The organism is Arcicella sp. BE140, assembly GCF_031456255.1.
GTDB classification, from domain to species: domain Bacteria; phylum Bacteroidota; class Bacteroidia; order Cytophagales; family Spirosomataceae; genus Arcicella; species Arcicella aquatica.
In genome coordinates, this window is record NZ_JAVDUE010000009.1 from 1 (window position 1) to 230,686 (window position 230,686).

Below are 230,686 nucleotides of genomic sequence, written 5' to 3' on the forward strand. Positions count from 1 at the left end.
ATTTCGGATTTCGGATTTCGGATTTCGGATTTCGGATTTCGGATTTCGGATTTCGGATTTCGGATTTCGGATTTCGGATTTCGGATTTCGGATTTCGGATTTATTTTAACTAGTAAAGTTACAAGAAATTTTAATGGAGTAAATATTATAGTGATAGCCGAAACAAGATAGCTAGATTTCTAAAATTTAAGCTGATATCCGACGTCCGATATCCGATAGCTATACCTTCACAACCGATGAGTCTCTAATAATCAACTCCGTATAAAGTTTGAAAGTCTGGTAAGTTTGAGGAATGCTTGAGGGTTTTCTCTCAATTAAATCAAGCAATAACTCCGCCGAACGTTGACCCATTTCTAAGGACGGTTGTACTACTGTCGTCAAGGCTGGCTCTAACATAGAGGCAGCCTTGAGGTTTGTAAAACCAACCATGGCTATTTGTTCAGGAATCGTAATGTTTTTCTTTTTCAGAGTCGCCAAACAACCTAAGGCAAGCCTGTCGCTTACTGTTAATATGCCATCTGGAGGATGTTTTTCGGATAAAAGCTCGTCAATGAATGTTTCTATGTTTTCTAAAGAATAATTAGAATACTTAATCATGGCTTCATCTACAGGAATTTCATATTTATTCAAAGCTGCGATATAGCCCCTTACTCTTTCTTTGGTAATGGATAAATAAGGCGAGCCAGAAATATGGGCAATTCTTCTTCTTCCTCCACGAATAAGGTGCTCGGTAGCAGTGAAAGCACCTTCAAAATTATCAGAGATTACTTTATGCGTGTTTATTTCATCCGATACCCTATCAAATAATACGATGGGCATTCCTTTCTCATTAAGTTCTTTTAACTGAGAAACATCATTGGTTTCTCCAGCTAATGAAATTAACAATCCATCCACTCTTCGTGAGGCGATGTGTTTGAGGTTGATGTTTTCTCTTTCAAAAGACTCGTGGCTTTGAAAAATAACAACATGATAGCCTCTGTTATACGAAATCGCTTCAATGCCATTGATTACTTGCGAGAAAAAAGGATTATCTATTTCAGGAACAATTACGCCAATCGATCTGCTTTTGTTTTCTTTCAAACTCAAGGCAATTGGGTTTGGTCTGTAATTATACTTCTCAGCATATTCAATGACCATTTTTTTGGTATCAGGATTAATTTCATAGCTTCCTCTCAAAGCCCTAGAGACCGTAGAAGTAGATAAATTTAATGCCTTCGCAATATCTTTGATAGTAATCAGTTCCAATGTTTTGTTCTTTGATTTGTACAATTACAAAAGTATAATTTTTTTATGGCTAAAAAATAGGGCAGACTACTAAATTCTATTAAAAATCTCAAATTGTATTAAATAAGTATAAAAAAGATTATTAATGAGAACGTTCCCGATAACGTTTGCATAAAAATATTCAAATATTTACTTGAACGCTGTACTTTTAAAGCATAGGTTTGTTCTGGGTTTGGTGGATAGTTTTTCTGACCAAATATTTTAAATCTTGGAATAATTAAAAAAATAAAACTTATGAGTTTATCATCATTATTTAGTTTAGAAGGTAAAGTGGCTTTAGTTACTGGTTGTGACAGAGGTATCGGAATGGGAATGGCATTGGCATTGGCCGAAGCAGGAGCAGACATCATTTGTGCAGCCCTTACCCTTGAACCTGAAAATAGTGAAATTGAAAAAGGAGTGAAAGCTTTTGGCAGAAATTTCACTGGTTACAATGTAGATTTAAGTGACAGAGCTACCCTTTATGCTTTTATTAATGAAGTGAAGGCTAAACATCCACAAGTTGATATTTTGGTTAATAATGCTGGTATGATTTTGAGAAATCCAGCGGCAGAACACTCTGACGAATATTGGGATAAAGTTTTATCAATCAACCTAGATGCTCAATTTATCTTAGCACGTGAGTTCGGTAGAGATATGGTAGCTAGAGGCTCTGGTAAAATTATTTTTACAGCTTCTTTATTAAGCTTCCAAGGTGGTATCAATGTACCAAGTTATGCGGCTTCAAAAGGAGCAATCGCTAGCGTTGTGAAAGCTTTGGCTAACGAGTGGGCTTCAAAAGGTGTAAATGTAAACGCTATTGCTCCGGGTTATATCGCTACAGATAATACTGCTGCGTTAAGAGCTGACCCAGAAAGAAGTAAATCTATCCTAGACCGTATTCCAGCCGGACGTTGGGGCGAACCAACAGACTTCAAAGGTCCAGTAGTTTTCTTGGCTTCTGAAGCTGGTGCTTATGTAAACGGAACGATCGTGGTAGTAGACGGTGGTTGGATGGGAAGATAAGCATCCTTTTACAATTATATTATTCAATTAATAAGATTTAATAACATGGAAAGTAGATACGAAAGTAGCCCCAAAGAAGTGGCTAGTATGAATACGGAAAGTTTGAGAGCTAATTTTTTAATCGAAAAATTGTTCGAGGCTAACCAAGTAAATCTAACTTATACACATTATGATAGAGTAATTACAGGCGGAGTAATGCCTGTAAATGCTGTAGTTGCTTTGCCAAACTATGATGCACTGAAAAGTGATTATTTTTTAGAAAGAAGAGAACTAGGAATTATCAATGTTGGGGGTGATGGTAAAATTACCGCTGATGGTGAAGTATTCTTGATTAATAAATTAGACTGTTTGTATTTAGGAAAAGGTGTTAAAACGGCGTCTTTTGAAAGTATCGATGCAACTAATCCAGCACAATACTTTTTGATTTCATCACCAGCACACCATTCGTATCCTACTCGTTTGATGAAAAAAGAAGAGGCTTCACCAGTAAATTTGGGAAGCAACCAAACTTCTAATGAAAGAACGATTTATAAATACATTCACTTGGATGGTATTCGTAGCTGTCAATTGGTGATGGGCCTTACGGTGTTAGCAAATGGTAGTGTTTGGAATACAATGCCTGCCCATACGCATGACCGTAGAATGGAAGTATATTGTTATTTCGATATTCCTCAAAACCAAGCGGTTTTACATTTGATGGGTCAACCACAGGAAACTCGCCACTTATTTGTATCGAATCACCAAGCGATTATTTCACCACCTTGGTCTGTTCACTCAGGTTGTGGTACAGCAAATTATTCATTTATATGGGCAATGGCTGGTGAAAACCAATTGTTTACCGATATGGATTTTGTAGAGATTCCTTCTTTACGATAATATTTTCTATCTCCCTGTCATATAATTTAAGTAGAGATTAGTAAATAGTGATTGGTGATTAGCGGTTCAAGTTTCTAATTATCAGTTGTTTACGATAAATGAAAGCCTTGCTTAAATTATATGATAGAGAGAAAATAACATGGCGTTATTAAGCCTTGGGTAGGCTAAGTAAAATAAACGAAATTAGCGTGTGGATTAAAGTGCTATGCATCAGGGTTTTAAATTGCATTGGCGACAACTTAAAACTCATCACTCACAATTCACAACTCATACTTAACAATCTCTATTTACAATGAAAAAAATACTTTGTCTCATATTATGTGTTGTTCTTACGGCTTTTAAAAGTACGGAGGAGAAAATGACGGTTTTCCTCATTGGTGACTCTACCTGTGCTGATAAACCACCAGTTGATAGTCCTGAAACGGGTTGGGGAATGATATTACATAATTATTTAACTGAGACAGTCCAAGTACAAAATCATGCTGTAAATGGTAGAAGTACCAAAAGCTTTATCAACGAAAAACGTTGGGAGGCTGTAACAAAACAATTAAAAAAAGGAGATTGGGTATTAATTCAGTTTGGACATAATGACCAAAAGATTGCTGACAGTACTCGTTATGCAGCACCCCAAACTACCTACAGAAATAACCTTATTAAATTTGTCAATGAAACTAGAGCAAAAGGTGCTAATCCTATTTTGATTACACCCGTGATGCGTAGAAAGTTTGATACTAACGGACAGTTTGTAGACCAGCATGGAGAGTATCCTGCGGTTGTAAAAGCTGTAGCAAAAGAATTAGGTGTGGCATTGATTGACCTTCATGCCAAAAGTAAAGCAGTAATTGAGCAACATGGAATAGAAGGTTCGAAGAAATTATTCATGCACTATACAGAGGGATTTTATGCTAAACATCCCAAAGGAATAGCAGACGATACCCATTTTTCAAAATACGGTGCATCGGTAATGGCGAGTTTAGTAGCGGAAGGAATTCTTGAATCAGGGGCTGAATTAAAGAGTTTTTTAAAGAAGTCAGAATTTCAAGAGAAGTATGAATTTGAATTGCCAAAGTACTATACGCCAGTATTTAAAAAGGATACGTTTAATATTATCCGTTATGGTGCAAAGTCTGATGGAATTACCGTAAATACTGTAGCAATAAACCAAGCGATTCAGACTTGCTCAGAGTCGGGAGGGGGTACTGTTTTGATTCCAAGTGGCCTGTGGTTAACAGGGCCTATTACCATGAAATCGAACGTAAATCTGAATGTTGCTAAAGGCGCAGTATTACAATTTAGTAGAAATATAAATGACTACCCAATTATTGCAACAACGTGGGAAGGTGAAGAAGCTTACCGTTGTCAAGCACCAATTTCAGGGGTTGATTTAATAGATATAGCCTTAACGGGTGATGGTGTAATAGATGGCGGAGGAGATGCATGGAGAGCCATTAAAAAAAGTAAGCAAACAGAGGCACAATGGAATAAATTGGTGAAATCTGGTGGTGTTTTAGATGACGCTAAAAATACATGGTATCCCAATGAACAGTCAAAACAAGGTGCTTTGTTAGAAGGAGGAAGTAAATTGTCTAACGGCAAAACAGCCAAGGATTACGAAGCAATTAAAGGCTTTTTAAGACCGAATATGGTGAGTTTAACACGTTGTAAGTTCATCTTATTAGAGGGATTACATTTCCAAAATTCACCTGCATGGACGCTCCATCCATTACTTAGCGACCATATTACGATGAGAAATGTAGACGTTAAAAACTACTGGTATGCTCAAAATAGCGATGGAGTAGATTTAGAATCTTGTAGAAATGGTATCATGGAAAATTGTACTTTTGATACGGGTGATGACGGCATTACGATTAAATCGGGGAGAGATGAACAAGGTAGAAAAAGAGGTATCCCGACTGAAAATTTTATCATTAAAGACTGCAAAGTATATCACGCCCACGGAGGATTTGTAATTGGTTCAGAGATGTCTGGAGGAGTGAAAAATATGTATGTATCTAATTGTACATTTTTGGGGACAGACGTAGGCTTACGTTTTAAAACAGCAAGAGGTAGAGGAGGGGTAGTTGAAAAAATATATGTCAACAACGTACAAATGACAGATATAGCAGGCGAAGCAGTATTGTTCGATATGTATTATGCAGGAAAAGACCCTGTTTCTCTGAATGGAGATTCTGATGAATTGCCGCAGATGGAAGCTAAACCTTTGACAGAAGCTACGCCACAATTCAAAGATTTTTATGTAAGAAATATTAATTGTTTGGGTGCCGAAACAGCGATAAAAGTAAGAGGTTTACCAGAGATGAGCGTTAAAAATATTTTAATTGAAAATGCAGTATTTCAAGCAAATACAGGTTTACTTTGTATTGAAGCAGAAAATATTTTGTTAAAAAATATTACTTTGATAACAAAAGATAAAACGACCATGCAGGTACAGAACAGTAAAAACGTAACTCTTGACGATATTCGCTATGGAAATGCTGAGGTGCTATTGAAAATTACTGGAGAGCGAACGCAAGGTGTTAAATTACTGAATACTGATGTTTCAAAAGCTAAGAAAGAAGTAGAGTTTGGAAAAAAAGTATCTAAAAACATTTACAGTAATAAAAAATAATATGCTATCAGTAAAAGAATTAACCTTGGTGTCTGATGAACAGGTAGCTTGGGAAGAACTCGGCGGAGGAATCAAAAGAAAAGTAATGTCATATAATGATGATATTATGTTGGTGAAAGTGGCTTTTGAACAAGGAGGCGTAGGAGCGATTCACTCACATCCCCATTTACAGATTAGCTATGTTTCAGCAGGTGCTTTTGAAATAACCATCGGAGAGGACAAAAAAATATTAAAGACAGGCGATGTTTACTTTGTACCATCAGATATACTGCACGGAGCAGTCTGTTTAGAAGCAGGTGAATTAATAGATGTCTTTTCACCCATGCGCGCAGACTTTGTTTGATAGTTAGTGATTTTAGGTAGTTAGTGATTTAGTGAATGGTGATTTAGTGAATGTTTTTCTAAGACTAAAATTCCTTCATGCATAAATCTTTTAGTCTAATATCTTTTAGTCTAATATCTTTTAGTCTTAAAGTCCAAACATCCTAAAGTCAAAAGAACGAAAGTTTACAGTCTAATGTCATCTAGTCCTAAAGTCATAAATCTTTAAGTCAAAGAAACAAAAGTCTAGCGTCTAATGTCTTTTAGTCTAAAATCTTTTAGTCCTAAAGTCCTAAATCTTTAAGTCTAAAAAAACAAAGTCTAAACATCCTAAAGTCAAAAAAACAAAAGTCTAACGTCTTTTAGTCTAAAATCCTTTAGTCCTAAAGTCCTAAATCCTAAAGTCTAAAAACCAAAAAAAGAATCAAGCATTATTAATATACATAAAATGGTTGGGTTGTAAAGTTTGCTACCCAACTACTTTTCTCTATTAAAGATTTCTAACATAATGAATACTTCTCAAAATCAAATAAACCTCAGTAAAGGCAATGTAGCACTTCCTGAATCTTTGTTTAATTTACCTGAAAAGGTATTACAGTTTGGAACGGGCGTACTGTTAAGAGGCTTGCCAGATTACTTTATCAATAAAGCTAATCAGCAAGGAATTTTTAATGGTAGAATTGTAGTGGTAAAGTCAACCGACGGAGGTGATGCCGAAGCTTTTGACCGCCAAGATAACCTTTATACTATTTGTGAAAGAGGCATTCAACAAGGAAATGTTTTTGAAAAGAATACTATTTCATCAGCCATTAGTCGTGTATTATCAGCTAAAACTGAATGGGATGCTATTTTGGAATGTGCTAAAAATCCAGATTTGCAGATAATTACTTCTAATACGACAGAAGTAGGTATTCAATTGGTACAGGACGACATTAAGCAGTCTCCTCCAATTTCATTTCCGGGTAAAGTATTAGCCTTTCTTTATGCTAGGTTTAAAGCTTTTGAAGGCAGTAAAGAACACGGAATGGTGATTGTTCCGACGGAATTGATACCTGACAATGGAAAAAAACTAGAAGGAATCATTTTCGAGTTAGCACATCGTAATGCCCTTGAATCTGAATTTATTGATTGGCTAGAATCGTCAGTAACGTTTTGTAATTCATTAGTAGATAGAATTGTACCAGGTAAACCAAGCCCTGCTGTCAAAGCAAGTATTGAAGCAGAATTAGGGTATCAGGACGATTTATTAATCGTATCAGAAGTATATCGTTTGTGGGCTATTGAGGGAAATCAAAAAGTTAAAAATATCCTATCGTTTCATCAAGCAGACGAAGGCGTGATTATTGAGCCCAACATCGATTTGTATCGTGAATTAAAATTACGTTTGCTCAATGGTACACATACACTTAGTTGTGGTTTAGCATTTTTAGCAGGCTTTAAAACTGTAAAAGAAGCCATGCAAGATGAAGTAATGTCTGCTTTTATCAATAATTTAATGTTGGCAGAAATAGGATTAGGGATTCCTTATAAAGTAGATGAAAAAGTAGCTCAACGTTTTGGCATGCAAGTGATAGATCGTTTCCGTAATCCTAATCTAGACCATCAGTGGTTGAGTATTACGGTACAATACACATCTAAAATGAAGATGCGAAATATTCCAACGTTGTTGAATTATTACAAAATTTATCAATGTGTTCCTGAATATATTGCTTTTGGTTTTGCGGCATATTTATTGTTTATGAAGGCCGTCAAAGAAGAGAATGGTAAATATTATGGTATTCATGAAGACGAATATTACCAGATTCAAGATGATAAGGCTGATTATTTCTTTGCAAAATGGGCTAAATTATCAAGCGATGAATTGGTAATATCAGTATTGAGTGATAAAAACCTTTGGGAAACAGATTTAATAAATATTACAGGCTTTGCGGAAAGTGTTACAGCATTTTTGAATCAAATGATTGAAAAAACAATGAATACTTCTTTAAAAACATACCTTAATAAAGGTGAATTGGTTGAGTATAGTAAGGCTTAGTCTTACTTTTAAGTTCAAAATACTCTGTGTGAACTCAAAGAATTAATACTTTAACCAATCATCAAATATTCATCGTGAAAAGAAACGTTTTAAAAATTCATCCTAACGACAATGTGATTGTCGCTTTAACAGATTTATCGAAAGGTCAAACTGTGGAGTTGGATGGCCAGACTTATACCCTGACTGAAGATATTGCAGCTAAACACAAATTTGCTACTGAGGATTTTGAAGTAGGAGCCGAAATTAGAATGTATAACGTATTAGTAGGAAAGGCTCAATCTCCAATTCTGAAAGGAGGTAGTATCAATATTTTCAATGTGAAGCATGCGGTAGATTCATTTGAATTGCGCGAAAACCATGCAGAATGGCAAGCACCGTCGTTAGCGGCTTTTGAAGGTAAAACATTCAATGGATATCACCGCCCAGATGGTAGCGTAGGTACGGCTAATTATTGGTTAGTAATTCCATTGGTATTTTGTGAGAATCGTAATATCGAAGTACTTCGTGAAGCTTTAGTGGACGATTTAGGGTATGCTCGTACGCATGATTACCAAAATCAAACGCATGATTTGATAGCGTTGTACAAAGCGGGTAAAACTGTTGAAGAAATTTTACAAGCTGATTTACAAGCGCAAGGTGAGAAAGATTCAAAACAAAAGCTTTTCCCAAATGTAGATGGCGTAAAGTTCTTATTGCATGATGGTGGCTGCGGAGGTACTCGTCAAGATGCCCAAGCACTTTGTGGATTATTAGCAGGTTATATCACGCACCCTAACTGTGCAGGGGCAACGGTATTGAGTTTAGGATGCCAGAATGCACAAGCTAGTATCTTACAAGAAGAAATCGCTAAACGTGATGCTGACTTCAAAAAACCACTCTATATTCTAGAGCAACAAAATATTGGTACGGAATCTGACTTGATGGCGTTGGCATTGAAACAAACCTTTGTAGGGTTAATTCAGGCAAACCAAAATACACGTCAGCCAGCACCATTAAGCAAATTGTGTATTGGGTTAGAATGTGGAGGATCCGACGGTTTCTCTGGTATTTCTGCCAACCCTGCTATTGGCTATACGTCTGATTTATTAATAGGCTTGGGAGGTTCGGTTATTTTAGCTGAATTCCCAGAATTATGTGGTGTTGAGCAAGAATTAACTGACCGTTGTTTGAACCCAGAAGATGCTAAATTGTTCAGCTATTTGGTAAATACTTATAATGACCGTGCGAAGGCTGTAGGGTCAGGGTTTGATATGAACCCATCACCAGGGAATATCAAAGATGGTTTAATTACAGATGCTATCAAGTCTGCTGGAGCTGCTAAAAAAGGAGGTACTTCACCAGTGACTGCGGTATTAGATTATCCAGAACCAGTAAAAAAAGCAGGTTTAAACCTTTTATGTACACCGGGCAATGATGTTGAGTCGACAACTGCTGAGGTAGCATCGGGTGCTAATCTTGTTTTATTCACTACGGGCTTAGGAACACCAACAGGAAACCCTATTGCTCCTGTAGTTAAAATTGCAACAAATACGAAATTGTACGAAAAGATGTCGGATATTATCGACATCAACACTGGAACAATTATCGAAGGTGACGAAACAATAGAAGAAGCGGGAGAACGTATTTTGAACTACGCAATTAAGGTAGCTAGTGGAGAAATTGAAGTTTGTGCCGTTAGAAATGGACAAGATGATTTTATTCCTTGGAAACGTGGAGTATCTTTATAGGATTGAAAATTGAGTATCGAGGATTGATTTTCAATATCTTTTAACATCAATCCTCGCTTATTTGAATTCTCAATACCAAATCAAAATTTTTACCAAAATGCTGTACACGAAAACATTCTTAGACGAAGATTTCCTTTTACAAACTGCAACTGCTAGTAAACTGTACCATGAGTTTGCTAAAGAGATGCCAATTATTGATTACCATAATCACTTACCACCAGACCAAATTGCAAGCAACAAAAGCTTTGGCAATTTAACACAAATCTGGTTGTATGGCGACCATTACAAATGGCGTGCGATGCGTGCGAATGGTATCAACGAAAGCTATTGCACGGGCGATAAGTCTGACTATGAGAAGTTTGAAAAATGGGCAGAGACAGTACCTTATACAATGAGAAATCCATTGTATCACTGGACTCACCTAGAATTACAGCGATATTTTGACGTTCACGAAATTTTAAATCCAGCTTCGGCACGTAAAATTTTTGATGAATGTTCTGAAAAACTACAATCTCCTGAATATGCAGTCAGAGGATTGTTGTCAAAAATGAATGTAAAAGTTGCCTGTACTACAGACGACCCATTAGATTCATTAGAATATCACCAAGCGATTAAAACTGAAGGAACACTGGATACTAAAGTATTGCCTACGTTCCGTCCAGATAGATTTATTTTAATTGATAATCCTAATTATGCTTCATTTATTGAAAAATTAGGAACATTGGTTAATGTAGAAATTAGTACATTCTCGGCTTTAGTTTCGGCATTAAAAACACGTGCAGAATTCTTTGCTTCAATGGGTGGAAGGTTAGCCGACCATGGGTTAGAGCAAATTTATGCAGTAGATTTCACCGAAGAAGATGCCAATAAAGTTTTCCAGAAAACAATAGCTAGACAAAGTATCAGTGCTGACGAGGCTTTGTTGTTCAAATCGGCGATTTTACACAGCTTAGGCGTAATTTATCATGGATTAGGTTGGACACAACAGTTCCACTTGGGAGCGTTGAGAAATAATAATTCAAGAGCAATGCGTTTGTTAGGGCCAGATACTGGTTGGGATTCAATCGGAGATTTTTCTCAGGCGGCTTCTTTGTCTAAGTTCTTAGGTCGTTTAGATGAATATGACCAATTGGCACAAACTATTATTTACAACCTTAATCCACGTGATAACGAATTGATGGCAACCATGATTGGTAACTTCAATGATGGTTCTGTAGCAGGTAAGATTCAGTTTGGTTCAGGTTGGTGGTTCCTAGACCAAAAAGATGGCATGGAAAGACAAATGAACGCTTTGTCGAACATGGGCTTATTGAGTCGCTTTGTAGGAATGCTAACAGATTCAAGAAGTTTCTTGTCATTCCCACGTCATGAATATTTCCGTAGAATTCTTTGTAATTTATTAGGGAATGAAATTGAAAACGGCGAATTACCAAACGATATAGAATGGATCGGAAAGATGGTTCAGAATATCTGTTACAATAATGCCAAAGATTATTTTAAATTTTAATAAATAGAAGTAAGCTTTAAGCAATAAGCACTGAGCTTTTGTATCATAAAAAATCTCATAGCTTATTGCTTAAAGCTCATAGCTGATAAATCATGAATAAAGTTTGTTGTTTCGGAGAATTGTTATTGCGTCTTTCACCAAAAGCTGATGGAGTTTGGATACAAAATGCTTCAATGCCTGTGTTTGTAGGTGGGGCAGAATTGAATGTCGCTACTGCTATAGCTAACTGGGGAATTAATACTAGCTATTTCACAGCACTACCTGAAAATTCTTTAGCAAACGATATAAAAAAATATATAGCCGACAAAGGAATTGATACTTCGGTCATTAATACGTCTGGAGAAAGAATCGGGACATATTATTTACCACAAGGAGCTGACTTGAAAAATGCTGGCGTAATTTATGACAGAGCATATTCGTCGTTTTCAGTATTAAAAGTGGGTCAGGTAGATTGGAAAGAAGTGTTGAAGGATGTGTCTTGGTTTCATTTTAGTGCCATTAGTCCAGCCCTCAATCAAGATGCAGCAGATGTTTGCTTAGAAGTATTAAAAGTAGCTTCAGAGATGAATATTACTATTTCTGTAGATTTGAATTACCGCTCAAAACTATGGAAATATGGCAAAAAGCCAACAGAAATAATGCCTGAATTAGCACAATATTGTGATGTAATTATGGGTAATCTTTGGGCGGCGAATACCTTATTAGGAATAGATATTGACCCTTTGTTATTAACAAGCCTTGAAAAGCAGGCTGATTACGATTATCCTGCACATGGGAAAGCAACTTCTGAAGCTATCCAAGCGAAGTTTCCTAAGTGCAAATTTGTAGCCAATACGTATAGATTTGATCATCAAAAAACAGGCATTGAGTATTATACTACTCTTTTTACAGAGGGAAATCAATATCAATCACCCGTATTTTTTGCTGATACAGTAGTAGATAAAATAGGAAGTGGAGATTGTTTTATGGGTGGATTAATCTATGGCTTATCTCAAAAACATGAGCCTCAAGAAGTAATCAATTTTGCCGCTGCTGCTGCTTATGGGAAACTCCAAGAGTATGGCGATGCTACTCAACAAAAAGTGGAAGCAGTAAAGCTGATTCTTGAAAATTATCTTTAGTTATTAAGTTGTCGAGTGTTATTTAAAATAACAAGCTTGCATCTCTTGATATAACCTATTTGTTTAACAATTAATATTGGCTTTTATGAAAAATGAAAACTTAGCTTTACCTGTTGGTATTACTTTAGATCGGTTCATTATGCGGAATCAAGAGGCATTTCAATTTGCTTCGGGAGAATTATCGCAGTTATTGAGGGATATTGCTTTGGCAAGTAAAATTCTGAATCGTGAAATCAATCGTGCCGGATTGGCTGATGTAACAGGGCTGTTAGGTTCACAAAATGTACAAGGGGAAGCTCAGCAAAAATTGGATGTCATTGCAGATATACGTTTTTTAAGAGCACTTAAAAATGGAGGAGAAGTTTGTGCCATCATTTCTGAGGAAGAACCTGAAATTATTCTGACGGGAAATAATCATGCGAAGTATGTTATCGCTATTGACCCGCTGGATGGTTCATCAAATATTGATTCTAACGTGTCAATTGGTACAATTTTTTCAATTTTTCGTAGAAAAACGCCTATTGGGTCAGTCCCTTCTATGAAGGATTGTATCCAAAGAGGTGATGAACAAGTAGCGGCAGGGTATATTTTATATGGATCTTCAACCATTTTAGTATATACTACAGGCAAGGGTGTGAATGGCTTTACTTATGATAATTCTTTAGGAGAGTATTTCTTATCTCACCCACAGATGCAGGTAAACCAAAGCGGTACTATTTTTTCTTGTAATGAAGGAAACTTCTATGACTTTCCAGAATGTATTCAAGAGTATTTGAATGAATGTAAGCAAAAAAGATATTCAGGCAGATATATTGGGTCATTAGTCGGAGATTTTCATAGAAATCTTTTAAAAGGTGGAGTATATTTGTACCCACCAACACGTCATAACCCTGACGGAAAATTAAGGTTACTTTATGAATGTTTACCCTTGGCTTTTATTATTGAACAAGCTGGTGGGAAAGCATCTGATGGAAAGCAAAGAATTTTAGAAATACAGCCTCAAAATCTTCACCAACGCTCGCCTTTATACATTGGTTCGTCGAGCATGGTAGAAGACATTGAAGAATGTACTAAAGCGACTGAAAATCAGTTTTCGTAGAAAAAGTATGAATTTTAAATGATGATTGAGTAAGTTTTAATGTTTGAATAGTTTTAAACATATTTCGATAATCAATTAGTCCAAAAAATCTTAAAAATATAAACAAGTATGGCTTTTTTTCAACCCAAAGTATTAAATCAATTACTAGCTGATTTTCCAGTGGTGCCAGTATTTTATCATGAAGAAATTGAGTTAACTCAGAATGTCATCAAAGCATGTTACGATGGTGGTATGCGTGCTTTTGAGTTTACTAATCGTGGAACAAAAGCTTTAGATGTTTTTAAGGCAATATATCCATTTATTCGTGAAAACTGCCCAGAAATGGCATTAGGGATAGGCACAATTTTTACGGTTGAACAAGCCAAAGTTTTTATTGATGCAGGGGCTGATTTTGTCGTACAACCAGTAATTACACCAGAAGTTGGTGCATTTTGTCAGGCAAGTAATATCGCTTGGTTTCCTGGGGCAGCTACTTTAAATGAGATTTACACAGCAACACAGTTAGGTGCTGAAATTGTGAAGATTTTTCCTGGGAATGTAGTGGGACCTGGTTTTGTAAAATCAATGAAAGGTCCAATGCCCAATGTGAAAGTAATGGTAACAGGTGGAGTAGAACCTACTGAAGATAGTTTAAAACAGTGGTTTTCTGCGGGTGTTACAGCCGTGGGAATGGGGTCACAATTGTTTCCAGCTAGTTTATTAGCTAGTGCCAAATTTGACGAATTGACGCATACTGTTGAATCTTTGATGAAATATGTTGAAGGCTTGAAATCAAAAAAATAAAAATTCACTAAATTAGCTTACCTCAATTTTTTTAACATTCATGGAAAACACCTTAGGGAAGTATCGTTGGAGAGTAGTAGCATTGCTTTTTTTTGCCACCACAATCAGTTACCTTGATAGACAAGTAATTGCCTTATTAAAACCAACATTAGAAAAAGAATTTAATTGGGCTGAAAGTGATTACAGTAATTTAGTAATGGCATTTCAGGCTGCGTATGCAGTAGGATTAATGATTTTTGGAGGAGTTATCGATAAGATTGGCACGAAATTAGGATATGCTATTGCAGTAGCTTGGTGGAGTACAGCGGGTGTATTAACTGCTTTTGCTGGAAGTACCCTCGGTTTTGGAATGTTTCGTTCTTTATTAGGGTTAGGAGAAGGTGGAAACTTTCCTGCTGCTATTAAAAGTGTAGCAGAATGGTTCCCTAAAAAAGAAAGAGCTTTAGCAACAGGTATTTTTAACTCGGGTGCAAATATTGGGGCAGTAGTAGCACCAATAATGGTTCCTTTTATATTAGCAAGTTTTGGTTGGGAAGTAGCGTTTATCGTTACTGGTGGCGTAGGTTTTATTTGGTTGATTTTCTGGTGGATTGGCTATGAAATTCCAGTTAGACAGAAAAAACTTTCGAAAGAAGAATTGTTCTATATTCAATCTGATAACGAACCAGATACTTCACAAGAAAAACCCGTAAAATGGATCACTTTGTTGGGGATTCGTCAAACATGGGGTTTTATCTTCGGAAAAATGCTTACTGACCCAATCTGGTGGTTTTTTCTTTACTGGTTGCCATCTTATTTCTCAGAAACGTTTAAATTAGATTTAAAAAAGCCAAGTTTAGAATTAATCGTTGTGTATACAGCCACTACCATAGGAAGTATCGGTGGAGGTTATATATCAGGATATTTAATCAAGAAAGGCTGGCCAGTATTTAAAGCACGTAAAGCTGCGATGTTGAGCTTTGCCATTGCAGTAATTCCTATTGTTTTTGCACAATATTGTTCAAACATTTGGCAGGCAGTAGTGTTAATTAGTTTAGCGGCGGCGGCTCACCAAGCTTGGAGTGCTAATATTTTCACGACGGCATCTGATATGTTTCCTAAAAAAGCAGTAAGTTCAGTTGTTGGTTTAGGGGGAATGGCAGGGTCAGTAGGGGGAATTTTATTCCCAATGATTGTTGGACAATTGCTTGATACATATAAGGCGCAAGGAAATATCACTGCTGGTTATAACATTATTTTTATCATGTGTGGCTGTGCATACCTATTAGCATGGGGAATTATGCATTTGTTTACACCAAGAAATGAACCCGTAGTCATTTAAAATATTAAATTGGATAATAGTAGAGTGTTTACAGGTATCGCAGCTAATGTGATACCTGTTTTGTTTTATAGCATTTCCATTTTCCCTTTATTGCTTCATCTGCTGTTTTTATCCTTACAACAGCAAAGTAGGGCTATATATCTAATCTAGTTTTAGGAAATAGCAAAAGTCAATACAAAGAAGTATTTTGCATTAAATTACATTTCAAACAAACTTCATAACTAAATATGAAAAAACTATTTCTCTTATCGGGTTTATTGTCGGTTTCATTATGGACTATGGCCCAAAACACTTACCAAAATCACACACAGCTTTCTTCTAGACTCAAAGCATTAAGTTCAAAGTTTTCCTCTAGCGTTACTATTCAATCAATTGGTAAAAGCAAAGGCAATCGAGACATTTGGGCTTTAACCCTTGGAAAAGGAAACACCTCGACTAAACCAGCAATCGCTATTATTGCAGGCGTAGATGGAACACACTTAGCAGGTACAGAATTAGCCATTCAAATGGCTGAAAAACTAGCGAGTGCAAGCGGAGACTCAATAGCGAAATTGTTAGATACAAAAACGTTTTACTTTATCCCGAGTGTAAACCCTGATGCACAAGAGCAATTTTTTGCGAAAACGAAATTTGAAAGAGGAGGGAATGATACACAAACAGATGATGACCGCGACGGTTATTTGAATGAAGACCCTTTTGAAGATTTGAATGGTGATGGTATCATCACTCAGATTCGTGTAGAAGACCCAACGGGGACTTTTATTGTAAGTAAAGAAGACCCAAGAGTATTGATAAAAGCAGACCCAGCCAAAGGAGAAAAAGGGAAGTATTTATTACTAACAGAAGGCACGGATAATGATAAAGACGGTACATTTAATGAAGATGGCGTAGGAGGAGTAAACATTGATAAAAATATGACCTACGACTATCCAATTTTTACGGCTGGCTCTGGCGATTTTGCTGCATCAGAATCAGAAACCAAAGCTTTATTGAGTTTCTTGTACAAAGCCACTAATGTTTTTGCAGTATTGACTTTTGGCCCTGCTAACAACTTAACTGAAGCTCCAAAATTTGACAGAAGCAAAACAGCCAAAAGAATCATTACTGGAATATTAGAAAAAGATGCTACTGTAGGCGAACAAATTGCTAAACTATACAATACTCAAACAGGCTTGAAAGATGCTCCTGTTTTGCCACAGACCAAAGGCAACTTGTCACAAACTGCTTATTTCCATGTAGGTAGATTTAGTTTTACAAGTCCGGGCTGGTGGACACCTAAAATACAAGCTCCCAAAGATAGTACTAAAAAAGAAGTAGCTACTCCTAGCAAAACTTCGGATAATGAGGATGTAAAATATTTAAAATGGGCAGATGCACAAAAATTAACGGACGTATTTGTGAATTGGCAGTCGATAAAACATCCTGACTTTGCTAACAAAAATGTAGAAGTGGGAGGGATTGCACCTTATGCAAAGCTGAATCCACCTGTAAGTTTCCTGACAGAATCTGCTAATAAACACGTAAAGTTTGTAACAGCTTTGGCAATGCAAATGCCAGAAATACAAATTGTAGATGTAAATGCTGAGGCTGTTTCAACAGGATTAACTAGGGTAACTATTAAAGTAATCAATACAGGTTTATTACCAACTTATGCAGAAATAGGTGACAAAGTTCGTTGGGTGCAAAAAGTAAAAACAGAATTGAAACTAACAGGAAATCAAGCCATCGTTTCAGGGAAGAAAATAAATCTAAGAAGTGCTTTAGGAGCAGGTGAAACTCAAGAATATTCTTGGTTAATCAGTGGTAATGGCTCAGTAAATATTGAAGCTGGTTGCCCAACCACAGGCGTAAAAACTGTAAATGTTAGCTTAAAATAACCAAATGAATATTAAAGCTGATAGATGTTAACTATTAATTTGAATCAAATCCAATGAAAAAATATATCTTTTTAGTCCTTTTAACCTGCTCGTTTAGTGCTTTTTCACAAGAAAAAATTCAAAATGACGACCTAACTGGTTTAAGAGCAATAGGCTCGCCAGCGAACCCAAAAGTAAAAATGGCTTGGAATCATTACAATGACTATGCGATGATTACTAAGTTTTGTCAGGATTTAGCCAAGGCATATCCAGATTTAGTAAAAGTAGAATCGATGGGTAAGTCTTTTCAAGGCAGAGACATGTGGGTACTAACGATTAGTGATACTAAAACTGGCAATGTAAGCCGTAAACCGGGTTTTTATATTGATGGCAATATTCACTCGAATGAAATTCAAGGTACCGAAGTGGCCATGTATACAGCTTGGTATTTAGTTGAAAATTTTGCCAATGTAGCCTTTATCAAACAGCTATTACAAGACAAAGTATTCTATATTACGCCGACTATTAATCCTGATGCCCGTGAGGATTTCTTGAAAAATCCTAACAATGCCAATTCGCCACGGTCGGGGATGATGGCGATGGATGATGATGGCGACGGACAAGCCGATGAGGATAAATATGATGATTTAGACGGCGACGGAAACATTGTAATGATGAGAAGACGTTCTGCAACAGGTCGTTGGAAGGTAGACCCTGAAAATCCGCAAAGAATGGTTCCTGTAAAAGCAGATGAAAAAGGCGAATATGAAATGCTAGGATATGAAGGAATTGACAATGATGGAGATGGTTTAATTAACGAAGATGTATTGGGATATTATGACCCTAATCGCGACTGGGCTTGGAACTGGCAACCTGATTATGTTCAACGTGGGGCATTGTTCTATCCGGGTACTTTACCAGAAACGCAAAGTATCAAAAACTTTATCATGAACCACCCAAACATTGCAGGAGCACAGAGCTATCATAACAATGGAGGGATGTTTTTACGTGGACCGGGTGCAGAAGAAGATGCCCCATTTTATACTACTCAGGATGCATCAGTGTATGATTATTTCGGGAAAATTGGCGAAAAGATGAATCCTGGCTATAAATACTTTGTCATTTATAAAGATTTATACACGGTTTATGGGGGCGAAATAGATTGGTTTGCTTTAGGAAGAGGTATTTTTACGTTCTCAACTGAATTGATGACATCTTATAAATTGTTCAATAAAGTAGGTGAGGAAGGACGTTTTCAAAATAATGAATTTGAAGAATTTAGTCGCCTGATGCTATTTGGGGATGCCTACGTAGCGTGGAAACCTTTTAAACATCCACAGTATGGAGATATTGAAATTGGAGGTTCAAAGAAAAACTATGTAAGGGCACATCCAGGTTTCTTATTGGAAGAAGACGCTCATCGAAATATGGCCTTTACTATTTTGCATGCTTCGCAAATGCCTAAACTGGATGTATTAGAAATTAAGCAAAAAGCGTTGGCTGGTGGTTTAACAGAAGTAACGGCAATTATTGTCAACGAGAAAGTAATTCCAACCCATTCGGCACATGATATAAAGTATAAAATTGAACGTCCTGATTTTATTACGTTAAAAGATGCAACTGTTGTGGCTGGAATGATTGTTGAAAACGAAGATACTAATCTTACGAAAGAACAGCTAAATAATCCACAGACGATATCGGTTCCGAGCATTCCGGGAATGGGTACTGTAAAAGTACGTTGGATTGTTAAAGGTAAAAGTAATAAATTTACGGTTGAAATCGATAGTAAGAAAGGAGGGCTTGTTTCTAAGACCTTATAACATAATTACCTACAATGGAAAAAATTAGATCTACAACCGTTCTGGCGGTGGTGCATAATGGCGAAGTAGCAATTGGTGCAGACGGACAAGCGACAATGGGAAATACCGTTGCCAAAAATCATGTGCGCAAAATCAGAAAAATGTTGGATGGAAAAATTGTAACAGGTTTTGCAGGTTCAACGGCTGATGCTTTTTCATTACTTGAGCGTTTTGAAGAAAAGCTAAATGCTTATGGTGGCAATATGAAGCGTGCAAGTATAGAATTAGCCAAAGATTGGCGTACTGACCGCTATTTACGGAAACTAGAAGCCATGATGATTGTTGCCAATAAAGAAGAAACTTTGATTATTTCAGGAACTGGCGATGTACTAGAACCTGAGAATGGTATCGCTGCTATTGGTTCTGGAAGTAATTATGCCCTTTCAGCAGCTTTGGCAATGCGTAAACACGCGGCTCATCTAAGTGCAGAGGAAATCGTCCGTGAAGGTTTAACCATCGCAGCAGATATTTGTATTTACACAAATCATAATTTTATTATTGAGAAGCCAGTTTAGGCTCTAGGCTGTAAGCAATAGGCTTTTGTTTGCGACTTTAAAAAATCTGCAAAATCAGCGAATTAAATCTCCATAAATCTGCGGGTAAAATAACGTTTTTAACCCGCAGATTTTCGCTGATTGGATACGCTGATTTACGCTGATTCATTTTTTGACGATATCAGACATCCGAAAGCCTACTGCCTACAGCATAATAAAACAGCCATAAAAAAAATCAATTAACCTGTATCTTGAAACTATTTTTTTATTAATCTTGTATTCCAATAGAGTAAGTATTTAGAAAACTTTAAATTGAATAAAACTATGTCATTAAGATTAGGAGATATTGCACCCGACTTTACAGCGGAAACAACTCAAGGAACAATTAATTTTCATGAATGGATTGGTGACTCATGGGCTTTACTTTTTAGCCACCCTGCTGACTTTACACCAGTTTGTACAACTGAATTAGGAAAAACGGCTTTATTGAAAGGTGAATTCGAGAAAAAAGGAGTTAAAGTAATCGCTGTTTCAGTAGATGATTTAGACTCACATAATAAATGGGTACCAGATATTGAAGAAGTAAATGGTGTGAAAGTGAATTTCCCAATCATTGCTGATTCAGACCGTAACGTTGCTACGTTATATGATATGATTCACCCAAATGCTTCTGAAAAAGCGACAGTTCGTTCGGTATTTATCATTGGGCCAGATAAAAAAATCAAGTTGACATTGACGTATCCTGCTTCTACAGGACGTAATTTCCAAGAATTGTTAAGAGTAATCGACTCGCTACAATTAACGGCTAATTACCAAGTAGCTACTCCAGCAGACTGGAAAGATGGTGAAGATGTTATCATTACACCAGCAGTAAAAACTGAAGATGCAGCGGCAAAATTCCCTAAAGGTTTTACGATTGTTAAGCCATATTTGAGAACAACGCCTCAGCCAAACAAATAATCGTTCAATGATTTTTTAAATCATTGCATAGAAAAGGCAAGAAGATGAAATATCTTTCTTGCCTTTTTGTATTTTTGTAATATGAATTCTTTAAAACTACTCAAAAAGCGCTTCCGATTACTCCCTCGATTTGTCAGGATTGTACTTATTTCTATCCTATTGCTCTTTTTGTCTTTTGTTATCTATATCAATCTTCGCCCAAACCCTAACGAATGGACGAAAGTCTCTAAATTAGGGATTACAGTGCCTTTACGTTACAAAATTCATGGTATCGATGTGTCACATCATAATGGCGTGGTGAATTGGAAGGAAGTAAAGAAAATGAAATTCTCGGATGAGAATTTAAAACTTGGTTTCTGTTTTCTAAAAGCTACGGAAGGAATGAGCCATGCCGACCGTCAGTTTGAAAGAAACTGGGAACAAGTAAAAAAGAGTGGTTTAAAAAGAGGAGCTTATCATTTTTTTATTACTTGGCGTGAGCCCGTTGGTCAGGCGAAAAATTTTATTAATTCTGTAGATTTAGAGGAGGGAGATTTAGCTCCTGTGTTAGATATTGAACAAAACTCTTTGAAGCCCGACAAGCAAATTATTAGTGAGATTCAAACTTGGTTAGATATTGTAGAAAATCATTATCACAAAAAACCGATTATTTATACTAACCCCAACTTTTACAAGAAGTTTATCAAAGGAAATTTTGATGAATATCCGCTTTGGATTGCTGATTATTCAAGGGAAATATTAAAAGGGTATAATTCAAATTTATGGTTTTGGCAACACAATCAGCGTGGTTGGTGCGAGGGTGTAAAAGGTACGGTTGACTTTAACGTGTTTCTAGGTAATCGCGAAGATTTAGAAGCCTTGTGTTTATGATAGTTTATTTATGATACTGATTTTAGGATTGAGATTATTAGTGGGAAACAGAATCATATCCGATCCCGTAGTGGTAGCCACAATAATCCAATAAATCCTAATTCAGACAAATTTAAGGTTATTAGATAGTTCTTACCTCATGGCATTATTTACAGGCTGACTATCTACAAACTGCTCAAATTTTATAATCTTTCCTTCTTTCAGTTTCCAGATATGAGCAACCCTCGCTTCAAAATATTTACCTGTTATTTTGTATGTACCAGTATAGGTACCGTAGGCTACTACTTTATCATCACTAGCAACATAGTCTTCGGGAGTGAACTTATAATTTATCCATTCGCCTCCTAATCGGCTAAAAACATTCTTAGTAACACTTTCTAAACCGATATAAGTGCCTGCATAAGGAAATCCCTTGGCTTCTGTCCAAGATATATCTTCAGCTACGTATTTGGCTAAATTTTTTCCGTTTTCTTCCGACGTTTTTCCTTCGTAAGTGCTTTTAATAATCTCAAGATTTGTCATTTCCTTCTTTTTTAAAGAGCAACTTGACAATGCCAGAAACATTGCCAAGTTGAATGTGATTAATTTTACCATTTCATTTCTCCAGTGTTCACTTTTGCTCCTATTTGCAAAGCAATGTCAAAAGTAAGAGTTGGATATTTTTCTTTGAGGGCTTTAATTAAATCTTCCGAAGTTTTGTTTGTTTTCAAAGCCTCTTCATAAAACTGGATATAACTTTTGGTGTGATTTACTGCTGAAATATCAAATGGAGAATTAGCATTTGCATGTGCAGGAATCACTATTGTTGGTTTTAAAGCTTCAATTTTATCTAAAACATTTATCCAGTTTTTGCGAGCGTCTGTTGTTTGGGCATCTGCCATCCAAAGATTAAAAGTCGTTCCAAAAACATTGATACCTCCTACAACTGCCTTAATGGACGGAATCCAGACGAAAGTTTTTGAAGGAAATTCTTCTAAACCTACAATTTCTAATTTTTGACCCTCCAGTTCAATACTATTTCCTTTTAAAACTTGCGGTAAAACAACATTTGATGTAATGGCTTTGCCTAATCTTCCGCCCCAAATGTCTAATTTTTTCTGTGCTGTAGCCTTGATAGATTCAACGGTTGCTGGCGAAGCATAAGCAGTAACATCAGGAAAATATTTTTTGAAAACTTCCAAGCCAAAATAAAAATCAGGGTCGGTGTGCGAAACATAAATAGTCGTTAGTTTTTTACCTGATTTTTTGATTTCCTGTGCTACCTTTTCGGCATCTGCTAAGGTAAATTGTGCATCAATTAATACGGCATCCGTTTTTCCTGATACAATTACTGATGCTACCCCAAAACTGTTTTCTGAGGCATTATAAACCTCAAGTTTAAAATTGCTTGTTTCAATCGTTTTGAAACTTTGTGCTTGTCCGTCCATTTTGAATAAAATTAAGATTGTTAATAATATTGTTGAAATAAGGTTTTTCATCTTTGCTGTTGTTTTAAATTGATGATGCAAAGATGGGAGCAAGCAAAGCACAAAAACTTTAAAGTAGTTTAATAAAGGAGGGAGACAAGCTATTTTTTTAAAGAAATTTTCTTTCGGATATTGCTCAAAAAGACATTAGTAATGCCCAAATAGGCAGCAATTTGCAGATTAGAAAGGCGTTGGATAAGTTGTGGGTATTTTTCAGAAAATTCCAGATAACGTATTTCAGCAGTTTTGCTCAGATTATCTATCATCCTTCTTTGAAGGGCAACATGCGTTTTTTGAGTCATTACCCTAAATAATTTTTCTATTTTGGGTAAATTGACATAAGCAAATTCTTTATCTTTTTTTGAAATTAGCAGTACTTCGCTATCTTCGATAGCTTCTATAAAAAGTTGTGATGGTTTATCATTCGTAAAACTATCAATATCGGTAATCCACCAATTCTCAAAGGCGAAATAGAGTATTTGTTCAACTCCGTCTTGGTCAATATGATATACGCGAAAAAGCCCTTTGACAACGAAGCCTTCAAACTTGCAAACTTCGTCTTTCCTCAATAAAAAACTTTTTTTCTTAATGCTTTTGTATTGAAACAAATTGCAGAATTCTTCCATTTCATCATCTTCAAGAGAGATATGTTTGGATATATTTTGTTCGAGGAGATTTTTCATCTTGAGAGTCTATTATGATGCTGTATAAATTTGTTGCAACTTAAAAACTATCAAGAATAGTCTTCGCATAATTTTTGGCTTGGTTCAAATGGGCGAATTCTTTCATTTGTTGATGATTACCAATGACCTGCTTGGTTGCCAGAAGTGTTTCAAGCTTTACTAAAAGGTCGTCTTCAATAGCTTCGTCAATAATTAAACCCAATTGTTTTTCAGCCGTAATTTTGCCCATTAAGCCGTAGTTATAAGTAATTAAAGGCTTCTGAGCACTAGCAGCTCTTACCATAATGGCACTCATTCCAATATGTTTTTGGTAGAGAGCCAATACATAATCTGCTACTTCAAAAAAAGATTGAATATTTTCATCTGCCACAAAATCGTTGTGAGTCACCACTTGTACCGTTTTTTTTTGGACTAGTTTGGCAAGCTTTTCTTCAAAAACCAATTTCTCATTTATATTCCAAGGACCAACAACCAATAAACAAACGTCTTTGGCTTTTTCATCCGAAAGCTGGGTTAGGGTATCCATTACCTTCGCTATGCCTTTTCTATCATCTAAATGGCCAAAAATCAAGAATACCGTTTTTTCAGGAGAGATTCCTAATTCATTTTTTAAGGTAATTGCAGGTTGGATACTTGGATAAATCTGGACAGGGTCTGGCAAAAATTTCACTTTATACGTTTGCCAATTGTTTTGAATAAATTCAACCGCAAAAGGGTCTAGACAAAATAACGTATTTAAAAACTTACGATGAGTAATCCCTCTTAATAGTAAATATTTACGCCAATAATTAATTTTTTCTTTGATAGAATAGGCTGGGTAATTAACCAATGTTGGGCGAAAGAATATCCCTGAAATTGGACAAGGAGGAGTTGGTTCTGTAAAACAAGCTAGTTGAAAATGGTCAAAATACATCATAAAGATAGACTTAGCTTGTAGTGCTTTAGCGTACTCAGAACAAATAGCCCATTCCAATTTGGCTCGTTTGATAACATTACTTTTAGCCTCTTGCCAATTGTTAAAAGTCTCCTTAGAAGTACTCATCCACTTGATATTATCGGATGTAGTATTTTGAATGATTGTCGGATGTTTTTCAAAAAAATCTGGATTCACCAAAACCGCTAACTGAAAATCATATTGCTCGGTCAAAAAATGTAAAAGCAAATGATATAAATAGCCTGGATGATGCCCGCTAGCATCAGGTTCAAAGATTAAAACAGTTTTTTGAAAACTCATAAGTTAATAAGTAAGTATTACAAAATGCTTTTGTAAACATTTAGTGTTTGGGTCGCGGTTTTTTCTGCCGAGAAGTTTTGTTGACGATTAAAGCCTTTTTCAATCAAGCTTTTTCTAAGAAATTTATCTTCGATGATTTGTGTGATTTTATCGGCAATATCTTCTTTGTCATTAGGATTGAAGTATAAAGCGGCATCTTGAGCCACCTCAGGAAAGCATGATGTATTACTTAATACTACTGGACAACCACAGGCAAAAGCTTCAAGAATTGGTATTCCAAAACCTTCGTATAAAGAGGGATATACAAAAGCTATGGCATTTTGGTACAAGTAAAATAAGGTATCGTCGCTCTGAAAATGAAAATGCTTTACTTGTGTTTGTAAATTTAAGCTATCAATTAATTCATGCTCTGTTTTGTTAAAATCACCTCCGCCTGCACAAAGTAACTGTATATCGGGATATTGATGTAATACAGAAGCAATAGATGTTACAAAGCCAGTAAAATTTTTATAATCGTTGCGTGCACCTACGTAAAGCAAGTATTTCTCAGGTGTTTTTACTTGAAAACCAACTGGTAATTGATGATTTCTGAAAGAAGAAGAATGGTAAATTACCTCAATTTTTTCGGGTTTTATTTGGTAAAACTCTAATAAATCCGCTTTAGTATTTTCAGAAATAGCGATAATTTTTGCGGCCTTGTTCAGTAGTTCTTGTTTTTGAGCATGACTAGCATTATCGATATGATTCAAATTAAAACGCTCTTTAATACAGTCGTGATAGGTAAGCACAAAAGGCTTCTTCTTGAGATGATTTAAGTAATAATTATGAAAAAAAGTAGGATGAAAAACGTCAAATTGACCTTTTTGTAGTTGAACAATACTATTCAAACGGTTTGTTCTCGACACTAGCATATTGGTTGGCATAAAACCAAAAATATGCCTAAATTCATTTGGACGACGAACAGAACTATTTTTTAAATATTCATTGTTTGAAAAGGGTAAGGATAGTTTTACACCAACACCCATGTCTACTAGCGACTCCATCAAATCATGAAAATAGCGCGCCACCCCTCCATATCTTTGTCCCGTAAATGCCTGATGATCGTATAGTATTTTCATATTTATTTAGTAGTGATTGAGTGAGTTGTGATTGAGTGAATTTTGAGTAGCATTACTTCTCAAATCACAAACAGAACTCATCTCAACCAATTCTCATTTCTCAAATCTTGTAGCTCAAAACTATTTGCTAAAAGCTATCTACTCTGCTCAAATCTAATAGCTCACTACTCAAAGCTGTTTGCTCAAAGCTGACTCATCAAAGCCTCAATTTCATCGGCTTCAATCGGAATATTTGCCATTAAATCAATGTTGCCATCTTCAGTAATCAGGATATTGTTTTCTAAACGAATACCCAATCCTTCTTCACGGATATAAATACCAGGCTCTATTGTAAAGACCATTCCAGCTTCAAAACGACGATATTTGTTCCAAACATCATGAACATCAAGTCCTAAATGATGCGAAACACCGTGCATGAAATACTTTTTGAATAGTGGTGATTCAGGATTTTGTTTCTCTACGTCTTCGCGCGTAAACAAACCTAAACCAATTAGCTCTTCTTCGATAAATTTCTCAACAGCTTGCTGATATTCATCCCATAAATTGCCTACTACCAAAATAGATTTTGCATATTTAAAAGCCCTTAACACAGCATCATATACTTGACGTTGGCGAGGCGTAAATTTACCATTTACAGGAATCGTTCTTGTTAAATCAGCATTATAATTTCCGTACTCAGCCGCTACATCCAATAGAATAACATCACCATCAAGACATGGGCGACTGTTTTCAATATAATGCAATACACAAGCATTAGCCCCCGAAGCAATAATAGGCTGATAAGCAAAACCTTTGGAACGATTTCTCACGAATTCGTGCAACAGTTCTGCTTCAATTTCATATTCAGTAACATTGGGCTTTACAAAATTTAGGAGTCTTCTGAATCCTAATTCTGTAATACGCATGGCTTCGCTCAACTGTTCAATTTCAATGGGATTTTTAATGACCCTTAATTGGTGCATCAGCGGAGCAAGTCGTTCAAATTTATGCAAAGGAAAATGCTCTTTAGCCCAAAGGATAAACTTTGCATCACGTGTTTGTACTACTGAATGGTTACGAATATGTTCGTTTGAATTCAGATAGAGATGTTCAGCTTCAAAAACCAAGGTTGTTAAAACAGCATCAAATTGGCTCATCCAATAAATGCTTTTTATGCCCGAAACCTCTTGTGCATGCTCTTTGGTATATTTATAACCTTCCCAGATGGCAATCAATTCAGAAGTTTCCCTCAAGAATAATATTTCTTTATGAGCAGGATTTGGGCTATCTGGAAACAATAAAAGGATAGTTTCTTCTTGATCAATCCCAGAAAGGTAGAACAAATCAGAGTTTTGTTGAAATCCCATCGTTCCGTCTGCATTGGTAGGCATTGGGTCGTTGGAATTTAAAATAGCTATAGATTTAGGTTTTAAAAGTTGCGCTAAGCGTTGACGATTTTCAATGAAAAGCGAGTTGTTGATGGGTAAGTATTTCATATAAAAAGAGTGTTATTTCTGGCACAGGTAAATGATTTCATCTTTAGGCAAAGCAAAACGTTTGATTTGGTCTGGTGGCATATTAATACCGAATTTATCTTCGGTTACTTTCCAGCCACCTTGTTCCAAACGTTTGTTATAATCTCTTCCGTAAATTCTGAAATGGTCGTCTTGCTTAAACAAACGTTCACGTTCTTTAGGGTCAGTAATTGTTTTGTCTTCAAAGGTAGTGGCTAAGCTCCAATCTTGTGGAGATTGCATGATTGCCCACCCCGTAGGTTTTAATACTCTTCTCATCTCACGCATACATTGAATATCATCATTTACATGTTCAAGTACGTGATTACAGAATACTACATCAAAAGTATTATCTTCAAATGGAATATGGTGTAAATCCATTTTTACTTTTGCTAATGGCGATTCAATATCAGCAGTGATATAGTCCAGATTTTTCATTTTCTCAAAACGATCGATGAAACAATACTCTGGGGCAACGTGTAATACCTTTAATTTATTAGTAAAGAAATTAGTCTTTTGCTGTAAATACATATACATCAAACGGTGGCGTTCTAAAGCCAGACAGTTCGGGCATAAAGCATTGTCTCGAGGTTCTAAACGCCCATAGGGTACAAATTTTGAGAATTTTGATCTACAAACTGGACAGGTTACTCTAGTGCCTCTTAAAAAGATAGCGTAGATTTTCATCACTAAGTGAGAAACTAATTGCAGGTATTTACGTGGAATGTTTCTGAGTGTCCAGCTAATAATTGATTTCATAATTAATCTTAAAACGGTTTATAACGCTCGTTTTGAATGAATATATGTGATAAAATAAAAAAAGGAATGATTGTTCACACAAAGGTAAAAAATCATTCCCAATTTCTAATTAACAAAAGCTAAGAAGCATTGAATACTATATTTCTCTAATCCAAATATTGCGGAAACTTACTAAGTTACCGTGGTCTTGTAAAGAAATAGGGCCTTTTTCATGAACAGGATTCGTTGGCTGTCCAATATAATTTGTAGCACCTTGGATTTTAGTATGGTTTTGTACAATTACTCCGTTGTGAATAACTGTTACATACGCAGGCGTTTCGATACCACCATTAGCTGTAAAGCGAGGAGCTGTATAGATAATGTCATATACATTCCAGTCACCCATTTTAGAAGTAGCATTAACTAGCGGAGGAGTTTGTTTGTAAATAGAACCTGCTTGACCATTTCTGTAAGTACGGTTTTGATACGAGTTCAACACCTGTACTTCATAAATACCATTCAGAAAAACCCCGCTATTACCTTTTTGTTGACCCTTCAAGGTTTCAGGTTCGATAGGTGAACGCCATTCGATGTGTAATTGGCAATCTCCAAAGTGTTTTTTTGTTGAAATACCACCCGTCCCTTTTGCAACTGTCAGAATACCATCTTTTACATCCCATTTAGCCGCTGAACCGTCTTTCGCTGATTCCCAACTATCTAAATTTTTTCCATCAAATAAAACTATCGCATCAGATGGAACAGCTCCGGGCGTAACTACTCTTACTTCTGGATCCCAGAACTCGGTAGCTTCTGGTTTATCTGGATTTTTTTGAGTAAAACGGAAATCTTGTGCATTGGCAGAATTCATTGAATAAGCAGCCAAACTAAGGCTTAAACCCAAAATAAATTTCTTGTTGATCGTCATTGAATTATAGTTTATGTTTATTTTAATTTTAATTTGCGTAAAATAAGGTATTTTGGCTATGCTAGCATAAATTTTGAGTAATATTTACTCAATAATGCAATATTCAAGAATATCTTGCGAATTAATACTTTATTTATGAAAATTACTCAAAGAAATTGGATAAAATTAGCTTTTCTGTGTGGATTTATGCTTATTATGAATGTAGCTAGTGCAGAAAAAGCTAAACAAACAGGGCTAGACTTGAATGTTATCTTAAAAGATAAAAAAATTCAACTTGTTAAAACCCAATTGCTTAAAGGCTGGACAATGCGTGCTAACGGAAGTAATTTCTATATTGAAAGAAATAATGATATTTTTTTGCCACAAACTGCCCTGAAAAGTATTGATACCAGAGCCAGCGTTGTGACAAAAACAGTTGGCAAGAAGAAAGTGTTGATGATGAAAACAAAGGCTTATTTTATGATGACTGTTGAAAAAAAACTTCCTTCCGACAAAGTGGCCATTCTAAGAAATAGCACAAAGGGAGTATATCAGACAGATAATTATACAATAATTTTGTGGCAAGAGCATGGCTTTACTTATTCAAAAAATACAATTCCTGATAACTTAAAAGATGAATTTCAAACAATTGAAACCTTAATAGGTAGCAGTTGGCAATAATTTCCGATTTAAAAAAAAACCAATATGAAACCTGATATTCCTAAAAAAGCACCCGGTCAAAAATTAGTGAAAAGAATGCCCTTGCGCACTAAGTTTATTTTGTGTGCTATTATTGGCTTACTTCTTTTTAGTTTTGGAATCTCTGTGGTAGGAACTGCTTCAACCATCAGAGCAGAACCTAATGTTGTTTTTTTTAGATGGTTTATTTGGGGATTGTATGGCTTAATCATTACAAGCATAGGATTGGTCTTTCTAGGGCAAGCTATCCGTTTCAGAGTATTAATGGATATGAACAAGCGTTTTAGTCGCCAAGAGAAAGAGATGACCAAACAAATTAAGAAGTTGAATCATCTTGGAGAAGTATTGCGTGGCAAAGAAGATAAAAAAACTAAAAACAATAAAGAGGATAAAAAGGAATAAAAAAAGAAAACCCCGTCAGTATTGACGAGGTTTAGATCTCTTAGAAGAAATTGTACAAATTACTTCGCAGCCTTCGCAGCAAACTCAGCTTTGATTGCCTCAATATCTACCAATTTAATTTCTGGAGTTTGAGTCAAATGCTTAATTGCATTGATTTTGTTAGTGGCTATAGCCTTGTTTCTTCTGTCTTTTCTTTTTAGTCTTGTAACAGCCATTGCGAACAGAGTTTTAAATTGAGGTGCAAAATTAGGAAGAATATATTTTTTAAACAAACATATAGGCAATTAATATGATTTTAGCTGTGAGCTTTGAGCAATGAGATGTAAGCTTAAAGCAAAAGTCTAGATTTTCGAGACTAAAATTCTACTATTTGTTTTAATTGCTAACATCTTAAGTCTAAAATCTAGTGTCTAGGGTCCAAAAATCTAAAATCTAGTGTCTAGCATCTAAAGTCCTAAAGTCTTCTAGTCATTCATCCCAAGAAGTCCAAGAAGAAATAAAACCCACGAAGTTTCCAAATACTTCGTGGGTTTTGTAATTTTGCAGTTCAAGACAATCCTGTCAATTTTCACGTTCTTGGGTTTATAACCCAAATTTTATTCCATGAAACCAAGTTTAGTAAAAGGTACGCGAGATTTTGGACCAGAGAAAATGGTTCGACGTAATTATATTTTTGATACCATTAAAGCCGTTTTTCAACAATTTGGTTTTCAGCCTATCGAAACGCCCGCTATGGAAAATCTTTCTTCATTAATGGGAAAGTATGGTGAGGAAGGAGACCAATTATTATTTAAAATATTAAATTCAGGAAATTTTTCTGAAAAAATTACACAAAAAGAATTAGATGAAGGCGCTAAGAAATTGACATTGAAGATTTCTGAAAAAGGCCTAAAATATGATTTAACAGTTCCTTTTGCACGTTTTGTAGTGATGAATCGTAACGAATTGGCTATGCCATTCAAACGTTATCAGATTCAACCCGTTTGGCGAGGTGACCGTCCGCAAAGAGGTCGCTACCGTGAATTTTATCAGTGCGATGCAGATGTAGTAGGGACTGATTCCTTGGTTTGTGAAGCCGAAATCGTTTTAATGATTCATCAGGTATTCAAAAGCCTCGGAATCAATTTTTCCTTAAAAATCAATAACCGTAAAGTACTTACTGGCCTTTCGGAAGCTATTGGTGCAGCAGGGCAGGAAGGAGCTTTAGCAGTTGCAATTGATAAATTAGATAAAATAGGCAAAGAAAAAGTTTTAGAAGAATTAGCCGAAAAAGGTTTTAGTGAAGATGCTTTAGCCAAACTAGACCCAGTTTTTGAAATATCGGGGACAAATCAAGAGAAATTTGTTAAGCTTTCAGAACTACTCCAATATTCTGAAACGGGTAAAAAAGGAATAGAAGAATTACGGGCTGTATGGGATTTGTTAAAATCTTTTGGGCAATCTGAAAAAAATATTGAACTAGATATTACCCTTGCCCGTGGACTATCCTATTATACAGGAGCAATTTTTGAAGTAAAAGCATTAGATGTACAAATGGGTTCTATCTCAGGTGGAGGTCGCTATGATAACCTAACAGGAACTTTTGGTGTAGATGGTCTGTCAGGCGTTGGAATTTCTTTTGGCGTAGATAGAATTTACGATGTATTAGAAGAATTGAACTTATTCCCTGACAATAATTCAGTCACCACTAAATTATTATTGTGCCATTTCGGGGCAAATGAATTAAACTATGCTTTGCCATTATTACAAAAAGCTAGACTAGCAGGTATTAATGCAGAGGTTTATCCAGATATTAGTAAAATCAAAAAGCAGTTAGATTATGCCGATAAAAAGCGAATCTCATATGTTTGTATCATTGGTTCAGAGGAGATGGAAACAGGGAAATTGACACTGAAAAATATGATTACAGGCGAGCAAGAAAAACTCACTTTTGAAGAGATAATCACCAAATTACAGTAAGTTTTAAAACGGCATTGATGAATCTAATATTTGTCAATGCCGTTTTTCGTTTAGTTCTACTATCATTTATTCCTTAATATTTTTACTTTTGGAATTATTAAACCAAATCATACAAAAACACTCTACAATGAAAAAAATATTTGTAAGCCTCGTTCTTACATTCCTCGTTTTTAGTTCTTTTGCCCAAAACTCATCTGGCGAATTAGACCCCATTCAGAAATTTATTGAAGTTAATGTTCAAATTCCTTTTCAGGCAAGGTTAGCTGACACACAAGGAATCGTGGCTGTTCGTATTACAATGGGTAACGATAATTTGCCTAAAAAATATGAAATAGTTCAGAATCTAACAGAAGATTGCAATGCAGAAGCCTTAAGAGTGATAAAGTTGATTCATCCTAAATACCTTTTGGACAGACTAGGAGCGAAGAAGGTCATGATTCTGCAAGTACCTTTTATCAATGAATACCCTCTTTTATTTGAAAAAGGATACTTCATTGAGTATTTTGACAGAGCAAAAAAGCCATACTGGGGTAATGAACCTGCCTTTGCAAGAAGATACTTGGTTGATACGCTCTCTGGAATAATCACTGGGAAGGCTGAATGTTTTAAGTTTGATGGTAAAAATCTAACACTTGTTGATGTTGCTCCGCTTAAAATAGACAGCACAGAAAGATATTCGCCTGAATTGTTTGAGAAAGCTACTGACACACTAAAGATTTACAAAAGGAATGCCTTAAGTAATGTGAGTTTTCCAACAATCAATCAGGCTATTTATCAAAATGGTAGGATAGCATACAGAACTTTTAATGAAAGAAGTTATGCTTATTATACCAATGGCAGTATTGCTACTTTTAGTAAAAAAGTTGAAGATGAAAACAGTCAGGTGACAGAAACGATGAAATGGTTCGCTAATGGGCTATTGGCTTCTATGAGTATTAGAACAGAGAATGAAAAAGGACTTACTGAGCGTTTTATAGCTGTTTGGGATACGCTGGGAAATCAGTTAGTGAAAAATGGAATAGGCAATTGTCAATTTTATGAAAAAGACGGTAATGATTTGTTTATTCATGCTGGATTAATCCAAGATGGATTCAAAGAAGGGAAGTGGATAGGTAATAGGAGAGGGGAAGTGGTTTATGAGGAGAATTATGAAAAAGGGAAATGTATCAAGGGTTTTTCCTTTGCCAACGGACAAACATTTGAGTATGCAGACCCTCAAATAAATGCTGAATTTATCGGAGGTATTCCTAGTTTTACAAAACATATTCAAAAGAATTTAAAATATCCAGCGGCTGCTCAAAGAGCGAATGTACAAGGCAAAGTGTATGTACAATTTACGGTTTGCACCGATGGTACATTGTGTGACTACAATGTGTTAAAAAGCGTTGGTTTTGGCTGTGATGAAGAGGCTATCAGAGTTATTCAGCTTTCAAACGGTAAGTGGGCACCGGGAAAAATAAGGGGGAAAATCACCAAAACTAAGTTTGTTTTACCTATTAATTATTTGATTGCCAATTGATTGTGTTTTGATATTAATGCCTTTTTTCTATAATGAAACTTTTATTTTATAAGGATATTACTATTTTTGGGAGATTGCTCTAACAACTCAATACAAACACACTTAAAATGAAAACAACGCTAACAAGCATTATTTTTGCCCTCTTCTTTTTTACTTCATTTGCACAAAATACATCAGAGGAAATTGACCCAATTCAACAATTTATTGAAGCCACAGTTCAGATTCCTTTTCTAGCACAATTCGATAATGTACAGGGGGATGTAGAGGTTCGTATTGCTATGGGAGACAACAATTTTCCCGCAAAATATGAAATAGTGAAAAGTTTAAGGAGTGACTGTGATACAGAGGCATTAAGAGTGGTGAAGTTGATTAATCCTAAATACCTTTTAGATAAATTAGGAGCTAAAAAAGCTATTGTTTTACAAGTGCCTTTTATTAATTCGCCCCATTTATCTTTCGTTAAAAACTATATTGTAGAATATTTTAATCAAGAAAAGAAGCCTGTTTCAAGAAGTGAAAAACCTAAATATGCTAGGAGATATATGGTAGATACTCTCTCTGGAAAAATCAATGGATATGTTGAAAATTTTATATACAAAGATGTAAATCCTGAATTAATTGAAATAGTAAAACTTTACATAGACACATGTGATAGCCATTGTTCTGAATTATTGGTGTCTTCAACAGATTTAATGAAGATTTATAGAAGAGATACATACTCTGATTTTATTTATCCATCAGTTACCCAAGCTTTTTATCAAAACGGAAGACTTGCGGACAAAAACCTCAATGACAGAATATATAGATATTATCCAAGTGGGAGTATTGCGAGTGTTAGTAGTAGAATAAAAGAAGACAAAAATGAAGGTATAAAAACAATAAAATGGTATGCTAACGGATTAATGGCTTCTATTTCAATTAATATTCAAGATAAAACTGAAACTTATGAGGGATTTATTTCGGTTTGGGATTCATTAGGGAAACAAACGGTTAAAGATGGAGAAGGTTTCTACGAATACTCGAAAAGAGATAAAAATGGATTGATTCATTATTCTGGTTCGATTAAAGGAGGTTTTAAACACGGTAAATGGAAAGGGCGAAATTCATTAGGCGAAATTTTATTTGAAGAGAATTATCAAGATGGGGAATGTTTGAATGGTTTTTCTTTGGTAGAAGGAAATAAATATGAGTACACGAATCCAATCGAGAAGGCCGAATATAGTGGCGGTACTACGGGTTTTATTCGACATTTACAGTTGAATCTGAAATATCCAGGCAGTGCTCAACGGAATAATGTACAAGGCAAAGTTTATGTTCAATTTACTGTTTGTACAGATGGAACCTTGTGTGACTATAATGTATTAAAAGGCATTGGTTTTGGTTGTGATCAAGAGGCCGTGAGAATTATTCGACTTATGAATGGGAAATGGCTTTCAGGGAAAGTAAGAGGTAAAGAAGCTAACACACAGATTATTTTACCATTCAACTTTAAATTGGCTGAATGAAAATTATTTACTATTTAACGATAAAATAATTAATTCTTTTCTCTAATTATATTCTAGCGCGGGGGTAATTCTCCAAAATAAAAACCCACATGTAATGCTTGAATCAAATACATGTGGGTTTATCATAGTCGATTTCAACAACCTATCTCCAAGCCTTATAAGCATTAATCAACGCATTGGTTGAAGAATCGTGTGAAGTGATAGTCTCTTCACTTGTAAGCTCAGGTAAAATTTTGTTAGCCAACTGCTTGCCTAATTCTACACCCCACTGGTCAAAGCTATAAATATTCCAGATTACCCCTTGTACAAAGATTTTGTGTTCGTACATGGCTACTAAACTCCCCAAAGTACGTGGTGTCAGTTGTTTGAACAAAATAGAGTTTGTCGGGCGATTTCCTTTGAATACTTTGAAGGGTGCTAATTCAGCAATTTCTTCGTCAGATTTCCCTGCTTTCTTAAATTCAGCAACTACTTCATCTAATGTTTTACCATTCATCAAAGCTTCTGTTTGTGCAAAGAAGTTTGATAATAACAATGTATGATGATTACCAATTGGGTTATGAGAAACAGCTGGTGCTAAAAAGTCGCAAGGAACTAATTTTGTGCCTTGGTGAATCAATTGATAAAAAGCATGTTGACCATTCGTGCCTGGTTCTCCCCAAATGATTGGACCTGTTTGATATGAAACCTCCTTACCATCACGCCCCACATATTTCCCATTCGATTCCATATCTCCCTGTTGGAAATAAGCCGCAAAACGGTGCATGTATTGGTCATAAGGAAGGATTGCTTGGGTATCTGCTCCGAAGAAATTATTATACCAAATTCCCAATAAAGCTAAAATTACTGGAATGTTTTCACTGAAATCTGCTGTACGGAAGTGCTTGTCCATGGCATGAGCACCCTCTAATAATTCAACGAAGTTTTCAAATCCAATTGATAAAACGATTGATAAGCCAATAGCCGACCATAGGGAGTAACGTCCACCAACCCAATCCCAGAAACCAAACATATTATCAGCATCAATACCAAATTCTACTACTGATTTTTCGTTGGTAGAAATGGCCACAAAGTGTTTTGCTACATCTTCAATCGAACCACCATTTTCCAAGAACCAGTTACGTGCCGAATGAGCATTAGCCATGGTTTCTTGCGTAGTAAATGTCTTAGACGCAATCAAGAAAAGGGTAGTAGCTGGATTTACTTTTTTCAACACTTCGGCGATATGCGTACCGTCAACGTTAGAAACAAAGTGTAAATTCAAATGATTTTTATAAGGCTTCAAGGCTTCTGTAACCATTACTGGGCCTAAATCCGAACCCCCAATACCAATATTCACCACGTCTGTAATGGCTTCGTCTGAATATCCTTTCCAAGCACCAGAAATTACTTTTTCAGAAAAACCTTTCATCTTCTCTAAAACAGCATTTACATCAGGCATGATTTCCTTTCCATCTACACCAATGGGAGCATTAGAACGGTTTCTTAGGGCAACGTGCAATACAGCACGCTTTTCAGTTTGGTTAATCATATCGCCTGTAAACATTCTTTCGATGGCATCGTCCAATTCACATTCATTGGCCAAAGCCACTAAGATAGCTTTTGTTTTTTCGTTGAGTATGTTTTTAGAATAATCCACAAGAATGTCTTCAAAACGAATTGAGAATTTATCAAAACGTTCGGCATCATTTGCGAAGAGTTCTTTTATAGAAGTAGTATCAATTTCAGATTTGTGCTTTGTCAGTAAAGAAAAAGCATGAGTTTGGTCGAAAGGAACAGATTTTAACATAATTGCTTTTGTTATTTTTAAGTAATAATTTCTGGTTATACTCACAAAAGTACAAAAGACTGCTGAATTAGTAGAGATAAAGCCTTTAGGATTTTGTTAAGAAGATAATTAATGTTAGCATAAAAATCAAATGACAGTACTTTATTGATAATGGTCGCTACATCTCTGAATTACATTCTCTAAATTGCCTTTTTGTTAAGCTTTAATTTTAATTATTAAATATTTGTAAATGTAATTTGCTGTTAATCAATCTGTTGTTAAGATGTTTAAGAAAAGAGTTAAGTCTTTATTCAAAAAAAGACGAAATACTTCGCCGAAAATTCTCTAACTTTGTATCCCGTAACTAAGGGTTGCGGAACTCCATTCTTCCTCTGTACAATTTTTGTGCACATCCTCTTAGAAAAATTCAAACTTCAATTTTATTACAATGTCAGGTAAAGGGCAACCTAAAACCGCAAAATATATTTTCGTTACGGGCGGTGTAACTTCATCTTTAGGAAAAGGAATTATTGCTTCATCATTAGCTAAATTATTACAGGCTAGAGGGCTATCAGTAACTATCCAAAAATTGGATCCATATATCAATATTGATCCGGGAACGTTAAACCCTTATGAGCATGGTGAGTGTTATGTAACCAACGACGGAGCGGAAACGGATCTTGATTTGGGTCATTATGAGCGTTTTTTGGGCGTGCCTACTTCACAGGGGAATAACATTACCACAGGTAGGGTTTATTTTAATGTAATTACAAAAGAACGTCGTGGTGATTATTTAGGAAAAACTGTTCAAGTAGTTCCGCATATCACTGACGAAATCAAACAAAATATTCTTTTGTTGGGTGCTACGGGACAATATGATATTGTCATTACTGAATTAGGAGGCTGTGTGGGTGATATCGAATCTCTACCATTTATCGAGGCTGCTCGTCAGTTAAAATGGGATTTAGGAGAGAAAAATACGCTTTTTATTCACCTTACCTTAGTGCCTTATATCGCTGCTGCGGGTGAATTGAAAACTAAGCCGACACAACACTCAGTACGTGCTTTGTCTGAATATGGAATCCAGCCAGATATTATTGTTTGTCGTACAGAACATCCAATTCCACAGGAAATGCGTCGTAAAATCGCTCTTTTCTGTAATGTTTCGCCAAATGATGTAATCGAAGCGATGGATGCAGAAACGATTTATGATGTGCCTTTGTTGATGCGTAAAGAGAAACTAGATCAACGTGCTTTATATAAATTAGATATTTATAATGACAAAGACGCTGACTTAGAACAATGGAAGAATTTCTTAGGCAAACTTAAAAACCCAACGGAACAAGTTACCATCGGTTTGGTGGGTAAATATGTTGAACTGAAAGACTCTTATAAATCTATTTCAGAAGGATTGATTCATGCTGGAGCCGTAAATGAAACGAAGGTAAATGTAATTTGGATTTCTTCTGAAAACTTAGTGGAAGGTGATTATCGCAAGAAACTAGAAAGCCTTGATGGTATTTTAGTAGCCCCAGGCTTTGGCGAAAGAGGTATCGAAGGTAAAATCAATGCGGTAAGATATGCTCGTGAAAACAAAATTCCTTTCTTTGGTATTTGTTTAGGGATGCAATGTGCAGTAATTGAATATGCTAGAAATGTAGTTGGTCTAGAAGATGCTCACTCGTCTGAAATGAACAAAGAAACACCATACCCAGTAATTGATTTGATGGAAGAACAAAAATCTATTACGAACAAAGGTGGAACGATGCGTTTAGGTGCATACTCTTGTAAATTAGAAAAAGGTTCTTTAGCACATCATGTATATGGCAAATTGAACATTCAGGAGCGCCACCGCCACCGTTATGAATTCAATAATGCTTATTTAGAGCGCTTTAAAAATGCAGGAATGGTGCCAACAGGTATTAATCCAGATTCTGGTTTAGTGGAAATTGTTGAATTAAAAGACCACCCATTCTTTATCGGTGTGCAGTTTCACCCAGAGTACAAATCGAATGTAGCAAACCCTGCTCCATTATTTGTACACTTTGTAAAAGCTGCTTTGAAGAATGCTATTCCTTTGATGAAAGGAAGTTCTAAGTAACCTTTTATCATTTAAAATGATTTAATAAAAGATAAGTCGTAATTTTGCACCGCTAAAGTCAAAAGCTTTGGCGGTTTTATTTGATGCAAAGTTTTTAGATTTCGTTCAGGTTTTTAGGAAAATAAATACTTAGAGAATAAAACCGACAACAATAATAGATAACCGATGAGTGTATAACCGCACAAAACTCGAAAAAAAGACAAATTTACTAAAATAATGATGGACAAAAATCAAGTAACGGGGCTGTTGTTGATAATGGCGATGTTGCTGGGATACCAGTTTTTCCTAGCCCCTAAGGTTGAACCTGAAAAAGCACCTGAGAAAGCTAAAGTAGCCCAAACTGCCACTGTACATAAAGTTGCAACGGTGGATTCAGTTGCTTTAAAAGTTGCCGCTGGCGATTTCGCATCGGCTGCCATAGGTACTGCACAAGAACTTGTTTTAGAAAATAAAGACATTAAAGTAGTGTTCTCTACTTTAGGTGGTAAAGTAAAACAAGTATTATTAAAGAATTACGAGACTTACAATTCATTTGCTAGCCAGAAAAAAGAACCACTTGTAATTTTTGATGAGGCTTTTGACAAAGTAACTTTTGATCTTCCTACTACGAAAGGAAATGTTGATTTGAATAAATTGTACTTTACTACTGCTTCTAAAGGTGGAGTGGTTGCAGAAGGACAATCGCAAAAAGTTAGCTTTACTTTAAACTTAGCAAGCGGACAAAGTATAGAACAGACTTATACACTAGGCGGAGAAGGCTTTTTGTTAGACCAAGATGTGAAACTACAAGGGTTGGATGGTTTATTGAAAAACGAATCAGCTAAATTAAACTGGATTGAAAATGTTCGTCCAACCGAGAAAGATTTAACAGAAAACCGTAAAGCTACTGTCAATTACTTATTGAACGAAGATGAGGATTTTGACCAATTGGCAGAAACACCAACGGGTTCAAAAGAAGAATCGTTAGATAAGCCTTTGAAATGGGTTTCATTCAAGAAAAAATACTTCTTATCGGGCTTTATTACTAAAAATGCACCTATCCAAAAAGCACAGATTGTAGCTACTGCTAACGAAACAGATTCAGTTAATATCAAGACATTGAGAGCTAACATGGATTTGGATTTGGCAGACTTAAAATCAGGCAAAGGAAATTATCAATGGTATTTTGGTCCTAACGATTATAATATCATCAAAAATGTAGCACCGGGCTTCGGGAAAAACGTAAAATTGAGTTATGATATTTTCTTGCCAATTACACGTTATGTATTCGTTCCGCTTTTTAATGTGTTAGAAACAGTATTCAGTAATTACGGTTTGTTAATTATTGCGTTAGTATTAATCATCAAATTTGCGTTATTACCACTTACTTATAAGTCGTATGTAAGCATGGCTAAAATGAGAATTTTACAGCCAGAATTGAATGCTATCAAAGAGAAAGTAGGAGATGATGCAGCGGCACAACAGCAAGCACAAATGAAATTGTATGGCGAAGTAGGCGTAAGTCCGCTGAGTGGCTGTGTTCCTGTCTTAGCTACGATGCCAGTATTGATGGCGGTATTTATGTTGTTCCCCAACTTGATTAACTTGCGTCAGCAATCGTTCTTATGGGCAAATGACCTTTCTACTTTTGACTCTATCGCTACTCTACCGTTCAGTATTCCATTGTATGGTAACCACATCAGTTTGTTTACCTTATTGATGACGCTCTCAAGTATTGCTTATGGTTATTATAACAACCAAAATACGCCCGACCAAACAGGACAACCGATTGACATGAAGAAAATGGCTTATGTTACCCCAGTAATATTCATGTTCGTGATGAACTCGTTGCCTGCTGGTATGAGCTTCTATTATTTTGTTTCTAACTTAGTGACTATCGGTCAACAAATAGGTATTCGTAAGTTTGTAGATGAAGATAAAATCAAAGCAGTTTTAGAAGAAAATCGTAAGAAAATTGCAGCGGGTGGTGTGAAGAAATCTCGTTTCTCAGAATACATTTCTAAGCAAATGAAGGCTGTTGAAGAAACACAAAAAACTCAGCAAGCTGACCCTAAGAAAAAGAAGAAATAGGCATAGCCTTATTGTTGGGAACATAACTATAAATGAAATGTTTGCTTAAACATTAACATATATCAATTAAAAAAGCGGTTAGAAACTAGTTTTCCGACCGCTTTTTTGATGCTAAATCTGGAATTTATCATGGTTGAAATCCCCTTTGATAGAGTGATTTTTATCAAAATTGCATCGATAAAATACCTACTTAATACATTAATTCATCATTTACAGCCTTAGGATTAGTGCCATATTGATTATCAAAAGGTTCTCCTTCAGTAACCAATAGAACGAGTAACCATATTACTCCAGCAAAGGGGATCAATACAATTAAGAAATACCAGCCACTTTTACCAATATCGTGTAGTCTCCGTGATAATACGGCTAAACCTGGAATAAGGGTCGCTAGTGCATACAAACCATAAATTGGTCCATATCCTAATAATGGGCTTGCTGTACCCAAAACGTTATCAACAATAACGGCAACAAATGCAAATAGCATATTGAATAAAAAATAATACCAGTATTCACTTCTTCTGGCTCTGCCTCTAAATGTAGCGTAGTTTTGTAAAACTTGTAAATAATAATTCATTTGAATAGTATAGATTATGTGTTTTCTTTACTCATTTGGCTTTTCGATTACGCCCCGTTTTATGATGGTCTCTGGTCTCCATAGTTTATAATAAAATTTGGTAATACTAAATGGCGAGCAATTATAAATTTTTATACTGTTCTACTTCTTCTTTAGGATTTGTACCATATTCATTTTCACCTGCGTTGCCTTCTGAAACTAATAATACAAATAGCCATACTGCTCCTATAAATGGGATAAGTGCAATTAAACAGAACCATCCACTTTTTCCTACATCGTGAAGTCTTCTAACCAAGACCCCTAGACCAGGTGAAAATATACCCAATGAGTATAATAAAGTAATAGGGCCATAACCAATAAGTGGCATAGCGATACCAAAAATATGGTCTGCTATCAGCGCTATAAATGAAAAAAATAAGTTAACAAACATAAAATTCCAATATTCACTCCGTCTAGCTCTACCCGTGAAAACTGCATAATTTTGTATAACTTTTAAGTAGTAATTCATATAATTTATAGTTGATTGGTTACTCGTTAGTTTTTATCGTAGACGCTCGTCTCCACAGCATGAAAACTAAGAAAATGATAATTATATAAAATAAGCGTTAAAAATTCTACCGATGATAGGGACATTAATGGGGGAAAATAAGCAAGCAGAATGAAAAAACACTTGCTTTATATTTTGGCTATTTTGGCATATTTATTTGATAATACATTACTTGGTCGTTTATAAGTGTTAGAAAATGAATAACATACACACAGCATATTATTTGATTTTATAAACATAGTAAAAAGATTATTGAATAACAAAAATATTTTGAAGCTTATGATAGGTGAATAATAATAGGGTTTACTAGCTTATTTTAAACATTCTAGTCAGGATACAAATTATTAGCTTATTTGCTCATTTTCTTTATCTTTGTTAGGTATCAACATTCATCAATAATCCTTACAATACTCTATGAAGCTATTTTTGTTAAGTATTTTGCATATCCTGACTTTGTCAAATAAACCTGATTCACTTGAAAATAGTCCTCCTCAAGAACGTTTACAAAAATATGTTAATGGTTTAGCTACTACGCCGTTTATGACAAATGGGATGGTGGGGGTATGTATCAAATCAGTTACCAATAATAAAGTATTAGTAGAATACAATGCCCAGAAAAGTCTTGCTCCAGCTTCCACTTTAAAACTAATTACGTCTGCTACAGCATTATCAACCTTAGGTGAAGATTATACTTATACTACTAAGTTAGATTATAGCGGACAAATTACAGATTCTATATTAGTTGGTAATATTATCATCAAAGGTGCTGGCGACCCCTCTTTCGGAAGTGGACGAATAGATAAACAAATGGATTATAAGATTTTGTTTGAGAGTTGGGCTCAAAAAATCAAGGCTTTAGGGATTAAAGAAATTAGAGGAAGGGTATTTGCCGATGGTAGTTTGTTTGAAGAAAATGTATTGCCCGATACGTGGATTTGGGGAGATATTGGGAATTATTATGGTGCAGGAGCATATGGATTAAACATCAATGAAAATTTATTTTATGCTACTTTCAAACCAAGTACTTATTTAGCAGAGGCTTCTTTGATAAAAACTATTCCAGACTTACCATATTATCAGAAAATCAATAGGGTACAAACAGATAAGCCTCATACTGGTGACCAAGTAAATATATACAGTACGCCTTATCAAGATATTTTGGTGATGCAAGGCTATGTACCAGCAGGGGATACTTTTTCCGTAAAAGGCTCTATTCCCGACCCGCCTTTGTTTGCAGCCTATTTCTTACAGAAAAAACTGGAGGAATTAGGCATCAAGGTAAATGAAAGTCCACTGTCATCTATGGAAGTAAGCAAAAAAAGAATTGTTTTCCAGAAACCATTTCAAACGATGAATATTGCCAGCTATTCATCACCAGCACTTAAAGAGCTAGCCAAAGCGTGTAACTACCAAAGTATTAATTTATATGCGGAGGCTTTTTTGAAGACCTTCTCTGTGTCTTATTCATTCGGTAACACTACGAAAGATGCTGTAAAAGGGTTGAAACAAATTTGGCAAAACAGAGGACTTAATTTATCGGGCTTTAATGTAAAAGATGGGAGTGGTCTATCACCTATGAATAGTCTTACACCTGCCAACATGACAGATATTTTGAAAGCCATGTACACTGAAAAATCATTTAAAGCCTTTTATGAGTCTATTCCTGTGGTCGGCGAATCGGGAACGGTAGCTCATTTAGGGAAAAAAACAAAAGCTGTTGGTAATGTTAGGGCAAAGAGTGGCTCAATTGAAGGAGTAAGGGCTTATGCTGGATATTTTACAGCGAAAAATGGAGAATTAATGTGCTTTTCGTTGATACTGAATAAATATAATTCAGATTATGGTTCAGCGACAAAAGAGTTAGAAAAGTTGATGATGATGATGGTGGAGTTGTGAAAATTAGTTGTGATTTAGTGAATTATGATTTAGTGATTGGATGAAAGATAACATAATTAAAAGAAAAATCCGTTATCTATTAATTGTTATCCCTTAGGATTGACAATTAATAAATAACGGATAACAGCTTATCAATAAGATTAATCTAATTTCAAAACAGCCATGAATGCTTCTTGTGGAATTTCTACGTTTCCTACTTGACGCATACGTTTTTTACCTTTTTTCTGTTTCTCTAATAATTTTCTTTTACGAGAAATATCACCACCATAACATTTTGCAGTTACGTCTTTTCTTAACGCCTTCACTGTTTCACGAGCAATGATTTTTTGTCCGATAGCAGCTTGAATAGCAATGTCAAATTGTTGTCTTGGTAACAATTCACGCAATTTTTCACAAAGACGTTTACCCCATTCATAAGCTTTATCGCGGTGAACGATGGCAGAAAGTGCATCTACTTTTTCACCATTCAGCATCACGTCTAGCTTCACCATTTCGCCTTCTTCATAGCCTTTGTATTCATAATCCAAAGAAGCATAACCACGAGAAATAGTCTTTAATTTATCAAAGAAATCGAATACAACTTCTGAAAGTGGTAAGTCGAATTGCAATTCTACACGGTCGGAAGTAAGGTAAATTTGGTTTGAAAGAACTCCTCGTTTATCCAAACACAATTTCATGATACCACCTACATAATCAGATTTAGTAATGATTTGTGCTTTAATGATTGGCTCTTCAACATGGTCAATCAAGTTAGGCTCAGGGAGTTCTGATGGAGCAGATACCCATAACTCATCACCATTTGTTAATTTAACATTGAATTTCACCGAAGGAACGGTAGTAATTACGGTCATGTTAAATTCACGCTCTAAACGTTCTTGGACAATCTCCATGTGTAGCATTCCTAGAAAACCACAACGGAAACCAAAGCCTAAGGCCATAGATGTTTCTGGTTCCCATACTAAGGAAGCATCGTTTAATTGAAGTTTGCCCATTGCATCACGCAAATCTTCAAATTCAGTAGTCTCAACAGGATAAATACCTGCGAAAACCATTGGCTTTACTTCTTCAAAACCATGAATAGATTCTTTACAAGGACGGTCACGGTGAGTAATCGTATCACCAACTTTTACTTCTTTGGCTTCTTTGATACCAGAAATTAAATATCCTACGTCACCAGCCTTGATAGATAGTTTAGGTTCTTTTTCTAAACGAAGTGTACCAATTTCATCCGCAAAATATTCTTTGCCCGTAGCAATGAATTTTACTTTATCACCTTTTTTGATTTCTCCGTTAAATACTCTAAACATTACTTCAATACCACGGTATGAATTAAACTCAGAGTCGAATATTAACGCTTGAAGTTCAGCGGCAGGGTCACCTTTAGGAGCAGGGATTCTTTCGACTACGGCAACCAAAATATCTTCGATACCAATACCTTCTTTACCAGAAGCATGGATGATTGAATCGCGGTCACAGCCTAATAAATCTACAATTTGGTCTTTTACCTCCTCAGGCATTGCCCCTGGTAAGTCAATTTTATTTAATACAGGAATAATCTCTAAGTCATGCCCTAATGCCAAGAAAAGATTCGAGATAGTCTGAGCTTCAATTCCTTGGGCAGCATCCACAATAAGCAAAGCACCCTCACAAGCAGCAATTGATCGTGAAACTTCATAAGAAAAATCCACATGACCAGGTGTATCAATCAAATTAAATACATATTCTTCTCCTTTATAAGGGAAATTCATTTGTATCGCATGCGATTTGATTGTGATACCACGCTCACGCTCCAAGTCCATGTCATCCAGTAATTGAGCTTGCATATCCCGTTTTTGTACAGTATTTGTAAATTCAATTAATCTATCAGCGAGTGTACTCTTTCCGTGATCTATATGGGCAATAATACAAAAGTTACGAATGTTTTTCACGTTATTTATTTTACGGTATTGATTTATTTCATGATGCTGTATAACTTACTCGCCGTAATACAGGTTTTGCTTATACATTTTACAAAATTACGTCCTTAACTTTGAAAAAGATAATAACTAATTAGAAAAGAGATAAGAATAAAACTTGTTTAAGTATTTTTTATCTAAATAAATCAAAAAAGTCATTAAAACTTAAACCGCCATGAAGATTACTCCAGAAATTTCCCCTCTGGTGGAATACCTCAATAAGTTTGTGGTACTCTCTGAAAGGGAAGTAAAATCATTTTTGAGTAAAGTGCAGTACAAAACTTGCAAGAAAGGAGACATCCTGCTTAAAGAAGGAGATGTATGTAATGAAATTTATTTCATTTTACAGGGAACACTAAGGGCTTATACTAAAGTTACTGGTGAACACAACAGAACCTTCAATTTCGCCTTTGATGGAACTATATTTACCGAGCAAGTGAGTTTTGCATTACAACAACCTTCGACAGACTATCTAGATGCCTTAGAAGATTGTAAGTTATTGTATATTACTTATGAACGGCTAACATGGCTTTTTGAAAAATTCCATGGTTGGGAGCGTGCAGGGAGAATTATCAACCAAATATATTTTTGTGATGAAAGAAATAGAGTACGTTCTTTTATGCTCGATGACGCCACATTGCGCTATAAAAAACTACTTATTGAATTCCCTGCAGTTGAAAAGAAGATTCCTCAACATATCATTGCTTCTTATCTAAACATTACCCCACAGTCGTTGAGTAGATTAAAAAAAGTGCTTTAGCTTGTTGAGTTGTGAATGGTGAGTTATGAGTCTTGAGTTATCATTGCCTGAAATTGATTACCCTCCACGGTAATAAACTTATGGGAAAATCAAATAGAGTGTGTAGGTTTTATGAAAGAGTAAGTACTTTTTTAACTCAAAACTCATCACTCACAACCCAAAATTAAGAAACCACCCACTGCATCATTAATCCTGTTAAATAACCACAATAAGTACCTAGTGCATACCCTAGAATAGCAAGTAAGACACCTACTGATGCCAGAGAGGGGTGAAAAGCTGCTGCCACTACCGAAGCAGAAGCTGCCCCGCCTACATTAGCTTGTGAACCAACTGCTGTAAAAAAGTAGGGTGCTTTGGTAAGATATGCAGCAATCACTGTGAAGCTAGCATGAAACAACATCCAGATAATGCCTACTAGAAAAAGCTGTGGTTTTTCTAAAGCAGCAAAGATGTTCATTTTCATGCCAATAGTGGCGATTAAAATAAATAAGAATATCGACCCAAATTTAGAAGCTCCTACATCCTCAATTTGCCTCGCTTTAGTTTGCGAGAGTATTAAACCAAAGATTGTCACTAAGGAAATAACCCAGAATGAAGAGGAGGTAAGGCTGAATTTTTTAAGTGCTGGGTAATTGTTTTCTATAGAAGGGACTATTATGTCCGCACAAGCATGCGCTACTGCTGTAGCACCAAAACCAATAAATAATATTAAAAGTATATCATGTACCGTTGGATTTCTAGCATTTTCTTTGGCTCTGTTTTCAATTTTTATTCGTACATCATTTACTGCACGAGTATCTGCCCGGAACCATTTGTCGATTTTAGTTGCGTGTCCTACACCATATAGCAATAATGCCAACCAAAGCTCGGCTGTAAGTACATCAATGGCAATTGCCTGAGAAAATATTTCGGCAGGCGGATTAAATACTTCTCTTAATGCCGTTTGATTGGCACTTCCGCCAATCCAACTTCCTGCTATAGTAGCTAGTCCTCTCCAAGTGTCACCTGCTACCGTTTCAGGACTAATCATTTTGACTATCCAAAGCGAAGCTGGTCCTCCAATCATTATACCCAAAGTACCTGCCAAAAAAACAATAATAGCTTTTCCACCTAATTGTTTTAGCGCATTAAAATCAATGCTGATGGTGAAATATAACAAACAAGCTGGGAGTAAATATTTGGAGGCTACATCGTATAATTTAGAGTGTTCACCATCAACAATATTAAAGGCATTTAGTAAACCCGGAACAAAATAACAAACCAAAATACTGGGAAAGAAAGTATAAAAGCGTTTCCAAAAACGATTTTCGAGGGATGAGGTATAAAAGGTAAAATAAATGATACCCAATAATAATCCGAAGATTACGGCATCGTTTGTAATAAATGTTTGTTGCATAATGAAGGTTGATAATATTCAACAAATTTAAGTTCTTTTCGTAATTTGCAAGATTATATTAGGATTTTAGGATAAAGGACTTTAAGATAATAGATTTTCAATTAAGTACTCAATGATAATGGTTTTGGTATATAAAAACTAAAAAATAGCTAAAATCTGAAAGCTGAAGCCCGAAAGCCGAAAGCCGAATTCATAAAACATCTCATGCAAAGCCCTAAATTTAAAATATATTCTTCTTCTGCAGGTTCGGGAAAAACCTATACTTTGGCAAAGGAGTACATCAAATTAGCTCTTAGAACTACTTCCCCTTTTTATTTCAATCATATTCTGGCGGTTACTTTTACCAATAAGGCCGCAGGTGAGATGAAAGAGAGAATCTTGAAATATCTTCATCAATTTGCGAGTGATGACCCACAAGACCAAGAGGATTCAAAAGGAATTTTTGAACAAATTTTAGATGAATTACAACAAGAAGGGATTGATATTGATGAAGAGGAATTACGAATCAGAGCTTCAAAGACTTTTAAGCATATTATCCATGAATATGCCAATTTTTCTGTTTCTACGATAGATTCCTTTGTTCAAAAAATAGTAGCAGCTTTTACGGAAGAATTGGATTTTCCATTCAACTTTGAGGTGAGCCTTGACTCGGAAGTATTGCTTGATGCAGCTGTAGAGCAATTATTACAAAAAGTAAATACCGAACATTTCGAACAGATTACGTTGTCTATCAGAAGCTTTGCAATGGAAAAAGCAGATGAAGGCAAATCTTGGAATGGCTTGGCGGATGAATTGTCTATTTTTGGAAAAAGCCTTTTGTCTGATCAACACCAAGATGCTATCGACAAAATTGCGGATTTAGAAGCGGAGGATTTTTTATTGATAGAAGAACAGCTAAAAGCTTTCTGCGAACACCTTGAGACTAAGATTAAAACCATTGCTCAGATAGCATTAGAAAGTATTGCCTCAGCGGGATTAGATGTAATGGATTTTTATCAGAGTAGGTCGGGCGTAGGGATTTTTTTTAAGAAATTAGAAAGTGATGTTTTTACTTCGGCTAATTCTTATGTAAAAAAGGCAATTGATGAAAACCTTTGGTACTCAAAATCTCAAAAGACTGGCATTAAAGTTATCATTGATGGAATTGCTGATGAATTGGGGATTTACCTGAGTAGCGTTTTTACAATTCAAGAAACTGAGAGAGCAAAATATGTTCTTTTTAAAGAGATTCTTAAACAAACTAAAAAACTAGCTTTACTCAGTCAGCTAAAAAAAGAGATTACCTCTATTCAGAACGAAAGTGGGCAAATTCACATTTCAGAATTTAATAGGAAAATCTTTGAGATTGTAATGAAAGAACCCATCCCGTTTGTTTACGAGCGACTGGGCGAAAAATATAACCACATCCTGATTGATGAATTTCAGGATACTTCTACGCTACAATGGCATAATTTCTTGCCTTTGGTTGAAAACTCTTTGGCCAATGGGCATTTTAATTTAGCTGTGGGCGATGCCAAGCAGTCTATCTATCGTTTCAGAGGAGGCGAAATGGAATTGATTGTGCATTTGCACAAAGACAATCTAGAAAGATTGATAATAGGAAATGAAGACAATGATTTTTTGGTGGAAAGATACGCCAGTATTCGTCCATACCTAAAACCTGAAAACCTAAGTACCAATTATAGAAGTACACAGGAAGTAATTACGTTTAATAACGACTTGTTTAACTTCATTAAGGCATCTCCCGAAAATGAAAGCATTGCACCATCACTACCAATGGTCTATGATGAATTCTTTGCACAGCAAGTGCCAGCTAATCCCAAAACGGGCGGGCATGTAGAGATTGATTTTATGCAAGGAGAAAATGAAGATGAATTGATGTTCGAACGTATTATGGCATTGATTGAGGAAGCACGAGGGGCAGGATATAACTACGCAGACATCGCGGTACTGTGTAGGAAAAACAAGCATGGTAGAATTATCGCCAATGCCTTGAAAGATGCTAATATTGATGTAATTTCCTCAGATTCACTTAATTTAAATGCTTCAGAGGCGGTTAATTTAGTTGTTTCTTTGATGAAAGTGATTCAAAATCCTGATAATACTTTATCGAAATATGAGGCCATTTATTTATTCTACCGGGTAGTGTTGAACAAAATTCCTGATACAGACGATAATCAAATTATCAAGCAATCTATTGAATCGGGGGATATTGCTTTGTTTTATCAATTGATTGAAAATCAAGGATATTCCTTAGAGTCTTTTGCTTTGCAACAAATGGCTTTGTATGAAATTGCTGAGAAAATTATCAATACTTTCTTCCTTTTTGAGCATCATAAAGCCTTAGATTTTCTCTTTAGGTTCTTGGATGTAATTCTGGAATTTCAGACTAAAAAGAGTACACACCTTACCGATTTTTTACAGTTTTGGGAAATAAAAAAGGAAACACTTTCTATCTCTACCCCCGAAGGACAAGCGGCCGTGACTGTAATGAGTATCCACAAATCTAAAGGACTTGAGTTCCCTGTCGTAATCATTCCTTATTGTAATTGGAGTACTGATACTAACTTGAGAACACAGATTTGGGCAGATTTACCAGAGGAGGATGAATTGATTGTTGTTAGCGGTTCCGCACAAAAAACTTTAAAGAGTGCACCGCTGAGGATATCTAAGGCCTTAGAACAAACAGCTGTAGTAAATCAATATAAAGCCGAAAAAGAAAAAACCTTTTTAGAAAGCTTGAATATGCTGTATGTAGGGTTGACACGCCCCACTGATAGACTTTATTTGATTGTAAAGAAAAATGTGAAAGATTTCAGTAAAACAGTTGGAAATCAGCTATATCAATTTGTCAATTGTCCGTTTATTGAGGAAGGAGAGAATCATTTTGAGGTTGTTTATCAAGGAACAAATAAGCCCATAAAAGCTAAGAAAGAAAAAAAGGAAGCGTTGATTGAAATTAGTGCAATCACCAGTTTTGAACGGAGCAATAAAGTCAGGCTACGACAAAGTGCTGAACGTCTTTTTGACTTAAAAACCTTCGAGAAAAGTAAAGATTATGGCAATAAGGTCCATGCAGCCTTTGCCAAAATAAAAACGTATCATGATACTGATTATGCCCTACAAGAAATTCTTAGAGAGGGATTGATTGTCGCTTCGGAAATTGAAGGGCTAAAGCGGACCTTGGAAAATATCATGAGTTTACCCAATATCAAGCCACTTTTTGAGGTAGCCGAAGAATCTATCAAGAATGAAAGGGAGATATTAATGCCTAAAGGCAAGCCTCTTCGTCCTGATAGAGTGGTAAGACTAAAAGATAAAATTGTGATTTTGGATTATAAAACAGGCTCAAAATCTGAGTCTCATAAAACCCAAGTACGACAATACATGAATATTTACCGAGAGATGGGGCATATTAATGTAGAAGGAATATTGGTGTATTTGGAAGAAAAAGCCAAAGACGAACAAGTAGTGGAGGTCTTTTGAAAAGATTAACTTCACAATGTTTTATCGCTAGACAGGGACTTAAGTCCCTGCCTAAGAATGAAGAAGAGAAGTGAAAAAAAATGATTTAACTACTAAATCTGTAGTGTAAATGCGTTATACTTATTATATTTGCTCAATATAATTTCTTATTGACGTTATACGTTCATCAATAATTTAAACTAAAATTCCTCTTCATGAAAAAACTATTTTTCACAGTTTTATGTGCATTGCCTTTATTAACAAATGCACAAAGCCCTGCAAAACCTACTATTCAAGTAAAAGGTACAATTAAAAATGTTAAAGATACTATCGATATCGTATATGCCACTTATGCAGCGAATGGCAAAAGAGTAACGGATAGTTCGTTGGTTGCTAAAGGAGCATATTCGTTCAAATTGTCTTTGACAGACCCTACTAGGGTACAATTTACGGCAAAAAATACAGCCAATAAAAAAGCCAAATTTACGCAAAGAAATACAGCAGCTATTTTCCTTGAGCCGGGTATTATTACTGTATCAAGTGTAGATTCGTTCTCAAATGTTATCGTGAAAGGTTCAAAATCACATATAGAGTTTGAAAAATTGAATCTTGCTTCAAAACCTTATGAAACTAAGTTAGAGGCACTTTATAAAAAATACTCAGAGTATTCAAAAAATAAAGAAAAAGCAGCGATGGATAGGGTAGAGGCTTCTATTGATTCATTGGATGAAATACAAAGAGAAAACGTATATGGTAGCTATATCAAGAAAAATCCAAATTCGCCACTAGCACTTTATTCATTAAAGACTTTTGCAGGATATGAAATCATTGTAGAAAAAGTAGAACCACTTTTTAATTTATTACCTGCCACTTTAAAGGCATCACCAGCTGGGGTTGAATTTAAAGAAAAAATTACGACAGCTAAACTTACGGGTATCGGAAGAGAAGCTTTAGATTTTACTCAAAATGATACATTGGGCGTACCTGTAAAACTATCTTCGTTGAGAGGTAAATACCTTTTAATCGACTTTTGGGCTAGCTGGTGTGGACCATGTAGAAGAGAAAACCCAAATGTGGTAAAAGTATTTAACGAGTTCAAAGACCAAGGTTTCCATATTATTGGTGTTTCTTTAGACCAACCAAATGCTAAAGAAAAATGGTTGAAAGCTATCCATGATGATAAATTGACATGGACTCAGGTTTCTGATTTACAGTTCTGGAATAATGAAGTAGCTAAATTATACGGTATTCAGGCAATTCCGCAAAACTTACTATTAGACCCTAACGGAAAAATCATTGCTAAAAACCTGAGAGGAGAAGCATTAGGCAAGAAATTAGAAGCCATCTTTAGCAAAGAAAATGCTAAAAAAGATGAAAAGCCTAAAGGTAAATAAACCTAAGGTATCCCAAACTTAAATTCATGAAAAAGCGGTCAAAATTAGTTTTTTGACCGCTTTTTTGATTTACGTATGCCTATTATAGTTCCGTTAGTAACATTATACTGCTGTTATCAATAGGGCTACCGATATATCGCTTCTATGAGTGTTATTATTAAAGGCATAAAAAAAGCCACTGCTGATGCAGTGGCTTTAGTATTATCAATGTTATATGACCCTTTTTAGTTCTTCAATAGATTATCCAACTGAACCTTCAAGTGATACTGCAAGAAGTTTTTGAGCTTCTACCGCAAATTCCATTGGCAATTGGTTTAATACTTCTTTGGCATAACCGTTTACAATTAAGGCTACGGCAGCTTCAGTAGAAATACCACGTTGGTTACAATAGAACAATTGGTCTTCACCAATTTTAGAAGTAGTCGCTTCGTGTTCAACGGTAGCAGTTTTGTTCTTAACTTCAATGTATGGGAAAGTATGTGCTCCACAACGGTCGCCCATCAATAGAGAATCACATTGAGAGAAGTTACGAGCATTATCTGCACGTTTCATTACCTCCACTAATCCACGATACGAGTTATGAGATTTACCAGCCGAAATACCTTTTGATACAATTCTTGATTTGGTGTTTTTACCAATATGAATCATTTTCGTACCAGTATCCGCTTGTTGCATATTATTCGTAACAGCTACTGAATAAAATTCACCAATAGAATTATCCCCTTTTAAAATGACAGAAGGATATTTCCATGTAATAGCTGAACCAGTTTCTACTTGTGTCCAAGAAATCTTAGAATTTGCACCATCGCAAATACCACGTTTGGTTACGAAGTTGTAAATACCTCCTTTACCTTCTTTATCACCAGGATACCAGTTTTGTACCGTAGAATATTTTACTTCTGCATCTTCATGTGCAAAAATTTCAACTACCGCTGCGTGTAATTGATTTTCGTCACGTTGTGGAGCGGTACAACCTTCTAGGTAACTAACATAAGAACCTGCATCTGCTACGATTAAAGTACGTTCGAACTGACCAGTACCAGCAGCATTAATACGGAAATACGTAGAAAGCTCCATTGGGCAACGAACACCTTTAGGAATATAACAGAATGAACCATCCGTAAATACAGCGGCATTTAAGGCAGAAAAGAAATTATCTTTTACTGGCACTACAGAACCTAAGTATTTTTTGATTAATTCAGGGTGGTCTTGAATCGCTTCAGACATCGAGCAGAAAATGATGCCTCTTTTCGCTAAATCGGCTTTAAAAGTAGTAGCTACTGAAACCGAGTCGATTACGGCATCTACTGCAACATTCGATAAACGTTTTTGTTCGTTTAATGAAATACCTAATTTTTCAAAAGTAGCACGCAACTCTGGATCAATATCATCTAAAGATTCCAATACTTTAGCTTGCTTTGGAGCTGAATAATATTTAATTGACTGATAGTCAACAGGAGTATAATGCACGTTAGACCATTTCGGTTCTTCCATTGTTAACCAAGTACGATAAGCACTTAGTCTCAAATTAAGCATCCATTCTGGTTCATTTTTCTTTACTGAAATCAATCTGATTACGTCTTCGCTCAAACCTGCTGGCACTTCGTCTGTTTCGAAGTGACTTTCAAAACCATACTTGTATTCGGAGGAGGTTACCTCCTCTAATATATCAATTTCTTCTTTTGCCATTGCTGTAGGTAGTAATTATCCTACAAAAATAAGCCAAAAAATCGAAGAAAAGTTCGCCTCTTTAGAATTTTTCTAAAAAGGCTTTTATATATTTTTGATTATTTATGCTTAATGGCTATCCTTTATAGCTAAAAGGGACAGAACGGTTGATACTTTCCTCTAAAGAAATAAAGGTTTCTGTTCGTTGTATTCCCTGTACTTTTTGAATTTTATCATGTAATACCTCTCTAAGGTGTACAGTATCTCTACAAACAATTTTTGCAAAAATAGAATAAATACCTGTAGTGTAATTTATACTTACAACCTCTGGTATTTTAATCAATTGCTCGGCTACTTCGGCATATAATGAACTCTTGTCTAAATAAATACCTAGGAAAGCAGCAATGTCCCATCCCAATTTGGTATGGTCAATCACCAATTGTGAACCCTTTACGATACCAGCCTGTTCCATTTTCCCCATCCTTACATGGACGGTTCCACCAGAAACATTGATTTTTTTGCCAATTTCTGTGTAAGGCATAGTGGCATCTTGCATCAAAAGACCTAAAATTTTTAAATCAGTTTCGTCGATTTCGACATTCTTTTCCATAGCTTAAGTATTTAGACTCAAATAAAATTTAAAATTTCATAAAAAACAATACTTTCAAAAAGAAATTATTAACATATTTTAAATAAATCACTACAATAATTGAATAGAATGTAAATTTTAAGTTTTTTTTATGTAAAATTTGTAAAACATTAAAAAGGTATATAACTTTGCATTGTCAAGTTGAAAGAAACACATGACAACCACACTGTAGGGTGATGAAATTTGGCAGACGTACCCTCCTGTCTCGGGGGTGGTGAACATGAAATAAAGTAAGTGTAATGCCCATCGCAAGATGGACTGGGGTTGACCACCAGACTTTGTACTTTACCTAATCACACCGTGGAGGTTCGAATCCTTCTCCTACAGCCAATTATTTGATATATTTTGAGGATAAATTTTTGTCAAAGCACAATTTTATTGTTACCTTTATTCTCAAATTATCAGATTGACTACAAGATATCAAGTAGTTTTATTTGGTTTTTAGTTTGTTGATGAAGTGTAATTCAAAAAAGCAGTCTTTGTAAGTCTGCTTTTTTTGTTTTCAAGCTATTTCAATAAAAAATCCGTAGCATTTCTCAATACTACGGATTTTTTATGTAAGTATTTACACTTAGATAATATTTTTATTTACTCCAATACTCCCACCTTTAAATAACTAGCCGCCGCTTTCTGGTGATATACCTTTTGTGTAGCATTTTGGTAGTCACTCGGTTCAGCTTTAAAAATATCCATGAATTTCTGAGGGTTTCTATCAGCCCAAGGAAAGCATGAACTTTGGATTTGCACCATTATTTTGTGCCCCTTTTTAAAAGTATGTAATACATCCTGTAACTCTACCTTTACATTAGTTACTTGATTAGGAACAAAAGGCTTCGGTTTCGAAACATTATCACGATATTTCCCTCTAATAATTTCAGAACGCACTAACTGCTGGTAGTTTCCATAGACTACATTAGGTTTTTTCGGATTTTCTGGTGCATCTGTTGGGTACACATCAATTACTTTTACGACCCAGTCGGCATCAGTACCCGTAGTAGATACTTTAAGCATCGCCTCAATTTGTCCAGAAAGTGTAATGTCTTTTTCTAATACATTGGTAGAAAATGATAGAACGTCTGGTCGAGCATACGCAAAACGTTGGTCTTCCACCATATAACTAGCAGAAAAACCATCATTTATATTAGCCGAAAAAGGTACGGGGTGATTGGGGTCTGAAAGATAAGTCGACGATGATTTTTCTACAGTTGGAGCAGTAAATGATAATTTGCCATTAGGATGGAAATACAACAGTTTCTCTTGTGTCCCTTTAGCAGGATAGGTATCAAACGAACGCCATTTGTTAGTACCCGTTTCAAAAAGAGTAGCCTCTGGTAAATCAAGTGGTTTAGCATCATCAATCAAATAATGATGAAAGAACTTTGCCTCAATGTTTTCTTGGTAATAAGGCGATACCTTCGAACCAAAATCTACATCGGCTAGCATTTGTCCAGATGAACCAGCCCAACCACCATGTACCCAAGGACCTACCACAAAAATATTTTTGATGTTTGGGTTTTGCTTTTCAATAGCCTTATAAGTATTGAAAGTACCGTATAAATCTTGTTCGTCGTACCAGCCACCTACTACCATCACGGCGTGTTTGATACCTTTTAGATGTGGTAGGATATTTCTTTTTTTCCAATGCTCATCATAGTCAGGGTGTTCAAAATTTTCATGGTAATATACATTGCGTCCTTTATAGAAACCATCTTCTGAATTTTTGGTCGTTTTTACCTCATTCAGATAAAAATCATATCCATCAGGATTGTTCGTTTCAAAATATACAGGTGGGCGAGTAGTAGTAGGTTTAGTTTGCTCTTGAAAGAAATTATAAAAACCAAAATTTGCCGCTATCATAAATGCTCCGTTATGGAAAGCATCATCACGCCAAAGGTCAGCCATAGGGGCTTGTGGAGAAGACGCCTTGAGGGCTGGATGTTCTGAAATAGCACCCGCAGAAGTGAAAAAGCCCGGATAAGAAATACCCCATTGCCCTACTTTGCCATTATTATTACTGATATTTTTGATAAGCCATTCTATGGTATCATAAGTATCAGACGACTCGTCGATGTCTGTTTTACCTTTCTTTATATCAACTTGAGGGGTCATTTCTACGAATTTGCCTTCCGAAGCCCACCGCCCTCTTACATCTTGATAAACAACGATGTAATTACTTCTTAGCATAAACGGATTTGGACCAATTCTTTTTTTGTATTTATCAGTACCATAGGGCGAGCAAGTATAGGGAGTTCTCTGCATCAAAATTGGATACTTTTTACTTTGGTCTTTTGGTGCATATACTTGGGTAAAAAGTTTGATTCCATCACGCATTTGAACCATAAATTCCATTTTTTGATAATTTTCACGGATATAGGCACTGTCTTGAGCAACGGTAAAGGGGTATGGAGAATCTGATTTTTGGGCGTAGCTAAAAGCAGGAATTAGCAATAGCCACAAGATAAGTTTTTTCATTATTAGACTTGTTGAGTAAGAAATATGAATGATTTATTGACAATTTACAGAAAAGCCGTCAAAAGCTAAACTGGATTCCGTAATTTTGCAGTCCGTTAACAATTTACCTAAATCAAAAACAATCAGTATTATTAAGTTTTAGGAAAAGTTAGCATTGTGGACTATAAATAACTGACAAGTGACTCAAAATTTAAGAATTGCCGTTCAGAAATCTGGACGCTTAAGTGAGGATTCCCTCAATCTTTTCAAAGAATGCGGAATCAAGTTTGATAATGGAGCAGGAAAGTTAAAAGCAACTTCTTCAAACTTCCCAGCAGAATTTTTGTTTCTTCGTGACGACGATATTCCCGGCTATGTGGAAGATGGCGTTGCTGATATCGGTATTGTCGGACAAAACGTTCATGTAGAGAGCAATAAGAATGTATCGGAAGTAAAACTATTAGGTTTTTCTAAATGCCGTTTATCAATTGCTATTCCGCGTGGAGATGAATACCAAGGCATTGAGGATTTAGAAGGGAAAGACATTGCAACGTCCTATCCAATCATTTTAGGAGGTTATCTCAAAGAACATGGTGTTACGTCACATATACATGAGATTTCAGGGTCTGTAGAAATTGCTCCAAGTATTGGTTTAGCACATGCAGTTTGTGATATTGTTTCATCTGGAGGTACATTGTTGAGCAATGGATTGAAAGAAGTAGAAGTAATATTCCGTTCAGAAGCAATCATGATTGGTTGTCCGACACTTTCAGCAGAAAAACAAGACATCCTTAATCAGATATTATTTAGAATTGACGCTGTTCAAAGAGCAAAGAATAATAAGTATGTTGTGTTGAACACTAAAAATGAGAATATAGAAGCTATCAGTAAATTATTACCCGGTATGCAGTCGCCATCTATTATTCCATTGGCACAAGCAGGTTGGTCGGCAATGAGTTCAGTAATTAACGAAAATGACTTTTGGCAAAATATCGAAAAACTCCGTGAAGCAGGTGCAGAAGGTATTTTAGTGATGCCGATTGAAAAAATGATTTATTAGTTTCCATGAAAATTATAAAATATCCCAAAGAGTCTGATTATCAAGCCTTACTTACGCGTCCAACACAGGATATTGCTGTGATTGAGCAGCGAGTAGCTCCCATTTTGTATAGAGTAAAAACCGAAGGTGACATTGCCCTTCGTGATTTTGCTTTGAATTTCGATAAAGTAAATCTAACATCTATAGAAATGCCTTCAGTGGAAATTGGAAAGGCTGCTGATTTACTTTCCGACGATTTAAAGCAAGCCATCCATCAGGCTTATCGTAATATTCATAAATTTCATGAGGCACAAAAAACGGCTCCTGAAAAGATTGAAACGATGGAGGGCGTTACTTGTTGGCGAAAAACAGTAGGCATAGATAAAGTTGGGGTATATATTCCTGGTGGCACAGCCCCATTGTTTTCAACAGTACTAATGTTGGGTATTCCTGCACAGATTGCAGGATGTAGAGAAGTGGTATTATGTACACCATCCAACCACCCAGCTATTTTATATGCTGCCTCGCTTTGTGGCATTACTAAAATTTATAGAATAGGAGGGGCGCAAGCCATTGCTGCCATGGCCTACGGAACAGAGTCAGTCCCAAAAGTGTATAAAATATTTGGTCCGGGTAATCAATATGTCACTGCTGCCAAAATGTTGGTGAACAAAGAAGGTATTGCTATAGACATGCCTGCTGGACCATCAGAAGTAGCGGTATATGCTGATGATACGGCTAATCCAGCGTTTGTAGCGGCAGATTTACTATCGCAAGCAGAACATGGGATAGATTCACAGGTATTGTTGGTTTCAACCTCTGAAAATATCATTAACGAAGTAAATAACGAGTTAACAAAACAGTTAGCAGTATTACCAAGAGCAGAATTTGCTTCGAAAGCCCTAGAAAACAGTCAAGCTATTTTGGTAGAAAACCAAGAGATTGCCCTCTCATTGTTGAATGAATATGCTGCCGAACACTTAATTTTATCGGTAGCCAATGCCGAAGAAGTATCAGAGAGTATCTATCAAGCGGGGTCTATTTTCTTAGGAAATTATACGCCCGAATCTGCTGGAGACTATGCTTCTGGCACAAACCATACCTTGCCGACCAACGGTTATGCGAAAGCGTATTCAGGCGTAAGTCTGGATAGCTTCGTGAAGAAAATCACGGTACAGCATATTACTCAGGCAGGCATTAAAAACCTCGGAAAAACAATTATTGAAATGGCTGAGGCAGAATCCTTGGATGCTCATGCCAATGCAGTAAAAATTAGAATGTAAATTATTTAAACTATGACATTTAACTTACAAAGTATCGTTCGTAAACATATTCTTAGTCTTGCTCCTTACTCTTCTGCGCGTGATGAATATACAGGTAAAGAAGGGATTTTTTTAGATGCCAACGAAAACCCAATAGGTTCGGCTACGCCCGAAAATTGGAACAGATACCCAGACCCTTATCAGTCTGCTATTAAAGAAAAATTAGCACCCATCAAAGGCTGTCGTCCTTCGCAAATATTCCTTGGAAATGGTTCTGATGAACCGATTGATTTGATTATTAGACTGACTTGCGAGCCAAAAGAAGATAACATCATCATACTGCCACCAACTTATGGGATGTATGAAGTGAGTGCTTCTGTGAACAATGTTCAGATTCAAAAGATTGATTTGACAGAGGATTATCAATTGGATGTTGATGCTATTATTGAAGCTATTAATCCAAAGACGAAATTAATCTTTATTTGTTCACCGAATAACCCGACGGGTAATATCATCAATCGTGAAGCTATTTTAACAATTATTGATAATTTCGAGCACGGCTTAGTAATCATAGACGAGGCCTATAATGATTTTGCTGACGAGCCTTCTTTTATTCCAGAATTAGATAGTTTCCCGAATGTAATGGTGCTCCAGACTTTCTCGAAAGCATGGGGACTGGCATCTTTGCGTTTAGGGATGGCTTTCGCAAATGAAGAGTTAATAAAGCTCTTGAACAAGATAAAGTATCCTTATAATATTAATGGACTTACACAAAAATTATTAATAGAGAATATTGCTAATACTGATTTTGTAACAAATTCCGTTAATACGCTGAATCATAACCGTAAGCTATTAGCAGATTCATTAGCTGAGCTGCCCATTGTCGAAAAGATTTTTCCATCTGATGCCAATTTCTTATTAGTGAAATTCCAAGATGCGAAGGCTGTATTTGATTACTTAATTGAGCAAAAGACGATTGTCCGCGACCGTTCAAAAGTGAAATTATGTGATAATTCTTTAAGAATTTCAGTAGGTACCACCGACGAGAATGCTCATTTGATGGGTCTTTTAAAAGCTTATAAATCATAAACTTATTTCTTATGAAAAAACATGCTTTAGCCTTTTTATTGATTTTAGTAAGTTTCACAGGCTTCTCACAATACAAAACGTGGGCAATAGGTGGAAAGCTAGGAGACCCCTCAGGTTTAACAGTGCGTCATTATTTAAATAATGATAGAAATGCAATAGAATTGAACGCAGGTGTGTATGGTGCACTTTGGGGACTAAGAAGCCCGTACAGAGATGGTGCTTTTGATGGAGCAGGTGTATCATTCAGTGGGCTTTATCTTTGGCATCAGCAACTGGGTAATACTGGTCTGAAAAGTTATTACGGTTTTGGTGGACAAATCACGTCACGCTCGTATACCTTGGATAATAAGCAAGTACCTAATACAGGCATTGGAGGCGTTGGAGAAGCAGGCATAGAGTATGGGATTCCAGACTCTCCTCTAACGATGTTTGGTGAATTAGGACTTTATATAGAACTCGTTCCTGCATTCTTTTACACACATCCGCAAGGAGGTTTTGGCATAAGATACAATTTCTAATAAAGTTGCTTATCTCTTTGTATACTAAATTCTTATTGGATACTTTTGCAAAGTATTCTTTTGGGGGGTTAGCTCAGTTGGCTAGAGCGCTACGCTGGCAGCGTAGAGGTCATGGGTTCGAATCCCATACTCTCCACTTAAAAGACCAATAACGCCATTGGAAGCCAATGGCGTTATTTTATGTCTAAATTTAATATCTTTAAGTCTTTTATTAGGACAAAGTTTTTTGAATAATCTGTAGATTATCATTTTGTGACAATTAAATATGTCTTAAATCGTTTCTTTAAAACATCATAGTTTAGCCCATCATTATTATATTGATAAGCTGTTATGGTTATCAATTACAACATTTTTCATTTTCGATGATATTGCATAATACGCAGTCATTAAGCCTAACCAAATTTTAAAAAGTTAACCTTAGTGTATTTCGACGTACAAATTTTTTATTTGTAGTAACCCTTTTTATAATTAGCAAAAGCATAATGGACAAACCAACAATCGAAATTTTAAAGAATAACAGGGACGCTATCATAAATATATGGGTAGCAAAGCAAAAAGAGGAAGAAGGATATTTTAATGTAGATAATCAGCTTAAAGATTCTAAAGAACTTGTAGACTCATTCCTGAGTGTATTGAATACTACCACACTTGAGAATAAAAATGCCATCGGGTTTGATAAGGTAAACGAAGTGCTTATGGGCATCTCTGTTTCTCGCGCTAAGCAAGGTTACACCTCTAGAGAAACGGGCTTTTACCTTTTTACCTTTAAAGAAGCTCTCTTAGAAGTACTCTACGACAATATTGCAGATGCTGCAACGCTTTACGCTGACAGCCTTAAAATTAGTAAGATTGTTGATAACATGAGTATGTTAACTTTTGAAAGCTTTATAAAAGGCCGTGAAGATATAATATCAAGACAAACTGATGAAATAACGGAGATTTCTACGCCTGTTATCAAGGTTTGGGACGGAATTGTTGCCCTACCAATTATCGGAACGCTTGATAGCGCAAGAACACAAGTTGTAATGGAAAGTCTTTTACAACAAATTGTAGAAACAGGCAGTACGATAGCTATTTTAGATATTTCTGGAGTTCCAGCAGTAGATACTCTTGTGGCACAACACCTTATAAAAACTGTTAGTGCTACACGTCTTTTAGGGGCGGAATGTATCATTAGTGGCATTAGACCTGAGATTGCCCAAATAGTAGTACACTTAGGAATAGACCTTTCTGGAATTATTACCAAATCAACCCTTGCCAGTGCGCTAAAAACAGCGTTCAATATGCTGCAAATTCAAGTTATCAAAAAGAAATAATTAGCTTAGTGTAAACATTATGGAGAGAATTCCTATTTTAAAAATGGGTGATTTTTTGCTAGTAACCATACAGGTAGACTTGTATGACCAATTGGCAGAAAATCTGGAGACAGACCTTGTGAATTCCGTTAAAAAATACGAATCAAAAGGCGTATTAATAGATATTTCTTCAGTTTCTATTATAGACTCCTTCATGGGGAGAATATTAGGAAATATCGGTATGATGTCTAAAATTATGGGAGCAGAATCAGTTATCGTGGGGATGCAGCCTGCGGTAGCTATTACTTTGGTTGAATTAGGATTAACCTTAACGGGGGTATCAACGGCACTTAATGTAGAAAAAGGAATGGACCTATTGCGTTCTAAGATAGAATTAAGTGACACCCAAAGCGATGATGATGATGACTACTACGACGATACAGAATAGAGAAGAATTTGTTGTTGTCCGAGAGCAGGATGTAATACCTTTTCGCAATAAGGTAAAAGATGCGGCAGTGAAGATTGGTATGGGCATTTTAAACCAAACTAAGCTGATAACTGCTGCAAGCGAACTTGCACGTAATCTCTTGAAATATGGTGGCGGTGGTATGGTAAGTATTGAATCTGTTAATAACGGTCGAGAAAATGGTATTCGTTTAGTCTTTAGCGACAAAGGCCCTGGTATAGCTGATATTGATTTGGCGATGCGAGATGGTTACAGCAGTGGTAAAAGTCTTGGGTTAGGCCTTCCAGGAACAAAAAGGCTAGTTAATGAATTTAATATACAATCCGCGATAGGGCAAGGGACAACGGTTACAATAATTAAATGGAAGAATGGATGATAATGCGTTTTACAGTTATAAGGTGGAGGATAAAAGCTATGTGTCATTTGTAAAACGTGAAATACATAACCTTTGCGTTGCTACAGGCTTTAGCCAGCAGAAAACGGGAGAAATCGATATAATCGTTTCTGAACTTTCTTCAAATCTTGTAAAGTTTGTAGGGGAAGGCGAATTTTTATATCGCACAAGTACTGATATTAAAGGGGATTTCTTTGAGCTTTACTGCTTAGACAAAGGGCGAGGCATCAGTAACCTTGTACAAATGATGAAGGATGGAGCCTCTACCTCACAAACGCTTGGTCAAGGCTTAGGTGCTATTGAACGTTTAAGCTCTGAATCATCGGTTTATACACTAAGAGACTGGGGTACTATTATCTATTGTAAAGTGTATAAAAATCCTCAAAGTACGTTTGTTAAGGAAGATAATATTAAGTTGGGTGGAGTGAAGGTAAATATGCCTGGCGAAACCAATTGTGGTGATGGATATTCTGTTAAACATGTAAATGACGGAGTTTTTTTCTTTTTAGGGGATGGGCTGGGTCATGGCAATCATGCCCTTGAAGCAGTAAGTACAGCGATTAATGCCTTTAAAGCTTGTCGTGAAAAAAGTCCTGTTGCTACCCTGCAATATATTCACCAAGAGGTGAAAAAAACCAGAGGACTGGTGGCTACAATTGCTCATCTTGATTTTAAGGCACAAAAATGGTTTCTATGTGGCGTTGGTAACATAGCCACGTCTATATATAATGGTTTAGAAGGAAAAAACTACACGCCTTATAACGGCATTGTAGGTCTTAATATTCCGCGTACCTTAACCGATTCTGTTGTTGAATTAAATAAATACCAAACCCTTATTATGCATTCTGATGGCTTGAGGGGGCGATGGAGCCTGAACAGTTTGCCAGGGATTTTAAAGCATCCTCCAGAAATTATAGCTGGAGCATTATATAAAGATCATGCTCGTGGCACAGATGATATGTCTGTATTAGTTGCCAAAGTAAATATATAAGATATGAAAGAGATTATTCGCATTAGCTTAGATAACGAAATGGACCTGATATTGGCTCACAAACGTAGTATAAAGCTAGCTGAATTGTGTAGCCTTTTGGCTTCCTCTCAAACACGTTTTGCTACTGCGGTATCGGAGATTGCCCGATGTGCCATTACTAGCGGACAGGAGTCATATCTTATTTTAGGAATAGACTCATTAAATGGAGGAAAAAAAGAAATTGTAGCGGTATTATATGACAAGGTAGATCTAGCAGGATGTAACCCAGAAGCTTTTTTTTATGCCAAAAAGGTATTGAAGGATGTTACTGCACATTGTGAAGATGATATTTATACCATTACGTTGAGGGCTAAAGTACCCTATTCTGGACTTTTGTCTGAAAAGTGGGTCAATTCTTTTGTAGACTATTTTAGACAAGAACCTCCTATATCACCTTATGATGAAATACGGAAAAAAAACATACAGTTAATTGAGTTGGCAGATAGGCTTAGCGAAAGCGAAAATGATTATAGACAGCTAACAGATACCTTGCCATTTATTGTTTTTTCCGTATCAAAATCAGAGAAAGTCTTTGTCGCCAATAAAAACGCTGAAAATATTTTAGGGAGTAACTTTAAAGAGTTTTCGGCCGCTACTATACATCAGATAATACACACTGAGGATACAGAACAGGTTATTAAAGCATGGAACAGTGCGAAGAAAAAGCAAACTGTACAAACTGTTCAAGCGCGTGTCATCTCTACAAAAGAACCAATATGGTACCAGATTTCACTAGTACCACATAATGATGAGAGTACAGCAGGATGGATTATCAGCATGGTAAATATTCATGCCCAAAAGCTTGTTGAAGAAACCCTGAAAGATAATAATGAATTAAAGGAAGCTAAGGAAAAACTGAGGCAATCTAATGACGAACTTCAGAAAAAAAATAAGGAACTAGAACAATTTGCCTATATCGCAAGTCATGATTTGCAAGAGCCACTCCGAAAAATTAGGAATTTTATTTCACTTGCCCAGCATAATCGTTCGGATATTGATAAGCAAAATCTGTACTATTCCAAAATCAATGCTTCAGCAGAGAGAATGTCTCAATTAATCATTGATGTTTTAAGTTATTCCAGACTTGCAGCAACATCCGAGACATTTGAATTTACTGACCTAAATTCGGTACTCTCCGATGTAATTAATGATTTTGAGTTTTTATTAAGTGAAAAAAAAGCAGTATTAACTGTTGAAGCTATGCCGTCGGTGCTTGGTAACCCTGTGCAATTGGGGCAACTCTTTTACAACTTAATCAGTAATTCACTGAAATTCTCAGAAGAAACACCAGTAATACATATATCACATGAAGTTATCAATGACAATGGAATAGCTTTGAATAAAATTGTCGTAAATGATAATGGAATCGGTATCGAGCCACATCATGTAGATAAACTTTTTACTATTTTCAAAAGGTTGCATCCACAAAGTGCATATCCAGGCACAGGTATTGGGCTCGCATTATGCAAAAAAATTGTTGAAAATCATGGTGGAAAAATTAAAATTGACAGTAATAGTAATGGTGGTACTGATGTAATTGTATACCTACCATACGCAGCAGCATAGAAAAGCATACTAGCATAACTCTTTAAACGAAGCCGTTGTATAATTTCTATGCAACGGTTTTTTATTAATTTTATTGTGCTACTCAAAAAAAATGCTCATTTTTGTTTTAATTGTTTAACAATTTTAATGAAAAGGATTTGTATTATTATTGCAATCAAGACAAGTGATTGAAAATCAGTAAAGTTTTATCGTAGTGTTTGTCTTTGATTAGAGTCAAAATATACTTTAATAGTAAGCATAGTCCACCTATTATGTTTGATTACAAATCATTCGCGCTATTATTAATATATGAATCTTAGAAAAATATATTGGCTAATGCAAATCTCAAGTTGGTTACTCATTGCCATGATGGCTTTGAAATACACCATTTTAGAGGAAGCTAGCTTTACCCTTTCATTTGAATATTTCATCTCGGTATTTGTGTATGGTCTTTTTACCACACACACTTACAAACTAATTGTTGATAAATACCAAGTAGATGAAGCTCCTGTACAAACTTTTCTATTGTTTCCTTTAATAGGCAATATCATTATAGGTTTCTTGTTTTTTATTTTAGATGTTCAGTTCACATCAGCTGATGTGATGAAAAATGAATATAAAAACTTTGGTGATTATTTTAGTTTATTCGTTGATGATATTTGGGTGACAACGCCTTGGTTTTTTTTCTTTCATATCCTTCGGTATGTAACAGTGAAACAAACCATGAGTGAGAAGATGATTTCGATGGAAAAAATGTTAATAAAATCGGAATTAGAGGCTTTGAAAACCCAACTACACCCTCATTTTTTTTTTAATGCTTTAAATAGCATCAAAGCGTTAATGGTGATAGACCATCAAGAAGCTCGAGAAGCAGTAGACCAACTTTCAGATTTATTACGTTTATCCCTTAATATTGGAAGCTCGCAATTGGTAAGGGTTGACGAGGAAATAAAGCTAACTAAAGCCTATTTATTTTTAGAAAAAATAAGGTTTGATAAAAGGCTGAAGTATCACTTAGAGGTGGATGATAAGTTAACCCATAAGATGATTATTCCTATTTCATTAAGTACACTTATCGAAAATGCTATCAAACATGGTATTGCAAAAAATAAAAATGGAGGAGAAATTACTATTCAAATTTATGAAGAAAACGATAGGTTACTGATAAAAGTAAGTAATACAGGAAGTTTTATAGCGAATGAAACCAAACGAACTGATGGTGGTATTGGACTGACCAATCTGAAAAAACGATTAGAGTTACAATATGGAGGTGAAGGCTCATTACATATTGAAGAGGTAAATGGAAATGTAGTTTCAACGATTTTAATTCCAATGTCAAAAACTAATTTGTCTTAACCGTACAATGAACTAAGGTTAAATATTTTATTTTCACTCAAGAAGCACTTAAATTGCATCATACTCAACAAATTTTACAACAAATATGAAAAAACTACTATTGTTACTATCATTTTGTAGCCTTTCGTTCTTTATTCAGGCACAGAAATTGACAGTTGCCCAATTGGATTCTATTTTCGTTCGTGAAAACTATGTCAAAACTCAGTACGAAATAGAAATGAGAGATGGTGTAAAGCTTTTTACAAATGTCTATACTCCCAAAGATGCTTCTTCAAATAATCAATATCCTATCTTATTAGCACGCACTTGTTATTCGGTGGCTCCATACGGAAAAAATGACTATCCATCAGTTTTGTCTTATTCAAAGTATCTGATGCGTGAAAAATTCATTTTCGTTAATCAAGATGTTCGTGGTCGCTGGATGTCTGAGGGGAACTGGACTAATATGACACCCCATATCCCTAACAAGAACACAAAGAAAGATATTGATGAAGCCTCAGACACTTATGACACAATAGACTGGCTCGTGAAAAACTTACCCGGTAATAATGGAAAGGTAGGGCAGTATGGTATTTCATATCCCGGTTTTTATACCATTGCTGGGGCTTTATGTGGGCATCCTGCCTTAAAAGCATCTTCTCCGCAAGCACCTGTATCTGATTTCTTTTTTGATGATTTCCATCACAATGGAGCATTCACGATAGGCTATGGTTTGACTTTCCCAGTTTTTGGTTTGCAACATCCTAAACCAACAGATAAATCTTGGTATGATGAGCAGTTTCCGAAGATAAAAACATTTGATGGTTTTGAATGGTACAAAACAATGTCTCCACTCAAAAATCTTGGAGAAAACTATACTAATAATTTCTTTTGGCAGGAACACGTAGAACACCCTAATTACGATGAATTCTGGCAGAAAAGAAGTATAGTGCCACATTTGAAAAATATCAAAAATCCTCCTGCTATCATGGTAGTAGGAGGTTGGTTTGATGCCGAGGATTTGTATGGACCATTAACAGTTTATAAAACCGTTGAGAAAAACAATCCCAATATTTACAATTCTATCGTGATGGGGCCATTCGGTCATGGCGATTGGGCTCGTGAACGTGGTCACCATTTTCACTCGAATGTTTATTTTGGAGACAGTATCTCAACATACTATCAGCGAAATATTGAACTTAAATTTTTCAAGCATTTTTTGAAAGATGCTGGCGATGGCAAAGCGGGGTTAGCCGAAGCAACACTATTTGATACAGGTAAAAAGGAGTGGAGAGAGTTTGCAGAATACCCTGTTAAGAACGCTCAAAAAATAGATTTTTACTTGAGCCCTAATGGTAAAATTACCACAGGTACGGAGGCTAAAGGATTTGCAGAGTTTATCTCTGACCCTTCAAAGCCTGTACCTTATACAGAAGACCCTAACCAAATTTTAGGATTTAGTCCAAGAAATTACATGAGCGAAGACCAACGTTTTGCAGGACGCAGAACGGATGTATTGACATTTGAAACAGATGTTTTAACGGAAGATATTACTTTAGGCGGTGAGATGATGGCTAATCTTAAAATTTCAACAACAGGTACGGATGCTGATTGGTTTGTAAAATTAGTAGACGTATATCCTGGAGACGAACCTAATAGCCCATATACGCCGAAACATATTACTTTGGGAGGTTATCAGCAAATGGTAAGAAGTGAAATCATGCGTTCACGTTTTAGGAATTCATTTAGCAAACCAGAACCTTTGGTAGCAAATAAAATCACTGATGTTAATTTCCGTTTGCAAGATGTATTACATACTTTCAAAAAAGGACATAAAATTATGATTCAGGTGCAGTCGACAGCCTTCCCTTTGTTTGATATTAATCCTCAGAAATATGTAGATAATATTTATAAAGCCAAAGAAAGCGATTTCCAAAAAGCTACACATCGCGTATATGGCAATAGTAAAATTTCGGTAGAGGTATTGAAATAGACTTTTAGAGACTGGAGACTTTAGGAGTAAAGACTTTTAAGAATAAAGAAAAAGCAAAGCGGTTGTTTCTTAGGAGGCAACCGCTTTTGTTTTATTATTTAATTTTAGAAATACCTTTAGCGTTCATAACAAGTAATTTTTTTTTATTATCAAGATAGTTTGTACCTGATAAAACAATATTGCTTTTGTACCTTTGTTATACACTTTATTTAATTTTACTCAAACCCATGTACCGAAAACTATACAGCTACCTATTTTTTTTCTTCTTATTATCCAGTTGCTCAACTCATAAAATATCAAAGCCTTCTTCTGCTTTAAAACCAACATTTAATGTTGTTGAAGATAGTCTGAATTTAGTTGATGTATCAAGAAAACGTTCAGTACCAGTGGCTTTGTATATTCCTAAATCTGATCAAAAAATCACACATCAAAAAGTCGTAATCTTTAGTCATGGTTATTACCAAAATAGAAGAGGGTCTAACAAAGCTTATTCGTATATTACTGAAAAGTTAGCTTCAGAAGGCTACTTTGTTGCTAGTATTCAGCATGAATTACCAACAGATGATTTAATTCCAAGCACTGGCATTCCACAACTTGTAAGAAGACCATTTTGGGAGAGAGGGGCTGAAAATATTCGTTTTGTAATTAATGAATTAAAAAAGACAAACCCAGATTTAGATTTTAAACATATCATACTTATTGGTCATTCAAATGGAGGAGATATGTCGATGCTGTTTGCACACAAATACCCAAATTTAGTAGAGAAAGTAATTTCATTAGATAATAGAAGAATGCCTTTCCCTAGGGCAAATCATCCAAAATTATATACGCTTCGTTCAAGCGACCAAGTGGCAGACGAAGGTGTTTTACCTACGCCCGAAGAGCAGGTGAAATATGGTGTCACAATCATCAATTTGAAAAATACCATCCATAATGATATGGACAATAATGCAAATACAGCACAACGAAAAGAAATCAATGATTATATTTTGAAGTTTTTAGAGTGATTATTTACAAATCTCTTCCACAAACAACTCATTAACAAAAGACCTCTGTATCATAAGCAGAGGTCTTTTTGTATATTTGCCAATAAGTCTTTGTTACTTCATCCACCAAACCTATCACAACAAACATGATTAATTATAACCCCAAAGAATGGTTTACATTCATTTTTAGAATTCATAAAAGCGATACTGTGCGTCAGCTAACACCTATGATGATTAGTTTGTCGATTTATGTAGCCTTGATTGCTTTTTTAGAAATAGAAGTTTTTAAATTGAGTGAAAATAGCCATATCAAAAATATTACTATTTTACATGGAATGCTAGGCTTTGTGATTTCCCTTTTACTAGTTTTCAGAACCAATACTGCTTATGAACGCTGGTGGGAAGGAAGGCGAATGTGGGGAAACTTAACGAATACTTCTAGAAATCTAGCCATGAAAATCAATGCTGTTTTGCCTCTGGATGATATTGCTAACAAAACATTCTTCAAAGAGCATATTGTGGAATATGCTTTTGCTTTGAAAAGACACCTCAGAGGGCATCAGAAAGATAGCGAAGTATTTACTTCTAAGATATCACTTCATCACGATTTACATAAACCCAATCATATTGCCAAATTGATGTTTGTACGTCTGAATGAACTTTATAACCAGAAAGTAATAAGTGGAACTCAACTTTTATTTTTAAACGAAGAGTTCCGAACGTTTACAGATATATGTGGTGCTTGCGAGCGTATCAAGAGTACGCCGATTCCGTTCTCATATTCAGTTTTTATCAAGAAATTTATCTTCTTTTATGTTATGTCGTTGCCTTTTGGCTATGTCTTTAGCTTGGGTTATATTGCGGTGCCAATCGTTGTTTTTGTGTTTTATGTATTGGCTAGTTTAGAATTGATTGCAGAAGAAATTGAAAATCCTTTTGGAGTAGATGATAACGATTTGCCGTTAACGACGATGTCTAAGAATATCCAGAAACATGTGGGTGAGATATTAAATTAACCTAGTAATCCCTAGCGAGGGACTTAAGTATTTCGCTAGGGATTACTATTAAACTATGCTCGCTTGATTAATAGCGCTATCTTTCAATTCCTCACAACGACCTTGTAAGCCACCTGTATGTACAGCAACAATATTAGCATTTTCAGAAAAGTATCCTTTCTGGATTAAATCATAAATGCCAAACATCATCTTGCCAGTATATACTTGTTCAAGCATGATATTTGGATTCCTTTCTTCAAAGCCTTTGATGAAACTAATCAATCCAGGAGTGGTTTTGGCATAGCCGTCAAAATGGTATTGTTCATTCAATTCAAACTCTTTTTCAAAAGGCAAAAGCTTTTCAATTTGTCCTTTCAATAAACCTTTGCCTTTTAGCGAAGCAAAGCCTATCGCTTTGGTATTTCCTCTTAATCCACTGATGATACCTGCAATCGTTCCACCTGTGCCTACTGCACTACAAATATAATCGGGGTTAAGTATGTCATAAATTTCATCAACCATCTCATTAACGCCTTTTATGGCCAAATCGTTAGTGCCTCCTTCTGGTAAAACATAAAACTTCTCTCCATACTGCCGTGTTAGTCTATTCCTAAAATTATAGTCGAGTCGGGTAACAAAAATTAATTCCATACCACAATCATGAGCAAACCTTAGCGTAGCATTTGAATCAGGCGTAAGTTCGTCTCCACGAATGATACCTACAGTTTTAAAACCAAACTCTTTACCAGCGGCGGCTGTAGCATAGATATGGTTTGAATAAGCCCCGCCAAAGGTTAATAGTTGATCAAATCCTTGTAATTTGGCCTCAATTAAATTAAATTTTAGTTTCCTCCACTTATTCCCCGTTACTTCTGGATGAATTAGATCATCTCTCTTTAAATAAAGTTTTACCTTAAATGAATCAAGTATAGGATCCTTTATTAACGTTAAAGGAGACGCGGGTAATTGAAACATGACGGTATTTGTTTAAATTTGGTTTTTAATGCCAAATATATGCAAGAAATAGAAGACGAAGAAGAAGAATTATATCAACACCACCGATTTGAGGTTGACAAAGGACAAAGTATATTAAGGATTGATAAGTACCTTATGTCCCGCTTACAGAATGCTTCTCGTAATAAAATTCAAGATGCTATCGAGACTGCTGCGGTAAGAGTAAACGATGCTGTAGTAAAAGCCAATTATAAAGTAAAGCCTTTAGATGTTATCACGGTTTTATTACCAGAACCACCTCGGAATACAGAGATTATCCCACAAAATATCCCTTTGGATATTGTTTATGAAGACGAGGAGTTATTAGTCGTAAACAAACCAGCAGGTATGGTTGTGCATCCTGCACATGGCAACTGGGAAGGTACTTTGGTGAATGCCTTAATTTACCATTTCCAAAATTTACCTACCCACCGTAATGGCGAAATACGTCCAGGCTTGGTACACCGTATTGATAAGGATACCTCTGGTTTATTGGTAATCGCCAAAACAGATACAGCAATGACGCATCTGGCAAAACAGTTTTACGACCATAGTATCGAACGTACCTATAATGCTTTGATATGGGGTGAGCCTAAAGCTGATGAAGGAACTATTACAGGACATGTAGGTAGAAGCTTGAAAGACCGCAAAGTAATGGCTGTTTTCTCGGATGGGTCAATGGGAAAAGACGCTACTACACATTATAAAGTATTGAAGAAATTAAGGTATGTATCAGTAGTTCAATGTAATTTAGAGACTGGAAGAACACACCAAATTCGAGTACATTTCAAGCATATTGGGCATCCATTGTTTAATGATGCTACCTATGGGGGAGACAGGGTATTGAGAGGAACAGTATTCTCTAAGTACGAACAGTTTGTAGCGAATTGTTTTAAAATGTGTCCTCGACAGGCATTACATGCAAAATCGCTAGGATTTATTCATCCGAAAACGGGTGAATTTTTACAATTTGACACAGAATTACCAGAAGAAATGCAACAAGTAATCCAGAAATGGGAGACTTATGTAACTAATGAATAAACAATTAATTTAACCAATTTCCAATGTCAGTCATTATCAGAAAAGGTATTCGTGAAGATGTACCCGTGATGTTCGAGCTAATCAAGGAGTTAGCACTATATGAAAAAGCCCCAGAGCAAGTAACAAATACCGTTGAGCAAATGTACCTTGATGGTTTTGGTGAAAACCCTATCTTTGGGTCTATTGTGGCGGAAGTTGAAGGCAGTGTAGTTGGTCTAGCTTTGTATTATTATCGATATTCTACTTGGAAGGGTAAAAGATTGTATTTGGAGGACTTAATCGTTTCTGAAAAAATGAGAGGGAAAGGTTTAGGCGAGCAATTATTAGAAGCCACCATTCAACAAGCTAAAGACGATTCCTGTACTGGTGTAATGTGGCAAGTGTTAGATTGGAACGAACCTGCTATTAATTTCTACAAGAAATTTGGAACAAAAATGGACGGCGAATGGATTAATGTTCATTTGGATTTTTAAAAAAGATGCAAGATTTAAGACACAAGACGCTAGATATAAAATATAATTTATCTAATTAGTTTTCCCAATATTTTGCCCATTCGCTTATTGTGTCTTGAGGTCTTTTATCTTACTTCTTGAAAATCTTTCCCTAAAGTCTAGGGTCTTAAATCTTGTGTCTTTTATCTCTAAAACAAGTGCAAAAAAACTTCAACATTTCGATAGATACTGGTGGAACTTTCACCGATTGTGTAGCATCTGATAATGATGGAAATCAATACCGCTATAAAATTCTTTCTAATAGTTCGCTGCGTGGTGAAATTATTGAACAAATCAATCTACAGACATTCAAAGTAAAGTCTTCTTGGTTTTTAAAAAGGGATATTTTAGCAGGCTATGCTTTTACATTGTTTAATCATAACTTTCAAGCTGAAGTAGTGAGTTTTGATATTGAAAGTAATACATTGATTATCAACCAACCGTTACCTGAATTATTGGGTAGTCAAGTATTAAGTTTTGCTTTAACAGCCTTTGAAGAAGCCCCTGTACTAGGAGCAAGGCTGATAACACAAACAGGCTTGAAAGAAGCATTCCCACCTATTCAAATTAGGATAGGTTCAACTAAAGGAACGAATGCTTTGTTGGAAATGAAAGGGGCTAAGACAGCTTTTTGGGTAACAAAAGGATTTAAAGATTTATTAGTGATTGGCAATCAATCTCGTCCAGATATTTTTGCGTTGAATATTGTTCGTCCCGAACCATTATATAGTGAGGTAGTTGAAGTAAATGAACAGATAGATAAAGATGGTAATGTCCTTGAATCCATTGATGTTTCGACTCTTGAAGAACAAGCTAAACGACTTAAAGATAAAGGCATCTTGGCAATTGCAGTCTGTTTGAAAAATGCTTACCGCAATAATATTCACGAAAAAAAAGTACAAGAAATACTCTTGAAATATTTTAAATATGTAAATATTTCTACAGAACTAAGCAAACAAATCAAGTTTTTGAACCGAGCAGAAACCACTGTTGTCAACGCTTATCTTTCACCGATTATCAATACTTATATCAATAATATCAGCGCTCAGATTCCTGATAAACATTTCAAGGTAATGACCAGTGCTGGGAGTTTGGTAAATGCACATCATTTTCATCCCAAAGATAGTTTACTATCTGGTCCTGCTGGTGGTGTAGTTGGCGCTGCTTATATTTCAAAAGTATCTGGGTTTGACAAGATTGTTACTTTTGACATGGGTGGAACAAGCACGGATGTAGCTCGCTATGATGGTAATTTCGATTATCAATTCTCACAAAAAATTGGTAATGGTCAAATATTCAGTCCATCGTTAGCCATTGAAACGGTTGCCGCTGGTGGAGGGTCAATTTGTGCTTTTGATGGTTTTAAATTAAGTGTAGGACCAGAGAGTGCAGGTTCTATGCCAGGACCAGCATGTTATGGAGCAGGAGGCGATTTGACAATTACGGACGTAAATTTACTGTTAGGTCGATTAGATATTCAACAATTTAGTATTCCCGTTTTCCCTAATAAAGCTGATGAAAAATTACAAGAATTATTGGCTAAAATTGCTGAAAAAACGGGTGTAGAGCCAGATAAAGAAGAAATTTTAGAAGGATTTAGAGCCATTGCCAATGAAAAAATGGCAGATACTGTTCGTAAAATATCCATTGCGAAAGGATACTCTATCCATGATTATGCCTTAGTAGCCTTTGGCGGTGCAGGTGGTTTACATGCTTGTGGTATTGCTAATTTATTGAATATTAATACTATCCTTTTACCGAAAGATGCAGGGTTGCTTTCTGCTTTTGGCATTGATAAAGCACAAGTAGAAAGGTTTTCGGAAAGGTCTGTTTTAGAGATTTTTAACGAAAAATTAAATAACAATCTGACTGAATTATTCAAACAAGCTGAGGACGAGGTAATTAGTACGTTGAGAAATGATGGTGTAGAAGCTTCAACAATTCGATTTAAAAGTCATTCCTTGTATTTACGATTCAAAGGTCAAGACTCGACGATAGAAATAGCGTGGCAAAATTTTGATGCTATTTTAGCTACGTTTAAAGCGAAATATACAGCCATCTTTGGACACTGGATTGATAATAGGTCTATAGAATTAGAAAGTATCAGGGTGAATGCTTATGAGTTTTCAGAGAAAGAATTATTGGAAGAAACAGCAATATTTGAAGAATATTTTCCGCAGGAAAATCATTCTGTCAAAGCATTTTTTAACAAACAATGGCAAAATGTACCTGTCTATTTTAGAAATCAATTAGATAACGGAGCCATTATTAAAGGCTTTGCTTTACTACTCGACCCTTTTAGCACGACAGTCATTGAACAAGGATGGACACTGAAAATTGACAGTCATGGAACGGCTATTATTCAAAAAGAAGCAGTAGCAGTTATTGACAATGAAATAGATAATCAAGAGACTCAACTAGAGTTGTTTACCAATCGTTTTATGACGATTGCCGAGAATATGGGCTTGTTACTTCAAAGAACGGCTCTCTCTGTCAACGTCAAAGAAAGGCTAGATTTCTCTTGTGCATTGCTTGATGCAGAAGGCGAACTAATCGCTAATGCACCCCATATCCCTGTGCATTTAGGAAGCTTGGGCGTATGCGTAAGAAGTGTACTAAAGTATATCAACATTGATAAAGGCGACGTAGTAGTGACGAACCATCCAAAATTTGGCGGGTCACATTTACCTGATATTACATTGATATCTTCTGTGTACTCTTTTGATAATCAATTGATTGGTTATGTAGTGAATCGCTGTCATCATTCCGAAGTGGGTGGGGTACGTCCTGCCTCTATGCCTCCTTATTCTAAAAATTTGGCAGAGGAGGGCGTTGTAATTCCACCGATGTATTTGGTGAAAAATGGAGCAATGCGTTGGGATGCTATCAAAGAATTGCTTTTATCAGGTGCATACCCTACACGAGCGATTGAAGAAAATTTAGCAGATTTAAATGCTGCTTTAGCTGCCAACCGAAACGGAGAAGAAGCTTTACAGGCTTTGGTTCAAGAACATAGTCTATCTAAAGTTCATTTTTATATGAACCGACTGAAAACGTATTCAGAAAGTAGGATGCGTGAAAAACTGCAACAATTCGGGCAAGGAGTCTATCAGGCAGAGGAATTTTTGGACAATCACGAACCTTTAAAAGTGCAGGTAAACATTCGTGAAAATAACTGTACAATTGATTTTACTGGAAGTGCTAAAACAGACATAGGTAACCTGAATGCCAACATTGCTATTGTAAATTCTGTAGTAATTTATGTATTAAGGTTGTTATTAAATGAAAAAATACCTTTGAACGATGGTATTTTGAAGGCAGTAGAATTAATCATTCCCGAAAAGTCAATCTTAAATCCTGATTATCCCGACAATCCTAAAGATTGTCCTGCCGTAGTAGGAGGGAATGTAGAGTTAAGTCAGAGGCTAACGGATACTTTACTCAAAGCTTTTGGCATTGTGGCTTGTTCACAAGGAACGATGAATAACTTTTTGTTCGGCAATAAAACCTTTGGATATTATGAAACCATCTGCGGAGGTAGTGGCGCAGGAGATGGTTTTGATGGTACCTCTGGTGTACATACGCACATGACTAATACGAGGATTACTGATGCTGAAATCATGGAACTACGCTACCCTGTTTATCTAAATCGTTTTGAAATTCGTGAGGGTTCAGCAGGAAAAGGGAAATATAACGGGGGTGATGGCATTATACGTGAAGTTACTTTTTTAGAAGATGTTGAAGTCTCTTTACTGCGTCAACACCTCAGAACTCAACCTTACGGATTAAATGGCGGAAATGCAGGTGCATCAGGTAAACATTTATTAACCAGAACCGATGGGACTGTTACGTCGGATAACGAGATTACAGCACACGCAGGTGATAAATTAACTATTTGGACCCCTGGTGGCGGAGGGTTTGGAATAGCATAATTAAATTATGACTTGAAATAACATGATTAGTAATTGGTATGTTGAAATTTATGTCAACCTATTTTAGGCAAGCACAGGCAAGCACAAATCACCAATTACTAATCACCAATCACTACATTACAATGATTTACGTTTAATAAAATACCCTTTATTTACAAACCTGCCTTTTTCTCGCGAGAGAATCATTTGAGCAGCCCTTTTTCCCATTAAAGCAAAATCGTTTGAAATAACGGATACCCCTTCTGCCAGAATTTCTTTGATGGGCGTATCATCATAAGACATCAGTCCAATGTCGCTACCAAGTTTCCACCCTTTTTTATTCGACCAATTGATGAATCGAACCAAATCATTTTCTCTGAAAACCAAATATGCATGGTCTTTTTGAAGGTGTTCTTCTTCTTCTAAATCAGAAATAATTTCATAAGAAATGTTGTTTTCGTGGCAGAATCGCTCAAAACCTTGAATAATACCTACAGGCGTATATTGAAAACTTTTGCTACTGAGCACCAATGAAAAGGTTTGATATTTTTTGATGAGCTCCTTAGCTTCATTCAAACCAACGTAAGTATTATTCTTAAAATCTTGATAGAGAATGGCATAATCTGTCCCAAAACTTGGCACATCAATATCCAGTATCAATAGTTTTTCTTTAGGTATTTTTTGAAGTACGTTCGTCACATCTTGATTAAAATGTGGCATTACGATATAAAAATTATATGACCCCAAATGATTGAGGATTGTATTTTCAAAAACCTTTAAGTTATGATGATGAAAGAAAATATTAATCGTTACGTTTTCTCCTAATTCTGCTACTAAGCTATCATACAAAATCTCCTTGTAAGGTGTAAGGGCATCAAAAAGCACAAAAATATTTAGCTGACTCCTCGTGTCAGTATTTGAAACATAAAATCCTTTGCCGTGGTGAGACGTAATAATTCCTTTTTCTCGAAGGTCATCATAAGCTTTGGCAACCGTCATTCTGGCCATTCCAAAATTCTGCGATACTTCGTTGATAGATGGTAGTTGTTGCCCTCTCACTAACGCTCCTTCTTCAATTCCGTTGATAATGTATTCAATTAACTGTTGAAATTTAGGCTTGCTAGAGTGGGCATCAATTTGAGTGCTGTTTTTCATTGAATCTATTTCTTTCTATTTGAGGTAATTAAGGCAAATTAATAATATTTTTTTGCTGTATTAATAAACTGTTGTCTTTTTCCTGTTTTAACTCAAATTATGGTCAAAAAATTTTGAATCGATAATTTTTTTTTTAAATTTGTAGTGGAATTGACTAGCATAGTATAGCATTGTTTTAATATAGATTTAATAATTAAAACTAGCTTCCTGATATAAATGTTTCATCACCAAGTTTAGTGATGATTGGATTACAAGTTTTGTTTATAAAAATGGTTAATGGTGTACAGTGTCTGTCGGAGACATAACTTTGTCTCCGCAGGCAATTGTCTTCAAAACAAAACTTGCTTAAAGATGCCTCCTATCTCTGAATATTTAACTTCTAAACTACTTGACTTCAAGTAGTTTTTTTTTGTATTTATAATCAATATTGTTTTTTTAATATAAAATTTCATTTTATGATGAATTATATATTAATATTAAAATAAAATCACTTTTTTTGATGTTAATTAATATGAATATTATAAATTGGCATCAATATCAGAAATACCAGTCCACATATTAAAAGAGTTTTGATATGAAGTTTTTAAAAATCCTTTTGTTATTGTTGCTAGTTAGCTTCAAATTCATTGCTTCGCCAATGAATCCCGAAGGTACTATGCACAATCACTTCATGAAAAGGTATATTTTAAAATCAGCTCATGACGACTCTAGAACACAATTATGTGATACTGAAATTAATGAAAGTGAAGAAAGTTCTGAACACACTAAAGAATTCGATTTATCAAAAATTGCCTTCACTTTTAGCGAGTTTTTTACGTTTAAACTATTTGTATTAAAGCAAACATACCTTACTTCTTGGATTTTTAAATCTAAAATCCATTCTTGCTTTCCGCTTTTTGCGCTTTATCTCAATTTCCGAATTTGATCTCTTTTTGCCAGAAGCATCATGCTGATGCCTTTCCGTTCGTTTACATCATCGCTTTGTAAATTCATCTGGCTTTTTTCATTACCATTTTCTTTAAAGTTTGTTCAACTTATTCGATTATTCCGATGATGTTGGAGCATACTTGTATTTAGACTTGATTTATAATCTTGATTGCTATAACCACTAATCAAAGATGTTGGAATTTGAGTTGCTTATATTTTGTGCTTAGAGTGTTACTTTCTGGCCAATAAAGAAATATGCTTATACGAGTTATTACAAGTTTTAATATAATCTTAAAGTATTTGTATGAAAGCACACGATTCATCCTTTGATGAGCACGAGGTTCTACATGAGCTAAAGCACTATTTACCTGCACAAGCTCCGTTGAAAGACTTTGTTCATCATAACACACTTCATGCGTTCCAACAGCTGAAATTTTATAAAGCCTTGAGAAAGGCATCCAAAATATTTGGATATAATGTGTTCTTGGGTTTAGACGAATTCAGAGCATTGTATCAATCAAATAGGATTAGTTTGCCAATTCTTGAAAAAGTTATTATCGAAAGAATGGGTGAAGAGTTTCTTCTTGATTGGAAGGAGAAAGTTCTTCAAAAAACATATGAAACAGCGGTAACACCTCGCATTGGTGCTTTAAGAGCTAACTGGAAATTAGTACACCATATTGACATGGATTTGTTGGTTCATCCAATTTTGTTCAGAATCCTTTGTAGTTTTCTTGACCAAGGGATTTCAATCTGGAGTTTCCCTAATATTCATAAGGGTTTTTTAGCTTCAATCAGGGAAATGGAGCGAAATAGCTTTACTAGCTTTTTTAAAACTGAGCGAGCAAAAAATATTTTACTCAATGGTAATTGCAAGATTGAAGACTTACTGAAGATTATTGTTGGAGACTCATCGTTGTATAAACAATATCTTTTTGATCAGCAATTTGCACACCAAGGTTGGTCTGGAATGGTTTCTGTAGTTGAGGATATCCCTGAGACACTACTTGACCATAAGAAAATATCAACACACGATTTAATCGTTTTTGAATTATTATTAGAGATAGATGCGCTTGATTTTAAATTTGGACAAAACTGGGCTCCTCTAGGAAGCACTACTAAAGAAAAAATAAAAGACATCTTAGCTGAAGTACCTGAAAGTGAATTGAATCAAGTACTTTCAATTTGGCAAGATGCTTTTGAGTGGACTTACTACGATCAAGTATTAGCAGGTATCCAACTCCAAAAAGGAGAGAAAAGAATCATTGAGCAAAAAAGTTTTCAAGCAATATTTTGTATTGACGACCGCGAATGTTCTATTCGCCGTTATCTTGAAAAACTTGATACTAATTGTGAGACATTTGGTACACCAGGCTTTTTTGGCGTTGAATTTTACTATCAACCCGAACACGCTAATTCTTATACCAAACAATGTCCTGCACCTGTTACGCCCAAATACTTGATTAAAGAAGTGGGTTCTAAAAGCAAGCAGGTAAAGGATGCACATTTTACAAAACATACGCATTCGTTATTTAGTGGCTGGTTCATTTCCCAAACACTTGGCTTCTGGTCAGCTATGCGTTTGTTTCTGAATATATTCAGACCTACCACCAGTGCCGCTGCTGTTTCTTCATTCAAACACATGGATAAGGAATCGAGCCTAACGATTGAACATAAGCACGACCACTCACATCCACGTAAAGATGAGCTTCAAGTTGGTTTTACTGTGGCTGAGATGGCCCAACGTATGGAAGGTTTGTTAAAGAGTATTGGATTAGTAAATGACTTTGCACCTGTCGTATATATCGTAGGGCATGGAGCAAGTAGTGTAAACAATACTCATTATGCTGGTTATGATTGTGGCGCTTGTTGTGGCAGACCTGGTTCTGTAAATGCCAGAGTCGCTAGCTCTATGCTGAACCATAAAGAAGTAAGAGCAATATTGGCTACTAAAGGAATAGATATTCCTGATACAACACAGTTTGTAGGAGCTTTGCATGATACAACCCGTGATGAGATTTCATTTTTCGATGAAAAAGAGCTTTCAGAAAAAAATAAAGAGGGGCATTCAAAAAATGAAAAGTTTTTTATAGAAGCCCTTGATTTCAATGCTAAAGAGCGTTCTAGAAGATTTGAATCAATCAATACAAAACTAACGGCTGGAGAAATTCATGATAAAATACGCACAAGATCGGTTTCTCTTTTTGAGCCACGACCAGAGCTAAATCATGCTACTAACGCTGTTTGTATTGTAGGACGAAGAGAATTATCAAAAGAATTATTCTTAGATAGACGTGCCTTTATGAATTCATACAATTATCAGGTTGATTTAGAAGGAAAGTATCTGTTTAATATATTGAAAGCGGCTGCGCCAGTTTGTGGAGGTATTAATTTGGAATACTATTTTTCAAGAGTCGATAATCAGAAACTAGGGGCAGGTTCAAAACTACCACACAATGTGATGGGGCTTTTTGGAGTAGCCAATGGTATTGATGGAGACTTAAGACCAGGTTTGCCAAGCCAAATGATTGAAGTACACGACCCAATTAGAATGTTATTTATTGTCGAACATTTCCCTGAGGTTGTTTTGGATACTATCAAAATATTGCCAGAAACTTATGAGTGGTTCAATAATGAATGGGTACATCTAATCGTAGTAAATCCTGAAAACAGAGAGATGTTCAGATTTCACAACGGACATTTTGTTCCTTATCAGGCTGTTAATGAAAAAATTAATTCAGTCTCTGATATCGAATCATTACTAGAATCACACCAAGAAAATTTTCCAGTTTATTTAATAAAATAAGAATACAAAATGACTTCGATACTCCAAATTTTTATTCTTATACCAGTTATAGGTTTTATTTTAAGTTTATTAATTCCAGCAAAAAAAGAAGGAATTATCTCACGAGTAGCTTTTTTAACAGTGGGGTTACACTTAATTAGCTTTATTGTATTTTCGGTTTTTTGGCTATTTCATGGTCATGAAACACTTAATCTTAAAGAGATTGTATTGTTTAAATCTAAAGATTATGAGTTTCTGATTGATTTTTGTTTCGACGAGATTACGGTAGTGTATTTATTGGTAGGGGCATTTTTGACTTTTCTAGTAACCATATACAGCCGATATTATCTTCATAGAGAAGAAGGGTATAAACGTTTTTTTAATACGATTCTGTTTTTTTATGTAGGTTATAATGTAGCGATTCTGTCTGGAAATTTTGAGACACTATTTATAGGATGGGAAATATTAGGAATATCATCATTCTTATTAATTGCCTTTTATAGAAACAGGTATTTGCCCGTTAAAAATGCCATCAAAGTGTTTTCAGTATATAGAATTGGTGATATCGGATTGATACTTGCCATGTGGGCAAGTCACCATCTATGGCATGAAAATATTACTTTCTTGAAATTGAGTAATTATGAATTAGTACACGAACATATATTAAGTCATAGTTTCACGGGCGTATTTATTTCATTAATGATTTTGGTAGCCGCAGCAGTTAAGTCTGCTCAATTGCCTTTTTCATCATGGTTGCCAAGAGCAATGGAAGGTCCAACGCCTTCAAGTGCTATTTTTTATGGTTCACTTTCGGTGCATTTAGGGGTGTTTCTTTTATTAAGAACATTTCCTTTTTGGGAACATCAAATCTCTGTTAGAATATTGATTGCTCTGTTAGGGTTGACAACCAGTATCATAGCGTCATTAATTGCCAGAGTGCAGTCGTCAGTTAAAAGCCAGATTGCTTATGCTTCCATCGCACAAATAGGACTTATTTTCATTGAAGTAGCAGCGGGTTTTGAAAGTTTGGCATTGTTTCACTTTGCAGGAAATGCCTTTTTAAGAACATACCAATTGCTTGTTTCACCATCAGTAGTGAGTTATATGATTCGTGAGCAGTTTTATAATTTCATTCCACGTCAGCATACTATTGAAGATTCTTTCCCTAAAAAAGTAGAATATTCTATTTATGTGATGAGTTTGAAAGAATGGAATTTGGATTTATTCATGGATTACATCGTTTGGAAGCCATTAAAAAATGTAGGTAGAAAGTTAGACTTCCTGACAATCAACAAATTAATGTTATTGTTTATTCCTACTTACGTTGTCGGTTTAGTGCTATTGTACAACCAAGAAAAACTTGCTCCACAATTGCATGAATACTTACCTGGATTATTTTCGCTGATTGGTTTTATCATGGTCTTGAAATCTTTCTCAGAAAGAAAAAGCCCTAGAATGAGCTGGCTATTAATCATCATGAATCATTTTTGGATTGCCCTAGCCATTTCATTTAACGAGCATTTTAAATTAGAAGAAGCCATATTTTACTTAAGTGGCATTATCATAATGGGTGCTTTTGGATACTTCACTCTAAGCAAGTTGAAGTCTATTGAGAAAACACTGGATTTAAATCGTTTCTACGGACACGTTTACGAACATCCAAAATTTGCTATGATGTTTTTGTTGGCCTGTTTGGGTTTAACGGGCTTTCCTATCACGTCAACGTTTATTGGTGAAGATTTAATTTTCAGTCATATCCATGAAGATCAAATTTTCTTAGCATTTTTTATTTCGTCAAGTTTCATTATTGGAGGTATTTCTGTGATAAGAGTTTATGCCAGAATTTTCCTCGGCCCACATATTAAAACGTATCATGAAGTACCGTATAAGTCTTCATAAAAAAGAAATTACAAAAAATCAGACTCAATCTCAATAGTTAATTAAGTATTGAATCACATTACTAAAAGTTTATAAAATATTATTTCAAAATGGAAACAAAAACGAAACTAACTGCTCCTCTTGATGGCTTAGCAGGATTAAAGGAGAACTTTTCAACCGATGCGGTCTCTGGATTTATTGTATTTTTATTAGCGCTTCCCTTGAGTTTGGGGATTGCCAAAGCCTCAGAGTTTCCTCCTATTATGGGTTTGGTGACGGCTATCATTGGGGGTGTCGTGGTAAGTTTCTTTATGGGATCTAAATTAACGATTAAAGGCCCAGCAGCTGGCTTAATCGTAATCGTAGCAGGTGCTGTAAACGAATTTGGTGGAGGAGAAACAGGTTGGCATTTAGCATTGGGAGCGATGGTAGCTGCTGGTATTGTCCAAATGCTTTTTGGTGTATTTAAGTTAGGTAAACTTGCCGACTTCTTTCCACTTTCAGCCATTCATGGTATGCTTGCTGCCATTGGTTTAATTATCATTGCGAAGCAAATTCCAGTATTATTAGATGTAGCACCAGCTTTGACAAAAGGGAAAGGCCCATTGGCTTTGATTGCCTCTATTCCAACATTTATTGCGCATCTTGACCCTAAAGCTACTTTGATTGGTGTTCTTTGCTTAATCATTATGTTAGGTTGGCCATTTATCAAGAACCCTATTATCAAGAAAATACCTGCTCCATTGGTTGTGCTTATTATTGCAATTCCTGCTGAATTAGCAATGGATTTCCAAACTACTGAACCAGCTTATGCATTGGTACACATTGGCAACTTGATGGAAAATATTAAAATCAATGTTGATTTTTCAGGTGTTTCTCAGATAGGATTATTTATTAAATATGTAGTCATGTTTGCTTTGGTTGGTACTTTAGAATCACTTCTTACTGTAAAAGCCATTGATATGTTAGACCCATATCGTCGTAAGTCTGATGCCAACAAAGATTTAATCGCTGTGGGTATTGGTAATACAATCGCCGCAATTTTAGGAGGCTTACCGATGATTTCTGAAGTAGCGCGTAGTTCTTCAAACGTTAATAATGGTGCTAAAACTCGTTGGGCAAACTTCTTTCATGGTTTTTTTATCTTAGCTTTTGTTTTGTTAGCATCCCATTTAATCGAGCTTATTCCTAACACTGCCTTAGCAGCTATGCTGATTACGGTAGGTATTAAATTGACGCATCCAAAAGAATTTATCCATACGTTCTCCATTGGTAAAGAGCAATTGTCAATTTTCTTGATTACTATTTTCTTTACATTATATGAAGATTTATTAGTTGGTATTGCAGCAGGTATTGCTTTAAAAATCATTATTCACTTAGTGAATGGCTTACCAATTGGTTCATTATTTAAAGCACCAACGTTGGTCTCTTTTGAAGGAGATGATTATTTAGTAGAAATCGATAAATCTGCTGTTTTTACAAATTACTTAGGCATTAAAAGCAAATTGGATGCTATTCCTGCTGGTTTTAATGTAACGATTGACTTAAAAAATACTAGATTGGTAGATCACTCGGTGATGGAAAACTTGCATCACTTTGAGCATGATTATGTAGAAGGAGGAGGTACAGTGAAAATAATAGGTCTTGATAATCACAAGCCTGTTTCTGGTCATAAGTTGGCCGCTCGTAAAGCTTAATATTCACATATTTTGTTATAATTAATACTGAGTGACATTTTGTCGCTCAGTATCTCAAAACAATCTCTTATTATTCTAATACCATGAATAAAATACTTTTTATAGTGGCTGGACTAGTGTTGTCCTATACAAGCTTTTCCCAGACTTATAAAGACGGAAAATTATATTTGAATCAGGATGGGTCTCAGTTTTTAAAAATGACATTATTGAATCAAGTTTGGCTTCGTCATAACGAAAATAACCCTGGTTCAACAACAAATGGTTTTGATAAACCTTCGACTACTGATATTGGTATTCGTAGATTAAGATTACAATTGTTTGGACAAATCACCGACCGTACTTATATCTATTTACAAATAGGTGAGAACAACTTTAATGCATTATCAGACCGCAAACAAGGTTTCTTTATCCATGATGCCATTGGGGAATATGCTGTAGTGAAAAATAAGCTATCATTAGGTGGAGGTTTAACAGGATGGAGTGGCTTAGCACGTTTTGCCGCACCTTCAGTAGGAGGACAATTAGGAGTAGATGCTCCGCTTTATCAACAAGCAACGAATGATGTAACCGATCAATTTCTTCGAAAATTAAGCATTTATGCCAAAGGAAAACTAGGTTCATTTGACTATAGAGTAGCTTTATCAGACCCAATGGCGATTCAAAAATCATCTGGGTTTAATGCAGCGACAGCATTAACTAAAAATTCAAACTTTGCCACAACACCACCAAAATTTCAGACCCAAGGATATTTTCAGTACCAATTTTGGGATAAAGAATCTAACATGAATCCTTATACAGTAGGAACATATTATGGCTCTAAAAAAATCTTCAATATTGGTGCTGGTTTTATCTATCAACCTGATGCAATGTGGCATTTGGCAGATAATGGAAGAGATACCTTGAAAACAGCGATGACATTATTAGCAGTCGATGCTTTTTATGATGCGCCTATTAACAAGGAAAAAGGAACAGCGTTGAGTGCTTACTTAGCACTTTCAGACTATAACTTCGGTAAAAACTATATCCGCGAAAGCGGCCCGTTGAATCCTGCTAATGGCAATGCCAATGCAAGTGTGTTGAATGGTGCAGGTAATAATGCCCCTTTGTATGGAACAGGGCAAACCGTTTATGGACAAGTAGGATATAAAATGGCAAATAATATGTTAGGCAAAGCAGGCACATTGATGCCTTATGTTAGTGTACAGTATTCTGATTATGAAAAATTAGCTGACCCAATGGTATTTTATGATGCGGGTATCAACTGGTTGTTTACAGGACATACTTCTAAGCTGACATTGGCTTACCAAAGTCGCCCAGTATATACAAGTAATTCAGCAGGTGAATATCATTCGACTGACAGAAAAGGCGGTATTATTATGCAATATCAAGTATTTTTTAATTAGAGTGTTACAATATTTTAGTTTGTATGTGGTTTAATATTGGATTGGGTTATCGGCTTCGATAGCCCAATTTTGTTCTAATTACTTCAATCTTTTATTCTATTTGTATCAATGGTAGAACGAAAATGTTTTAATTTTGGTTTTAGAAATTAAACTCGTATGAATACCAAGACTAAACTACATATTGTCTTTCAGACTTTTTGCTTGGCTTTGGCCTTGCATTTTGTGGCATTGAATGTAGGAGGTATTTATTATTTAAAGTTTTTTCTACCGAAAGAAAAAGTAGTTAATCTACTGAATAAAGCTGAAACTGAAAAGAAAACTGATACTGATTCTTCAGATGATGTGCCTGAATCAGATGACATTAATGATTATAACGTCATTTGTGTAGTAGAATCTCTCTCATTATTTTTGAATAACCTTACTTTAAATGATGACGCATACTATTATACATTAGCACTTTTCTCTTCATATTCCTCTCGTACCCTCCGTGGTCACTTTGATGTGATAATTCAGCCTCCGCAAGTATAAAATCTATTTTTTAATGGTATAAAATTGAATATATTCTATTGATTAGAATTAATTTAAACTGTACCCTATTGGGAGGAATCTCCTAGAAAATCAGATTTTTAAAACTACTATGTTGAAATTATGTCAAAATTTAAATATTATCAATCATCGTTGCTATCAACTGACTGGAAATCCGGGATTTCTGTCTTTCTAGTAGCACTGCCTCTTTGCCTAGGAATTGCCCTAGCCTCGGGGGCACCACTTTTTTCAGGTTTACTCTCGGGTATTGTAGCGGGAATAGTGGTATCAGTTTTATCAGGTTCAGAAATTTCAGTAAGTGGGCCGGCTGCTGGCTTAACCGTAATTGTGGCCACAGCTATTAAGGATTTAGGTTCTTATCAAGGGTTTCTTGTAGCCGTTATTTTAGCAGGAATTATTCAAATAGGGTTAGGATATTTAAAGGCTGGGAAGTTTAGTGCCTATTTTCCAGAGAGTGTCATTAAAGGGATGCTCGTTGCGATAGGAATTGTAATTATATTAAAACAAATTCCACATGCTTTGGGAGACGACCAAGATTATGAAGGGGAATTTGAGTTTGAACAAGTTGCTGACCACCAAAATACCATCACAGAATTGATTCGTTCTTTTATCGATTTCAATGATGGAGCCGTCATTATTTCATTTGCTTGTTTGGCATTATTGATTCTTTGGGACTATGCTTCCAAGAAAAACATCACTTTTTTCAAAGTATTTCCATCAGCCTTGGCTGCTGTAGCTTTAGGAGTAACGATTAATGAGATGTATGCGGTTATTAAACCAGAATACTTTTTAGGGAATTCGCCTGCTCACATGGTTTCAATGCCTGTATTCAAAAATTTTCAAGATTTCACAAATGTATTGTTATTACCAGATTTTTCATTTTTAAAAAATCCGCATATATATACCGTAGCGCTTACCTTGGCTATTGTAGCTAGTTTAGAATCGCTATTAAGTTTGGAAGCAGGAGATAGTATAGACCCTCAAAAACGTATCTCATCTTCGGATAAAGAATTGATTGCTCAAGGTGTAGGTAATACTATCGCTGGATTTTTAGGTGGACTCCCTGTCACATCAGTAGTCGTTAGAACTTCGGCCAACGTATATGCAGGGGCTAAAACTAGGATGTCGTCAATAGTTCATGGGATATTATTATTGGCTTCTGTTGTATTAATCCCAGCCCTCATGAACAGGATTCCATTGTCAGCTTTAGCCGCCATCTTATTAATGGTAGGGTATAAATTGGCTAATCCTCTTGTCTTTAAAAGAGTTTATAAAGAAGGTTATGACCAATACATACCTTTTGCTATTACCATCATTGTCATTATTTTCAAAGACTTACTGTTCGGTATTTTTATCGGAACATTCGTTGGACTATTGTTTGTCGTATTTACCAACTTCCAATCAGTTATTTCGGTCATTCGGGATGGCAATAATGTATTAATCAAATTCAATAAAGATGTTTCGTTCTTGAATAAACATAGAATCAAACAAATATTAATGAGTTTGAAAGAAGGAGATGAAGTATTGGTAGATGGTTCAAGAGCTAACTTTATTGACCATGACATTTTTACGTTGCTTTACACTTTTAAAAATAGCTCAAAGAAAAAGGGTATAGAAATGGTATTTAAAAAAGTAAATCGAAAAATACAAGGTGATATTAATCAATATCATGCAGAAGTGGAATCACATTAAATTTTACAAAAATGAAAGATTACAAACAACTGCTTTTGGCCAATAAAGCGTGGGCAAAAGAGCGTTTAGAATTAGATGAGGAGTATTTTAACGTACTTTCTAAAGACCAACAACCAAAGTTTTTGTGGATAGGATGTGCAGATAGCAGAGTACCTGCTGAAGAGATTACTCATGCAGAACCAGGTGAAATATTTGTACATAGAAATGTGGCGAATTTGGTGGTGCATACTGATATTAATTTACTTTCAGTATTGCAGTATGCTGTTGAAGTATTACACGTAAAACATGTTATTGTCTGCGGACATTATGGCTGTGGTGGTGTAAAAGCCGCTATGGGACCATCTGACTTAGGTTTAATCAATAAATGGTTGAGAAACATCAAAGAAGTTTATTATAAACATGATAACGAGCTTAAAGCCATTGAAGATGAAGATGCTAAATTCAGACGCTTGGTAGAACTAAATGTTGAAGAACAAGTGAAAAACTTAGCCAAAACAACTATTATACAACGTTCTTGGAAAAATTTCAAATTACCTCATTTGCATGGATGGGTTTTTGATATGAAAACAGGTTTGATTAAAGAAGCGTTAGAGATTGAGGCTTGCTCTGAAGTAGACCCTATTTTTAAATACGAATTTCATACGAATGAATTAATTTCTAATAGCTCAATTTATTAGGTTAAATCAGGATTATAAAATACTTGTATTACCTTAGCTTTCGGAAAAATAATTCCGAAAGCTTTTTTTGTGTCTTAAGTAATCAATATAATGTAAATAATGTTTTTATTTGTCGCAAATAACTGATAACTAGTGATTTGTCGTACTACCGATGGCGGACTGTTCACCAATCACTATTTACTAAACACAACTTATTCTAAAACTTGACTATGAAAAAAATACTATTGGCTGGACTAATCCTTTGCCAACTAAAAACATTTGCCCAAACCCCTGCTGAAAACTATCAGGACGACCCCGCTTCAATTGAGCAAATAGGTGTTCCGAAAGGAGAAGTATTGAAATTTACTTTCGAGGATTCTAAAATTTTTCCCGGTACTTTCAGAGAATATTGGGTATATGTTCCTGCTCAGTATCGCACCGAACAACCTGCTTGTGTGTATGTAAATCAAGACGGAGTCCAGTGGAAAGCCCCTACCGTTTTTGATAACTTAATTCATCAAAAAGCAATGCCTATCACTATCGGCATATTTGTGATGCATGGACGAGTAAAAGCGGACAATCCAGAAATAGCAAATGATCGTTTTAATAGAAGTTATGAATATGATGGCTTGGGAGATAATTATGCAAGATTTTTATTAGAAGAGCTTTTACCTGCTGTAGAAAAACAAAAGACGAGTGATGGTCGTGCGATTAGACTTTCAAAAAATGGGAATGATAGAGCCATCGGAGGCTCAAGTAGTGGAGCAGTTTGTGCTTTTACAGCCGCTTGGGAACGTCCAGACGCTTTTTCAAGGGTATTTAGTGCCATCGGAACTTATGTAGGTTTACGAGGAGGAGATTCGTATTCCACCTTAATTCGTAAACATGAACCTAAACCAATCAGGGTTTTCTTGCAAGATGGAGCTAATGACCTTAATATTTATGGTGGAGATTGGTGGAAAGCCAACGAAACCATTGAAAGAGCATTGACATTTTCAGGCTATGAAGTAAACCATGTGTGGGGTGAAGGAGGGCATAATGGCAAACAAGGAACAGCCATTTTCCCCGAGGCGATGCGTTGGCTTTGGAAAGATTACCCTAAGCCTGTTTCCAAAGGTCAATCAAAAAACCAAGTTTTGAGCGATATTTTAATAGAAAATGAAAAGTGGGAATTAGTAGGAGAGGGCTATACTTTTACAGAAGGTACGGCATCTAATCCAGCAGGAGAAGTATTTTATCAAGATATTCCCAATTCAAAAACCTATAAAATTGGCTTAGATGGAAAATTACAAACCTTGAACCTAGATGCTAAAAGAGGGAGTGGAACAACATTTGATGCCGATGGGAAACGCTATGTAGTAGCAGGGGGTACTAAACAAATTTTAGTGTATGATACCCAAGGAAAAGAATCTGTCTTGGTGGATGACCAATCTGCGAATGATATAATTGTTGCGAAGAATGGTAATATCTATTTTACATCTCCAAATGGGATTGAAAAACCAAGCAAATTATTCTTGCTGCGACCAAACGGCGAAAAAGTAGAATTGGATGAAGGTTTGAAATATGCCAATGGGCTTTGTCTTTCGCCAGACCAAACACAATTGTATGTAACAGAATCTACTTCTCATTGGCTATGGGTATATCAGATTCAAGCAGATGGAAAATTGGCTTACAAACAAAAGTATGGTTGGCTACATGTAAAAGATTCAGATAATAATGCTTGGGCAGATGGTTTGAAAGCCGACAATCAAGGAAGAGTTTATGTGACGACTCGTGCAGGGATTCAAGTGCTTGACCAAACTGGTAGAGTAAATGCAATCATTCCAGTACCTACTGGGCAACCTTCTAATATTTGTTTTGGCGGTGCAAACTTCGATACGATATATGTAAGCTGTGTCGATAAAGTATATAGAAGAAAACTAAAAACACGTGGTGCAAATGCTTTTGAAAAGCCATTCAAGCCAGCACCACCAAGATTATAGCAAACTATAAGCCGTGGATTATTTAAAAATTATTCACGGCTTGTATCAATCTTTCTAATTTCTGAGGGTCTAGCTCTCCATTGGTTCTTACACCACTGCAAATGTCAACTCCATAAGGCTTAACAAAGTCTATCGCTTCACAGATATTCTCTGGATTCAATCCACCAGCTAAAAATACTGGAATTGAAACCATTTCAACAATGTGTTTACTAATATCCCAATCGTGTTTTCTGCCAGTTCCTCCCAATTCTTTAATCGCTAAATTTGGATTGCCTGAATCCAATAAAATTATATCAGCCAATGATTCGTACATGCTAGCTTCAATAATGGATTCTTCACCTGTTACGTGTATTACTTGTATTAGCTTGATATTATTGGGTAGATTAGCTCTTAAAATCGGATAAGCCTCTACAGCCACTGCATCTACTAATTGAATACAATTAGTACCAGTAGCACGTTGATGTGCGATTATTTCGTAAGGGTCAGTTTTAGGCGTTAATAAGAAGCTATCAATGTGTGGAGGAATAATAGTAGCAATTTTTTGAATTAAATCATCAGTAATAGTACCAGGTCCACTGGGCATTTTTGCTACTAAACCAAGCACATCAGCACCAGTATTGATGGCCATTTGTGCTTCTTGTTGGCTACTTATACAGCATATTTTAATTTTTGTACCCATTATTCAAAAACCACTTTGTTTTCAATTTCTTCATTCATAAAAAGCAATTTTACTTCACTGTCGTATAGTGCATTAAAGGCAAAATGCTTCTTCTTTAGGATATAATCGTAAATGAAAAAGTCAGTTTTAGGCGTTGGAAAACTATCAATGTTCTGAAAGTTATGCCATTCTAAAATGCCTTCATTACAAAGGGCAGGCTCAAAGAAGTCCACTTCGGCTTCATAAATAAAGCTCATCCAATTATACTTCACTGGGGATGTTTCCACCAATGTACCACAAAATCTCATGGCGGGTACTTTTATACCAGCTTCTTCCCAAACCTCACGAATGGCTGCATCATAAGGGTTTTCAAATGCATCTACTTTTCCACCTACGGGTACGTAAGTATCTTTATTTGGTTCATTGAAACGCTTTAGCAATAAAAAGTTAGCGCCATTTCTCAGCACACAAATTACAGCTACTCTTTTTAAACCTTCCATGTGCTATTCAGGTATTTTTGTGGTTAAAAAGCTTCCTAATAAGCCTAAAATAATTAATGAAGCGAGGGCTATTTTCAAAGAGAAGAATTCAGAAAGATAACCTATCATCACGGGACCAATTAAAAAACCAGCGATACCTAATGTAGAAATGGCAGCCAATGCTACTCCAGCAGCCATAGTTTTTGAATGACCAGCTTCACTATAAATAAGAGGAACGATAGTAGAAAGCCCCAAGCCCGTAATGCCAAAGCCGATAATAACTGTAAAGGGTGAAGGAATAAAAATAGCAATTGACATTCCGACAAATACTAATAAACAATTGATTAGAAGGGTTTTTCTAAGTCCAAGAGCTTGTAAAATTTTATCACCAAATATTCTTCCTACTACCATCAACACTGAGAATGCCGTAAACCCAGCCGTGGCAAAACCATTGGGATTATCCATAATTTGCTTGTAATAAAGCACACTCCAGTCGGCCATAGCCCCTTCGCACAACATTCCACAGAAGCAAATAATACCTAGAATGATTAAAGACTTATCAGGAATAGCGAAAAGGGGTTGATTTTCATCTGACTTATGGTCGTGTTGTAATAAATACGAAAATGAAATAAGTCCTATCAGCAAGTCGATACTACCAATTGTTGCCAAATGTTGAAAAGTAGAAATACCCTGTTTCGCAATAATGCCTCCTAAAGCCGCTCCAAGCATAAAACCAATGCTAAATACGGCATGAAAAGAGGACATAATAGAGCGTTTTTGTAATTTTTCTACGCCAACGGCTTGTACGTTCATGGCAATATTCAGTAAGTCGCTACCAAAACCAAAAATAAATAAAGAGATACCAAGATTTATTGGACTAGCGGAAAGCCCAAGCAATGGGAGGGAAATAAAATAGAAAAATACAGCAAATAAAGTAATTTTCTTACTGCCGAATTTATGGATAATGACCCCAGCGATTGGTAAAGCCGTTAGGCTGCCAATAGGCATGGCAAATAATACTGTTCCCAAAGCAGCATCACTTAAATGTAATAGTTCTTTCATATCTGGAATGCGTGATGCCCATGAGGCAAAACTAATTCCACATAGAAAGAATAAAGCATTGGTAGCAATGCGAGCATTTTTCCCAATGTTATGTTGAATAATAGTAGTTTCCAAAGCGTTAATGCGATTATTATGAACTTGCTGAAAAGCATAAAGGGGTATTTTACAACAAGATACTCTCAATTTCTTTCCAAGAATGTACTCTTGTAAATTCTTTTACGTGTTGATTATGGGCAGCATCAAATAATAAGCCTTTACCTTCAAAATTAATAAGATTTTTTTCATGATCATCAATGATATAATCAGCTTTAATCATCCATTTATGACCACAAAAAACAGTATGCGACCAGCCAATATATGGAAAATACTTATCCAACCATTCTAATTTCTCTTCCATTGATAAAGGAAACTCAGTAGCTGCTGATACAATAAATATTTCGTGTTTAGCATGAAGTTTTTGAACAACCTCTTGCGCACCCGGAATCAATGGAATATCTGCAAAAAAACCTTTTTCCCAAAGCATTCCTCTTACTGTACTATATTTTTCATAATAAGCCTTATAAACTTCTGGCTGTGTTAAGATTTGCTCACGAGTAAAATTTGTTCCTAATTTTTTATTCGTTTCGTTTAATAATTTTAAACTTGTGTCTGCCAAGACATCATCCATGTCGATTAAGATTCTCATAAATAATAATATACGGTTTTAGTTTATACTGTAATTTCAATTCGGTTATTTTCAGGGTCTAGCACTACACTTTCGTAGTACCCATCGCCAGTTGTTCTTGGCTTACCAATAATCGTAAAGCCTTCGTTTGCTAACGTTTCAGTTAGTTCATTTACTTTTTCTATACTGCCAACAGCTACTGCAAAGTGTACCAATCCTTTTGTTTGAAGTAAAATATCTTTTGGAATATCTACTACTGATGGCGAGTGCATAATTTCTAAACGCGCTCCTTTTGTAAAACTTAAAAAATAAGATTCAAACCCTGTTTTGATATTGACATATTTTTGATTGGCTGTTGCTCCGAAAAAACGACAATAAAATGACTTCATTTTTTCTAAGTCAATCGTCCAAATAGCTATGTGTTCAATACTTATCATGCGGTTTTTAAAATATTTAGACAAATTTACCGCAATAAACCGCATATATCAAAATAAAATTTATTAAATTTGTGTAATATTCCGAATAAAAACGAATTAAACCGCAAATATGCTCAGGGAAGAAAGATTACAGGTCATCTTGAAGATGTTAGAAACTAACCAAAGGGTTTCTTCGGTTCAATTGGCAGAAATACTTAATGTTTCTGATGATACTATCCGTCGTGATTTGAATGAATTAGCAGAAGACGGGTTGCTGAAAAAAGTACATGGCGGAGCTATCCCCAAAGCCACAAGCCCATATAAGCTAAAAGAGAGGATTCATATAGACCATGAAGAAAAACTGATTTTAGCCAAGAAGGCTCAAAGTTTTTTTTCAAATGGACAAGTAATTATCCTTGATAATGGTTCTACCAATATGGAGGTAGCCAAATTAATGTCTCCATCGTTAAAAGCCACTGTTTTTACAACAAGTATTGCCATCGCTCAAATTCTTTGTGAACACCCCAATATTGAATTATTTATGCTTGGGGGCAAGGTATTTAAAGATGCCCAAAATACGTATGGTACAGAGGTAATAGAGCTACTAAGTAAAATCAGAGCAGATGTTTTATTGATTGGTGTTTGTGGAATTCATCCTGAAATAGGAGTAACTATTCCCGACTGGGGCGAGTGCGTAGTAAAAAAGAAAATGGTGGAGGTATCGGCCAAAGTAATAGCCTTGATTACAGCCGAAAAACTAAATACGGCGGATAGTTTTGTAGTATGTCCTTATGCTGATATTGATGTAATGATTACTGATGAGATAATCACAGAGGAACAACTAGTAGCCTACAAAAGGCTTGGTACTGAAATCCAATAAGTGAAATGATAAAAAAATCCCTACAATTGAATCATTGACAATTGTAGGGATTTAAGTTTTGGTCTAAGGTTGTTTTTCCTTATGCATTTTTCCTTCGCCTTTGTTTAACCTATTGAACAGCATAGCATTGAAAAGTTGCTCTGTTTTATATAATTCAGATACCTGTCGAACATTAATAACTTTCAGAAATTTTGACATATATTCTTTTTCTAAGTCAACATCTTTTTGTTTCAGGTTTAAAATTTCTTTTAAATCAGATAAGATTTTATCCTCAGAACTTGTCGTATTTCTACTTTCGGCAGTAATCTGTCTGATACTTTTTCTGATTTCCCAGCGCTTAGTATCGAATTCGTTATAAACAACCCAAAAGCCTTTGGCTTGGTCTTCAGTTAAATTTAAGCGGTTAGTAATTAAACCAACTTTAGCGGCTTTTATTTTTTCTTTGCCTTTTAATGGCTCGTCTTGTGCTTGCGCTTTTACATTTAATGAGAAGACAAAGCAAATTAAACTGATAATAATGGCTGATTTTTTCATGCGTGATATTTGATTAAATATTCTCTTCTAAATTGTCTAAATCGATACTTTGTAAAATATCTTGTCTATTTATTTTTAAATTATCTAATAATTCAGAATCATTATTTGTTTCCTCTACCTCGGCTTTATTATTTGTTTGAACATTTTCAAATTGTTCAGCAAGGTCGGTTTGGTTAATATTCTGTTGAATTAGATAATTAATGATTTCTTGATTTTGTACCTCAGCAAGGGCTTCATTGCCCAATGCATCTTGTTTTGGCATCCAAGTAAAGTATCCTAAGATAGCGATAGCAGCACAAGCGGCTACGCTTGCCCAAGTCCTTTTCATAGACCAAGTAACTAAAGGAACTGTTTTAGATTTGGCAGAAGTTTGCGATTGTATTAACATCGGAAGCTCGTCAAAGTAATTATCAGGTACTTTGAAAATATTCTCACGTGGTAGTTTCTCTATGTCAAACTTATTATTTTCCATTGTTTTAATGATTATGCTACTTTGACTGTCTTGGTCTGTAATGGTTTAAAATGATTTTTAATTTTTTTTAATATTGAAACCATTTTATTATGGTATTGAATTTTTAAGGTACTCTTCTACTTTTTTTGCTGCTAAATGGTAGGATGCCTTTAAAGCACCCACTGAAGTACCCGTAATTTCAGAGATTTCTTCATATTTTAGCTCATCATAATATTTCATATTGAATACCAAACGTTGTTTGTCGGGCAAAGTGAGTAAAGCTTTTTGAAGTTTAAGTTGTATTTCATCTCCAGAAACTAAATCGCTATCTTCTAGTTTGTTAGATAGCTCTTCTGTGATATCATTGATAGGTAAAAAGAAGCGTCTTTTTTTCTTACTAAGATGGTTCAAACATTCATTAGTCGCAATTCTATACAGCCATGTAAATAATTGTGAATCACCCTTAAAGTTTTCAAGGCCTTTCCACGCTTTTATAAAAGTATCTTGAGTTAGGTCATTGGCATCGTCATGGTCGATTACCATTTTACGGATATGCCAATATACTTTCTGCTGATATTGACGTACCAGTAAATTGAAAGCATAATTTCGGCTTTCGGGGTTAGCAAATTTTTCTAATAATTCTTTATCTGTCATTTTTAGGCATTTGGCTTAGAATGCTAAATGCAAAATAGGCACAAGTCACAAAATAAAAAAGGCAAAAGCCGAAAAGAATAGTAATTAGCGTATTAATTTCTTCTAATTACTTATACTTATTCGCCTTTTGCCTGATAATATGATAAATTGAAAAAATTAAGCTTGTTTGCGAGCAATCGCTTTCAATGCTTTTTCAACAATTGATGCTGCATTTAAACCATATTTTTCCATTAATTGAGCAGGAGTTCCTGATTCACCGAATGAATCCTCTACGCCAACATATTCTAATGGAGCAAGGTGTTGTTTAATTAATACCTGAGCGATAGAATCGCCTAAGCCACCTGCAATTTGGTGTTCTTCAGCAGAAACAGCACAACCAGTTTTGCGAACTGAAGCTAAGACAGCTTCTTCGTCCAAAGGTTTAATTGTATGGATATTGATAATTTCTGCATCGATACCTTTTTCAGCTAAAATCTCACCTGCTAAGATAGCTTCCCATACCAAGTGACCAGTAGCAAAAATACTTACATCCTTACCTTCGTTTACAGTCCAAGCTTTTCCGATGATAAATTCTTGATCTGGAGCTGTAAAGATTGGTACAACTGGACGACCGAAACGCAAATAAACTGGGCCTTCGTGCTCAGCCACAGCGATAGTAGCAGCTTTCGTTTGGTTATAATCGCAAGGGTTGATTACTGTCATGCCTGGAAGCATTTTCATCATACCTAAATCTTCAAGAATTTGGTGAGTAGCACCATCTTCACCTAATGTCAAACCAGCGTGTGAACAAGCGATTTTAACATTTTTGTTTGAATATGCCACCGACTGGCGGATTTGGTCATATACACGACCAGTACCGAAGTTAGCAAAAGTAGTAGCAAAAGGGATTTTTCCACCGATAGTTAAACCAGCAGCAATACAAATCATATTTGCCTCAGCAATACCAGTTTGGAAAAAACGCTCTGGATTTTCTTTGATAAAAGCATCCAATTTCAATGAGCCAATTAAGTCAGCACAAAGTGCTACAACATTAGGGTTGGTTTGTCCCAACACTTGCATTCCAGCACCAAAGCCAGAACGAGTATCTTTTTTTTCTGTGAAAGTATATTTTTTCATTTTTCTATTTTTACTCGACTGGATTTGTCGAGGCACATTGCTTTAATTTAGTTAAAAAATAATTAGCACTTGGGCAATTAGGATGACTAGCTGCATTTTGAATTGAAAAGCCAGAATTAATCATTTTCTTTGCAAGTTTTGGCTTACTTTTTGGAAATGTAAAACCTTTAAGATTTATCATTTCATCTATTGCTTCAACATACATTTCAGGAAAATTAACCTCTTCAATGTATCTCCCCAAAAAGCTAGATAAGGCATTTGTATCAGCTAAATACCAATTTTCAAATTCTTTGACAGCTACTACAATTGATTGATTTGGAAAATCTAAAACTTTTTCTTTTGTGACTGTAATACATTGGTCTTTATCTAAGTCAAGTAATGCTATAACCTGAGTAGCTCCTTTATCAATTAAAATTTGTCGATGAGCATTTAATCTCTCTCCATAAAATTGATTTTTAGCTCCAGTTTCTTGAACATCAATTAGTTCGATACCAATACTATTTAGAAGTGAAATAAAGTTTTCAGATTTGAATATAACTCCTTCACTTTCTCCTTCACAAATTATTCCAAGTTTTACCATGGAAGCCCACCTCCAAGAGCATTAGAGAGCCATGCTTCATCCATAGGTAAGCCATAAAGGTTTAAATCTTTATCTAACTGTTTTATCTTTGTTTCACCGTCTTTCTTATTGACTAAAATAATTTCATGAGGTTTTAATTGTGAAACAAGAGACTGAGAATGAGTATTTAACCAAATATAGTGACCTTTTTCTTCACAAGCATATTGAAATAGTCCTACTAATTCCTTTACAACCTTTGGATTCAAACCATTTTCGGGTTCTTCAATACACAAAAATTGCGGTTCATCAGATTGAAATACAGCTGTTAAAAGAGCAAGAATATTGTAAGTACCATCAGAAATCAACTCTTTAGTAAATGGCTTTTTGATTCCCTTTTCATACATCAATAAAGTATCATTATTACTTAAATCACTTGAAATAATCTCAACTCTTTCAAACCCAGGAATAAATAAATCTAACCATTCAGATATTTCTTCATTTTTAAACTCATCAAGTAAAATTCGTTTAAGAACTTTTTCGAGATTAGAACAACTAAGAGATAAAAATCTATCATCAATAAGTTTGAAACGCTCTCTACTTAAGTTATTAGGAAAGACAACTGAAAAGTTCTCGATGAACTGTCTAAAATCAGAGTATTTTTGATAATCAAAACTTTCACCATTATCTGGTTTTAAACCACTATGGAGCATTCCACTATAAAGTGTAAAATCATCGAATTGAAGATTGCTACCTTCAAAAATAGAGTCACTTTTGGGGAGATTCAAAAAAGAATCTGTTTCGCCAAATATAGATCGACTAAATTGTTGATTAGATGGAAATCGAAATGAAATTGTTGTAAACTCCAAAGCCTCAAAAATATTACTTTTACCAGACCCATTAGGCCCTACAAAGACCGTGAATGGATTTGGTTCAATAATCTCTAAATCTGCAATAGATTTAAAATTTTTGATATGTAATTTTTTGATTTTCAATAGTATAAAGTTTTATTCCTAATTGCTTATATGATTCACTAACTCACTCATTCACTCAATATTAATAATCCCCCAAAGTTTCTGGTAACTGAGCTAATGCTGCAGCTAATTGCTCGTCGTTTGGAGCAACCCCATGCCATTTGTGCGAACCCATCATGAAATCAACACCAGCACCCATTTCTGTTGTCATCAAAATCATTGTAGGCTGTCCGTTTCCTGAAAATGCACGAGCTTCTGCTAATACTTTCACTACATCGGCCATATCATTACCATTCATTTTGATAACATTCCAACCAAAGGCAGTGTATTTCGCACCTAAGTCACGGTTGTTCATTACTTTATCTGTAGGACCGTCTATTTGCTGACCATTATAGTCAATAATTGCTACCAAATTGTCTACTTTATGGTGTGGAGCATACATTGCTGCTTCCCAAACCTGACCTTCGTTTTGCTCTCCGTCACCCATTAGGACAAACACTAATGAATTATCTTTATTTAATTTTTTTGCTTGAGCCGCACCAATCGCAACAGACATACCTTGTCCTAATGAACCAGAAGCAATACGAATACCCTCTAAATGCTCATGCGTAGTAGGGTGTCCTTGAAGACGTGAATTTAATTTACGGAAAGTTGCTAATTCAGCCGCTGGGAAATAGCCAGCACGCGCCAATACTGAATAAAAAACTGGAGAAATATGTCCGTTTGATAAAAAGAAAAGGTCTTCACCAATTCCGTCCATATCGAAAACTTTGTTTCCAGCTTCATCTGATTTTAAAGTCATTTGGTCGAAGTAAAGACCTACTAATAAATCAGTACAGCCTAAAGAACCGCCTGGGTGTCCAGACTGACAAGCGTGCACTTGACGTACGATGTCACGACGTACTTGCGAAGCAACTTTTTGTAATTCAGTAATTTCCATTTGTGTTTGATTAATTTTTGTAATCTTTTATAGTCGTTTTTCTAGTTAATTATGCTTCAATAATCTGCGAGGTATGCTCTTTGGTCTTCACTTTTTCAATAATATCAGTAATGATTCCTTTTTCATCAATGACGAAAGTAGTTCTAGCAGTACCCATATATGTTTTGCCATACATCGATTTTTCTACCCATACACCATAAGCTTCTACTAGTTGATGGTCTTCATCCGAAAGCAAGGTAAACTTTAAATCATACTTTTTAATAAATTTCTGATGAGCTTTTTGTCCATCCACACTCACCCCAATAATCTCAAAACCTTTGGCACGCAAGGCTGGTAAATTTTCATTTAAATTACAAGCCTGAGCCGTACAACCTGGGGTATCATCTTTGGGGTAAAAGTACAAAACTACTTTTTTACCTTCAAAATCTGAAAGCTTAACCAAATTACCATGTTGGTCTTTTTGTTCAAAATTGGGTGCTTTATCTCCGACTGCTAATTTCATTTCTATTTATTTTATAAAGACAATTTTCAAAGATTTGACTATAGTCTTAATGCTTTTTCTTTTTCTTTGCACTTTTTTTGGCTTTCGCCTCATGCTTGTGTTTAGTTTTTACGTGCTTTTCCTTCTTCGTCGCTACAACTTTTGTATGTTCGTCAACTTCTGTGACAAATGAACTTTTATTTCCTTGGTTATCTTCTAAATCCAAGCGAAGTTTCCCAATGAAATTTTGAGTAGAATCTGATTTAACTGTCCAGAGCAAAGCCCTTTTAGCATCATAATCTGCTAATATATAAGTGTCATTCAGATATGTTTTAAAGCTTTTGATACCCGAAAGATTATCATAAATTCTGATGGCTACATAATTGGGGCTTTTACTTACAAAACTTGCTTTGGGCGGAATAGTGTCAGTTAATAGTGTAAACTGACCTAGTAATCCAGCTTTAAATACAATCCTGTCAGAATTCCATTTGCCTCCTAAAAACCTTCTTTGATTTCTCGAAGTATAATACACGGATGTCTTTTCGGGCAAGCTTACATTTATATCAGGCTGGAAACTTACATTGATTGAATTACGAAGCGGTATTGTAGGTTGTCCAATTTCTATACGATTAGCAATACTATTAGTTTCTAAATAAAGCGTATCATACAGTGTTTTAGTATCAAAAATGATTGAAAGTTTATCTGAAACATAACTACTTGCTTGATTGGGAAGAATAGTTTTCTGTAAGTTTAGAGCCTTCTCTACACTATCGATGCGTATAGATTTAGGTAAGCCTTTCTTCAAGTCCCAAAGATACACAGCTTCATTGTTTTTTACATAACTTATTGCCAATTCTGTCGATGATTTTTCAAAATTTAAAATAGCTATCGAATTGACTGTCTTTAAGTTGCGTGCTTTAATGATTAAGGTATTATCATCAGTACTATAATTAATATTTATGGGCAATTTATTCGGGCTAGCAGTAACGGAACTTTCAGGCTTTTCGCCCTTTATCGTAAAATTCAGCGTACTTCCATTTTCATAGGCGTCCCATATCTTAATACTTACTTGATGTGTTTTACCATCTTCCAAGTTAAGTTTCCCTTTGCTCAAAATCGCTTTGTAAACTGGCAATTCCTCATTTCCATCATCTTGAAATAGTTTCTGGATTCTGTGGCCAATGGTTTTTTCATAGGCGTAATCAGTATGTACATTAATATCATGCGATAATGCATTGGGGAACTGTTCAAGATGGAAGTAATGAATCTCTTGACCATCTACTAGAAGCTCCGTACAAGTCAAGCCATTAGAATTATGGGTATCGTTCATTTTATCAACTGCCATCAACTCCAAACCGATTTCTCCTACTACCGAAACATTGGCATTAAGCGTATAGGTACCATCTGGTTTTTTGATAGGAGTAAAAGCCTTTCTACCAAACTCACCATTCACTCTTGCATCTGTACTCAGCGTTTTGATGTACAATTGCTGAAAAATAGGAGGGGTATTGTCTTTTATTTCTGAAAATCCAAAATTCAAAGGATTCAGAATATTATTATTGGCATCTCTTATTTCAAAATGTAAATGTGGTCCAGCCGACCCGCCCGTATTGCCAGAATAGCCAATTATTTGCCCTTTTTTTACCACAAACTCGCTTGGTGTAGGCTTTAATTGAATCTCAAATGTCTGACTTTCTAATCTTTTTTTCTTAACGTAAGTCGCTAATGGCTCTACAAATTCTTTTAAATGCCCATATACAGATACATAACCATTGGGGTGGGTTAAGAAAATAACATTTCCATAACCAGAAGTTTGTACTCTGATTTCAGAAACATAACCATCAGCCGTAGCTAGCACTGCTAAACCTTCTCTTCCTTGAGTTTTAATATCAATCCCTGCGTGAAAATGGTCTGCACGCAAATCACCCATTCCACCTGCCAAATAGTTTTGTTGTTTGGGATTTATTGGAAAGAGAAAATAATCTTTCGGATAAAGAAGCTTCGTTTTTTGTGCTAAATTCTGAAAAGAAAAAAGACTACAAAACAGAAAGATTTTTAATTTCATAAATGGATGCAACTTAATTTTCAATAAGGACAATAATAATAGATGAAAATTGAGTTACAGTTTACTTGATTTCAAATGATAGCATTTCTTTACCTTCAATAAATGCAGTTAGTTTATTGCCGATTTTTACTTTACCCACACCAGCAGGAGTACCTGTAAAGATTAAATCGCCTGTTTTCAGTGTGAAATATTTAGAGATTTCAGCAATGATTTCGTCAAAATTCCAAAGCATCATCGACGTGTTCCCTGTTTGACGAGTTTCTCCATCAATTTCTAAATGGAAATTCAAGTTTTTTAAATCTGGAAATTCAGTTTTTGGAATAAAACCAGAAATAGGAGCAGAGCCATTAAAAGCTTTGGCTTTTTCCCAAGGCAATCCTTTTTCTTTTAATTTTGACTGAATATCTCTTGCCGTAAAATCGATTCCAATCCCTATTTCTTCATAATATTTATTAGCAAATTTAGCTTCAATATTTTTACCCATCTTGTTGATTTTCAGAACGATTTCTACTTCATGATGAATGTCGTTTGAAAAATCAGGATGATAAAATGCCTCGTTGTCTTTTAAGATTGCTGTATCTGGTTTTATAAAAACTACAGGTTCAGACGGTCGCTCGTTATTTAATTCGGCAATATGTTCAGCGTAATTCCTACCAATGCACAAAATTTTCATTTCTCTTCGTTTTATGAATTTTTTTACAAAAATACCCTTAAAATATAGAAATTTAGAACCTTTTTTAGATTTTTACATCTTAATTCTAATTTGCTATATTCTTTATGCTGTGTTGGTATGATTATTTAATACTAATTTTACAGCAGAAAATAAGTATCTCTTAATCCTTTTCAGAAAATGAAAAAAATCGTTTTGTATGGAGTAGTTCTCCTGACATCCATTTGGGCTTGCACAAAAGTGCCCATTTCAGGTCGTAGTCAATTATTATTAGTTTCAGATGATGAAATGAATGCCATGGCATTAACTAGCTATAAGCAGTTTTTAGATACCAACAAAGTAGTGGCTGCTAATACCCAGCAGGCTGCCATGGTCAAAAGAGTAGGTGACAAAATAGCTAAAGCTGCACAAAGTTATTTTGAGCAAAATAATGCTCCAGAATATTTAAAAGGCTACCAATGGCAAACGGAGTTAGTACAAAGTAGCCAAGTAAATGCTTGGTGTATGCCAGGTGGTAAGATGGTAGTGTATACAGGTATTTTGCCAATCACACAGAATGAAACAGGATTAGCCGTGGTAATGGGGCATGAGGTTTCGCACGCTATTGCTAAGCATGGTAGCGAGAGAATGAGCCAAGGAATGATAGCACAAGGTTTGTTGACGGCAGGACAAGCAGGCTTAGGAATTGCGATGCAAAATAAGCCTAGTGCAACACAGAACTTGTGGAATAGTGTATTTAGTGTAGCTGCACCAGCGGGTGCTCAAATAGGAATGTTGGCATTCGGACGTAATCAGGAATCAGAGGCTGATCATTTAGGATTAATATTCATGGCTATGGCGGGATATAATCCAGAAGAAGCTGTGGCTTTTTGGGGAAGAATGGCAGCACAATCTGGCGGTGGTTCAAAACCTCCCGTATTTTTGTCAACCCACCCTTCAGATCAACAACGTATCGCTGATATAAAAAGACTTTTACCTGAAGCCACTCAATACTATAATGGTTCTAAAGGTGGAGTAAAGAGAAACTAATATTTCACAGTGTAATAAAAAAGGCGAAGAATATTAATTCTTCGCCTTTTTTATTGACTTAATATGAAATTACATTGCTGCTAATACTTCTTCAACTTTAGTAGCTGCATCTTTCAATAAAACAGCCGAGAATACTTTCAAGCCTGATTCATCAATGATTTTAGCTCCTTCAGCAGCGTTAGTTCCTTGTAAACGAACAATGATTGGTACAGGAATATCACCGATAGCTTTGTAAGCTTCAACAACACCAGTAGCAACACGGTCGCAACGAACGATACCACCAAAAATATTAATTAAGATAGCTTTAACGTTTGGATCTTTCAAAATGATACGGAAACCAGCTTCTACCGTTTTAGCATTAGCTCCTCCCCCAACATCTAGGAAGTTGGCAGGCTCACCACCAGATAATTTAATGATGTCCATAGTAGCCATCGCTAAACCAGCACCGTTTACCATACAACCTACGTTACCATCTAGTTTTACGTAGTTCAAATCGTTTTTAGATGCTTCAACTTCTAATGGATCCTCTTCAGTAACATCACGCAACGGAATAAAGTCTGAATGACGATACAATGCGTTATCATCCAAGTTTACTTTAGCATCTACTGCTAAAATTTTATTGTCTGACGTTTTCAACACAGGGTTGATTTCAAACATTGAAGAATCAGTTTCAACATAAGCTTTGTAAAGAGAATTGATAAATTTTACCATTTCTTTGAAAGCATCACCTGATAAACCTAAAGCAAATGCAATTTTACGCGCTTGAAATGCTTGTAAACCTACTCTTGGGTCAATCCATTCTTTAATAATTTTTTCAGGAGTATGTTCTGCAACCTCTTCAATGTCCATACCACCTTCTGTAGATGCCATGATTACATTGCAAGCTTTGCCTCTATCCAACAAAATGGAAATGTAGTACTCTTTTGGCTCAGATGGGCCTGGATAATAAACGTCTTCTGCAATTAAGACCTTATTAACTTTTTTACCTTCTGGTCCTGTTTGGTGAGTAATCAATTGCATTCCCAAAATCTGCTCTGATTTTTGGCGAACTTCATCTAAATTTTTAGCAAGTTTTACTCCACCACCTTTTCCACGCCCACCGGCATGAATTTGGGCTTTAATTACGTGCCACTGTGTACCAGTTTTTGCCGACAACTCTCGGGCAGCTTCTACTGCCAGTGCTGGTGTATCGACTACGATGCCCTCTTGAATACGGACACCATAACTTTTCAAAATGTCTTTACCTTGATACTCGTGAATGTTCATTTGATACAGTTTTTTATGTCGAAATTAATTCGTTTGCTAAATTACTTACAAACAATTTAATTAATCGCTTTTATTTGGTAAATATTTATAGTTTATCAACTTTTTTGAACTCTTCATAAAGTAATTATTCAAGACAAATATAGTAATTCCACAATTTTTATCGTTGTTTTGTTTCAGCGAATATTCATTGAAAAAGAAAAAATGTTAGTAGTTAAAAATATCACAAAGACCTACGGAAACTTAAATGTTTTGAAAGGTATTGATTTACAGATTAATCAAGGAGAAGTAGCATCTATCGTCGGGGCTTCTGGGGCAGGGAAAAGTACGCTGTTGCATATTGCGGGTACACTCGATAGACCTGATACAGGACAAGTATTTATTGATAACACAGAAATTACTAGCTTGAAAGATACTGCTTTAGCTAAATTTAGAAATGAAAGATTAGGCTTTATTTTTCAATTCCATAACCTCTTAGGTGAATTTACAGCCATTGAAAATGTTTGTATGCCTGCTTATATTGGTGGGAAAAGCAAAAATATTGAACAGAAGGCCGAAGAGCTTTTAGTATTGTTGGGCTTGAAGGATAGGATTCATAACTTGCCTTCGCAGATGTCTGGTGGAGAACAACAACGAACAGCCGTAGCGCGTGCATTGATTAATTCGCCATCAATTATTTTTGCGGATGAACCTTCTGGAAATTTAGATTCCAAAAACGCCCAAGAATTGCATGAACTTTTTTTTAACCTCCGCGACCAATTCAATCAAACGTTCGTCATCGTTACTCATAATGAGGAACTCGCCAATATGGCAGATAGAAAATTAGTCATGCAGGATGGATTATTATTGAGTTGAATAATGAGGCCTATAAATCAGTTTTAAGCCTCATTTTATTGCGCTGATTGAATACCTATGATTTAATCATGGGTATTTTCATATAACACTGGATTAATTGGAGTGTTGATTATTTTTCCAACTTTAGCACCTGGACACCATTTTTTCCAATCGGCTTCTTGATTTTTATTATCAGGTTGCTTCAGAACCATGTCTTTATCCATATAAATCATGGTCATTACTTCCCGCATTTTATCCGTTTGATTAGCCCCCGCTCTATGAAAAAGCCAGCCAGAGTGAAAACTCACTTCTCCTAACTCAAATGGTTCAATAACTTGTTGAAAGTCTCCCAACCTTAATTTCTGCTGGATTTCTACCTCGCTATCATCACTTATTGCTAGGTTTCTGCCTTCTTGCATCAAATGGCTTTTAGCACTAAACTCTAACGGTCCCATATCTAATGGGGTTTCCTGTAATGGTATCCAAGCCGTGACGGTTTTATCACTTGCCAAAGGCCAATAGTATTGGTCAGCATGCCAAGGTGTAAAGCCTCCGTGAGGCTCTTTAAAAAGTGCTTGGTCATGGTATATCCTAACTCCCTTTACTTGCATTAAATCACTAGCGATCTTTGCAATTCTTTTACTGAATACAAATTCCTTAATGGTAGCACTATGAGTCCAAATATTCATGATTTGTAAGAAAGCTTTATTATAAATATCTCTTTCGTTAAGCGGCAAATGCATGGTATTTAGTTCACGTACTTTTTCTCTTATGACAAGATTATAGAGATTAATTACATCTTTATTAAATACATTTTTGAGTTTAATGTAGCGGTACTCTTGGTAAAACTCAATTTGTTCTCGACTTAAATTGTAAGGCTCTTTTAGAGCATCCAAAACGGATGTGGCGATTTCAAACATTGCATTATGGATTTGATATTCAGTAAAGAATTGACGTGCAAAGCTATTTATATTACAAAAAACTAGTTGACACTAAAAATTCAAAACATAGCACTATATTGAATTTTAAAGTTTATGATATTACCTTTAGGTAAAAAATAGTGTTTATATGAAGGCAATACTGGAAGATTTAAGTGTGGATGCCTATGTGAATTCCTTTCGGATTAACCAATACAGTATCCCACATTTTGAATATAAATGGCATTATCATCCTGAATTTGAGTTGACGCTAATCGAAAGTGGTGTAGGAGATAGATTTATAGGAGACTCTTTTGAGCGCTTTCAAAAAGGAGATTTAGTCTTGATTGGTCCAGATTTGCCCCATACATGGATGAGTGATAAAGAAAAAAACGTAGTTTCGGCGGCTGTAGTCATACAATTTTCTAGTCATTTTATTGAAAGGTTTTTAGCCTTGAATGAATTTAATCAATTGAAACAAATATTGGCTATTTGTAGACAAGGATTATATTTTCCAAAGCCTTCTATTGAAATTATCCATAAGATGGCAAATATCAGCCAAACAAAGGGTATTGCAAGAATTAGCATTTTACTAGAGATATTTGATATGCTTACAGAATTGGAGTATCAAGTTTTGGCATCGCCATTTTACCAACCTATTAAAAATGAAGAAAATGAATGGAGAATTAATACGGTTTTTGAATATATGTTAAGAAATTCATCGACAGCCATGTCATTAAAAGATGTTGCCGATTTAATTCATTTGTCAGAAAGTGCGTTTTGTAAATTCTTTAAAAGAATGACAGGCAAAACTTATTCTGATTATTTAAACGAAATTAGGATAGGCAAGGCATGTTCACTTTTAACTGAGTCGGATAAGACGATTGCTGAAATTGGTTTTCAAACTGGCTTTGAAAGTATAACTTATTTCAACAGAGTATTTTTTAAAAAGAAAGCTAGAACACCTAGTGAATTTAGAAAGATGAGTAGAAATAGGATAGAAGTATTGGCATAAAAAAGCCGTCAGTTCAAAAGAAATGACGGCTCTAAATATTCTAAAGCAAGTATAGCTTATACTACAGCAAAACTTGATACATTTTTAGCTTCTAGTACAGACTGTCCCATCAAATAAATATCAGCAGCGCGAGCGGCTTCTCTACCTTCTGAAATAGCCCACACTACTAATGATTGACCTCTGCGCATATCGCCCGCAGCAAATACTTTATCAATCGCTGTTTGATAATTATGGGCTTTCACATTGCCTCTTTCGTCAAATTCTAAGCCTTTTTCTTCTAATTGTGATAAGATACCCTCACGTTGCGGATGCAAGAAACCTGCTGCAATTAATGCTAATTCAACAGGAATTTCACGTTCGTTTGTATGAACTTGGTGTGCTTTACCATCAACAACCTCCATTACGATATCCGCAATTTTAAGTCCTTTTAGGTTACCATTTTCGTCACCAACAAACTCTTTTACTGCGATTGACCAATGACGGTCAGCTCCTTCCTCATGCGAAGTAGAAGTACGCAACATCATCGGCCAGTTTGGCCAAGGGGTATGTGGCGCTCTTTCTTTAGGAGGCATCGGCATTACTTCAACCTGAGTAATAGATTTTGCTTTATGACGGTTTGAGGTACCAACACAGTCAGAGCCAGTATCACCACCACCAATTACTACTACGTTTTTGTCTGTAGCATACAGTTCCCCCATTGGATAAGGCATACCCATGTGGTTTACTTCACGTTCTATTCCAGACACCCTTTTGTTTTGCTGTGATAAGAATTCCATAGCTGGATAAATTCCTTTCAAATCAGCACCAGGGATTCCTAATGTTCTTGGTACAGTTGAACCACCTGAAAGAATAACTAAATCAAAATCTTCTAACAAATCGTCAGCCTTGATATCAACACCAACATTTGTATTAGTTTTGAAAATAATACCTTCTTGTTCCATAACTTCAACACGGCGTTGAACAACCCATTTCTCTAATTTGAAATCAGGGATACCATAGCGTAAAAGTCCACCGATTCTGTCAGCACGTTCAAAAACGGTAACAGTATGCCCAGCTTTGTTTAGCTGTGCTGCAGAAGCCATTCCCGCAGGGCCTGACCCCACAACGGCCACTTTTTTACCAGTGCGTTTTGTAGGAATATTTGGTTTTACTAAACCATTGCCAAAAGCGTATTCAATGATCGATTTTTCGATATACTCAATCGTTACAGGAGGTTTATTGATACCTAACACACAGGCAGATTCGCAAGGTGCTGGACAAATACGTCCTGTAAATTCTGGGAAATTGTTCGTAGAAGAAAGAATCTCGTACGCATATGCCCAGTTTTGATCATATACTGCATCGTTGAATTCAGGAATAATATTGCCAAGTGGACAACCACTGTGACAAAAAGGTACTCCACAATCCATACAACGACTTGCTTGAGCTTTTACTTTATCAGCAGTAAAATCAATATCTATTTCTTTATAGTCTGTTACACGTTCTGTAACGAGTCTTTTCTTTGGAGTTTCTCTAGTAACCTCTAAAAATCCTGTTGGTTTTCCCATTTCTTTAATTTGAAAATTTGAGGATTTGAAAATTTGAAATCAACCTTGTATAATTTTCTATTTAGTGATTGATTTTGGGATGCGTCAACTCAAATTGATTTGAATTGACGCATTTTCAAGTTTTCAAATGATATTAATGTGCAATTTCTACTTGAATATCTTTGTAAACAATATCCTTGTTTTCTAAAACTTCTGCCACACTGATATTGCGTGAAGCAAGTGCTTTTTTGAAATCTTGAGGCATTACTTTTAAAAACTGTGGTAGCGTAGTAGCCCAATTATCAAGAATAGTTTTTGCAGTATTCGAATCTGTATATTGCAAATGTTGTTCTACATACATTTTCAATATATTTTCGTCTTCAACAGTCAGCTCTTCGATGGCTACCATTTCTGGGTTTAATTTAGGAGCAAAGTCTCCTTTTTTGTCCCAGATATAAGCTACCCCGCCAGACATACCGGCACCGAAGTTTCTACCAGTTTCGCCTAAGATAACTACTAAACCGCCCGTCATGTATTCACAACCGTGGTCGCCAATACCTTCTACAACAACTTTAGCACCCGAATTTCTTACACAGAAACGTTCACCAGCCATACCTCTTAAATATGCCTCGCCAGATGTCGCACCATAGAATGATACGTTACCAACTACAGCATTTTCAGATGGGTTGAATGTCGCTTTTTTACTAGGATATACAATTAGTTTAGCTCCACAAAGTCCTTTTCCGATATAATCGTTAGAGTCACCCTCCAATTCAAATGTGATACCATTTACAGAAAATGCACCGAATGATTGGCCAGCAGTTCCATTAAATTTCACATGGATAGTGTCGCTAGGTAAACCTTTTGCACCGTATTTTTTCGTAATTTCGTTTGAAAGCATCGTTCCAATGGTACGATTCACGTTAATTACTTCTAATTCACCCGTTACTTTTTCTCCACTTTCAAGGGCTGGTTTGGCAATTTCCAACAATTTCCAATCAATCTGGTCTTGCAAACCATGGTCTTGATCTTCTTGTTTGTATAAAGCCACATCCAATGCCATTGGTTGTTTGTACAAGATTGGTGATAAATCTAAATGTTTAAGCTTCCAATTACTTAGCGCTTCTTTCATTTCTAATCTATCTGCTTGTCCAACCATTTCATTCACAGTTCTGAATCCTAACTCAGCCATGATTTCACGTAATTCAGTTGCCAAGAAAGTAAATAGATTTACTACATGGTCTGGATGTCCAGTGTATAATGCTCTCAAACGTGGGTCTTGTGTTGCTACACCTACAGGGCAAGTATTCACATGACATTTACGCATCATGATACAACCTGCTGTCACTAGGGCTGCTGTAGCCACACCGAATTCTTCAGCACCTAATAAAGCCGCTACTGCTAAGTCTTTACCTGTTCTGATTTGACCATCCGTTTGAACAGTAACACGTCCACGCAATTTGTTTCTTACCAATGTTTGGTGAGCTTCTGCTAAGCCTAGTTCCCAAGGCAAACCAGCATGACGGATTGATGAAAGCGGAGATGCTCCAGTTCCTCCATCGTGTCCAGCAATCAAAATATGGTCAGCATGTGCTTTTGCTACACCCGCTGCAATTGTTCCTACACCTGCTTCAGATACTAGTTTTACTGAAATTCTAGCCGCACGGTTAGCATTTTTCAAATCGAAAATTAATTGTGCTAAATCTTCGATAGAATAAATGTCGTGGTGAGGAGGAGGAGAAATTAAACCAACTCCCGGAGTAGAATGACGCGTCTTACCAATCCAATCATCTACTTTATGACCAGGTAACTGTCCACCTTCACCAGGCTTAGCACCCTGAGCCATTTTGATTTGTAGTTCAGTAGCATTCGTTAAATAATGTGCTGTTACACCGAAACGTCCAGAAGCTACTTGCTTGATAGCAGAGTTCATAGAATCTCCATTCTCAAGAGGCGTAAAGCGGATAGGGTCTTCACCACCTTCACCCGAGTTAGATTTACCTCCGATACGGTTCATCGCAATGGCCAAAGTAGTATGGGCTTCATACGAAATTGAACCGAATGACATCGCACCTGTAGCAAAACGTTTGAAAATACTTTCAATCGGTTCTACTTCGCTAATATCAATAGATTTACCTTTCTTGAATTTAAGCAAACCACGAAGGGTCATTGCTTTTTCAGATTGGTCATCAATTAATTTAGAATATTTTTTATACTGCTGATAGCTATTATTCTTAGTTGACTGTTGTAAGAGGTGAATCGTTTCAGGATTAAACAAGTGGGCTTCACCGCGTTGTTTCCATTGATAAATACCTCCAACTTCCAATTTAGGATTAGCCACTGGCAATTCTGGATAACCGTTTTTGTGCTTGATTAAAGCTTCCTTGGCAATGCCTTCTAAATCGATACCACCGATTCTTGAGATAGCACCTGCAAAATAAGTATCTACAACGTCTTTACCTAAACCAACGATTTCGAAAATCTGAGCTCCTTGGTATGATTGAAGTGTTGAAATACCCATTTTAGAGAATATCTTCAATAATTCACCATTAACAGCCTTGATATAATTAGCCTGTAACTTTTCGTAAGGGTAATCTACTTGTAGAATACCTTTTTCCTTCATACCATTGATTGTCTCAAATGCCATGTAAGGGTTTACTGCCGAAGCACCAAAGCCAATCAATGTAGCGAAGTGATGTGTTTCCCAAACATCACCAGCTTCTACAATCAAACCTGTTTGTGCTCTTTTGCCTTTTCTGATTAAATGATGATGTACAGCACCTACCGCCAATAATGATGGAATTGGAGCGTGTGATGAATCAACACCACGGTCAGTTAACAAAATGATAGCATATCCATCATCAACGGCATCTTCCGCATATTGACAAATTCTATCTAATGCTCTTTTTAATTGACCTTTTTCTCCCGTAGCACGGAAGGTAGTATGAATAGATTTCGTTTGGAAGTTTTTGTGATCTATCCAACGAATCTTCTCAATTTCACCATTTGTTAAAACTGGCTGACGAATTTCAATCTGACGGCAATGTTCAGGAGATTCTTTCAACAAGTTTTTCAAACCACCAATATCAGACAAAAGCGACATTACTGTACGCTCACGGATTGAGTCAATTGGTGGGTTGGTTACCTGTGCAAACAATTGCTTAAAGTAATACGATAAATGCTGAGCTTGGTCTGAAAGAATAGCCAATGGCGTATCTACACCCATTGAGCCTAATGCTTCTTTACCCGTTTCAACCATTTGTGAAAGAATTACTCTTAAGTCTTCAGTAGTGAATCCAAACACTTGTTGACGCAATAATAATTCACGTTCAAATGGTGTACGGTATTCAGCACCAGCCGCTGGTAAATCTTCTACTTTAATTTTATTCGTTTTCAACCATTCTCCGTAAGGATTCTGTTGACAGATTTTTTCTTTTAATTCTTCGTCAGGAATAATACGACCAGCTTCCATGTCTACTACGAACATTTTACCCGGTTGTAAACGACCTTTTGAGACAATTTTAGCAGGGTCAATATCCAATACACCCGCTTCAGAAGCCATGATTACGAAATCGTCATCAGTAACCCAATAACGAGATGGGCGTAAACCATTTCTATCTAACGTAGCACCAATCATTTTTCCATCCGTGAATGAAATTGAAGCAGGGCCATCCCAAGGCTCCATCATGGCTGCATGATATTCATAGAAATCCTTCTTGTATTGCTCCATTTGCTCATTGCCGTCCCAAGCTTCAGGAATCAACATCATCATCACGTGTGGAAGCGAACGGCCACTCATGTACAATAATTCGATAGCATTATCCAAAATGGCAGAGTCAGATTGTCCTAACTGACAAACTGGTAAAATCATGTCCATTTCTTCCTTCGTAAAGTGCTCTGATTCAAATAAAGCCGACTGAGCCTGCATCCAAGCAGCATTACCTTTTACAGTATTAATCTCGCCATTGTGACCGATAAAGCGGAATGGCTGTGCAAGTTTCCACTCAGGGAAAGTATTTGTTGAGAAACGTGAGTGAACAATTGCCAAAGCAGAAGTAAATTCTTCACGTTTTAAATCATCAAAATATCCTGGAACTTGCATTGTCGTTAACATACCTTTGTAAATGATAGTATGAGCAGACAATGAAGCAAAGTAAAATTTATTATCTAAACCTTTAACTGTTTCGTTGATGATACGAGCCGTGTACTGACGGAAAACATACAATTTCCTTTCAAACTCCATTTCATCCGTAATGGTAGCTGGACGTTTGATGAATAATTGCTCCATTTGTGGTTCTGTATTTCCAGATTCAGCACCTAGAATTTCAGAATTGTCACATGGAACTACACGATAACCCAAAATTTCTAAGCCTAAGCGTTTGGCCTTTCGGGTAATGATTTCCTTACATTCTTCACGAATCGTTTTATCTTTTGGAAAGAAAGTCATACCTACTCCGTATTCACGAGCAGCAGGTAAATCAATACCTAAATTTGTACATTCTTCCAAAAAGAATTCATGAGGAATCTGTAATAAAATTCCTGCACCGTCACCTGAGTTAGGGTCACAGCCGCATGCACCACGGTGGTCCATTCGAATGAGCATCTGGATTGCATCCGTAACTACCTTATGAGACTTGCGTCCTTTCATGTTTGCTACGAAGCCGATTCCACAAGCATCATGCTCGAATTCTTTACGGTACAAACCTTTATTGTCGAAATTAGTCATGGTAATGGGTCTGTTTTAAATTTACTAACAGAGAACTTGAGATTATGTTAGTGGCAATTGTTTTGCTATAATATTGAAAAATTGTCAGTGAAATACAGTATAATTTGTAAATAGTAAAATTGAAGTAAGATATAATATTTACTAAAACTTTATGGAAAATGAAGAATGTATTGTTATCTGTTTCGCTATTACAAAGATATACAAGAAATTCTTTGGAAAAAATAGCATTTTGCCGAATAATCATCTGAATGATACAATTTCAAGAATTCGTAAAATTTAATCTTAGTTAGATGCAATTTTTAAAATGCTTTCCTCAAAACATTATTTTTTGAATATGATTATTATTATCATAAAAATAAGGCTTTTTTAATCTTAAATTTCATGTTTTTGCAATTTTGATTCATTTATACGTTAAAATTTAATTGAAAATATATCAAAATTTCATTTTTGTTTAATTTATAAGTTTTTTGTAAAAAAAATTACTTTTTTATCCATTAATCACTCAAAAAGCTACAAAAACTCAAAAAGTTGCATATTATATCCGAATATTTTGTCCTAATTGCTTGGCTATTAACCTATTAATTCTATAGTGTTAAAATGATATAGAAATTTTTAAAACGATATAAAGATATTCAAATTTTAGCCTATTTCCGAAGTGTCTTTTCTGTTTGTTTAGGCTTTTAATAATAAAAAGCTTTATTATGTATATATTTAAGGTAGCTATAATTCGTTTAGAAGTCATTGACAAACTTATTACAATAATATAACTGAATTTAACAAAAATTGAAGTGATTAAGAACAACCTTTAACACTTTAATGCTGTCAGTAGTATTATAAAATACTTTGTTAATCAATGATTTTGTAAACCTCCTGTTTAAAATAATATGAAAAAAACTATACTCTTAATTATAATAATTCTCTTCTCGTTTTTCAAAGTGCAAGCCACCCATATCGTTGGGGGTGAAATAGAACTGCAAGTCGTCAAAAACCAACCTAATGTATCACATAGCCTAAGTCTTAATTTGTATTTTGATGACATTAATGGTAGTACGGGAGCGAGAGATGCAACTATCAACTTAGCTGTTTTTAGGAAAAAAGATAACCTATATTTAGGCTATGCAGTTTTACCAATCGTCAGCGATAGTTTAATTAGCTATTCCAATCCAGCTTGTTTACAGAATAACTCTGTAAGAACCCGCCTGATACGCTATAGCACATTGATATATTTGAGTCCTGATAATTTTGATGATGCAGGAGGCTATTACTTTGCATGGGAGCGTTGTTGTAGAAATAATATTATCACTAATATTCAAAATCCAGAGGCTGCAGGTTCGGTATTTTATTTGGCTTTTCCTGCTCAGAAGCAAAATGGAAATGCCTTCACTAACTCATCTCCAAAATTCGGTAAACTCACTGGTGATTATATTTGTAGAGGACGCCCCTTTGTTTTTGAGTTTGGCGCTACTGATGCAGATGGAGACAGCCTAGTTTATTCTTTAGTGACGCCCTATAATGGTTATTCAACTACACTGGCTCCTAAGCCAGACTTGCCTACTGGTAGTAGCAATTATCCACTTGTGCGCTGGCAAACTGGTTTTGGTGTTAATAACATGATTCCAGGGCCACAGCCGCTGAGGGTAAATGCCAGAACGGGACAACTGACAGTAACAACGGATTTATTAGGGCTATATGTGTTTTGTGTGCTAACAGAAGAATATAGAAATGGCAAGAAGATAGGAGAGGTGCGAAGGGACTTTCAACTAAAGGTAATCGATTGTCCTACAAATAACCCTCCGCAAAGTTTTTTAAGAGAAAAAGGGAAAGGAGTTTTTACAGATGTTACTCAGACCATCACAATTAAGGCAAACGAAAAAAAATGCCTAGATTTTTTAGTGACAGATTTAGATCCGAATCAGACATTAAACTTAAAGATTCAGCCGACTAATTTTACAGGGTCGTTTACATTATCCCCAACATCCATTCGTACAAGTACTTATAAAGATACGCTAAGGGCTGAATTATGTTTTGATGAATGTACAGCTAGTTTTGATGGCAAGCCATTACTCTTTGATGTAATAGCTTCAGATGATGGTTGTCCGCAGCCCCTAATAAGCACCTTAAAAGTAAAGGTAATTATTGAACCAGCTTTGAATAATAAACCCATTATTTCTACAGATTTATTAAATAGAAAGGGCGAAACTGTAGTTAATAGCCTAATGAAATTTAATTTATTTGGGAAAGATATTGATAATGATAATATCACTATTACCGCCAAAGGAAGAGGCTTTAATTTAGCAGATGTTGGAATGAATTTTGGTTCTATTTCTGGATTAGGAACAGTTAGTTCTCCTTTTACTTGGACACCCACTTGTAGTGCCGTTAGGACTACCGATTATATTGTAGATTTCTATATAATTGATAATAGGTGTGGTAGAAATTTGAAAGATAGTATCTCTGTTAATTTAAAGGCTTTACCAATTGATAGCCGACCACCCAACGTTGTGACTTCTTTAGCGAAAAATGAAATTGAAATTATATTGGATGGAACCGATGTTCAGCCTATTAATTTTGACGTTACTTCGCAAGACCCTGATGCTGACCCGATAAAATTGTATGCTGTAGGAAAGGACTTTGATTTATCGAAAATAGGAGCGGTATGGACTGATAAAAATGGTGTGGCAAAAATAATTAACCCCTTTGCATGGAAAATAGACTGTAGTTTATTGAATGGGAAAGATCAGGCAAGTTATGTGATTAATTTTATTACAGAAGATAATTCTTGTAGCCCCAATAGATTTGATACAGTATCTGTGAATATAGTATTGAAAAGCAAAATAGTAGATTATCAGACTTTTAAGCCAGTTAATGTATTTACGCCCAACGGAGATGGAAAGAATGAATACTTTACTTTGACAGATTTACCTGAGAATAATTGTTTTGAAAAATTTGAATACATCCAAATTTTTAATCGCTGGGGATCGATGGTTTATGAATCTAAAGATAGGGATTTCAAGTGGTCTGGTGGTGAACACGCTTCCTCAGAATATTATTACCTATTAAAATTCACTAAACGAGAGTTCAAAGGATGGGTCAATCTTATTAGGTAATTATAATTTAATATCCCGTATTTTATGGGTTTCACCTTCTATTGCCAAATAGGTATTGACAAATACCTCACGAGCTTCTGCTAGATGAGTATCCAATTCTTTGTATCGTGAGGAATAATGACCGATAATAAGCTTGCCTACGTGTGCTTTTTTGGCAATCAAGGCAGCTTGTTTGGTCGTAGAATGATTGGTTTGGATGGCCCTTGGTAACAATTCATCTAGGAAAGTAGCTTCATGATACAACAAATCTACATTTTTAATGATGTCAATAATGGCTTCGTTATAAAGGGTATCAGAGCAAAATGCATAGCTACCACTTTTTAAAGATGGGATAGTATAGTCTTCATTTTTATATTTTATACTACCATCATCATTCAAAATATCTTCGCCATCTTTCAATCTTTTGATTTGCTCAAAAGTTAAATCTGTGGGTCTGCTAGTCTTAATAATTTTTCTTTTTTTTCTTCTTTCTTGAAACAAGAAACCACAGCAAGGCACCCGATGGATTAATGGGATAGTAGTAATTTTTACGTGTTCATTCGTAAAAAGTAAGTACGATTTTTCTGTTTGAGTTTCAGTAAAATGTATTTTGAAATTTAAGCGAGTGTCAGAATACTTTAATTGGATAGTAATAATTTCTGCTAAACCTTTCGGCGCAAAAATCCATAAATCCTCTATTCTACGATGCATATTCAGCGTAGATAAAAGTCCGATTAATCCAAAGAAATGGTCACCGTGGAGATGTGTAATAAAAATATACTTAAGTTTTGTAGTCCTGATTTTATAGTGAAGTAGCTGATTTTGAGTGCCTTCTCCACAGTCAATCAAATAACCATCCTGCTCAATCTGTAAGTGATGAGCCGTTGGGTTTCTCGTTAAAACGGGTGTGGCAGACCCCGTGCCTAAAATGGTTAGTTGAAAACTCAAATTGTTTGCTGATTGTGTAAATACTGAAATCAATACTATTATAATAGTTCAAGATACTGATTTATTATAAAAGAGGTCAATTTTTTGAACTGACCTCTTCTACATTATACTAATAATCATCATCTGAACTGCCGCCTTCGCCGTATTCACCGTGATCGTATTCATCATCTTCGTCTGATTGGAAATCATTTTCCAATTCATTCAAATATACTGCATCGATTGCTTCTTGAACCGTAGGCATTACGGTTAATTCTTCAATTTTAGCGGCATCTAACTGGTCAATTATTTCATCATTCTTTGTTACGATAATTAATAAACCTAATTCGTTCAAACAGATTTTATTGGCTTTACGAATAACAGAAATACCATGACCGTCTAGCTCAATAATTTGATTAAATTCAATAATGATATTGCCATAGCCTTCTCTGAAAAGCTGGCGAACGATTTTCTCTAAATCAGTATGATTTTCCTGCGTTAAAGCAGTTTCTTTAAGTTCGATTAGAGCATACTGCTCATTTTTTTCTACCTTAAATTCCATAAATTGTTGTAATTTCTTGTTTTACTTCTTACAAAGACTTTAAATAATTGTTCACATTTTCCTCAACTCTAACCAAAACATCTTCAGAGTTATCTTTAATGAATTTTTTGCCTGTTACTTGTTCAAAAAGTTCAATGTAGCGTTCTGAAACTTGATTTACCCATTCATCTGTCATTTCAGGAATGACTTGACCATCTTTCCCTTGAAAACCATTCGCAATTAACCATTCACGCACAAATTCTTTAGAAAGCTGCTTTTGGGCTTCATTATTTTTTTGGCGTTCTTCGTAACCTTCTGCATAAAAATAACGAGAAGAATCTGGTGTGTGAATCTCATCAATTAAAGTGATTTGATTATCCTTTTTCCCAAATTCATATTTAGTATCCACTAAAATTAATTTTTGCTCAGCTGCCATTGCTGTTCCTTTCGCAAAAAGGGCAAGGGTATATTTTTCAAGCTGGCTATATTCTTCTTCAGACACTAAGCCTTTGGCTAAAATTTCCTCTCTTGAAATATCCTCGTCGTGTCCTTCATGCGCTTTCGTAGTAGGCGTAATAATTGGCGTAGGCAGTTTGTCGTTTTCCTTCAAGCCTTCTGGCAAAGTTACACCACATAAAGTACGTAAGCCAGATTTATAAGTACGCCATGCATGACCAGCTAAATAGCCTCTTACGACCATTTCTACAGGATAAGTTTCACACTTCAAGCCCACACTTACGTTAGGGTCAGGACTTGCCACTAGCCAATTTGGTACTACATCTCTGGTTGCATTCAAAAAGTGTTCTGCAATCTGATTAAGTACTTGTCCTTTAAATGGAATCGCTTTAGGTAAAACTACATCAAAAGCTGAGATACGGTCTGAGGCAACCATTACCAAAAGGTTTTCAAAAGAATATACATCACGTACTTTTCCTTTGTAGAAACCTGTTTGGTTCGGAAAATTAAAATTAGTGTTTTTAATTACTTTCATTATGTTGTTTTGCGTGTTTAATCACGCTTATTTAAAGTCTGTGTCGTTAAATAATTGTTACAAAATTACCACAAACTTTTAGAGATTACATCCTTTCAATCACAATTGATGAAGCCCCTCCGCCACCATTACAGATACCCGCGGCTCCGTATCGTGCATTTTTTTGTTTCAAAATCCAAATCAACGTAGTTACTATTCTGGCACCCGATGCACCTAGCGGATGTCCTAACGATACAGCACCACCATTAATGTTTACTTTTTTGTGTGGAATATCCAATATTTTTTCGAATGCCAAAGGTACAACTGAAAAAGCTTCATTTACTTCAAAATAGTCAATTTCTTCTTTAATTAAATTAGCCATTTTGATAGCCTTTGGCAGTGCCACTGTTGGCGTAGTCGTAAAGAATTCAGGTTCTTGCTCTGCATCAGCCATTCCGATGATTTTTGCAATCGGTAATAAGCCCAATTTGTCAGCTTTCTTTTTCGACATTAACACCAATGCTGATGCACCATCACTTAAATTTGAAGAACTCGCAGCCGTTACAGTACCTCTTTTTTCAAAAATAGGTTTTAAATCAGGGATTTTTTCAAATTTAACCTTTTTGTATTCTTCGTCTTCCGTAATGAAAATACTGCCTTGTTTTGTTTTTACTTCTACAGGAATGATTTCGTCTTTGAATAATCCATTTTCTGTAGCTTGAGCAGAGCGTTTGTAGGAGTCGATAGTGTATCCATCCTGAGCTTCACGGCTAATCCCATATTTACGGGCAGTTCTATCTGCAAAAAATCCCATCGCACAGTTTTCATAAGCATCAGTCAATCCATCTTTTTCAAGACCATCTACCAATACTGATGAACCATATTTATAGCCAAATCTTGCATTAGGAACATAAAAAGGTGCATTTGACATACTTTCCATTCCTCCAGCTACTACAATATCAGCTTGCCCAAGCATAATACTTTGTGCAGCCAACATAATAGATTTTGTTCCTGAAGCACACACTTTGTTAATAGTAGTACATCTAGCCTGTGGTGATAAGCCCGCACCCAAAGCCGCTTGACGAGCAGGCGCTTGGCCAATATTAGCAGAGACTACATTTCCCATTAATACTTCCTCCACGCTTTCGGGTTTAATCTTTGCTTTTTCAACAGCAGCCTTAATTGCGATACTTCCAAGTTGAGTAGCCGAGAAACTCGATAGTACTCCTCCAAAACTTCCAATCGGTGTTCTCACAGCCGACATAATATAAACTTCTTGCGTATTCATAAAATTGGTTCTTACCAGTTTTGTTTTGTTATTAATTTATTAGGGTTCTTAGTATTTACTTGGCGTTGCTGAATATATTGGATTTCGCTACTTTTCATAGCATCCAATATGGTCTTAGCTTTATCAACAGTTAAGCCATAATTTTTTAGCGTTTTCAGTAGTTCTTGTTGACTTTCATTTTTGGCGACTTCAACATTTTCCTGAGTAGGAGGTTTAGGAGGTATTTTTTGGGTACTTGGTGGTGGAGGCTTAGATGTTGACTCTTGTTTTGGCTTAAATCTTCTTTTCAATAATTCGTAATTAAACCTTGCGATATTATTTTCTGGCATCATCACTAAAGCTTTTTTAAAAAGAGTCAGCGCTTTGGCAGTGTCTTGCTGATTACAGAATATCAAACCCAATTGTACTAACGTAGTAGAAGTAAGTTTGGCTTCTTTTAAACCGCTTAATCGAGCATATATTTGACGAGCAGCTAGCGTGTCTTTAGCCTCAAAAAGAGCGTGTGCATAATTTAACGATACTTCAGGTGGTGTAAAAATAGATTGTTTAGATAAAATAAGATATTGGTTTGCTGCTTCACGATAATCTTTTTTTCTAAATGCAATCATTGCTTCGACTTTTGCTCTATTTCTTGTATTTACTTTCGAGAATGAGCCATTGTCAAGTATCCAAAGAAAAATATATAAAACAAATTGATTTAACAAGGTTGATTGATTTTAATAATTTTATGTGATAATAATAGATTAAACTTAATTAATAGCATAAAGTATAATCGGCATTAGTTTTTTTAAAAAAAGTATTAACAGAAAAATTATAACTGAAATGTTCTAACAGTAAAGAAAACATCAATTCCTAGCAAAAATAATGCAATGATTAGAAAATAAAAATATTTATTTACAACAACATTAATTTGCTGATTATTTGAAAAAGTACTTTTTATTTGGCTGATTTCTGTAATTAATGCTGTCAAACTATTAGATATACTGCTTATTTCTAAGTATTTACCTTTGGCTTCATTAGTGATTTTTTTCAATGAAGTATTGTCTAATTTTGTAATGACAATATTCCCATCGTTATCTTTTTTGAAAGAATTTCCATCTTTTATCGTTGTCCCTTTCGTTGTGCCGATGCCAACGGAAAAGAAATTGATACCATGTTGTTTAATTTGCCCAATAATGTTTCTGTCATATTCATCCGAAAACTCGCCATCACTCACCAACACTATTGTCTTTGATTTATTCTTTGATTTTGATTTTTGCAATCTATTATAAGCCATTTCAAGGGCTGGATTAATCAACGAACCTCCACCCAACAATAGATTAGTATTGATTTTGGGTACAAATAAGCTTATTGCATTTTTATCAAAGGTAAGAGGTGATAATAAAAATGGTTCTTCTGAAAAAACAATAATGCCAATTCTGTCATAAGGGAATTGACTAATTACTCTGTTTATCTCAAATTTTGCTTTTTCAACTCTACTAGGTTGTATATCAGTTGCATCCATTGATTTGGAGACATCTACTACAAAAAATATTTCTCTGTTTTCAGCTTTTACGGCTTCATTCAACTCTCCAAATGAAGGATTAAGCAACGCAAGTATCATTAAACCGAAGTAGGCTGATCTTAAAAAAAACTTCAAAATACTTGAACGTGCGGTGGTTTTGAGTCGCCTTGCTATCCAAAAGACACGCCCTAAATAAATTAAGTACAATATAAAAAATATAGCGATAAACCAATATTCAGTTTTGCCTAGCCCTGAGTTTACATTCATTTTATAAGGAAGTAAAAAGATAATTGTCGTTTACCTCACTAGTAATTTTCTGATTAAAATTACAAATAAACCGAAAATACTGTACCAAGCAAAAAAAGGTAAAATCATTTTGGTTAATCCTAAACAAAGCAAACCACAAATTATTAATAATTGAAACCCCAGCCCTAGTAAAGAAAGCAAACTCATAAACCATTTTGGAAATTTCTTTACAGAAAGAGCAGGTTTGTCTAATACATAAACCAACGCATCAAAAACTAAATACAAACATAGAAATGCAATATGTAAAATATTAGTTAACCGCTGACTTTCATAATGATAACTAACAGGTTTTCTGAATTCAAGGATACGGCTAGTTTCATGGTTGTTCAAGCTTCTCCTCAAAATTACATAATAATAGTTATAAATCGAACATTGAAACTCAATCCCAAAGAAAGCCATCAGGAAGATTGCCCTTGAAGAACTTTCAATAGTAAGAATACTAAATAGAATAAGTAGATTAATAATAAAATCAAAAATTGAATCAAGATACCTACCAATAATGGATGGATGTTTGGTAATTCTAGCAATTTCACCATCGACAGCATCCAAAATATTTTTGAGCATCAAGAAAATAGCTGCCAAAATATAATGATTGGTCTGGATACAATAAACACAAATGATACCAGCCAATAAAAAAACAAAAGTGACTTGAATTGCATTTACTTTTAAATTCGATAAATGATGAGCTAAAAACGTAGCAATAGGGCGTCCGTAGTCTGAGAAGTCAATAAATTTATCGTCAATCGAAAGCTTAGGCATAATTAATGGGAAAGTACTTATAAAACAATATGAGTAAAATACGCTATTGAATCAATAACTAATTTTTAAACTATTTGTTATGAAAAGTACTAATGCTATAGTATAAAATCCTCCAATAAATATACAAAAAACTCCGATAATTAAAGTTTTTATTTGATTTATAGTTTTTCGTAATATGCTAAAGTATTAGAGACATCACTCCATTCTTTGATCTTTCCTTTTTTTAAGTACTCTTCTATCTGAGCAGTTTTATCATTCAGAATAGCCAAAATAGCCTTTTTGTCTTTTTTAGCTTTAGCCATCGTACCGTCTGCTTTCAAGATATAATAAGAAGTATTATGTAAGAATTTCTTGGTTTTAGTAGCGGAATTATAAGGCTTTTCTTCATACATCACTGCGTTTTTATAACACAGTAATTTAACTTTACCATCATACAGTACTTCATAAAAAGTATTATTTGTTTGGCTATCAACAGCAGGAAAACCTTTTCTGAAAGTAGTACTGAAAATGGTAAACTCATCAAAAGCATTAGTCACTACAAAAGTTTGGTCATCTCTCAAAAACTCAAGCGCACCCGTAGCAGTATTTAGCCTTAGTGCATTATAGGTAACAGTTGCACCATTTTTTAGTTTTATACTACCAGCGGCCCATTCTTCAGGAAAATAAGGATTGCCTTCTATTTCAACAGTATTGTTTGATACGACAGGTTTGCCATTAACATCTTGTAGAAAATTGCCAGAAGCATTTAAACCTTGTGCATTTACCGAGAGTACTTTACAGAGAATGAGTATTATAAAAAGTGTTTTTTTCATTGTGTTGTCGATTTTTCAATTGAATAATTAAACTTAATGAAATTATCAATTTGATACAAATATTTAAAAATCAGATTTAAACAATACTTACAACGATAGCCAGGTGCTATTATTAGAAATAAGCTCCTAATTTTTGTACCTTTGCAAAACCAAACGATATAAACTTTTGGAAAACAGTAAACAGTTTTAGAAGATGAAAGAAACGGATAGAAGAACAAATGAACGAAATCCAAAAGATACAAAAAAAACAGAACGCCATTTTGAGGTAAGTGAATCAGGAGAATTGTTGACTTTTCTATTGGACAAGATGCCGCATAAAAGTCGCCATAATATAAAATCTTTTCTAAAAGACAAGCAAGTGTTGGTTGATAATAAAGCCGTAACACAATATAATTATGTCCTGAAAATAGGGCAGATTGTTAATATTAAAAGTTCTAAAGCACCAGAAATACAAAAGTATAAAGGTCTTACGATTATTTATGAAGACCAATATTTAATCATCATTGAAAAACAAGAAGGTTTCCTGTCGATTGCCACCGAAAAGCAAAAGCTTTATAATGCTTATAGTACGCTGAGTGACCATGTTAAGAAACAAGATCCAGCGAATAGAATTTTTGTAGTACATCGCCTTGACCGTGAAACGTCAGGTTTGATGATGTTTGCTAAAAGCGAAAGAATACAGAAGCTTTTACAAGAGTCTTGGAATGAAACTATTCAACAGCGTACATATTTAGCTGTTACAGAAGGCGTTATAGAATATCCATTAGGAACTGTTCGTTCGTACTTGGTAGAAAGCAAAGCGTTGATGGTTTATTCTACTTCCAATCCAGCTATTGGAAAAGAAGCTATTACACATTATGATACCCTAAATACCACTGAATTTAATACGTTAGTAAAAGTCAATTTAGAGACGGGTAGAAAAAATCAAATCAGGGTGCATATGAAAGATATCGGGCATCCGATAATAGGAGATGAAAAGTATGGTGCTAAGACCGACCCAATTGGTCGTTTAGGGCTTCATGCTTGGGTATTATCATTTGTACATCCGATTACTGATGAAGAGATGTATTTTGAAACCGAGGTTCCTAAGAAATTTTTGAGTTTGTTTTAGGCTTTATCTGTTATGGAATATTTGAATATACAAGCGTGTCGCTCTTTTCCATTTTGAGACGTAAGAGAGCCTACGACTACTATTTATCGGGTAATTATTTATTTTTATAGAATAAATAATTACCCGCTTTTTTTGTTACGAGTATTACATTATGTTTGTGTAAAGCTAGTATATGGTTTTGCACCAAAAGATTTAACACCAAAAAACGCACTTCCTGATTTGCAATCCGCTGTATATATTATCAAATAGTTAAACCTCATAAAAAATGAAAATTTCGACAATCACCACCACTCTTCTCGGCTGTCTAACTTTGTTGACTGCTTGCAACGACAGCAAGAATGCATCTAATGCTGTTTTTGATAAATTTGCCCCTACTACCAAGGAATACAAAAACGAACTAGCATCAATAGTGAAATCAAATCCTGATGAACTTCATTACATTTTTAATAAATTCATCGAAAAAGATGGTAAAGAATATCTTGATATTCAAATAAAAGGTGAGGCTTTTGAAGCAACAGGACTTGTATTAGTAAATAGCTGGATTAAACTTGAAGAAATAAAAAGTACGAATGGACTAGGATACGCTGGAGCAGAATTAAAAGGACTTGAATTAGTTGTTGTACCAAGTCCGTCAGGCGCCGATTTAGTGTATAAAGACTTAGAGGAAATAGTTGACTAGTTCAACATACAAAACAATACGTTAAATAATTAAACAGCACCATCGAGTGTAAATAAAATCCCCAAGATTATTAAAAAATAGTTTTATGAAATATCTACTCCCAATTATAGTTTTTCTTCTATTAATAGTGGCTTGCACCTCTACTACCAAAGACAATAGTAATAGGAAAGTTAAGACCGATACGCTGGCTTCTATTAGCAACGAAATTGAGCTTCCCCAAGAAAAGGTAGATACTATTATTGATCTGAAAGATACAACTTTTCATTTTTCAACTTATAGCGTTAATGTAGAAACTGTTGATAGCGTAGAGATTCCTAATTTGTATAGTGATGCAGCTGTCCGAGAGAATATTTTGAATAATTATGATAATGCCTATAAGGCATTTAAAGGGTTGGAAGAGTATCTTAAAAAAACGCAGTCAATGTATTTTAAGCGAAATGGAAAAACTCTGACGCTATCGCTAGCAAATGGGAAAACAAAAGAATTAAAAGATATTTCAAAGGATAATTACGATGATATTCTGTATACTTATGAGCATTTTTTCCCTAATATAAACACCTATTTGGTTAGAGGTCAATATTATGAAGGCAACTGCTATATGATTATAAATAGAAATACAGGGGAAGAAAAATATACAATAGGGGAAATTTATGCAGACCCTCAAAATCAAAAATTTATTGCTATCAGTGAAGATTTGGGAGCACGCTATTCAAGTAATGGTTTAGAAATGTTTGAAATAAAAGGCGAAAAGTTTATAAAGAAATTTACTATTGATGGAGGAAGCTGGGAGCCAATAGCACTTAAGTGGATTAATGACTCAAGTGTTATTATGAAGGCTCATATAAGAACAGGTGTAGATGACTATAGCTATCTTACTAAATTCTATAAACTGACGTTTCAATTCTTCTAATACTAGTCGTAGCCGTAATTAACAAAGCTTAAGTTATGATGATATTTAAGAAAATACTGTTAATCATTTTAATGGTTAGTTGCTCTAATGATGAAAAAAATCCAAATGATAATTTTCTTAAAAAGTTCAAAAATGACGATTTTACAAAATTTAGTGGAAATTCATTTTTTGTGAGAGGCTTTGATAAAGGGAATCCTATCGTCTTCGTTTATTCTGACGAGTGTAAACACCCCCTTGTAATAACTGTAAATAGCCAAACGAATACAATTTTAAAAATAAGTAAGCACCTACAAATAGATACTTGTAACATAAATACAATGCAAAAAGAAATGCTTACATTGAGTTTTTTAAAGTACAATATTAATTATTTAGAAGTAGATGAAAATTTAGATGTTTATATAAATGTAATGTTTGAAGAGAAACCTCCGCAGTTAGCACGTATTACAAATCCAGAGAAGATAAAGGGTAATTGGAAAAAAATTATTGATAATTGGTACGAATTAAGAAAGTAACGAAAAAGGCTTTCCGCTAGTCTTAGGTTCACCTACGACCTCAAAGGAAAAAGAGGGTCACGCTCGTCATATAAAAATAAGTCGACATTGAATTAATCATCCACAACGATTCTCAGTTGAATTAATAGCCATCCTTGAATCAACTAAATTTTAGTAGGTATTCTTTCTCAAAACCCCTAAATTTGCACTTTCTTTAGTAATTCAGCTATTTTGTTATCACTTTTTGTGAAAATGGCTGACAAACAACTATCAATCTGCTATCACCATGATTCATTTCTTCGGGAGTCACTCCAGCACAGTTTATGCCGTGCAAACGTATGCCATTATTTCAGATGAGGATATTCAAAAACTCTTTTGGCTTTTCAATAGTAAAAAAGACTATGCTTTTACTGTCGTAAACCAAGAAAATGCTACATTGGAAGCCGTTTTTGTAGGTCCACGTGCAGCAATGATTACGCCGTGGAGTACTAATGCTGTTGAAATTACTCAAAACATGGGTATCGAAGGGATTATTCGTATTGAAGAGTTTAAAGCAGTTGACGAAGATTTTACAGGATTCGACCCGATGTTGTCGCAAAAATATACGCAATTGCATCAGTCGATATATACGATTAATGTGCAACCTGAGCCAATTATCGAGATTGAGGATATTGCTGTCTATAACAAACAAGAAGGGCTTGCTTTAAGCGAAGAAGAAGTTGGGTATCTGAATGGTTTAGCAGAACGTTTGGGTCGTAAACTAACAGACTCGGAAGTATTTGGATTCTCACAAGTAAACTCTGAACACTGTCGCCATAAAATATTCAACGGTACTTTTGTGATTGATGGCGAAGAAAAACCAACTTCGTTATTCAAATTAATCAAGAAAACGTCTGAAACTAACCCGAACGATATTGTTTCGGCCTATAAAGATAACGTAGCCTTTATTAAAGGCCCACGTGTTACACAATTCGCACCAAAATCAGCGGATAAACCTGATTTTTACGAAGAAAAAGAATTTGATTCTGTTATTTCTGTAAAAGCAGAAACACATAACTTTCCTACAACAGTTGAACCATTTAATGGTGCTGCAACAGGCTCAGGTGGTGAAATTCGAGACCGTTTGGCAGGTGGACAAGGTTCATTGCCTTTGGCTGGTACAGCGGTTTATATGACTTCGTATTCTCGTTTAGAAGAAAACCGTCCTTGGGAAAATGCCATGAACGAACGTGAATGGTTGTACCAAACACCAATGGACATTCTGATTAAAGCTTCAAATGGTGCGTCTGATTTTGGAAATAAATTCGGTCAACCATTGATTACAGGTTCTGTGCTTACTTTTGAGCATGAAGAAGAAGCCCGCAAATTAGGCTTTGATAAAGTAATCATGTTGGCTGGTGGTATTGGTTATGGTAAAGAAAGCCAAGCGAAAAAACAAAAGCCAACGGTAGGTGATAAAGTAGTGGTATTGGGTGGTGAAAACTACCGCATTGGTATGGGTGGTGCAGCAGTATCTTCAGCAGATACAGGTGCATTTGGCTCTGGTATCGAATTGAACGCTATCCAACGTTCAAATCCAGAAATGCAAAAACGTGCTGCTAATGCCATTAGAGGTTTAGTAGAATCAGAACATAATCCAATCGTTTCAATCCATGACCACGGTGCAGGGGGACACCTAAACTGTTTGTCGGAATTGGTAGAAGAGACTGGAGGATTGATTGACTTAGATAAATTGCCAGTAGGCGACCCTACGCTTTCGGCAAAAGAAATTATCGGAAACGAATCGCAAGAACGTATGGGCTTGGTGATTGGAGAGAAAGATTTAGAAACTCTTCAAAGAGTAGCCGACCGTGAGCGTTCGCCAATGTACACTGTCGGAGATATTACGGGCAATCATCGCTTTACTTTTGAATCGAAATCAACTGGTGCTAAACCAATGGATTTTGCGATTGATGATATGTTTGGTAGTTCGCCAAAAGTGGTGATGGCAGATAAAAACGTAATCCGTAATTACGCAGAGTTAGCTTATTCAGAAACAGAAATTCCTGCTTATCTTGAGCAAGTATTGCAATTAGAAGCTGTCGCTTGTAAAGATTGGTTGACCAACAAAGTTGACCGTTGTGTAGGCGGACGTGTGGCAAAACAACAATGTACAGGGCCTTTACAATTGCCATTGAACAATGTTGGTGTAATGGCCTTGGATTTCAAAGGAAAAGAAGGTATTGCAACTACTATTGGGCACTCGCCAGTAACAGCTTTGATTGACCCTGTGGCTGGTTCTCGTAACGCTATCGCTGAGGCATTATCAAACATTGTTTTCGCTCCGTTAAAAGACGGTTTAAAATCAGTTTCACTTTCGGCTAACTGGATGTGGGCTTGTAAAAACGCAGGGGAAGATGCACGTTTGTATGAAGCCGTAAAAGGTTGTTCTGATTTTGCTATCGAATTAGGAATCAATATTCCAACTGGGAAAGATTCGCTTTCGATGAAACAGAAATATCCTAACGATGAAGTAATTGCACCGGGTACGGTGATTATCTCAGCAGGAGCAAATTGTTCAGATATTACCAAAATAGTTGAGCCAGTATTACAAAGAAATGGTGGTGCGATTTACTATTTGAACTTATCGAAAGATAGCTTTAAATTAGGAGGTAGCTCTTTTGGACAAATTTTGAATAAAATTGGTACTGATGTACCAACCATTCAAGATTCGGCTTATTTCAAAACAGCTTTCGATACTTTCCAAGACTTGATTAAAGCGGGTAAAATAGAAGCAGGACATGATATTGGTAGCGGAGGTTTGATTACTACTTTATTAGAAATGTGTTTTGCAGATGTAAACCTTGGGGCAAATATCGACCTTTCTGGTTTAGGCGAAGCAGATACTGTAAAAACTTTATTCAACGAAAACATTGCGTTAGTATTCCAAGCAGATGCTTCAGTAGAGGCTATTTTTGCTGAAAACAATATCAATATTGTTAAAATTGGTGATGTAGTAGAAGGCAATACTTTGGCAGTGAAAAACAATGAAGTATCATTCGATTTCGCTGTGTCTGAATTACGAGATGTTTGGTATAAGACTTCGTTCTTGCTTGACTCAAAACAATCGAAAAACGGTACAGCTTTAGCACGTTATACAAACTACAAAAACCAACCATTAACGTATACGCTACCAACACAATTTACTGGTAAGTTAGCTGATAATCGTACACTTGCTACTCGCCCGAAAGCGGCAATTATTCGTGAGAAAGGTTCAAACTCTGAGCGTGAAATGGCCAATGCCATGTACTTAGCTGGTTTTGACGTAAAAGACGTACACATGACCGACTTAATTGCTGGTCGTGAGACATTAGAAGACATTCAATTTATCGGTGCTGTAGGAGGGTTTTCTAACTCAGATGTATTAGGTTCTGCAAAAGGTTGGGCAGGTGCTTTCTTGTATAACGAAAAAGCCAATACGGCTCTTAAGAAATTCTTTGCGCGTGAAGACACCCTTTCGGTAGGTATTTGTAATGGTTGCCAGTTATTTATGGAATTGGAATTGATTAATCCAGACCATGAAGTACACGGCAAAATGCACCACAACGAATCGCATAAACACGAAAGTATTTTTACGTCAGTGACTATCCAGCAAAACAATTCTGTAATGCTTTCTACTTTAGAAGGAACTACTTTAGGTGTTTGGGTATCGCACGGAGAAGGTAAATTTGTGATGCCTTACGGAGAAGAAAAATACAACATTGTAGGAAAATACGGTTACGAAGCCTATCCAGCTAATCCAAACGGTTCAGACTTCAACACTGCGATGATGTGCGATGCCACAGGTCGTCACCTAGTAACAATGCCACACATTGAGCGTTCAACTTTCCCTTGGAACTGGGCAAATTACCCAGCTAATCGTAAAAACGATGAAGTTAGTCCTTGGTTAGAAGCATTTGTGAATGCGAGGCTTTGGATAGATGCTAAGAATGAAGTGAAATAAGAATATGAAAATAAGTATAATAAAAAAGGAAGCTTTCGGGCTTCCTTTTTTATTATATTAATAATAGTAAAAGGAGAGCCAATTTGATATTTTTATATTAAATTGTTGCTTAAGTTCGTTTTACTTATAAATAACTACTATACCAAAAAGTATTTTTATAATACTCACCTTATTTAATATTAGTTTTCTATTTTCTACTATGAAAAAATTATTCTACATCATGACTTTTTTTTCTCTCATCTCCTGCGAAGAGTCATCTACTAAAACATCAGAAATAACAGTTTCTGCTAAAAGAGTTCATTTAAAACAATCAGAAGACTCTATTAGAATTTTTCAATCATTGATGAATCATTCCATAAGTGAAGATTCTCTACAGACACTTCAACTATTGACTAAACGAAAAGAATTTTTAGGAGCGTACAGGGTTGAATTTGGTTATACGGCATATAATGAAGATAAATATGGATTTAAGAATCCTGGTTTTTTGAAGGTTTATAAAAATAATAAAATGATTTTCTCAGATGTATTTCTAGGGCATAACGATTTAACATTTTATAATCTTGGAAAGCATCATGTGAATGGAAATAAGCTTTTCTTTATTCTAAACTGGGGATTAGAGGCTTGCGACTATACCCAAACATCGAGATTTTACTGCATTTCTCCTGATGATAAAATTCATAAGTTAGGAGATCATTGGTCTATGAGCACGGGCGATGGATATTCGAGTCGTAGTTTTGAATATTTTTTTACACACTACCAGCATGATAAACCCAATAATTTAGTAGTTGTAGAATCGCTTTTTTTTCATGAACATGATCAAAAAGACATTAGCGATACAATAGTATATACTTTTGAGGGAGATAAATTTAAAGTGAATAAATTAAGTAATCATTTGAAGTCAGCCAATTAATATAATATTGTTACGTACTCTTATCTCATTGATAAAATCAACGATGGTGAAGCAAATAAGAACTAAAATTAAATAGGCTTGAAGCTGATTCAAGCCTATTTAATCACTTCATCACCACTCCACCAGACCCTTCCTCAGAAGGAAATAATTGAAATATATTTCTTGGAAAAAGTCCATCTTCGGTACGATGCGAAACGTATAAAATGGTGCTTTCGCTTTCGTTAGCAAATTTGTTGATTAAAGAAATAACCAGCGAAGTATTATGGTCGTCTAAACCTGCTATAGCTTCGTCTAAAATCAACAATGGCGGATGTTTTACCATTGCTCTTGCTACCAAAGCCATGCGTTGCTGACCCGCTGAAAGCATAAAAAAGGGTTTCTTCTTCAGCTTATCCATCTCAATCAATGTAAGCCATTGTTTAGCGAGTTTGATTTGCAAATCAGAAGGTTTATTATACAAACCAATAGAATCATAAAAGCCAGACATTAACATTTGTTCTAGTGTATGACTAGCAGTAAACAAATCCGTCATGGCAGGGGTAACGTAACCAATATTATTTTTAATTGACCAAACGGTCTCTCCAGTGCCTTTTCTTCTACCAAATAGGGTTAGGTCTTGTCCGTATCCTTTTGGGTTATCACCTGTAATCATTGATAGCATGGTGGTTTTTCCAGAACCATTGGGGCCAATTAAATGCCAAAATTCATTTTTATGGATTGTCCAAGTAATGTCTTTTAGGATATGTTTTTCGCCATAACTTACATCTACTTTATTGAACTTAATCAATTCAGGATTGGCTAAATCATAATGCTTGATAGGAGGGGGGATTTCTCCTGAAAAAGAGTAAGTCTGTGTATTTCTATATGCTTCAAGAAATGTTGGAAGGTCTTCATGCAAAACCAATTGATTATTTTGCTCAATACTTATCACTGTTTTGATAAATGGTAATAAATCTCTTTCACGATTTACCAATTGTATCAAAGAGGTATGGCTACTGATTTCACACAACATTGCTAATAAAGATGCTTGTGCTTCAACGTCTAAATTATCAAATGGGTTATCTAAGATAAGGTAATCAGGTTTTTGAGAGACTAAATAATTCAATAATGCTTTCTTCTGCTCGCCACTAGACATCGACTTTAAACTTCTGTTTAAGTGTTTTGTCACAACCGTAAATCCATGCCTATTTTCTTCATCAATGTATTCATTAACTGTAAGGCTTGAAAACAGCAACCCCTGTAATGGATTCAATTCGGCAAAAATATCCTTCGCTTTTTGAGATAATAACTGTTGGATAAATACTTGTTTATTGGCACTGTTTGATAAAAATATTGCCCAATGTTTGGTGATTTCCATAAAATAAACCGCTTGATTTTGAATATTGCTGCAATAAACAAAAACTCCTTCAAAACCATTGGTCTTGAAGGAGTTTTTTAAGTGTGGATTTGAGAGTTTTGAGTACAGAGTATATCAACTTCATCTCTAAGCTCTTAAATCTATCATCTTGAGTTAAGACTTTAGACTGACGAATTTAATAACTCATCACTCAAAACTCTTAACTCAAAACTTAGAATATTACATCATTCCACCCATTCCGCCGCCACCACCGTGTGCGTGTGGAGCTTCAGCAGCTGGTTTGTCAGCAATAACACATTCAGTAGTCAATAATAAACCTGCGATAGAAGCAGCGTTTTCTAATGCTAAACGAGTTACTTTAGTAGGGTCGATGATACCCGCAGTAATCATATCTTCGTATTTGTCTTCACGAGCGTTATAACCGAAGTCACCTTCGCCAGCTTTAACAGCGTTAACTACTACTGAACCTTCACCACCAGCGTTAGCAACGATAGTTCTCAATGGAGATTCGATTGCTTGACGGATAATGTTGATACCAGTTGTTTGATCTTCGTTGTCACCAGTTAAACCTTCTAACGCTTTGATAGCACGGATTAACGCAACACCACCACCAGCTACGATACCTTCTTCAACAGCGGCACGTGTAGCGTGTAGAGCATCGTCAACACGGTCTTTCTTTTCTTTCATTTCTACTTCAGTAGCAGCACCGATGTAAAGAATAGCAACACCACCTGACAATTTAGCCAAACGTTCTTGCAATTTCTCACGGTCGTAATCAGAAGTAGTATTTTCGATTTGCGCTTTGATTTGGTTAACACGAGCTTCGATACCATCTTTCGCACCAACTCCGTTTACAACAGTAGTGTTGTCTTTGTCAATGATGATTTTTTCAGCTTGTCCTAAATATTCAATTGTAGCATTTTCTAATTTGAAACCACGTTCTTCAGAAATTACAGTACCACCTGTTAATACTGCGATATCTTCTAACATAGCCTTACGACGGTCACCGAAACCTGGCGCTTTAACCGCAGCAACTTTCAGCGCACCACGGATTTTGTTAACTACCAAAGTAGCTAAAGCTTCTCCGTCAACATCTTCAGCAATGATCAATAAAGGACGACCAGTTTGAGCAACTCCTTCTAATACTGGTAATAGTTCTTTCATTGAAGATACTTTCTTCTCAGAAATCAAGATGAACGGACGCTCTAATTCAGCTTCCATTTTCTCTGTATTAGTTACGAAATATGGAGATAAATATCCACGGTCGAACTGCATACCTTCTACTGTTTTAACTTCAGTTTCAGTACCACGAGCTTCCTCAACAGTAATAACGCCTTCACGACCAACTTTGTCCATCGCGTCAGCAATCATTGTACCGATTGTAGCATCCGAATTAGCAGAGATAGTAGCAACTTGAGCAATTTGTTGTGAAGTTTCGATTGCTTTTGATTGAGATTTCAACGAAGCAACAACAGCTGTAACAGCTTTGTCAACACCACGTTTCAAATCCATTGGGTTAGCACCCGCAGCAACGTTTTTAGAACCGATAGTGTAGATAGCTTGTGCTAAGACAGTAGCTGTAGTAGTACCATCACCAGCTTGATCAGCAGTTTTAGAAGCTACTTCTTTCACTAACTGAGCACCCATATTTTCAACGGCGTCTTCTAATTCGATTTCTTTCGCTACTGAAACACCATCTTTCGTGATTGAAGGTGAACCAAATTTCTTGTCAATGATTACGTTACGACCTTTTGGTCCTAAAGTTACTTTAACAGCGTTAGCTAAAGTATCGACGCCTCTTTTCAATTTATCTCTAGCGTCTGTGTCAAAAAATAATTCTTTTGCCATTTTTGTTTAGTTATTAGTGACTAGTGATTGGTGAATAGCTAAGAGGAAATTCACAATTACTAATCATATTTTTTTCAAAAAATATTTTAATAGTAAATTTTTGAGTTGAAATTGATGATAATATAATGAAAGATAAAACTAATTACCAATCACTACTTACCATTCACTTTCTTACAAAATTGCGAAAATATCGCTTTCACGCATGATAAGGTAATCTTTACCTTCTACTGCAATTTCAGTTCCTGAGTATTTACCGTACAAAACAGTGTCGCCAACTGCAACTGTCAATGGCTCATCTTTTTTACCAGAACCTACTGCTACAACAATTCCTCTTTGTGGTTTTTCTTTAGCAGTGTCAGGAATGATAATTCCAAATGATGTTTTTTCTTCTGCGGCTGCTGGTTCTACCAGAACTCTGTCAGCCAAAGGCTTGATACTAACTGTTGACATTGTTTTTTTGATAAGTTATTTTTTGTATTTGATTTTTTAGGTAAATGTTGAATTTAAATTTGATTTTCAAAGCACGTTAATGAACTCTTAATCAAACCAATTCGAGCTTCAACTACACAAATTTAATCATATTTTGTGCCATTGTCTGAAAAACGGTAAAATTGTCAGGTTTTGAGACTAAATAAGAATTTTTGGGATAGACGCATTACTATTTGACAGACTTTAAAATATTTTTCAGAAATCTTGGCATTTTCATGAAAACTATTAACTTTAAGTATTCTAATAAAGTGCCGTCTGTATTTACTTTTTTAGAATATTGCTTAATTAATAATCCTTCACTAAATGATGTCGCCTATGAAAAGCTTAGAGAAAGATTGGCTAACCACTGGACTCATTGATTTTGAGTACAAAAAGTATGTTTTACTGGCATATTTGCAACAGGTTAAAAGTAATTTTAAAAGTAAGAAGTTATACCCTGACTTACGAGACTTACAGTATCATTACGATTATTCTATGTATTTCAAGGATGGTATCACTCAGATGAGTATTCAGTTCCCAAAGAGAATCAAGGGCGTTAATCCTGAAAATTTAAATTTGGAATATGAGTCATCTCACCAACCAGAGAGTGAGTATCTATCCGAGATACAATCTATCATGGAATATGCTTTACCTCGCTTTAAAAATGCACTAAGCGAAGGTGAAAAAATTGTAGAGGAAGTACAGAAGGATATTCAGATTGCTCCGATTGGAATATTACCACTTTACAAAAATGATGGCTATCTGTTATTGCATGAGCCATGTATCAACGAAACACGGGTGTATCAATACAACCTAACCATTTTTGAAAACAAACACGAGCGTTTGAGAGGACTAAAGACTTTTTATGTAGAGACCATCAAAAAAAGTACGCTAAGTACTTTCGAGAACATCAAGCTAGATTTAGTAAAACGGTACAAACACCTTCCTAATCCTGCTACGTATTTAGTAGAATCAAAATATGTACTACCGCTGGAAGAAACCTTTTTGCCGATTGCCAAAAAGAAAGTAGTGGAAGTAGTTACGAACTAAAAAGGGGAAATTCAGCTGAATTTCCCCTTTTTAGTTCGTAACTATAATATTATTTTTTTGAAGTATCAGTTGGGTTTGTTCCTAATGCAGGTGCTGCTGCTGGAATACCTGCTTTTTTAGAAGCCGCTTCAGTGTTAACTGATTTAAAAGCTTCAGTACTTTCTGTAGGAGTAATGAATTTTGTAGCCAAAACCAATAGTGCAATAGAAATGGCACCTCCCCAAGTAATTTGTTCCAAAAGGTCTCCTGTACGTTGAACACCAAACATCTGGCTTGCACCAGCAGTTCCGAATTCTCCAGATAAACCACCACCTTTAGGGTTTTGAACTAATACTACAAATACTAATAACACTGCAATGATGCAAATAACTACGATAATTGCTCCGAACATCTTTTATTTAATTTGAAAATTTGAAATTCTAAATATTGTTTTTATGCTTTTAAACGAGATTACAAGGCTTAAATGATTCCTGTAAATTTAAAATTCTGATAGTTCCTGAATTTTGGATGCAAAGTACGCCTTTTTTTCTGGGAATTTCAAAATTAATTTCTCATAAACTCCTATTGCTTTTTCTTTTCTACCCTGCATCGTCAGAATTTTTGCATAGCTCTCTGTAATTATGCCTTTATCTAGCTTTACACTATTCGATGATAAATCTTCCTGTTTACCCATTGCTTCTAATTGACTTTTACTTGATCTTATCAGCCCCGGGTCTTTCAATAAGAAGCTATCAATAATGCTGTTTTGTAATTGTTGTTTCTGCGCAATTTCATTTAGCAATATGTCTTCAGCAACGGTCGAATAGCTCAAAAATTCTTTGTCTGAAAGCACTTCTTGCTGATACTCTTGTTGTTTTCGTTTTTCCTCGTCTTCTTTTGCTTCAATAATATTTTCCAGTTTGCGGATATAATCTGAATCAAATTTAGTAATAGTAGGTACATTTGAATGGTTCACAAAAGTACCATTCATAATACGACGTAGGGCATTTCTGCTAATAGTATAAGCAGCAGCTTTTCTCAGTTTCGCTTGTTTCTCAACATCATTGTCGTCATAAGCTTTTGCTAATAATGTATAGGCAAGCTGGCAATAAGGATAATTCTTAATGGTTTCTTCAAGTCCATTAATTTCAAGTGCTGAAACCTCAGACGGATTGGCAACAAGATATGTAAAGGTTTCTTTGGTCATTTTCTTTTTTAAGACTTTAGGGTTGTTGGACTTTAGGACTTTGGACTGTAGGACTTTAAGATTTTAGACGCTAGATGTTGTTAGACTTAAAGACACTAGATTTTAGGACTTTAGGATTATTGGAATTTTGACTATAGGACTTTAAGTTTATATGAAGACTGGCTTATTATAACCCTACAATCAAAGAGTCAAAAAAAGCCTACAGTCGATAAATCTTATACCTAAAGTCTTTAAGTCTAGTATCTAGCGTCTTATAGTCTAGCGTCTTTAAGTCCTTCAGTCCAACAATCTTAAAGTCCTATAGTCCAACGCCTAAACCTACCATTCCCCTGCGGTTTTATTAAAAATATCTAGTACAATCTGGTCAAGAATCTTTGGGATTAAAGTTCCCTGAACAGCCGTAATCGTTTGCGTTTGCGGAAAGTCTTGATAAAACGAAAACTCTTGGTCATAGTTTTTGTTTTCATCCTTTGCATTAGTAAACTTCACTTGAATTCTAATAGTCAATCTGTTTAATCCCCCTTTATCATTGGCAGTAGGTGCTTGTGCTTCTACTTCAAAGCCTGTGATAGCTCCTTCAAACATCAAGTCAGGATTAGCATTTGTCATTTTCAAAGAAGTATTTCGTTGAAAATACTCTTTGATTTTTTCGTTGAAAGTCAAACTCAAATTGGCAGGACCACCAGCCGTTTGAAAGGCAAAGTTTTGAATTTGAATCGTTTTTAAAGTAGGGTCAATACTGTTACCTTTAAAAGAATAACAACCACTCAGTAACACAATGCTTAATGATAAAAGTGCTACGATACTGATTTTCGAGAAGGCCTTTGAAAAATATAGTTTACTCTTCTTCGATGTCATATTGTTTGATTTTTCGGTACAATGTTCTTTCTGAAATTCCCAAATCTTGTGCGGCATATTTACGCTTGTTTTTATTTTTCTGTAAAGCCTTGATAATCATGTCTTTTTCTTGTTTTTCTAGTGAAAAAGATACCTCCTCGGCTTCGTGGGTAACGTCTATGAACGCATTTTTATTCTCAGGATTGTTATTTCCTAAGTTAATAATTGTTAATTCGTTATCGGGCTGGTTGTTCGAAAAATTATTGACCGATGGCAATGTTCTAGGCGTTGCAAAATCGGGCTGATAAGGGAAAGAACGCTCTTTGTCGATATTCTGAAAAAGGCTTTCATTTTGTTTTAGTATATCAGGACTCACTTCACCATTTTGAAGCACCTCTAAAAACATCTTTTTTAATTCAGTAACATCCTTACGCATGTCAAAGAGAATCTTATACAACAACTCTCTTTCTGTGAAATTATCATTTTGTTGGGCTTCAAAATCTCGTCTAACCAAACCATTATTCCCCATCATCTTGCCGTTGTTCATCTGAAGATAATGTGCTAACTTTTCGCCATCCACGGTTCTATCATCTGTTTCAAGAATTGATATTTGTTCGGCAAGGTTTTTAAGTTGCCTAATATTCCCCGGGAAACGTTGAGTTAACAAAATTTGCTGCGCATCAGAGGTAAGTTGAATCGGTTTGATTCTATATTTTTCGGCAAAATCGCTACTGAATTTTCTGAACAACAATTCAATGTCCATTCCTCTGTCACGCAAAGGCGGCACAAAAATGGGTACAGTATTCAAACGATAGTACAAGTCTTCTCTGAATTTTCCACGCTCAACGGCAGTCATCAAATTGATGTTGGTAGCAGCTACTACACGTACATTTGTTTTCTGAACTTTCGATGAACCTACTCTGATAAACTCCCCGTTTTCAAGCACCCTCAGCAAGCGTGCTTGTGTACCCAAGGGCATTTCAGCGATTTCATCCAAGAAAATAGTACCGCCATCAGTTACTTCAAAATATCCTTTTCGGGCATCAATAGCTCCAGTAAACGCTCCTTTTTCATGACCAAAAAGCTCTGAATCGATGGTGCCTTCTGGAATAGCCCCACAGTTTAAGGCAATAAATTGTCCATGTTTACGGGCAGATAAATTATGAATTATCTTAGAAAATGATTCCTTCCCAGAACCGCTCTCACCTGTAATCAGCACAGTCATATCGGTTGGTGCCACCTGCGACGCTACCTCTATGGCATGGTTTAATGCTGGCGAATTGCCGATGATACCAAATCGGGCTTTTATCGATTGTAATTCGGTAGTTTGCATATTTGAATGAGTTTTGGGTGTAAATGAAATGTATCGTTCTCAGATATTTTCATTACACTACATCTCCAAACAAAGTAGCCGACGAACAAGAAGTGATTTTTACATTGACATAATCACCTTTTTTGTGATTGCCTTTTGGTAAAATCACCATTTTATTTTGGTCGTTGCGTCCTTGTAAGAAATCTTCAGAACGTTTCGAATCACCTTCAATCAATACTTTTTGAATAGTACCTACCGACATCTGGTTGCGTTCAAGTGAAATCTGACGTTGAAGAGCGATGATTTCAGCCAGACGTCTTTGTTTTACATCTTCTGGAATATCATCTACTAATTTTTTAGCAGCAGGCGTACCCGGACGCTCTGAATAAGAAAACATATAGCCGTAGTCATAACGAACGTATTCTATCAGCGAAAGCGTTTCTTGGTGTTCCTCCTCTGTTTCCGAACAAAAACCTGCGATAATATCTTGTGAAATACCACATTCTTCTCCTAATATTTCACGAATTTTATCTACACGATTGATATAGCAAGCACGGTCGTAAGTACGGTTCATCAATTTCAATATTCTACTACTGCCACTTTGCGCTGGTAAGTGAATATAATTACAAATGTTTTCATACTTTTTCATCGTGTAAAGTACCTCATCGGTAATATCTTTTGGATGTGAAGTAGAAAAACGTACTCTTAGCAATGGATTGATTAAGGCTACTCTTTCTAATAATTGAGCAAAGTTTACTGTTTCACTACCATCGGCCGAAGCCCATTTGTATGAATCTACATTTTGTCCTAATAATGTTACTTCTTTATAACCATTGTCTAGCAAATCTTGACATTCTTTCAAGATAGAATACACATCACGTGAACGCTCGCGACCACGAGTAAAGGGTACCACACAGAAAGAACACATATTATCGCAACCACGCATGATAGAGACAAAGGCTGTTACTCCGTTTGAGTTCAAACGAACAGGCGATATATCAGCATAAGTTTCTTCTTTTGATAAGAAAACATTGATGGCTTTGTTGCCTTCTTCCACTTCTTCAAATAAATTGGGCAAATCACGATAAGAATCTGGACCAGCTACGATATCAACTATTTTTTCTTCTTCCAAAAACTTCGTTTTGAGGCGTTCAGCCATACAACCCAATACACCTACTACTAGGTTAGGGCGTTTTCTTTTGATGTGCGTAAAATTCTTTAAACGATTTCTTACTTTTTGTTCAGCATTTTCACGAATAGCACAAGTATTTACTAGAATTACATCCGCTTCTTCAAACTGAGAGGTAGTTGCATAACCATTTTCTTGAAGAATTGACGTTACAATTTCGCTATCTGAGAAATTCATTTGGCAACCGTAACTTTCAATATAAAGCTTTTTTTTGTTCTGCTTTCCTATTTCATCAATGGTAGTGCGTGGAAGATCAAGGGTTTCTTTATCTTCTTCAGTAAGTATTTCTAAATTTCTCATATCTTTTTGTTCACAAGCTTTGCTAAAAATGATTAAGCAAACGTGAATATTATTTTTGGACTAATGGAATCACAATCTGTAATGAAGGGCAAAATTACGAAGAAATATTGTTATGTCTGACAGAATGTCAGTAAATTGTTATAATTAAAAAGGATAACCAATTCCAAAGTTTAAAACCAACGGATTTCGATACGTTGAAGGCAATTTCTCGCTTGGTTTAAACAAAACCCAGCGATTGTTTTCAGGTAAAGATGGGTCTAGCATTCTTACCGCCCAGTCTAGGCGTAATACAAAAAATGATAAATCGACACGGATACCAAAACCAGTACCTACCGCAATTTCTTTGTAAAATCTATTAAACTGAAAATCACTTCCTGAAACCCCTTCGGTATTTTGCCCTTTAAAGCGCCAAACGTTACCCGCATCAACAAAAAAAGCTCCATTGATATTGTAATCGCCATAAAATCTTAAAATTTTAAAGCGATATTCTGCACTGGCTTCTAGCAAAATACTACCGGGTTGGTCAAAATTTCCCTGTGCAGACCCTGGCCCTAAACCTCTAGGTTTCCAAGCACGCAAGCTGTTTGGACCACCCACAAAAAAGTTTTTTTCATAAGGAAGCCCCCTTTCTGTACCATAAGCATATGCTAGCCCGGTGTTGACTTTATAAACGAAGATAGAGTTTCCTGTAGGGTTAAGGGTGATGTATTTGCGATAATCGACGTTGATTTTCAAGAACCTGTAAAACTGTAAACTATCTCCAAAAATATCAGAAACAAAACCTATTTTGCCCTTTGGGAAAAAATTAAGTGTAGTTCCACCAGACTCTAACAATAGTCTTATGTAATTACCTTTGGTAATTTGTCCATAAGGATTATCGGTATAAGTATAAGAAGCACTGATACTCGATACAAAAGATTTATTAAAGCTTCGTCCTAAATTGTTTCCTGCATATCGTTGAAGGCTATCCAAAAAGTTTTTAAAATCTCGAGCCTGCTGATTATTCGGATACGAAGTAGAGAGTAAGTTTAAGTCAATCAGTGAAACCTGCCAAAACTTATTAGGCGAAGGGCGCCATAAATACGTTTCATTGATTTTGAAATTTAGTCGGTTGTATTCTTGTCTTCCTACAAATTCTACACCACCCCCTAAACGAGTTTGTGGCGTATAGTCGTTCAAGCGTTGGGCTATAAAATTAGGGGCTAATATTTTAGGAATGATAATGGATGAGTTAAACCCTAATTCTAGATTCCTACTTACAATATCAGGACGAATAAAACCAGCTTGTGCCTCAAAACCGAAACGAAAATTGGTTTCTAATGAGCTAGCACTTCCTCTAAGATTCCTTAGTTTGAATGATGTATTAAAGAATGGTCCTAATACTAATTTATAAATACTTCCACCTGTTTCCGCCGTAAACTGGTATTTATCCAAGGGTTTGGCGTAAATAGTGGCATCTAATACGCCTTTTGTTGTATCAAAGTTTACTCTGGTAAACTGAAACTGATCAAGCCCATATAATTTCTTCTGAGTCAACAATACCTTTTGAAGGCTGTAGTGTTCATTCGGGCGAATGTCTATTTTGGTATCTAAAAGTTTTTCAGAGAATCTTTTATTGACAAACAGATACTTGATATTATTAAAAACGACGGTATCGACTTTTGAATTGGGAATATTCGGAGACGTACCATCTGAAATAAAAGTTACCTTGTTTAAGAGATAAGATTTATTATAATTCGGATTTTGAGGAGGGCGGTCTGGATTTGGAATAAACGTAATGGCCGCTATTCCTTTCGTAATAGCCGTATCCAAATCATTGATTCTAATGCTTATATTATCTTTTGTGAAATGGTAATATCCATTATTTTTTAACAATTCCTCTATTCTGGCTTTTTCAGCATTATAGGTTTCTACTTCAAGGCGATTTCCATTTTTCAACAGACTTTGTTTTTGATTTTCCTTCAAAATAGCATAAATCGCTTTGTCGGGTGTAACCAACGAATCTGTTTTGTAAAAAGGATAATAGTTTCCTTCGTTTACCAGATAAGTAACCGCAATACTTCTTTTTTTAAAGAAAAGACTATCTGCCTTATAACTCACCGAATAGTTGAAAAAACCGTGGTTTTTGTAATAAGTTTTTACTTTTTCTACATTTTTTTTAGCGTCTTCTTCATAAAAATAAGAAGGAGGCTCGCCAAAAGTACGCATACCCCAGTTTCCTTCATTGATTTTTTTGGTGAGTTTTTGTGCTTTACTTTCCTTCTTTTTTGATAATTGTAAAAACTCTACTGAATTATTATCTATCTTATTTGCCTCACGGTCGAAATCCTCGTTTAACTTTGTTAGTTCGTTTTGCCATTTTATTTTCTGTTTAGGGTAATTTTGGGCAAAAAGCTGATGAAAATACAGACCAAGGGTAAGGGGCGTTTTAAGGATTCTTTTGTTAGGTCTTTGTGGGAGTAAAGCTTCTAGCTTTTCGGTAGTAACAATTTTGTTTCCTTTAAAAGTCTGTGAATACAACAAAGGTTCCGTAAAAGTACCTTTGGGTGAACATCCTGATAAATAGATGATTAACGAAAATAATGAGATATGGAAAAGCGTTTTTTTCAAGGATAATAACGATAAATAGATTTTATAAATAATCAATAATTTTTAGACTGATGCTATCAAAAAATCAAATTAAATACATTAATTCTCTGCAACAAAAAAAGTTTAGACAAGAGCATCAATCTTTTATTGTAGAAGGAGCAAAAAGCGTACTCGAACTTATTCAATCTGATTTTGAAGTAGAATCACTTTTTGTTACCGATGATTTCTACAAAGAAAACGAAAGCCTTTTAGAGAAACAACCACTTCGTGCAGAAATTGTTAGTCAGGCAGAATTAGAGCGAGTAGGTTCGTTCAGCTCCAACAATGCCGCCTTGGCTACTGTCAAAACGAAGGGGAATCTAGAATTATTTGCCCAAGCAAATGAATATGTATTAATCTTGGATGATATCCGTGACCCCGGCAATCTCGGAACGATTGTCCGTGTGGCTGATTGGTATGGTATCACAAAGATTGTTTGCTCTAAAGAAACCGTTGATTTTTATGGACCTAAGGTAATATCCTCAACGATGGGGTCATTTACCAGAGTAGGTATTTATTATACAGATTTAGTAAGTTATCTGAGTAATAATTCTTTAAAAGTATATGGTACTTTTTTAAATTCGGCTAATGTTCATACCACACAATTTGCGGAGGCTGGTTATATTATTATTGGCAACGAAGCTAATGGTATTTCGGCTGAAGTAGAACGCTTGGTGACTGATAAAATCACCATTCCACGCTTTGGTGGAGCGGAGTCTTTGAATGCAGGAATAGCAACCGCCGTTATTTGTGATAATCTTAGGCGATAGAAATATTAAAATCAGAGGTTTTTTTATGAATTTATGTAGTTTAATCGCTTGATTTTCAATATTTTATTTAAATTTAAAGGATGATAGAATACGTAACGATTTATTAATTATTTACTAACCACGAAAAAAATCATTTTTGTTTTTTTTGCATTTATATAAACTTTAAGGCTATGTTTTGGTACGAAGACGAAGTAAAAAGATTAGAGCAGGAGCGTTCGAAATTACCATATCAACCTAAAACGGCTTTTTATGGAAGCTCAACGATTACGCTATGGGAAAGTTTATATCAAGATTTCAAAGATTTTTCTCCTGTTAATTTAGGTTTCGGGGGGTCAACATTGGCTGCATGTGCTTGGTATTTTGAAAGAATCTTTGCTGAATTTAATGAAATTAATTCTGTTATTATTTATGCTGGTGATAATGATTTAAGTAATAATCGCCATCCGGAAGAAATATATCTTTTTCTTTTTCAATTATTTGATCTCATTCAAAAACGTTATGGAACGATTGATTGTACTTATGTATCGATTAAGCCTAGCCCACAACGTTGGTATTTGAATGATCAGGTAAAATATACCAATATGATTATTGAGAAAGAAATCAAAAAACGAGGAGACCAGCTTTACTACATAGATATTTACGACCAATATTTGGATGATAATCATCGCCCTGATTCAAAATTCTTTCAGTCAGATGGATTACATTTCAATAAGATGGGGCATGATATCCTCAGAGATAAGCTAGTTGAACATCTTTCAGCGCTTGTTTTACAATAAGAAAATAATGAATTCTGACCATCACATCATTTATTCCTTATGACTATCAATATATTATCATATAATCCTTCTGAATCAAATATAATTTCTAAACCTAAATTTTAGAAAATAATGAAAAGACAATATCATAAATGGTTTAGTAATTATTTACAAAAAGATATGGAAATGCTAGTCTTTGGTCATGCAGGGGCAAGGGTTTTGTTTTTTCCAACACGGGGTGCTCGTTTTTATGATTATGAAGATTGGCGTGTGATTGATGCTATTAAGGATAAAATTGAAGCAGGTTATTTACAAATCTTTTGTGTAGATAGTGTAGATGCTGAAAGTCTTTATAGTTCAGAAAGTTCGCCGAGTTATCGTATTCAAAGGCACATGCAATACGAAGACTACATCATTAAGGAAGTATTACCTTTTACACGGGAACTCAATCCAGACATGACCATGATTTCGGCAGGCTGTAGCTTAGGGGCTTATCATGCCATGAATGTGGCGACAAAGTACCCTCAGTTTTTTACAAGGGTTGTAGGAATGAGTGGCCGTTTTGACCTAACATGGCAGGTGGGAGTTTTCAAAGATTTATTTGATGGCTATCACGACGAAAATATTTACTACAACAATCCTGTTCAATTTATTCCGAATCTGAATGATGAAAAAATACTCACTGAATTGAGACGAATGGAGTTTATTTTAGCCATTGGTCAAGATGATGCCTTTCTTGAAAACAATAAATACTTCAGCGATATTTTGTGGAGAAAAGGAATTGTGAACAAATTGTATATATGGGATGAGGAAGCACATAAAGCAAAATATTGGCGAAAAATGGTGCAGCTTTATTTATAGATGTAAGACTGGAAGATATAAGACGCTAGATTTTAGACTTTAGGATTATGGACTTTAGGACTTGAAGATATTGACATTCGACTAAAAGATATAGGACTATAAATATTAGACGTTAGATTATTAAATATTGGATCTAAAGGACATTGCTAATATCCCTTAGTCCTGTATTTATCCAATATCCTTAAGTCTAGCATCTTATGTCTTTAAGTCCTAAAGTCCATAATCCTACAGTCTTCCAGTCTACTCCTGATGTGCTGCTTGGTCTTGTAATCTATCCGTTAAATCATCTCCCAGGTATTTATCAATTAAAGTATGCGCTAGATAAATCAATGGGGTTAATAAAATAGCCACAATGAATTTATACAAATAGGTATTTAAAGAAGTAGAAAGCCATTGTTCTATACTCCAGTTCCCAAACAACACAAAAGCAATACCGATTACTACAAAACTATCAATCAATTGAGATACGAGCGTTGAGCCTGTAGCACGAAGCCAGATTTTTTTGCCATCCGTTACTTTTCTAATCGCATGGAAAATATAAGCATCTAACAATTGACTAATCAAAAATGCCGTCAGCGAGCCAGTAATAATTCCCAGCCCTTGTCTGAAAATTTTCCCAAAGGCATAATCAATATTGAAATTATCGTTGCCTTTATTTACATCAAGCCAAAAAGGAGCAGGAGAGAGCAGCGTAGCTCCATAAATGATAATGAAACTATAGGCTATAAAACCAGCAGCCAAATACGATACACGCTTTACGCCTCTTTTCCCGAAATATTCATTGATAATATCAGAAGTAATAAAAACAAAAGGCCAGTTTAATGCGCCCGCTGTTTGATTAATATCCCATGTGCCCAAAAAGGTTTGTAAATGAAGTGGTTGAAAACCAAAAGTAGCTTCTACTGAAAATATTTTTACCCCTATAATTTCTGCTACGATAGCATTGGTCAAGAAGATACCAAAAAGGAAAATAAATAGTTTGTTTCTCTTAGAGCTAAGGACGGGTGTTTTAGAGTTCATTTTGATACGAATGAATATTTTTTTTAATATTGAAAGCCTTTAATACAAAAAGAGGCTAGATGTTTGAAGCACCTAACCTCTTTACGAAGATAACAAATTATGTCAAAAATTGTTGGGAATCTACTTCTACAACATTACTTTTTACGATGATTTTCAAAATGAAGTGCAATTTTGTTCATCGCTATTTCAAGTTGTTCCAAATGTGGTAAAAAGACAATGCGGAAATGGTCAGGTTCTTTAAAGTTAAAACCACGTCCACCTACTACCAAAATGCGTTGGTCTTCTAATAGACTTAATACGAAATCACCATCATTTTTGAAATCGAATTGTTTTAAATCTATTTTAGGAAATAGATACATGGCTCCCTTTGGACGCACACAACTAATGCCTGGAATGGAAATTAGTTTTTCATATGCCAAATTCATTTGCTTGTATAACCTACCAGTAGGAATCACCAAATCATTAATAGATTGATAGCCTCCTAAAGCAGTTTGAATACCATATTGCGTAATCACATTGGCACACAAACGCATAGAAGCCAAGAAGGTAAGTCCTTCCACATACGATTTTGCCTTATGTTTTGCACCTGTCAGAATCATCCAACCACCACGGAAACCAGCAGCACGGTAATTTTTAGACATTCCGCCCATTGTTACAATCAAGGTATCTTCAGACATCCCTGCTGTAGAATGATGGATAGTACCATCAAAAAGGATTTTGTCGTAAATCTCATCAGCAAAAACAATAAGTTTATGTTTTTCTGCCAATCGAACAATTCCCTCTACAATTTCTTTGTCATAAACAGCCCCAGTCGGATTGTTCGGATTAATCAAAACAATGCCACGTGTCTTTTTAGTGATTTTGGATTCAATATCTTTTAAATCAGGATTCCAGTCTGACGCTTCATCACACACATAATGCACAGGAGTACCCCCAGCAAGCCCTACAGAGGTTGTCCAAAGAGGATAATCAGGTGACGGTATCAATATTTCATCATTCGGATTCAACAGGGCAGTCATCACTAAACTAATCAGCTCGCTTACACCATTACCAATATATACATCTTCAATTTCAATACCTTTTACACCACGACTTTGATAATATTGCATAACGGCCTTTCTGGCGGCGAAAAGTCCTCGAGAATCGGCATAGCCTTGTGCGTTGCGAATATTCATGATAATGTCATGAATAATTTCCTCAGGGGTTTCAAAACCAAATGCCGCCGGATTGCCAATATTCAACGAAGTGATTTTATAGCCTTCACGTTGTAGTTGAAGAGCTTTTTCGTAAACTGGCCCACGAATATCGTAGCGTAGCGAATCAAGGCGACTACTTTTTAAGATTTCCATGCAATATTATTGTTTCATTGTTGATTGAAAACCATTCAATTAATTATTAAGGTTACAATTGTCTGGTTTCCAATTTTAAGTTTGCAAAGGTGATAAAAAATAAGCAAATACACTTACTTGAAAATCAAAAAAGGTTTACTGAAAGCCAAGTTGTTTCAATAAACCTTTATGAAAAGATGTTTTTTGTATTATTTTACCGTTTTTCAAACCATTGTTCAAATAAAAAGCTAAGATTAGTTTTGTCAGAGGTATAAGTTAGCTGAACAAATTTTGCTTGTGAGTTTGCTTCCAGAAATACTCCTCCTCTGATAGAAGTATGCGGTGCCAATGTAGTAGCTTTAAAGTTTTCGTTTATCCACGTATGCTGTTCATTACTCAGTTTGTCCATTCGTGAATAATAATGCTCGTGGTCAACCACCCGTTTAATTTGTGCTACCTGAACCATCGTTTCACCAATATTAGCAGTTCGCCAAGCTCTTTCTGGAGTTTTATTAGAAGAACTTGCTATCATTGCTATAATTCCCCCAATAAATAAAACTGTATTGACTGTTTTAGCCCTTTTGATTTTAGTTTCCTCATAATTCATTTCCTCACGCACTTTGCCAAGTTCTTCTTCTGGTTCTATGGCTTGGTAGCTATAAGCATACTGTCCGTCGGTTGAAACAAGTTGTTGTTTATTTATATCAAGGGGCAGAGCAGTAAAGTCTTTTGGTGAAATTGTCAGGGGCTCGTCTGTATTATTAAATAGTTCTACATCAAAAACCATGTATTTCTGATAGCGGCCGTCATAAGAGGCTACTATTTTTACGCCATTATTTTCTTGTTTGACGATTTCTTTGCCTCCGTCAACAATACTTTCTTGTTCGATAGGACGCATTTTCATGATATTTACTGATGAACATGAAATAAATAAACAGGCAGATAATAGTATGATGAGGTATTTGTTCATTTTTAAAGCAAAATTTTAAATGTTATTTACAGAACATTGACAGACAAAATAAAGTTTTCCCCTATTGCCAAAGATGAGTTTTTACAGAAATGTTGTAGTGAGAGCAAGAAAATGAAAAAAATATTAAAATTTTTTAGGCTTATAAGGGTGTAAATAACCTTCTGATTCTCAATTCTGTATCAGAAAGTTAGCATAAAAGGTTAAAATTATTTCAATTTTTTTTGCAAACAGGCTTGTTTTATTAAAAAAAATAGGCGTACCTTTGCATCACCTAAACACAACGACAGTATCACAAGCGATACAAAATGTGTTAAGGAGAGTTGCCTGAGAGGCCGAAAGGAGCCGTTTGCTAAACTGCCGTACCTCACAAGGGTACCGAGGGTTCGAATCCCTCACTCTCCGCTTAGAAGTATTAATTTTAAGCAAGGGAATATTTTCGGGGTGTAGCGTAGCCCGGTATCGCGCTTGGTTTGGGACCAAGAGGTCGTAGGTTCGAATCCTGCCACCCCGACTTTTAAATGTGTTAGTTTGAAGATTTGAAAATTTGAAAATTACATTTCCTTGATTTTCAACTTTAATTAATCTCAGATTAACACATTTTTTTTCGGTTCCATAGCTCAGCTGGATAGAGCAACTGCCTTCTAAGCAGTAGGTCTCAGGTTCGAATCCTGATGGAATCACTTAATTACAAAAAAACCGCTTAGATTCGCTTTCTAAGCGGTTTTTTTTGTTAAGAAATACTTTCGATAACGCAAACTAGTCCTATGATTCTTTATAAAAACCTACTGATTGTCGCTACAGTAATTTTGCTGTTATTTTCAATATTAAGTATTTATTACGGAATCATTTCTCCGCCGCCATTAGTCACTTATACTACCGACGAAAATTTCATTAGCGAATCAGGCGTTTTTCTTTGGTACGGTTGTACTCCCCGCACATTAGAGTGGGCAGGTATCCCAAGTATCTTTATTGCCTACTTCTTATTTATTTTTCAATGTATCATACATATTATTACCCATTTTTCAGAGATACATCAGCTTACCGATATTTTAAAAGTATTTGATGATAATGCATATTACTATTTGAATCATCGTGAAGAATTTATCCTTTGGGAGCGTGCAGCACAAATAGTAATAGTAGGCATTATCTTTTTTATGACTATCCGCTTCATTATTAAGTCGTCACATTTTTTATTAACCAAAGAAACCAAAATTATACTAGTATTTTTATGCATCTGCATAGAAACAATCTGGGTTTCGATGGCTGTTATTCGACCAGAGGCCATTTCAGGGAGCTTGTTTATTTACTTAGTACTCAGAATTTTATTTACAGAAAAAATTACACCTCAAATTGCTACCACCATATTTATACTTTTTATTGCTACTGTGGCTCAGCGATTGATTTTTTTATTCATGACTCCGTTTATCATCGGAAGTTTAATCGTTCATTTACGCGCACAGAAAATTTCTTTTAGAACCTACCGCAACTATTTTTTAGTAATATTATTTGCTTTATTTACGTTAATACCCTTTATCATTACAGATACATTTGTAATATTGAAATCATTTTTTGGGGTAATTTTTATCAAAATGCACCAAAGCCCGATGCAAACGTATTTTAACTATTCATTTATTATGGACTTTTTGTCAAGTCCAGTAAATGTGTTTTTCACTATCTGTACTATTATCGGAACATGGTTTTTATTAAAGGTTTATCCTTCTAAAATAATTATTCTTTTATACGTTGGTAATTTATTGTTGTTCCTATTCACCTCTTTAAAATCAGCACAGCTATATTATTCTCATCTTTTCCCTGCCACTATGATGTCTGTAATTTTAATAGGCTTTGGTTTTATAGGTATTATTCACAAACAAAAAGAAGGTATCAAAAACAAATTAGTGCTTATCTTCTGTATGTTATTAGTAATAAATTCAAGCTACGGCGTATATTACAATAACAAAAAGATGAATGCAGAAGAAAAAAATCTGGCTGATGCCATCAGTTGGGTAAAATCATTAGATAACAACGAGACAATTGCGTTAGAATTAGATTTTGATGGATTTATTCCAAAAAATTTAGCCTGTTTAGAAAGAGAGAAAAAAGCAAATATTAGCGAAGCCTATAAAATTGATAAACTTAGCAAACTGTTGAAAGTATCTATTACTGATTCTTTGCAAAGAGTACAAGCCATGCCAGTTATAGCACAGGCATTTGCGAGTGAAGATGAAAAATTGATGGATGTAGAATACCAAGTATTGTTGAAAAACATTCAATCTGATACTTCAAAGCGTTTTAATACCTACTATTTTTTTGATACAAGCAGTATGATGAGCCACTGTATGCTCCGTGAAAAAGCATATCAGCAATTTGAACAAAACCAGTACCATTATATCATCACCACCAAAAAGTTGAATCAATACCAACCCATTAAAGCATTTGAAAAAGATGGAGGTACAAAATATTGGGTGTATGAAAATAAAGGTTTTAAGAAAGTACTAGCTGAGTAACAGCTTAGATTTATTATTTTTGTAATATGAAAGAGTACTTCAATTTTAAATATAGTCGTCAATCTTTAGGTTTGTTCATAGTATTTATGGGAAACCCATTGATTTTCTTTTTTAAAGAATACTTAGGCTTTGGGGGTAGTTCTACTTTCACTATCGGGAGCTTATTTATAGGCTTAGTATTATTGATTTCCCCAGGCGACCTCTTTAGGAAATTTTATAAACCTAATATTCCTATTACGAGGGTCGCGATGTTTTTCCTAATCATCTCGTTGTTAGCGTGTTTATTCTATAATCCCTTTTTTGGATACGATAACGACCGTACGGCCTTTACCCGAGATATAGGAAACTTTATTTTTATTTTCGCTTTTTATTTCTTGATAGTAGGCGTATCTAATGAAGTAGCCAATTATTTTCTGCCTATAGCACTTCTATTTACTTTTTTCGGAAGTGTTTGTTTAATCTATTCAATGGCTACCAACCCTTTATTTATTATTGGACAAAGAGCAACGGTAGTGTTTGGAGATGGAACAAGTACAGCCAGTGGAAACCCCCACGTGTATGCACGAAATGCTTTTGCAGGTGTGTTTGCTTCTTATTTCTTCTTAAAGTCTAGAAATATTCTGTGGAAGCTATTTGCTTTTTTTAACCTTATTCTTTCATTAGTAGTATTGATTCTAGCCCAAGCAAGATCTATTTTACTTGCTTTCTTATTTTCAGTAGCGTTATTTGTGTACTTCAATGTTGGGAAAGATACTGTCAAAGTATTTTTAAGGGCCTTATTCAAGCCGCTAAATTTAATTTATATCTGTCTGTTTTTTGCTGGTTTGCTTTATTTTATCAGTACTCAACAGCGGTTAATAGATATTATTGATTTATACTATAATACCTTCTTGGAGACTTTTTCAAAAGCATTACTAACAGCTTTTGGACTTGGGGGTGAAAAAAACGTAGATATGTCGGCGATGGGTAGGGTTAATAATATCGATTTAATTCTTTTTCTCTTTTCAGAAATTCCCTATGCCTTTATTCTGGGGGGTGGTTTTAGATTCTTTTATGTAGATGTACCTGTTATTGAAACTTTTGTAGATTTAGGAATTGCTGGTGTAGTATCATTTTGTTTAATGAACTATATGATTTTTAAAGAGGCTGTTTATACATTAAAATGGAAAGTAAATCCATTTGCTTGTTTTATTGCCTATTTCTATATGACGTACTTTGTAGGGATTTTTACAGGTGGAGAACCCTACGGAACTTCCTATTGGTTTATATTCATTGTCGCCATTCGCTTTTTGGGAATAAAATACATAAAGGAAGAGCCTGAAGACGACTTGAAAGAAAATGAGCTTGCTCCTTTAGAACCAGCCGTTAAGTGACATCATTAATTTCTATCAATAATCGCCAGCAAACAAGGCTTAAAGCATCGTGGATGAGATTCCTAAAGCTAAATTGCTTCTTAAAAAATGAAGGTTTTAATTGTTCATAATCAACTTTGGGCTCACTATAAAGCGATTATTTTTAATGAATTGCAATTAATTTCAAATCAAGAAAATGATTTTGAACTATTGGTTTTGCAATTAGCTAAAATTGAAAAAAGCCGTTTGAAATTTGATGATACTAGCTTGTTTAAGCATGAATATAATTATGAGCTACTTCATGATGGCATGCTTGAAGAATTGGGCTTAAAACAGCGAATAGTAGGCATTTTAAAGACAGTTAGGACTTTTAAACCTGATATTGTCAACCTGACTGGTTATTATGATATAGCATCGTGGTTTATCTTATTGTATTGTAAGTTAAAAGGTATCAAAACGGTGCTATCAAATGAATCTACAGGAGGAGACCACCATCGTAGTTTTTTGAAAGAATCGTTTAAATCGTTCATCATTAAAAAATTTGATGGCTTCTTTAATTTTGGGCAATTATCAAAAGATTATATGTTAGCTTTAGGTGCTAAACCCGCCCAAATGCTTGTGAATAGGAATTGTGTAGATAATCAATTGCTCCGAAGAATTTACCTTGAAAATCATAAAGACCGAGATAAACAAAAAGCTATATTAAATTTACCAAAGCACAATTTTATTTTTGTTGGGCGACTGATTGAATTTAAAAACTTATTCAAACTCTTAGATGCTTTTAAGGTTGCTAAAGGAAATACTGTAGACCAAGATTGGGGCTTAATCATGCTAGGAGATGGTGACTTAAAAGCGGCTTTACACCAATATATACAGGAAGAAACCATTGATAAAGTTTTCTTTTTTGAAGGGGTAAATTGGCAACAAGTACCCGCTTATCTAGCCCTGAGTGATGTATTAGTCCTGCCAAGTTATTCAGAGCCGTGGGGATTAGTAGTCAACGAAGCTATGGCTTGTGGTTTACCCGTAGCAGTTTCAAATAAATGCGGTTGTGCTAATGAATTAGTAAAAGAATCTGTCAATGGATTTACCTTTAATCCAAGTAGTGTAAACGAAATATCTGAAACATTGATAAAGTTTATGAATACCGAACTGGATTTATTAAAAATGGGGGAGGCCTCTCAAGAGATTATTCAGACGTATTCACCCAGTAATGTTGCCCAAGAAATGTTTCATGGATATAAAAGATTATGTCATCCAAAAAAGTAATTAATTCAATACAATTTTTAAGAGGTTTTGCGGCTTTTGTGGTAGTGTTTTATCATATTGGAGGCTACATAAAAAAGAATTTTCCTGTTAGTTTTTTAGGAGATTTTTTTGGTTTTGGCTTTGCAGGGGTTGATTTATTCTTCGTAATAAGTGGTTTTATCATTCATTTTACCAGCAAACAATATTTAGACCAGCCAGCATACTTTACTGAATACTTAAAAAAGAGGTTTTTAAGAGTATTCCCGATTTACTGGTTTGTAATGACAGGGCTGTTTTTATTAGGATGGCTCATCAGCAATGTTTTGAATAAAGATGTATTTAGTACCGCTTATCCACATACATTTTCAGCCTATTTCCAAACCTATTTTCTCGTCCCTTTTCACTTTGCTATTAATCCTGTTACTTGGACACTCAGCTTCGAGCTATTCTTTTATTTATGCTTTTCATTATTAATACTTTCTAAAAGGCTTTGGTTTATTCCCGTAGCTATTTTGCTGGGTTCTATCGTGAACATGATTATTGGCAATAACTTCGATAGTAGATATTTCAATTTTGTTTTTAGTAGTTATAACCTTGAATTTTTCTTTGGATTCTTGATTTGTGGATATTATGACAGATTCAAATTGAATAATATTGTCTCGATATTTATTTTAATTTTTGCTCTTATCATAATCGTTAGCTTGGGTTTCGAAATTAGTGATTACGACTACTGGAAACGGGTATTAGTTTTTGGGTTTCCTTCGGGACTAATTCTGATTGCTTTGTTAAACTTAGAAGCCAACAAGGCTATCATAATCCCTAAATTTACTATTTTATTGGGCGATGCATCCTATGTTTTGTATCTGATACATTTTCCCATGTTACTTTTGTTGAATAAAATTCCATCAATCATTGGAAGTACTTTATCTGTCAACCAAACTGTTTATTATAATTATTTAATAGGCATCATGATTATCTTAGCGAGTATTGTGATGCATAAAATGATAGAAAAGCCACTTTCTAAATACTTGATGAATTTATCAAAATGATAAAACCTGTGAAGATTTTAAATATCTGTGCATATTCTTGGGACATCGGAGGCCCCCCAAAAATTATTTATGACCATGCCGTAGAACAAATAAAGCTAGGGGCAGAAGTAACGATTTTGACGCCATTTACCGAAGGGCAAAAACTATATGAATTACCCGAGGGTGCTAAAATAGTAGTTTGTAAAAGACACTGGTTGGCTAAATTTTGGGCAGAGTTTTCTCCTGAATTGTTTTTTTGGATTAAAAAACATGGTAATGAATACGATGTTATCCATATTCATGGACTTTGGCATTTTGCAGGACTAGCGCCTTATTTAGCAGGAGTTACTACCGCAAAATGTATCACGATTCATGGTTTATTAGACCGCTGGGCTTTGGCAAATGGCTATTGGAAGAAAAAGCTTTTTGGAGTACTTTTTCAAAAAAGAGTATTGGATAATACCGAACTGATTCAGATTAATAACCTAGATGAACAAGAAGATTTAAAAAACTTTTTAGGGCATACTCACCCCAACGTGAAAATTGTACCAAATGGGATGAATTTGAGTAATTTCAAAGAATTGCCACCGAAAGGAAATTTTAGAAAAAAGTATCAGCTTCAGCATGATAAAAAACTGATATTGTTTTTAAGCAGAATAAATATTAAAAAAGGCTTAGATTTGCTTCTGCCAGCTTTCAAAGAGGTTTTGACTACAAGAAATGATTGTATGTTGGTATTAGCTGGCCCCGATGACGGTTATTTAGCTGAGACACAAAAGTTTATTGAAACGGAATGTTTACAAGAAAATATAAAACTAGTAGGAATGTTAGTGGGCGACGATAAGTTGGCTGCTTTTGCTGATGCTGATATTTTTACGTTACCATCGCATTCAGAAGGATTTTCAATTGCTACGCTCGAAGCCTTAGTTTCTGGTATCCCTTCTTTATTATCTGATAGAGTAGGCTTTGGGGAGAGTATTCGTGAAACAAACGCCGCTCATTTGGTAGAGCTCAATACCCAAAGTATTGTAGAGGGACTAAATAAGATGCTTGATGATGAAAAGTATTGCGAGTATCTGGCCAATAATGGAAAAGCATTGGTCAAGGAAAAATATGATATAGCATTGGTCGCTAAAAAATTATTTGAAGAGTTTAAGAAAATCGCTAACAAAAATTAATGCAAGATATTTCCGTCATCATCCTAACTTTTAATGAAGAAAAACATATCAAAAGATGTGTAGAATCTTTGTTGGCATTTACAGATAAAATATTCATTGTAGATTCAGGGTCGACTGATAAAACTGTTGAGATTGCTGAATCGCTGGGTGCGAAAGTAGTACAGCGTCCGTGGGTGAATTATGCTATTCAGTTCAATTATGGTATTCAGAATAATCCATACAATACCACGTGGTTGATGAGGATGGATGCTGACGAGTATGTGTTGCCGGCTTTGGCGGAGGAAATCAACCTGAAATTATCAGGGACTGCTCCAGAGATAGGAGGGATGTATATCAAAAGAAGAGTGATATTTTTTGATAAATGGATTCGCCATGGTGCATATTATCCTATCTGGTTATTGAGAATCTGGCGAAGCGGACAAGGGGCTTGTGAGGAAAGTTGGATGGATGAACACATTACACTGACTAGCGGGAAAACTATTCAAATGGAAAATGATATTGTAGATCATAATTTGAATAACCTTACTTGGTGGACGCAAAAACATAATTTATATGCCATCAGAGAAGTAATTGACTTATTAAACATCAAATATAATTTCCGCAACTTCGAATCGGTTGAACCTAATTTTTTTGGTTCTCAGGAACAAAGAACAAGATTCTTGAAAGTGAAGTATGCTTCTATTCCCCTGTTTATTCGTCCTATCATTTACTTTATCTATCGATACATTTTTAGATTTGGGTTTTTAGATGGCAAACAAGGATTTATTTGGCATTTTTTACAAGGGTTCTGGTATAGATTTTTAGTGGATGCTAAAGTGTACGAAGTGTATCATCGTGTCGGAAAAGATAAAAAAGCGATTGAAAAATTCTTTAAAGATGAGTTTAATAAAGATTTAACAAAATGAAAACAACCGACTTATCTAAGTACGATAATTCTTGGTACAAACCGGGCAATTTTTTCCTAAGAACGCTCTGGCATATAATAGGTTCAATATTCATTAATTCTAACATACCTTTTCCTGTATCATTAAAGATTTCTGTCCTAAAATTGTTTGGAGCAAAAATTGGTAAAGGAGTAATGATAAAACCGCAGGTATCCATCAAATACCCTTGGTTTTTAGAAATTGGCGATTTTGTGTGGATTGGTGAAATGGTTTGGATTGATAATCTAACAAAAATAAGCTTGGGAAATCATGTTTGTTTGTCGCAAGGCTCAATGTTGTTAACAGGAAATCATGATTATACAAAGAGTACCTTTGATTTAAAAGTAGCTGAAATACATTTAGAAGACGGCGTTTGGATAGGAGCGAAATCTGTTGTATGTCCCGGTGTAGTAGCAAAATCGCATTCAGTTTTATCTGTAAACTCTGTTGCTACTAAAGACATGCAACCTTATATGATATATCAAGGAAATCCTGCGAAAGAAATAAGACAAAGACACATCAAGGGTTAAACTGTTTGGTGCTTTTGTATTTTAATCGTAATTTGACTAGCATTAAACCCTTCAACGTAGATTCTATAAGTATAACGCTTAATAGGCTTGCATAATTTTGAATGTATAATAGCAATGAATAATTCTTTTTGGACATTTTACAATAGTAACCTTTTTCATGTCATTGTTTCCACAGTGGTTGCTTGTGCTACATCAATTACAGCCATTCCTGTTATTATTAATATTTCGACACTTAAAAACTTAATGGCAAGTCCGATAGAAAGGAGTTCCCATCAACAAGCTACTCCTACTTTAGGAGGCGTAGCAGTATTTGCTTCGATGTTAATTAGTTACTTTCTATGGGAAAACCCAGACGAAGGTCAGTTAATACACCTCTCTATTTCTTCTATTGTTATTTTGTTCTTTTTAGGTGTAAAAGATGATATTCTGATTTTGGCTCCAAAGAAAAAGATGTATGTGCAGATTGGTGCTTCGTTATTAGTAGTAGTGCTTGGAGATTTAAGAATAGAAAACCTTTTTGGTATTTTTGGCATTTACTCCGTTCCTTATATCATCAGTTTACCGCTTACAGTTTTTGTCTTTATTGCGTTGATTAATGCCGTAAACCTAATTGATGGTATCGATGGACTAATGGGGGGAATTGGTATGATAGCAGGGGGATTGTTTGGAATTTGGTTTTATTTAAATGAACATTATGCTTTGGCTTGTTTAGCAGCCTCAATGGCTGGGGCATTGTTAGGTTTCTTAAGATTTAACTTTTCAAAGACATCCAAAATCTTTATGGGTGATACTGGCTCATTGATTGTTGGCTTTATTTTGGCTCTTTTCGCCGTGAGATTTATTCAGTTAAATGTTCAATATCGCTTCGACCCTAATAGTACTTTTGCAGCGCCCATATTGGCTATTATTGTATTGGTAGTACCTATTTTTGATACTTTGCGCGTATTCATTATTAGGTTGAAAAACAAGAAATCCCCTTTTGTAGCAGATAGAAACCACCTTCATCATCTTCTGATTGATAGTGGTTTAAGCCATTTTCAGGCGTCGATGGTACTGTGGTGTTTTACCATTATTTCTACGCTACTATTTGTTTTTATTAGCAAGAAAGCCGAAAATACTACTTCCCTTTACTTGTTATGTTTATTGTTTGTAGTTTACATGACAGTAGCACATTTACTAAAAACAAATAACCAAAAGCGTTTATTAACATTACAAAAAGAGACTAAATCAGAAGTTAAAACTGAAAAACCAGAGACAGAAGAAGTATTAAAAGCTTAATCTTGATTTAGTTTTTTAGCACTTTCTTTTATCTTTTGTCCAATTCTGTCTAGCACTTTTTTACTATTCTCTAATTGATCACTCACTGACAAATCTCCGCTATTGTATTTGTCCTGTAAGTCTTTTCTGATAGCTGTCCATTTGTCTTTTTGTTCCAATAGAGCAGTGTAGTTTTGTTGTTCTTTCGAATAACTAAAAGGCTTTGCTTTTGATTTGGAACCTTCAGTAGGTCCAGTACTTTTAGGCTCATCAAAGGTTGAAAAATCAGATTTTGATGTTTCTAATTTATTTGTGCTTTGTTTAGGATTTGATTCTTCAAAATTATTTGTCGAATTTTTAGCTGTTTCAGTTAGTTTATTATCTTCAAAATCATCAACTATAACCTGATTGTTTTGGATAGGTTGCAATGAATCTTTGGGTGTTATATCAACAGTATCTTCAACAACTACTTTATTTTCTTGACGATTAAATAGCATAGAAATATCAAAAGTGTTTTTCCTGCCATAAGAATAAGCCAACAAACTGAATATTACTAAAACAATCGGAATAAATAAGTATTTATCATTCGATTTAGTAATGAATGGGTTATTGTCATTGGAGATGACGGGCGTAACCACCTTTTTCTGATCTATTACTTCCAACACTATTACATTGTGTACATTATATACGCTATAAGGAGTATCGATATTAGCGATTTTCAATAAATTCAAACAAGAATCTTTAACACCTGTACTGTTATGAAGAATTTCGTCAATCTCATCCTCAGAGATTTTGTTCATCAGCGATTCTCCGCAGATTAATATTTTATCCCCTTCTTCTAAGTGAAAGGTAATTATTTCTAATTTAGAAGGCTTGGCTAAATATTGTAATTTTTGACCTCTGCGACTGATATAACAATTTGTATCACTAATCCAGTTAATGAGAGAAAGGTCTCCGAGTTCCCAGAAAGCTTGAAGTTCGTGGCTTGGATTTGACTTTTTGGCTAATTTATTAATGGATCTCTGTATTTTTAAGATAGAGTTTTCCAAAGCCCGATAAGTTTTATCCGATTCATTTAATTCAGAAGGATTTGTCATGATTTTGGTATCCATTCAATAAAAACTTATAAAAAACTCAAAATATCTTTTTATAAAAGGGAAGGGTGTTCAAAGCTGAAAATAATACGCTGATAAATTATATTGTTTGTAAGAAAATTTAAGGCAAAAATAATGCCAATAAAGGTGTTTTGCAAACTACTTTCATCTATCATTCATATATAACTAAATTAAGTTTGCTATGTTAAGATTTTTTAAACTTAAATAATTCGTCCATTGCTTGAGTAACTATTTTTTGTAAAATTCGCTCGTTCAAAGAGGTAATATAATGAATCGTCATTTGCTCTCTAAATGATTTAACGTCTTTTGAATACTTATGGTCGTGAATGATATAAGTAGGTTTGGCATTAATCGGGAAATACTCTAAGCCTGTGCCTTCTTTAAACAAACATAGGGTAGTGGTTATGGTGGAGGCAATATGAGCAGGGAAAGAATCTAGCGTAAGGGCGCCGATTGATTCTTTCAGCACAGGAATCATTTGTAAAATGGATAGTTTACCCACTGCATCAATAATTTTTCCAGGATATTTTTTTTCAAGTTCAACATTTAGCTTGCTAGAATATTCTGTAAGACCACATATCATAATTTGAACGTCTGGTCTTTTTTCTAGGATATAATCGCTGATTGTTATCCAAAATGCATTTGAAAACATTCTGTTTTTTGTGCCAGCTTCTGGGAAAATGATAAAATAATCTTTTTGGATGTCGAGTGTATTTTTCTCGTCAGCAGGCATTAATAAAATAGGTTCAATGTTTTTACTCGTTTGCGCAACCCCTAAGCTTCTTAAACTTTGAATCTGCTGATCAATCGAATGGAAAGGTGTAGGAAGCATATAATATTCTATGTCTAGTAAACTCCCCATTCCTCGTGTACCAAAGCCTATTTTTTGCTCAGCATTTAAAAATGGTAACAGTAAATTAGCATTATAACCAGAATACCTGAAATCAAAAGAATGGGAATAATATAGATTTTTATGTTCAGCTAAAAATGTTTTAATATCATTTACATATAATTTGAATTTTGCAAAAATCGAAATGGTGCTTCTGTTGGTGCGGTAATGATTAATAAAAAATACTTTGTCGTATAGAGGATTATTTACAATTAAATTTTTACACCAACTACCTGCTACTATGTGAATTTCAATATGTGGATGCTTATTCTTCAGCGCATTTATCATATAACTCATCATCAGCATATCGCCTAGGTGACCAAAATTAAAAAGTAAAATTTTGTTGGGTACAATGTACTTATTATGTTTAGTTTTTCGGAAAATAAAAACAAAGAAATCAACAAATAAGTCTAATACTCTTAGTCTTAGCTTAGTTGGTCTATTTCCACAATACTCTCTTTTTAGCATAATGTTTTATGAACAGGGGTTAGATTACTACCTTATAATAGTAGTATTTATTTATCCGAATTGATTAATTCTACTACTTTCCTAAAGGGCAATTGTAATGCTTTCCGTACTCTTTTATAGCGTTTTACTTTTGGCGGTTTAATATAAAAGCATGGAATCTTGATATAATAGTCATTAAAGTTTTCTTTTAATTTATGGGCATAGTCTTTAAAAAGAGGAACGATATCAGGTCTTTTTTCAAAAGTTGAGCGATCCTGATATTTCGAAACGCTATCGGGTTTACTTAATTGATAACCACTATAATGGAAAAATATTAAAGGCTCATTATTACTATAGAAATATTCTCCATGTTTAGTAATTTGCCGCTCGTGAAGATTCCAATAAGCAACATTATACCCAGGGTGTTTTTCAATTAACACAGCATTTTTATAATAAATAGGAACGAAATTTATCCAGTGTTGGTCTACAAACAAGCCATTGCACAAATCTATTCTACAGTCATTTGTAAGACGCTCTTTCCACCAGTCAATCATCTCTAAACTTTCCTTGCTTCTAGCAACAGCAATAAAGCCTAAATTGTAAATACCCGTGTTTAGATGTGCAATTTCTTTAGTATCATAATCATCGAGAATCGGCGATGTGATGTGTGGAGTAACTACAATGCTTTTTGTTTGTAAGCTTTCTGTTAATTTACTTAATTTTTGATAAACTATAATATCAGGGTCAAAGTAAATAACATTCTTGATATCTTTTCTATGCTTGAAAAAGTAGTCAAAGTAAAATGGTTTAACAGCAGTATTGAGTTCTGTAATGTCATAATTTTCGCACATAGCATCCAAACAATCAATACCAATCTTATCAATCTCTAGTAGCTGAAAAGGAGGAGTTTTTTCACTATCTAAACTTACCTGATCAAGCCTATCCACTAATCCAATTACATATTCTATATCAGGGTTAGTTTTTTGTAGAGACTGCCCCAGTGTTTGGGCTTGGGCAAGATAATTTATGGAACAAATTGTAAAGGCTAACGTCATAGTTTTTTAAAAATTTAAGCTACTACTATGGTAATAAAGTTTAGGGTTAATTTAAAAGTAAGAATAAGTGTGTTTTTTGTGGAATAAACTTAATTTTTCTAATATTTTATCACAAATAACATTTTAATGCTATTCAAAAAGATAATATTTTCGAAAATAAAGTTACGACATTATCATTAAACAGACTCAAATATATTTAAGATGGTCAATAAAATAACTTAAAACCAATCTTCGGGTCTATTTTTTGTTTCAATTTTTTGCTCTAAACTATCGGGCAGTTTCTCAAAAAAATCAATACCAGTTAATACTTCAATGGAATCAATACTAACAGAAAACGATTTGATAGATTTTACAGAACCCTCATTTGGTAAGACAAATGCTATGGCTTTTTCGTTGTAAGGGTCGTAAACTATTTTATAAAAATGTGTCGGAACAGCCACTAAATTAATTTTTCCAATTGTTTTGAGCCCTTTTTTCAATATTGGCCCTGTGATGATAATTAATTCATTTCTACGAATAACCCACTGACGAATTTTGCTTTCTAAATTACTCCAAATTCCTCGATTAAAATCGGGGGTTTGTGGGGACATGTTCGACATATAGAAGGTTTCGTCTTCTAATGCCTTATCATATTTAAAATCTGCTGCAGGGCATAAGTGGCCACGGTCGTAGCCAGAACGTGAATAATCACGCGTATGAGCCGAACCTGTTTCAACGAGAGGGTCTTCAATAAATTCATTAGAGCGTGTTGCGTTGCCATCCACAGCTTCTTTAATCAAACGATGTAAAACCCAAGAAGCTTGCTCATATTCTTCACGATAATTTAAAATAAAGGCTGTATGACGAACAATCTCTTGATTGAATTTTGAAGAAGGAATATAATCATCTAAACTACCGCCGTCGCTATTTTTGGGCTTACCCTTATTATCGCCAAAAAGCTTTTCTTTAATGGTTTCTAGGACTGAACTTTCTATTTTATCTTCTATTTTTTTAGATAAATCATCAGTAATACCACCCGACTCTTTGTCTGTCTCCTCCTCATTATCCTCCTGTTTGGATTTTTCTTTTTCGGATGATTTTTTTTGAGTGGTTATTTTCTCAAAATCTTTTTGTAGCGACTTTAGAGGTGCAGGCTTTCCTAGGTAATACAGAACAATGCCAAGCAGGAGTAGGAAAAAAAGAAATTTGATTTTGCCCATGGTTTTAGGTATTGCACCGTTTTAGATTATTAATAGATTTTTGAAAACGCTCAAATGAAATTTACCATTACATTTTTAGTAATTTTGTTTTTCAAGGAAGTACATAAAGGTGGCTTCGATAAGAATCAATGTCAAAAAAAAATATAATAGTGATTGGGGCTGGTGCAGCTGGTTATTTCGGTGCAATCTCGGCCGCTGAAAGTAATCCTGATGCGAAAATAACACTTTTAGAAAAAAATAGGACTGTTTTAAATAAAGTTCGTATATCTGGTGGTGGGCGTTGTAATGTTACACACGCTTGTTTTGATAATAAACAGCTCGCTAAGTTTTACCCAAGAGGAGGGAGCTTTCTGAAAAATTTGTTTACTCAGTTTAATGCCAAAAATACTGTTGAGTGGTTTGAAAAACAAGGAGTTAGACTAAAGACGGAGCCAGATGGCAGGATGTTTCCCGATACTGATAGTTCTGAAACAATTGCTAGTTGCTTGGAAGAAAAAGCTAAAAAGGTAGGTGTAAAAGTCATTACCTCTACTAGCGTTAAAGCTATATTAACAAATGAAAAAACAGTAACAGGCGTTGAATTGCTTGGTGGCGAAACATTGCCTTGCGATGCACTATTGATAACTACGGGTGGAAATCCCCAAAAAACTGCCTATCAATGGCTAGCTGATTTAGGTCATCAAATTATCGAACCTGTCCCTTCTTTATTTACTTTCAATGTCCCAGATTCTCTTTTTACTGAACTTTCGGGGGTGAGTGTGCAGAATGCATCTGTAAGAATAGCAGGGAAAAAGTTGCAACAAGAAGGTGCTTTATTGATTACACATTGGGGTTTTTCAGGACCAGCTATTTTAAAACTTTCGGCATGGGGGGCTAGAGAATTAGCCGAAGCAAATTATGATTTTACAGCACTGATTAATTGGAATCCTGAGTTTTCAGAAAACCAAATGAGAGAAAACTTTTTATTACAAAAAAAGGTAAGTCCGAAGAAAATCATCCAGTCGAACCCACAGTTTTCAATACCCTCACGGCTTTGGAAAAAACTTTGTGAACTTTCCGATATTGATGAAACACTTCGCTGGATAGATATTTCTAATAAATCAACCAATAAATTAATTGAATATTTGCTGAATTGCCCACAGAAGGTGAAAGGAAAAACGACTTTCAAAGAAGAATTTGTTACTTGTGGAGGAATAAATTTGGCAGAGGTTAATCCGCATACGATGGAAAGCAAGTACATTAAAAACCTATTCTTTGCTGGGGAAGTCTTGGATATTGATGCCGTCACAGGAGGCTTTAATTTTCAAGCTGCTTGGACGACGGGCTTTGTGGCAGGCAAAAATATGTAGGATGTTCGATTCAAAAAGAATAAATAGTTATTTCAAAATCAGCTAATTTATACCGATATGTATTATCAACAAATAGTAAAAACCGCTGAATTTATTCAGCAACAAGTACCTGATTTTAATCCTGATTTTGGTATTATTCTTGGCACAGGTTTGGGTGCTTTGGTGAACGAGATAGACATCATAAAGAGTATTAACTATGCAGACATTCCACATTTCCCTGTGTCAACGGTTGAGTTTCATCAAGGCAAACTGATTTTTGGTAAAATAGGCACGAAACATGTAATTTGTATGCAAGGACGCTTCCATTTTTATGAGGGCTATTCTATGAAGGAAGTTACTTTGCCGGTGAGAGTAATGCAACAATTGGGTGTACGTCAGCTAATCGTTTCAAATGCTTCGGGAGGAATGAATCCAGCCTTCAAAGTGGGCGACTTAATGATTATCCAAGACCACATCAGTTTGTTTATGCCTGAAAATCCTTTGACAGGCAAACATATTTCAACCTTTGGCGACCGTTTTCCTGATATGTGCGACCCATATGATTTATCTTTAATCAGCAAAGCAGAAGCTATCGCACAGTCATTGGATATACCTGTTCAAAAGGGAGTTTATGTGATGGCTTCTGGGCCACAATTAGAAACCAGAGCGGAATATAAATTATTGAGAATGTTAGGCGCCGATGCCGTGGGGATGTCTACCGTTCCTGAAATTATCGTGGCACATCAGATGGGAATAAAATGTTTTGGGATGTCTATCATTACCGATATGGGGATTCCTGAAACCTTACAAAAAGCAAGTTTGGAAAAAATTATTGCTGCTGCCAGTAAATCAGAACCATTGATGACGAAGATAATCAAGGCTTTAATCGAAGAAGCTTAAAAGTCATGCCATGAGTGGATTTTCTATTAGGGGGTGACTTAAATCCTATCAATTACCCACATCTTTTACAAAGTTGAAATGAAGAGCTGATTATTGATAAAATAGATTGAAATGGGCTTAAATCATCCTTCAAACCGAGCTTTGGTCGCCTCTTGTCATAGCTTGGCTACGTGAATTTCTTATCACTAGCGAGGGACTTAAGTCCCTCGCTAGTGATAAGGATATGATTATCAGGTGCTTATGGATATGTGGGTGATCAGTAGGACTTAAATCACCGCTAATAGAAAAGACGATATTTTCATTTTCAGACAATCTCCATTACATCTCTAATTCATCTAAAAATAACTGATAAGCACCTTTCAATTCTTTCAAGGCTTTTTCATTACCTACTTTTTGGGCTAAGGCGATGCCATCAGTATAAATCTTTTCCGCTAAATTCGTTTCTCCAAATTCCGAAAATAAAGCCCCTGCATGATAATAAGTCGGCAGATAGTCTGGATGATTTTTCAAGAGAAACAAATAAATATTACCTGCTTCTGTGGCATCTGATTTCAACAATTCAGTTGCCAATGCATAGTGATTAAAAGGGTTTTCGGGTTCTTCTTCCAGAAACTGTTTTAGTAAAGCTAATCTGTTAAATGACATTTGATAAAATATTTATAAATAATAGTATGCTTGCATACTATTATTAAAACTTTTCGTTATTATTGTGATGAAATAAGGAATACTACAAATTAAACCTTTAAAAGTTAAATTTATCATGTAATTCTTGAAACAAAACTCAAAAGATTAACAAAATAAACGATATACAATGAAAATTTTAGTTTGTGTAACAAGTGTACCCGACACCACAGCGAAAATTTCGTTCACGGACGGAGATACAAAATTCAATAAAGCGGGCGTAACCTATATTACTGGACCCTATGACGATTATGCACTTTCGCGTGCAGTAGAATTAAAAGAACAGCATGGAGGCACTGTAACAGTGCTGAATGTGGGTGAAGCAGATGCTGAACCTGTAATCCGTAAATGCTTGGCAATTGGTGCCGATGATGCCATTCGTGTGAACAGCGAGGCAACAGATTCTTATTTTGTGGCAAGCCAAATTGCTAGTATTGCTGCTCAGGAAAAATACGATTTAATTTTGATGGGACGTGAATCTATCGATTTCAATAGTGGCGTAGTGCATGGACTGGTAGCAGAAATGTTAGGAATTCCGTCTTTGTCACCTGTCATGAAACTGGATATTGAAGGTACTACAGCAAAAATTACCCGTGAAATAGAAGGAGGGAAAGAAGATTTAGAAGCTAGCTTGCCCTTAGTATTGGGCTGTCAGGAGCCTATTGCAGAATGGAAGATTCCGAACATGAGAGGTATCATGACGGCAAGAACAAAGCCTTTGAAAGTAGTAGAGCCAGTAGGTGAAGGTTTAACAAGTACAGATAAATATCAATTACCTGCACCAAAAGGAGCTTGCAAAATGATTCCAGCTGAAAATGCTGAGGAATTAATCACACTATTAAAAACTGAAGCAAAGGTTCTGTAAGTGATTAAAGGAATAATTGCAAATCCCTTAGGTTCAATTAATCTATGTAGCATAAAAAAAGTTGGGGTGCGAGTTAAAGTGTTGTACATCAAAATTTTGATTCACAACTCTTCACTCACAATTCACGACTCTAATTTACTTACATTAAAATCTGAAATAAAATGTCTGTTTTAATATTCACAGAATTAGATAATGGAGCGATAAAAAAATCTTCGCTCGAAGCCGTTTTTTATGGCTCAGAACTTGCTAAGTTGCAAGGTACTTCTGCTACGGTATTAGCCATTGGCGAAGCTTCTGAAAGTGAACTAGCGAAGGCTGGTAGTTTTGGTGCAACCAAAGTACTTCATGCTAATGATGCTCGTTTAGCCGTTTCAAATATTCAAGCTTATGCCTCTGTATTGACTGAAGCTGTTAATACCGATGGTGCTGATATTGTTGTGCTGGCAAAATCATCGTTGGGAGATGCTGTTGCTGCTAGGGTAGCAGGCAAATTAAAGGCTTCAATCGTTTCTAATGTAACGGCGTTGCCAAATTTAACCAATGGTTTTGTGGTAACTAGGAGCATTTATACAGGTAAGGCTTTTGCTAGTGTGTCACTGAAAAGTGATAAAAAAATCATAGCGATTAAGAAAAATGCGGTGAGTCCTGTGGAAACGGATGCTTTGGCTACTGTAGAAGTGTTTGCACCTGCGTTAAATGATAGCGATTTTGGTGTGAAATTAATTGAAACGCATAAAGCATCAAGCACTATTTCTTTACCAGAGGCCGACTTAGTAGTATCGGCTGGACGCGGATTGAAAGGCCCTGAAAACTGGGGCATTGTCGAGGACTTAGCGAATGCTTTAGGGGCAGCTACGGCTTGTTCAAAACCTGTTTCTGATTTAGATTGGAGACCTCACCATGAGCACGTTGGACAGACGGGTATCAAGGTTTCTCCTAATTTGTATATTGCTGCTGGTATATCAGGAGCAATCCAACATTTAGCGGGAGTCAATTCATCAAAAGTAATTGTGGTGATTAATAAAGACCCTGAAGCTCCTTTCTTCAAAGCGGCAGATTATGGTATAGTAGGAGATGTTTTTGATATTTTACCTAGACTGACTAAAGCTGTTTTGGCATCAAAATAAGTAACTTTACAAAGATTATTTCAAAGACCTGTGAAATTTAAATGTCACAGGTCTTTTATTTTGAATGAATATCCAGAAAACTTTTTTAAATTTATCGGGGTTTATATCTTTGTTACTTGCTAATGAAAACCCCAATTATTAAAAGCATATATTTGTAAAGTGGAAAAAATAAAATTAGAAATATTAGGATTGTCTCCTAGTTCATCTCAAACGGGTTCGTTCGCATTGATATTAGGAGAAGAGTTTGGTCCCAGAAGGTTACCTATCATCATTGGCATGTTTGAGGCCCAAGCAATTGCCATTGAAATTGAGAAAATCGAGCCTAATCGCCCGATGACTCATGATTTATTTAAAGCGTTTGCTCGTACTTTTCATTATTCAGTGAGTGAAATTTCAATAACGGACATCAAAGAAGGTGTCTTTTTCGCTAGAATTCATTGTACTGACGGTATTAAAGATACTTATATTGATGCCCGCCCGTCGGATGCCATCGCTATTGCTTTACGTTTCAATGTGCCGATTTATACCTTCGAAAATGTATTATCGGAAGCAGGTATTTCAACCAACGAGTCGTCGAAAGACCCTTTAATTGATGATATTGAACCAGAAATTAAGCCTAAAAAGACTTTTGGTGAGATTTTGAAAGAAAATCCAGTGGAACAGCTTAACAAAATGTTGCAAGAAGCCCTTGCTAATGAAGAATATGAAAAGGCTGCGAAAATTCGTGACGAACTAGATAAAAGAAATTAAACAAAGGATTCTAAAAAAAGCCATCTGAAAACCTCAGATGGCTTTTTGTTAAAAAGCGTTAATTGGCTTTCATTGCGATATAAAAATCGTAAATTTGTTTGTAATCTTTGCCTCAAGATGATATGGCTAAAATAAAAAAATTAGGAAGTACGCCGAATGTAATGGTCGTTATTAGCTTAACCATAGCACTTTTCTTAATCGGAATGTGCGGTTTGTTAACGCTGAATGCTCGTAAATTGGCCGAATTAGTTAAGCAAAACGTTGAGCTACAAGTATATTTAGATGACGATTTAACTACCAGCAAACTTGATTCAATTTACAAATTGTTGACCAAAAAGGAGTTTGTACTTTTAAAAGACAATTCTCCTCAAATCAATTTTATTTCTAAAGAAGTAGCTGCCAAACAATTTATTGAGGAATCTGGAGAAGATTATCGTAAACTTTTGGGTGATAATAATCCTCTTCATAACCTATATGCTGTAAAAATTAAGCAAGAGTATTTTAATGATGTCAAATTAAAAGAAATTAAAACAGCACTAGAAGTAATTCCTGGCGTTCATGAAGTAGCATATGTTGAAAATTTTGTGGAGGAGGTAAATAAAAATATTTCAAAGATTTATTTAGTACTCTCTGTTTTTGTATTGTTGTTACTGTTGATTATCATCATTTTAGTAAACAATACCATTAAACTATCATTGTATTCTCAGCGATTTTTAATCAGAAGTATGCAGTTAGTAGGAGCAACCAATGGTTTTATTCGTAAACCATTTATCATAAAAGGAGCCTTGCAAGGGTTGACTAGTGGTTTGGTAGCAAGCTCATTGCTTATTTTACTTCAACAACTAGCTGTTCGTAAGGTAGAAGGCTTGGTGCTATTACAGGAAATGGACAAAATGATTTATTTACTTTTGGGTATCTTGATTATTGGAACTTTGATGGGTATCCTAAGCACATTCCAATCTGTTGAAAGATATTTACGATTATCATTAGACGAGCTATATTAAGCATCAATAAAAAATCAACTTTCATTTGAAATTCAAAATAAAAATATAAAATGACTAATAAAGATAAACTCCCTTTTGGAAAAACAAACTACTTAACAATGTTGCTAGGAATAGCTATTATCCTTATCGGATTTTTTATCATGAGCCAAGATAAAGAAGAATTCGGCTTTGGATTTTTAGGTTTAACACTAGGCCCAATCGTTGTATTGGCAGGTTTTACGATTGAATTTTTTGCTATTTTAAGAAAATCCTAGTTAAGCAGATACTTATAAATGAAAACGCTCTTTAACGTATTGGTTAAAGAGCGTTTTTTGATTTATTATCAATACCTTTTAATCAACATTCATCATTTTTAAACAAACTGGATTGGGTACCGAAATCTCTTTTCCTGTTGATGTTAGCGTTCCTTTAATAGGGTCGCGTTCAAAAATAGTAATATTATCACTATCCTGATTGGCAATCAAAACAAATTTGCCCGTAGGGTCGATGATAAAATTTCTAGGTTTTTTGCCTAATACGCTTTGATTAGTGATATAAGTAAGTTTACCAGTTTTAGGGTCTATCGCATAAATAGCAATGCTATCATGAATTCTATTAGAGCCGTATAGAAACTTTCCATCAGGCGAAATATGAATATCTGCACAGGATTTCCCACCATTATAATCTGCGGGTAAGGTTGAAATAGTTTGGAAAGCCTTAAGCCCTCCCTTTTGATAATGAAAGCCTGTTATCTCTCCGCTTAATTCTTGTATCACATACGCAAATTTTTTGTTGGGATGAAAAGTAAAATGTCTTGGTCCAGTTCCATCTTGTACTTTTGTAAAAGGAGGATTGCCCGCAGTCAATTTTCCAGTAGTGTTATCCAGTTGGTAAGTAACAATTTTATCAATTCCCAAATCTGGTACAAATACATCAACGTTATTAGGAGCAATGTTAATAGAATGCACATGAGGTTTTTCTTGTCTTGTTTCATTCACTCCTTTGCCTTCATGTTGTATCGTCTGAATGGCAGTGCCTACGCCGCCATTACTTTCTACAGGTAAAACACTTAGGCTACCAGCCCCATAATTCCCCACAATTACCCATTTTCCTGTCTTATCAACAGCTACATGACAAGGCCCTGAGCCATTTGCTGACTGAGTACTCAATTGATTTAATACGCCTTTTGTTTTATCAAACTCAAAGGCATACACCGCACCACCATTGTTAAATTCACCAACAGAATACACATATTTTTGGTTGGGTGAGATAGCTAAAAAAGCAGGATTCTTCAACCCTTTCGTAATGCTGATTGCCTGATAATTTCCAGTTTCACTGTTGAATTTATAGACGTAAATTCCTTCGCTTTTTCCTGATGTATAAGTACCTACCAATAAATAAAATTCTTTGGGTGCTATGGGTTTGGATATGTTAGTAGCAAAAGCAAAAGATTGAAAAAGTACAAGCAGTACTAGCAAAAACTTAGTAATGATTTTCATGGAGAGAAGATTTAGGATGACTAATGATAATTTCTGAAAAGATAAGTATTTTTTGATTTTTACTTATAGAGTATTGTAGGGATTAATTTTTACTCAATTCTAACATATTATGTTGCAAGATGTCGTCTGGTTAGGATAGTGGGGTATTTTTTCTACATATTTTCATGATAATCTTTGGTACGATAATTTAAAAAAGAGATTTGATTAAAATATTAACAACAATCGCATGAAAAAACTATTATTCAGTGCTTTTATACTCGTTTTATTGGGTGTAAGCACTTCTGTAAAAGCTCAAGGGCAATACAAATCAGCGTTAGGTATTCGTTTAGGTAATACCAATGGTATTACATTTAAAACTTTTGTAAACGAAAAAAGTGCAGTAGAAGTAATTGGCTCATTCCGTTATGAAGGTTTTGGTTTAACAGGTCTTTATGAAGTACATGGCAGAGCCTTTAATTCTAGAGACTTTAATTGGTTCATTGGGGGCGGTGGTCACGTGTATGTTTGGGGTGATAAACGTCCAGGATTTTTAGATAGAAATCAAACTACCGTACTAGGTTTAGATGGTATCCTTGGCTTAGAAGCTTATGCAAGAACAATTCCTTTAGCAATCAGTTTAGACTGGAAACCTGCTATCAATATCGTTAATTATAGTAGTTTCTGGGCAGATGAAATCGCTTTGTCATTCAGATATACATTTTAGTTAGCTGAAAGCATACAAAAAAAGCCCTACGGAAGCGTACTTCGTAGGGCTCATATATATAGCTAGTTTGTTTCCTTAAATTTCTACTTCTATTCTTTTCTTGAAGCCTTTTCTGTGCCCATCAATAGGCATTACTATTTTCCACTGATTATTATAGTATCTCGCAACTATGTTATCTAAATCAATAAAATTGGGTAACATAATATGGCCAATAGTTTGTGGAACAAAATTATGTGCTTCTCCTTCCTCTGCTTTTTTCAACACTGGTTGCAAAGCATATAGCCACAAAATGTTGTTCTCTACGTCCATTTGTAAATGGTCTGCACTCAAACCCGCTACTTTTACAAATACTTCAAAAGCTTCTTCTGTTAGATTTACGTCAATATTTGGCTCAACTCTGCCACCGTTAAGTGTATTGCTAAAATCAATATCTGCTAGTATATTTTTCGGAATCTCTATTTTATAGTTGTTCATCTTATCACGCTTTAAAGGTTAAAAACATATTTGTTAAATATGTTTATTATATCCTTTCAAATCTTATACCAGCTCATTTTGTAAGACAAAATGGCTTGTTTTGCATGTTTGACAAGACATTTTGTCTAGTATGGAGGATTTTCTACAATAAATAAGTCATTTAGTGAACAAATAGCCTACTAGCATTTTTATTTGCTACTACATAGTATGTAACTTTATGGTTCATTTAAATGATAACTTCGATGACTTACCCTGAATTTAAGGCAACGCTAACTCATCCAACCCCACCGACCTCGGTTCATGAATTGTTAATTGCACTTTGGTATGATGCAAATGAAGATTGGGAGAAAGCCCATGAAATAGCCCAAAGCAATGAAGGTTCAAAAAAGTATGACCAATTACATGCCTACTTACACAGAAAAGAAGGTGATAATTGGAATGCCAAATATTGGTACACGCGTGCTAAATCAACAGTTTTTGTGGGTTCGCTGGCTCAGGAGTGGGAAATGTTAGTAAAGGAGTTTTTGACTCTATAAGTTTTGCCTACCTTTGTACAAAATATAAACTAATGCTATGTACGGCTATTTGATGAAGATATTCACCTGAAAGTCGGCGATTTATATATATTAATTATGACCAAAATTACCCAATACATCGAGCAAGCCAAAGGCAAAACGCTATTTTCAATTGAGATTATTCCACCAGTAAAAGGGGAAAGCATACAATCGTTAATGAGTAATATCGAGCCTTTGATGGAATTTAAACCGCCTTTTATTGAGGTAACGTATCATCGTGAAGAATTTTTAGAGAAAATTGTGAACGGTCAGATAGATAGAATTCCTATTCGCAAACGTCCAGGTACTGTCGGTATTTGTGCTAGCTTGATGAACCGTTTTAATGTTGATGCAGTTCCTCATGTGATTTGCGGAGGTTTTACCAAAGAAGAAACAGAAGACTTTTTATTTGATTTACATTATTTAGGAATTGATAATGTATTAGTTCTTCGTGGCGACCCTGTGAAGGGCAATCCCGCTTTTACACCCGAAAAAGGAGGGCATGCCTATGCAAGCGACTTACTGCAACAAGTAGTAAGAATGAACAAAGGTGAGCTCTTGCACGAAGAAACTCAAGCTTCGCCAACCAATTTCTGTATCGGTGTGGCAGGTTATCCAGAAAAACATTTTGAAGCACCTAACCTTAATACCGATTTTGCTTACTTGAAAAAGAAAGTGGAATTAGGGGCAGATTATATCGTTACACAAATGTTTTTTGATAATCAAAAATATTTTGATTTCGTAAAGAAATGTCGTGCAGAAGGAATTAATGTGCCAATTATTCCGGGTTTAAAACCTTTGGCAACAAAAAAACAATTGACAGTTTTGCCAAGAATCTTCCATTTAGATATGCCCGAAGATTTGGTAAAAGCAGTAGGACAATGCCAAACAGATAAAGACGTAAAACAGGTAGGAATAGAATGGTGTATTCAGCAATGTAAAGAATTGATAGCTTTTGATGCCCCAATCTTACATTTTTATACCATGAGTAAATCTGAAAGTACAAAAAAGATTGCAGCAGCAATTTTTTAAATTAAATTTTAGCGATATTAATGTATTTTTGAAGAAGAGTCTTTTTACATAATAAGGCTCTTCTTTTTGTTTAGTCTAGATTAAGTTATTTTGAAAAAATACAGTATTTTTGGTAGAACGAATGAATCCTCTTTTTCAATAATATAAAATTATCCATGTCAGTCTTAGTTGTTATGTCAAAGCATTTTTCAAAATGTTTGGTATAATAGTGGGCTCTTCACAAGTAAAGTGTTATGAATCATACATTTACTAAAATTTTTATCTCTCTTTTCCTTAAAAGAAATCTCTTTCTGAGTTTCGCTTTTTTGTGTTTTGGACTAACATCTTTATTGTATGTTGTAATCGAAAATGACAAAGGCAATACATTTGAAGAAAAATATTTATCTGATATTCAACATAAAGTTGTCAAAGAAATCCAAAAATCAAACCTTGATTTAGATAAAGTAAGCAGTATCATCAATAATCTAAAAGAAATTAGATTTGGATCACTGTTTACTAAAACCGAATACCCATACTTTATTTTCAATAATGGCAAATTGATTTTTTGGTCAGATAATCAGTTTGTTCCTGATTATTCATTAATCAAAGGGAATTATACCACAAAAGGACTATTATTAGAAACAGGTAAATCAATAGTAAATCGCAGAGTAATAACAATTGGGAAAAATAATATTGAGGTTTTCTCTGTGTTGAATTTGTATTATTCAAATGAATATAGGGTTAATGGACTGCGTGAACAATATAATACCAAAATTTTCAGGACGGACGCTCAAGATATATCTATTACACCTTCTTCCAACAATCACCTTAATATTTATACCGCATCTAGGCAATTCTTATTTTCCATTGCGACAGAACAAGGCGACAACTTTCAGATTTATATCATTTCAACTTCGGTAATTGTTAGTGGTTTACTAAGTGTATTTTTTGCAATTATTTACTTATTTACTTGGCTTTGGTATTTAAACAATAGCCATCGACATGGCCTAGCTTTTGTTATATTATTAGGGTTTGTGATTGTATTAAGAAGTATCTCACTTTTTTATTCAATACCTTTTTCACTTTACCAATCAGACCTTTTTAATCCTAAATATTTTAGTTCATCTATTTTATCTCCATCGTTGGGCGACTTAATTATCAACTTACTGATTTTTGTGTTCTTATTAATTTACTTAGTGAATTATTATTACAAAATGAGGGCTTATTTATGGTTGATGAATTTGCCAAACCTTATTAAGAAAATTAGCACTGTAGTATTATTGATAGGTAGTTTTGGCCTTACTCAGTTTATATATGGCCTTCTTGGTGATATATATGAAAAATCTAATAATGAGCTTAGTTTGGCTTTAAACATCGATATTTGGGAAAAACCGTTGGTATTGTTTTCATTATTAGCCTATGTATTGATTGCACTGATTTACTTTTTAAGTAGTCATTTCCTAATTATCTTGATTATTAAACTAAATAGACGCAACGATAAATGGATGTATATTTCCTTATTGATTGCTTTGTTGTTTACTAGTCTTCTTGTTTTTATTTTCTCAAATTTTAGTTTTTTTGTTTTTGGACTTTACAGTATTTATTTGGTTGTTCTTTTTTATACGTCATTTCCACGCTATTTATATACTTTCCGTTACCAAACCTCCATTTACTTCTTTGGTGGGGCATTGGTATGTGCAGGCATAGGCAACTATGTGGTTTATCAAGAAAATATTCAAGAAGATTTTAATCATAAAAAACAGTTTGCTAAACGCTATTTCGATGAGAATGATGAAAAAGCGGAGTTTCTTTTAAACAAAGCAAGCCTTTCAATTAGCCGAGATTCGGCAATACTTGATTTGATGAAATCCGATTTTCTACCGAAAGAACAAGTAGGGAATTATGTAAAACATAATTTGTTGGATAATTATTTTTCTTATTACGATGTGCAAGTTTTTGTTTTTGATAGTACTGGTAAGTCATTGGATAATAACGATGAAATAGATAATTATCACACTTTCGAGAAGATGTTTAGGTTGCCAAAATATAGCACAAAAAATGAAGAAATATATTTTGTAAACGACTTAGAGGCTTATTCCAACAAACAGTATTTCGATTTTATCCCGCTTTTGAATAAAGAAAATACTTCTGCGGGGTATATTATTTTAGATTTAAAGCGAAAAACACAGCTTTCTAACGACATTAATAGTGAATCTCCAATTTTTACGGGGACGAAGCTAAAAGCCAATGCCTATAGTTTTGCGGTATATGAAAATGGAAAGATTATAAAAACAGGTGGGGAAGGTTTTAATTATGAAAGAAAACTATCTAGCGATGTGCTAAAAGGGGGAGAGGTTTTTCAAGAGGGAGTAGAAGAAAATGGTTATAGACATATTGGCTTTGTTAATAACAAAGGTAAAGCCATCATTGTTTCTTCAGAATCACAAAGTATTGCTTCAATCTATGCCAATTTCTCATTCTTGTTTTTGATATTAGTTTTTACCATCATTATCGTCATCTTGTGTTATGCCTTACACTACGGCTTTTCGATGATGAATATCAACATTGCTAGTAAGATTCAAATATACCTCAATATCGCGTTTTTGTTACCTTTGATTTTGGTAGTAAGTATTACCCTGACCATTATCAGCGCCAAGTTCTCGGAAAGCCAGCAAGACGGCTACCTAAATCAAACAGAGAGCATAAGCATTAATTTAATGCCCGCAGTTGATAGATTCGTTCAAGGCAAAATGAGTAAACAGTTTTTGTCTGATACGATTAATAGTATTTCTACAAGTACCAAAAAATACATAAGTGTTTTTGATACCAAAGGTCATTTGTTGGCTAATAACAAACCATTCAGCTTCGAAAATGGCTTTCTTTCTAATTATATCAACCCAATAGCTTATATCAAGCTAATGGAAGAAAAGGACGCTAAAGTGATGTTGGATGAAACCATCGGCGATTTATCTTTCAAGACTTCCTACTTAAAGCTAAAATCCAATGAGGGTAAATTACTCGGGATTGTTTGTATACCATTTTACGATTCAAAAACATACTTTACCAAAGAGGTAAGTTCCGTAATTGGCTCAATGCTGAATACGTTCACTACCATTTTCTTAATTTTACTATGGTTTTCATACTTAGCATCTAATGTATTGATTGTTCCGTTGCAGATGATTACCAATAAATTAAGGAAAGTCGATTTAAGCAAGCCTAGCGAACCACTTTCATGGCGTTCAGATGATGAAATAGGTGTATTAGTGAAAGCCTATAATGAAATGTTGGTAAAGCTTGAAGAATCTAAAGTAGCCCTGACTGATGCGAATAAACAATCTGCATGGCAACAAATGGCTAAACAGGTGGCTCACGAAATTAAGAATCCCCTTACACCAATGAAGTTGTCTTTACAATTGCTTTGGCGTAAGCTTTCAAGAGGAACAGAACTAGATTTAGCACAAGTTAAAGACCAGATAGAATCGTTAACTGGGCAGATTGATAACCTTTCCTATATTGCTACTTCTTTTTCAGATTTTGCCAGATTACCAATCCCTAAAAGTGAGGTATTTGATTTTGCTCAAGAGACTAGAAAAGTTGTGAATTTATTCACAGACGACTCTCAGTTAGAATTAAGAATGATTGTCCCAAACAAAGCCGTAAAAGTAATTGGTGACCGTCAGCTAACGGGGAATATCATCAAAAATCTGATTATGAATGCCATTCAATCAGTGCCAGCCACTAAAATACCTGAAGTAATGATTGTGGTTGAGTTAGGCATTGAAGCCGTTACTTTCAGTATTCAAGATAATGGGATCGGAATTAGGGAAGAACACCGTGGAAAAATATTTATGCTGGACTATTCAACGAAAACCCAAGGCTCGGGTGTAGGTTTAGCCTTAGCAAAATGGGTAGTAGATAATGCCAAAGGAAGTATTTGGTTTGAAACTGTAGAGAACCAAGGAACTACTTTCTTTTTTACCTTGCCATTAGCCCCTTAATATTGATGGAAAGATGAAGTAAAATAACTTACTTCATCTTTCCTCTTTTGACTAAATACGACGTAAGGATTTGTTCAAATCCTTCAGCAATATCAGCTTCAATAAAATCAATTTTGTATTGTCCACAACGCAGTTTTAATTCTTGGTAAAACTGATGTAAGGTTTTCTGGTAATCAACCTTTATTTGAGCAGGATTCAACTTGATAGTTTCGTTAGTTTCTAAATCAATAAATTCATAGGGGCGGTCATCAAATTCAAAGTCAGATTCTGTCTTTTTATCCGTTACATGAAATATCAATACTTCATGAAGGTTATGTTTCAGGTGTTGTAAAGAAGAAAAAATCTTTTCTGAATTATCAATATCATCAAACATATCGCTGAAAATAATTACCAACGAACGCTTATGAATGTTTTCAGCTATCTGGTGAATTACCGACGCCACTTCCGTTTTTTTATGCTCTTTGGGTTTTTGAAGTAAATTTTCTAAATCCAAAAAGATTTTATGGATATGCGAAGGCGTTGATTTGACAGGCGTTTGAATTTCAACGGATGATGAAAAAGTAATTAAGCTAATAGCATCTTTTTGCTTTTGAAGCATATATGCCAAAGCTGCTGCCGCCATAGTAGAGAATACAATTTTGCCATTGTTTTTCTCTGGATAATACATCGAAGAAGAAGTGTCAATGATTAAATGACAACGCAAATTCGTTTCTTCTTCATATCTTTTGGTGTAAAGTCTATCCGTTTTTGCAAATACCTTCCAATCTATATGCCTAGTACTTTCGCCATTATTATACAAACGATGCTCTGCAAATTCAACAGAAAAACCGTGAAATGGTGATTTATGAAGACCCGTAATAAAACCTTCTACCATTTGTTTGGCTAAAAATTCTATATTTCCATATTGGCGTATTTGTGCTAAATCCATAAATTATTTTAAAACTTTGTTGAGTGAACTAACATTATTTAGTTTTCTTTTTAGGAGTCGCTTTCGCTGCTTTCTGTGCTTTTATTTTTTGCTTAGAGAGCTTCCTTAAATAAGAATTTACCTTTAAACGTCTATGTTTGAGGTTTGGATATTTTCTTTTTTGCCAATTTTTTTTGAGGCGATAATAACGATGATATTTTAACTTCGTTTTCTGATAAAACTTAGGCTCAAAATGAGGAGGAGCAGTCAATCTCAGCGAGTCGAAAGGCTCTAGCATAATATCTCCATCAAAGCCAACCACTTTTAGCCTTACTTTTGTAAGTCCTTTATTGGTCATTTTTAGCCATTTTGCTGGATTTTCGGTTAAATCAATAATCCTTCCGGGCTTAAACGGACCGCGGTCGTTTACTCTTACAATTACAAAACGTTTATTAGCAAGATTTGTTACTTCCAGCATTGTGCCAAAGGGCAATGTCATGTGGGCAGCAGTGTACTGATTTCGTTGAAGTATTTCCCCCGTCGAGGTAGGTTTATTATAGAAATACTGAGCATAGAATGAAGAAATACCAAAAGATTCATCCCCTAATTTTTGTGCATGGGCAACAGAACAGAAAAGGCTAAAAACTATGATAATTCCTAGAAGTGGTTTTGACATTTTGTGTGATTTAGTGGTTTTAATTTAGTGGCTTTCTACACATTATCTACCAAAACTGGAATACGAAATTAGCCTTTTTAAGTCGAAATAAAAATATAAATTTTAAGCATATATTATTGAAATTTAGCTATGCTGAATAGTGAATGTAGCACAACGTTTTTTTATTTTATGAATCAATCATTTTATTTTCAATAATAAATTAGTCGATTTGACTAATAATTAATGTGAAGATGTAGAAAATAGAAATTATTTTTCATGATTAACTTTTGAAACATTCAGAAAATTTATATTTTTACCAATCCGTAAACCCTAAATTGTCATAGCACAGTGGAAGAAAGAGAAAGAGAAGAATTGTTTTCGAAACGTATCAGAGCAGGAAAGCGAACGTATTTTTTTGATGTGAAATCGACCCGCTCAAACGACTACTACATTACTATTACAGAAAGTCGCCGTTATCAAAAAGATGATGGTTTTGCTTACGAAAAACACAAAATGTTCTTATATAAGGAAGATTTTGATAAATTTGTTGAAGGCCTCCAAGAAGCAGTTGACCATGTGAAACATGAACTTTTGCCTGATGTAGATTTTACTCAATTTAATCGTGAAGACGAAGATACTGTGGGCGGATTTGGTAGTGATTTGAAATGGGAATAAACGAATGAAAGAATTTGTAAGCCTCTGAAATTTCAGAGGCTTTTTTGTTGTTGTAGGATTAAACTTGTAACTTTGTATAAACCGTTTGCAATGTCATTATGGAAAGAATACTTAAAAATATCGAATTAGAGCGTGCTGCAGAAATCGCTTATGATAGTTTGAAAGAAAGCTCACGGAATGAGATTGAAAACTCTTTAAAAAGTGTATTAAAAAATAACAATCAACAAAACATTGAATTATTACCTGTAGCAGGCGACCCCAAAGAGTATTATATAATGAATGTAGGTATATATAAAGTCATTTTTGAACGAGAACCAGATATGCTTCATGTTCATGCTATCCTTAGTGGTAGTTTTGGGAGATAGAAATATGATAGTTGATGAAAGATTTTAAAGAAATTAATATTGACTGGAAAGCAGTTGAAAAAGAGTTGCTTACTTTAGAAAACCTATTAACCACTTATAAAGAGTTAAAAGAATCCTCTCAGGTTTTGCCTTTTTTAAAAGAATCCCCCAATTTATCTGCATTAATTGGTAAATTATACTTCCCTGATTTGGTTGAAATCAACAGAATTTCTTATGAGTTTGATTTTTTCGGTGACTTTAAAGCTGATTTGGTTATTGGTGATTCTGCAAAAGCATCCTATGTTTTCATTGAATTTGAAGATGGAACATCAGACAGTATTTTTAAGAAAAAGAAAGGTAAATATCAAAGGGAATGGGCAAATAGGTTTGAGCATGGGTATAGTCAAATAGTAGATTGGTTTTGGAAGTTGGATGATTTAAAACAAACGACATCTTTTGAAGGAAAATTTGGTGCACGTATTAGTAGCTATAATGGAATTTTAATTGTTGGCAGAACAACATCATTAGAAAGCCTAACAGATAAACAAAGATTTGATTGGCGTAGAAGCCATACAATTATTAACTCTAAGAAGATTCACTGTGTTACTTATGATGAACTTTTAGAGGATTTAAAGAAAGTGATAAAATTTTTTGCAATTAGTAAATAAAAATAAATGGGTCTTCAATGTGGAATCGTAGGTTTGCCTAATGTTGGGAAATCTACTTTGTTTAGTGCAATTTCTTCAAATAAGGCGGAAGCCGCCAATTACCCTTTCTGTACAATTGAACCTAATGTAGGGATTGTAACAGTACCTGACGAACGTCTTAATATTTTAGAACAATTGGTGAACCCTCAAAGAGTGTTACCAACCGTGATAGAATTTATGGATATTGCGGGTCTAGTAAAAGGAGCTTCGCAGGGAGCAGGGTTAGGTAATAAATTCTTAGCAAATATTCGCGAAGTAGATGCTATTCTACATGTAGTGCGTTGTTTTGCTGATGATAATATCGTTCACGTAGAAGGAAGAGTGAATCCTGTGTCGGATAAAGAAATTATTGATTTTGAATTACAATTAAAAGATTTAGAATCAGTTGATAAAAAAATCCAGAAGGTAGAACGTGCAGCCAAAGCTGGCGATGCAAAATCAAGAGCTCAATTAGCCATTCTTCAGCAATATAAATCAACCTTAGAAGCTGGTAAGTCAGCAAGAACTGTGCAGGGTTTAGAACCAGATGCAAAGTTTGAGGCTATCGGAGATTTATGTTTATTAACAGATAAACCAGTAATCTATGTAGCCAACGTAGATGAAGCATCAATTGCTAAAGGAACAAATGAATACGTTGAGCAATTGAAAGCAGCTGTAGCCGAAGAAGGTGCTGAAGTAGTGGTAATTTGTGCGGCCTTGGAAGCACAAATTGCTGAAATGGAAGACGAAGACGACCGTCAGATGTTCTTGGAAGAATATAATCTTACAGAATCTGGCTTAGATAAGTTAATCCGTAGCTCATATTATTTATTGAACTTGATTACTTATTTTACAGCTGGCGTGAAAGAAGTACGTGCTTGGACAATCCAGAAAGGATGGAAAGCCCCAGCTGCGGCAGGTGTAATCCACTCTGATTTTGAACGTGGCTTTATTCGTGCTGAGGTAATTAAATTTGCAGATTTCCAACAGTATAAATCTGAAGGAGCTTGTAAAGAAGCAGGTAAATTATCCGTTGAAGGAAAAGAATACGTTGTAATAGACGGCGATATTATGCACTTCCGTTTCAACGTTTAGTAAATATTAAGTCATACAAAAAAGCCTTGCTAATATCGTTATTAGCAAGGCTTTTTGTATCACACTATAATTTTAAGACTACAAATTCAACTCTTCTATTCACTTTCCTTTCTTCATCTGAGCCTTTTTTTACTAATGGACGACTAGCTCCATAACCAACTGCTTGAATCCGCTTGGTCGAAATGCCTTTTTGAACCAAATATGTTTCGCAAGCATCTACTCTTTCTTGTGATAATTCAAGGTTAGCATCAGCGTCACCAATGATATCTGTATGGCCTTCTAAACGAATCTCCATATCTGGGTTGTTTTGCATCATTGTCACTAATTTATTGAGTTCAGCAAAAGAAGCAGGTAATAAATCTGATTTTGATACTTCAAAATAGATATTTTTTAGGGCTATTTTATCGCCTACTACAATAGGCATAAGATAAATATCTTTACTGAATTTAGTTTCATTGTTAATTTTAGATAAATCAACAATATCATTCACAGATAAATAGCCTTTAGCTGAGGCAGTGTAGGTATAAATTTGCCCTTTTTGCAAAACCATTTTATAAATGCCTGTACTCACAAAGCTCTGTACCGAATCAATAATTTGCTTACTACTTGATAATTTATAGTTGATAGTAGCACTTACTGGTTTATTAGTCTTTACATCACGTACGATTCCCGAAACCTGAATGCTTGTTACTACTGGTAGTGGGGCAGGAGTATTATCTACTTCGCCTAATTTTCCACTTTTAGGTTTTGTATTAACTGTTGTGGTGCTTTTAGTTGGTGTTTTAGTCGGAGAAACAGGAGGAGCAGGATTAGCTTTGGGCTGTGTTGGCTGGGTGACAATGTCTATTGGATTGCTAATTCGTAAACCATATACATTCCAACAAGTAATGTAATCATAATCGTTACATTCAAATAAATCGAAGTCTTCCAAGCCTTTGTCCAAACGTTCAAAATAAACGACGAAATTTATTTGGTCACCAGGTATAGTTTTTCTACCGTAAACCTTTACATCTTGCCCTGCCACAAGCTGAGGAATGCCTTCGGTTTTGATTAGTTTAAATGACCTTGCACCATTTGCTGCAATTAATTGAGCAGTAGACTGAAAGGCGATGTCTTCGTGTCCGTCATTGACTAATCTCCCGTTTCTATCATATTGAGGTGAATTGTTATTTCTATAGGCTACATACAAGATTGTATATTTATCAGTAATGCGAATATTGCCGATAGACACATTTTTATCCGCTGCTCTACCTGTGGAGGTAGATGGGTAGGAACCTCTTCCCGATGGCGTTTGATTACGCTCTGTAGGATACTGAGTACCCCCGCCCGAGCTTTGTGGGTAACCCCCGCTTTGACAACTTTGGAGTATAACCAATGATGCAAAAGCCCAAAGTAAGTTTTTCATTTGAAGATAAATTTTATAACAAGATAATAAGCAAGTAGGAAAACGTAATTATTATAAATTTTAAACGAAGATAACTTATTGGTTTTTTAAAAGTACATATCCTACTAACGCATCTGCACGTGCACCAATGGGTCGGTGGTAGATTAAAATTTCATAAATATTTTCCGTTTGCGAGTGTGTTCCTTCTAGTTCCGATTCGCTTACATTTCCTTGCTCATCTTTGGTTACATACAGATAATTATAGATTCCTTGTTTCAACTGGATAAATGCCTCGTAAGCTTGACTTTCAGGTACATAATGCATTTGGTTTACCTCATTTAATTGCCAATCGTTGAAAGCACCATTAATATATACCTTTTTGTTTGCTAACGAATCAGTTTTCAACAGGAAACTTACCCGAACATAATCTGACTCCGTATCGCCACGATTGGTTTCATAATTATCAATTACATACATTCCATCAAAATCATTTGTGGCAACATACGCTAAGCCATTTTGTGGTTTTTCGGGACGAATTTCTATGATGCTTTCTCTTTCACCTTGTACAATCCTAGCAATATTTACCAGTTTTTGTTGCGTACTTCTGCCATCAAACATCCTAAATTCATTACTGCCTTCCAATTGGTTTTCTCCTTCAAAAAACTGATAATCCATTTTACGATTGTAAGAGTCAATCATAAAAGGTTTAAGGTTTGTCAGTGTTTTGTTATCTCTAAAGTTCTGTCGAATGACAATTTTAAGGTCTTGTTTAGGGTCAATGATTTCGTAGCCACTATAATTTACACTAAAGTTAATTTGTTGATGTGTACGCCTTCTTTGAACATTATTCGGAAATGTTACATTGCCAGCTACACCAATTCGGTTTTGGAAAACCATAAAACGATGGGTAAGCATGATATCATCTTCATTACGATTCTTATACACCATCACCAGATAATTTCCCGCTAATTTGGTTTTAGGAATTTCCACAGCAAAATGTGTATAAGGAATTTTTGTGGCGAAAGAATTTCTATAATCATTAATCGGGAAATCGTTGAATTCCGTCAGGTACTCAATATCGTTCAATACCGAAGGTGTCCAATCTGCATTGCAATGAAATATTTTCACCCTAAAATTTTGAAACTCGGGTGCTAAACAGTCGAATTCCAATTTTAAAATTTGATTCTCTTGTAAATTGATGACAGGTGGATTAAGGGTCTCTTGTGGCGTTTTAGTCGTGCTCAAAGACGGAAATAATTGTACGGTACGTATATAGGGTTCATAAATATGATTATCATAAATAATCTTTTTTGCTTGATAAGTGCTCTTCTTTTTCTGAGCAAAAAAGACAAATGGAATCAATAGCAAGCTTATAATCGATAAAATTTTCATAGAAGAGTGAGTATGTAATTGAGCATATGAGCGAATTGATATTAGCTATTCGTGAATAATAAAACTAACGGATAGTCTCTTAAAATATTCTGCAATAACCTAAAGCAAAAAACGCAGGAAAAAGCATTTTAGCTATTTTACCTGCGTTTTTATGTTGAACGGAATATCATTATTTTACTGAACCAAGCTTTCTACTTCTTCAATTTCCAACATTACTTCTTCCCAAGCATCATTTACTTCTTCCAATTGATTCAGGATTTTTTGGTAAGCAATGTTTTCACGTTTCAATGCTTGTGCATCATTATAGATAGTAGGGTCTGCCAAAGTCTTTTCTTTTTCCACTTTCTCTACTTCTAATTTCGCAATCAAGCTCTCTGTATCTGCTAATTTCTGATTCAGTTTTTTTAGATTTTTCTGTGCTTCTTTTTTCGTGAAATCATCAACAGGTTTTTTCTCTACTACTTTTTCAACGGCCTTTTTAGGAGAAGTTTCTTTACTGAATTCACCATTCATACGACGTTGTTCCATCCAAGTTTCATATTCATCATAAGTACCCGGATATACTTTTATCTCTTCGTCTTCGATATACCAAATTTTATTAGCAATCTCCGAAACAAAGAATCTATCATGAGAAACCACTACATACGTACCTTCGTATTGCTGTAAAGCCTGAATCAAAATGTTCACCGACATCATGTCTAAGTGGTTGGTAGGCTCATCTAGCAACAGGAAGTTGGCTTCTGAAATCAATACTTTTGCTAAGGCAACCCTTGATTTTTCTCCTCCCGAAAGTACTTTAATTTTTTTGAAGGCATCATCACCCGAAAACAAGAAACAGCCTAAGATACTTCTTAATTCAGTTTCAAGTTTACCCGTACCTGTCATCTTCAATTCGTCAAGCAATGTATTATTTACATCTAAGCTTTCCAATTGGTGTTGGGCATAGAATGAGTCAATTACATTATGCCCTAATTTGCGTTCTCCTTCAAATTGTTCTGAACCATCAATAATCCTTAAAACCGTAGATTTACCTTTACCATTGGCACCAATCAAGGCAATTTTATCACCTCTTTCAATAACAGCATTGGTATGCGTCAGGATTCTCTTAGGCCCATAAGCTTTGGTGATGTCTTCAAGGTGCATGATAAAACGACCCGGCTGAGTTCCAAAGTTGAATTTGAAATTCACTTTGGCATTTTCATCCAAAACGTCATCAATCAAATCCAGTCTTTCTAATGCTTTTACTCTTGATTGTACCTGACGAGCCTTAGTAGCTTTAGCTTTAAATCGTTGAATAAACTTTTCAGTTTGTTTGATAGCCTGTTGCTGGTTTTCGTAAGCTCCTTTTTGTACTTCGTTTCTCAAGGCTTTTTCTTCCATATAGAAAGAATAATTTCCCGAATAAGGAATCAATTTTGAGCCTGCTACTTCTACAATTGTAGTAACGGTATTATCCAAGAAGAATCTATCGTGAGAAACTACAATGATAGCACCTTCATAAGTATTGATGTAGTTTTCTACCCACTCAATAGACGGCAAGTCCAAGTGGTTGGTAGGCTCATCAAGCATTAATAAAGATGGTCTTTGTAAAAGCAATTTAGCTAGCATCACACGCATTCTCCAACCTCCAGAAAATTTCTGTAGGGGCTGAGAAAGCTCTTCAGTACTAAATCCTAACCCTTCAAGGATGGCTTCTGCTTCTGATTGAATGGTATAACCACCCAATGCATCAAATTCATCTTGAAAACGTGCCAATTTATTTACGTCATCGTCTTCAAAATCAGTTTCCATTTTATGTAAAACCTTATCGATTTCTGCTTGAAGAAAATTCTGACGTTCAAAAGCTTGCATTGCTACCGAAAGGATAGAATCGTCGCTTTGATAAGAAAGTAAGTCTTGATTTAAAAAACCGATGGTACAGTCGCCTGATTTAGAGATACTACCACCATCTGGTAAATATTCACCGTCAATTATACGAAGTAAAGTAGATTTACCAGTACCATTTGCCCCGATAAGACCGATTTTGTCTTTGGGCTTAATATGTAAGTTCGCCCCATCATACATTGGGCGAGAACCGAAATAAAACGAAAGATTATTGATAGATAACATACTACAAAGATAATGAAAAATAGCTAATGAGCAGTTAAATGAAGCCACCGAAAGCAGAAAGGTGTAAATTTACACACTTTTGTGATTGGTTTTATTGTAAAATAATTGATTATAAGCGTTTTAGCTAGGATTAACTTGAGGCATGATAAATCATAATGATAGCATAAACGCTCATTTTCAGAAAATTAGGATACAAAAAAGGATGGCTTTCGACCATCCTTTTTTGTATATATTAATTAACCTGTGCTTTACCTCCTCCTAGATATGGGCTTTTTAAAAGCTTATCTACTCCTTCAAAAGGAACTTTTGTTTTGTTGTAACCAAAAGTTGTAGCCAAAGATTGCGTTTTATTATTATCACCCATTACCATATCAACGTCTTGCATGGTCATCTGACAAGGGTGTTCATAACCACATGCATGGGTAATTTCAAGAATTTCTTTATTAAGTGTTTTTACATAATTATAAAAACGCTCACTTTTAAGGGCGGGGTCTATACCCGCTTGAAGCCAAGGACTTGACGTAGCAACACCCGCTGGACAACGATTAGTATGACAAACCTGAGCTTGGATACAACCAATAGACATCATGGCTTCGCGCGCTACATTAATTAAATCGCACCCCATCGCAAACGCCATCATGGCTTTTTCAGGAAAGCCCAATTTCCCCGAACCAATAAATACTATTTTATCAGCCAATTCATACTTCTGGAAAATCTTATATACTTTGGTGAAACCATAGTTGAAAGGTAGCGACACATGGTCTGCAAAGGCATGTGGTGCAGCTCCCGTACCACCTTCGCCACCATCAATGGTGATAAAGTCGGGCCCTTTGCCTGTTTTTACCATGTATTGTGCCAATTCTTCCCACATTTCCAATTTTCCCACAGCCGATTTTATGCCTACTGGCAAGCCAGTTTGGTTAGCCATTGATTCTATAAAATTAACCATTTCGGGAATGGTAGAAAACTCAGAGTGAAAGGCTGGGGAAATGGCATCTTTTCCCAAAGGAATATGTCTGATTTCCGCAATTTCTTTGGTGATTTTGGCCGCTGGAAGCATGCCACCTTTGCCGGGCTTAGCACCTTGAGAAAGCTTCAACTCTAATGCTTTTACAAATGGATTATTGGTAGTCATTTTTATCAATTTTTCCATCGAAAATTTACCATCATCGTCCCTTACTCCAAAATAAGCCGTTCCGATATTTACGATAACATCTGAGCCATACTTGTGATAAGGAGAAAGAGAACCTTCGCCCGTGTTATGATAACAGCCAAATTTTAAGGCACCCTTGTTTAAAGATTCAACTGCTTTGGCCGATAATGAACCGTAGCTCATACCAGAAATATTTACGACCGAATAGGGCTTATAAGGACGTTTTCTTTTATGATATTCGCCTATTGTTTTAGAACAAGGTACTGCACTTGGGTCTTTCTGATTAGGGTGGTTATCCGCTAACTTATGCCCCAACATGGCATGTTTGATAAAAATATACCCCGCAGAGTTGAAGTCTTGGTCTGAACCAAAGCCCTGTAAGTTATTTTCTTTTTTAGACGAAGCATATACCCATGCTCTTTCACCTCTGTTAAAAGGTAGTTCCTCACGGTTATTTGCTACGATGTATTGCCTTAATTCTGGACCAATTTTTTCGAGCATATAACGTATATGACCAACCACAGGGAAGTTATGCTGAATAGTATGGCGGTTCTGCAACAAATCACGAATAGCTAGCATTAGTATTGCAAGAGGAAGAATAAGCCACCAAGAAAAACTTGAAAAAATATTTGCCAAAAACATAGATGATGAGATTGAATTAAAAATTATTGAGATGGATGGATACGCATTATGAATGATAGCAAAACAATAAATGTTTTTACAATCAATAACTTAAATTAGCAGCTTTATGTTGTGTGTTAAATGTTGATTTTTACGGATTACTTGCCAGGGATACCCCACCTGATACAATCATTTTCATGACATCAGATGCTGGAAGATTCAGCAATGTAATATTTGCGCTTGGAACAATGAATACCTCGCCCGAAAAAGCATAAGAATGCGGACAGTAAACAATGACAGAGTCTTGAATATCTAAAAAAGACAAATCAGTTTGAGTAATGAACCCCAGTTTTTGAATGCCATTTTCTTTGTTGAATATAATCTTGACAGGCTGATTGAATTTCTTTTTATCACCCACAAAAGCCCCAATAAGGTCTTTTAATGAAAAATAAATCAAACCTACCAATGGCAGTTTGGAAACACCTTCTTCTAATATTTGGATAAGGGGCAAAGAAATAAAAGTAGAGCCCAAAAAACCAACAATCATGATGATGGCTACCATGATGACTAGCCCCGTTCCTCGAAAATAAAAATAAAACTCTTGGTCTAATGAGTTCAGAAGGTTGAAAATAATGTAACCAGTTATATAAACAGGGGCTAATAAAAATAATCCCTTTACGAAATAGCTAAACAGTTTGGCTGTGATACGTTTTATTCTGAACGACATTTTTTTACTTATTTATATGCTCAATATTGATTGGTTAACGCATTCTTAAGAAGCTAGGTTCTTATAATTGGGTGATTGAATTAAAAAATATCTCAATCACTTCAATTTACTACAAAAGTAAGTATTGAATGATATTCTACCGATTTAAAGTAGGTTATTTCATCAACAATATATGAAATTTTGAATAAATATGATAGAGATTAATCATGAATGCTAAGGCAGATATTTGATATTCCTACCCGATATTTCTGCTTTTTACTTGAAAAAAGACTTTCATCGAACAATTATTTGTAATTTTGTGCTCCTCGGATATCGACAAATAGGTAAAATTATTAGAAAATAATCTCAATTTCATTCATGATTTACGAATATAGCTCCCTACAAAACTTTATTAAAAATGTCTTTCTTTCAATAGGATGTTCGGAAGACGATGCAGATTTGGCATCAAAAGTATTGATTTCTGCCGACCTCCGCGGTGTAGATTCACACGGAACTGCAAGATTAAGTGGCTATGTTCGTTTGTATGATAATGGAAGATTGAACCCCAAGCCAGACATTAAAATTATCCATGAAACGCCTTCTACGGCTGTGATTGATGGGGATAAAGGTTTAGGCTTAGTAGTAGCACCTAAAGCTATGCAAATTGCGATGGAAAAAGCGAAGAATGTGGGTTCTGGATGGATTTCTGTACAGAATTCAAACCATTTTGGCATTGCGGGATATCATGCCATGTTGGCTTCTGACAACGATATGATAGGTTGGGCCATGACCAATGCTGCACCATTGGTAACACCAACTTTTTCAAAAGAGAAATTGTTAGGAACCAACCCTATTGCTGTGGCTGTTCCAGCAGAGAGAAATCCTGCCTTCGTAGCCGATTTTGCTAGTACAGCAGTGGCTTATGGTAAAATGGAAATTTTACAAAGAAAAGGCGCAGCAGCACCGATTGGCTGGGTACAGGATAAAGAAGGGAATCCTACTGATGATTCAAATGCTGTGAAAAATGGCGGAGCATTGTTGCCACTCGGTGGTGACCGTGAACATGGTTCGCACAAAGGGTATGGTTTGGGTGCTATCGTGGATATTTTTTCTGGTGTATTATCAGGCGCTAATTTTGGCCCTTGGGTTCCGCCATTTGCAACGGCAGGATTTATGACTGCTGGCGAGCAAGTAGGTAAAGGAACGGGGCACTTTTTAGGAGCCATGAGAATAGATGCTTTCCGTCCAGCTGACGAATTTAAAGCTGATATGGATAAATGGATTGACCGTTTTCATGCCGCCGAAGCAGTAGAAGGCAAGAAAGTATTAGTGCCAGGTGACCCTGAAAGAGAAATTGAAGCAGAACGTAAAGCAAATGGTATTAATCTATTAGAACCTGTAGTAAAAGACCTGCAAGCATTGGCTGATAGATTTGGAATTGAGTTTAAGATTTAGATAATGTTGGGAGTACATGTGATTACTTTATTTTTAACAAAATTGCTAAAACAAAAATAGAAATGAATACAATCATCATTGAACCAAACTCGCAAGCAGACTATCAGCTTTTTATAGATTTGGCTAAGCGATTAAAAGCTAAATTTAGTATTAGTTCAAACGTAATTGAAACAAAGAACGAAACAATAGACGAATCAGTATTCTTTGCATTGGCAGGTAGCTTAGACTTACCCGAATCAAGTGAAGAATTAATCAAGATAATAGAAGATTCAAGAACAACCAAAGAAATAGATACTTCATGGGTAGAATAAAATATTTATTGGATTCAAATATTTGTATTCATTTCATAAAGAATGATTTTAATATTCCAGCTAAAATCTCATCAGTGGGCTTGAAAAACTGCTTTATTTCAGAATTAACAATTCTTGAACTTATGTATGGAATAGCCAATAGTTCTTCAACTAGAAAAGATGAAAATAAAGCTAAATTAAAACAGTTTATTGAAGGTTTTCAGGAAAGAGTTTTACCTATTCGACCTGTTTTCGAAGTTTTTGCAGATCAAAAATCTCGTTTGAAAAAGATGGGTACGCCTATAAGTGACTTTGATTTATTGATTGGTAGTACTGCAATTACAGAGGATTGTATTCTAGTCAGTCGAAACCTAAAAGAAATGCAACGAATTGAAGGACTAACTTTTGAAAATTGGATTGATTAAATAAATAAAAACAATCATTTAAAAACGCTTGAGCGTTATTTCATTATCATTACAATGCAACAAAACCATAAATTATTACGCTACTTCTTTATCGCTTTCGCTTTGTTTGCGACAATGTTTTCTTATTATGTCTGGCAAATCACTAAAACACCTAATTATGAAGTAGATCAGAAAAAAGGTTTTGCCCTTTTGATTCCTAAAGGCGCAACTTTTGAAACTGTTTGGGACTCGTTGAGTAAACATAAAATTGTTAAAGACGAACTTTCATTTAAGTTCTTAGCCAAATTGTTGGAATATAAAGAAAATGTGCGTGAAGGACGATACGTCATCAAGGCTGATATGGGTAATTATGAAGTAATCAAAAAACTTCGTTCGGGTAATCAAGATGCTATCAAACTTACTTTTAATAATATTCGCCTAAAAAAGGATTTAATTCATAAAATTGGCAATCGATTCGAATTTGATTCTACCGCGCTGGCTAGTATGCTAGATGATTCAGCAGTGGCACAGAAATATGGTTTTACGAAAGAGACTATCATGTGTATGTTTTTGCCAAATACCTATGAAGTATATTGGACTACTACTCCAGAGGAATTGATGAATACCATGAAAACGTGGTACGATAAATTCTGGACGGAAGAGCGTAAAAGAAAAGCAACAGAAATTGGTCTAGACCCCATCAGAGCACAAATAATGGCTTCAATCGTGGAGGCTGAGACTAAGAAAGCTGACGAAAAACCAAGAGTAGCAGGGGTATATATGAATCGTTTAAAGGCTAATATGCCTTTAGGAGCAGACCCAACGGTTGTTTTTGCTCACCAAGATTTTAGCATTAAAAGAGTAACCAAAGCACTTTTGCAAATTAATTCGCCTTATAATACTTATCGTGTAGTTGGATTACCTCCAGGGCCTATTAATTTACCAGATTTAGCATCAATTGATGCAGTATTGAATTATGAACACCATAACTATATGTACTTCTGTGCAAAAGAAGATTTCTCAGGCTATCACAACTTTGCAGAAACCTTTGCCGACCACCTTAATAATGCGCGTATTTATCAAGAAGCACTGAACAAACTGAACATCAGAAAATAATCGTTTGTAATTAATTATTTCATCAACAATGTATCAACACGAATATCAGTACAGAGTTAGATATGCAGATACTGACCAAATGGGCTATGTTTATTATGGAAACTATGCAAGGCTTTACGAAATTGGTAGGGTAGAGGCGCTCAGGAGCCTCGGCTTTAGCTATAAAGCAATGGAAGAGTCTGGTGTGATGATGCCTGTTTATGAGAATACTTCAAAATATATTGCTCCTGCACTGTATGATGATTTACTGACAATTCGTACAACTATCAAAACTATTCCCGCAGCTAGAGTAGTTTTTCATTATGAAATTCTAAACAGTAAGGGCGTGTTGGTACATAAAGGCGAAACTACTTTAGTTTTCGTGAAAATGGAAAATAATAGGCTTACAACGGCACCTAAAGAGTTGTTGGAACGATTGAGTGCTTTCTTTGCTTAATCGTTAATTAAAAATCGCATAATGCTAAAAAAAATACAACATACACAAGCATACAATCGATTTCGCCTTTTCTTGAAGCGTTATCATTTAGAAAATGTAGCTACTAGTATTTATCAAGTCTATAAAGTTTTAATTAAAAAAATTACCCTGTTTGATATTGATGTTCGGGCAGCCGCAGTTGCTTATAATTTTACCTTAGCGATATTCCCGACCATCATTTTCTTGTTCTCATTGATTCCTTATATTCCTGTTAATAATCTTGATTTAAAAATCATAGCATTGCTTTCAGAGGTATTGCCGAAAGGCATTTTTCATGAAGCCCAAGAAACTATCATTGAGATTGTGAGTAAACCCCGTGGAGGAGTGCTTTCGTTGGGTTTTATCTTTGCTTTATATGCCTCTACAAGCGGGATGCTGGCTTTGATGCGAGCTTTCAATATGACCTATAAAACATCTGAAAAACGTGGATTTATAAAGGCACGGCTGATAGGGGTTATGTTGAACTTTTTGCTGACTTTTGTATTAATCGTAGCAATTGTGGTGTTAATTGTGGGAAGAGTCATGGTAGATTTCCTTTTTGATGAAGGCATCATGAACCGAGATTTTACCTTTTATGCACTTCAACTCCTTACGTATTTTGTAATATTCCTGGTTTTTTTCGTAACTATCTCCATCATTTATTATTGGGCTCCTGCTATTCATAAAAAATGGAATTTTATCAATGCTGGTTCTATCACCGCTTCTATTTTGACGATATTGATTTCTAACTTATTCTCTTATTATCTATCCAACTTTGCTACTTATAACAAACTTTACGGCGCTATCGGTACCTTCATTGCTTTAATGGTTTGGCTGTATTTAGTAGCCATGATTCTTATTTTAGGATTTGAAATAAATGCAAGTATTTCCGAGGCCCTACATTCTTCAAAAGAAACGGATACCTTAATCGATTCAGAGGCATAGATTTCTTAAAGGTTACGTTTAGAGATGCCTATCTTCTATTGTAAAATTCCCGTAACTTGCCCCATCAGGAATTAATTACTGATAAAAAATGTTAAGATTAGAACGAACAATAACTAAATAGAGGGTAACAGCGTTAATAGTTGTCTTTTCTTCAAAGATGTAAAACCTTAGTTCAACATTACACCATTTTAAAATGGAATAGTTTTTTCGTTACATTAACCATAAAAACAATCTATAAGAGCGATGGCGGAGTTTATAAAATTATACGAAAAAGGCACCGATATGAAAAAGATAAACCATATCGTAGATTGCCTAAAAGATGGGGGTGTAATTATTTATCCAACTGATACAGTTTATGGAATGGGCTGTGATATTCATAATACACGTGCAGTAGAAAGAATTTGTCAAATAAAGGGCATCAAGCCTACAAAGAATAATTTCTCGTTTATCTGTAATGATTTAAGCCACATTGCAGATTATGCCAAGGTATCCAATGCGGGCTTTAAATTAATGAAAAAAGCGTTGCCTGGCCCTTTTACTTTTGTGTTAGAGGGAAACAATAAAGTACCAAAAGTATTATCGCAGAGTAAAAAAACCGTTGGTATTCGGATTCCAGCGAATGAAATTCCAAGGTTGATAGTAGAAGAACTCGGTAACCCCATCATCACAACCTCAATTTATGATGATGATAGCATTGTAGAATATTCAACTGACCCTGAGTTGATTTTTGAAAAATTCCAAAATCAGGTCGATATTGTCATTGATGGTGGATATGGAAATAATATACCTTCAACAATAGTAGACGCTACTTCGGACGACTTTGAAATTATCAGACAAGGTTTGGGCGATTTATCTTCCTATTTATAACAAAAAAGCTTGCCTAATTAGCAAGCTTTTTTGTTTGATAAAATACAATTATGGCTTTATCGCGTGTTTCTCTCTTTTATGTTTCCATCTTCTGTGCGACCATAAGTATGATGACGGATTTTGTTTGATGGAAGCATCTAATGTTTGAACAAAACGGTCAAGAATTTCATTAGGAGCAAGGTTTTCATAAGGAGGACTTACAATCTCTGAAAGATTCATATCATAGAATCCTCTTGCTTTCCTGACAAATTCCATAAAAATTACTGGATAATCAAATTTACGAGCTATTCGCTCAGGCCCAGTAAAAAAAGCAGAATCCTGATTCAAGAAGTAGGTCCAGTAGGCTGATTTTAAATGACTAGGAATTTGGTCAGCAGCCAAACAAATAGCTCTTGGTTTATCTTTTCTTTCAATGGTAACTTTAATGGTATCCTTTCTTTCGATTAAAAAAGCTCCAAAGCGACTTCTGATTTCGTAAGTAAGCTTATCGAAGAATGGGCTACTGAGTTTTTGATACACTACATCTAAATTAACCCCGTGCAAACTAACAGAATGAATGGCCCATTCCCAATTGCCTTGATGCCCTCCTACAAAAATAACAGGTATGCCTTTATCTAAATATTTTTGAACAACCTCTAAATTGTTTATTTGTACCCGCTCTTTAACTTCGTCTGATGAAATGCTTATGCCTTTAAAAAATTCAATAAAAACATCTGCAAGGTGATGATAAAACCCCTTGGCGATTTCATTGATTTCCTTTTCGTTTTTATCAGGAAAAGAATTTCTAAGGTTTTCTAAAACTACCTTTTTGCGATATTTCAATACGTGAAAAAGTAAAAAAAAGGCAAAATCAGAAATGCCATAAAGTACCCAAAATGGTAAAATAGAAAGAAATTTAAAAAAAAACATGTTTGTATTTTGAGAATTTGTATTTTTTCTTGATAAATAGAATGATTTTGACATAAAAATTTGAAATTAAATCATTCTGCTGTATTTTAGGGAAATGATAATTGATTTACAATATTTACCCAGTCTCGAATATTTTGTATGTTTACTTCAACACGAAACCGTTGTTATTGAAGCACACGAATATTACGAAAAGCAAAGTTACCGAAATCGTTGTATAATTCAGACAACTAATAAAATTGATACGCTGTCTATACCCGTAAAAAATGGGAATGCAAAGGTATTGATTCGGGATTTAAAAATAGAATATCATCAAGATTGGATTCGCCGACATTGGGGTGCAATACATTCAGCGTACGGAAAATCACCTTTTTTTGAATATTATTCAGAATATTTTAAAAATATTATTGAAAAAAAACCTGACTTTTTGTTCGATTTGAATCTAGAGCTTCTGTCAATTTGTCTGAAACTTTTGCGTCTCGAAAAAAAGATTATATTTACAGAAAAATATGAAAAAAATGTAGAGAACGATTTGAGAAGTAAAATTCACCCCAAAAAAGCATTTTCTACAAATGGAATTTACAAACCTACTGCTTATCGACAGAACTTTGGCAGTGAATTTGTACCTAATTTATCTATCTTAGATTTGTTATTTTGTCAGGGAAGTCAGTCTTTAAAGATACTTCAAAGTTCGATAGAAAATGAACAAAGATTAATTAATTAACGTTTAAGATTTAATTTGGAAGAGATTTACTGAAAGTAATTATTAAGAAAATAACCAGAGATTACCTTCAGCATCAGAGTAAAGAATAATTGGATTTTTCCTGTCACTCTTAACGGTCAACTCTGACGCTCTATAACGCTATAACTCAAAAACTCTAAGCATGGAGGCAAAATTTTCAAACAGAGTAAAAGAGGTTATCTCGCTCGCACGTGAGGAGGCAATCAGGCTTGGGCATGATTACATCGGGACGGAACATCTAATTTTAGGAATGATCAGAGAAGGCGAAGGCATTGCTCTTGATTTAATTAAAAAGTGTGGGACAAGCCTAGATGATTTGCGTGTTACTATAGAACAAGCTACTAAGAGTACGGTTCGATCTACGTACACTATCAAAAACAAACAAGACATTCCGCTTTCAAGACAATGCGAAAAAGTATTGAGAGTAACGTACTTGGAAGCGAGGATTTTTAAAACTAACCTTGTAGGAACGGAACATTTGTTAATGGCTATTCTTAGAGATGAGGACAATTTAGCCAAACAAATTCTTGAGAAGTTCCAGATACATTATGAATTAATTAAGGATATGGTGGAATATCAATCAAACCCTAATATCAAATCGGGTCCATCTGACACAGATGATAACGATGATGATGCAAGAATGTTTGCAAGCGGAAACGCAGCTGGAGGAAGTTCTACCACCAATAAAGGAACTGAAAAATCTAAAACTCCTGTATTAGATAATTTCGGTAGAGATTTAACAAAAGTAGCGGAAGCGGGTAAACTAGACCCAATTGTTGGTCGTGAAAAAGAAATAGAACGTGTTGCTCAGATTCTTTCGCGTAGAAAGAAAAACAATCCAATCTTGATTGGTGAGCCAGGTGTGGGTAAAACAGCAATTGCTGAAGGACTAGCACTAAGAATCGTTCAGAAAAAAGTATCTCGTGTTTTATTCGGTAAAAGAGTCGTTACCCTTGATTTAGCTTCTTTAGTGGCAGGTACAAAATACCGTGGTCAGTTTGAAGAAAGAATGAAAGCGGTAATGAATGAGTTGGAAAAATCACCTGATGTGATTTTATTCATCGACGAATTACATACTATCGTGGGTGCAGGTGGAGCTTCTGGTTCATTAGATGCTTCGAATATGTTCAAGCCTGCTTTAGCACGTGGTGATATACAAGTTATCGGTGCTACTACTTTAGATGAGTATCGTCAGTACATTGAGAAAGACGGAGCTTTGGCTCGTCGTTTCCAAACGGTAATGGTTGATGCTACTTCTATTGAAGAAACCATCGAAATCTTGAATAACATCAAGGATAAATATGAAGACCATCACCATGTAACTTATACTGATGAGGCGATAGAACAAGCAGTAAAATTGTCTGAACGTTATATCTCAGATAGATTTTTACCTGACAAAGCTATCGACGTAATGGATGAAGTAGGAGCGAGAGTTCATATCTCAAATATTACCGTACCAGAAGATATTGTTCGTTTGGAAGAAGCCATCGAAAATATCAAGAAAGAGAAAAATGCAGTAGTTAAATCGCAGAAATACGAAGAGGCTGCTCAGTTACGTGACCGTGAAAAACGTTTGTTAGACCAATTAGACCGTGCAAAACGTGATTGGGAAGAAGATACCAAACGTCGTCGTTATACCGTATCAGAAGAAAGTGTTGCTGAAGTAATTGCACAAATGACTGGCATCCCAGTGAACCGTGTGGCTGCTACAGAAGGACAAAAGCTTCTGAATATGAACGAAGAGTTACAAGGTAAAGTAATCGGACAAAATCCAGCGATTGCTAAACTTGTTAAAGCGATTCAACGTACAAGAGTTGGCTTAAAAGACCCTAAAAAACCTATTGGTTCATTTATTTTCTTAGGTCCAACAGGGGTAGGTAAAACAGAATTAGCGAAGGTTTTAGCTACTTATTTGTTCGATAAAGATGATGCTTTAGTAAGAATCGATATGAGTGAGTACATGGAGAAATTCAGTGTATCTCGTTTAGTCGGAGCCCCTCCGGGATACGTTGGTTATGAAGAAGGCGGACAGTTAACTGAAAAGATTCGTCGTAAACCTTATGCCGTAGTATTGTTGGATGAAATTGAAAAAGCTCACCCAGATGTATTTAATATCTTACTTCAAGTATTGGACGATGGTATTTTGACTGATGGCTTAGGTAGAAGAGTAGATTTCAGAAATACTATTATCATCATGACATCAAATATCGGAGCAAGAGATTTGAAAGATTTTGGTACAGGTATTGGTTTCTCTACGAAAACTAAAGTTGATGGTCTAGATGATGCGATGAAGGGAACAATTCAGAATGCTTTGAAAAAAGCTTTCTCCCCAGAGTTCTTAAACCGTTTGGATGATGTAATTGTGTTCAATTCACTTGAACGTGAGCATATCCACCAAATCATCGACTTAATGTTGAAAAAGCTATTTATTAGAATCACTAACCTTGGCTATACAGTTGAATTGACTGAAAAAGCGAAAGACTTTATTGCTGAAAAGGGATATGATTCACAGTATGGTGCAAGACCATTAAATCGTGCTATTCAACGTTATTTAGAAGATCCAGTAGCAGAAGAAATATTGAAAGGTGATTTATCTAACGGAGATATAATTTTAGCAGATTATTCTGGCGAAGGGGATACGTTAACACTTTCAAGAATTTTAGCGCCAACAGCAACAGAAGAATAAGCGTTGGTTTTCAGATATAAAAAAGGTCGGTTCATTGAGTTGAATCGACCTTTTTTTGTGCAATTTTATGAGTTTGTTTGTAAGCAAAATAATAGGATTTAAAGCAACAACCGTTATTGTTCTTTACACTATATTTTACTTCACCATAGATTATAGATGAAAATCTATTCCATAATCATTTGTCGGTACGTAGTAAGATTTCTTTAATTACTTCTTGGTCTTTAGCTATTTGAGCTTTCAGAGCATCTAATCCGCTAAATTTCTGTTCGTTTCTTACTTTTGTAATGAACTCTACAGTTAAGGTTTCTCCGTAAATTTCTTTGCTAAAATCAAAAATATTAACTTCTATCGTCTGATATGTTCCATCAACTGTTGGGCGATTTCCAATATTTAGCATCCCTCCGAAAGTTTCATTATTGTAATGGACTTTTACGGCATACACGCCATCAGTTGGTATCAGCTTGGCAATTTCCCTTACTTGGATATTGGCTGTCGGAAAACCGATGGTTCTCCCTAATTGTTTGCCTTTAACAATAAGGCCTGTAATAGCATAGTTCCTACCCAATAGGTGGTCGGCAGACTGAACATTGCCTTCCGATAATGCTTTCCTGATTTTGGATGAACTTACGGCCACATGATCAATATCCTGACGAGCTATCTCTTCGATAGAAAAACCATATCTTGAAGCGTTGTTTTTTAAATAATCAAAACCACCTTCACGATTTCTACCGAAACGATGGTCATAGCCAATTACTAGCGTTTTGGTGCCAATCGTGTCAATAAGAATCTTTTGGATGAATTCCTCTGAGGAAAGTTCAGAAAATTCTCTCGTAAAAGGAATAATCAAAAGGTGTTGTACGCCATTTTGTTCCAAGAGTTCAATCTTCTCGTCGAGGGTTGAAAGTAGTTTGATAGCTTGGCTATCAGAAGAAATCACACTGCGTGGATGAGGATAAAAAGTAATAACAACACTTTCTCCTAGCGTTAGCAAAGCAACTTCATTCAAGCGATTTAATATTTTTTGATGTCCAAGATGTACACCATCAAATGTGCCACTTGTTACAACTGCATTCTCTAATTTCTTGAATTCTTGTATTCCGTGATAAACTTGCATTTTTATATTAGCTCAGTTTTAAGTCCTTTTTATTGATAGGATTGCCAACAGAGTTTTATTCTTTACATTAATACTAAAAACCTAATTACCAATAATTAATCAACTTTCCTTTGTTCAATAAACTCTTGAATGGTAAGTGCGTCTTTTACATCAAATTCACCAATTTTTTCCCTCCTAAGTGAACTTAAATAAGCACCCGATTGACAAGCCAGTCCGAAATCTCTGACTAAACTTCTGATATAAGTACCCTTTGAACAAACGATAGAAAATTGGATTTCAGGAAAATTACTACTGTCAATCTCAAACTTAGAAATTTCTACTTCTCTTGATTTAATTTCAATATCAGCATCTGTTTTTCCTTTGCGGGCTAATTCATATAATCTTTTACCATTTACCTGTATGGCTGAGTAAATAGGAGGTATTTGCAAAATCTTTCCCTGAAATTTACTTAATGCTTCTTGAAGTACTACTTCGTTAATATGGTCAATAGGAAATTCTTCGTCAAACTCTGTTTCCAAGTCGATAGAAGGAGTTGTTTTTCCTAATACAAAAGTACCAGAATACTCTTTTTGCTGTGCCTGAAAAGAATCAATTTGCTTGGTCATTTTGCCAGTGCAAAGAATTAATAATCCTGTTGCCAGAGGGTCAAGCGTACCTGCATGTCCAATTTTTTTAAAGCGACCAGCAAATTTTAATTTCTTTACAACGTCAAAAGAAGTCCAAGTAAGGGGTTTATCAATCAATAAAACCTCTCCAAGGTCTGGAGAGGTCTGATTTGGGTTCAATTTTATAGTTTCTTGATTCATTTTTAATGAGAGCCAGTAGCCGCCAAAACTAGGATGACGATTCCGACAATGATGCGATAAATACCGAAATATTTAAAGCCATATTTATTTAATACTGTGATAAAAAATTTGATTGCTAAAACAGCAACGATAAATGCTACAAGATTGCCAATACCTAAAAGTTTAACTTGTTCTTCTGAAATACTTCCCTCTTCTGAGATAAATTTCAATAATTTATAACCCGTCGCGGCTGCCATAGTAGGTACTGCTAAGAAAAAAGAAAATTCAGCAGCTAATCCTCTGCTTAATTTTTGTTGCATACCCCCCAATATTGTAGCAGCACTTCTGCTCAAGCCTGGAAACATAATTGCTAAACATTGGTACATCCCGATTTTGATAGCAGTAATGTTGTTAATGTCAACTTCTTCAGTAATGATTGGGTTTTTGAACCAGTTATCTACAAATAATAAAATAATACCACCTACCAATAATACAGAAGCAATAAAAACTGGGCTTCCGAGGTGCTCATCAATTAAATCGTCAAATAGTTTCCCGAAAATTAAAGCGGGAACAACTGCCAATGCAAGTTTTACATAGAATTGCCATTTTGAAAAATCAAAAAACTTTTTCCAGTATAACACCACAACAGCTAGAATAGCTCCCAGTTGAATACAAACTTCAAAAAGTTTGGTGAATTTGTCATTTTCAATACCTAAGTAAGAACTCATCAATACCATGTGTCCTGTAGAAGAAATTGGAAGAAACTCTGTTAAACCTTCGATAATAGCAAGAATAATTGCTTGAATTGTTGACATTGATTTAAGGGGTATGTTATTCTAAAATAAATTTACTACTGTAAATCTCTTGATTATTGTTGATTATCACAAGATAAAGCCCTTTTTTCAGGGTCGATAAATCCAAAGAAAATAAATTTTGATTCAATATAGTTTTTTCAAATACTTTATTTCCTAAAAAATCTAAGATTGATACAATGTAATTGTTTGTCTTAGGTAATTGAATTTGTAAAATACTATTGACAGGATTTGGATAAATTTTGATTAAGTTTTTTTCTTGTGAATCAATCGCTAGAATTGCATTTGTTTTGAGTTCAATAGTAGAGAATTGCGATTCCGAAAAAGCATTGATTGCCTTTAATCTGTAAAGATAATTTTGGTTATCTTTAAGTTTAGCATCTGTAAATGTTAATAGGTTTTCTGATTCAAATATTTTTTTAAAATCAGTATCTCCAATTGTTTTTCTTTCTAATATATATTTACTTGCTAATGCTATTTGTTCCCATTGTAATTGAATACTCTCGTGAGTAATCTCTAAGGCTTTCAAATTGGGCATAGCCAATATAATAGGCGTTTGAGCATTACTAATAGTTTCTTGTGAAGCTGTTTTATCACCAAAGGCTTTTATTCGATATGAATATAAAGTGTTGGCTTTTAGATTAGTATCTGTAAACTCCGAAACATTATTGGCCAATGTTTGTATTACAATAAAATCAGTATCAGCACCAGATTTTCGTTCTAATATATAAGACGTAGCATTACTAATAGTATTCCATTTGATTTTAAGCACTGAGGTAGATATGATTTCAATATTTAGTATAGGCTTTTCAAGCATTGAAGGAGTTTTGATTGCAATAATAGCATAATCAGATGATATGGTTTCATTGAGTGCTTGAATTCTATAAGTATATGAAGTATTTTGATTGAGAGTACTATCAGTATATGAGTTAACAGTATTATCAAGTGTCTTAATAATTTGGATAGGTTTGTCTTGTTCTTGTCTCTCTAAAACATACTTTGTTGCACCCAATATACTTTGCCAAGACAAGTTGACTTTATTATAAAAAACAGGTACGGCTACAAGCTGAGGATTAGGTAATTTTGTAGGGGCATCAGGGTCCTTGTCTTCAATCTTAACATCTTGAAATGTTAATGCTTTCACACCAAGATTATTTTGAAGGTAAGGCCCCCCGAAAAAACCTCGTTTTTCAGTGTCATCGTAAGGGAAATATGGAAGTAAATAAGTTAGTTTAGTCGCTGTAGAATTAGATTTTAGAGTAAGTATAATTTTATTTTTATCTGCTTTCCCCGAAACTACTTCACCTAATTTATTATCTAGTAGGAAATAGTTTTTCATGTATTGAGTTACTAAAGAGCCATCATTATTCGTTAATAAAGTGTCATTTTTCCACAGCATTTTTTGATCTTCATCAAATACTAGGGCAATTTCATTTTTTTTGTCTGTCGTATAAAATATCTTTTTTATACTTGGAGAAGAGACACTTTCAACGAATTTCACTCCATAGAAATCCCTTTCTAATCTTCTGAAAATTTCATTGGCAAATTGAATATATCCTTCGTTCGTATAATGAGCTCCATCATAACCATTGTTACCCACAGTGGCAATGCTTTCAATGAAAGGAGCGTATTTTTCCTGAATTTTTCTTTGATAATCCCTTAATGTACCTGAGCCGTATTTTTTATAGGCAATTGAGTTTATCTGGAATATGTAATACTTGTTGAGATTAGCGTAATCTTGTCTCCAACTATTAAAAAGTTTGTCAAATTTGGTAGGCCAGTTTTCAGGTTCGTTTTCGGCAATATCATTTTCCCCTTGCCAAAAAAACAAGGCCCTAAAGTTTTTATCAACGTGTGCTTTTTGAGCTCTATATAATAATCTACCATAGATTGAATAGATATTAGTGGGGTTAGAATCATTCCTTTGGTGGAGGTCTATTTGTGTGCCATGCACAGAACCGTTGATGATACAGCTTGGCATTTTATATTTTTCAAGGAATAACCTTTGAAGTTCTAATCCCCAAGTACCGACGGAATAATCAGATTGTGTCCAAAGTATATCTGCTTCTGTATATGCCTTACCATACTGTGGTAAACCAAACGTTCTACAATATTTATTGGTGAAAGAGTAGGGGAAGTAATTAACATTATAAGCGGCTCCATTAGATTGTCCATTGATGAGAAATACTTCACCTGCTGAAATATTTTTCCGTGATACCATTAAAATTGAGTCCAAGCCTTTGCAAGCATATATTTCAAAATTATAATCTGCTAATTCAGCTTTAATGGTAGGAGTTAAGGAAAAAGTGCCAATACCTTTATCGTTGTATCGAAAGATGGAGCGTTTATATTGAAATTTTTCTGAATTTCTTGATACTAATACAGACATATAATCCCAACCTGCAATTTCAATAATTCCTGAAATATCGACAGTTGCTTCTTTATTATCGTTACGTTGGTAGATTTGAGAATCACTAGGTAGTTGATTAAATACGACGGAGTAAACTCTTTGTGAGTGCATTTGAAAACTTACAAAGAGGAGTAGAATAACTAATAGGAGATTTTTTTTCATTTGAAGACACGTGATTTATTAAACAAAGATAATCACGTGTCTTCAATAATCTAATCAAGAAAGTCTAAAGGCTGTTATTTTTCAGCTGATTATCAAGAATACTTTTCCAGTCTTGATATATTTCTTTGTAAGCATTGGCTTTTGAAGTATCAGGTTCAATCACCCCAATTTTTTCCATATTAACGAAGGCATCTTTAGGTTGAGCAAAATATTTCACGCCGATACCTGAACCCAATGCAGCACCTTTTGCACCATCAGTATCGTATAATTCAACGGCAACGCCTGTAACATTTACTAATGATTGTGAGAAAACCTCACTTAAAAACATATTAGCCTTACCTGCTCTAATGACAGAAGGAGATGTGCCATTTTCTGCCATAATATCCATTCCATATTTCAAAGAATAAGCGATACCTTCTTGGGCAGCACGAATAATGTGTGCATTGGTGTGCGCATTAAGATTCAAACGTTGAAAAGTAGCACCAATCACCTTATTTTCTAATACTCTTTCAGCACCATTTCCAAAAGGTAAAACTCTAAGTCCATCGGCTCCTTCACTAACGCCAGCAGCAAGGGAATTCATTGCCTGATAGCTTAATCCACTAGCTACATTATCACGAACCCAACGGTTCAGAATACCTGTACCATTGATACACAAAAGCGTCCCTAATCGATTGGCACCATTCAATTCATGGTTTACATGGGCAAAAGTATTTACCCTTGATTTTGGGTCATAGCTCACTTTATCTGAAACAGAATAAATTACGCCCGATGTTCCTGCTGTTGCGGCTACTTCTCCGGGGTCTAATACATTCAATGAAAGAGCATTATTAGGTTGGTCGCCCGCTTTATAAGTCACAGGAATACCCGCTTGTAAGCCTAAAGTGTCTGCAACAGAACTTTTTATCTCACCATGATTTGAAAATAAGGGACGAATATCAGGTAAAATAGTTGAAGGAAAACCATAACATTTCATCACGTCTTCTGAAACGCCATTTGTTTGGAAATCCCAAAAGATACCTTCTGAAAGAGCAGAGTTTGAGGTAGTGATTTCGCCTGTAAGTTTCATCGCAATAAAATCACCAGGAAGCATAATTTTATAAATTGAGCCATATATTCTCGGTTCATTTTCTTTGACCCAAGCCAATTTAGAAGCAGTAAAGTTTCCTGGAGAGTTAAGTAAATTAGCCAAACTTTTTTCATGACCAATTTTATCAAAAGCTTTATTGCCTATTTCGACAGCACGGCTATCGCACCAGATAATTGATGGTCTTAAAACATTCAGGTTTCTATCAACAATTACCAATCCATGCATTTGATACGCTATACCGACCGCTTGAATATCTTTAGGATTATATTTACCAGATGAATTACATCTTTGGATTGCTAATTGAACACAGGTCCACCACATTTCAGGGTCTTGTTCTGCCCAGCCATCATGCGGAGAAGAAATCGTATTTTCTGTATCAGGATATTGTGCTGAGGCAACTAATTTGCCTGTTGAACCATCCACAACAGATGCTTTAATGGATGAGGTACCTAAATCTAAACCTAAAAGTAACATAGTCGAAGTTTGTATTTATTGAGATTATTGGGTAATTTTTTTTGATTACCTTACACAAAAATATAGAAAAAAATATAAATGTTCTATACTGTTCTAGTTATATTTTATTTTTAAACAAAAATTAAACCAAAACAAAAAATGGAAGAACGCTCACCAGTAATTTCAATTAAGAACCTACAGAAGAGCTATGGCGATCAACAGGTATTAAAAGGTATTAATCTTGACATTTATAAAGGCGAAATCATTGGTTATATTGGGCCAAATGGTGCTGGAAAAAGTACTACGCTAAAAATTTTGATTGGCATACTGGGGGATTTTTCGGGCGAAGTGTCTATTCTGGGCTATGATGTTACTAAAGATGCCATGGAAGTCAAAAAACGTATTGGCTATGTACCCGAAAATGCGATGCTTTATGAAGTCTTAACACCGATGGAGTATTTACTTTTTATAGGTAGGTTGTATCACCTTGAAGATGCGCAGATAGAAAAACGTGCCAAAGAATTACTTGGTTTGTTTGGACTGAGTGATGTGATAGATACAAGGATGAGTACTTTTTCAAAAGGAATGCGCCAAAAAGTATTGTTGATTTCGGGCTTAATTCATAATCCTGAAATTATTTTCTTAGATGAACCTCTTTCTGGACTGGATGCCAATGCTGTAATTTTGGTGAAAGAAATTTTGGCAAAACTAAAAGAAGCTGGAAAGACTATTCTATATTCTTCACATATTATGGATGTTGTTGAAAAACTATCCGACCGTATCGTGATTATCAATAAAGGCGAAGTGGTGGCTAATGGTACTTTTCAAGATTTAAAAGCTCAGGGTTCTAAGCTTTCATTAGAAAGTGTCTTTGGTAGCTTGACAGGTGCCAATGAAGAAAACCAAACCCGTGCTGATGATTTTATTCAAGCTTTATCCTCTCAATAATTATGACAAAGTTTATTCTTCGCATTCTCGATAAACTCCAATGGCTTTTTAAATGGTTGTCTGTTGATTACCCTACTTTAAGAGCCATCGTGGAGGTAAAGCTTATTGCTGAAAACCGTAGAGTACATGGATTACAAAGAAACCAACAGCAAAAAAAGGAGCAAAGCAATACGTTCTTGAAATCATTATTGCTTCAAGCATTTTTTAGCTTGCTATATGGTTTAATGATACTTTTTATTAAACAGCCAGTATATTTAGTAATGATGCTGAGTTTTGCTTTCATCATGTTTATGGTGGCTTTTAATATGATTTCTGATTTTGCCGAAGTACTTTTTGATACAAGCGATAATATTATTCTATTGCCAAGGCCAGTGGATGGCAAAGTGATTTGGATGGCTCGTTTAATTCATATTATTGTTTTTTTAGGAGCATTAACCTTAGCCAATTCCTTTGGGTCAATCATTTTTACGGCCTATAAATTCGGTTGGCAGGCGGGCATACTTTTTATAGGCTGTGTGGTTCTATTATGCTTGATAACTATTTTTCTAACGAGCATTCTTTACTTATTACTTACCAAAGTGGTATCTGAAGAAAAACTAAAAGATATTATTGGGTATGCGCAAATTGCCTTTTCAGTATTCTTGGCAGTAGGGTATCAGTTTATCGCACGAACTGATAAGCTAATCGGTACATCAACCCAAGAAATTGTCATTAAATGGTGGCACTACATAATCCCTCCAGCGTGGTTTGCAGGCGTAATGGAGGCTTTTATTGAAAAACACTTCGAGTTGCCTTATATCATTTTCTCGGTCTTGGTCTTGATAGTTCCTTTTGCGGCTTTGTATGTTATGAATAATTATTTGTCGCCATTATTTGCCAAAAGTTTGTCTGGTTTAGGCACGCCATCAATCATCGAGGATGAGCGACAACGGGCTGCTCCCAAAAATAATTTGTTGCATATACTTTCAAATGTTTTTACGAAAACTACCTTAGAAAAATCAGCTTTTGAATTAGTCTGGATTATTACTGCACGCGACCGAAAGTTTAAAGTGCGTGCCTATCCGATTTTTGGGATGTTGATTTATTTTATGTACAATTTTTTTACTCAAACTGACAAAGAAGCTTTTAATGTATTGATGGTATTATATTATGCCATGTTTATTATCTGGATTTTTTCACAGCAAATCTATATTTCTGATGATTGGAAGGCTGCTTGGGCATATCGAGTGGCTCCACTAGTTCAACCAGGAGAGATTTTGTTGGGTGGTCTAAAAGCTGTTTTAGTGAAAGTCGGCATTCCCGTATATATTATTATCGGCGCTGTTGTGATGTATAAGTCTGGCTTTGGTATGATCGACGATATTCTTTTTGCTATGGCAAGTACACTGCTCTTTATTAGTTTAAATGTGTTTGGAGGCGAGTTTTCATTACCATTTTCAATTGAAGTGGTGAATGGAAAGGTAAAAGGGAGTCAATGGATGAAGTTTTTATTCTTGTTTTTTGTGGCACCAATCTTAGGTTTTTTACATTTTTTCATTGCAAAAACGACTTATGGGCTAATAGCATTAACGCCCATATTGTTAATCATTGCTTTACTTTTGTTGAAAGAATACCGAAAAATCAGTTGGGAAAGAATTAAGGACGGTCTTTAAACGTGACAAATTGTAGATAAAATTTATTGTTGACAAACATTTCGGGAATAATAACAGATTTAAAAGGCATTGATTTAGAATTCTTTGATGAGTTTTTCTGTAATTTTGAGAACTTTCTTATGAAAGAGGTTTCAAAATGTTTACCACATCAAATAATTTATAACCAATGCCTATACTTTTACTAGTTATTTGTTTTTTATTGCTAACTTTTTTAAACTACAATACTTCCTCCACTACTAGCAGAATTGAGTCATTGTTTTTGCCGATTTTGAAATCGGTAATTTTACTTTCCGCTTTTGTAATTTTAAGTGTTGAAGTATCTTCATTTTTTGATATTCTTACTTCTCAATTTATTAAAATAGCTTGGTTAGTTTTAGCTATTTTATTGGTCTTTAGGGTTTATTCGCTTAATATTTTTCAACAGCAGTTTAAGAAATATATTGTTACGTTTAATGACCTTTTTAGGGTTAGAGACAAAGAAAGTAAAGTGATTTTGTATGCTGTTATATTATTGATGCTAATTCCATTACTTTTTTTAAGTATATATTGTCCTCCAAACAATATGGACTCTATGACTTATCATCTTACGAGAGTACAGTTTTGGATACAAAATAAGAATGTAAAGTTTTATCAGACCCAATTTCAATTTCAACTTTTTTATAATGTCTTGTCGGAATACTGGTTGCTTACCACCATTCTATTAAGTGATTCTGATTTGTTTGTTAATGTAATTCAATACTTTTCGATGTTGGGAAGTGCCTTGACAGTGGTTTTAATAACAGGCATTTTTGGTGTTGATTTAAGAAGCAAAGTCTTTGTCTTTATTTTTTGTATTACTTTACCGATAGGTATTCTAGAAAGCACTACAACTCAAAATGATTATCTGTCAGCATATTTCTTTTTAAACTTCCTATATTTTTGTCTACTATTAATTCAGCATAAAAAATTAGAATGGTCATTGATTTTTTGGTGTGTTACATCAATTATTTTAGGCGGATTTACTAAATATACCGCTTTTCTATTTGCTGTTCCATTTTGTGTATGGTTAACCATTAGTATTATCAAGAATGCAGGTTTATTTAGTGCTATAAAAGTTGGGTTATTTGCTATTTTTCTATTCTGTTTGGTATTTTTTCCTTTTTTTTACAGAAACTATCAAACATTTGGCAGTATTTTATCGCCATTGCCTACATCAACGTTTTATGCTGGTAATGCCTACACTGTAGAACATATTTCTATAGAGGCAACATTATCTACAATGATAAAAAATGCGGGGATACATTTAGGGCTACCTATTACTAGTTATAATCAGCAAATCAAAAATATCGTTGAGAAAGCACATGAGCTTTTGCATTATTCGTCTGGAGATCTAAACAGTTCATTAGGTGAATATCAAGCAGTGTTTACCTTGACAGAAGATCGTTCAGGAAACTTTTTTCATTTTTGGATAATCACCTTTGGGTTTGTATTGTTAGGCTTGAGTTTTTTTAGAAAATCGTTCCAGAAATCTCAGAAGTATTATGGTGTAATGGTTTCTTATGCTATCCTATTATTTGTAGGACTTCTTATTTATTCTGCTATTTTCAAATGGCAATGGTTTCATTCAAGAACTCAAATTTCATTTTTCTTAGCTTCTGCTCCATTTTTAGTATTATTATTCAGAAATTTCCTGAAATCTACCGTTCTCTATCTGAGTAGTGTATTCCTATTAGTGTTATTGGCTTTACCCTATGTATATGTAAATCCTAAAAAAACAATATTACCAGTAAGGTATCTAGTGAAAAAAACGTTGGGTTATGTACCAATAGAGCTCGATAATCATATTCCTGCGATACTGAAAAACCCAGTTATTTTAAAATTTTACCATACCAAAGATAATAAGGTTTGGACATTGGATGGAGGTCAAAGTTATTCAACTAAAATAACCATCAACCAGATATTGGCAGATGCTGGATTCTATAATGAAGACATGCTGACTGTTTTTACAGGAACTAGATTTGATAAGTATTTCTTTGGGAATGTATCTCAAAATAATGACTTAGTTAAAATTGCTGAGATACTAGATAAGAACGGAGGAGATAAAACCATTGGTATAGTCTACAAAAGTCATACGATGTTGGTCTATCCTTTTTGGAAACTCCCTCAAACTAATCAAGGAAAGAATACCTTTGAATACATTTATTATTCTAAGGAAATAAAGGATGTTTATAATCAAAATAAGCCTTATAGTTATATTATTTCAACAGTTTCTCCGAAAAAACTAGCCATTTCAGACAACGATATTAAAAAGATATATCGACTGCAAGACTACTTTTTGATAGAATTGTCAAGGCCTTCAACAAAAACTTATTATTGGGAAGAATACAAATTTAAATGATTTACTTTAGTAAATCTTGTGGAATTAAGGATGTTAAAACTAGAAAATATAGTTAAAAAATATGATGATAAAACAGTTGTCGATAATGTTTCAGTAGAAGTACAAGCAGGTGAAATTTTAGCAATTGTAGGAGAGAGCGGTTCAGGAAAAACTACTTTTTTAAACATCATTTCAGGAAATATAATGCCTGATGAAGGAAAATTATGGTTAAATAACGAGGCACTCAATTTATATTTTAATAGATTAATCAGAGACTTCCCTAATATCAAACTTGTTCCGCAAGATTATAGATTAAAACCTGAGCACAAAATTTGGGAAAATATAGACCTTGCTCTTACTCATTATACCCCTGAATATCGAAAAGAAAGAGTGAAAGAATTATTAGAACTTTGTGGTATTACAGCGGTAAAAGATAAAAAACCAAGGGAAGTTTCGGGCGGAGAAAAGCAAAGAACTGCTATTGCGCGTGCTATTGCTGAAGAACCCTTAGCTTTGCTATTGGACGAACCTTTCAGCAATTTAGACTCGATTAATCGTACAAAATTGAGGTCAAAAATTGTTGAGATTATTAAAAAAGAGCTGATTGCTTGTGTATTAGTAACGCACGACTTATTAGATGCTTTTTTGGTAGCGGATAAAATTGCGATTATGCATCAAGGGAAAATCTTGAAGATAGACACGCCACAAAATATATATGATGAACAAACTGATGAGTACATCAAACATTTTGTTCAGAGTGCCATTGAGCCTATCAAAGTTTTTCAGGAGCGGTATGTTTTGTGAGGGATTGTAGAGAAAGTAAGTTCACTCTTTAATATCTTGTACTATTTTAATAAGCTCTTTGATTTCATTATCATTCAGAGATGATCTTTCCGACTTATCATAAATTGAAAGTAAATACAGTTCCTTGTCAGCTACATATACACAAGTAAGAACTCTTGCTCCACCAGATTTCCCTTTGTTTTTACTAGCAATTGAAAGTCTAATTTTATAACAATCATTACCTAATGGAGTACCTTGTTGAGGGTTATCTTTTAAGCTTTCTATAAAACTTATTAATTCATTTTTGAGAGATGGGAATTTCTTAATAAGCCTTTTTGCCTGTCTTTGAAAAGGTAGAATAGGAATTATTTCAAAGCTCATTTAAAAAATCAGTTAAGTTTGGTTTTGAAATTTTCCCTTCTCTAATAAGTTTTACTTCCTCAAATGCTTCCAATAATTCTTGTCGATGCAAAGCTTTTGATTCGTCAGGCAAATGTAACTTTTCACGAATGATATCCCATTCTTGGATTGGAATGAAAACACCCGTAATACTGCCTGTATGGTCAGCTAAATATTGTAAGTTCATATTGTTCGGTAAGTACCTGATTTGGTTTTAAAAATAATGTATTTATAAAGGTTGAATATCATTATAACAAAAATAAACAATAATTTTAAAACTCAACGGTATTTTATAGATTGACTAGCAATGAAGGAGCGGAAAGAAAGGACAAAATTCAATCAACTGTTATATCATAACTCAAATGAAATACCTTCAGATTCTTTCTTGTCGGCATATAGAATAATCTCTTCTTTTTTACCATTAACAGTAAATCGAATGGCGGTAGTATTGGCCCCTTCGCTACCCGTATTATTGGCAAAAACTGTTAAAATATTTTTCTGGTTAGGGTTGATTCTCAAAGTTACAATCTTAGATTGCTTCGTAAGTAAATGTTTTTCAAGGATATACTGTCCATTGAAACAAACAGAAACGATGTCTCCATCTTCGTTTTCATGGTCAAAAAGTTCGATGTTTAATAGTTCATTACCTACTTTAAAATGATGCTTTATTTTTACTTTTCGCTCCATTTCGCAGTAAATTTTATCGGCTTTCCGACCTAAATATGGTTTTGAGATAGTTTTGATAGGTAGATTATAAGAAATTTGAAAACCGATGTAGGCACCGCTTTCTAAGGCTGAAGTTGAAGCGACCACTTGATTATTAGTAATGCCCGAATAAGTATTCGATACCAGATGTTGTAAGGGAATACCCACTCTGATGCCCATATTCAAAGAACGCATATCATTGGCAGGTCGCCAATAGGTTTTACCAATTTCAAAAAAAAACATATTTGATTGCTGATTCACAACCTTACTTTCTATCCTAAATCCTTGTCCATTAGCTACCCAATCTTCGCTTTCTTTGGCAGATTGAGTAAGGAAATTCATCGTTCTGGCACCTACTTCCAAATAATTTCTTACTTCTCCGAGCGCCCTTCTTCCTCTCGACTTGGAAGTATAGGTCAAGCTTGCAGAAAAACCAGAATAACTAATGGTGTTTTGCCAAATACTTGATTCTTTGTTATTTATGACGAAATGATAGGGGTCTTTAATTGAATAGCTACTTGGAGCGCACGTATAATATGCACCAATTTCTGTTTTAAAAATTCTGTTATTGCGTAAAAGCTTAGCATAGTTAATGCCTAAATCAAAAGAACCAATCAATCCATATAGGGTTGTTTTACCATCTTTATTAACGCTAGAATTAATAGGCAGCGCAGTAAATGGAAAAGGTGTATAAGAAAATGCTCCTTGCTGATGGCCATTTGAAATAGTATTACTTTGTGGTAACCCAAAGGTAAATAATGTAGCCGAAGGATGAATACTGATGGTACTGATACCCCGTTTATTGGAGATTTGAGCATCAAGAACATTCAGCCTTAATAAACACAACAAAAAAACAGTAAAGAGCTGTAGAGCACAAGTTTTCATCTAATAAGTTAGTTTGAGATTATTCAAATTAAATAAAGCGTTGATGTTTTAAGTAGTCTATATAAAGCAAAATGTTGTATATCAGAGTTTTATACTGAAGTAGCGGACTGCTCAAAGCTCACCACTCAAAGCTCATAGCTAATAAAACCCTATTTAATTCTTTCAGGATTTTCATTCACGAATGCTCCCCAACCTTTTTTAGTACCTTTGTTCGTTGCCATGATGCTATTACCGTGAAAGTGATGGCAAACCGCAATGCCCAGTGCATCGGTGGCATCAAACATTTTGGCATCTAGTTTCATTTTTAGCAACTGGTCTAGCATATGGGCTACTTGTTCTTTGGAAGCATTACCATTGCCAGTTACCGATTGTTTTACTGTCTTGGGAGAATATTCTACAATTGGTATCTCCCGAGATAGCGCCGCCGCCATGACTACCCCTTGGGCTCTGCCCAACTTTAGCATCGATTGTACATTCTTTCCAAAAAAAGGTGCTTCAATAGCCATCTCATCAGGCATGAATTCTTCAATCACTGAGATGATTCGTTCATATATTTTCTTTAACTTAATTTCCTGCGTGCTATATTTGCTAACATTGATAACGCCATATTGTAAAACTTTTATTTCATTGCGTTGAACCAATATTACCCCATAACCCATAAAACGAGTACCTGGGTCGACGCCTAAAATTATTTTTTCTGTATTATTTACCATTTCTTAGCACAAAAATTTCCGTCTCTGCTTTATCTTTTCATGCAAAATACCAACGAAACAAATCCGAAAACAAGCATTTTATCTGAAAAACTATTTTCACTGTTCAAAACTTTGCTTTTCGTCGTGATTGTCTGGATGCTATACAAGGCTTTTGTTCAGAAACAGCAAAATATTGATAGTTTGCTATTGGAATGCCAAAAAGCTTTTGTTGTAAAGAATCTGTGGAAAGGACTTTTGTTAATACTACTAATCTTTTTTAATTGGGGGTTTGAAGCCAAGAAATGGCAACAATTAGCACTGAAAGTTGAGGAGATTTCGCTAAAAGAAGCTTTCAAGGGAGTATTGATGGGGTTGTCTTTAGGATTTATTACTCCAGCGAACTTAGGAGATTATGCAGGAAGGATGTGGAAGTTTAAACAACAAAAAAGAACAGAAAGTATAGGCGCTATTCTGTTGGGCAATGGAATACAATTTTATATCTCTTTGCTGTTTGGCACGTTATCTTTTGGGTATTTTGTGATTACTAATAACCAAATTATTGTAGGTATCAATGGCATCATTATGGTTGTATTAATATTGAGCTTGTCTTTGGGCTTTTTTGCTTATTTAAAACGACATTTATTTTATCTTTTTGTATTAAAAATACCTTATTTGAAAAAGTTTGCTCATAGTGTGAAAATCCTAGAGCATTTTAGTAATGAGGAGGTAAGAAAGATTTTTCTATGGGGACTATTGCGTTATTTTACTATCTCGCTACAATTTGTATTGGTACTATTGATTTTTGAAGTCAAGTTGAATATGATAGATTTATGGACAATCTCATGTTTAATTTTTCTCGTTAAAACCATTGTCCCAGCTATTAATTTTATAGGCGATTTAGGGATTCGAGAATTTTCTGCTATTTATTTTTTTGGTTTTTACCAAGTAAATCATGCGGCCGTTATTACCGCCACTTTTGTACTTTGGTTTATCAATATTTTGTTTCCTGTATTAGTAGGAAGTATTTTATTATTGAAAACGAAGATTCGTTAATTTTTATCGATTAATCAACCACCACATAATTATGCTGTTATTTATTATCTTGATGACTACCGCCTTTTACTTTATTTTCAATCTAGTGTTAATTGTAGTTTGGAAAGAAATGAGGGCAAAACATAAAATACCGCCTGTTCAGAGAGATACCAAACTCACTGTGATTGTGCCTGTAAGAAACGAGGCCAATAATATTTTACAACTACTTCAAGACCTTAATCAACAGACTTATCCTTTTGAAAACTTTGAAGTGATTATTGCCAATGATGGTTCAACAGATGATACTGAAAACATCGTATTAGCATTTCAAGAAATAGCTTATTACGAACTCAAAGTGTTAAACCTATTGAATAATAGTAGTGCTTCTCCCAAAAAGAGAGCCATTCAAAAGAGCATAGAAATATCTTCGGGAGAATTATTAATTACCACTGATGGCGATTGTTCTGTATCACGTGAGTGGCTCAGTTCAATTCAGCAGTTTTATGAAACAAAACAAGCTAAGTTAATCAGTTCACCTGTCACCTTTACAGAAAAAAATACCTTCTGGAATACGATTCAAATCATAGAGTTTGCTAGTTTGATAGGCTCAGGAGCTTGTGCGATGTATCTGAAAAAGCCCAATATGTGCAATGGTGCCAACTTGGCATATACACGTGAAGTATTTGAAGAAGTAAATGGTTTTGCAGGCAATGAAATGGTGGCTTCGGGTGATGACGAATTTTTGATGCATAAAATTGCCAAAAAATACCCCGATAAAGTATTTTTTAATATGGATGTCGATGCAATAGTAAGAACTACGTCGCAAGAGAATTTATCTCACTTTTACCAACAAAGACGACGTTGGGCAAGTAAATGGAAACATTACGATAATTGGCAGGTAAGTGCTTTGGCTATCTTTATTTTCTTGGCTAATCTTAGCGTATTAATCGCCTATTATTTGATAAATAAATATTTGGGGATAGGTATTTTAGTGCTGAAATTTTCTGCTGAGTTTTTCTTTTTATCATTAGTAATTACGTTTCTAGGATATCGAAATAAAATCATTTATATCCCAATTGTGCAATTAATCTATCCATTTTATGTAGTCTTTTTTGGACTGTTAGCACAAGGCAAAGGGTATCGTTGGAAGGGGAGAAAATTGCAGTAGAAAAAATTGAAGAATAGCTTTGAAAGATAGGATAAAAATATATTGTTAAATAAACTCACGATGAAAAATATAGCTTTCTTACTAGTAATCAGTCTTGTTTTTATTACCCAAACTTTCGGACAAGTTCCCGAACAAGTAGATTCAAATTTTGATATTTATATTTTAATGGGACAGTCGAATATGGCTGGGAGAGGTAAAATAACAGAGGAATATCAGAAAGAAGCTAACCCCAATATATTTGTATTGACCAAGGATAATACTTGGACTATTGCCAAACATCCACTTCATTTTGATAAACCCCCAATAGTAGGAGTTGGCCCTGGATTACAATTTGCTTTGACTATTTTAGCAGCTAAAAAAACTAAAAAGATTGGGTTAGTTCCTGCCGCAGTAGGTGGAACATCAATCAATTTGTGGAAACCGAATGCTTATGACGCTAGTACAAAAACACATCCATTTGATGATGCTGTTCGTCGGATAAAAGAAGCCATGCAGTATGGGGTAATAAAAGGCATTATTTGGCTACAAGGAGAATCAGATGCTAGTCCTAAAAAATCAGAAAACTATGATGTCAAATTCAAGACGATGATAGATTCAATAAGAGTATTGGTAAATAATCCAAAACTCCCCGTTATTCTAGGCGAATTAGGACAATACAGACCTGAATATGTTCAATTTAATCATGAAGTATTAAAAACAATACCTTCTACCATTTCTAATACGGCTTTGGTTTATTCAAAAGGATTAGTTCATAAAGGTGATACGATACACTTTGATGCTCCATCTGCTGAAATGTATGGAAAACGCTTTGGGAAGGCAATGATTAAGTTGCAGAAGAAGAAGAATGAGAAGATAAAATGAAAAATTATATTGTAATTATTTTGTTAACTTTTTATGCTTAAATAAAGATAATTCCTCAGTAAAAATAAATAAATAATATTTTTTAAAAAAAGTACATACGTATACTTTTTTTGCATTTTTTTCGTTTAGTTTTGCCCTAAATACATTATTAATTAATTAATAAACTACCCGCATGAGAAAACTTTATTCCCTATTAGTATTATTATTTTGTTCAAATTTACTAGCTGCCCAAAAAATTGATTTAGATAAATATTCTATCAAAGTATCATACCTTCAACTTCCTACCAACCCGTTTCCTGAGGATTTTACTACCTTTTCCACAAAGTTTATTGCGAATGGTATTAATTTAAATGATGCTGGATACACAAATCGCGAAAGTGATTTAGAATCTATTTATTTTAAGATAAGTGGCTTTAAAAGAGTTGCTACGGGCGGGCACCTATCTATCAAAGTACAAATTGATGGATATGATATGGGTAAACTTGAAGTAGTTAAGAAAGAGGATAAATCAAAAGACAAGGATGGAAAAGAAACAATTTCTATTTCTTACAAATTGACTTTCAAGTATTTGGTTCCGATGAAATATACCATTACCGATTTGAATGGTGTAATTGTTAAAGATGGTTCATTAACCGAAGGAGCTAGTGCTAAAACGTACGAGTCGTCATCTTATAGCACTTCTACCGCCTTAGAAAACTATTGGAAAGAGAATGGTACAACTATTAAAAGAGGTTTGCTTGGAAGCTTTATATCTGAAAAACTCTCAACTTTTGAAGGAAGATTAAATTATGAAATAGGCTATGTACCTCGTACATATAATGACGTTCTTTGGTCAACAGATTCTCCTAAACATCCCGAAAATGAACAGTTCAAAAAGGTATGTAGCGATGTAAAAACTGCAATGGATGAAATGACCAGCGCAAAACCTTTAAGCTTGGAGAAGGTAAAACCAGCCATTGAATATTTCGAGGGTATCCTAGTGAAATATACCAAAGACGAAAAACCTGAGCGTAAATTAAGATATGCTGCATGGTTTAACATGGCAACTATTTATTATTGGTTAGAAGACTTTGATAATGCTATTCGTTGTTGCGATGGACTTGTAGCTAATGACTACGATAAGTCAGATGCTAAGGATATTAAATTGAATAGTGAAAGAATGAAAAAAATATTGTCTGGTCCAATAAAGAGTGCTCACTATGTTCGTGATGTGACTAATGCTGTTGCACCTCCTTTAACGCCATTTCAAGTAGAAGAAGAGAATACACGATTAGGTGCCTTACGAGATAAAGCAATTCAAGAACAAGCCACTAGAGATGTAGCGGTTTCTCAGCAGGCTGTAGCTAGATCAGGCATGGTAGATTTAGATAAGACTGTCAATGCCATCGGTGGAATAATCGGTAAAATTGGTAGTAAAAAAACTGCTATAGTTTTCGATAAGCCGCTTGCTGATTTGATAATTAGTATGAACGAATCGTTAGTGAATTACCAATTAATTAGCAAATCGTTAAGTATTAATGGTTGTTCTATTAATTCCTCTCTTTTTATGAAAACACAAGTAGAAAGTTTTCAAAAGCAATTCAATAGTGTCGGAGGAAGTCTTGATAAACAATCTTCAAACAAAATGAAATCATTGCTAAATATGTATGGTGATTTAACATCTAAAGATGTCATGGCTGCTCTTATGATTACATCAAACCCTGTAAAAATGCAGAGCTTACTGGTTGAACCTAATAAGATATTAAAAGATATGACATATGATTGTCTAGACTTAGTGTTGAACAAGAATCAGGATAAAAAGAATATACTAATGTCTCTGGCCGAGGTACAAAAAATGTTGAACTATGGCACTTATGGATTTTTCAAGGAAGAGAATTGTAACAATCAGGCCTATGAATTAGCAAAAGAAGGCTTTAGTAAGTTAAAAGCTATAGCTGGAAGTTCTAAATTATCTGAAGAATTAATAGGAGATTTTAACCAATTAATTAGTGTTTATTCGCCTCTTTTTCAAAGTGATAAAAACTTGATTAAAGAACCCACTAATACTGCATTAGTAGAAAGTATCAACAAAAGCAACTACCCATCATTTGTTTTAAAACTATTACAAACTCAATAATAATATGTTAAAATGGTTCTGCATTTTTTCGGCGTTCACAATTTTTATCTCGTCGTGTGTCGTTAGGCAACCAAATGCCAATCAGGTTAGTTTTGTTTCAGAAGAGAACACAGGATTAATAAGAGTCCATGTGGCTGGAATTGGTAAGAATCTTCCTGAAATAGAGCAAGATGCTAAAACCAAAGTGTTTGAAAGCATTTTGTTTGTTGGTCTTCCATCGTCTTCTACAGAGGCATATCGTTTACCAATGGTTGAAAATAAAGCAGAAATGCAAACCCATCCTGCTTTAAAAATATTCTTTAATAATAAAGAGTATGATCAATTCATTACTCGAGTAGATAGGCTTGAATATCTAAAACAAAGAGTAACGGGAGGTGGCAGAGTCCTTAATTTTAACATTACGGTTAACCATACAGCACTGAGACGCTACATGGAACAAAATCAAGTAATTAGAAAATTTGGATATTAATCAAAATAAATATCCAAGTTTAATTCCCTAGAATTTTCCACTGATGACTATGTGTAAAAAAATAAGCTTAATAATATTCCTAAGTTTTGTTGCTATGGCTGGTTTTGCTCAGAATAAGACTGATGTTAAAACCAATGAAACGCCTAGTTCAGAAAAAAATGTAATTGTAAGACCAACGATTATGGTTTTCCCATTTTTTAAAGAAGGACAAAATATCCGTACGCTAGTAGAAGATGATGTGAATACTAGGTTAGTAATGGCAAAAGTGAAAGAGGCTTTTGATAAAAGAGGATACTCTACTATCGACTTTTTGTCGAAAGTAAGAAATTTAGCAGTGAATGAAGTATTGAATAGTGAAGCCCAAAGTGACTTGAAAACTCAAATTATTCAATCGTCTGGGGCTGATATTTGTGTGGAAGTAGAATATAGCTTCCTCGAATCAAATAGTGGGAATGAAGTGAAACTGATATTGAATTCTTATGAATCATCAACCTCGTCAACTTTATCAAATAAAGTAGGGTTCTCAGGTAAATTTTACTCGCAAGACATCGGGAAATTAGCTGCCAGAGCCAATGACTCAGTCATAGAAGATTTTCTGAATGTGATGCAACAAAAGTTTACTGACATTATAGAAAACGGTCGATATCTTTCATTAGAGTTTAACTTAGCAGCTTCTGCTGATATAAAAATGAGTAGTGAAGTAACCAACGAAAAGCTACCACTTTCAGATGCGTTAGAATTATGGGTTGCAGAACATACAAAAAATTATCACATTCAGGGGGTAACAGATTTAAAAGTACTGTTTGATGTTATCAGAGTACCTAGATTAGATGCAAGTGGTAAAATGCTTACTACAACAAGGTATTCTCTTGATATTTTTAGATTTTGTAACACGTTGTTTCCTTCAGAAAAACCAGACAAAAAACTAAAAGTTGAACGACTGATAAAAGGAAATACCATCTTTATAACATTCAAATAATAAGTCTAGCATATCTTATGAATAAAATTATACTTTTCTCAATATTGTTTTTGTCAACATTTTCATTGGTAGCTCAAAATGAAAAAATTACTGTTGGCATAACCTATTTTACATATCCTTCTTATCGTGAGAGAAACTATGTTGAGCAAATTAACGAAATTGTAGCCAATGAATTTGTAAAAGCAGGGAGATTCACTGTGGTAGATCGTACAAAACTTCAGGCTATTAAAGCTGAGCAGGAACTTCAGAAAACAGAAGATTTCCTTGATAGCAAAGTAATAGAGCAAGGTAAAACATTAGGCGCAAAATACATCGTAACAGGACAGTTAGTAAGCGTAGCTACGACAAGTTCGTATTCAGTTGAATTTAAAAAATATCAGTATTCAGCATCTATTTTGGTGTCTGTTAAGTTGATTGATGTTGAAACCAGTGAAGTAGTTCAAGCAGAAACGTTTGGACGTGGTTCTTCTAATGCATCTGTTGAAGGAGGTTTCTTTAAACAATTAATGAATTCATCATGTGATGTTGCTGGAAATGGTAATTCTACTGATGAAGCATTGCGTAATGCTATGACTAATCTAAGTTGTGGATTGAAAAACTGGATAAAAAGAGTTTTTCCTACGATGGTATCTGTCGTAGAAGTTCAAGAAACACATAAAAAGAAAGGTGCTGTTAAAATATTAATAGCTGGAGGTTCTGGTATTGGTCTTAGCACAAGAAAAGAATTATCAATCATTGAATTTTTAAAAGTTGTTGTAGATGGCAATGAATTAATCAGGAAAAAGGAAATTGGGAAAGTAGAAGTGATAAAAGTGGAGGATGAAAATTTTGCTATTTGTGAAGTAAAGGAAGGTGGTATAGAAATAAAAGATAGGATAGACAAAGGAATCGTACTGAAAGCTTTTGTTAAATAATGTTCAATTTGTTTAAAATTTAAAAGTGCATCTATCACTATGAAAAGATACTTTAGTAATTCATTTGTTCATTTTATTGTATTGTTCTTAAGTTCTTTATTAACAGGTTTTGGACAATCTAATAATATCAGTTTTGCCTTAGTAATGCCTGAGGAAGTAGATGGGGGGCTTAGTAATACCCACCTCCGAAGATTGCATGATAATTTAATAGATGTACTAACTCAGAATAGAATTGCTTCATTAAATATTCAAAATAACTTAGTGTTATATCCTGTCATCAAATTGTATAATCAACAAACTGTGAATGCTGGGGTACAAAATATTACGGTCGTTGAAGCAGACTTAAGTTTGTATGTAAAACAGATAGATAATAAGTTAATCTTTTCTTCAATTACAAAAAAAATGAAGGGGAGCGGGAAAACTTATGATTTAGCTTTGAACAACATGATTTCGAATGCCAAACTAGATGAACCGAATGTAGTTGGGTTTCTAGATAAAGCAAAGCAAAAAGCCATAACTTATTACAATCAAAGATGTTCTAGTATTATTACTCAAGCTGAGCAAATGATGAAAATGAATAGATACGAAGAGGCTTTGGTTAGTTTATTAAGCGTTCCTTCTGAAGTTGATTGTTATCAACAAGCAAACACTAAAGCAGTAGAAGCATTTAAGTTATATCAAAATCAAAATTGTAATCAAATGCTTTTGAATGCGAAGGCAAAGATTGCGAATCGTCAATTTGAAGAAGGACTAAATATCATAGCTATGATTGACCCATCTTCGTCATGCAAGGCAGAGGCATTACAGGTAATTCAGCAAGCAAGCGGGCAAGTTGAAGCAGATAATAAACGTAAATGGGATTTATTAAATAAAATCTTTATGGATTCTGCTGAGATAGAAAAGCGTCGTTTAGATTTGATGAGTCAATTCTTGATTAGCCGCTCAATGAATCTTCCACATTACTATTACCAAAATGTTACTCGTTAAATTACATCTTAATTAAAATTATTATGAAAAAGATTAATACAATTTTATGCATTCTGTTAATTTTATTTGTTTTTACCAGTAAAGCACAAACACCGTTTAAGGAAGTAAATTGGTCTGAGACTAAAATACCGGGATTTATTATCAATAAAGATGCCTCTAAGATTGAGGTGATTTTTGATACCTATATACGCACTTCAATTCGTGAGATTGGTTATGGAGATGTAGTTTATATAGAAAAGGGAGGCTCAAAAATTATGAGGTCGGTACCTAAAGAATGTATTGGGTTTCAAATAAATGATAAATTATTTGAGAAGGTTGACTTTAATGATGTGAAAGGTGGAAAGAGCCTGAAATTTATGCAACCTTTATTAAAAGGGAAAATCAATTTATATATGTATATTTATTATTCGTCTTCAGTGATAGAAAATGGAGAAACTAAGTCTGGAAACTTTTATAGTTACTCTTATTTTTTACGCAAAAGTGCTACTAACGAAGCGATAATGATTGGTGCGTTTAGTAAATTAAATGATTTACAAGCTTTAATAAATGATAATGCAACTGTCTCTAAAAAATATCAGGATAAAGAATATAATAATGCTGAAGTAAAAGAAGGCGTAATTAAAAATATTGATTTGATTAAAATGATTACCGATTATAACTCGGCGAATTAATTTTACTACTTATTGTTGCAAATCCCTCTTAAAGGCTTGTAAGCTATTTAGGAGGGATTTTACTTTATACTAATACCAATAAAATGCCTAAATTGCATATATTCTGCTTGACAACTAATAAACAATCCCATGTTTATCCATAAAACCAATTTCTTGATGCGGGCTTTTTATCCAGATTTTGTCTGGAAAGTAAAGAATGCAGAAAAAGCAATTTATCTTACTTTTGACGATGGCCCTATTCCTGAGGTAACAGAATTTGTATTGGATGAGTTAGCTAAATTTCAGGCGGAAGCTACATTTTTTTGTATTGGTGATAATATCAAAAAACATCCCGAGGTATTTAAAAAAGTTGTAGCCCAAGGACATTCTATTGGCAATCATACCTTCAATCATTTAAAAGGCTGGAAGACGGAGGATGAACTTTATTTCCAAAATTTTCAAGAATGCGAAACCATTATTGAAACAAACGACTATTATTCTTTGGCACAAAACACGGTGTTGGCAAAGAAAAAATTCCGTCCGCCTTATGGACGCATCAAGAAAAGTCAGGCAACAGATATTTTACCAAGTCACGACATTATAATGTGGGACGTGCTTTCAGGTGACTTTTCCAAGGATTTATCCCCAGATAAAGTCTTGCAGAAAACGATACGGTATACTGAAAGCGGTTCAATCGTATTATTTCATGATAGTATCAAAGCCAATAAAAATATGTCTTATGCTTTGCCAAGAGTATTATCACATTTCTCAGAAAAAGGTTTTACTTTTAAGGCATTATAAAATGAATGTCATATTTACCTTTCCTGAATGAAGATTTCCTCAAGACCAAATGTAACTGTCTGGATTGCGGCCAGAAATGAAGAAGATACTATTTTGAAATGTCTTCAATCGATAGCAAACCTCAATTATCCCATAGCAAACCTGCAAGTATTAATCGGTAATGATCAATCTGAAGACCAAACCAAAGTTCTGGTTGAAGATTTCATCAAAGAGAAGCCTCATTTTCAACTTGTTGATATTCATAAGGTAATTAACCACCAACGTGGTAAAGCGAATGTATTAGCAAATTTATACGAGTATTCAACGGGTAAATATTTCTTGATTTGTGATGCTGATGTGACTGTAAATCCCGATTGGGTAGAAGGAATGATTGCTAATTTTGAAGCTAATGAACAGATAGGACATCAAGTAGGAATTACTGATATTAAAGGCACCAGTATATGGCATCATTTCCAGTCTATCGACTGGCTTCATGCGCTTACATTATTAAAAATAGCCGCTGATTTAAAAATTCCATTAACAGGTTTGGGCAATAATTCAGCCGTCACTCGCAAAGCTTACGAAGCTACTGGAGGTTATGCCAAAATTCCTTTTTCCATTACTGAAGACTTTGCTTTGTTTCATGAAGTAGTAAAAAAAGGTTTTGGGTTTAAGAATACGATTAACCGAGAAGTGTTTAATCAGACCCTCCCAATGATTAATTTGAAAGAATTTCTTCATCAAAGAAAACGGTGGATGGTAGGGGCTTTGCAATGTCCGTGGTGGATTGTAACATTACTTTTTCTACAAGCTTTATTACTTCCAATTTTACTAATTGTGGGTTTATCCTTTTCTTGGCAACTAGCAGGTATTCTTTGGTTGATTAAATGGCTTAATCAAAGTTTTACAGTTTTACCAACAATTTTGAAATTAAGGCGATTTCACCTGATAAAACACTTAATTT

General features: G+C 35.0%; 197 protein-coding genes and 4 tRNA genes (1 of these 201 cut by a window edge). 118 read left to right on the top strand and 83 right to left on the bottom strand.

The features are described from left to right. Positions 1-219: 219 nt before the first annotated feature. On the bottom strand, positions 220-1,245 hold the full coding sequence (locus J2Y60_RS13545; protein WP_309918541.1) for a LacI family DNA-binding transcriptional regulator: 1,026 nt from the start codon (positions 1,243-1,245) through the stop codon (positions 220-222). A 273-nt stretch (positions 1,246-1,518) separates the two neighbouring features. On the opposite strand from J2Y60_RS13545, the gene kduD reads away from it, so the two are divergent. From kduD to J2Y60_RS13625, 16 genes are all read left to right on the top strand, one after another. Beyond that, positions 1,519-2,289, top strand: coding sequence for a 2-dehydro-3-deoxy-D-gluconate 5-dehydrogenase KduD (kduD, locus tag J2Y60_RS13550; protein ID WP_309918545.1), 771 nt, complete (start codon positions 1,519-1,521; stop codon positions 2,287-2,289). A 45-nt stretch (positions 2,290-2,334) separates the two neighbouring features. After that, positions 2,335-3,165: a 5-dehydro-4-deoxy-D-glucuronate isomerase gene (kduI, locus tag J2Y60_RS13555; protein WP_309918548.1), complete on the top strand. Its 831-nt coding sequence runs from the start codon at positions 2,335-2,337 to the stop codon at positions 3,163-3,165. Between the two features lie 292 nt (positions 3,166-3,457). Beyond that, positions 3,458-5,794 carry a glycosyl hydrolase family 28 protein gene (locus tag J2Y60_RS13560; RefSeq protein ID WP_309918550.1) on the top strand — a complete coding sequence of 779 codons (2,337 nt, stop codon included), beginning with the start codon at positions 3,458-3,460 and terminating at the stop codon, positions 5,792-5,794. Position 5,795: 1 nt separating this feature from the next. Beyond that, positions 5,796-6,137 carry a cupin domain-containing protein gene (locus tag J2Y60_RS13565; RefSeq protein WP_309918553.1) on the top strand — a complete coding sequence of 114 codons (342 nt, stop codon included), beginning with the start codon at positions 5,796-5,798 and terminating at the stop codon, positions 6,135-6,137. Positions 6,138-6,623: 486 nt separating this feature from the next. Further along, a complete protein-coding gene (locus tag J2Y60_RS13570) occupies positions 6,624-8,150 on the top strand; it encodes a tagaturonate reductase (RefSeq protein ID WP_309918556.1) in 1,527 nt (508 codons plus the stop codon). A gap of 74 nt (positions 8,151-8,224) precedes the next feature. Further along, positions 8,225-9,877, top strand: a complete 1,653-nt coding sequence (locus J2Y60_RS13575; RefSeq protein WP_309918559.1) for an altronate dehydratase family protein — start codon at positions 8,225-8,227, stop codon at positions 9,875-9,877. A 97-nt stretch (positions 9,878-9,974) separates the two neighbouring features. Further along, positions 9,975-11,384: a glucuronate isomerase gene (gene uxaC, locus J2Y60_RS13580; protein WP_309918561.1), complete on the top strand. Its 1,410-nt coding sequence runs from the start codon at positions 9,975-9,977 to the stop codon at positions 11,382-11,384. A 92-nt stretch (positions 11,385-11,476) separates the two neighbouring features. Continuing rightward, a complete protein-coding gene (locus tag J2Y60_RS13585; RefSeq protein WP_309918564.1) occupies positions 11,477-12,505 on the top strand; it encodes a sugar kinase in 1,029 nt (342 codons plus the stop codon). A gap of 85 nt (positions 12,506-12,590) precedes the next feature. Beyond that, positions 12,591-13,604 carry a class 1 fructose-bisphosphatase gene (gene fbp, locus J2Y60_RS13590; RefSeq protein WP_309918566.1) on the top strand — a complete coding sequence of 338 codons (1,014 nt, stop codon included), beginning with the start codon at positions 12,591-12,593 and terminating at the stop codon, positions 13,602-13,604. Positions 13,605-13,712: 108 nt separating this feature from the next. Beyond that, entirely contained in the window at positions 13,713-14,387 is a 675-nt protein-coding gene (locus J2Y60_RS13595; protein ID WP_309918569.1) for a bifunctional 4-hydroxy-2-oxoglutarate aldolase/2-dehydro-3-deoxy-phosphogluconate aldolase, read from the top strand. 40 nt (positions 14,388-14,427) lie between these two features. After that, the gene (locus J2Y60_RS13600; protein ID WP_309918572.1) at positions 14,428-15,708 is read left to right on the top strand and encodes an MFS transporter; all 1,281 of its coding nucleotides are present in this window, start codon (positions 14,428-14,430) and stop codon (positions 15,706-15,708) included. Between the two features lie 227 nt (positions 15,709-15,935). Next, a complete protein-coding gene (locus J2Y60_RS13605) occupies positions 15,936-17,585 on the top strand; it encodes a M14 family metallopeptidase (RefSeq protein ID WP_309918575.1) in 1,650 nt (549 codons plus the stop codon). 53 nt (positions 17,586-17,638) lie between these two features. Then, positions 17,639-19,384: a M14 family metallopeptidase gene (locus tag J2Y60_RS13610; protein WP_309918578.1), complete on the top strand. Its 1,746-nt coding sequence runs from the start codon at positions 17,639-17,641 to the stop codon at positions 19,382-19,384. Positions 19,385-19,398: 14 nt separating this feature from the next. Further along, positions 19,399-19,938, top strand: coding sequence for an ATP-dependent protease subunit HslV (hslV, locus tag J2Y60_RS13615; RefSeq protein ID WP_309918581.1), 540 nt, complete (start codon positions 19,399-19,401; stop codon positions 19,936-19,938). Positions 19,939-20,241: 303 nt separating this feature from the next. Beyond that, complete coding sequence (locus J2Y60_RS13620; RefSeq protein ID WP_309918584.1) at positions 20,242-20,877, top strand: peroxiredoxin; 636 nt, start codon at positions 20,242-20,244, stop codon at positions 20,875-20,877. A 168-nt stretch (positions 20,878-21,045) separates the two neighbouring features. Beyond that, positions 21,046-21,747 carry a GH25 family lysozyme gene (locus J2Y60_RS13625; RefSeq protein WP_309918586.1) on the top strand — a complete coding sequence of 234 codons (702 nt, stop codon included), beginning with the start codon at positions 21,046-21,048 and terminating at the stop codon, positions 21,745-21,747. 132 nt (positions 21,748-21,879) lie between these two features. Here J2Y60_RS13625 and J2Y60_RS13630 read toward each other — a convergent pair whose 3' ends face one another. The 8 genes from J2Y60_RS13630 to J2Y60_RS13665 form a co-directional block, all read right to left on the bottom strand. After that, a complete protein-coding gene (locus J2Y60_RS13630) occupies positions 21,880-22,269 on the bottom strand; it encodes a nuclear transport factor 2 family protein (protein WP_309918589.1) in 390 nt (129 codons plus the stop codon). A gap of 65 nt (positions 22,270-22,334) precedes the next feature. Beyond that, complete coding sequence (locus J2Y60_RS13635; RefSeq protein ID WP_309918591.1) at positions 22,335-23,225, bottom strand: MBL fold metallo-hydrolase; 891 nt, start codon at positions 23,223-23,225, stop codon at positions 22,335-22,337. A gap of 89 nt (positions 23,226-23,314) precedes the next feature. After that, the gene (locus tag J2Y60_RS13640) at positions 23,315-23,896 is read right to left on the bottom strand and encodes a Crp/Fnr family transcriptional regulator (protein WP_309918594.1); all 582 of its coding nucleotides are present in this window, start codon (positions 23,894-23,896) and stop codon (positions 23,315-23,317) included. A gap of 40 nt (positions 23,897-23,936) precedes the next feature. After that, entirely contained in the window at positions 23,937-25,130 is a 1,194-nt protein-coding gene (locus J2Y60_RS13645; protein ID WP_309918598.1) for a glycosyltransferase, read from the bottom strand. A gap of 17 nt (positions 25,131-25,147) precedes the next feature. Beyond that, positions 25,148-26,248: a glycosyltransferase family 1 protein gene (locus J2Y60_RS13650; protein ID WP_309918601.1), complete on the bottom strand. Its 1,101-nt coding sequence runs from the start codon at positions 26,246-26,248 to the stop codon at positions 25,148-25,150. Positions 26,249-26,430: 182 nt separating this feature from the next. Then, positions 26,431-27,723, bottom strand: a complete 1,293-nt coding sequence (locus J2Y60_RS13655) for an aminopeptidase P family protein (protein WP_309918604.1) — start codon at positions 27,721-27,723, stop codon at positions 26,431-26,433. A 12-nt stretch (positions 27,724-27,735) separates the two neighbouring features. Next, positions 27,736-28,500, bottom strand: coding sequence for a class I SAM-dependent methyltransferase (locus tag J2Y60_RS13660; protein WP_309918607.1), 765 nt, complete (start codon positions 28,498-28,500; stop codon positions 27,736-27,738). Between the two features lie 136 nt (positions 28,501-28,636). Continuing rightward, entirely contained in the window at positions 28,637-29,404 is a 768-nt protein-coding gene (locus J2Y60_RS13665; protein WP_309918610.1) for a DUF1080 domain-containing protein, read from the bottom strand. 135 nt (positions 29,405-29,539) lie between these two features. Here J2Y60_RS13665 and J2Y60_RS13670 point away from each other — a divergent pair, with 135 nt between their 5' ends. Both J2Y60_RS13670 and J2Y60_RS13675 read left to right on the top strand, forming a co-directional pair. Then, entirely contained in the window at positions 29,540-30,064 is a 525-nt protein-coding gene (locus J2Y60_RS13670; RefSeq protein ID WP_309918613.1) for a hypothetical protein, read from the top strand. Between the two features lie 24 nt (positions 30,065-30,088). Beyond that, on the top strand, positions 30,089-30,484 hold the full coding sequence (locus J2Y60_RS13675; RefSeq protein WP_309918615.1) for a hypothetical protein: 396 nt from the start codon (positions 30,089-30,091) through the stop codon (positions 30,482-30,484). 59 nt (positions 30,485-30,543) lie between these two features. Here J2Y60_RS13675 and J2Y60_RS13680 read toward each other — a convergent pair whose 3' ends face one another. Beyond that, positions 30,544-30,699, bottom strand: coding sequence for a hypothetical protein (locus J2Y60_RS13680; protein ID WP_309918619.1), 156 nt, complete (start codon positions 30,697-30,699; stop codon positions 30,544-30,546). 388 nt (positions 30,700-31,087) lie between these two features. Between J2Y60_RS13680 and hisS the strand changes: the two genes are divergently transcribed. From hisS to J2Y60_RS13695, 3 genes are all read left to right on the top strand, one after another. Further along, entirely contained in the window at positions 31,088-32,443 is a 1,356-nt protein-coding gene (gene hisS, locus J2Y60_RS13685) for a histidine--tRNA ligase (RefSeq protein ID WP_309918622.1), read from the top strand. 127 nt (positions 32,444-32,570) lie between these two features. Continuing rightward, the gene (locus tag J2Y60_RS13690; RefSeq protein WP_309918625.1) at positions 32,571-33,962 is read left to right on the top strand and encodes an energy transducer TonB; all 1,392 of its coding nucleotides are present in this window, start codon (positions 32,571-32,573) and stop codon (positions 33,960-33,962) included. Between the two features lie 107 nt (positions 33,963-34,069). Further along, positions 34,070-35,467, top strand: a complete 1,398-nt coding sequence (locus tag J2Y60_RS13695) for a TonB family protein (protein ID WP_309918628.1) — start codon at positions 34,070-34,072, stop codon at positions 35,465-35,467. A gap of 142 nt (positions 35,468-35,609) precedes the next feature. Here the strand turns inward: J2Y60_RS13695 and pgi are convergent, their stop codons facing one another. Beyond that, positions 35,610-37,256 carry a glucose-6-phosphate isomerase gene (gene pgi, locus J2Y60_RS13700; RefSeq protein WP_309918630.1) on the bottom strand — a complete coding sequence of 549 codons (1,647 nt, stop codon included), beginning with the start codon at positions 37,254-37,256 and terminating at the stop codon, positions 35,610-35,612. Positions 37,257-37,683: 427 nt separating this feature from the next. Between pgi and J2Y60_RS13705 the strand changes: the two genes are divergently transcribed. Together J2Y60_RS13705 and yidC are read left to right on the top strand one after the other, a co-directional pair. Further along, on the top strand, positions 37,684-39,336 hold the full coding sequence (locus J2Y60_RS13705) for a CTP synthase (RefSeq protein ID WP_309918633.1): 1,653 nt from the start codon (positions 37,684-37,686) through the stop codon (positions 39,334-39,336). Positions 39,337-39,552: 216 nt separating this feature from the next. Further along, complete coding sequence (gene yidC / locus J2Y60_RS13710) at positions 39,553-41,406, top strand: membrane protein insertase YidC (protein WP_309918635.1); 1,854 nt, start codon at positions 39,553-39,555, stop codon at positions 41,404-41,406. A gap of 190 nt (positions 41,407-41,596) precedes the next feature. Here the strand turns inward: yidC and J2Y60_RS13715 are convergent, their stop codons facing one another. Both J2Y60_RS13715 and J2Y60_RS13720 read right to left on the bottom strand, forming a co-directional pair. After that, positions 41,597-41,980 carry a DUF805 domain-containing protein gene (locus tag J2Y60_RS13715; RefSeq protein ID WP_309918638.1) on the bottom strand — a complete coding sequence of 128 codons (384 nt, stop codon included), beginning with the start codon at positions 41,978-41,980 and terminating at the stop codon, positions 41,597-41,599. A 121-nt stretch (positions 41,981-42,101) separates the two neighbouring features. Then, positions 42,102-42,488 carry a DUF805 domain-containing protein gene (locus tag J2Y60_RS13720; protein ID WP_309918640.1) on the bottom strand — a complete coding sequence of 129 codons (387 nt, stop codon included), beginning with the start codon at positions 42,486-42,488 and terminating at the stop codon, positions 42,102-42,104. 453 nt (positions 42,489-42,941) lie between these two features. On the opposite strand from J2Y60_RS13720, the gene dacB reads away from it, so the two are divergent. After that, positions 42,942-44,423 (top strand): D-alanyl-D-alanine carboxypeptidase/D-alanyl-D-alanine-endopeptidase, encoded by a 1,482-nt coding sequence (gene dacB, locus J2Y60_RS13725; protein ID WP_309918642.1) that lies wholly within the window; start codon positions 42,942-42,944, stop codon positions 44,421-44,423. A 140-nt stretch (positions 44,424-44,563) separates the two neighbouring features. Here the strand turns inward: dacB and lepA are convergent, their stop codons facing one another. Further along, a complete protein-coding gene (gene lepA / locus J2Y60_RS13730) occupies positions 44,564-46,351 on the bottom strand; it encodes a translation elongation factor 4 (RefSeq protein WP_309918645.1) in 1,788 nt (595 codons plus the stop codon). 202 nt (positions 46,352-46,553) lie between these two features. Between lepA and J2Y60_RS13735 the strand changes: the two genes are divergently transcribed. Further along, positions 46,554-47,138, top strand: coding sequence for a cyclic nucleotide-binding domain-containing protein (locus J2Y60_RS13735; protein WP_309918649.1), 585 nt, complete (start codon positions 46,554-46,556; stop codon positions 47,136-47,138). 163 nt (positions 47,139-47,301) lie between these two features. On the opposite strand, the gene J2Y60_RS13740 is transcribed toward J2Y60_RS13735, so the two are convergent. After that, positions 47,302-48,534, bottom strand: a complete 1,233-nt coding sequence (locus tag J2Y60_RS13740; protein WP_309918652.1) for a DUF819 family protein — start codon at positions 48,532-48,534, stop codon at positions 47,302-47,304. Positions 48,535-48,738: 204 nt separating this feature from the next. Here J2Y60_RS13740 and J2Y60_RS13745 point away from each other — a divergent pair, with 204 nt between their 5' ends. Together J2Y60_RS13745 and J2Y60_RS13750 are read left to right on the top strand one after the other, a co-directional pair. Further along, a complete protein-coding gene (locus J2Y60_RS13745; RefSeq protein WP_309918656.1) occupies positions 48,739-52,020 on the top strand; it encodes a UvrD-helicase domain-containing protein in 3,282 nt (1,093 codons plus the stop codon). Between the two features lie 194 nt (positions 52,021-52,214). Then, positions 52,215-53,393 carry a TlpA disulfide reductase family protein gene (locus tag J2Y60_RS13750; RefSeq protein WP_309918659.1) on the top strand — a complete coding sequence of 393 codons (1,179 nt, stop codon included), beginning with the start codon at positions 52,215-52,217 and terminating at the stop codon, positions 53,391-53,393. Positions 53,394-53,633: 240 nt separating this feature from the next. Here the strand turns inward: J2Y60_RS13750 and sufB are convergent, their stop codons facing one another. The 3 genes from sufB to J2Y60_RS13765 all read right to left on the bottom strand — a co-directional run bounded on the left by sufB (position 53,634) and on the right by J2Y60_RS13765 (position 58,182). Then, entirely contained in the window at positions 53,634-55,082 is a 1,449-nt protein-coding gene (gene sufB, locus J2Y60_RS13755) for a Fe-S cluster assembly protein SufB (RefSeq protein ID WP_309918662.1), read from the bottom strand. A gap of 115 nt (positions 55,083-55,197) precedes the next feature. Continuing rightward, the gene (locus tag J2Y60_RS13760) at positions 55,198-55,671 is read right to left on the bottom strand and encodes an Lrp/AsnC ligand binding domain-containing protein (protein ID WP_184133370.1); all 474 of its coding nucleotides are present in this window, start codon (positions 55,669-55,671) and stop codon (positions 55,198-55,200) included. Between the two features lie 627 nt (positions 55,672-56,298). Further along, positions 56,299-58,182, bottom strand: a complete 1,884-nt coding sequence (locus tag J2Y60_RS13765; protein WP_309918665.1) for a CocE/NonD family hydrolase — start codon at positions 58,180-58,182, stop codon at positions 56,299-56,301. Between the two features lie 178 nt (positions 58,183-58,360). Here J2Y60_RS13765 and hisG point away from each other — a divergent pair, with 178 nt between their 5' ends. The 14 genes from hisG to J2Y60_RS13835 all read left to right on the top strand — a co-directional run bounded on the left by hisG (position 58,361) and on the right by J2Y60_RS13835 (position 72,129). Then, complete coding sequence (gene hisG / locus J2Y60_RS13770) at positions 58,361-59,221, top strand: ATP phosphoribosyltransferase (RefSeq protein WP_309918670.1); 861 nt, start codon at positions 58,361-58,363, stop codon at positions 59,219-59,221. Between the two features lie 5 nt (positions 59,222-59,226). Beyond that, positions 59,227-60,483: a histidinol dehydrogenase gene (hisD, locus tag J2Y60_RS13775; protein ID WP_309918673.1), complete on the top strand. Its 1,257-nt coding sequence runs from the start codon at positions 59,227-59,229 to the stop codon at positions 60,481-60,483. 12 nt (positions 60,484-60,495) lie between these two features. After that, positions 60,496-61,551, top strand: a complete 1,056-nt coding sequence (gene hisC, locus J2Y60_RS13780; RefSeq protein WP_309918677.1) for a histidinol-phosphate transaminase — start codon at positions 60,496-60,498, stop codon at positions 61,549-61,551. Positions 61,552-61,562: 11 nt separating this feature from the next. Continuing rightward, positions 61,563-62,069: a hypothetical protein gene (locus J2Y60_RS13785; protein WP_309918680.1), complete on the top strand. Its 507-nt coding sequence runs from the start codon at positions 61,563-61,565 to the stop codon at positions 62,067-62,069. 62 nt (positions 62,070-62,131) lie between these two features. Next, positions 62,132-62,205: transfer RNA gene (locus tag J2Y60_RS13790), tRNA-Ala, on the top strand. Between the two features lie 346 nt (positions 62,206-62,551). Further along, complete coding sequence (locus tag J2Y60_RS13795) at positions 62,552-63,385, top strand: STAS domain-containing protein (protein WP_309918683.1); 834 nt, start codon at positions 62,552-62,554, stop codon at positions 63,383-63,385. Positions 63,386-63,404: 19 nt separating this feature from the next. Next, on the top strand, positions 63,405-63,812 hold the full coding sequence (locus tag J2Y60_RS13800) for an STAS domain-containing protein (protein ID WP_309918685.1): 408 nt from the start codon (positions 63,405-63,407) through the stop codon (positions 63,810-63,812). Beyond that, entirely contained in the window at positions 63,787-64,206 is a 420-nt protein-coding gene (locus J2Y60_RS13805) for an anti-sigma regulatory factor (protein ID WP_309919122.1), read from the top strand. Before J2Y60_RS13800 ends, J2Y60_RS13805 begins: the two co-directional genes overlap by 26 nt. Further along, complete coding sequence (locus tag J2Y60_RS13810; RefSeq protein ID WP_309918688.1) at positions 64,199-65,215, top strand: SpoIIE family protein phosphatase; 1,017 nt, start codon at positions 64,199-64,201, stop codon at positions 65,213-65,215. Before J2Y60_RS13805 ends, J2Y60_RS13810 begins: the two co-directional genes overlap by 8 nt. A gap of 39 nt (positions 65,216-65,254) precedes the next feature. Further along, positions 65,255-66,820 (top strand): ATP-binding protein, encoded by a 1,566-nt coding sequence (locus tag J2Y60_RS13815; protein ID WP_309918691.1) that lies wholly within the window; start codon positions 65,255-65,257, stop codon positions 66,818-66,820. A gap of 315 nt (positions 66,821-67,135) precedes the next feature. After that, complete coding sequence (locus tag J2Y60_RS13820) at positions 67,136-68,155, top strand: histidine kinase (protein WP_309918694.1); 1,020 nt, start codon at positions 67,136-67,138, stop codon at positions 68,153-68,155. Positions 68,156-68,240: 85 nt separating this feature from the next. Next, complete coding sequence (locus J2Y60_RS13825) at positions 68,241-70,127, top strand: CocE/NonD family hydrolase (RefSeq protein WP_309918697.1); 1,887 nt, start codon at positions 68,241-68,243, stop codon at positions 70,125-70,127. A 227-nt stretch (positions 70,128-70,354) separates the two neighbouring features. Continuing rightward, positions 70,355-71,134, top strand: a complete 780-nt coding sequence (locus J2Y60_RS13830) for an alpha/beta hydrolase (protein WP_309918700.1) — start codon at positions 70,355-70,357, stop codon at positions 71,132-71,134. A 125-nt stretch (positions 71,135-71,259) separates the two neighbouring features. Beyond that, complete coding sequence (locus tag J2Y60_RS13835) at positions 71,260-72,129, top strand: bestrophin family ion channel (protein WP_309918703.1); 870 nt, start codon at positions 71,260-71,262, stop codon at positions 72,127-72,129. 48 nt (positions 72,130-72,177) lie between these two features. Here J2Y60_RS13835 and J2Y60_RS13840 read toward each other — a convergent pair whose 3' ends face one another. Further along, positions 72,178-73,083 carry a pyridoxal-phosphate dependent enzyme gene (locus J2Y60_RS13840; protein WP_309918706.1) on the bottom strand — a complete coding sequence of 302 codons (906 nt, stop codon included), beginning with the start codon at positions 73,081-73,083 and terminating at the stop codon, positions 72,178-72,180. 39 nt (positions 73,084-73,122) lie between these two features. Here J2Y60_RS13840 and J2Y60_RS13845 point away from each other — a divergent pair, with 39 nt between their 5' ends. From J2Y60_RS13845 to J2Y60_RS13855, 3 genes are all read left to right on the top strand, one after another. Then, on the top strand, positions 73,123-74,142 hold the full coding sequence (locus J2Y60_RS13845; RefSeq protein WP_309918709.1) for an RluA family pseudouridine synthase: 1,020 nt from the start codon (positions 73,123-73,125) through the stop codon (positions 74,140-74,142). Between the two features lie 23 nt (positions 74,143-74,165). Continuing rightward, complete coding sequence (locus tag J2Y60_RS13850) at positions 74,166-74,615, top strand: GNAT family N-acetyltransferase (protein ID WP_309918713.1); 450 nt, start codon at positions 74,166-74,168, stop codon at positions 74,613-74,615. Positions 74,616-74,791: 176 nt separating this feature from the next. After that, positions 74,792-78,565 carry a hydantoinase B/oxoprolinase family protein gene (locus tag J2Y60_RS13855; RefSeq protein WP_309918716.1) on the top strand — a complete coding sequence of 1,258 codons (3,774 nt, stop codon included), beginning with the start codon at positions 74,792-74,794 and terminating at the stop codon, positions 78,563-78,565. A 117-nt stretch (positions 78,566-78,682) separates the two neighbouring features. On the opposite strand, the gene J2Y60_RS13860 is transcribed toward J2Y60_RS13855, so the two are convergent. Beyond that, positions 78,683-79,699, bottom strand: a complete 1,017-nt coding sequence (locus J2Y60_RS13860; protein ID WP_309918719.1) for a GntR family transcriptional regulator — start codon at positions 79,697-79,699, stop codon at positions 78,683-78,685. Between the two features lie 574 nt (positions 79,700-80,273). On the opposite strand from J2Y60_RS13860, the gene J2Y60_RS13865 reads away from it, so the two are divergent. From J2Y60_RS13865 to J2Y60_RS13905, 9 genes are all read left to right on the top strand, one after another. Then, a complete protein-coding gene (locus J2Y60_RS13865; protein WP_309918721.1) occupies positions 80,274-80,624 on the top strand; it encodes a hypothetical protein in 351 nt (116 codons plus the stop codon). 306 nt (positions 80,625-80,930) lie between these two features. Further along, positions 80,931-83,432 (top strand): DUF2309 domain-containing protein, encoded by a 2,502-nt coding sequence (locus J2Y60_RS13870; protein WP_309918724.1) that lies wholly within the window; start codon positions 80,931-80,933, stop codon positions 83,430-83,432. Between the two features lie 9 nt (positions 83,433-83,441). Then, positions 83,442-85,310, top strand: coding sequence for a proton-conducting transporter membrane subunit (locus tag J2Y60_RS13875; protein ID WP_309918727.1), 1,869 nt, complete (start codon positions 83,442-83,444; stop codon positions 85,308-85,310). Between the two features lie 89 nt (positions 85,311-85,399). After that, positions 85,400-86,986, top strand: a complete 1,587-nt coding sequence (locus J2Y60_RS13880) for a SulP family inorganic anion transporter (RefSeq protein WP_309918730.1) — start codon at positions 85,400-85,402, stop codon at positions 86,984-86,986. A gap of 83 nt (positions 86,987-87,069) precedes the next feature. After that, the gene (locus J2Y60_RS13885; protein ID WP_309918733.1) at positions 87,070-88,389 is read left to right on the top strand and encodes a hypothetical protein; all 1,320 of its coding nucleotides are present in this window, start codon (positions 87,070-87,072) and stop codon (positions 88,387-88,389) included. A 156-nt stretch (positions 88,390-88,545) separates the two neighbouring features. After that, positions 88,546-88,917, top strand: coding sequence for a hypothetical protein (locus tag J2Y60_RS13890; protein WP_309918736.1), 372 nt, complete (start codon positions 88,546-88,548; stop codon positions 88,915-88,917). Between the two features lie 120 nt (positions 88,918-89,037). Then, positions 89,038-90,627: a SulP family inorganic anion transporter gene (locus J2Y60_RS13895; protein WP_309918739.1), complete on the top strand. Its 1,590-nt coding sequence runs from the start codon at positions 89,038-89,040 to the stop codon at positions 90,625-90,627. 11 nt (positions 90,628-90,638) lie between these two features. Continuing rightward, positions 90,639-91,304, top strand: a complete 666-nt coding sequence (can, locus tag J2Y60_RS13900) for a carbonate dehydratase (RefSeq protein WP_309918743.1) — start codon at positions 90,639-90,641, stop codon at positions 91,302-91,304. Between the two features lie 209 nt (positions 91,305-91,513). Continuing rightward, the gene (locus J2Y60_RS13905) at positions 91,514-93,265 is read left to right on the top strand and encodes an SMP-30/gluconolactonase/LRE family protein (protein WP_309918746.1); all 1,752 of its coding nucleotides are present in this window, start codon (positions 91,514-91,516) and stop codon (positions 93,263-93,265) included. Between the two features lie 22 nt (positions 93,266-93,287). On the opposite strand, the gene J2Y60_RS13910 is transcribed toward J2Y60_RS13905, so the two are convergent. Genes J2Y60_RS13910 through J2Y60_RS13930 form a run of 5 tightly spaced genes read right to left on the bottom strand, consistent with a single transcriptional unit; the run spans position 93,288 to position 96,565 of the window. Beyond that, on the bottom strand, positions 93,288-93,944 hold the full coding sequence (locus J2Y60_RS13910) for a phosphoribosylanthranilate isomerase (protein ID WP_309918749.1): 657 nt from the start codon (positions 93,942-93,944) through the stop codon (positions 93,288-93,290). Continuing rightward, on the bottom strand, positions 93,944-94,423 hold the full coding sequence (locus tag J2Y60_RS13915) for an NUDIX domain-containing protein (RefSeq protein ID WP_309918752.1): 480 nt from the start codon (positions 94,421-94,423) through the stop codon (positions 93,944-93,946). The genes J2Y60_RS13910 and J2Y60_RS13915 overlap by 1 nt, the downstream gene beginning before the upstream one ends. A 3-nt stretch (positions 94,424-94,426) precedes the next feature. Beyond that, positions 94,427-95,578 (bottom strand): MFS transporter, encoded by a 1,152-nt coding sequence (locus J2Y60_RS13920; RefSeq protein WP_309918755.1) that lies wholly within the window; start codon positions 95,576-95,578, stop codon positions 94,427-94,429. Positions 95,579-95,627: 49 nt separating this feature from the next. Continuing rightward, positions 95,628-96,149, bottom strand: coding sequence for a 5' nucleotidase, NT5C type (locus tag J2Y60_RS13925; RefSeq protein ID WP_309918758.1), 522 nt, complete (start codon positions 96,147-96,149; stop codon positions 95,628-95,630). 23 nt (positions 96,150-96,172) lie between these two features. Further along, on the bottom strand, positions 96,173-96,565 hold the full coding sequence (locus J2Y60_RS13930; RefSeq protein ID WP_309918761.1) for a VOC family protein: 393 nt from the start codon (positions 96,563-96,565) through the stop codon (positions 96,173-96,175). A 109-nt stretch (positions 96,566-96,674) separates the two neighbouring features. On the opposite strand from J2Y60_RS13930, the gene J2Y60_RS13935 reads away from it, so the two are divergent. Beyond that, a complete protein-coding gene (locus J2Y60_RS13935; protein WP_309918764.1) occupies positions 96,675-97,424 on the top strand; it encodes a DeoR/GlpR family DNA-binding transcription regulator in 750 nt (249 codons plus the stop codon). Positions 97,425-97,487: 63 nt separating this feature from the next. Here J2Y60_RS13935 and J2Y60_RS13940 read toward each other — a convergent pair whose 3' ends face one another. The 10 genes from J2Y60_RS13940 to J2Y60_RS13985 form a co-directional block, all read right to left on the bottom strand. Beyond that, positions 97,488-97,958 (bottom strand): hypothetical protein, encoded by a 471-nt coding sequence (locus tag J2Y60_RS13940; protein WP_309918767.1) that lies wholly within the window; start codon positions 97,956-97,958, stop codon positions 97,488-97,490. 13 nt (positions 97,959-97,971) lie between these two features. After that, positions 97,972-98,430: a hypothetical protein gene (locus J2Y60_RS13945; protein WP_309918770.1), complete on the bottom strand. Its 459-nt coding sequence runs from the start codon at positions 98,428-98,430 to the stop codon at positions 97,972-97,974. An 87-nt stretch (positions 98,431-98,517) separates the two neighbouring features. Further along, a complete protein-coding gene (locus J2Y60_RS13950) occupies positions 98,518-99,063 on the bottom strand; it encodes a sigma-70 family RNA polymerase sigma factor (RefSeq protein WP_309918772.1) in 546 nt (181 codons plus the stop codon). Between the two features lie 156 nt (positions 99,064-99,219). Next, on the bottom strand, positions 99,220-100,179 hold the full coding sequence (locus J2Y60_RS13955) for a transketolase C-terminal domain-containing protein (RefSeq protein WP_309918775.1): 960 nt from the start codon (positions 100,177-100,179) through the stop codon (positions 99,220-99,222). Between the two features lie 10 nt (positions 100,180-100,189). Continuing rightward, positions 100,190-100,759: a hypothetical protein gene (locus J2Y60_RS13960; RefSeq protein WP_309918780.1), complete on the bottom strand. Its 570-nt coding sequence runs from the start codon at positions 100,757-100,759 to the stop codon at positions 100,190-100,192. Continuing rightward, positions 100,753-101,730, bottom strand: coding sequence for an AAA family ATPase (locus J2Y60_RS13965; RefSeq protein ID WP_309918782.1), 978 nt, complete (start codon positions 101,728-101,730; stop codon positions 100,753-100,755). Before J2Y60_RS13965 ends, J2Y60_RS13960 begins: the two co-directional genes overlap by 7 nt. Before the next feature lie 61 nt (positions 101,731-101,791). Then, positions 101,792-102,649, bottom strand: a complete 858-nt coding sequence (locus J2Y60_RS13970; RefSeq protein WP_309918785.1) for a transketolase — start codon at positions 102,647-102,649, stop codon at positions 101,792-101,794. A gap of 49 nt (positions 102,650-102,698) precedes the next feature. Further along, complete coding sequence (gene bcp / locus J2Y60_RS13975) at positions 102,699-103,151, bottom strand: thioredoxin-dependent thiol peroxidase (protein ID WP_309918788.1); 453 nt, start codon at positions 103,149-103,151, stop codon at positions 102,699-102,701. A 46-nt stretch (positions 103,152-103,197) separates the two neighbouring features. Then, complete coding sequence (locus J2Y60_RS13980) at positions 103,198-105,195, bottom strand: M23 family metallopeptidase (protein ID WP_309918791.1); 1,998 nt, start codon at positions 105,193-105,195, stop codon at positions 103,198-103,200. A gap of 61 nt (positions 105,196-105,256) precedes the next feature. Further along, entirely contained in the window at positions 105,257-105,868 is a 612-nt protein-coding gene (locus J2Y60_RS13985; protein WP_309918793.1) for a fumarylacetoacetate hydrolase family protein, read from the bottom strand. A gap of 177 nt (positions 105,869-106,045) precedes the next feature. Between J2Y60_RS13985 and J2Y60_RS13990 the strand changes: the two genes are divergently transcribed. Next, positions 106,046-106,894 carry a M48 family metallopeptidase gene (locus tag J2Y60_RS13990; RefSeq protein WP_309918796.1) on the top strand — a complete coding sequence of 283 codons (849 nt, stop codon included), beginning with the start codon at positions 106,046-106,048 and terminating at the stop codon, positions 106,892-106,894. A 69-nt stretch (positions 106,895-106,963) separates the two neighbouring features. Here J2Y60_RS13990 and sucC read toward each other — a convergent pair whose 3' ends face one another. After that, complete coding sequence (gene sucC / locus J2Y60_RS13995; RefSeq protein WP_309918798.1) at positions 106,964-108,160, bottom strand: ADP-forming succinate--CoA ligase subunit beta; 1,197 nt, start codon at positions 108,158-108,160, stop codon at positions 106,964-106,966. A 201-nt stretch (positions 108,161-108,361) separates the two neighbouring features. Between sucC and J2Y60_RS14000 the strand changes: the two genes are divergently transcribed. Then, the gene (locus tag J2Y60_RS14000) at positions 108,362-109,012 is read left to right on the top strand and encodes an ABC transporter ATP-binding protein (RefSeq protein WP_309918800.1); all 651 of its coding nucleotides are present in this window, start codon (positions 108,362-108,364) and stop codon (positions 109,010-109,012) included. Between the two features lie 62 nt (positions 109,013-109,074). On the opposite strand, the gene J2Y60_RS14005 is transcribed toward J2Y60_RS14000, so the two are convergent. Then, positions 109,075-109,911 carry a phytanoyl-CoA dioxygenase family protein gene (locus tag J2Y60_RS14005; RefSeq protein WP_309918803.1) on the bottom strand — a complete coding sequence of 279 codons (837 nt, stop codon included), beginning with the start codon at positions 109,909-109,911 and terminating at the stop codon, positions 109,075-109,077. Positions 109,912-110,059: 148 nt separating this feature from the next. Between J2Y60_RS14005 and J2Y60_RS14010 the strand changes: the two genes are divergently transcribed. After that, positions 110,060-110,923 (top strand): AraC family transcriptional regulator, encoded by an 864-nt coding sequence (locus J2Y60_RS14010; RefSeq protein ID WP_309918806.1) that lies wholly within the window; start codon positions 110,060-110,062, stop codon positions 110,921-110,923. A gap of 56 nt (positions 110,924-110,979) precedes the next feature. On the opposite strand, the gene J2Y60_RS14015 is transcribed toward J2Y60_RS14010, so the two are convergent. Together J2Y60_RS14015 and gltB are read right to left on the bottom strand one after the other, a co-directional pair. Further along, positions 110,980-112,470, bottom strand: coding sequence for a glutamate synthase subunit beta (locus J2Y60_RS14015; protein WP_309918808.1), 1,491 nt, complete (start codon positions 112,468-112,470; stop codon positions 110,980-110,982). A gap of 133 nt (positions 112,471-112,603) precedes the next feature. Beyond that, positions 112,604-117,175, bottom strand: coding sequence for a glutamate synthase large subunit (gene gltB / locus J2Y60_RS14020; RefSeq protein ID WP_309918811.1), 4,572 nt, complete (start codon positions 117,173-117,175; stop codon positions 112,604-112,606). An 884-nt stretch (positions 117,176-118,059) separates the two neighbouring features. On the opposite strand from gltB, the gene J2Y60_RS14025 reads away from it, so the two are divergent. Next, on the top strand, positions 118,060-120,282 hold the full coding sequence (locus J2Y60_RS14025) for a gliding motility-associated C-terminal domain-containing protein (RefSeq protein ID WP_309918814.1): 2,223 nt from the start codon (positions 118,060-118,062) through the stop codon (positions 120,280-120,282). Here J2Y60_RS14025 and J2Y60_RS14030 read toward each other — a convergent pair whose 3' ends face one another. From J2Y60_RS14030 to J2Y60_RS14065, 8 genes are all read right to left on the bottom strand, one after another. Further along, positions 120,283-121,209, bottom strand: coding sequence for a ribonuclease Z (locus J2Y60_RS14030; protein WP_309918819.1), 927 nt, complete (start codon positions 121,207-121,209; stop codon positions 120,283-120,285). It abuts the gene before it with no gap. 109 nt (positions 121,210-121,318) lie between these two features. Next, entirely contained in the window at positions 121,319-121,747 is a 429-nt protein-coding gene (locus J2Y60_RS14035; RefSeq protein ID WP_309918822.1) for an STAS domain-containing protein, read from the bottom strand. 28 nt (positions 121,748-121,775) lie between these two features. Continuing rightward, positions 121,776-122,717 (bottom strand): phosphoribosylaminoimidazolesuccinocarboxamide synthase, encoded by a 942-nt coding sequence (locus J2Y60_RS14040; protein ID WP_309918823.1) that lies wholly within the window; start codon positions 122,715-122,717, stop codon positions 121,776-121,778. Positions 122,718-122,802: 85 nt separating this feature from the next. After that, entirely contained in the window at positions 122,803-123,984 is a 1,182-nt protein-coding gene (locus tag J2Y60_RS14045; RefSeq protein ID WP_309918828.1) for an acetyl-CoA C-acyltransferase, read from the bottom strand. Positions 123,985-123,995: 11 nt separating this feature from the next. Next, positions 123,996-124,688 carry a tetratricopeptide repeat protein gene (locus J2Y60_RS14050; protein ID WP_309994662.1) on the bottom strand — a complete coding sequence of 231 codons (693 nt, stop codon included), beginning with the start codon at positions 124,686-124,688 and terminating at the stop codon, positions 123,996-123,998. A gap of 107 nt (positions 124,689-124,795) precedes the next feature. Further along, complete coding sequence (locus tag J2Y60_RS14055; protein ID WP_309918833.1) at positions 124,796-125,755, bottom strand: VWA domain-containing protein; 960 nt, start codon at positions 125,753-125,755, stop codon at positions 124,796-124,798. Positions 125,756-125,785: 30 nt separating this feature from the next. Beyond that, positions 125,786-126,553 carry a CDP-alcohol phosphatidyltransferase family protein gene (locus J2Y60_RS14060; RefSeq protein WP_309918836.1) on the bottom strand — a complete coding sequence of 256 codons (768 nt, stop codon included), beginning with the start codon at positions 126,551-126,553 and terminating at the stop codon, positions 125,786-125,788. 158 nt (positions 126,554-126,711) lie between these two features. Further along, complete coding sequence (locus J2Y60_RS14065) at positions 126,712-127,365, bottom strand: hypothetical protein (RefSeq protein WP_309918838.1); 654 nt, start codon at positions 127,363-127,365, stop codon at positions 126,712-126,714. A 193-nt stretch (positions 127,366-127,558) separates the two neighbouring features. On the opposite strand from J2Y60_RS14065, the gene J2Y60_RS14070 reads away from it, so the two are divergent. The 6 genes from J2Y60_RS14070 (at position 127,559) to J2Y60_RS14095 (ending at position 135,448) form a co-directional block, all read left to right on the top strand. After that, a complete protein-coding gene (locus J2Y60_RS14070) occupies positions 127,559-128,476 on the top strand; it encodes an RluA family pseudouridine synthase (protein WP_309918841.1) in 918 nt (305 codons plus the stop codon). A gap of 265 nt (positions 128,477-128,741) precedes the next feature. Then, positions 128,742-129,155: a hypothetical protein gene (locus J2Y60_RS14075; RefSeq protein WP_309918844.1), complete on the top strand. Its 414-nt coding sequence runs from the start codon at positions 128,742-128,744 to the stop codon at positions 129,153-129,155. Positions 129,156-129,240: 85 nt separating this feature from the next. Next, positions 129,241-130,065 (top strand): hypothetical protein, encoded by an 825-nt coding sequence (locus J2Y60_RS14080; RefSeq protein ID WP_309918847.1) that lies wholly within the window; start codon positions 129,241-129,243, stop codon positions 130,063-130,065. A gap of 35 nt (positions 130,066-130,100) precedes the next feature. Continuing rightward, a complete protein-coding gene (locus tag J2Y60_RS14085; protein ID WP_309918850.1) occupies positions 130,101-130,577 on the top strand; it encodes a hypothetical protein in 477 nt (158 codons plus the stop codon). A gap of 265 nt (positions 130,578-130,842) precedes the next feature. Next, positions 130,843-134,538, top strand: a complete 3,696-nt coding sequence (gene purL, locus J2Y60_RS14090; RefSeq protein ID WP_309918852.1) for a phosphoribosylformylglycinamidine synthase — start codon at positions 130,843-130,845, stop codon at positions 134,536-134,538. A gap of 199 nt (positions 134,539-134,737) precedes the next feature. Then, positions 134,738-135,448: a hypothetical protein gene (locus tag J2Y60_RS14095; protein WP_309918856.1), complete on the top strand. Its 711-nt coding sequence runs from the start codon at positions 134,738-134,740 to the stop codon at positions 135,446-135,448. Between the two features lie 103 nt (positions 135,449-135,551). On the opposite strand, the gene J2Y60_RS14100 is transcribed toward J2Y60_RS14095, so the two are convergent. The 3 genes from J2Y60_RS14100 to groES all read right to left on the bottom strand — a co-directional run bounded on the left by J2Y60_RS14100 (position 135,552) and on the right by groES (position 139,103). Next, on the bottom strand, positions 135,552-136,805 hold the full coding sequence (locus J2Y60_RS14100; protein WP_309918858.1) for an ATP-binding cassette domain-containing protein: 1,254 nt from the start codon (positions 136,803-136,805) through the stop codon (positions 135,552-135,554). Between the two features lie 219 nt (positions 136,806-137,024). Then, a complete protein-coding gene (groL, locus tag J2Y60_RS14105; protein ID WP_309918862.1) occupies positions 137,025-138,653 on the bottom strand; it encodes a chaperonin GroEL in 1,629 nt (542 codons plus the stop codon). 171 nt (positions 138,654-138,824) lie between these two features. Further along, the gene (gene groES / locus J2Y60_RS14110; RefSeq protein ID WP_184135555.1) at positions 138,825-139,103 is read right to left on the bottom strand and encodes a co-chaperone GroES; all 279 of its coding nucleotides are present in this window, start codon (positions 139,101-139,103) and stop codon (positions 138,825-138,827) included. Positions 139,104-139,457: 354 nt separating this feature from the next. Between groES and J2Y60_RS14115 the strand changes: the two genes are divergently transcribed. Next, complete coding sequence (locus J2Y60_RS14115; protein WP_309918865.1) at positions 139,458-140,171, top strand: hypothetical protein; 714 nt, start codon at positions 139,458-139,460, stop codon at positions 140,169-140,171. Between the two features lie 49 nt (positions 140,172-140,220). On the opposite strand, the gene secG is transcribed toward J2Y60_RS14115, so the two are convergent. The 6 genes from secG to J2Y60_RS14145 all read right to left on the bottom strand — a co-directional run bounded on the left by secG (position 140,221) and on the right by J2Y60_RS14145 (position 147,605). Next, positions 140,221-140,562, bottom strand: a complete 342-nt coding sequence (secG, locus tag J2Y60_RS14120; protein WP_309918868.1) for a preprotein translocase subunit SecG — start codon at positions 140,560-140,562, stop codon at positions 140,221-140,223. Positions 140,563-140,649: 87 nt separating this feature from the next. After that, on the bottom strand, positions 140,650-141,357 hold the full coding sequence (locus tag J2Y60_RS14125; RefSeq protein WP_309918871.1) for a hypothetical protein: 708 nt from the start codon (positions 141,355-141,357) through the stop codon (positions 140,650-140,652). 318 nt (positions 141,358-141,675) lie between these two features. Next, the gene (locus J2Y60_RS14130) at positions 141,676-142,215 is read right to left on the bottom strand and encodes an LptE family protein (RefSeq protein ID WP_309918874.1); all 540 of its coding nucleotides are present in this window, start codon (positions 142,213-142,215) and stop codon (positions 141,676-141,678) included. Next, positions 142,196-143,527 (bottom strand): sigma-54 dependent transcriptional regulator, encoded by a 1,332-nt coding sequence (locus tag J2Y60_RS14135; protein ID WP_309918879.1) that lies wholly within the window; start codon positions 143,525-143,527, stop codon positions 142,196-142,198. The genes J2Y60_RS14130 and J2Y60_RS14135 overlap by 20 nt, the downstream gene beginning before the upstream one ends. 52 nt (positions 143,528-143,579) lie before the next feature. Next, entirely contained in the window at positions 143,580-144,995 is a 1,416-nt protein-coding gene (gene miaB / locus J2Y60_RS14140; RefSeq protein ID WP_309918882.1) for a tRNA (N6-isopentenyl adenosine(37)-C2)-methylthiotransferase MiaB, read from the bottom strand. A gap of 144 nt (positions 144,996-145,139) precedes the next feature. Continuing rightward, positions 145,140-147,605, bottom strand: coding sequence for a BamA/TamA family outer membrane protein (locus J2Y60_RS14145; RefSeq protein WP_309918885.1), 2,466 nt, complete (start codon positions 147,603-147,605; stop codon positions 145,140-145,142). 50 nt (positions 147,606-147,655) lie between these two features. On the opposite strand from J2Y60_RS14145, the gene J2Y60_RS14150 reads away from it, so the two are divergent. The 3 genes from J2Y60_RS14150 (at position 147,656) to J2Y60_RS14160 (ending at position 150,009) form a co-directional block, all read left to right on the top strand. Further along, positions 147,656-148,393 (top strand): RNA methyltransferase, encoded by a 738-nt coding sequence (locus tag J2Y60_RS14150; RefSeq protein ID WP_309918888.1) that lies wholly within the window; start codon positions 147,656-147,658, stop codon positions 148,391-148,393. A 170-nt stretch (positions 148,394-148,563) separates the two neighbouring features. Next, positions 148,564-149,169 carry a GDSL-type esterase/lipase family protein gene (locus tag J2Y60_RS14155; protein ID WP_309918891.1) on the top strand — a complete coding sequence of 202 codons (606 nt, stop codon included), beginning with the start codon at positions 148,564-148,566 and terminating at the stop codon, positions 149,167-149,169. Positions 149,170-149,280: 111 nt separating this feature from the next. Further along, on the top strand, positions 149,281-150,009 hold the full coding sequence (locus J2Y60_RS14160) for an alpha/beta hydrolase-fold protein (protein WP_309918894.1): 729 nt from the start codon (positions 149,281-149,283) through the stop codon (positions 150,007-150,009). Positions 150,010-150,249: 240 nt separating this feature from the next. On the opposite strand, the gene J2Y60_RS14165 is transcribed toward J2Y60_RS14160, so the two are convergent. From J2Y60_RS14165 to J2Y60_RS14175, 3 genes are all read right to left on the bottom strand, one after another. Then, positions 150,250-151,029, bottom strand: coding sequence for a queuosine precursor transporter (locus tag J2Y60_RS14165; protein ID WP_309918897.1), 780 nt, complete (start codon positions 151,027-151,029; stop codon positions 150,250-150,252). 134 nt (positions 151,030-151,163) lie between these two features. Next, positions 151,164-152,378, bottom strand: a complete 1,215-nt coding sequence (locus tag J2Y60_RS14170; protein ID WP_309918900.1) for a pyridoxal phosphate-dependent aminotransferase — start codon at positions 152,376-152,378, stop codon at positions 151,164-151,166. Between the two features lie 193 nt (positions 152,379-152,571). Further along, a complete protein-coding gene (locus tag J2Y60_RS14175; RefSeq protein ID WP_309918902.1) occupies positions 152,572-153,327 on the bottom strand; it encodes a hypothetical protein in 756 nt (251 codons plus the stop codon). Positions 153,328-153,641: 314 nt separating this feature from the next. Here J2Y60_RS14175 and J2Y60_RS14180 point away from each other — a divergent pair. The 11 genes from J2Y60_RS14180 to J2Y60_RS14230 all read left to right on the top strand — a co-directional run bounded on the left by J2Y60_RS14180 (position 153,642) and on the right by J2Y60_RS14230 (position 163,371). Then, positions 153,642-153,729: transfer RNA gene (locus J2Y60_RS14180), tRNA-Ser, on the top strand. Between the two features lie 35 nt (positions 153,730-153,764). Beyond that, positions 153,765-153,838 (top strand) — tRNA-Pro (locus tag J2Y60_RS14185). 95 nt (positions 153,839-153,933) lie between these two features. Continuing rightward, positions 153,934-154,007, top strand: a tRNA-Arg gene (locus J2Y60_RS14190). An 84-nt stretch (positions 154,008-154,091) separates the two neighbouring features. After that, the gene (locus J2Y60_RS14195; RefSeq protein ID WP_309918905.1) at positions 154,092-155,834 is read left to right on the top strand and encodes a hypothetical protein; all 1,743 of its coding nucleotides are present in this window, start codon (positions 154,092-154,094) and stop codon (positions 155,832-155,834) included. A 26-nt stretch (positions 155,835-155,860) separates the two neighbouring features. Then, positions 155,861-157,207 (top strand): hypothetical protein, encoded by a 1,347-nt coding sequence (locus J2Y60_RS14200; RefSeq protein ID WP_309918909.1) that lies wholly within the window; start codon positions 155,861-155,863, stop codon positions 157,205-157,207. Positions 157,208-157,294: 87 nt separating this feature from the next. After that, positions 157,295-158,455 carry a glycosyltransferase family 4 protein gene (locus tag J2Y60_RS14205; protein ID WP_309918912.1) on the top strand — a complete coding sequence of 387 codons (1,161 nt, stop codon included), beginning with the start codon at positions 157,295-157,297 and terminating at the stop codon, positions 158,453-158,455. Further along, positions 158,437-159,483: an acyltransferase gene (locus tag J2Y60_RS14210; RefSeq protein WP_309918914.1), complete on the top strand. Its 1,047-nt coding sequence runs from the start codon at positions 158,437-158,439 to the stop codon at positions 159,481-159,483. The genes J2Y60_RS14205 and J2Y60_RS14210 overlap by 19 nt, the downstream gene beginning before the upstream one ends. Beyond that, complete coding sequence (locus J2Y60_RS14215) at positions 159,480-160,640, top strand: glycosyltransferase (protein WP_309959167.1); 1,161 nt, start codon at positions 159,480-159,482, stop codon at positions 160,638-160,640. Before J2Y60_RS14210 ends, J2Y60_RS14215 begins: the two co-directional genes overlap by 4 nt. Then, positions 160,640-161,545 (top strand): glycosyltransferase family 2 protein, encoded by a 906-nt coding sequence (locus tag J2Y60_RS14220; protein ID WP_309918920.1) that lies wholly within the window; start codon positions 160,640-160,642, stop codon positions 161,543-161,545. The genes J2Y60_RS14215 and J2Y60_RS14220 overlap by 1 nt, the downstream gene beginning before the upstream one ends. Continuing rightward, the gene (locus J2Y60_RS14225) at positions 161,542-162,093 is read left to right on the top strand and encodes a WcaF family extracellular polysaccharide biosynthesis acetyltransferase (RefSeq protein ID WP_309918923.1); all 552 of its coding nucleotides are present in this window, start codon (positions 161,542-161,544) and stop codon (positions 162,091-162,093) included. Before J2Y60_RS14220 ends, J2Y60_RS14225 begins: the two co-directional genes overlap by 4 nt. A 114-nt stretch (positions 162,094-162,207) precedes the next feature. Next, a complete protein-coding gene (locus J2Y60_RS14230) occupies positions 162,208-163,371 on the top strand; it encodes an MraY family glycosyltransferase (protein ID WP_309918925.1) in 1,164 nt (387 codons plus the stop codon). On the opposite strand, the gene J2Y60_RS14235 is transcribed toward J2Y60_RS14230, so the two are convergent. The 4 genes from J2Y60_RS14235 to J2Y60_RS14250 form a co-directional block, all read right to left on the bottom strand. Next, the gene (locus J2Y60_RS14235) at positions 163,368-164,462 is read right to left on the bottom strand and encodes a hypothetical protein (RefSeq protein ID WP_309994663.1); all 1,095 of its coding nucleotides are present in this window, start codon (positions 164,460-164,462) and stop codon (positions 163,368-163,370) included. The genes J2Y60_RS14230 and J2Y60_RS14235 overlap by 4 nt on opposite strands. 187 nt (positions 164,463-164,649) lie before the next feature. After that, entirely contained in the window at positions 164,650-165,822 is a 1,173-nt protein-coding gene (locus tag J2Y60_RS14240; RefSeq protein WP_309918930.1) for a glycosyltransferase family 9 protein, read from the bottom strand. A 47-nt stretch (positions 165,823-165,869) separates the two neighbouring features. Continuing rightward, entirely contained in the window at positions 165,870-166,856 is a 987-nt protein-coding gene (locus J2Y60_RS14245) for a glycosyl transferase (RefSeq protein ID WP_309918933.1), read from the bottom strand. A gap of 218 nt (positions 166,857-167,074) precedes the next feature. Next, a complete protein-coding gene (locus tag J2Y60_RS14250; RefSeq protein WP_309918936.1) occupies positions 167,075-168,055 on the bottom strand; it encodes a DNA/RNA non-specific endonuclease in 981 nt (326 codons plus the stop codon). Positions 168,056-168,183: 128 nt separating this feature from the next. Between J2Y60_RS14250 and J2Y60_RS14255 the strand changes: the two genes are divergently transcribed. Together J2Y60_RS14255 and J2Y60_RS14260 are read left to right on the top strand one after the other, a co-directional pair. Next, a complete protein-coding gene (locus J2Y60_RS14255) occupies positions 168,184-169,404 on the top strand; it encodes an NAD(P)/FAD-dependent oxidoreductase (RefSeq protein WP_309918940.1) in 1,221 nt (406 codons plus the stop codon). Positions 169,405-169,461: 57 nt separating this feature from the next. Then, positions 169,462-170,283 (top strand): purine-nucleoside phosphorylase, encoded by an 822-nt coding sequence (locus tag J2Y60_RS14260; protein WP_309918944.1) that lies wholly within the window; start codon positions 169,462-169,464, stop codon positions 170,281-170,283. Between the two features lie 318 nt (positions 170,284-170,601). Here the strand turns inward: J2Y60_RS14260 and J2Y60_RS14265 are convergent, their stop codons facing one another. Next, a complete protein-coding gene (locus J2Y60_RS14265) occupies positions 170,602-170,928 on the bottom strand; it encodes a tetratricopeptide repeat protein (protein WP_309918947.1) in 327 nt (108 codons plus the stop codon). A gap of 166 nt (positions 170,929-171,094) precedes the next feature. Between J2Y60_RS14265 and J2Y60_RS14270 the strand changes: the two genes are divergently transcribed. The 5 genes from J2Y60_RS14270 (at position 171,095) to J2Y60_RS14290 (ending at position 174,964) form a co-directional block, all read left to right on the top strand. Next, the gene (locus J2Y60_RS14270; RefSeq protein ID WP_309918950.1) at positions 171,095-171,829 is read left to right on the top strand and encodes an electron transfer flavoprotein subunit beta/FixA family protein; all 735 of its coding nucleotides are present in this window, start codon (positions 171,095-171,097) and stop codon (positions 171,827-171,829) included. Between the two features lie 161 nt (positions 171,830-171,990). After that, positions 171,991-172,956: an electron transfer flavoprotein subunit alpha/FixB family protein gene (locus J2Y60_RS14275; RefSeq protein WP_309918953.1), complete on the top strand. Its 966-nt coding sequence runs from the start codon at positions 171,991-171,993 to the stop codon at positions 172,954-172,956. A gap of 159 nt (positions 172,957-173,115) precedes the next feature. Next, positions 173,116-173,706 carry a bifunctional nuclease domain-containing protein gene (locus J2Y60_RS14280; RefSeq protein ID WP_309918956.1) on the top strand — a complete coding sequence of 197 codons (591 nt, stop codon included), beginning with the start codon at positions 173,116-173,118 and terminating at the stop codon, positions 173,704-173,706. A gap of 122 nt (positions 173,707-173,828) precedes the next feature. Next, positions 173,829-174,710 carry a permease-like cell division protein FtsX gene (locus J2Y60_RS14285; protein WP_309918959.1) on the top strand — a complete coding sequence of 294 codons (882 nt, stop codon included), beginning with the start codon at positions 173,829-173,831 and terminating at the stop codon, positions 174,708-174,710. Between the two features lie 50 nt (positions 174,711-174,760). Further along, the gene (locus J2Y60_RS14290; protein WP_309918962.1) at positions 174,761-174,964 is read left to right on the top strand and encodes a DUF3098 domain-containing protein; all 204 of its coding nucleotides are present in this window, start codon (positions 174,761-174,763) and stop codon (positions 174,962-174,964) included. Between the two features lie 78 nt (positions 174,965-175,042). On the opposite strand, the gene J2Y60_RS14295 is transcribed toward J2Y60_RS14290, so the two are convergent. Further along, positions 175,043-176,188 carry a lactonase family protein gene (locus tag J2Y60_RS14295; protein WP_309918965.1) on the bottom strand — a complete coding sequence of 382 codons (1,146 nt, stop codon included), beginning with the start codon at positions 176,186-176,188 and terminating at the stop codon, positions 175,043-175,045. Between the two features lie 226 nt (positions 176,189-176,414). On the opposite strand from J2Y60_RS14295, the gene J2Y60_RS14300 reads away from it, so the two are divergent. Next, on the top strand, positions 176,415-176,891 hold the full coding sequence (locus J2Y60_RS14300; RefSeq protein WP_309918967.1) for a hypothetical protein: 477 nt from the start codon (positions 176,415-176,417) through the stop codon (positions 176,889-176,891). A gap of 75 nt (positions 176,892-176,966) precedes the next feature. Here the strand turns inward: J2Y60_RS14300 and J2Y60_RS14305 are convergent, their stop codons facing one another. Beyond that, positions 176,967-177,365, bottom strand: coding sequence for a hypothetical protein (locus tag J2Y60_RS14305; RefSeq protein ID WP_309918969.1), 399 nt, complete (start codon positions 177,363-177,365; stop codon positions 176,967-176,969). Positions 177,366-177,607: 242 nt separating this feature from the next. On the opposite strand from J2Y60_RS14305, the gene J2Y60_RS14310 reads away from it, so the two are divergent. The 3 genes from J2Y60_RS14310 to J2Y60_RS14320 all read left to right on the top strand — a co-directional run bounded on the left by J2Y60_RS14310 (position 177,608) and on the right by J2Y60_RS14320 (position 182,928). Next, positions 177,608-177,901 (top strand): hypothetical protein, encoded by a 294-nt coding sequence (locus J2Y60_RS14310; protein ID WP_309918972.1) that lies wholly within the window; start codon positions 177,608-177,610, stop codon positions 177,899-177,901. A gap of 96 nt (positions 177,902-177,997) precedes the next feature. Continuing rightward, complete coding sequence (gene metF / locus J2Y60_RS14315; protein ID WP_309918974.1) at positions 177,998-178,951, top strand: methylenetetrahydrofolate reductase [NAD(P)H]; 954 nt, start codon at positions 177,998-178,000, stop codon at positions 178,949-178,951. Between the two features lie 233 nt (positions 178,952-179,184). Continuing rightward, complete coding sequence (locus J2Y60_RS14320) at positions 179,185-182,928, top strand: ATP-binding protein (RefSeq protein WP_309918976.1); 3,744 nt, start codon at positions 179,185-179,187, stop codon at positions 182,926-182,928. 28 nt (positions 182,929-182,956) lie between these two features. Here J2Y60_RS14320 and J2Y60_RS14325 read toward each other — a convergent pair whose 3' ends face one another. Continuing rightward, a complete protein-coding gene (locus J2Y60_RS14325; RefSeq protein ID WP_309918979.1) occupies positions 182,957-183,856 on the bottom strand; it encodes a DUF58 domain-containing protein in 900 nt (299 codons plus the stop codon). 34 nt (positions 183,857-183,890) lie between these two features. Continuing rightward, positions 183,891-184,511 (bottom strand): septal ring lytic transglycosylase RlpA family protein, encoded by a 621-nt coding sequence (locus J2Y60_RS14330; RefSeq protein ID WP_309918983.1) that lies wholly within the window; start codon positions 184,509-184,511, stop codon positions 183,891-183,893. Between the two features lie 327 nt (positions 184,512-184,838). Between J2Y60_RS14330 and J2Y60_RS14335 the strand changes: the two genes are divergently transcribed. The 4 genes from J2Y60_RS14335 to ychF all read left to right on the top strand — a co-directional run bounded on the left by J2Y60_RS14335 (position 184,839) and on the right by ychF (position 187,290). After that, positions 184,839-185,165 (top strand): DUF3276 family protein, encoded by a 327-nt coding sequence (locus J2Y60_RS14335; protein WP_309918987.1) that lies wholly within the window; start codon positions 184,839-184,841, stop codon positions 185,163-185,165. Between the two features lie 98 nt (positions 185,166-185,263). Next, positions 185,264-185,530, top strand: a complete 267-nt coding sequence (locus J2Y60_RS14340; protein ID WP_309918991.1) for a hypothetical protein — start codon at positions 185,264-185,266, stop codon at positions 185,528-185,530. Positions 185,531-185,544: 14 nt separating this feature from the next. After that, positions 185,545-186,177: a Shedu immune nuclease family protein gene (locus J2Y60_RS14345; RefSeq protein ID WP_309918994.1), complete on the top strand. Its 633-nt coding sequence runs from the start codon at positions 185,545-185,547 to the stop codon at positions 186,175-186,177. Positions 186,178-186,183: 6 nt separating this feature from the next. Further along, entirely contained in the window at positions 186,184-187,290 is a 1,107-nt protein-coding gene (gene ychF / locus J2Y60_RS14350; protein ID WP_309918998.1) for a redox-regulated ATPase YchF, read from the top strand. A gap of 64 nt (positions 187,291-187,354) precedes the next feature. Here ychF and J2Y60_RS14355 read toward each other — a convergent pair whose 3' ends face one another. The 5 genes from J2Y60_RS14355 to J2Y60_RS14375 form a co-directional block, all read right to left on the bottom strand. Next, positions 187,355-188,695, bottom strand: coding sequence for an OmpA family protein (locus J2Y60_RS14355; RefSeq protein ID WP_309919001.1), 1,341 nt, complete (start codon positions 188,693-188,695; stop codon positions 187,355-187,357). A 75-nt stretch (positions 188,696-188,770) separates the two neighbouring features. Continuing rightward, positions 188,771-190,066, bottom strand: coding sequence for a type IX secretion system plug protein domain-containing protein (locus tag J2Y60_RS14360; RefSeq protein WP_309919005.1), 1,296 nt, complete (start codon positions 190,064-190,066; stop codon positions 188,771-188,773). A 174-nt stretch (positions 190,067-190,240) separates the two neighbouring features. Further along, positions 190,241-192,130: an ABC-F family ATP-binding cassette domain-containing protein gene (locus J2Y60_RS14365; RefSeq protein WP_409014231.1), complete on the bottom strand. Its 1,890-nt coding sequence runs from the start codon at positions 192,128-192,130 to the stop codon at positions 190,241-190,243. 277 nt (positions 192,131-192,407) lie between these two features. Further along, the gene (locus J2Y60_RS14370) at positions 192,408-193,970 is read right to left on the bottom strand and encodes an FMN-binding glutamate synthase family protein (RefSeq protein ID WP_309959170.1); all 1,563 of its coding nucleotides are present in this window, start codon (positions 193,968-193,970) and stop codon (positions 192,408-192,410) included. Positions 193,971-194,100: 130 nt separating this feature from the next. Beyond that, on the bottom strand, positions 194,101-194,676 hold the full coding sequence (locus J2Y60_RS14375) for a DUF502 domain-containing protein (protein WP_309919017.1): 576 nt from the start codon (positions 194,674-194,676) through the stop codon (positions 194,101-194,103). Between the two features lie 357 nt (positions 194,677-195,033). On the opposite strand from J2Y60_RS14375, the gene J2Y60_RS14380 reads away from it, so the two are divergent. The 7 genes from J2Y60_RS14380 (at position 195,034) to J2Y60_RS14410 (ending at position 200,186) form a co-directional block, all read left to right on the top strand. Next, entirely contained in the window at positions 195,034-196,110 is a 1,077-nt protein-coding gene (locus tag J2Y60_RS14380; RefSeq protein ID WP_309919020.1) for an Ldh family oxidoreductase, read from the top strand. A 62-nt stretch (positions 196,111-196,172) separates the two neighbouring features. Beyond that, positions 196,173-196,421, top strand: coding sequence for a hypothetical protein (locus J2Y60_RS14385; protein WP_309919022.1), 249 nt, complete (start codon positions 196,173-196,175; stop codon positions 196,419-196,421). Next, a complete protein-coding gene (locus J2Y60_RS14390; RefSeq protein ID WP_309919025.1) occupies positions 196,409-196,825 on the top strand; it encodes a PIN domain-containing protein in 417 nt (138 codons plus the stop codon). Before J2Y60_RS14385 ends, J2Y60_RS14390 begins: the two co-directional genes overlap by 13 nt. A 54-nt stretch (positions 196,826-196,879) precedes the next feature. Continuing rightward, a complete protein-coding gene (gene mltG / locus J2Y60_RS14395) occupies positions 196,880-197,920 on the top strand; it encodes an endolytic transglycosylase MltG (protein ID WP_309919028.1) in 1,041 nt (346 codons plus the stop codon). A gap of 28 nt (positions 197,921-197,948) precedes the next feature. Next, positions 197,949-198,356 carry a thioesterase family protein gene (locus J2Y60_RS14400; protein ID WP_309919030.1) on the top strand — a complete coding sequence of 136 codons (408 nt, stop codon included), beginning with the start codon at positions 197,949-197,951 and terminating at the stop codon, positions 198,354-198,356. A gap of 21 nt (positions 198,357-198,377) precedes the next feature. Beyond that, positions 198,378-199,319, top strand: coding sequence for a YihY/virulence factor BrkB family protein (locus tag J2Y60_RS14405; RefSeq protein ID WP_309919035.1), 942 nt, complete (start codon positions 198,378-198,380; stop codon positions 199,317-199,319). A 282-nt stretch (positions 199,320-199,601) separates the two neighbouring features. After that, entirely contained in the window at positions 199,602-200,186 is a 585-nt protein-coding gene (locus J2Y60_RS14410; RefSeq protein ID WP_309919036.1) for an L-threonylcarbamoyladenylate synthase, read from the top strand. A gap of 48 nt (positions 200,187-200,234) precedes the next feature. Here the strand turns inward: J2Y60_RS14410 and J2Y60_RS14415 are convergent, their stop codons facing one another. After that, a complete protein-coding gene (locus J2Y60_RS14415; protein ID WP_309919039.1) occupies positions 200,235-201,095 on the bottom strand; it encodes a lysophospholipid acyltransferase family protein in 861 nt (286 codons plus the stop codon). Between the two features lie 94 nt (positions 201,096-201,189). Between J2Y60_RS14415 and J2Y60_RS14420 the strand changes: the two genes are divergently transcribed. Beyond that, the gene (locus J2Y60_RS14420; RefSeq protein WP_309919042.1) at positions 201,190-201,816 is read left to right on the top strand and encodes a WbqC family protein; all 627 of its coding nucleotides are present in this window, start codon (positions 201,190-201,192) and stop codon (positions 201,814-201,816) included. Between the two features lie 160 nt (positions 201,817-201,976). Then, positions 201,977-204,520 carry an ATP-dependent Clp protease ATP-binding subunit gene (locus J2Y60_RS14425; RefSeq protein ID WP_309919045.1) on the top strand — a complete coding sequence of 848 codons (2,544 nt, stop codon included), beginning with the start codon at positions 201,977-201,979 and terminating at the stop codon, positions 204,518-204,520. Between the two features lie 175 nt (positions 204,521-204,695). On the opposite strand, the gene J2Y60_RS14430 is transcribed toward J2Y60_RS14425, so the two are convergent. From J2Y60_RS14430 to J2Y60_RS14450, 5 genes are all read right to left on the bottom strand, one after another. Continuing rightward, positions 204,696-205,634: a bifunctional riboflavin kinase/FAD synthetase gene (locus J2Y60_RS14430; protein ID WP_309919048.1), complete on the bottom strand. Its 939-nt coding sequence runs from the start codon at positions 205,632-205,634 to the stop codon at positions 204,696-204,698. A gap of 95 nt (positions 205,635-205,729) precedes the next feature. Beyond that, on the bottom strand, positions 205,730-206,440 hold the full coding sequence (gene truB, locus J2Y60_RS14435; RefSeq protein WP_309919050.1) for a tRNA pseudouridine(55) synthase TruB: 711 nt from the start codon (positions 206,438-206,440) through the stop codon (positions 205,730-205,732). A gap of 2 nt (positions 206,441-206,442) precedes the next feature. Continuing rightward, the gene (locus J2Y60_RS14440; RefSeq protein WP_309919053.1) at positions 206,443-207,234 is read right to left on the bottom strand and encodes an undecaprenyl-diphosphate phosphatase; all 792 of its coding nucleotides are present in this window, start codon (positions 207,232-207,234) and stop codon (positions 206,443-206,445) included. A gap of 16 nt (positions 207,235-207,250) precedes the next feature. After that, the gene (locus tag J2Y60_RS14445; RefSeq protein ID WP_309919055.1) at positions 207,251-209,803 is read right to left on the bottom strand and encodes a T9SS type A sorting domain-containing protein; all 2,553 of its coding nucleotides are present in this window, start codon (positions 209,801-209,803) and stop codon (positions 207,251-207,253) included. Between the two features lie 64 nt (positions 209,804-209,867). After that, positions 209,868-211,367 (bottom strand): FGGY family carbohydrate kinase, encoded by a 1,500-nt coding sequence (locus J2Y60_RS14450; protein WP_309919058.1) that lies wholly within the window; start codon positions 211,365-211,367, stop codon positions 209,868-209,870. Between the two features lie 138 nt (positions 211,368-211,505). Here J2Y60_RS14450 and J2Y60_RS14455 point away from each other — a divergent pair, with 138 nt between their 5' ends. The 4 genes from J2Y60_RS14455 to J2Y60_RS14470 all read left to right on the top strand — a co-directional run bounded on the left by J2Y60_RS14455 (position 211,506) and on the right by J2Y60_RS14470 (position 217,106). Continuing rightward, positions 211,506-212,294: an ABC transporter ATP-binding protein gene (locus tag J2Y60_RS14455; protein WP_309919061.1), complete on the top strand. Its 789-nt coding sequence runs from the start codon at positions 211,506-211,508 to the stop codon at positions 212,292-212,294. A 2-nt stretch (positions 212,295-212,296) separates the two neighbouring features. Further along, the gene (locus tag J2Y60_RS14460; protein ID WP_309919063.1) at positions 212,297-213,946 is read left to right on the top strand and encodes a hypothetical protein; all 1,650 of its coding nucleotides are present in this window, start codon (positions 212,297-212,299) and stop codon (positions 213,944-213,946) included. A gap of 166 nt (positions 213,947-214,112) precedes the next feature. Then, positions 214,113-216,323: a hypothetical protein gene (locus J2Y60_RS14465; RefSeq protein WP_309959175.1), complete on the top strand. Its 2,211-nt coding sequence runs from the start codon at positions 214,113-214,115 to the stop codon at positions 216,321-216,323. Between the two features lie 30 nt (positions 216,324-216,353). Then, positions 216,354-217,106, top strand: a complete 753-nt coding sequence (locus J2Y60_RS14470) for an ATP-binding cassette domain-containing protein (protein WP_309919069.1) — start codon at positions 216,354-216,356, stop codon at positions 217,104-217,106. Between the two features lie 21 nt (positions 217,107-217,127). Here J2Y60_RS14470 and J2Y60_RS14475 read toward each other — a convergent pair whose 3' ends face one another. The 4 genes from J2Y60_RS14475 to ruvC all read right to left on the bottom strand — a co-directional run bounded on the left by J2Y60_RS14475 (position 217,128) and on the right by ruvC (position 219,787). Further along, positions 217,128-217,466 carry a type II toxin-antitoxin system RelE/ParE family toxin gene (locus J2Y60_RS14475; protein ID WP_309919072.1) on the bottom strand — a complete coding sequence of 113 codons (339 nt, stop codon included), beginning with the start codon at positions 217,464-217,466 and terminating at the stop codon, positions 217,128-217,130. Then, complete coding sequence (locus tag J2Y60_RS14480) at positions 217,456-217,671, bottom strand: hypothetical protein (protein ID WP_309919075.1); 216 nt, start codon at positions 217,669-217,671, stop codon at positions 217,456-217,458. Before J2Y60_RS14480 ends, J2Y60_RS14475 begins: the two co-directional genes overlap by 11 nt. Before the next feature lie 164 nt (positions 217,672-217,835). Continuing rightward, positions 217,836-219,074: a hypothetical protein gene (locus tag J2Y60_RS14485; RefSeq protein ID WP_309919078.1), complete on the bottom strand. Its 1,239-nt coding sequence runs from the start codon at positions 219,072-219,074 to the stop codon at positions 217,836-217,838. Between the two features lie 149 nt (positions 219,075-219,223). Further along, positions 219,224-219,787, bottom strand: a complete 564-nt coding sequence (gene ruvC / locus J2Y60_RS14490) for a crossover junction endodeoxyribonuclease RuvC (protein ID WP_309919081.1) — start codon at positions 219,785-219,787, stop codon at positions 219,224-219,226. 39 nt (positions 219,788-219,826) lie between these two features. On the opposite strand from ruvC, the gene J2Y60_RS14495 reads away from it, so the two are divergent. The 11 genes from J2Y60_RS14495 to J2Y60_RS14545 form a co-directional block, all read left to right on the top strand. Beyond that, positions 219,827-220,819, top strand: a complete 993-nt coding sequence (locus J2Y60_RS14495) for a lysylphosphatidylglycerol synthase domain-containing protein (protein ID WP_309919085.1) — start codon at positions 219,827-219,829, stop codon at positions 220,817-220,819. 31 nt (positions 220,820-220,850) lie between these two features. Next, positions 220,851-221,966 carry a glycosyltransferase gene (locus J2Y60_RS14500; RefSeq protein WP_309919088.1) on the top strand — a complete coding sequence of 372 codons (1,116 nt, stop codon included), beginning with the start codon at positions 220,851-220,853 and terminating at the stop codon, positions 221,964-221,966. Between the two features lie 60 nt (positions 221,967-222,026). After that, a complete protein-coding gene (locus J2Y60_RS14505; protein ID WP_309919090.1) occupies positions 222,027-222,827 on the top strand; it encodes a sialate O-acetylesterase in 801 nt (266 codons plus the stop codon). Between the two features lie 172 nt (positions 222,828-222,999). Beyond that, the gene (locus tag J2Y60_RS14510) at positions 223,000-224,943 is read left to right on the top strand and encodes a tetratricopeptide repeat protein (RefSeq protein WP_309919093.1); all 1,944 of its coding nucleotides are present in this window, start codon (positions 223,000-223,002) and stop codon (positions 224,941-224,943) included. A 4-nt stretch (positions 224,944-224,947) separates the two neighbouring features. Continuing rightward, complete coding sequence (locus J2Y60_RS14515) at positions 224,948-225,412, top strand: hypothetical protein (RefSeq protein WP_309919096.1); 465 nt, start codon at positions 224,948-224,950, stop codon at positions 225,410-225,412. A gap of 49 nt (positions 225,413-225,461) precedes the next feature. Next, a complete protein-coding gene (locus J2Y60_RS14520) occupies positions 225,462-226,391 on the top strand; it encodes a DUF6175 family protein (RefSeq protein WP_309959179.1) in 930 nt (309 codons plus the stop codon). A 17-nt stretch (positions 226,392-226,408) separates the two neighbouring features. Then, positions 226,409-227,305: a CsgG/HfaB family protein gene (locus tag J2Y60_RS14525; protein ID WP_309919101.1), complete on the top strand. Its 897-nt coding sequence runs from the start codon at positions 226,409-226,411 to the stop codon at positions 227,303-227,305. A 39-nt stretch (positions 227,306-227,344) separates the two neighbouring features. Beyond that, complete coding sequence (locus J2Y60_RS14530) at positions 227,345-228,292, top strand: hypothetical protein (RefSeq protein WP_309919103.1); 948 nt, start codon at positions 227,345-227,347, stop codon at positions 228,290-228,292. A 23-nt stretch (positions 228,293-228,315) separates the two neighbouring features. Next, on the top strand, positions 228,316-228,963 hold the full coding sequence (locus tag J2Y60_RS14535) for a hypothetical protein (protein ID WP_309919106.1): 648 nt from the start codon (positions 228,316-228,318) through the stop codon (positions 228,961-228,963). 129 nt (positions 228,964-229,092) lie between these two features. Then, on the top strand, positions 229,093-229,743 hold the full coding sequence (locus J2Y60_RS14540) for a polysaccharide deacetylase family protein (protein ID WP_309919109.1): 651 nt from the start codon (positions 229,093-229,095) through the stop codon (positions 229,741-229,743). A gap of 27 nt (positions 229,744-229,770) precedes the next feature. Further along, on the top strand, positions 229,771-230,686 hold the 5' portion of the coding sequence (locus tag J2Y60_RS14545) for a glycosyltransferase (protein WP_309919113.1). It continues 95 nt past the right edge of the window; the window shows 916 of its 1,011 coding nt (coding positions 1-916); the start codon lies at positions 229,771-229,773; its stop codon lies beyond the right edge, outside the window.

What these genes read in the sequence shown, in the direction of transcription:
- J2Y60_RS13650 (WP_309918601.1), bottom strand. Translation starts at nt 26,248, where the DNA reads ATGAAAATACTATACGATCATCAGGCATTTACGGGACAAAGATATGGA.
- J2Y60_RS14160 (WP_309918894.1), top strand. Translation starts at nt 149,281, where the DNA reads ATGAAAAGACAATATCATAAATGGTTTAGTAATTATTTACAAAAAGAT.
- J2Y60_RS14525 (WP_309919101.1), top strand. Translation starts at nt 226,409, where the DNA reads ATGAATAAAATTATACTTTTCTCAATATTGTTTTTGTCAACATTTTCA.
- J2Y60_RS14245 (WP_309918933.1), bottom strand. Translation starts at nt 166,856, where the DNA reads ATGACGTTAGCCTTTACAATTTGTTCCATAAATTATCTTGCCCAAGCC.
- J2Y60_RS13860 (WP_309918719.1), bottom strand. Translation starts at nt 79,699, where the DNA reads ATGAAAAACAGCACTCAAATTGATGCCCACTCTAGCAAGCCTAAATTT.
- J2Y60_RS13765 (WP_309918665.1), bottom strand. Translation starts at nt 58,182, where the DNA reads ATGAAAAAACTTATCTTGTGGCTATTGCTAATTCCTGCTTTTAGCTAC.
- J2Y60_RS13640 (WP_309918594.1), bottom strand. Translation starts at nt 23,896, where the DNA reads ATGAAAAATCTCCTCGAACAAAATATATCCAAACATATCTCTCTTGAA.
- J2Y60_RS13660 (WP_309918607.1), bottom strand. Translation starts at nt 28,500, where the DNA reads ATGAAATCAATTATTAGCTGGACACTCAGAAACATTCCACGTAAATAC.
- J2Y60_RS13885 (WP_309918733.1), top strand. Translation starts at nt 87,070, where the DNA reads ATGAATAAAATACTTTTTATAGTGGCTGGACTAGTGTTGTCCTATACA.
- J2Y60_RS14195 (WP_309918905.1), top strand. Translation starts at nt 154,092, where the DNA reads ATGATTCTTTATAAAAACCTACTGATTGTCGCTACAGTAATTTTGCTG.
- J2Y60_RS13740 (WP_309918652.1), bottom strand. Translation starts at nt 48,534, where the DNA reads ATGCAACAAACATTTATTACAAACGATGCCGTAATCTTCGGATTATTA.
- J2Y60_RS13850 (WP_309918713.1), top strand. Translation starts at nt 74,166, where the DNA reads ATGTCAGTCATTATCAGAAAAGGTATTCGTGAAGATGTACCCGTGATG.
- J2Y60_RS14410 (WP_309919036.1), top strand. Translation starts at nt 199,602, where the DNA reads ATGAAAAAGATAAACCATATCGTAGATTGCCTAAAAGATGGGGGTGTA.
- bcp (WP_309918788.1), bottom strand. Translation starts at nt 103,151, where the DNA reads ATGAAATTAGCAGTCGGAGATAAAGCACCCAATTTTGAACAAAAAGAC.
- uxaC (WP_309918561.1), top strand. Translation starts at nt 9,975, where the DNA reads ATGCTGTACACGAAAACATTCTTAGACGAAGATTTCCTTTTACAAACT.
- J2Y60_RS14330 (WP_309918983.1), bottom strand. Translation starts at nt 184,511, where the DNA reads ATGTCAAAACCACTTCTAGGAATTATCATAGTTTTTAGCCTTTTCTGT.
- J2Y60_RS13925 (WP_309918758.1), bottom strand. Translation starts at nt 96,149, where the DNA reads ATGAGAATCTTAATCGACATGGATGATGTCTTGGCAGACACAAGTTTA.
- J2Y60_RS14200 (WP_309918909.1), top strand. Translation starts at nt 155,861, where the DNA reads ATGAAAGAGTACTTCAATTTTAAATATAGTCGTCAATCTTTAGGTTTG.
- J2Y60_RS13985 (WP_309918793.1), bottom strand. Translation starts at nt 105,868, where the DNA reads ATGAAAATTTTGTGCATTGGTAGGAATTACGCTGAACATATTGCCGAA.
- J2Y60_RS13875 (WP_309918727.1), top strand. Translation starts at nt 83,442, where the DNA reads ATGACTTCGATACTCCAAATTTTTATTCTTATACCAGTTATAGGTTTT.
- J2Y60_RS13605 (WP_309918575.1), top strand. Translation starts at nt 15,936, where the DNA reads ATGAAAAAACTATTTCTCTTATCGGGTTTATTGTCGGTTTCATTATGG.
- J2Y60_RS14405 (WP_309919035.1), top strand. Translation starts at nt 198,378, where the DNA reads ATGCTAAAAAAAATACAACATACACAAGCATACAATCGATTTCGCCTT.
- J2Y60_RS14420 (WP_309919042.1), top strand. Translation starts at nt 201,190, where the DNA reads ATGATAATTGATTTACAATATTTACCCAGTCTCGAATATTTTGTATGT.
- J2Y60_RS14495 (WP_309919085.1), top strand. Translation starts at nt 219,827, where the DNA reads ATGCAAAATACCAACGAAACAAATCCGAAAACAAGCATTTTATCTGAA.
- J2Y60_RS14475 (WP_309919072.1), bottom strand. Translation starts at nt 217,466, where the DNA reads ATGAGCTTTGAAATAATTCCTATTCTACCTTTTCAAAGACAGGCAAAA.
- sufB (WP_309918662.1), bottom strand. Translation starts at nt 55,082, where the DNA reads ATGGCAAAAGAAGAAATTGATATATTAGAGGAGGTAACCTCCTCCGAA.
- J2Y60_RS14220 (WP_309918920.1), top strand. Translation starts at nt 160,640, where the DNA reads ATGCAAGATATTTCCGTCATCATCCTAACTTTTAATGAAGAAAAACAT.
- J2Y60_RS13950 (WP_309918772.1), bottom strand. Translation starts at nt 99,063, where the DNA reads ATGACAGATAAAGAATTATTAGAAAAATTTGCTAACCCCGAAAGCCGA.
- J2Y60_RS13935 (WP_309918764.1), top strand. Translation starts at nt 96,675, where the DNA reads ATGCTCAGGGAAGAAAGATTACAGGTCATCTTGAAGATGTTAGAAACT.
- J2Y60_RS14175 (WP_309918902.1), bottom strand. Translation starts at nt 153,327, where the DNA reads ATGAACAAATACCTCATCATACTATTATCTGCCTGTTTATTTATTTCA.
- ruvC (WP_309919081.1), bottom strand. Translation starts at nt 219,787, where the DNA reads ATGGTAAATAATACAGAAAAAATAATTTTAGGCGTCGACCCAGGTACT.
- J2Y60_RS14230 (WP_309918925.1), top strand. Translation starts at nt 162,208, where the DNA reads ATGAATAATTCTTTTTGGACATTTTACAATAGTAACCTTTTTCATGTC.
- J2Y60_RS13695 (WP_309918628.1), top strand. Translation starts at nt 34,070, where the DNA reads ATGAAAACAACGCTAACAAGCATTATTTTTGCCCTCTTCTTTTTTACT.
- J2Y60_RS13800 (WP_309918685.1), top strand. Translation starts at nt 63,405, where the DNA reads ATGGAGAGAATTCCTATTTTAAAAATGGGTGATTTTTTGCTAGTAACC.
- J2Y60_RS13675 (WP_309918615.1), top strand. Translation starts at nt 30,089, where the DNA reads ATGAAACCTGATATTCCTAAAAAAGCACCCGGTCAAAAATTAGTGAAA.
- J2Y60_RS14165 (WP_309918897.1), bottom strand. Translation starts at nt 151,029, where the DNA reads ATGAACTCTAAAACACCCGTCCTTAGCTCTAAGAGAAACAAACTATTT.
- J2Y60_RS14450 (WP_309919058.1), bottom strand. Translation starts at nt 211,367, where the DNA reads ATGTTACTTTTAGGTTTAGATTTAGGTACCTCATCCATTAAAGCATCT.
- J2Y60_RS13890 (WP_309918736.1), top strand. Translation starts at nt 88,546, where the DNA reads ATGAATACCAAGACTAAACTACATATTGTCTTTCAGACTTTTTGCTTG.
- J2Y60_RS14390 (WP_309919025.1), top strand. Translation starts at nt 196,409, where the DNA reads ATGGGTAGAATAAAATATTTATTGGATTCAAATATTTGTATTCATTTC.
- kduD (WP_309918545.1), top strand. Translation starts at nt 1,519, where the DNA reads ATGAGTTTATCATCATTATTTAGTTTAGAAGGTAAAGTGGCTTTAGTT.
- J2Y60_RS14400 (WP_309919030.1), top strand. Translation starts at nt 197,949, where the DNA reads ATGTATCAACACGAATATCAGTACAGAGTTAGATATGCAGATACTGAC.
- J2Y60_RS14000 (WP_309918800.1), top strand. Translation starts at nt 108,362, where the DNA reads ATGTTAGTAGTTAAAAATATCACAAAGACCTACGGAAACTTAAATGTT.
- J2Y60_RS14465 (WP_309959175.1), top strand. Translation starts at nt 214,113, where the DNA reads ATGCCTATACTTTTACTAGTTATTTGTTTTTTATTGCTAACTTTTTTA.
- J2Y60_RS14250 (WP_309918936.1), bottom strand. Translation starts at nt 168,055, where the DNA reads ATGGGCAAAATCAAATTTCTTTTTTTCCTACTCCTGCTTGGCATTGTT.
- J2Y60_RS13585 (WP_309918564.1), top strand. Translation starts at nt 11,477, where the DNA reads ATGAATAAAGTTTGTTGTTTCGGAGAATTGTTATTGCGTCTTTCACCA.
- J2Y60_RS13830 (WP_309918700.1), top strand. Translation starts at nt 70,355, where the DNA reads ATGTACCGAAAACTATACAGCTACCTATTTTTTTTCTTCTTATTATCC.
- J2Y60_RS13560 (WP_309918550.1), top strand. Translation starts at nt 3,458, where the DNA reads ATGAAAAAAATACTTTGTCTCATATTATGTGTTGTTCTTACGGCTTTT.
- secG (WP_309918868.1), bottom strand. Translation starts at nt 140,562, where the DNA reads ATGTTCGGAGCAATTATCGTAGTTATTTGCATCATTGCAGTGTTATTA.
- J2Y60_RS14055 (WP_309918833.1), bottom strand. Translation starts at nt 125,755, where the DNA reads ATGAATGTAAACTCAGGGCTAGGCAAAACTGAATATTGGTTTATCGCT.
- J2Y60_RS14540 (WP_309919109.1), top strand. Translation starts at nt 229,093, where the DNA reads ATGTTTATCCATAAAACCAATTTCTTGATGCGGGCTTTTTATCCAGAT.
- J2Y60_RS13840 (WP_309918706.1), bottom strand. Translation starts at nt 73,083, where the DNA reads ATGTTTCAATTACCCGCGTCTCCTTTAACGTTAATAAAGGATCCTATA.
- J2Y60_RS14305 (WP_309918969.1), bottom strand. Translation starts at nt 177,365, where the DNA reads ATGAACAACTATAAAATAGAGATTCCGAAAAATATACTAGCAGATATT.
- J2Y60_RS14320 (WP_309918976.1), top strand. Translation starts at nt 179,185, where the DNA reads ATGAATCATACATTTACTAAAATTTTTATCTCTCTTTTCCTTAAAAGA.
- J2Y60_RS13825 (WP_309918697.1), top strand. Translation starts at nt 68,241, where the DNA reads ATGAAAAAACTACTATTGTTACTATCATTTTGTAGCCTTTCGTTCTTT.
- J2Y60_RS14270 (WP_309918950.1), top strand. Translation starts at nt 171,095, where the DNA reads ATGAAAATTTTAGTTTGTGTAACAAGTGTACCCGACACCACAGCGAAA.
- J2Y60_RS13980 (WP_309918791.1), bottom strand. Translation starts at nt 105,195, where the DNA reads ATGAAATTAAAAATCTTTCTGTTTTGTAGTCTTTTTTCTTTTCAGAAT.
- J2Y60_RS13915 (WP_309918752.1), bottom strand. Translation starts at nt 94,423, where the DNA reads ATGGAAGGTTTAAAAAGAGTAGCTGTAATTTGTGTGCTGAGAAATGGC.
- J2Y60_RS13705 (WP_309918633.1), top strand. Translation starts at nt 37,684, where the DNA reads ATGTCAGGTAAAGGGCAACCTAAAACCGCAAAATATATTTTCGTTACG.
- J2Y60_RS13845 (WP_309918709.1), top strand. Translation starts at nt 73,123, where the DNA reads ATGCAAGAAATAGAAGACGAAGAAGAAGAATTATATCAACACCACCGA.
- J2Y60_RS14385 (WP_309919022.1), top strand. Translation starts at nt 196,173, where the DNA reads ATGAATACAATCATCATTGAACCAAACTCGCAAGCAGACTATCAGCTT.
- J2Y60_RS14310 (WP_309918972.1), top strand. Translation starts at nt 177,608, where the DNA reads ATGACTTACCCTGAATTTAAGGCAACGCTAACTCATCCAACCCCACCG.
- J2Y60_RS14345 (WP_309918994.1), top strand. Translation starts at nt 185,545, where the DNA reads ATGAAAGATTTTAAAGAAATTAATATTGACTGGAAAGCAGTTGAAAAA.
- J2Y60_RS13760 (WP_184133370.1), bottom strand. Translation starts at nt 55,671, where the DNA reads ATGGAAAAGAATGTCGAAATCGACGAAACTGATTTAAAAATTTTAGGT.
- J2Y60_RS14155 (WP_309918891.1), top strand. Translation starts at nt 148,564, where the DNA reads ATGTTTTGGTACGAAGACGAAGTAAAAAGATTAGAGCAGGAGCGTTCG.
- J2Y60_RS14025 (WP_309918814.1), top strand. Translation starts at nt 118,060, where the DNA reads ATGAAAAAAACTATACTCTTAATTATAATAATTCTCTTCTCGTTTTTC.
- J2Y60_RS13810 (WP_309918688.1), top strand. Translation starts at nt 64,199, where the DNA reads ATGGATGATAATGCGTTTTACAGTTATAAGGTGGAGGATAAAAGCTAT.
- J2Y60_RS13735 (WP_309918649.1), top strand. Translation starts at nt 46,554, where the DNA reads ATGAAGATTACTCCAGAAATTTCCCCTCTGGTGGAATACCTCAATAAG.
- J2Y60_RS14520 (WP_309959179.1), top strand. Translation starts at nt 225,462, where the DNA reads ATGTGTAAAAAAATAAGCTTAATAATATTCCTAAGTTTTGTTGCTATG.
- J2Y60_RS14370 (WP_309959170.1), bottom strand. Translation starts at nt 193,970, where the DNA reads ATGTTTTTGGCAAATATTTTTTCAAGTTTTTCTTGGTGGCTTATTCTT.
- hisS (WP_309918622.1), top strand. Translation starts at nt 31,088, where the DNA reads ATGAAACCAAGTTTAGTAAAAGGTACGCGAGATTTTGGACCAGAGAAA.
- J2Y60_RS14235 (WP_309994663.1), bottom strand. Translation starts at nt 164,462, where the DNA reads ATGGATACCAAAATCATGACAAATCCTTCTGAATTAAATGAATCGGAT.
- J2Y60_RS14265 (WP_309918947.1), bottom strand. Translation starts at nt 170,928, where the DNA reads ATGTCATTTAACAGATTAGCTTTACTAAAACAGTTTCTGGAAGAAGAA.
- J2Y60_RS14285 (WP_309918959.1), top strand. Translation starts at nt 173,829, where the DNA reads ATGGCTAAAATAAAAAAATTAGGAAGTACGCCGAATGTAATGGTCGTT.
- J2Y60_RS14460 (WP_309919063.1), top strand. Translation starts at nt 212,297, where the DNA reads ATGACAAAGTTTATTCTTCGCATTCTCGATAAACTCCAATGGCTTTTT.
- J2Y60_RS13880 (WP_309918730.1), top strand. Translation starts at nt 85,400, where the DNA reads ATGGAAACAAAAACGAAACTAACTGCTCCTCTTGATGGCTTAGCAGGA.
- J2Y60_RS13655 (WP_309918604.1), bottom strand. Translation starts at nt 27,723, where the DNA reads ATGAAATACTTACCCATCAACAACTCGCTTTTCATTGAAAATCGTCAA.
- J2Y60_RS13870 (WP_309918724.1), top strand. Translation starts at nt 80,931, where the DNA reads ATGAAAGCACACGATTCATCCTTTGATGAGCACGAGGTTCTACATGAG.
- J2Y60_RS13715 (WP_309918638.1), bottom strand. Translation starts at nt 41,980, where the DNA reads ATGAATTATTATTTACAAGTTTTACAAAACTACGCTACATTTAGAGGC.
- J2Y60_RS14425 (WP_309919045.1), top strand. Translation starts at nt 201,977, where the DNA reads ATGGAGGCAAAATTTTCAAACAGAGTAAAAGAGGTTATCTCGCTCGCA.
- J2Y60_RS14340 (WP_309918991.1), top strand. Translation starts at nt 185,264, where the DNA reads ATGGAAAGAATACTTAAAAATATCGAATTAGAGCGTGCTGCAGAAATC.
- J2Y60_RS14480 (WP_309919075.1), bottom strand. Translation starts at nt 217,671, where the DNA reads ATGAACTTACAATATTTAGCTGACCATACAGGCAGTATTACGGGTGTT.
- truB (WP_309919050.1), bottom strand. Translation starts at nt 206,440, where the DNA reads ATGAATCAAGAAACTATAAAATTGAACCCAAATCAGACCTCTCCAGAC.
- can (WP_309918743.1), top strand. Translation starts at nt 90,639, where the DNA reads ATGAAAGATTACAAACAACTGCTTTTGGCCAATAAAGCGTGGGCAAAA.
- J2Y60_RS13820 (WP_309918694.1), top strand. Translation starts at nt 67,136, where the DNA reads ATGCAAATCTCAAGTTGGTTACTCATTGCCATGATGGCTTTGAAATAC.
- J2Y60_RS14295 (WP_309918965.1), bottom strand. Translation starts at nt 176,188, where the DNA reads ATGAAAATCATTACTAAGTTTTTGCTAGTACTGCTTGTACTTTTTCAA.
- J2Y60_RS14430 (WP_309919048.1), bottom strand. Translation starts at nt 205,634, where the DNA reads ATGCAAGTTTATCACGGAATACAAGAATTCAAGAAATTAGAGAATGCA.
- J2Y60_RS14530 (WP_309919103.1), top strand. Translation starts at nt 227,345, where the DNA reads ATGAAAAGATACTTTAGTAATTCATTTGTTCATTTTATTGTATTGTTC.
- J2Y60_RS13680 (WP_309918619.1), bottom strand. Translation starts at nt 30,699, where the DNA reads ATGGCTGTTACAAGACTAAAAAGAAAAGACAGAAGAAACAAGGCTATA.
- kduI (WP_309918548.1), top strand. Translation starts at nt 2,335, where the DNA reads ATGGAAAGTAGATACGAAAGTAGCCCCAAAGAAGTGGCTAGTATGAAT.
- J2Y60_RS14135 (WP_309918879.1), bottom strand. Translation starts at nt 143,527, where the DNA reads ATGCAAACTACCGAATTACAATCGATAAAAGCCCGATTTGGTATCATC.
- J2Y60_RS13570 (WP_309918556.1), top strand. Translation starts at nt 6,624, where the DNA reads ATGAATACTTCTCAAAATCAAATAAACCTCAGTAAAGGCAATGTAGCA.
- groES (WP_184135555.1), bottom strand. Translation starts at nt 139,103, where the DNA reads ATGTCAACAGTTAGTATCAAGCCTTTGGCTGACAGAGTTCTGGTAGAA.
- groL (WP_309918862.1), bottom strand. Translation starts at nt 138,653, where the DNA reads ATGGCAAAAGAATTATTTTTTGACACAGACGCTAGAGATAAATTGAAA.
- J2Y60_RS13805 (WP_309919122.1), top strand. Translation starts at nt 63,787, where the DNA reads ATGACTACTACGACGATACAGAATAGAGAAGAATTTGTTGTTGTCCGA.
- gltB (WP_309918811.1), bottom strand. Translation starts at nt 117,175, where the DNA reads ATGACTAATTTCGACAATAAAGGTTTGTACCGTAAAGAATTCGAGCAT.
- J2Y60_RS14380 (WP_309919020.1), top strand. Translation starts at nt 195,034, where the DNA reads ATGATTTACGAATATAGCTCCCTACAAAACTTTATTAAAAATGTCTTT.
- J2Y60_RS14485 (WP_309919078.1), bottom strand. Translation starts at nt 219,074, where the DNA reads ATGAAAACTTGTGCTCTACAGCTCTTTACTGTTTTTTTGTTGTGTTTA.
- J2Y60_RS14445 (WP_309919055.1), bottom strand. Translation starts at nt 209,803, where the DNA reads ATGAAAAAAAATCTCCTATTAGTTATTCTACTCCTCTTTGTAAGTTTT.
- J2Y60_RS14415 (WP_309919039.1), bottom strand. Translation starts at nt 201,095, where the DNA reads ATGTTTTTTTTTAAATTTCTTTCTATTTTACCATTTTGGGTACTTTAT.
- J2Y60_RS13795 (WP_309918683.1), top strand. Translation starts at nt 62,552, where the DNA reads ATGGACAAACCAACAATCGAAATTTTAAAGAATAACAGGGACGCTATC.
- J2Y60_RS13905 (WP_309918746.1), top strand. Translation starts at nt 91,514, where the DNA reads ATGAAAAAAATACTATTGGCTGGACTAATCCTTTGCCAACTAAAAACA.
- miaB (WP_309918882.1), bottom strand. Translation starts at nt 144,995, where the DNA reads ATGAGAAATTTAGAAATACTTACTGAAGAAGATAAAGAAACCCTTGAT.
- mltG (WP_309919028.1), top strand. Translation starts at nt 196,880, where the DNA reads ATGCAACAAAACCATAAATTATTACGCTACTTCTTTATCGCTTTCGCT.
- ychF (WP_309918998.1), top strand. Translation starts at nt 186,184, where the DNA reads ATGGGTCTTCAATGTGGAATCGTAGGTTTGCCTAATGTTGGGAAATCT.
- J2Y60_RS13945 (WP_309918770.1), bottom strand. Translation starts at nt 98,430, where the DNA reads ATGGAAAATAATAAGTTTGACATAGAGAAACTACCACGTGAGAATATT.
- J2Y60_RS14040 (WP_309918823.1), bottom strand. Translation starts at nt 122,717, where the DNA reads ATGAAAGTAATTAAAAACACTAATTTTAATTTTCCGAACCAAACAGGT.
- J2Y60_RS13630 (WP_309918589.1), bottom strand. Translation starts at nt 22,269, where the DNA reads ATGACAAATCTTGAGATTATTAAAAGCACTTACGAAGGAAAAACGTCG.
- purL (WP_309918852.1), top strand. Translation starts at nt 130,843, where the DNA reads ATGATTCATTTCTTCGGGAGTCACTCCAGCACAGTTTATGCCGTGCAA.
- J2Y60_RS14215 (WP_309959167.1), top strand. Translation starts at nt 159,480, where the DNA reads ATGATAAAACCTGTGAAGATTTTAAATATCTGTGCATATTCTTGGGAC.
- J2Y60_RS14070 (WP_309918841.1), top strand. Translation starts at nt 127,559, where the DNA reads ATGAAAGAAACGGATAGAAGAACAAATGAACGAAATCCAAAAGATACA.
- J2Y60_RS13895 (WP_309918739.1), top strand. Translation starts at nt 89,038, where the DNA reads ATGTCAAAATTTAAATATTATCAATCATCGTTGCTATCAACTGACTGG.
- J2Y60_RS14015 (WP_309918808.1), bottom strand. Translation starts at nt 112,470, where the DNA reads ATGGGAAAACCAACAGGATTTTTAGAGGTTACTAGAGAAACTCCAAAG.
- J2Y60_RS14075 (WP_309918844.1), top strand. Translation starts at nt 128,742, where the DNA reads ATGAAAATTTCGACAATCACCACCACTCTTCTCGGCTGTCTAACTTTG.
- J2Y60_RS13835 (WP_309918703.1), top strand. Translation starts at nt 71,260, where the DNA reads ATGATTAATTATAACCCCAAAGAATGGTTTACATTCATTTTTAGAATT.
- J2Y60_RS14290 (WP_309918962.1), top strand. Translation starts at nt 174,761, where the DNA reads ATGACTAATAAAGATAAACTCCCTTTTGGAAAAACAAACTACTTAACA.
- J2Y60_RS13610 (WP_309918578.1), top strand. Translation starts at nt 17,639, where the DNA reads ATGAAAAAATATATCTTTTTAGTCCTTTTAACCTGCTCGTTTAGTGCT.
- J2Y60_RS14010 (WP_309918806.1), top strand. Translation starts at nt 110,060, where the DNA reads ATGAAGGCAATACTGGAAGATTTAAGTGTGGATGCCTATGTGAATTCC.
- J2Y60_RS13910 (WP_309918749.1), bottom strand. Translation starts at nt 93,944, where the DNA reads ATGGGTACAAAAATTAAAATATGCTGTATAAGTAGCCAACAAGAAGCA.
- pgi (WP_309918630.1), bottom strand. Translation starts at nt 37,256, where the DNA reads ATGTTAAAATCTGTTCCTTTCGACCAAACTCATGCTTTTTCTTTACTG.
- J2Y60_RS14125 (WP_309918871.1), bottom strand. Translation starts at nt 141,357, where the DNA reads ATGACCAAAGAAACCTTTACATATCTTGTTGCCAATCCGTCTGAGGTT.
- J2Y60_RS14360 (WP_309919005.1), bottom strand. Translation starts at nt 190,066, where the DNA reads ATGAAAATTTTATCGATTATAAGCTTGCTATTGATTCCATTTGTCTTT.
- J2Y60_RS13595 (WP_309918569.1), top strand. Translation starts at nt 13,713, where the DNA reads ATGGCTTTTTTTCAACCCAAAGTATTAAATCAATTACTAGCTGATTTT.
- J2Y60_RS14150 (WP_309918888.1), top strand. Translation starts at nt 147,656, where the DNA reads ATGCTATCAAAAAATCAAATTAAATACATTAATTCTCTGCAACAAAAA.
- J2Y60_RS13970 (WP_309918785.1), bottom strand. Translation starts at nt 102,649, where the DNA reads ATGGAAATTACTGAATTACAAAAAGTTGCTTCGCAAGTACGTCGTGAC.
- J2Y60_RS14515 (WP_309919096.1), top strand. Translation starts at nt 224,948, where the DNA reads ATGTTAAAATGGTTCTGCATTTTTTCGGCGTTCACAATTTTTATCTCG.
- fbp (WP_309918566.1), top strand. Translation starts at nt 12,591, where the DNA reads ATGAAAAATGAAAACTTAGCTTTACCTGTTGGTATTACTTTAGATCGG.
- J2Y60_RS13720 (WP_309918640.1), bottom strand. Translation starts at nt 42,488, where the DNA reads ATGAATTACTACTTAAAAGTTATACAAAATTATGCAGTTTTCACGGGT.
- sucC (WP_309918798.1), bottom strand. Translation starts at nt 108,160, where the DNA reads ATGAACATTCACGAGTATCAAGGTAAAGACATTTTGAAAAGTTATGGT.
- hisC (WP_309918677.1), top strand. Translation starts at nt 60,496, where the DNA reads ATGACATTTAACTTACAAAGTATCGTTCGTAAACATATTCTTAGTCTT.
- hisD (WP_309918673.1), top strand. Translation starts at nt 59,227, where the DNA reads ATGAAAATTATAAAATATCCCAAAGAGTCTGATTATCAAGCCTTACTT.
- J2Y60_RS13670 (WP_309918613.1), top strand. Translation starts at nt 29,540, where the DNA reads ATGAAAATTACTCAAAGAAATTGGATAAAATTAGCTTTTCTGTGTGGA.
- J2Y60_RS14225 (WP_309918923.1), top strand. Translation starts at nt 161,542, where the DNA reads ATGAAAACAACCGACTTATCTAAGTACGATAATTCTTGGTACAAACCG.
- dacB (WP_309918642.1), top strand. Translation starts at nt 42,942, where the DNA reads ATGAAGCTATTTTTGTTAAGTATTTTGCATATCCTGACTTTGTCAAAT.
- J2Y60_RS14035 (WP_309918822.1), bottom strand. Translation starts at nt 121,747, where the DNA reads ATGGAATTTAAGGTAGAAAAAAATGAGCAGTATGCTCTAATCGAACTT.
- J2Y60_RS14500 (WP_309919088.1), top strand. Translation starts at nt 220,851, where the DNA reads ATGCTGTTATTTATTATCTTGATGACTACCGCCTTTTACTTTATTTTC.
- J2Y60_RS13750 (WP_309918659.1), top strand. Translation starts at nt 52,215, where the DNA reads ATGAAAAAACTATTTTTCACAGTTTTATGTGCATTGCCTTTATTAACA.
- J2Y60_RS13620 (WP_309918584.1), top strand. Translation starts at nt 20,242, where the DNA reads ATGTCATTAAGATTAGGAGATATTGCACCCGACTTTACAGCGGAAACA.
- J2Y60_RS13940 (WP_309918767.1), bottom strand. Translation starts at nt 97,958, where the DNA reads ATGAAAAAATCAGCCATTATTATCAGTTTAATTTGCTTTGTCTTCTCA.
- yidC (WP_309918635.1), top strand. Translation starts at nt 39,553, where the DNA reads ATGATGGACAAAAATCAAGTAACGGGGCTGTTGTTGATAATGGCGATG.
- hslV (WP_309918581.1), top strand. Translation starts at nt 19,399, where the DNA reads ATGGAAAAAATTAGATCTACAACCGTTCTGGCGGTGGTGCATAATGGC.
- metF (WP_309918974.1), top strand. Translation starts at nt 177,998, where the DNA reads ATGACCAAAATTACCCAATACATCGAGCAAGCCAAAGGCAAAACGCTA.
- J2Y60_RS14240 (WP_309918930.1), bottom strand. Translation starts at nt 165,822, where the DNA reads ATGCTAAAAAGAGAGTATTGTGGAAATAGACCAACTAAGCTAAGACTA.
- J2Y60_RS14365 (WP_409014231.1), bottom strand. Translation starts at nt 192,130, where the DNA reads ATGTATGATGGGGCGAACTTACATATTAAGCCCAAAGACAAAATCGGT.
- J2Y60_RS14260 (WP_309918944.1), top strand. Translation starts at nt 169,462, where the DNA reads ATGTATTATCAACAAATAGTAAAAACCGCTGAATTTATTCAGCAACAA.
- J2Y60_RS13815 (WP_309918691.1), top strand. Translation starts at nt 65,255, where the DNA reads ATGGACCTGATATTGGCTCACAAACGTAGTATAAAGCTAGCTGAATTG.
- J2Y60_RS13635 (WP_309918591.1), bottom strand. Translation starts at nt 23,225, where the DNA reads ATGAAAAACCTTATTTCAACAATATTATTAACAATCTTAATTTTATTC.
- J2Y60_RS14205 (WP_309918912.1), top strand. Translation starts at nt 157,295, where the DNA reads ATGAAGGTTTTAATTGTTCATAATCAACTTTGGGCTCACTATAAAGCG.
- J2Y60_RS14275 (WP_309918953.1), top strand. Translation starts at nt 171,991, where the DNA reads ATGTCTGTTTTAATATTCACAGAATTAGATAATGGAGCGATAAAAAAA.
- J2Y60_RS14130 (WP_309918874.1), bottom strand. Translation starts at nt 142,215, where the DNA reads ATGACATCGAAGAAGAGTAAACTATATTTTTCAAAGGCCTTCTCGAAA.
- J2Y60_RS14210 (WP_309918914.1), top strand. Translation starts at nt 158,437, where the DNA reads ATGTCATCCAAAAAAGTAATTAATTCAATACAATTTTTAAGAGGTTTT.
- J2Y60_RS13960 (WP_309918780.1), bottom strand. Translation starts at nt 100,759, where the DNA reads ATGGTAAAACTTGGAATAATTTGTGAAGGAGAAAGTGAAGGAGTTATA.
- J2Y60_RS14300 (WP_309918967.1), top strand. Translation starts at nt 176,415, where the DNA reads ATGAAAAAACTATTATTCAGTGCTTTTATACTCGTTTTATTGGGTGTA.
- J2Y60_RS13930 (WP_309918761.1), bottom strand. Translation starts at nt 96,565, where the DNA reads ATGATAAGTATTGAACACATAGCTATTTGGACGATTGACTTAGAAAAA.
- J2Y60_RS14535 (WP_309919106.1), top strand. Translation starts at nt 228,316, where the DNA reads ATGAAAAAGATTAATACAATTTTATGCATTCTGTTAATTTTATTTGTT.
- J2Y60_RS13955 (WP_309918775.1), bottom strand. Translation starts at nt 100,179, where the DNA reads ATGAAAAAATATACTTTCACAGAAAAAAAAGATACTCGTTCTGGCTTT.
- J2Y60_RS13990 (WP_309918796.1), top strand. Translation starts at nt 106,046, where the DNA reads ATGAAAAAAATCGTTTTGTATGGAGTAGTTCTCCTGACATCCATTTGG.
- J2Y60_RS13690 (WP_309918625.1), top strand. Translation starts at nt 32,571, where the DNA reads ATGAAAAAAATATTTGTAAGCCTCGTTCTTACATTCCTCGTTTTTAGT.
- J2Y60_RS13785 (WP_309918680.1), top strand. Translation starts at nt 61,563, where the DNA reads ATGAAAAAACATGCTTTAGCCTTTTTATTGATTTTAGTAAGTTTCACA.
- J2Y60_RS14440 (WP_309919053.1), bottom strand. Translation starts at nt 207,234, where the DNA reads ATGTCAACAATTCAAGCAATTATTCTTGCTATTATCGAAGGTTTAACA.
- J2Y60_RS14065 (WP_309918838.1), bottom strand. Translation starts at nt 127,365, where the DNA reads ATGAAAAAAACACTTTTTATAATACTCATTCTCTGTAAAGTACTCTCG.
- J2Y60_RS14100 (WP_309918858.1), bottom strand. Translation starts at nt 136,805, where the DNA reads ATGGAAATCACCAAACATTGGGCAATATTTTTATCAAACAGTGCCAAT.
- J2Y60_RS14045 (WP_309918828.1), bottom strand. Translation starts at nt 123,984, where the DNA reads ATGAATACGCAAGAAGTTTATATTATGTCGGCTGTGAGAACACCGATT.
- J2Y60_RS14080 (WP_309918847.1), top strand. Translation starts at nt 129,241, where the DNA reads ATGAAATATCTACTCCCAATTATAGTTTTTCTTCTATTAATAGTGGCT.
- J2Y60_RS14375 (WP_309919017.1), bottom strand. Translation starts at nt 194,676, where the DNA reads ATGTCGTTCAGAATAAAACGTATCACAGCCAAACTGTTTAGCTATTTC.
- J2Y60_RS14115 (WP_309918865.1), top strand. Translation starts at nt 139,458, where the DNA reads ATGAAAAGCTTAGAGAAAGATTGGCTAACCACTGGACTCATTGATTTT.
- J2Y60_RS14255 (WP_309918940.1), top strand. Translation starts at nt 168,184, where the DNA reads ATGTCAAAAAAAAATATAATAGTGATTGGGGCTGGTGCAGCTGGTTAT.
- J2Y60_RS13865 (WP_309918721.1), top strand. Translation starts at nt 80,274, where the DNA reads ATGAAGTTTTTAAAAATCCTTTTGTTATTGTTGCTAGTTAGCTTCAAA.
- J2Y60_RS13745 (WP_309918656.1), top strand. Translation starts at nt 48,739, where the DNA reads ATGCAAAGCCCTAAATTTAAAATATATTCTTCTTCTGCAGGTTCGGGA.
- J2Y60_RS13645 (WP_309918598.1), bottom strand. Translation starts at nt 25,130, where the DNA reads ATGAGTTTTCAAAAAACTGTTTTAATCTTTGAACCTGATGCTAGCGGG.
- J2Y60_RS14510 (WP_309919093.1), top strand. Translation starts at nt 223,000, where the DNA reads ATGAGAAAACTTTATTCCCTATTAGTATTATTATTTTGTTCAAATTTA.
- J2Y60_RS14005 (WP_309918803.1), bottom strand. Translation starts at nt 109,911, where the DNA reads ATGTTTGAAATCGCCACATCCGTTTTGGATGCTCTAAAAGAGCCTTAC.
- J2Y60_RS14505 (WP_309919090.1), top strand. Translation starts at nt 222,027, where the DNA reads ATGAAAAATATAGCTTTCTTACTAGTAATCAGTCTTGTTTTTATTACC.
- J2Y60_RS13565 (WP_309918553.1), top strand. Translation starts at nt 5,796, where the DNA reads ATGCTATCAGTAAAAGAATTAACCTTGGTGTCTGATGAACAGGTAGCT.
- J2Y60_RS14455 (WP_309919061.1), top strand. Translation starts at nt 211,506, where the DNA reads ATGGAAGAACGCTCACCAGTAATTTCAATTAAGAACCTACAGAAGAGC.
- J2Y60_RS14095 (WP_309918856.1), top strand. Translation starts at nt 134,738, where the DNA reads ATGAAAAAATTATTCTACATCATGACTTTTTTTTCTCTCATCTCCTGC.
- J2Y60_RS14060 (WP_309918836.1), bottom strand. Translation starts at nt 126,553, where the DNA reads ATGCCTAAGCTTTCGATTGACGATAAATTTATTGACTTCTCAGACTAC.
- J2Y60_RS14325 (WP_309918979.1), bottom strand. Translation starts at nt 183,856, where the DNA reads ATGGATTTAGCACAAATACGCCAATATGGAAATATAGAATTTTTAGCC.
- J2Y60_RS13600 (WP_309918572.1), top strand. Translation starts at nt 14,428, where the DNA reads ATGGAAAACACCTTAGGGAAGTATCGTTGGAGAGTAGTAGCATTGCTT.
- J2Y60_RS14470 (WP_309919069.1), top strand. Translation starts at nt 216,354, where the DNA reads ATGTTAAAACTAGAAAATATAGTTAAAAAATATGATGATAAAACAGTT.
- J2Y60_RS14085 (WP_309918850.1), top strand. Translation starts at nt 130,101, where the DNA reads ATGATGATATTTAAGAAAATACTGTTAATCATTTTAATGGTTAGTTGC.
- J2Y60_RS13665 (WP_309918610.1), bottom strand. Translation starts at nt 29,404, where the DNA reads ATGACGATCAACAAGAAATTTATTTTGGGTTTAAGCCTTAGTTTGGCT.
- J2Y60_RS14355 (WP_309919001.1), bottom strand. Translation starts at nt 188,695, where the DNA reads ATGAAAAACTTACTTTGGGCTTTTGCATCATTGGTTATACTCCAAAGT.
- J2Y60_RS14170 (WP_309918900.1), bottom strand. Translation starts at nt 152,378, where the DNA reads ATGGAAATCTTAAAAAGTAGTCGCCTTGATTCGCTACGCTACGATATT.